The organism is Micromonospora sp. BQ11 (assembly GCF_052068135.1).
In the GTDB taxonomy this organism is placed as follows: Bacteria; Actinomycetota; Actinomycetes; order Mycobacteriales; family Micromonosporaceae; genus Micromonospora.
Window position 1 is genome coordinate 1 of the sequence record NZ_JBQHDB010000012.1, and the last position, 203,063, is coordinate 203,063.

The following is a 203,063-nucleotide window of genomic DNA, read 5'->3' on the forward strand; positions in this document are numbered from 1 at the left end:
TGATCTTTCCCGGGCGGCCGGTGAGCCGGTTACCTGCGCCGCGCGATCCGGAACATGGCCGCGTGGCCTGGCCGGAGACGGGGCTCACAGGGACCGCGGGGCTTCCGCCTACCTACGTTCACCATCACCGGCACGGTGACCCCAGCAATCAGCGACAGCCGCCGAGTCAGGTGCTCGTCCTGCTGCGGTCAGCCACCACCGCCAGCCGTCCAGCAGCCACCGAGCAGCCAACCGTCCACAAGGGACGAAGAAGCAGAGAGCCCGACCCGCGTTTCCGCAGGTCAGGCTCTCTTGATCTTGTGCGCCCGAAGGGACTCGAACCCCTAACCTTCTGATCCGTAGTCAGATGCTCTATCCATTGAGCTACGGGCGCTCGGTGCTCAGCCAGTCTACACACCCGGCTTTCGCGCGGAGACTCCGGGATTCGAACCCGGGAGGGGCTTTAAGACCCCAACCGCATTAGCAGTGCGGCGCCATAGACCAGACTAGGCGAAGTCTCCTCGGTGGCCCGCAGACCACCGCGCCCGAGGATACAGGTCCCCACCCACCGGGAGCAAAACGACTTCCCGCCTCCGCGGGACCGAGGTGCCGACGCCCTCGCGGCGACCGCTGTGCCGGAACGTGATCGCCGCTACGCTCCTTCGATATGCAGGAGCAGCCGCCCAGCGAGCCCACCCGCCGAGAGCCTGCTGCGGGAGGGCGGCGACGCTCCCCCAAGGCGACCTTCACCCCACCGCCGGCACCGTCCGAGCCCCCCGGAAAACCGGACGACGGGGCACGACCGACCCGGCGGGCGAAGCCGGCACCGGTCGTGCTCTTCCAACCACCGGAGGTGGACGAGGTGCTCCCGCGCCAGAAGGCACGTCCGGAGCCGCCCGCTCCCGCCGCCGAACCGGAGGCACCGGCCGCCGCTCGTGACACCGCCGACGTCGCCGGTCATCCGCCGCACACCGCCGCCGATGCCACCGCCGAGCCGGCGGGGCCGGAGGAGACCACCGGGCCTGCGACGATCGGGCGGCCGGGAGCGAGGAAGGCGGCACCCGCGAAGCGGGCGACCCCCACGAAGCGGGCAGCCTCGGCGAAGAAGACGAGCCCGGCGAGGGACGCCGCCGGCGGGACGGCCTCCGGGGAGGACACCACTCCCACCGGCCCGGCCCCCGCCTCCGGTACGGGCGCCCGGCCGCGAAAGGCGGCTGCGCGCGCGAAGGCCGCCGCACCGAAGAAGGCAACGCCGGCCGCGCCGGTGGCGCCACCGGCGGCGAGGAAGACCGCAGCGAGAGCGCGTACGACGGAGGCGCCGGACCTCGCGCCCGTACCGGGCGTCGAGCCGGCGTCGGGGCGTACGCCCGGGTCGGAGCTGAGCCGGGTCGGCCGGAAGGTGCTCGACCACCCGGGGTTCGCCCCGGAGCTGCTGGCCCTGGCCGCCGTCGAGGCGGTCGGGCCGCGGGCGCGGGAGTGGGCCGGGCGGCTGCGGTCGGCGTACCCGGATGCGGGCGACGACGGCCTGGCCCGCCTCGCCACGCGGCGGTTCGTGCGGCAGGCCGGCGCGGGCGGTGCGGTCGCGGCCGTGGCCGGCCTGTTGGCACCGGTGGCCGAACTGGCGGCCGTGCTGTGGACCCAGGCCAACCTGGTGCTGCATCTGGCGGCGGCGTACGGCCGTGACCCGGGTCATCCCGATCGGGCGGTGGAGTTGCTGGTGCTGACCCAGGTGCACCCGGACGCGGTCAGCGCACGGGCGGCTCTGAACGCCGCCCGGGACCTGGACGGGCCGGGTGAGGAGCCGTGGGCCCGGGCGGCGGAGGCGGCCTGGCGGCTGGCGACACCCCTCGCCGCGCAGGCCGGGGGATGGCTGGCGCTGCGGGTGGCGTCCCGTCTGCTGCCGGGGGCGGCGGTGCTGGCGGCGGCGACCGGCGACGCGGCGGCGGCCGAGCGCCTGGCGGCCCGCGCCGTCGCGGCCTACCGTCCGACCCGCGAAGGCTGACCCGCCGCGGCCCGCCGACGGTCAGAGCCAGTCGAACCATTCGCGGGGCAGCAGGGCGTACCCGACGAAGGCCGCGACGTCGAGCAGCGTGTGCGCGACGACCAGCGGCATCACCCGCTTCGTGCGCAGGTAGAAGAGGGTGAACACGACGCCCATCACGACGTTGCCGACGAAGGCGCCGAAGCCCTGGTAGAGGTGGTAGGACCCGCGCAGCAGCGCGCTCGTGGCGATGATCGCGCCGAGTCGCCACTGGAGCTGCCGCAGGCGCGTCACCAGGTAGCCGACCACGATCACCTCCTCCAGCACGGAGTTCTGCACGGCGGCGAGGATCAGCACCGGCACGGTCCACCAGAGGTCGGGTAGCGCCGCCGGCACCAGGCTGGCGTTGACCCCGAGCTGGGCGGCCGCCCAGAACAGCGCGAGGCCGGGCAGGCCGATCAGCGCGGCGAGGCCGGCGCCCCGGGCCAGGTCCTGGCCGGGCCGCCGGGCGTCCAGGCCGAGGGTCCGCGCCGGGTCGCCGGGATCCCGCCCCAGCAGGTGTACGGCGAGCAGCACCGGCAGCAGCGCGAAGGCGATGCCGAGCAGCTGGTACGTGAGGTCCAGGTACGGCCGCGTGGACCGGGAGGTGTTCAGCGCGGCGGTCTGCGCCGACAGCGGTCCCTCGGCGGTGAGCTTGGCGACGATCGAGACCAGCGCGTAGACGGCCGACTGCCCGAGGGAGAGGCCCAGCACCAGCAGCGTCTCGGTGCCCAGGGTGCGACGGGCCACCGGGCGGTCCAGCTGAACGGTCACCGCACCACTGTGCCCGACGGGGGTGGCCGGCGGCACCGCCGAATGACCCTCGTGAGCCGATCGCACATTCTGTGCGACCGGTCGACACGCTCCGTGGACATTCTATGGATGCCCGATCCGCCCTCAGGAGAAGGAGCGCCCGTGGACGACGTCGCGCGGTTGCTGAAGGAGAGCTGGACCCTGGTCGAGGAGGACCGGGAACGGCTGACCGGCCACTTCTACGCCCGGCTGTTCCTGCTCGACCCCGACCTGCGGAAGCTCTTCCCGGTGCAGATGACCGGGCAGGGCGACCGCCTGCTGGAAGCGATCATCACCGCCATCCACACGGTGGAGGACCCGGAGAGCTTCGACGAGTTCCTCCGGGCGCTCGGCCGGGACCACCGCAAGTACCACGTGGACGCGAAGCACTACGAGACCATGGGCGTCGCGCTGCTGGACGCGCTGCGCAGCACCGCCGGTGACGGCTGGAACCTGGAGTACGACCAGGCGTGGCGGGACGCGTACGCGGCCATTGCGGAGAAGATGCTGGCCGGGGCGGCGGCCGACGACAACCCGCCGTTCTGGCACGCGGAGGTGCTGACCCACGAGCGACACGGCCCGGACACGGCGGTGCTGACCGTACGCGCCCTTCAGCATCCGCTGCCGTGGAAGGCGGGTCAGTACGTCAGCGTCGAGGCGCCCCGGCACCATCCGCGGGTGTGGCGGACCTACTCGGTGGCGAACGCCCCGAACGAGGACAACGTGCTGGAGTTCCACGTCCGGACGCCGGCCGGTGCCGGGTGGGTCTCGGGTGCGCTGGTGCGCCGGGTGCAGCCGGGTGAGCTGCTGCGGCTGGCGGCGCCGATGGGGTCGATGACCCTGGACCGCGCCTCCGAGCGGGACATCCTGCTGGTGGCCGGGGGCGTGGGGCTGGCACCGGTGAAGGCCCTGGTCGAGGAGCTGGCCGGGTACAACCGGACCCGCTGGGTGCACGTGTTCTACGGCGCCCGCACGGAGGAGGACCTGTACGGCCTGGACGGGCTGCGGAAGCTGGTCGCGGCGCACCCGTGGCTGTCGGTCACACCGGCGTGCAGCGAGGATCCGGACTTCGACGGCGAGCTGGGCGACATCTCCGACGTGGTCGCCCGGTACGGGCCGTGGACCACGCACGACTGCTACGTGTCCGGGTCCGCCCGGATGGTCCGGGCCACCCTCCGGGTGCTGGCCGAGGACGACGTTCCGCCCGGCCGGACGCGGTACGACACCTTCGGCGAACTGTAGAGACCTTCCTCCCCCCGGACCGGGGTTGCGTGCCCCCGCCCCCTGGGGCACGCAACCCCGGTCCCCCCGAACGGGCGGACCGGCACCGCCCCGCACGACCACGTCCGCCCCGCCGTCCTTCCCACCGGTGCGGACGTGGTCGTGCCGCCGGTCGCGGGGGGCCGGGAGCGTCAGTAGCGCCAGGGGTGGCCGGTGTCGCGGTACTCCTCGACCGGCACCAGCGGCACGCCGGGCGCCATCCGGTCGACGTAGAGCCGCCCCTCCAGGTGGTCGATCTCGTGCGCGACGAGCCGGGCCATGCCGTACTCGAACGACGTGATGATCCGCCGGCCGTCGAACCGGGCGTGTTCGACGTCGATGCGCAGCGGCCGGGGCACCAGCCCCCGGTGGTCGAAGAACGAGAGGCAGCCCTCGTACTGCTCGTCGATGTCGGCGGCTTCGTCGACGATCCGGGGGTTGAGCAGGATGACGGGGTCGGCGCCCCGGTCGGGGGGTCGGACGAGCGCGGCGGCCCGGCCGGTGCCGAGCTGCGGGGCGGCGATGCCCACCCCCTTGCTGAACGGGTGCAGCTCGTCGAGGCGCAGCAGGGCGTTGGTGAGCCGGTCCACGACATCCCGGGCGACCTGCTCCTCGTGCGGCAGGTCGAACGGCCGGGCGGGCTGACGCAGCAGGTCGTCGCCGCGCTGGAGGACGCCGAGGCCGCGCATCCGGTCGCTGGGCCGGATCCGGCCGGTCTCCTCCGGCTCGCTCTCCGGCCGGGCCCGGAACCGCCACTGCATCCGGTACCGCGCGTTCAGCGGCGGGTCGTCGGTCGCCCAGTCGAAGATCACCCGGTCGCCCTCCGTCCGCCGGGCGACCGGCGTCCGCAGCGGGCCCTCCTCCGCCGAGAGCGAGGTCTCCGCGCCCCACACCTGCGGGTCGAGCGACGCCGGCAGGTCCAGGCGTACGGCGAGGTGTCGCGTCGGTACGCGGACCGCCCGCTGGAACCAGGGGCCCCACTTGTCCTGTCCGACGGTGTACGCGTACTCGATGGTGGCGCGGTCGCCGGGGTAGAGCGCGAAGCGTCGGTCGGCGTTCTCGAAGAGCAGCCAGATCTCCTTGAACGCGTCGCGGTCGTGCTTGGCCCGCCAGTGCATGGGCTCCCGCTCGTCGCCGTCCCGGCGGTGCGCCCGAAGTTGCAGCTCGGCGAAGGTGAGCGGGTGCTCCCGGTGGTGCCGGTTGGAGCGGCCCGGGTCGTTGGGGTAGCGGTCGACGGCGACGCGCACCAGGTAGCGGGTGACGGGTTCGGTGCCGGCGTTGTACAGCTCCCGGCTGATCACGCAGTGGTAGGAGTCGTCCTGGTGGGTGAGGCTGGCGTGTTCCCGTTCCACGATCAGACCGGTGCCCGGTGGCATCCACTGTCCGGGGGCGGGCAGGTCCCGGTGGGCCTTCTCGGTCCGGGCGTGCCGCAGCTCGTCGTACTCCCGGAAGCGCTGCCAGATCGCGCCGCTGGCCTCCAGGACGGCCTCGGCGCGGCGGGCGAAGTCCTCGGTCGGACGGTGCCGGCGCCCCTCGACGTGGCTGACGTACGAGGGGTCGAAGCCCATCAGGCTGGCCAGTTGCTTCTTGGACAGCCCTCGCCCGGTCCGGTGACGGGCGAGTTCGGCCGCGAAGGAGTCGGCGGCCCGATCGAGCGGTGAGGTCGTCATCAGCTTCCTCGTGGCCGGGAGTACCAGTTTCACGTTCCGTCGCCGCCCGTGTACGGATCTGCCACGTTGTCGACACGAATCTTGACGAAAGAACGAAAAGCGTCGATACTGCACCGGCCGTGCGCCGCCGTCCGCCGTTTCCGGGTCCCCTTCGCGGGTAGTACGCCGACGCACCCGGCGGATGGCCCTTCCGGGAGCGGGTGATCCGGACCTCTCGATCCGACTCAGGTGAGGCTTCCCTTAGAGCGGGTGCTCTGGTTAGGCTAGCCTTAGCTCAGTATCGGGCGCTTCAGACGGGGGATGAGTCAGGTGACAGCGGTCATGCCGGGGCGCGAGGTCGCCGCCGCACCGCTGGCGCCCGTGACCGCCGCCCTGCGGCACATGTTCGGCACCGACGTGCTGCCCGGCCTCGCGCCGGGCCTACTGGTGACCGACGAGTTCGGCTGGTCCCCGGCCACCACGCTGGTCGACGGCACCCGACTGCCCGAGTTCCTCCGCGCGGCCGCGGTGCGCTGGCGCGGCACCCCGCACGCGTGTGCGGCGCTGGCCTGGAAGTCGTACAGCTACTGGACGGCACTGCCGGTCGTGCTCGGCTGGGCCTCGGCGCGGCGGGTGCCGCTGCTCGACCCCGCCGACGTCCTGATCCATTTCGAGGACCACCGTCAGCTGCTCACCATGGGCCTGCGCCGCTCGACCAGGGTCGCGGTGCTGCCGACCGACCCGCTCGCGCTCTCCGGCCTGCCCGAGGTCCGGGTCGTCGCCGACGAGGCGGAGCTGCTGGCCGTCCTCCGGGCCTCACTGCTCGATGCCCACCTGGCCCCGATGATCACCGCGATCCAGTCCGAGGTCCGGATCGGCGCGCGTACGCTGCTCGGCTCGGTGGCCTCCGGCATCGCGAACGGCATCCTGCGGGCCGCCGACGGCCTGCCGGGGTCCTCGGTCGACACCATCGACACGCTGCTCGGCGCCCTCGACATCGCCGACCTGGTCGAGCTGGTGCCGGGCCCGACCGGCGAACCGACCGTGCAGCGACGGACCTGCTGCCTCGCGTTCACCCTCCCCAGTCCCAAGATCTGCCAGGGCTGCTGCGTCCGCCAGCCCTGAACGCCGCCGCACTCAGTCGGTGAGTGCGCGGATGTCCCAGAGCCAGACACCCCCGGTGTACGTGGGGCGGATCCCGGTCAGCTCCGTCATGCCCCGACGCAGCGCGTCGGCGTACAGGTGCGTGCCGAGCACCACCGCGCCGGCCCGCCAGTACCGGAGGTCGGCGACCGCGTCGACCCGGGCCTGCGGGGTGATCGGCGGCACCGCGCCCGTACGGCGAATCTCGGTGAAGAAGTCGCTGGTCGGCCGCGGCGTGGCGCCGAAGAGCGCGATTCGGTGCCGGCCGGGCCGGGTGTCCGGGCCGAGGAAGTAGCCACGGGCGATGGGCATCTCGAGCCGGGTCTCGGCCGACCAGCGCAGCGGGTCGGCGTAGTTCGTGTCCGGCAGGGGAAGCGTCACGATGCTGCGCCCGCCGGCCACGTAGGGGCGCCAGGCCCCCGAGGTGACGAAGGTGGGTGTGGGGTCGAGGCGGACGGCGGGCAGCGGTGTGGGCAGCAGGGGCACCAGCGCCATGGCCAGCACGGTCACCGTGGCGAAGCGGATCTGCGGGCGGGCGTCCGGGTGCCGCAGGGCGAGCTGCCGAGCCCGCTCGGCCGCGTACGCGAGGAGCAGCCCCACGACGGGGGTGATCGCGAGCGCCCACCGGGTCGGCACCACGGAGTGCAGGACCGGCAGGTTCTCCAGCACGGCCCACGGCGCTCCGACGCCGGTACCCCGGCCGTTCAGCTGGATCTCGCGACCGAGCGAAAGCACCGCGAACAGCAGCCCGACGGCGGCCAGGCCGCGTACCACGACGTCCCGCCGCAACCACCAGACGAGCGCGACCACGAGCACCACCAGTGGCCAGCCGAAGAAGGCGTTCTCCTCGGTGGGGTTCTTCGCGAGGCCCCGGGCGCCGCGCTCGTCGCCGGCGAGCGACTCCCGGGAGAAGGCCACGAACGACGCCAGGTCGGTCGAGTAGCCCCGGATCAGCCGGGAGAGCCCCTGGTACGCGCCGGGACCGGCGAACTGGACGTAGAGCGGGTACGCGAGCAGCACCAGCGCCACCCCGGCGGCCACGCCCAGCCCGGGGAGGAACGTCCGGCCCCGGGCACGCAGTTCCGGCCGACCGAGGGCGAGCACCCCGACCACGACGCCGAGGCCGATCGCGGTCATGAACAGGATCTCCAGGTTGAGGAACGCCTGCCAGACGATCACCAGCGCGAGCAGCACACCGTTGCGCAGCCAGCGTCCGGGCTCGGCCAGCCGGAGGGTGCGCCAGATGATCAGGGGCACGACGTACTGGGAGACGATGTTCGGGTGGGCGTTGGCGTGCGAGACCATCGCCGGGGCGTACGCACAGAAGGCGGCCCCGAGCCAGGCCGGTCCCCGACTTCCGATGATCACGCGGGAGAGGACGAAGTACCACGCGGTGGCGGTGGCGATCATTCCGAAAGTGAGGAAGAGCAGGAACGACGTCCGGGGTCCGAAGAGCAGCGTGACCGGCGTCATTGGCAGCGACACGGATAATACGGACGTATTAGCCATCAAATTGACGGTGTCCGGCACGTTCATCCGGTCCGAGGTGAACGGATGAACGAATTCGGTCAGCACCCGCGCACCGTGGGCCATCATCCACTCGAACTGGGACTGGTCGGTGCGGTTGTCCCGGACACCCCGGGCCGGATCCAGCCAGAGGCGCGCAGTGATCCAGAAGGCGGGAACGACGAAGCTCAGCACGGCGAGCGCGTCCGGCCACCACTCCCTCGCGGGACGTTTTCCCCGCTCAGAACCGTCCTCCGCCACCGCGTCCGCCGACGCCCCCGGCGAGCCGGCGGGGCGGTCCGGTTCGGGAGTAGTCATAACGGTTCGTAGGGTAGTCAGCCTATGGCGCCGCCGTGACATGTTTCGGGGTACTGAGTACTATGTGCCGGGTTCGCCGACCGCCGATCACGTGCCTCAACCCGACCGACAATTCGGCCACCACGGTGCCCCGATTCCTCCGTGTAACACGCGGATGATTCACTCTGTCGGTCCAGGCGCGGGTCGAGTCACACCGTGAGGAATCGACGCATGGCAGAAATCACTGGGGATCAGCGTGTGCAGTCCGAGGTCCTGGAGGGCCTCGCGACCGCGGTGAACCACCGCCGCTGGTTCGTCGAACTCGCCCTGCCGTACCTCGGGGACGACCCGATCGAGATCGGCAGCGGCCTCGGCGACTACGCCCTGGAGTGGGCCGAGCATCTGCCGCGCTTCACCGCCACCGAGGCCGACCCGGACCGCCTGGTGTCGCTGAAGGAGCGGCTGGCCGAGAAGCCCTCGATCGAGGTACGGCAGATGCTGCTGCCGCACTCGGAGCGGGGCAGCTACAGCGCCGCCGTGTCGTACAACGTGCTGGAGCACATCGAGGACCACGTGGGCGCGCTGAGCAGCATGCGCGACCTGGTCCGGCCGGGCGGTGCGGTCATCATCATCGTGCCGGCGTTCCAGTTCGCGATGAGCCCGGCCGACATCGCCACCGGGCACGTCCGCCGGTACACCAAGAAGACCCTGGCCGCCGCCATGACCGACGCCGGCCTGACGGTGGAAGAAATCCACTACGCGAACGCGCTCGGCCTGATCGGCTACTTCATGGCGACCAAGGTCTTCCGGCTCATGCCGAAGGAGGGCCCGATGGTGAAGGTCTACGACACCCTCGTACTGCCCGCCACCAAGGCGGCGGAACAGCTCGCCCGCCCCCCGTTCGGCCAGTCCGTCTTCGCGGTGGCCCGAGTCCCTGCCTGACCCCCTCCCCCCGGGGGATCCTTCCGTCGATCATGAAGTTCTCACCGGCGCGCTCAGCGTGTCCCGACGACAACTTCATGATCGACGACGGGGAGGCGGCTACTCCTTGACCTGGTAGGTCGGGCGGATGACCGCTCGGGCCAGCGTGTGGAAGGCCAGGTTGAAGCCGACGTACGCGGGAGTGGCGTCGGGGGTGACGTCCAGGCGCTCGACGTCGAGGGCGTGCACCGCGAAGACGTAGCGGTGCGGCCGGTCACCGGGCGGCGGGGCGGCCCCGCCGTACCCGTCGCTGCCGTAGTCGTTGCGGACCGTGAAGCCCCCGGCCAGATCGTCGCCCGAGGCCCCGTGCGGCAGCCGCGTCACGGTGACCGGCAGGTTGACCAGCACCCAGTGCCAGAAGCCGCTTCCGGTCGGGGCGTCCGGGTCGAAGCAGGTCACCACGAAGCCCTTGGTGTCCGCCGGGAAGTCCGACCAGTGCAGCTCCGGCGAGACGTTGTCGCCACCGACGCTGGTGTGGGCGTACGCGTCGTCCATCGGCTCGCCGTTCCGCACGTCGTCGCTGGCGAGGGTGAACGCCGAGACGGTCGGCAGCAGCTCGTACGGGTCCGGGGCGATCGGTCGTTCCAGGGTCATCGGGACGGGTCCTTCCGGTGTGCGCGATTGTCCTGCGCCCCTTCTTACCCCGCCCGACCCCACGACCGAACCGAAACACGGGTCGGCGGAGGGTGTGGGATTCGAACCCACGAAGACATCGCTGCCTTACCGGTTTTCAAGACCAGCGCCATCGGCCACTAGGCGAACCCTCCCGGCCCGCGTCCCCGTGGGGTACGCGGCCGTGCCTAGTCTGCCATGACGGGCGCCCGGGCGAGCGGGCACCGCTCCCGCCGGCGGGACCGGTGACCGGTCCACTGTGGGCCGGCCACTCGGCTGATCGCGGGCCGGGCACGGAAGGTCGACCGGTGGGGTAGACAGGAGGCATGCGCGCGATCACGATCCCGGAGCCCGGCGGACCCGACGCACTGGTGTGGGCCGAGGTGCCCGATCCCGAGCCCGGCCCCGGCGAGGTGATCGTCGACGTGCGGGCCAGCGCCGTGAACCGGGCGGACCTGCTGCAACGGCAGGGGTTCTACCCACCGCCGCCGGGTGCGCCCGCGTACCCGGGACTGGAGTGCTCGGGGGTGGTCAGCGCGATCGCGCCCGACGTGACCGGGTGGGAGGTCGGCCGGGAGGTCTGTGCGCTGCTGGCCGGCGGCGGGTACGCGGAGCGGGTGGCGGTTCCGGCCGGGCAGCTCCTGCCGGTGCCGGCCGGCGTCGACGTGGTGGACGCCGCGGCGCTGCCGGAGGTCGCGTGCACGGTCTGGTCGAACATCGTGCAGCTGGCCCGGCTGACGGCCGGTGAGACGCTGCTGGTGCACGGCGGCGGCAGCGGGATCGGCACGTTCGCGGTGCAGCTCGGTACGGCGCTCGGCGCGAGGGTCGTGGTGACCGCCCGGTCGGTGAAGCACGAGCGGCTGCGTGGGCTGGGCGCCGCGCACACGATCGACTACCGGGAGCAGGACTTCGTCGAGGAGGTCCGCACGGTCACCGACGGCCGGGGCGCCGACGTGATCCTGGACATCATGGGGGCGTCCTACCTGTCCCGTAACGTGGCGGCGCTGGCCGACGGCGGCCGGCTGGTGGTGATCGGCATGCAGGGCGGGCGCAAGGCCGAGCTGGACCTGGGCGCGCTGCTGGCCAAGCGGGGCACCGTCGCGGCGACCGCGCTGCGGTCCCGGCCGCTCGACCAGAAGTCGCAGATCGTCCGGGGCGTACGCGAGCAGGTGTGGCCGTTGGTGGAGGCGGGGACGGTCACGCCGATCGTGGACCGGCGGCTGCCGATGACCGAGGCAGCGGAGGCGCACCGCCTGGTCGAGTCGAACGACCACGTCGGCAAGGTCCTGCTCACCCTCGACTGACCAGCTCAACCGTCGGTCGGACGGGGCAGGACGAGGCGGGCGCCGGGTCCCTCCCCGGCCAGGGAGTCGCCGGGGTTGTTGAGGGCGCAGCGCTGCAACGACAGGCAGCCGCACCCGATGCACCCGTCCAGGTCGTCGCGGAGCTTGCCGAGCAGCCGGATCTTCTCCTCCAGCCGGTCGCGCCACGCACGGGAGAGCCGGGCCCAGTCCTCGGCGGTGGGCGTACGCGACGCGGGCAGCGACTCCAGCGCGGCCCGGATCTCCTCCAGGGAGACGCCGACCTGCTGGGAGATCCGGATGAACGCCACCCGGCGCAGCTCGACGCGGGCGTACCGGCGCTGGTTGCCACCGGTGCGTTCGGCCCGGATCAGGCCGAGCCGCTCGTAGTAGCGCAGCGCCGAAGGGGCCACGCCGCTGCGCTGGGCGAGCTGCCCGATGGTGAGTGCCTCGTGCATCACGTCACCCTTGAGTTGAAGTTCGGTTGAACTTGCAGGCTAGCCGCATGACGACGACCACCGCCACCGCGGCCGGCGCCGCACCGGCCCCACCGCCGGGCGCGCCCACGCCGCCGCCCGCCACACTCGCCGCGCTGCTCGAACGGGTCCGCGCAGGGCGGGAGTTCGGCCCGAACGTCTACTCGACGCTCGACGTGCTCCAGGTCCTCTACGACCGGATCCTGCGGATCACCCCGGCCACCGTCGACGACCCGGAGCGGGACCGGTTCCTGCTCTCCAAGGGACACGCGGTCGCCGGCTACTACGCCGTACTCGCCGCCAAGGGCTTCGTTCCCGTCGACTGGCTGGACGATCAGGGCGGCCCGGGCAGCCGGCTCGGCGACCACCCGGACCGGCTGCTGGTCCCCGGCGTGGAGATCGGCTCCGGCTCGCTCGGGCACGGCCTGGGACTGGGCGTGGGCACCGCGCTGGGGCTGCGGGCCCAGGGCCTGCTGCGCCCGCGGGTGTACGTCCTCCTCGGCGACGCCGAACTGGACGAGGGCTCCAACCACGAGGCGATCGCGTACGCGGGCGCCACCGGCCTGGCCAACCTGACCGCGATCGTGGTCGACAACTCCTCGGCCACCCACGGCTGGCCGGGCGGGGCGGCGTCCCGGTTCACCGTGAACGGCTGGACCGCCGCCACCGTGGACGGGCGCGACCACGACGCCCTGTACACCGCCCTCACCGGGCAGGACGACCACCGGCCGCACGTCGTCGTCGCGGCCGTCGACAGCGGGGAGTGACCGTGCGAGACACCTTCATCGAGACCACCACCGCGCTGCTCGCGGAGGACCCCCGTACCGCCCTGGTGCTGGCCGACATCTCCGCCGCCGCGTTCGTCCCGGCTGCCCGCCGGCATCCGGACCGGGTGCTCAACGTGGGCATCCGGGAGCAGTTGATGGTCGGGGTGGCCGGCGGACTGGCGCTCACCGGGCTGCGCCCGATCGTGCACAGTTACGCGCCGTTCCTCGTCGAGCGGGCGTACGAACAGCTCAAGCTCGACCTCGACCACCAGGGTGTGGGCGCGGTGCTGGTCAGCGTCGGTGCCTCGTACGACCGGGCGGCGGCCGGGCGTACGCACCTCTCCCCGGCCGACGTATCGCTGATCGACACCCTGCAGGGCTGGACCGTGCACGTCCCCGGCCATCCGGCCGAGGTGCCGGCGCTGCTGCGTACGGTGGTCGGCGGCGACGGGTCGGCGTACCTGCGGCTCTCCGCGCTGTGCAACGACGAGCCGCGCGGCGGCGACGGCGCGCTCGTGGTGGTGCGGGACGCCGGCCCCGGTGCGCCGCTGCTGGTGGCGGTCGGGCCGACGCTCGACGCGGCCGTGGCCGCGGTGGCCGACCTGCCGGTGACGGTGGCGTACACGAACCGACCGCGACCGTTCGACGTCACCGGCCTGCGTGCGCTGGCCGGTGACGTCGTGATCCTGGTCGAGCCCTACCTGGTCGGGACGTCCGCGCGGGTGGTGTCGGCGGCACTGGCCGACCGACCGCACCGGCTGCTGACACTGGGCGTGGGCCGGGAGGAACTGCGGCGGTACGGGACCGCCGACGACCACACCCGCTGGCACGGGCTGGACGAGACCGGCCTGCGCCGGTCCGTCGTCACTTTTTTGCGGTCCGCACCGGTGGGTTGAGCGGGGGTGGGAGGGTCAGCGGGTCGGGGCGACGCGAGGGCGACGGCGAGCACGCTCGCGGCCCAGGATCCAGATCGCCTCGACCCCGTCCTTCCAGGTGATCTTCTTGCCCTCTTCGCGGCCCCGGGCGCGGTAGCTGATCGGCACCTCGTACGGCCGGATGCGGCGACGCAGCAGCTTGCCGGTCACCTCGGCCTCCATGCCGAAGCCGCGGGAGCGGACGTCCAGCGAGCGGTAGAGGGCGACCGGCATCAGCTTGAAGCAGGTCTCCAGGTCGCTGATGTAGGAGTTGAACAGGACGTTCGCCGCCATGGTGACGCCCTTGTTGCCCATCACGTACCAGAAGCTGTAGGCGCTGTGGCTGCCGAAGGTGCGGTTGCCGTAGACCACCTCGGCCCGCCCGTCGAGCACCGGGTCGAGCAGCTTCGGGATGTCCTGCGGGTCGTACTCCAGGTCGGCGTCGAGGATGACCATGTAGTCGCCCTCGGCGTTGTCCACCGCGGTCTTGATGGCCGCGCCCTTGCCGGCGTTGCGCTTGTGCGTGATGACCCGCAGGCGGGCGTCGTCCGCACGACCGAGGATCTCGCCGGTGCCGTCCCGGCTGCCGTCGTCGACGATGAGCAGCTCGATCTCGCACGGGTAGTCCACCGCGAGGGCCTGCTTCAAGGCATCCGCGATGCGTTCTTCCTCGTTGTAGACCGGCATGAGGATCGAGAGCTTCACGAGATTCCCCCGGGTAGCGGACAACAGGACGCCATAGCGTACCTTGCCCTCCCACAGGGCAACAGGACCCATCGGCCAGGCAGGAATAGACGGCCGCGGACGGGCGAGATCGGCGGAATTTCGGGATCGCCCGGTTCTGCACTCAGTGTGCAAGCTTTTTGAAGCGTATTCACATCCATCGACACGCGCGTTACCGTCCGGTAACTCGATCGAAACCCACGATCGAGCCGAAAGGAGTGCGTCGATGCTTGGTACCCCTGCCAGGCGCGAACGGACGATCCGACGGGCCCTCACCGCCGTCCTCGCCACCGCTCTCGTCCTGCCGATGCTCACCGGGCCGGCCTCCCCCGCCGCCGCCGCCGACCGCCCGGCCGTCCAGCCACTCCCGACGAACCTCGAGGCGATCCGGGCCGCCGAGGCGACCGCGCTCTACGGCGCGCCCGACGTCCGACCGCTGGAACAGCGGCGCACCGCGCTGGTCACCATGGGTGACAGCGAGATCTCCGGAGAGGGTGTGGGCAACTACGTCCCCGGCACCCACCAGCCCGGCAACTGGTGCGACCGCTCGTACGACCAGGCGGTGTTCCGCACCGGCATCACCGCCGACGAGAAGTACAACGTCGCCTGCTCCGGCGCCACCCCCTGGAACCTGATCGCCGGCGGGCCCACCCAGCACAACGAGCTGAACCAGGGCGACCAGCTCGCGATCAAGGCCCGCAACACGCACGTCAAGCTGATCTGGGTGGTGGTCGGCGCGAACGGCGACGGCACCATCCAGTTCGGTCCGGTCGCCACCGACTGCGCCGTCAGCCGGGTGTTCTTCCTGGGCCCCTGCTACCCGCGCTACACCGACCAGTGGACGATCCGGACCGACGGCAGCCGGCGCGCGGTGGAGGAGGCGCTCACCTCCATCCGGCAGACCATGACGGGCGCCGGCTACCTGCGCTCCGACTACGAGCTGGTGCTGATGTCGTACCCGAGCCCGGGCAGCCCGGACGTCGAGGACAACCCGAACTTCCCCGGCTGGTACGCGGGCGGCTGCCTGCTCTACCTGGCCGACGCGGCGTTCGCCCGGAACAAGGCGGTGCCGCTGTTCGAGTCGGCGCTGCGGGCGGCGGCGGCCAATACCGGCACCCGGTACCTCGACGCCAGCCGGCTCTTCCACGGCCACGAGGTGTGCACCGACAACACCTCCGTACGCGGCCTCTACATCGAGATCGGCATCTGGGACGAGAACGCGGCGCGGCAGTCGTTCCACCCGAACGCGCGTGGCCACGGAATGTTCGCCCAGTGCGTCACCCAGTTCTACGCCTCCGGGCAGGATCGGGCGACCTGCGTCGACCCGGCCAGCACCGGCTCCGGCGTGCTCTACCCGGGGCTGTTCGAGTTCCGGCAGCTGCGCAACACGGCCACCGGCACCTGCGTGGACGGTAGGGGGTACGACTCGCGCAACGGCACGGTCCAGCAGTCGTACGCCTGCCACGGGGGCCGCAACCAGGGCTTCTGGTACGACCCGACGCGCCAGTCGGTGCACTCCGAGCTGTCCCACGACCGCTGCCTCGACGTCGCCGGCGGATCGTTGACCTCCGGTACGGCGGTCAACATCTACGACTGCCACGGCGGGGCGAACCAGAAGTTCGTGCTGACCGGCTCCCAGATCCGGGCCGCCGGCAACACGAACCTGTGCCTCGCCTTCGACAATCCGTGGTTCGGCTCTCCCCGCCTGCGACTGGCCACCTGCTCGACAAGCGGTCGCCAGCAGTGGTCCTTCGAGTCCCGCGCCTTCCCGAACCCGGTCGGCTACGGCCACGACGACTGGATCGGCTCCCGCGTCTACTGAGCGGCGGACGAACGGCGTCAAGAAGGGCCCCCCGTACAACGCGAGGCGTTAACGGGGGGCCCTTCCTTACTACTACTTGCCGCGTGGGAGGACGATCAGGCGGGCCACGCCGTTCTCGCCGTCCTTCGCGCCCGCGACGCCGAGGACGCTGCCGACCTCGACCGCCTCGGGCTGGACGGTGCGGCGGCGCTCCAGCACCCGCAGCTTCGGTCCGAACGTCCAGGTCATCGTGAAGCCGTCGGTGGACCGCACGGTCATCGTCGTACCGTCGATCGTGGTCACCTCGCCGCGCTGCACGGCCACGGTCTTCGTACCGCCGTCCTTCGTCTGCACCACGACCTCGCCGTGCAGGGTGTTCTTCCGCAGCAGCACCCGCGCCTGGCGGCGCTTGCGCCCCTCCTCGGCGCGCTCGCCCCGGCCCGGACCGGCGGTCGCCGAGGGCGACGGGGACGACGCGGGCGCGGCGGCGGTCACCACGTCCAGATCGGCGGCGTCGAACCCCATCGCGGTGAGGGCCTGGCCCTCGGCGCCCATCGCGGCGGCGACGTCGACGGCCGTCTCCGGCGTCGCCCGTCCACCCGCCCCGACCGTGCCGCAGCCGGTCAGGCCCAGCGTGACCGCCGCGAGCAGTGTGGTGGCGGCGATACCCCAACGTGCCATGGCTCTTCCTCTCGTCGCTCCCGTGTGGCACCAGACTGCCGCCGGCCGACGAGTGCAGCGTCAGGCCGATGTTCGGGTCGGGTAAGGATCCGGCGGCAGCCGGACGGTGAACGCCGCGCCGCCCTCCGGAGCGTGCCCGGCGGTGATCTCCCCGCCCAGCCGCCTGACCAGGCCGGACGCGAGCGCCAACCCCAGACCGCTGCCCACCTTGCGGACCCCCCGGTACCGCTGGTGCAGCGCACCGCGCTCGAACGCCACCGCCAGGTCGTCGTCGGTGAAGCCGGGTCCGCCGTCGCGGACCTCTACGACACCGCCGGCTGCCGGGTCCACACCGGCCGGCCGGACCGCGAGCACGATCGGCGCCCCCGGGGGTACGACCCGCAGCGCGTTCTCCAGCAGCCCGTCCAGCACCTGCCGGATCCGGCCCGGGTCGGTGTACGCGGGCACCGGCCGGTCCGGGACCTCCACGCGGAACGGCACCCCGACGGCGCGGCACCGGCCGGCCCAGGTCCGTTCCGCGTCGGCGGCCAACCGGGCCAGGTCCACCGGCACCGGCTCCAGCGGGAAGTCGGCGGCCTCCAGACGGGCGAGTGCCAGCAGGTCGCTGACCAGGCGGTCCAGGTGTTCCGCCTCGGCGAGCATCGTCCGACCGGTGGCGGGAACGTCGTCGGCACCGATCACGCCGTCGGCGAGCGCCTCCGCGTATCCCCGGACGGCGGTCAACGGAGTGCGCAGCTCGTGCGACACGGACAGCAGGAACTCCCGTTGCCGTCCCTCGCTGGTCTCCAGCGCCGCCGCGAGCCCGTTCAGCGCGTTCGCCAGGTCGGCCACCTCGTCCGGCGGTTCCACCGGTACGCGTACCGCCCGGTCCCCGGCGCGTAGCCGGGCGGCGGCGGTCGCCGCGACCCGGATCGGCCGGGCCAGCCGGCGGGCGAGCAGCAGGCCGGCCACGACCCCGGCGGCGAGCCCGGCCAGCAGCGGCAGCCACAGGCTGAGGAGCACCTGCCGCCACAGGCCGGTGGCGAGCGTCCGGGTGAGCACCAGCCCGTCGCCGCCCGGCAGGGCTCGCCCCTCGATCAGGGTGCGGCGGCCGTCCAGCGGCCGGCGGACCGACACGTTGCGCCCCTCCGCGATCCGCTGCACCACGCGGGGCGGCAGGCCGGCCCGGTCCGGTCTCCCGTCCCGGATCAGGTAGGCGCCGAGGCCCTGGGCGCGCAGCTGGCGCAGGAGCCGTTCCTCGTCCAGGGTGCGGGTCGTGTCGAGCCGCGACCGCAGCACCTCGGTGGCGAGCCGGGCCTGGGCGGCCAGCGCCTGCGCGTCGCGGCGCTCGACCTCGCGCACCGCCAGGGGCACCGCGACGAGGGCGGTGACCAGCACCGACACCAGCGCGACGGCGCAGGTGACGAGCACCGCGCGGGCGGTCAGCGTACGCACGGGTCCGACGCCTCGGGTCGGCGGCGCCGGCCGCCGGCCGATCACCGGGAGCGCGACGGTGGGCTGCTCCGGCCGGGTCGGCGCGGCGGGAGCGGGATGCTCAGCCATCGGCGGCGTACCCGACGCCCCGGTGGGTGCGGATCACGCCGGCCGGGCCCAGCTTCGCGCGGACCTGCGCCACGTGGACGTCGACCGTGCGGGTACCGGCGTGTGCCGCGTACCCCCACACGGCGGCCAGCAGTTCCTCGCGCGTGTAGACCCGGCCGGGGCGGGCCATCAGGTGGGCGAGCAGGTCGAACTCGGTGGAGGTGAGCTGGACCGGGGCGCCGGCGGCGGTCACCGTCCGCTTCGCCGGGTCCAGCGTGACCGCGCCGACGACCCGGGGCCGTTCGGCGCCCTCCGGCGGGCCGGCCGTGCGGCGCAGCACCGCCCGCACCCGCGCGACCAGTTCGCGGGGGCTGAACGGCTTGGTGACGTAGTCGTCGGCACCGAGTTCCAGGCCGACGATCCGGTCGACCTCGTCGTCGCGCGCGGTGAGGAAGATGACCGGCGTCCAGTCGCCCGCCTCGCGCAGCCGACGGCAGATCTCCGTGCCGGCCATGCCGGGCAGGGCGATGTCCAGGACGCAGGCCACCGGGCGCAGCCGCCGCGCGGCGGCCAAGCCGCCGGTGCCGTCCCGCTCCAGGTGTACGCCGAAACCGTCCCGGGTCAGGTAGAGCTTGACCAGGTCGGCGATGGCCGGCTCGTCCTCGACCACGAGGACGAGGCCGCGGGTCGGGGCGTCGGCGGTCACCGGCCCATGATGGCCGACCCGGGGGTGGGTCGGACGTCAGGTGAGTGTTCGGGTTCGGTAAGAAACGGGTCAGCGGAGCGCGGCGGGGCGCAGCGGCGCGGGCCGCGCGGCGGCCGGCAGGTCGCCGATGGTCTTGACCAGGCGCTCCCGCGACGTACGCAGGCGGGTGCGGAAGGCGTGGTTGAGCAGGGCGTCGAGCTGCCACACCTGCTTCGGGTGCCGGGTCCGGACGACGAACCGCTCACGGATGCCGTCGATGGCCGTGGCGGCCAGCTCGACCGCCTGCAGGCGCGGGTCCGGGCTCCACGTGACGTTGCTCAGCTCGCGCAGCTCGGTGTTGAGGTGCAGGCGCAGCCGGTGCAGCACCCGGGTCTGCTGGGTGACGACGAGCCGGCGGTGGGTGAGGAGCAGCAGGTACTCGCCGGAGGCCGGACGGTCGGGGCGGCTGCACCGGGTGACCAGGATGGTCGCGTCGCCGGAGCCGACGCAGCGACGGAAGACCGGCATGTGTCGGGTGGCGGTCTGCACCGCGAGGCCGGCTTCGGTGGCGGCCGGGAGGAACGTTCGGGAGAAGACGTCCATGACTGGCCCAACGAGCGGTGACCTGGGGTGATGTGGGTCACTCCGAACATTTGGAAGTTCCACGGCCGGAGTCGCACCGGCTGTCCGACATCGGGCCCCGGTGCCGCCGCCCGGTCAGAGCGGCGCCGGCTCTCCCAGCTCCTCCAGCCAGCCGGGGACGGCGGCGGCGTACTCGGCGCGGGCCGGATCGGTGGTCCGCAGGGCACGCCGCCAGGACAGCGAACGGCTGACCACGGTCACCGTCGTCGCCAGGGCGGCCGCCTCCCGCAGGGTCGCCCGGTCGTACCGGTCCGTCCACGCCTCCAGGTACGCGTCGCGCAGCCGGACCAGCACCGGATCGCCGTGGGGCAGATCGAAGGTGTGCGCGACCGACCGCAGCGTCACCAGCAGGGTGCCGAACGGGTGGGCGAGGGAGGCGTCGCCCCAGTCGAAGAAGCGGTGACCGGACGGGCCGGCGAAGACGTTGCCGTCGTGCAGGTCGTCGTGCTGCACGCTGGGCGCGACGCCCAGGTCGGCCAGCCGCCGGCAGTCCTCCGCGTACCGGCCGACACGGCCGCGCAACCAGGCGTACGTCTCGGGTGTGAGCCCACCCTCCCGGCCGACCATCAGGGACTCGTCGTCGTCGAGCAGCGCCTCGAACAGCTCCGGCAGCAGATTCGGCCGGTGGTCCGGCAGCCCGAGGGCGAGGAGTTCGTCGGAGTGCGGGGCGACGACGCGCTGAAGGTCGGCGTACTCGGGAAGGACCTGCTCCCACCGGCTCGGGTCGCGGTGCCGGCCCAGCACGTCCCGGAGCGTCTCACCGCCGTCGGGCAGCAGTGACCAGCCCCGCCCGGCGTCCACCGCGAGCGGATCCGGCACCCGGCCGGGCGTCAGCCGGGCGAGCGCGGCGAGCAGGCCCGCCTCGTACCGGGTGCCGTCGTTGTTGGCCTTGAACCAGGCGTCCCCGACGTCGGTGGGCACGCGCCACACCAGCGACCAGGGGCGCACGCGCTCCTCCACCGGACCGGTGAGGCGCCGGCCGTGCCGGCCGAGCTGGTCGGTCACCCAGCCCCGCGCGGCCTCCCGCCACCCCGGCCCGTCCCACTGCGCACCCACGACGTCGCCATCCACGCCGGGGACCGTAGCCCGCACCCCGAAGGGCGGGCGAGCCGATTTCCGCCGCGCGTCAGAGGAGTTCGACGATGGTGGCGTTGGCCATGCCGCCGCCCTCGCACATGGTCTGGAGGCCGTAGCGGATGCCGTTGTCGCGCATGTGGCCGAGCATCGTGGTCATGATGCGGGCACCGGACCCGCCGAGCGGGTGACCGAGGGCGATCGCGCCGCCGCGCGGGTTGAGCCGCTCCGGGTCCGCCTCGGTCTCCGCCAGCCAGGCGAGCGGCACCGGGGCGAAGGCCTCGTTCACCTCGTACACCCCGATCTCCTCGATGCCCAGCCCCGCGCGGCGCAGCGCCTTCGCGGTGGCCGGGATCGGCGCGGTGAGCATGGTGACCGGGTCGTCGGCGGCGACGACGGCGGTGTGGATGCGGGCCAGCGGGCGCAGGCCGTGACGGCTGGCCCACTCGCTGGTGGTGACGGCGAGGGCCGCCGCGCCGTCGGAGATCTGCGAGGCCGAGCCGGCGGTCACCACACCGTCCGGGCGGAACGGCGTGGGCAGCTCGCCCAGCTTCTCCAGGGAGGTGTTCCGCCGGATGCCCTCGTCGGCGGCGAACTTCCCGCCGTCGGCCAGGGCGACCGGCGCCAGCTCCTCCTCGAAAGCGCCGGCGTCCTGCGCGGCAGCCGCCTTCTCGTGGCTGGCCAGGGCGAACTCGTCGAGCTGGGTCCGGGAGAAGCGCCACCGCTCGGCGATCAGCTCGGCGCCGACACCCTGGTTGAAGGGCAGCGGGCTGCCCTGGACGACGCCCTCGACGCCCCGGTAGCGCTCCAGGATCGCCTCGCTGAACGGCAGCCCACCGGCCACGCTGGAGCCCATCGGCACCCGGGTCATCGACTCGACGCCACCGGCCACCACCAGCTCCGCCTGGCCGGAGACGACGGCCGCGGCGGCGAAGTGCAGCGCCTGCTGGCTGGACCCGCACTGCCGGTCGATGGTGGTCCCGGGCACCGACTCCGGCCACCCGGCGGCGAGTACGCCGTTGCGGGCGATGTTCCACGACTGCTCACCGACCTGGGAGACGCAGCCCCACAGCACGTCGTCGACGAGGGCGGGGTCGATGCCGGTGCGTTCGGCGAGGGCACGCAGCACGTGCGCCGACAGGTCGACCGGGTGCACACCGGCCAGGCTGCCCTTCCGGCGCCCCACCGGGGTGCGTACCGCGCCGACGATGACTGCGTCACTCATGACTACTCCCCGGTAACCTCGGCTGGCTTCGATCGTACGTCCTCGGCGGCCGGTCGTCCGCACCCGCTGGCATGCTGGACGGATGCATCCCATCGAGCCCCCGGCCCGACAGTGGCGGGTGCCTCCGGTCCTCCCCGCGGCGAAGGCGGCCGGCGCGCTCGTCCTGGTCGCGATCGCCCTGCTGTTCGCCGACGGCGACGTCGTGCAACTGGTGCTGGCCGCCCTGGCCGCCGCCGTCCTGCTCGGCTGGGCGGCGCGGGACGTGCTCGCTCCCGTCCGGCTGGCGGTCGACCCGGAGGGGATCACCGTGGTCCGGGGCTTCGCGGGCCGCCGCCACGTGCCCTGGGCCGCCGTCGAGGCCGTCACCGTGGACCGCCGCAACCGGCGCGGGCTCGCCGGGCCGGTGCTGGAGATCGACGCCGGGGAGTCCCTGCACATCTTCGGTCGCAACGACCTCGGCGCCGATCCGGTCGAGGTGGCCGAGGCGCTGCACGAGGCCCGCCCGGCCTGACGGGGCTGCCGCCACCCGGCGGGCACCGCCTCGGCCGTCGGGTCAGCCGCCGAGGATCACGGCGGTGCGGACCAACGCCAGGCCGAGCAGCGCCACCACGATCACCGTCCCGCCGGCGACCTGCACCAACGTCCGTCGCGACCGCGGGGCGTACGCGAGGACGAGCGCCATCAACCCGCCGACGACCAGGCCACCGAGGTGACCCGGGATCGAGATGCCGGGCACGGTGAGCGTGAAGACCAGGTTGATCACCAGGACCGGCAGGAACTGCGAGATGTCCCGCCCCATCCGCCGCTCGATGACGATCACGGCGGCGAACAGGCCGAAGATGGCCGTCGACGCGCCGGCGGTGGGCCGGTTCTGCTCCGTGAAGACGTACGCGGCGACGTTCCCGCCCACGCCGGACACGAGGTAGAGCGCGGCGAAACGCAGCGGCCCGAGCTGGGCCTCCAGCGCCCGGCCGAGCAGCCAGAGCCCCCACATGTTCAGCAGCAGGTGCAGCACCCCGTAGTGCAGGAACATCGCGGTGACGAGGCGGTACCACTGGCCGTCCGCGACGCCGCCGATCGTGCCGTCCGGCAGGATCGCGTAGCCGAGCACCGCGCCCCAGTTCGTCACGGGGGTGCCGCCACCGAGGAGCCCGCCGAAGCCCGTGCCGCCGGCCACCGCGTCGCCACCCCGGTCGGAGGCGATGGACAGCAGCATCGCCAGCACGTTGAGCGCGATCAACGCCTTGGTCACGTAGCCGTGTCGGCCGGCGGCACCGCCACCGAAGGCGGTGCGCGCCGGCCGTACGCTGCGGCGTCCCTCGTTGACGCACTCCGGGCACTGGAACCCGACCGAGGCGTCGCGCATGCAGTCCGGGCAGATCGGCCGGTCACACCGCGTGCACCGCACGTAGGTCTCCCGGCCGGGGTGCCGGTAGCAGACCGGGGCGGTCGTGGGCGGGGACTCGCTCACCGGAGACTCCAGGTACCCGGGCGCTCAGTCATGCGAGCAAAGGTACCTCGCGGTGGCTCAGGCGGCCCCGCGCTCGATCTCGACCCGCTCGATGACGACGTCCTGCAGCGGCCGGTCGTTGGGACCGGTCGGGGTGTTGGCGATCGAGTCGACGACCTTCGCGGACTGCTCGTCGGCCACCTGCCCGAAGATCGTGTGCCGGTTGTTCAGGTGCGGGGTCGGCGACACGGTGATGAAGAACTGCGAGCCGTTGGTGCCCGGCCCGGCGTTCGCCATCGCCAACAGGTACGGCCGGTCGAAGCGCAGCTCCGGGTGGAACTCGTCGCCGAACTTGTAACCCGGGCCACCACGGCCGGTGCCGGTCGGGTCACCCATCTGGACCATGAACCCGCTGATGACGCGGTGCGAGATGGTGCCGTCGTAGTACGGCCCGCTGCCCGGCTGGCCGGTGCGCGGGTCGGTGTACTGAGCGGTGCCCTCGGCCAGTTCCACGAAGTTGCGGACGGTCTTCGGGGCGTGGTTCGGGAAGAGCTCCAGCCGGATCGGGCCGGCGTTGGTGTGCAGGGTGGCGTAGACAGCCTCGGCCACGGGTACTCCTCACTCGTTGGTCAGTTCCATGCGGATCCTCCCATGTGCCCGATCTGGCAGTGCGGAGGCATCCGAAGGTGGAGGATGACGAAGGAACAACTCCCAGGAGGTGGGACCGTGTTTGGAATCGGGCGGCGCAAGACCCAGGGGCAGCTCGCGAAGGTGGAGCTCAACCAGGGCATCGGTCACCTGAGGCAGGCCGCCACGTACGCGGCGAAGGGTGCCGGCGCCACGGTCGGTCCGCGGGTCCAGGCGGCCCGGGGTGCGGTCGCGCCGACCGCCGTGGTGGTGCGGGACCGCGCGTCGAGCGGCTTCGCATCGACGGTCGCGGCGCTCGCGCCGGTGGTCCTCGCGGTGCGCAACGCCCAGGCCGGGGCGGCCGGCAAGGCCGTCGCCAGCCGGAAGGCCGCCTCCGCCAAGCAGGCCGCGGTGGCCAGGAAGGTCAAGGCGAAGAACATGAAGGCGAAGTCGAAGAAGTCACGGCGGGGCGGGTCCATGATGACCGGTCTGCTGGCGGCCGGTGCGGTGGCGGGCCTGGCGGGCGCCATGGCCATGCGCCGGCGCCGGGAGCAGCAGGAGTGGGCCGAGTACGACCCGACCCGCACCCTGGAGCCGATGCGCGAGGAGGTGGAGACGCTGGAGGTCCGTACCTCCGGTCGGGGTGACGCCCCGGTGACCGACGCCTCCACCATGTCCAGCACCTCGGGCGTCGCCGGTGGCCCGACCGGCGCCGGCAGCTCGGCGGTGGCGGGGGGCGCGAGTGCCTCCACCACCACCCCCGGCAAGCAGCCCACGATCCACGCCACCGACAAGGTGCCGTCGGTCGCGCAGGGCGCGAAGGACGTCTCCGGGCGTCCGGCCGACGACCTCACGAAGGCGATGGGCAAGGACACCGCCCGCACCAACGGGCGTCGCTGACCCGACGGTCAACCGACCGGGGGCGGCGCGGGGATCCCCGCGCCGCCCCCGTCCCCCGTCCTCGCCCCCTGCCCCGCGCCCCCGCCCTGCTCCCGCGATCTTGCACTTCTGGTCGCGACAAAGAGTGCCAATACCGGCATAAGGGCGACCGAAAGTGCAAGATCGCGGGGGAGTTGGGGGCGCGGGGGCGGGGGCGGGGGGTTACAGCCAGCCGTTGCGGCGGAACCAGCGGTACAGGCCCAGTGAGATGGTCAGCATGATGGCGAACACGCCCGGGTAGCCGTACGTCCACTGCAGCTCGGGCATGTTCTCGAAGTTCATGCCGTAGATGCCGGCGATCGCGGTCCAGACCGCGGCGATGGCCGCCCAGGCGGCGATCTTGCGCATGTCGTTGTTCTGGTCGACCGTGACCTGGGCCAGCCGCGCCTGGAGGATCGAGTTGAGCAGGTCGTCGTACGAGTTGACCTGTTCGACGGTGCGGCTCAGGTGGTCCTGCACGTCCCGGAAGTAGCGGCGGATCTCCTTCGGCACGTCCCGGTTGGTCTGCGCGGTGAGCGTCAGCAGCGGGCGTTGCAGCGGCACGACCGCCCTCTTGAACTCCACCAGTTCACGCTTCATCTGGTAGATCCGCTGAATCCGGCCACTGCTCTGCCGGTCGAACACCTCGACCTCCAGGTCGTCCAGGTCGTCCTCGAGCTGATCGGCGACCTCCAGGTAGAGGTCGACGATCCGGTCGGTGACCGCGTACGCCACCGACCACGGCCCGCGCAGCAGCAGCTCCGGCTTCGCCTCCAGGTCGGCCCGGACCGACGCGAGCCGGCAGGCGTCCCCGTGCCGGACGCTGATGAGGAAGTTCGGCCCGATGAAGAGCATCACCTGACCGGTCTCGACCACCTCGGAGGTCTCGGTCAGCTCGGTGTGTTCGCAGTAACGGGCGGTCCGGAGGACGAGGAAGCTGACCTCGCCGAACTGCTCCAGCTTGGGCCGCTGCTCGGCCTTGACGGCGTCCTCCACGGCCAGTTCATGCAGCCCGTAGGTGGCGGCGATGGCGGACATCTCGTCCAGCTCCGGCTCGTGCAGGCCCAGCCAGACGAAGCCGTCGTCCCGCCGGGCCGCGGCCAGCGCCTCGGCGTAGTGCCAGTCGCCGGGCTGCCGCCGACCGTCGACGTACAGCGCGCAGTCGACCACGGCGGCCCGCCGGGGCCCGGCCGGTTCGGGACTGCGCTGGGAGCCGTCGGCGTTCAGCCGCCGGGTCATCGCGCGCACCGGCGCCGCCCAGGCCCGGGGGCTCAGCACCCGACCGCCACCCGACGTCGCCGTCCGTTCCTGCTCCACCCGGTCCGCCATCACGCCCCCTCCGCATCGCCGCGTTGCAGGGTACGCCGCCGCGGCGCTCACCGCGCGTGACGATCGATCAAGGGGGGTGGCGCCGGGTGGGCCGAGCCGTAAGGGGGTCGAGGGGACGACACGGCCCACCCGGCGCCCTTTGGGGGCGGGGGTTGTGCTGCTCACGTCCTTCACTCTGTCGCCGGCGGGCCGGGCGGTCGCACCCGTCACCGGGCGGTGGGGGCCGGGAACCGGAGTGAGATGCGCTACAGGTAGTGAGTGACGCTCGCAGCATTGTGGGCCGCAGGCCGCCCCGGCGGGAGTCCCGGGGCGGCCCTTATCGTTCTACTGTCGTAAACCCGACAGAAATCTCACCCGCGGACCGCGGCCATCGCCTCCGCGATCCGGCGGACACCCTCGTCGATCCGGTCGGCGGTGACCGCCGAGTACGCCAGCCGCAGCGCGTGGCGCCCGCCGTCCACCACGAAGTCGCTGCCCTTGACCACCGCGACACCGCGCTCGGCGGCTGCCGGGGCGAGCTTGTCGACGTCCACGTCCTCGGGCAGCTCGACCCAGAGGAAGTAGCCGCCGTCCGGCTCCACGAACCGGGCCTCGGGGATGTGCCGGCGCAGCGACTCGGCGAGCACCCGGGCCCGCTCGCCGAGCGCCCGGCAGACCGTCTCGATCGAGCGGTCGATGTCCCCGGAGACGCAGAACTGATGCACGATCGCCTGGGACACCATGCCCGGAGAGATGTAGAGGCTGGTCGCCTTCTTCGCGATGTCGGCGATCAGGTCGGCCGGGCCGACCAGGTAACCCACCCGCACGCCGGGGCACACCGTCTTGGTGAAGCTGGAGGCGTGGACCACCACGTTCCGGGTGTCCATCGAGAGCATCGACGGCAGCGCCTCGCCCCGGAACCGGATGTCGGCGTACGGGTCGTCCTCGAAGATCGTGAAGTCGTACTCGGCGGCGAGGTCGAGCAGCTCACGCCGCTTCTCCAGGCTCAGCGTCACGCCGGCCGGGTTCTGGTAGTTCGGGATGATGTGCGCCAGCCGGGGCCGCGCCCCGGACTCCAGCAGCTTGCGCAGCTCGGCGGTGTCGAGCCCGTCCGGCTGGATCGAGATGCCGTGCAGCTCGCTGCCCATCCGCTGAAGGTTGAGCAGGGTCCGGTCGTACGTCGGACGCTCCACCACGACCGCGTCGCCGGGGCGGACCAGGTGGTCGAACAGGAACGCGTCGGCCTGCAACGAGCCGTTGGTGATCAGCACCTGGTCGGCCTCGACCCCGTGCTTATCGGCGATCCACGTCCGCAGCGGAAGGTAGCCGACGGAGGTGCCGTACGCGGTCACCCCGGCGGGATCGGCGTCGAACGCGCGGACGGCGGCGGCCTTGAGCCCCTCGACATCGACGATGTCCAGCGAGGGAGCCCCACGGGCGAAGGAGATCAGCTGCTCGGCGGTCATGGCTTCGAAGCGTACGGAAGCCGGTGGGGTGCGCGCGGTCGGCACGGCGATGTCCGCATCCTGAGCCACCGGGTCGGGTGACCCGGGCCGCCCGGTCGCCGGCAGATCAGACCGGAAGGCCGAGCGGGTCGTGCTGCGATTCCCGGGAAAGCCCGTCCACGTGCAGGCCGAGAGCGGCCAGCAACTGCCCCCAGTCGAAGTAGGACCGCCACGCCGTGATCCGCCCTCGGCGGACCCGCACCACGTCCGCCACGTCCCAGCTGACCGTTCGCATGGTGGGCGAAACCGTGCCGAAGGGCGTGTGCAGCACGCCGGTCTGGGTACCGGTCAGCCGCATCTCGACCGCCGCCCCGCCGGCGGTCTGCACCGCGCCGGTCCGGTCGACGTAGAGGTCGGGGAAGGCCCCGGTCCACGTGCGCAGCAGCGCCGGCAACTCGATCGGGCGCACGGTGACCCCCGGCATGGAGTAGAACGCGTCCGCCGCGTAGAGCTCCGGCAACCGGGCGACGTCCCGCCGGAGGAGCATTGCGTACTGCTGCTCGACCAGCCGATCCGCTGCGCGCATGACGACCTCCCCGGCGGCCACGGTCGGTCCGCGCCCGCACCGGATCCTTACCCGTCGATCCACCGGTCAACCCGTCCGGTCAGCCGATGTTCGCCATGTGCAGGGCCGAACGTCCACCAGGTCCGCCCGGAAGATCCAGGCCCTCTCCGCCGGCTGTCCAGCATCTGACCGGACGCTGGCGCCGGCAGGGCCGACCGCTGGATCATTGCGGGTCGCAGGAACCAGGGGACACGGGACAGGGGTGAAGCGCGTGACCGAGAACCAGGTCGGACGACTCGACGACCAGGCATTCGCCGAGTGGTTGGCCGAGCAGGCCGGCACGGCTCTGACCGCGCTGCGGGACCGGCAGGGTTTCGCCGACGCGGCCGCCCTGAAGGCCGCGGGCGACCGGGCCTCGCACGAGCTGATGACCACCGCCCTGGCCCGCTGGCGCCCGGACGACGCCGTGCTCTCCGAGGAGGAGGCCGACTCGCGTCGGGCCTGGTCGGCAGGGGAACGCGCGGCACGACTCGACGCCGACCGGGTCTGGATCATCGACCCGCTCGACGGGACCCGGGAGTTCTCCGAGGCCGGACGTACCGACTGGGCGGTGCACGTCGCCCTCTGGCAGCGCTCGGCCGGACCGGACGGCGCGCTGGTCGCCGGCGCGGTCGGCATGCCGGCACGGTCGACCGCCGACGGCCGGCAGCTCGTCCTGGGCACCGGACACCCGGCTCCGGCGGCGGTCGACGGGCCGATCCGCATCGCGGTGAGCCGCAGCCGCCCGCCGGTCTTCGTCGGTGAGCTCGTCGAGCTGCTCGGCGCCCGAGCGGTCCCGATGGGGTCCGCCGGGGTCAAGGTGTGCGCGGTGGTCACCGGCGAGGTCGACGCGTACGTCCACGCGGGCGGCCAGTACGAGTGGGACAGCGCGGCCCCGGTCGCGGTGGCCCTGGGCGCCGGGATGCACGCCTCACGCGTGGACGGCTCGCCGCTGCGCTACAACCGTTCCGATCCACGCCTGCCGGACCTGCTGGTGTGCCGTCCGGAACTGGCCGACCGGCTGCTCGACGCGATCGCCCGGACCGGCGTCGAGATGCCCGCTCCGGCCGGCACCGGTCCGGCGTTCGGCTGAGTGTCGCAGTAGGCACAGAGGACGAGGTCAGGGCATAGTGTCCGGGCGAACGCACCGACCTACGCCCGAGATGGGCCACCGCCAGCCAGGGAGGGTCATGCCGGCCGAGCGAGACCAGTACGACGCCGCCGTGGGGCCGACCGGCCCCTGGCCGGGTCAGGACATCCCCGATCACCGGGGCGGGGCGATCGGCGACGTCGTCGACGATCCGTGGGCCGCGACCCCGGCCGAACCGCCGGGAGGCCCGTGGGCCGACGGGCCGACGGTCGGACCACCCACCGGCCCCGACCTGGCCCCGTCCCCCGCCGCGCCGTCCGGGCGCCGCTGGCGACTGGCCGTCGCGGCGGCGGTCACCCTCGCCCTGGCCAGCACCGGGGTCGCCGTGGCCGCACTGCGGCCCGACCCCACCCCACCGGCCGGCGAGGTGCCGCAGGCGGGCCCGGCAACACAGTCCGCCGCGCCCTCCCCGGTAGCGCCCACCCCGTCCGGCGGTCTGCCCAGCGCCACCCCGAGCGCGGCCCAGGGCATCGGCGGCTCGCCGTCCGCTCAGCCGTCGACCTCACCGGGATCGGCTCCCGGCTTCAACGGTGCACGGCTGACGCTGCCCGGTGCGTCGATCGGCGTCCAGACGGGAGAGACGTTCAACCAGGCTCTGCAACGCTCGGACCGTACCTTCGGCCGGCTGCGGATGGCCCGCGTGTTCTACCCCGGCCTGCCGCCGGCCTGGGACGGCAGTCGGAGCGACGTCGTGGACAGGACCGTGGTGGTCTCCTTCAAGGCCTCGCCCCAGGAGATCAACTCCGGCAGGCACGACTCGCGGCTCGCCTCCTGGTTCGCCTCCATCCCTCGCGAGCACAACGTCTACTGGTCGTACTTCCACGAGCCCGAGGACGACGTCGAGCGCGGCGCGTTCACCCCCGAGGCGTACCGGACGGCCTGGAAGCGGGTGGCCGGCCTGGCCGACCGCGCGGGCAACCCGAAGCTGGTCAACACGCTCATCCTCATGTGCTGGACGCTCGACCCGAAGTCCGGTCGCAGCTTCGACGCCTTCTACCCCGGCGGCGACGTCATCGAGACGCTCGGCTGGGACTGCTACAACTGGGGCGCGAAATGGAAGCGGTACGCGCCACCGCAGGAGATCTACGGCCGGATGATCGACAAGTCCCGCGCCCTGGGTAAGCCGTGGGGCCTCGCCGAGACCGGCAGCGACCTGGTTCCCGGGGACTCCGGTGCCGGACGGGCCGCCTGGATCCGCTCGATGACCGGCTACCTCAACGGGCAGCGGCCGGAGTTCGTGGCGTACTACAACCAGGTCGTCCACCAGGGCGACTTCCGCCTGACGGACCAGCCGAGCATCCTGGCGTGGCGGTCCTTCAACGGGGCCTGACCACCGCACGGCACGGGCGGGCGACCGGACCGGTCGCCCGCCCGTCGCGTACGGCTCAGATGCCCCGGCCGCGCTTGTGCAGCGTGCGCAGCACCCGGTCGGCCTGCACCGCCCGGCTCGCCACCGCCAGGGCCAGGTAGGCCCGCGGCTCGCGCGGATTGCGCGCCAGGGTACGGCGGGCCCACCGGAGCGCGTCGCGCCGGTTGCCCATCGCGGCCTGGGCGAAGGCGATCTGACCGGCCACCCGGGCCTCACCGTGCGGGACGGTGGCGAACTCGGGGTAGCGGCGCAGCAGCCACTGCAACGCGGTGGAGATCGTCTCCCAGCGCTGCGCGAAGTACGACCGCTTGTGCCAGCGGACCAGCACGTACGGCGCCTCCAGGTTGACCAGCGGGGCGTACCGGGCGGCCCGGAGCAGGAACTCGTAGTCCTCCGCGTAGCTGCCCGGGATCTGCTCGTCGACCAGGCCGATCGCGTCGACCAGCGCCTCCCGACGGATCAGGAACGTGGACGGGTGCAGCTCGGTGAGCCGGTCGCGGAGCAGCGCCTCCAGCGACACCCGGGACCGGTCCAGCGAGCGGTCCACGGTGTGGTCGTCGTAGCTGACCCGGATGCCGCAGCTCACCAGAGCGCCGTCCGGGTGCAGGTCGAGCGCGCCGAGCTGGGCGGCGAGCTTTCCCGGCAACCACTCGTCGTCGTCGTCGCAGAACGCCACCAGGTCGCCGGTGGACGCCTCGATACCGGTGTTGCGGGCCCCGGCGAGCCCCGGCGTACGGGTGTTGGTCAGGACGCGGATCCGCCGGTTGCCCCGGTCCATCTCCAGCGAGCTGTCCGGCTCGGACCGGTCGTAGACCACGATCGCCTCGATCAGGCCCGGGTGCGCCTGACCGATGATCGCGTCGAGCGCCGCGCGCAGCAGCTCCGGACGGTCCCGTGTCGGTACGACGACGGAGATGCTGGGGCCGTTCATGAGGTCTCCACGGAATCGGAGGATCGCCGCCGGCCCAGGTAGCCGTAGCGGACCCGGAAGGGCAGTGTGGCCAGGCTGACCACAGCCCGGCTGCGACGGGGCAGGCGGGTGCGCCACGCCTCGTCCCGTCGTACCGTCAACGGGCCGCCACTGAATCTCAGCGGGTTGCCCGCAACGCTGTGCGCCCGGAACGGCACGGGCGGCGAAGGCGCTGGCTCACCGGGCGTCGACGGGCGCGCCGGGCCGGAGCCGGCGAGCAGGCGCAGCGCCTCCGGATCGTCCGGCAGACCGGCGAAGAGGCGGAGCCGGCGCAGCGCGTCGGCCGGGTCGGCGGTGAAGTCCTCGTAGCGCAGGCGCAGCACCTGCGCCCGGGTGGCGAGCAGGTGGAACGCGGCGTTCTGCGCCGTCCACAGCTTGCTCACCTCCATCGGCGAGAAGGTGGGCATGAAGTCCTCGCCGTCGACCACCTCGGGACGGCGCACCTGCTTGCCCCAGGAGTACGCCACCGCGCGGCTGTCCCGGACCAGGTGCAGCACCCGCAGGTCCAGCCCGTCCGCCCAGCGCAGCGCGAAGGCGAGGGAGGCGTGCTTGCTGGAGTCGACCACCACCCGTGCCCCGCTGATCGCCAGCGCCGCCCGGTAGATGCGGGTGTAGAGGTCGGCGTACCTGCGGACGTCGGCCAGCTGGGCCGCATCGAGCGAGTTCCGGGCCAGCCGCGGGATGTGTCGAGTGCGGTCGACCCGGTCCTTCAGGGCCAGCACCTCGTCCCGGTCCACGGTGGACCAGCCACCGAACGCGTGCTCTCCCACCTGCCGCCAGAACGGGCAGGCGGTGAACTGCTCGCCGCAGCCGCACCGCTCGTCGGCGCCGAGCGCCCGCTCCCAGAGGTGGACGACCTCCCCCACGGCGCACACGTCCGGACTCTGCGCGAGCAGGAGTTCCAGAAGCGTCGAGCCGCTGCGGCCGAGCCCTCCGACGAAGAGGACGCGGGGGTTCTCCTCCGGGGCCGTGCTCACCGCCGTCCCCCGGCCCGCTGACGTACGCGGCGGGCCACCAGGTCGTCGATCACCCGGCCGACCCGGGCGACCGCCTCGGCGCGCGGGTCGGGCCCGTCGGAGTTGGCGAGGGTGAAGCGGGACGGGTCGGCCAGGCCCTCGTCGAGGGCGGCGACCAGCTCGGCCTCGGACCAGCAGAGCCGGACCAGCCCGGCGGTGCCGAGCCGCCGGGCGAAGAGCTGCTGGTGGTTGTCGACGTGCTCGTCGTGGCCCGGGTCCCGGGGCACCACGATCGGCAGGTGGCCGGTGCGCCGGGCCTCGGTGATGGTGGCCGGGCCGCCGTGGCTGACCACCAGCGTGGCCTCGGCCATGGCGCGCTGGAGTTCCTCGTGACCGAGGAACGGGGTGGCGCCGGGCAGCCGTGGGGGACGGCTGTGGCCGTACTGGAGGACGACGCGGACCGACGGGCGGCCGGCGTGCCACCGCTCCAGCCAGTCCACCAGCCGGTCGAACCGGTGCACGTCGGTGCCGACCACGACCAGCACGAACGGTGCGCGGTCGCCCCCGTCGCGCTGTCGGGGGATGAACGCGGTCACAGCAGGTTCCCCACGACGGTGGCCTCCGGGTACATCCGGCGCTGCTCCTCCCACTGGACGAGCATCGCCGAGAGGAAGGGACGACAGAGCCGGGCGGTCAGGGTCGCGCTGTCGATCCGGTCGTACACCTCGATGTAGACGGTCGGCACGCCGCGCAGTCGGGCCGCGACCACGAACGGCAGGGCGACCCCGGCGCCGGTGGTGATCACGGCGTCGACCCGGCGCCGGCGCATCACCTTGAGCGCGAGGAAGGCGTTGCGGATGAGATTCCCCACGTTGCGGGTGGTCGGATGGTGGGCCCAGACCACCTCCTCGCCGGGGAGCAGCGAACGGGCGTCCGGCGTGTCGAAGGTGACCCACGCCCGGCTCCGGTCCCGGTACCAGGGTTCGAGAGCCACGAGCTGGGCGAGGTGCCCGCCACTGGATCCGACCAGCAGGATCTGACCCGAGTCCTCGGTTGACCCGCTCACTAACGTCCCTCCCGTTCCGACCCGCGCCACGATTTCGTGAATGTCCCTCGGACGCGCCATGACAACCTAGCGGCGCGGGGTGGACAAATGAAGGGGCCGTTGGACGGGCTCCGGCCCGACCGTGCGGATCGAACCGGGAATCCCAACGCCGGGAGCGGCCGTCCGGTCGATCGGCCAGGTCACCGGGGGTACGCAGGGCGACACGGCCCGGGCAACCGGGGCCGGCCGGGCTGTGTCAGTATTCCGTCACCGCTCCGAGCCGGGGTCGACGACGACGCGGCTCCGGGGAAAGGCCGGGCCCGGAGCCGGGAACCCGCCGAATGGCCAACGGAGACGAGCCATCTCGACGCCGGCTGTCCACATCCGGCGGGCTCACCGAAACGTGAGCGGGCTTTCCCTCCTTGTTCGGATCGGCGACACTCAAGGACACGGTCAGGTCCAGCTGCACCGTGGACTGCCCGGCTCGGTCGAAAGGGAGCGACAGAATCTGATGCCCTCACCCCATGTGGCCGAGAGCGAGCCCGACGGTCTTGTCCTGACGGCCTACCTGGGTTGGCTGCGCCGACGCTGGTGGATCCTGCTGCTCGCCGCGATCCTCGGCACCGCCGGCGGACTGGCGGTGAGCCAGCTCCAGCAGGCCCGGTACACGTCGAACACCTCGCTGCTGGTCCGCCCCGTCGGCGCCACGGGTGACAATCCGAACGCCAAGGTGAACCTCGACACCGAGGCGCAGGTCGTCCGCTCGCTCGTCGTCGCCGAGCGAGCCCGGGAACTGATGAAGAGCGGAGCCCCGGCCGACCAGCTCGTCCGGTCGGTGACCATCACCGTGCCGCCGAACAGCCAGGTCCTCCAGGTGGCGTACGAGGCGGACACCCCCGCCCAGGCCCAGGCCGGCTCGCACGCCTTCGCCCAGGCCTACCTGGACCTGCGCAAGGCCGCCGCGCAGAAGACGCTGGAGAACGAGACCACAGCGCTGAAGCAGCAGATCGCCGACGTGACCAAGCAGCTCGGCACGGTCTCCGGGCGGATCGCCGCGGCACCGAGCAACTCGGTCGAGCGGGAGCGCGCCGAGGCCGACCGGAGCGTGCTGACCAACCAGCTCGCCTCGCTGAACAACCGGCTCAGCCCGCTGATCTCCACCGACACCAACCCCGGCGAGATCATCTCGGACGCCCGGCTGCCGGAGAGCCCCAGCTCGCCGAACCGCACCCTGAACCTGGCCAGCGGCCTGGGCGCCGGCCTGCTGCTCGGCATGGTGCTGGCACTGATGCTGGACCGACTCGACACCCGGGTCCGCCGCGGCCGGGACATCACCGACCGGGTCGGCCTGCCGCTGCTGCTGGAGCTGCCGTCGCGTACCTCGTCGCTGACCGTGCTGCCGGCCGGTCACCGGATCTCCCGGGAGCTGGGCCGGCTGCGCAACGTGCTGCTCGCCTCCGTGCCCGAGCCGCGGGAAGCCGGCCGGGGACGCCAGCTGCTGATCTGCGACGGATCAGCCGGCGCGGCAGCCGGATTCGTGGCCGCCAACCTGGCCGCCGCCTACGCCCGCGCCGGTCAGCAGGTGGCGCTGGTCACCACCAAGCCGGACTCGGCACTGAGCACCATGACCGGCGTCGCGGAGGGTCGGCACAGCCTGGCCTCCGCGCTCCGGCGTGACGTGCCGGCGCTCAAGGCGCTCGTGCCGGTCCCCGGGCTCGGCCAGCTCCGGGTGCTGCTCCCCGGTGACCTGGACACCGACGTCGAGCTACCCGTGGCCGGTCTGCTGGAGATCCTCGCCGAGCTCACCGCACGCTTCGACCACGTACTGATCGAGACCGGGCGGCCGAACGTGGCGGTGGAGGCCCAGGCGCTGGGCCGGCACGTCGACGCGGTCATCATGGTGGCCGAGAACAGTCGTACCCGCAGCGGTGAGATCATCGCCTCCCTCCAGCAGTTCGAGCAGGTCAACGCCCCGGTCCTCGGCGCGGTGCTGGCGCCCCGGCTGCCCGCACACACTGCCCCGGCGACCGCCCGCCCCGCCGCGCCGGCGGCCCGGCCCACGCCGCGGCCGAGCCCCGGGCCGTCCGTCGAGTCGACCATGGTGCTGCCGCGGATGAAGCCCTCCAGCTCGACCTCCGCCACCGGGTCGGCGAAGCCGGTGGCCCCGGTGGCGCCGGCCGAGTCGGTCACCCCGGGTAAGCCGGTACCGGTGAACGGGGCGAGCGGCACGTACCGGTCGCGGGGCGGCGACGCCGACGGCAGCGGTCGCAGCTACGCGCTGGAGTCGGGCGAGGATCCGGAGTGAACCGCCGGCACCTGCTCCGCGCCGTTCCCGCCTCGGTCCTCGCGCTCACCCTTCCCACGGCGTGCAGTGAGCCGCAGCCCGAGCCGGGGGGTGCCGACGTCCTGGACCCGGACGCCCTGGCCACCACCTCCGCGCCCAGCCCCACTCCGAGCCTGCCGGCCGCGCCGCTCACCGGCCTGCCGGTGACCGCCGCACCGGTCACGACCCGGTCCGCGGTCGCCGTGCCGCTGCGGGTCAGCCCGTCGACCGCCCCGTCCGGCCTGGCCGAGGCGGACCTGGTCTTCGCCGAGTTCGCCGAGTCCGACACCCTGCACCTGACGGCGGTGTTCCACTCGCGGGACGCCGCCCGGATCGGCCCGGTCGCCGAGATCCGACCGGTCGACATCCGGTCCGTCGCCGTGCTCCGCCCGTTCGTCGCCTACGACGGCGGTCCGACCGGCTTCCTCACCCAGTTCGAGAACTCCGGTCTGGTCGGGGTGACCCCGGCGGACGACGGCGACGTGTTCGACGCCGACCACACGTCCACGGCGGCGCTGTGGAAGGCCGCACCCAAGGGGTCGCAGCCGCCCACCTCCCTGCTCGACCACGCCACCGACGGGGCGGCGCTGGCCGCCCGGGGCCTGGCCCCGGCCACCGAGCTGACCGTCGCCGTCTCCGGCGGCCCGCCCATGGTGTGGCGTCACGACCAGCAGAAATCGCTCTGGGTGGGCAAGGTCGGCACCGCCACCGTGACCGCCACCTCGGTGATCGTGCTGTCGACGGAGTACCGGACGCTGGACGTCCGGAACCCGTCGCCGCGCTCACTGCCCTCCGCGAACGTCTTCGGCGAGGGCGCGGCCGTGGTGGTCTCCGGCCCGACCGGCGCGAAGGGCACGTGGCGCAAGCCCGGCCTTCCGCTGGTCTGCAACATCGTCGACGCCGGGGGTGACCTGATGCACCCGCGGCCCGGCAGCGCCTGGGTGATCTACGCGCCGACCACCGCCAAGGTCACTCTGAAATGAGCACGGTCACCCCGCAGCGCTCCGGCGTCGGGGCCTACCCGTCCGCCGGGGACGCCCGGCGAGGCGACCCGATCCGACCCGTCCCGCCGGTGTACCAGCCGCGGACCTGGTCGTTGCGGCTGCCCACCGCGTGGCCCCTGATCGCGCTCTTCGTCCTCTGGCCGGTGTGGTGGGCGCTCGGGCTGTCCAGCTTCGTCTTCGTCGTCTTCGCGGTGCCGATGGTGGTGCAACTGTGGCGCCGTGGCCCGGTCCGCGTACCGCCCGGTTTCGGCATCTGGCTGGTGCTGCTGCTCTGGGTGGTGCTCTCCGCCCTGATGCTCGACCTCACCTCGCCCAACACGCTCCCTCCCGGTGGTGGCGGCCGGTACATCGGCTGGGCCATCCGCGTCGCCAACTACGTGGCGATGACCGTGGTGATGCTCTACGTGCTCAACCTGAGTGAGCGGGAGCTGTCCCGGCGGCGGGTGGTCCGGCTGTTCGGGTTCATGGGTGTCGTCGTCGTGATCGGCGGCTGGCTCGGTTCGCTCTTCCCCACCCTCGGTTTCGTCGCGCCGCTGCGCTTCGTCCTGCCGGAGTCGATCGCCAGCCAGCCGTTCGTCGCCTCGCTGATGGACGTCAAGTTCGCCCAGGTCCAGCAGGTCATCGAGGGCGAGGCCAGCTCCCCCCGCCCCTCCGCCCCCTTCGAGTACACGAACTCCTGGGGAGAGAACACCGCGATCCTGCTGATCTGGCTCATCGTGGGCTGGGTCGTGCTGGGCCGACCGTTGCGGCGGACGTTCGGCATCGCGATCGCGCTGGCCGCGGTCTTCCCGATCATCTACTCGCTGAACCGGGGTCTCTGGATCGGGCTCGGCATCTCGGCCGTGTACGTGGCGATCCGCCTGGCGCTGCGCGGCCGGATGCTGGTGCTCGGCGGGCTCGGGCTGGCGGTCGGGCTGATCGGCGTCCTCATCATCGCCACCCCGCTCGGTCGCACCTTCGACGACCGGCTCCAGAACGGGCACAGCGACGACATCCGCACCACCCTCTCCCAGGGCGCCGTCCAGGCCGCCAACCACTCGCCCGTGCTCGGGTACGGGGGCAACCGGGCGCTGATCGGCAGCAACCGGTCGATCGCCATCGGCAAGTCCGAGGACTGCCCCCAGTGCGGCAACCGGGAGCTGGGCAGCAACGGCCAGTTCTGGGCACTGCTCGTGGGCCAGGGCTACGTCGGAGCCCTCTGCTACAACGGGTTCTTCCTCTACAGCCTCTGGCGCTACCGGCGGGACCACAGCCCGATCGGCATCGCCGGCAGCCTCGTGCTCATCCTCATGCTCTTCTTCCAGTTCACCTACGGCGCGATGGAAGCCACCCTCGCGTACGGCCTGATCACGGTCGCCCTGCTCGCGCGCAACGACCGGCTGCGTCGCGCCGCCGCGACCCGACCGTCCACCAGCATTCCCGGGCCACGGCCCCGACTCGTCACCGGCGGTGAGCGTTGATCGCATCCCACCCGTCCCCGGGCGGAAACAGCCGCGCCGAGTACCTGGGCGAGCTGACCGGACTGATCTGGCCGGACCCGGCCACGCCCGCTGTGCGCCGGGGCGGCGCCGGCTGGGTGGTCGTGCCGTCGGCATCCCGGCCACGGCTGCTGGTGCCCACCGGTTCGGGCCGGGCCGCGGCGAACGCCGTCCGCCACTCCACCGAGGCGGTCGGTCGCAAGGCCCGGCTGGTCCGGCAGGGGTTGGCCACCGCGTTCCGGCTGGGGATGGGCCCGCTGGTGTTCCGCGACCGCGTGGTGGTGACCGGCGTCGGACTGGACGCCCACCTGACCGAGGTGCTGGGTGAGCGCGTCATGGTCAGCATGCACATCGGTCCGGCCCGCGCGAACCGCAAGCCGGTGCTGCAACTGCTGGCACCGGACGGGCGGGCGCTCGGGTACGCCAAGCTCGGCGTGGACCCGCTGACCCGCGCCCTGGTCGACGCCGAGGCCGCCGCCCTGCATCGCCTCGCCGGTCTGCCGCTCGGCCCGGTCACCGTGGCCGGCGTACGGCACCACGGCGTCTGGCACGGGCACGCGCTGCTGGTGCAGGAGGCGCTGCCGGTGCGACTGCCCCGGGCCGCGCCGGCCACCGCCGTGGCGGCCCAGCAGGCGGCCATGGTGGCGGTCGCCGGTTGTCTCGGCGTACGCCGGGAGTCGTGGCCCGTGAGCGGACACGCCGCCCGGCTGACCGGGGCGGTGGACGCGCTGGGTCCACGGCCGGAGGCGGAGCGGCTGCGCGCCGTGCTCAGGTCCGTGGCGGAGGCCCGTCCCACGATGGCCTTCGGTGCCTGGCACGGCGACTGGAACGGCGGCAACAGCGCCGTGCTCGCCGACGGCCGGGTGCTGGTCTGGGACTGGGAACGGTTCGAGGCGGACGTGCCGGCCGGCTACGACGCGCTGCACCGTACGGTGCAGACCGCCATCGGCAACCAGGGGATGGACCCGACGGAGGCGGCGCGGGCGCTCGTCGCCGGGGCGGACCGTACGCTCGCGCCGTTCGACCCCGACGGCCGGGACGCCGACCTGGTCGCCGTGCTCTACCTGGTGGAGCTGGCGGCACGTTATCTGCGGGACCGGCAGGCGGAGGCGGGTGTGCGGCTGGGGCACGTCGACACGTGGCTGCTGCCCGCCGTGGAAGAGCACCTGGCCCGGCGGGCCCGGTAAGAGTGAGGAGTGGGGACGTGACGCTGGCCAAGGAGCAGGCGCTCCGTGCGGTGAAGTCGGTGAGCCGGACGGTGGGTCGGTTGACCGCCGGGTCACGGATGACGCCCGGGTTCCTGATCGTGGGGGCGCAGCGCTGCGGCACCACATCGCTGTTCAAGACGCTGTCCCAGCATCCCGGGGTGCTGCCGCCCGCTTACCACAAGGGCGTGCACTACTTCGACATGGACTACCACCGGGGCGGCAACTGGTACCTCGGGCACTTCCCCACCACGGCGAAGGCGGAGGCGGTCCACGCGCAGCTCGGCGTACGCGGGATCACCGGGGAGTCCAGCCCGTACTACATGTTCCACCCGCTGGCGGGGCAGCGGATCGCCCAGGACCTGCCCTCGGTGAAGCTGCTGGTGCTGCTCCGGGACCCGGTGGAGCGCGCGTACTCGGCGCACTCGCACGAGCTGGCCCGGGGCTACGAGCCCGAGTCGTCGTTCGAGCGGGCGTTGGAGCTGGAGGAGGAGCGGACCGCCGGCGAGTGGGAGCGGATGCTCGCCGACCCGATGTACGCGAGCCACCACCTCCAGCACAACGCGTACCTGGCCCGGGGACGGTACGTCGAGCAGCTGGAGCGACTGGAGATGCTGGTCGGCCGGGAACGGCTGCACGTCATCGACAGTGACGACTTCTTTGCCGACCCCCGTCCGTCCTTCGACGCGGTCTGCGACTTCCTCGGTCTGCCCCGTTGGGCGGACATCTCCTTCGGCAAGCACAACTCGCGCTCCCGCTCGCCCATGTCGGCGGAGCTGCGGGCCCGGCTGGAGGCGCACTTCGCCCCGTACGACGAGCGGCTGGCCACCTGGTGGGGACGCGTGCCCTCGTGGCGGCGGTGACCACGACGGACGCCGCCCCGCGCGGGGCGGGCCTGGACGGCGTGGCCCGGCAGGGTGTCGCCAACCTCGTCGGGGTGGCCCTGGCCGCGGTCGCCGGGTTCGGCCTGAACGTGGTCGTCACGCGGGGGTGGTCGGTACGCGAGGCCGGCATGTTCTTCGCGGCCACCAGCGCGTTCATGATCGCGGCGACGGCCGCGCGGCTGGGCACCGACGTCGGCACCGTCTACTTCGTCAGCCGGCACCGCACCCTCGACCAGCGGGACCGTATCCGCGGCACGATCCTGGTCGGGCTGCTGCCGGTGCTGGCCGTCGGCACCCTGCTCGGTCTCGCCGGATGGCTGGCCGCTCCGGCGCTGGCCGAGCTCACCATGCCCGGGGCCGGCCCCGACGCGGTGACCGCGCTGCGCATCCTGCTGGCCTTCGTGCCGCTCGCGGCGCTCAACGACTACGCCCTGGCCGCCTGCCGGGGCTTCGGGCAGATGCGACCGCTGCTCACCGTGGAACGGCTCGGACGCACCCTGGTGCAGTTCGTGGCGGTGGCCGTGGCCGCGTGGCTCGGCCTCTCCGCCACCACCGCGCTCCCGCTGGCCTGGGCGGTGCCGTACCTGCTCGCCGCGGCCGTGGCGCTGGCCTGGCTCAGCCGGCTGGTCGGCCGGGCCGGTCGGCAGGTCACCCGGCCCGTGCCCGCGGGGGAGCTGGCGGGGCCGTTCTGGCGGTTCACCGGCCCGCGGGCGCTGAGTGGCCTGGCCGCCATCGTCGTCCAGCGGCTGGACATCGTGCTGTTGGCAGCCCTGCGCGGGCCGGTCGATGCGGCGGTCTACACGGCGGCGACCCGGTTCCTCGCCCTCGGTCAGCTCTCCGGCGTCGCCCTGTCCAGTACCGTCCAGCACCGGCTGGCCGCCGCGTTCGCCCGGGACGACAGGGAGGAGGCGCGGCAGCTCTACCAGACGGCCACCGGGTGGTTGGTGCTGCTCTCCTGGCCGGCCTACCTGCTCTTCGCGGCCTTCGCGGAGCCGATGCTGGCGCTCTTCGGCTCCGGCTACGGCAGCGGTCGCCGGGTGGTGGTGCTGCTCGCGCTGACCATGCTGGTGGCGACCGGCTGCGGCATGGTCGACATGGTCCTCAACATGGCCGGGCGCACCGCCTGGACCTTCTACAACGCGATGGCCGGCACCGTGCTCAACGTGGTCGCCAACGTCGCTCTCATTCCCGGGTACGGCATTCTCGGGGCCGCCGTGGCGTGGACCGTGTCCATCCTGGTCACCAACCTGGTGCCGTTGGCCCAGCTCTGGTGGTCGTTGCGGCTGCACCCGTTCGGGCGCGGCACGCGCACCGCCGCCGGGCTGGCCGTCGCCGCCCTGGGCCTGCCGCTCGGAGCCGCCAGCCTCCTCGACGCCGGGCTGCCGGTGCTCACCCTGGTGGCGGTGGCGGGCACCGCGGCGTACCTGGCCGGCGCCGTGCGGTACCGCCGGACCCTGAACCTCGACGCGCTCCGCGCGCTGCGGCGGGGCAGGGGCCGCGCCGGCGCGGCCCCGGACGCCCGATCCTGACCCCCACCCGCACACCGATGGGACACCGATGACGAGCAGCATGCCCCTCGCCCCGCACACCGGCCTGTCCACCGTGAAGGCCGCCAAGCTCGCCGCCGTCGGCCTGCTGGCGGACCGGAAGGAACGCCGCGAGCTGGATCGGCCGGCGGAGTCCGCCAACCGGAAGCTCAGCCTGAAGGTGGAGCGGCCAATCTTCATCCTCGGCGCACCGCGCTCCGGCACCACGTTCCTGGGCAGCTGCGTGGGGGCGCTGCCGGACGTCTCGTACCACTTCGAGCCGCGACTGACCAAGGCCGTGGCCCGCTGCGTGTACGAGGGCAGTTGGAGCCCGCAGCGGGCGGCCCGCTACTTCCGGGGCTACTACGGGGCGCTGCTCGCGGCGTCCGGTCACGGCGGGCTGCGGTTCGCCGAGAAGGACCCGGAGAACTGCTTCATCGTGCCGTTCCTCGCGGAGGTCTTCCCCGACGCGGTCTTCCTGCACATCTCCCGGGACGGCCGGGACGTGGCGGTCTCGCACGCCGAGCAGCCGTGGCTGAACGCGGCGTCGACGGGCAGCGGCCGGAGCGGCCGGGGCGGTACGCAGTGGGGCGCGACGCCCCGGTTCTGGGTGGAGCCCGAACGACGCACGGAGTTCACCCAGGTCTCCGACCTGGGACGGTCGGCGTGGATGTGGCGGCGTTTCACCGGCAGCGCCCTGGCGCAGCTCGCCGAGCTGCCCGCCGAGCGGGTACGCCACCTGCGCTACGAGGACATCGTGAGCAGGCCGGCCGAGGCCGCCGAGGTGGTGGCCGACTTCCTCGAGGTGACCGACCCCTCGGGTCGGCAGGCGTTGCACGCCCGCTTCGGCAAGGCCCGCCCGAACTCGGTCGGTCGGTGGCGGCAGCGACTGGACTCCAAGGACCTCACCGACGTCCTGCGCCAGGCTGAACCGCTGCTCACCGACCTCGGCTACACCGGGTGAACCGCGTCTGCGGGTAGAGTGCTCCGGGTCGCCCGCCCGTCTGGCGTGCCACCCGGTGACGGGGGCCGCCGCGCTGACCGACCGTGGGGCCGGCGACCTTCCTGGGGAGAGGTTGCGGTGGTACGACGGTTAGGACGGACGATGGCGGCCGTGTTCGCCCTGGCCTGCCTGACGCCGGCGGCGACGGCCTGCGAGTGGAGAACGACCCCCGAGGCGAAGGAGTCGCCCCGGGTGGTGTCGGCAGCGCCCTCGGTGACGCCACGCACCGCTCCCGTGCGGACCACCGGGCGCGGACCGGAGCCGCCGGAGACGGGCGCCTGGCTGGGCGCGTGGGTCAAGCCGGAGTACCACAACCCGACCGGACGGGCCGCCGCGCTGGCGGAGTTCGACCGGGCGGCCGGCGGCAGGCTCGGCATCGCCCACATGTTCCAGAAGTGGAACGACCCGTTCCCGGGGGCCAACGAGGAGGCCTTCCAGGCACAGGGGAAGCTCCTGCTGATCTCCTGGCAGGGTACGGACACCCGGTCGACGGTCAGTGGGATCTACGACTCGCTGATCCGTCAGCGCGCCGAGGACGTCAAGGCGTTCGGGGCACCCGTGCTGCTGCGCTACCGCTGGGAGATGGATCGGCCGAACCTGGCCGCGAGCATCCACTCACCGGAGGACTACGTCGCCGCCTGGAAGCACGTCCGTGGCATCTTCACGGAGGTCGGTGTCACCAACGCAGGCTGGGTGTGGTGCCCGCACGCGGACGGCTTCGCCGAAGCGGAGCGGCGGGCGGCGGCGTACTACCCGGGTGACGACCAGGTGGACTGGCTGTGCGCCGACGTCTACCCGGGACCCGAGTGGGCGAGCTTCAGCAATCGGATGGACCACTTCATGGCGTTCGCGCAGAAGCATCCCCGTCCCGTCATCATCGGTGAGTTCGGTCTCACCCAGGAGGGACGGCCGGGGCAGCGGGCCGACTGGATGCGCGAGGTGGGGCCGTACATCCGCAAGCATCCGCAGATCAAGGCCGCGGTCTACTTCGCGGCGAAGCAGACCGAGAAACCCCTGTACGACAGCACCTTCGGCAACGATCCGGAGAGTGCGGCGGTGTTCCGCGAAATGGCGACGGACCCGTACTTCAGCCCTCCCCTGCCCACTCGTTGATCTCACCCTCGTCTTTTCGTGTGACCCCGGACGATTTCTCGGCCAGAAAGAGGTTTCCCGGGTGGACGCGCGGGACCTGGGTGCGAGAAAGTGTTGCCCTCACGACTGTGTCCGCCGGCCGACGTCCTCCCGCGTCCCACGCCGGTGCCGACGCAGCGTCTCCGACCTTCTGACCGGAGTTGCCTGTGGCTTCCTCATCCCTGAGACACCGCTCGGTGTCCGTACTCGGCGCTGCCGCCCTCGGCATCGCCACCCTGTTCCATCCCGTGCCCGCCTTCGCGGCGGCCGCACCGGACCACACCACCATGGTCAGTGAACTGCCGTCGGACAAGTCGCCGAACATCAACGACGGCAGAGTGGGAGCGGTCTACGACGCGGGCACGAAGGTCATCGTCGGCGGTTCGTTCACCAGGGCGCAGGATCGTGGCGCCTCGACCGTCGAGGTCACCCGCAACTACCTGCTGGCCTTCGACAAGGCCACCGGAAAGATCGACCCGGCGTTCGTCCCGCAGTTGGACCGGATGGTGACGACGATCATCGCCGGGCCCGTCCCGGGCACCGTCTACGTGGCCGGCGAGTTCACCACCCTGAACGGGCAGAACGGCTTCCGGAAGCTCGCCCTGCTCAACGTCGCGGACGGCAGCCCCGTCGCCGGTTTCAAGGCTCCCGCCTTCAACGGCACCATCAACGACGTCGTCCTGGTCGGGGACCGGCTCATCGTCGGCGGCATCTTCACCACCGTCGGCACCGCCACCCGCAACGGCCTGGCCTCGCTCAACGCGACCACCGGCGCGCTGGACAGCTACCTGACCGTGTCGCTGACCGAGAACCACAACTGGACCAGCACCAACGGCGGCGCCAAGGCCGGTGTCGGCACCGAGAAGATGGCTGTTTCGCCGGACGGCAGCGACCTCGTCGTCATCGGCAACTTCAAGAAGGCCAACGGCGTCGTGCACGACCAGATCGTGCGCATCGACCTGGGTGACGCCGCCGCCTCCGTCTCGGACTGGAACACCGACCGTTACTCGCCGGCCTGCCGGTACATCTCCTTCGACTCGTACGTGCGCGACGTGGCGTACGCACCGAACGGCGACTACTTCGTCGTCGTGACCACCGGTGCGCCGTACCCGGGGACGCTCTGCGACACGGTGGCCCGCTGGGACACCGCCACGAGCGGCGGCAACCAGGAGCCCACCTGGATCAGCTCCAGCGGCGGCGACACCTTCCTCTCGGCCGGCATCAGCGAGAAGGCCGTGTACGTGGGCGGCCACTTCCGCTGGCTGAACAACCCGTTCGGCGGGGACAAGGCAGCCCCCGGCGCGGTCGGCAGGGCCAGCATCGCGGCCCTCGACCCGGCCAACGGCCTGCCGCTGTCCTGGAACCCCGGCCGCCACCCGCGCGGATACGGCGTCACCGAGATGCTGGTGACCCCGCAGGGCCTCTGGCTCGGCAGCGACCAGGAGTGGATCGGCGACTTCGACCACAAGCGGGCACGCATCGCGTTCTTCCCGCTCACCGGCGGCGACGCCCCGCACTCGACCAGCACGAAGGGTCTGCCGGGCGACGTCTACCAGGTCGGCGGTGCCAAGCCCACCAACGTGCTGTACCGGGTGAACGCCGGCGGCACCGCGATCACGGCCACCGACGGCGGCCCGCACTGGGCCGCCGACACCGCCACGGAGCCGAGCCCGCGGCACAACGACGGCAGCGCCGTCGCGACGTACACCACCAACGCCACGCTGGACCCGACCGTGCCGTCCGGAACCCCGGTGGCGCTGTTCAACAGCGAGCGCTGGGACTACGCGGCCGACCCGAACATGCAGTGGGACTTCCCCGTCCCGACCGGCACCCGCGTCGACGTACGGCTCTACCTCGCCAACCGCTACGCCGGCACCGGCACCGTCGGCAAGCGGAAGTTCGACGTCAGCATCGACGGCGTCGTGAAGCTCAACGACTTCGACCCGGTCGCCGGCGCCGGCGGCACCAACCGGGGCACCATGCGGTCCTTCCCGATCACCAGCGACGGCAACGTGGACATCGACTTCGGCCACGTGCTGGAGAACCCGCTCGTCCAGGGCATCGAGATCGTCCACACGCCGCCGGCTCCCGAGGTGCTCCACCGCGTGAACGCCGGCGGTCCGCAGCTGGCCGCGCCGAGTGGACCGGCCTGGGCCGCCGACACCCTCGCCGCGCCCAGCCCTCTCCACAACGAGGGCAGCACCGTCGCGGCGTACAGCACCAACGCCACGCTGGACCCGACCGTGCCGTCCGGAACCCCGGTGGCGCTGTTCAACAGCGAGCGCTGGGACTACGCGGCCGACCCGAACATGCAGTGGGACTTCCCCGTCCCGACCGGCACCCGCGTCGACGTACGGCTCTACCTCGCCAACCGCTACGCCGGCACCGGCACCGTCGGCAAGCGGAAGTTCGACGTCAGCATCGACGGCGTCGTGAAGCTCAACGACTTCGACCCGGTCGCCGGCGCCGGCGGCACCAACCGGGGCACCATGCGGTCCTTCCCGATCACCAGCGACGGCAACGTGGACATCGACTTCGGCCGCGTGCTGGAGAACCCGCTCGTCCAGGGCATCGAGATCGTCAAGGTCCCGTCGGTGCCGGTCGGTCCCGCGGGCAGCCTGGTCCGCCGGTCGTACGACGGAGCCACCACGGTCGGCTCGGCCGCCGTGGTCTCAAACCCCGACGGCACCGACTGGTCGACGATCAGGGGCGCTTTCTGGGTCGGCGGTGACCTCTTCTACGGCAAGGGTGGCGAGCTCTACCGTCGGTCGTTCGACGGCAGCGCCTTCGGCACCCCGACCAAGCTGGACCCGTACCACGACGCCAAGTGGGACCTCGTGGTGACCGGCTCCGGCCCGGAGGGGCAGACGTACGCCGGCATGGCGTCGAACTACCTCGGCGAACTGTCGAGCGTCACCGGCGCGTTCTACACCGGTGGCCGCCTCTACTACACGCTGGCGGGCGAGAGCAGCCTGTTCTGGCGCTGGTTCAGCCCGGACAGCGGCACCGTCGGGGCGGAGCGAATGACCGTGGCGGGCACGACGGCCTTCGCCGCGGCGGGTGGCATCTTCCTGGACGACGACACGCTGTACGTCGTCTCCCGGACGTCCGGCACCCTCTCCTCGATGGCCTGGTCGGACGGCGCGCCGACCGGCGCCACCACGCTGCTCAGCGGCCCCGACGTCGACACCGTCGACTGGCGGTCGACCGCGATCTTCGTCGGTCCGTGATCTGAGCCCTGCAACGACGATGGCCCGGCCGTTTCGGCCGGGCCATCGTCGTACGGTGGGTCGTCGTACGGGCGGGTCACACCCGGCTGGCGTGGTCCCGCGCCCAGACCCGCATGATGTCCCGGACCGAGATCACCCCGGCCACCTCGCGGCCGTCGAGCACCACGAGATGCCGGAAGCCTCCCCGGGCCATCGCTGCGGCGGCCTCCTCCACCGTCCACTCCGGTCCGGCGTAGACGACGTCCCAGGTCAGGTGGGCCCCGGTACGCTCGACGTCGCAATCCAGTCCGGCGCCGATCGCGTTGAGCACATCTCGCTCGGTCATGATCCCGACCCCCTCGGAGTCCGGGTCGATCACGACCGCCGACCCGACACCGCGGGCCGACATCATCTGGGCCGCCTGCCGGAGCGTGTGCTCCGGACCGACGACGAGGACCTGGTTGGACATCGCTTCCCGAACCTGCATCACGCATCACCCCTTTGGGACGGTGGCACCCGGTACGGACATCGTGCGCCCGGTGTGTTTCCGGGACAAGACCGGGCATCATTCCGGTACGGGACCGGGCATCGGCGCGGCGGCCCGTCCCTCGCTACTGTCGACGCGTGTCCTCCGAGCCCCTGCGCTGCGCCGGCGCCCTGATCGTCGACGACGACGGCCGCCTCTTCTTCCAGCGACGGTCCCCGGACCGGCGCCTCTTTCCCAACTGCTGGGACATCGTGGGCGGGCATCTGGAACCGGGCGAGGACGTCCAGGACGCGCTGCGCCGCGAGGTGACCGAGGAGACCGGCTGGACCGTCTCGCACGTGCTCGGCCCCGTCGGTGAGTACACCTACGTCGGCGACGACGGGCTCACCCGGGTCGAGAGCGACTGGCTGATCCGGGTCGACGGCGACCTCTCCCGTCCGCGGCTGGAAGCCGGCAAGCACACCGAGTACCGGTGGCTCGCCGAGAACGACCTCGACCTGCTCGACGAGCACCGGGACGTCAACGACGGCCTGATCCGGCGGATCGCGGCGGAAGCCTTCGCCGCCCTACACTCGATCGGTCTGTGAACGACACCGTCGAGCTGGCGCCGCACCGCTTCGCCGGCCTGGTCGCCCCGGCGGTCGACCGGGCGTTCGTCGCCGGCATGCTCGCCGGCCGCGACGGCGGGGGCGCCGAGCTGAGCCAGCGGTACGGCGGACCGGCAGCCACCGGTTTCCTGGTGGAGCTACGCACCCGGCTCGCCGTGCCCGGTGGGACGGTGGACGGCGCGGGGTTCGCCGCGGTCACCCGCTACCGGGACCCGGCCACCTGCCAGCGCGCCCTCGACAAGCACGTCGCATACGGGATGATCCACCGCCGGCCCGACGGTGGGCTGTCCGCGACCGAACGGGGCACGGCCTTCCTCACCGAGCTGTATCAGGTGCACGCCGAGGTGACCGAGGAGCTGTGGGCCGGTCACGACGACCGGGTACGGCGGCTGGTCGAGGCGTTCGGCCGGGTGCTCGCGTACGCGCTGGTGCTCGCGGAGGACGGCGGCGAGCCGGACGGCGCGTTCACGGCCGTCGCACCGCCGCACGAGCCCGACGGGACCCCGGCCGGCGTGCTGCTGCTCAACCGCCTCGGCGCGCTCCGGTACCACCGCGCGGACGCGCACGCCGCGGCGTGGACGGCCGCGGGGCACAGCCCGGCGAGCATCACGGAGCTGGAGCCGGGGTCGGAACTCCTCGCCATCGAGCTGGAGACCGACCGTCGGGCGGCCGGGCCGTACCTGGTGCTCACCGCCGAGGAGCGGCTGAGCGTCCTCGCCGACCTGGCGGCGCTTCCCGGCTGACCGGCGTTGCCGACGGGGCGCCGGGACGGCAGAGCTATCCTCCTTCGGTGAACGCCGGACGAACAGGAAACGATGTCAGCATGGTCGGTATGGTGCTGGCAGCGGGCGCGGGCCGCCGGCTCCGCCCGTACACCGACACCCTTCCCAAGGCCCTGGTGCCGGTGGACGGGGAGACGACCATCCTCGACATCGCGCTGCGCAACCTGGCCGAGGTCGGGCTCACCGAGGTCGTGGTGGTGGTCGGCTACGCCGCCGACGCCGTCCGGCAGCGCCAGGCCGACCTGGAGAAGAAGCACGGCGTCACGATCACCCTCGTGCACAACGACAAGGCCGAGGAGTGGAACAACGCGTACTCCCTCTGGCTGGCGCGGGAGTGGTTCGCCCGGGGCGTCCTGCTGGTCAACGGCGACACCGTGCACCCGGTGAGTGTCGAGAAGACCCTGCTGGCCGAGCGCGGTCCCGGCGTCCTCCTCGCGATCGACACGATCAAGCCGCTGGCTGAGGAGGAGATGAAGACCACCTTCGACGCGGCCGGCCAACTCACCCGGATCACCAAGCTGATGGACCCGGGCGAGGCGTACGGGGAGTACATCGGCGCGACGCTGATCGAGCCGCACGTCGCCGACGCCCTCGCCGCCGCGCTGGAGACCACCTGGCGGCGCGACCCGAACCTCTACTACGAGGACGGTTACCAGGAGTTCGCCGAGTCCGGTGGCGAGGTGCGGGCCGCGCCGATCGGTGACGTCTCCTGGGTCGAGGTCGACAACCACGACGACCTGGCCCGGGCGCGGGAGATCGCGTGCCACTGCTAGCCCGTACGGTCAACACCCCGCTGGCCATCGAGGTCCGACGGGGTGCGGTGGCCGACCTGGGCGCGCTCCTGGCCGACCGGCGCATCTCGGCGGGTGGCGACGTCGCCGTCGTCGTCGGCCCGGGGCAGGGCGAGAAGATCGTGGAGCTGTGCCGGCCGTCGCTCGGCGCGGCCGACGTCTTCACCGTCACCGGCGGCACCATCGACGCCGCCAACGAGCTGGGTGACCGGCTTCGCCGCCGTGCCTACGACGCCGTGGTGGGCATCGGTGGCGGGAAGACCATCGACACCGCGAAGTACGCCGCCAGCCGGTACGGCATCCCGATGGTCACCGTGGCGACCAGCCTCGCCAACGACGGCATCGCCTCCCCGACCGCCTCCCTAGACCACGAGGGCGGCAAGGGCTCGTACGGCGTGCACATCCCGATCGCCGTCCTCGTCGACCTGGACTTCGTCGAGAGCGGCCCGGACCGGCAGACGCAGGCCGGGATCGGCGACGCGGTGAGCAACCTCAACGCCTGCGCCGACTGGGAACTCGCGCACCAGGTACGCGGCGAGCCGATCGACGGTCTGGCGGTCACGCTGGCCCGTACCGGGGCCGAGGCGCTGATCAACCACCCCGGCAAGATCACCGACGACGGTTTCCTCACCACGCTGGCCGAGGCGCTGATCCTGGGCGGGATCGCCAGTTCGGTGTGCGGGTCGACCCGCCCGGCCAGCGGCGGCGACCACGAGATCTCGCACGCCATCGACCGGCTCTTCCCGGGCACCGGCTCGCACGGCGAGCAGGTCGGGCTCGGCGCGCTGTTCTGCACGTTCCTCCGTGGCGACCTCGAACGGTTCGGTCAGCTCTCCCGCTGCCTGCACCGGCACGGACTGGCCACCACCCCGGGCGAGCTGGGCCTCACCGACGACCAGTTCGTCGACGCGGTGCTCTTCGCGCCGCAGACCCGCCCGGACCGCTACACGATCCTCGAACACCTCGCCCTGTCCGCCGACGACGTCCGGCACCGGTTGGGAGACCACGTTGACGCCCTCCGTGACCACCTTGGCTGAGCCCTCCCACCCGACGTTGTCGGACTTCCACCGGGTCAACCGGGGCGGCGGCCTGTTCAGCGAGTCCGTCAGCCAGTGGCTGGGGGCCGGCTTCGCGGTCGTCGGGCACCGGCTCGGGCTGCGCCCGACCGCGCTGACCATCACCAACCTGGTGATCGGGCTGGCCACCTCGGTCGCCGTGATCGCGCTGGCCGAGCCGGTCGCCGCCGGCCGGGTGCCGGCCTGGATCGTCGGCGTGCTCGCGCTGGTCGGCTGGCAGGTCGCGTACGCCCTGGACTGCGCGGACGGGCAGCTGGCCCGGGTGACCGGGCAGGGCAGCGCGGCCGGCGCGCGGGTCGACGTGCTCTGCGACGTGGCGGCGCAGATCGCGCTGGTGGCGGCGCTGACCGCGACCACCATGGCCCAGGCGCCGTCCACCCCGACGTGGTTGGTGGCCGCGTTCGCCGGCACCTGGATGGTGAACCTGGTGACCTCGGTGATGCAGGCCGGCCCGAACGCGGCCAGCATGGTCACCTCGACCTCGCTCCCCGTACGCCTGGCGAAGCTGGTGCGCGACTACGGTGCGGTGATCTTCGTGGCCGCGCTGGTGCTGCTCTTCGCACCCGCGCTCAGCCTCTGGGTGGTGGTCGCGTTCACGATCGTCAACGGCGGCTTCCTGCTGGCCAGCATCGCCTTCTCCGCCCGGGCCTCGCTCCACTGACCGCCCCGGGTCGGTCCTCGCTGACGCAGGCATCCTTTCCGCACGTCTGATCACACATAGTCACGGGCGGTTCTCGGCAACTGTCCGTGGTCGCCGTCGCTGGCTGCCGTACACCGCTCCACGCACTTTGCTCTGCACCCCGATAGGCACCACCCGGCTGACCTGGGTCTTCAGGGATGGTGTCAGGTCGGGTTAATGTCTGCACCAGGTACTCAGCGTGAGTGGCGCGTGTGCGGGTGCAGAGCAAAGGGGCCGAGGGCGACGGACGGCAGGGGACGGTTCGTTACGTCCAGTGACGGCAGTCCGGGTACTGCTTCCCGTCGCCGCCGAGGACGGGACGGCTTCCACGTCCGGGCCGGCCACCCCGAAGCGCGGGCCAGCCGGCCGAAGGCGCGGGCCGGCCCGAGGCGCGGGCCGGCCCGGTCTCTCACGCCGCCCGGGAGGACCGGGCGACGTCCGCGTAGATGTCGAGAAGACGCTTGGTGACCACGTCCGGGTGGAAGGTGCGCTCGTAGCGGAGCCGGGCGGCCGGGGCCAGCGCCGCGGCTCCGGCGGTCGCCACCGGAAAGGCGGCGGCCAGCGCGGCCGGCTCCGGCGGCACCACCCAGCCCGCCTCACCGGCCAGCACCCCGCCCGGCACGCCCGGGACCGAGGCACTGACGGCCGGGCCGGTACCCGCCGGCTCGCGGGGAGTGTCCGCCCCGACCAGGTACGGGATGCCGCCGAGGGCCGTGCCGAGCACCGGCCGGCCGGCCGCGAGCGCCTCGATGATCACCGTGGGCAGCACGTCGTGCCAGGTGGAGGTGGCGAGCACCACGGCGCTCGCCTCCAGTGCCGCGCGGACGCCCGTACGGTCCAGCGGGCCCAGGAAGGTCACGTCCGAGCGTTCCGCCGCGGCGGCCTCCACCAGTGGGCGCAGCTCACCGTCCCCGGCGATGCGCAGCGGCCCGCGTGCGCCGTCCGGGTGCCGCCGCCACGCGTTCAGCAGCAGGTCCAGCCCCTTCTCCGGAGAGAGCCGGCCGAGGAAGAGGAATCCTTCGCCGAGCGGGGCGGGACGGCCCGGGTCGGGGATCGCGTTGGGCTTCACGACGATCCGGTCGTCCGGGATGCCGTAGTCGCGCAGGTGGTCGGCGACGGCGGTGGTCAGCGCGATGAACCGGTCCACCGACTTCCAGGTCGGCCGGTGCACGGCGAGCGTGGTGGCCATCAGCGCGCTCTGCGCCCGCGACCCCCGGTAGCAGCGGTGCACCACCGCCGGGACGCCCAGCGCCCGACCCCGGCAGTCCTGGCAGATCATGCCGTCGCGGAAGTACAGACCGGAGGAGCAGACCTGCCGGTAGTTGTGCACCGTCTGCACCACCGGCACACCACGCCGGTGCGCGGTCCGCACCACCCAGGGCGACAGCAGGGGGTACGGGTTGTGCAGGTGCAGCACGTCCGGGCGGTGCTCGGTGAGCAGCCGGTCCAGGTCGTGCTGGGCCTTGGGTGCCCAGATCGGCGAAATCGGCAGCAGCGCCTTCGCCGCCTTCGACATCGAGGGGATCTCGTCGGAGCTGCGAATGAACGGCAGCACCTCCACCCCGGCCGCCGTGAGCTGGGTGATCTCCACGTCGACGATTGTGTTCTCACCGGAGGGCTGAGCCTCGCGGTACCGGTTGTGCGCCACCACCACTCTCACGGGAAAGAAGGCTACCGTTGGCTGGTGCCCGAACTACCGGAGGTTGAGGCGCTCGCGGGTTACCTGCGACAGCGCGCGGTGGGGCGGCGTGTCGACCGGCTGGAGGTCGCCGCGATCAGCGCCCTGAAGACGTACGACCCGGCCCCGCCGGCCGCGGCCGGGCGGACGGTGACGGACGCGCGGCGGCGCGGGAAGTTCCTCGACGTGGTGCTCGACGGCGACCTGCACGTGGTGGTCCATCTCGCGCGGGCGGGCTGGCTGCACTACCGGGAGGCGTTCCCGTCCGCCCTGCCGCTGCGGCCCGGGAAGGGCCCGATCGCGCTGCGGGTGCGCCTCGACGACGGCTCCGGCTTCGACCTGACCGAGGCCGGTACTCAGAAGAGCCTCGCGGTCTACCTGGTGACCGACCCGGCGACGGTGCCCGGGGTGGCCCGGCTCGGCCCGGACGCCCTCGCCACCGACCTGGCCACGTTCGCCGAGCGGCTGCGCAGCCGGCGGGGCCAGGTCAAGGGGGTGCTCACGGACCAGACCGTGCTGTCCGGCGTGGGCAACGCGTACTCGGACGAGATCCTGCACGCGGCGAAGCTGTCGCCGTTCGCGCTGACCAACAGGCTGACCGACGACCAGGTGGCCACACTGCACGCGGCGACCCGACAGGTGCTCGGTGACGCGGTCACCCGGTCGCTGGGCCAACGGGCCGCCGAGCTCAAGGGCGAGAAGCGGTCCGGCCTGAAGGTGCACGCCCGCACCGGCCTGCCCTGCCCGGTCTGCGGCGACACGGTCCGCGAGGTGTCCTTCGCCGACTCCAGCCTCCAGTACTGCCCGACCTGCCAGACCGGCGGCAAACCGCTCGCTGACCGACGGTTGTCCCGCTTGGTACGGTGAGTGACGACGCTCTCGATTACGGAGAGGAATCGACCTCCCCGCGCCGAACGTCCGAGTCGCGGCTCTACCCTCCTCGCCATCCATCGGTATAGTGGCTCGGTCCCCGGCTTTCGAATTGGCTTGAAGCCGGCCAGATGCCAGGCGGCACCGGTCGTACGCAAGGGCCCTTCGGGTCCAGGCACCCCTCCGGTGGCCGCATGGGAGACTGGAACGGTGGGCGACCCGGGCCCTCACGGCGAGTGAGCGGCGCGAGTCATGCGGGAGGACATGGGTGAGGTGACGACAAGCCTCCAGCGCCCGGTAACCAACACAGGCCGGAGCAAACTCGTGCGGCACGTCGACAGCTTCGAGATCCAGCCGCCGACGCCGCCGTCCCACAATGGCGTACCCCGGTCGGCGTGGGCCCGAGCTCGGCGCCGGGTGTCGCGCTGGCACCGTCCCTACACCGCAATCCTGCTGGTGCTGGACTTCGCGGCAGCGGCCTTCGCCAGCTTCACGGCGATCCACACCTTCGACCAGGCGCGCTCCGGGTTCTACAACGCTCAGGAGGACCCGACCTGGTTCTACACAGTCGCGTTCGTGCTCCTGCCACTGGGCTGGCTGATCACCCTGTGGGGCAACCGGGCATACGACCGCCGTTACCTGGGTTTGGGCCCGGACGAGTTCAAGCGGGTGAGCCGGGCCGGCGTCACCGTCGCCGCCAGTGTCTCATTCCTCGCGTTCGCCACCGTCACACAGCTCTCCCGCTGGACGGTCGGCACCGCCCTGCTCGGAGCGCTGCTGCTGATCCTGCTGGGCCGGATCCTGGCCCGGTTCGTGCTGCACGTGATCCGGCGCAACGTGGGCCAGGCCGGGCACCGCATGGTGCTGGTCGGCACGCTGCCGGAGTGCCTGGAGGTCTACCGCACGGTCACCCGGAGCCCGTCCGCGGGCCTCGTTCCGGTCGCGATCCACATCACCGACGGCTACGCCGCCGTGCGGGGCATGGAGACCCCGGTCCCGGTGTACGCGGGCCGCGACGTCCTCGCCCTGGTCCGGGAGGTCGGCGGCGACACGATCGCGGTCTGCGGCTCGGCCAGCGCTGAGCCGGGCGAGCTGCGCCGGCTGGCCTGGCAACTGGAGGGCTCCGGCGTCGACCTGGTCGTCGCCCCGCAGCTCACCGACATCGCCGGCCCCCGCGTGCACATCCGGCCGATCGAGGGTCTGCCGCTGCTGCACGTCGAGGAGCCGACCCTCTCCGGGCCGGCGCTGCTGGCGAAGAACCTCCTCGACCGGTTCGCCGCCGCTCTGGGCCTGCTGCTGCTGATTCCCCTCTTCCTGGCCATCGCGATCGCGATCCGGTTCAGCGACGCCGGCCCGGTCTTCTTCCGCCAGCCCCGAGTCGGCCACGAGGGGCGGACGTTCCGGGTGTGGAAGTTCCGGACGATGTACGTCGACGCCGAGGACCGCCTGGCCAGCCTGGTCGACCAGAACGAGACCGACGGCATGCTGTTCAAGATGAAGCAGGATCCCCGGGTCTTCCCGGTGGGCCGCTTCCTGCGGGCCACCTCGCTGGACGAGCTGCCGCAGCTGATCAACGTGCTCAAGGGCGAGATGTCGCTGGTCGGGCCGCGCCCGCTGCCCGCCGACGACGGCGACTTCCTCGGCGACGTGCGGCGGCGGCTGCTGGTCAAGCCGGGCATGACCGGCCTCTGGCAGGTGTCCGGCCGTTCCGACCTGTCCTGGGACGAGGCGGTCCGGCTGGACCTCTACTACGTCGACAACTGGTCGCTCGCGTACGACCTCAGCATCCTGTGGCGGACGGTCGGGGTGGTGCTCGCCCGCAAGGGCGCGTACTAGCGCATCGGGCGGCCACCCGTCAGGATCGCTGCGTGGGTGGCAACCTCTCCGCCGTCTTCGGCGTCGTCTCACTGGTCACCGCGCTGGCCGCGGCCCTGTACGCGGTGGCGCGCCTGCGTGGCCGGCGGGGCATCGCCACGGCCACCCAACGGGCCACGTACGAGGTGCTGCACACCGCCGGGCTCGCGGCCGAGCCGCTGCGTGCCGGGCTGACCGCCACGCACGCGGCGAAGGCCGTACGCCACCTGCGGGCGCTGGTGGGGTCGGCCGGGCTGGCGCTCACCGACACCGACCGGCTGCTGGCCCTGGACGGGCGCGGCGGCCACCACGACGCGCAACTGGTCGCGGCGGCCCGGCGGGCGGTGGCGACCGGCCGCTCGACGGTGCTCGGCGAGTCGGAGCTGCAGTGCGACCGGGTGGACTGCCCGGTGCGCGGCGCGGTCGTCGCCCCCCTCGACGGGCCGCACGGCCGGGCGACCGGGGCGCTGATCGCGGTCGCCGACGGCCCGCCCGCTCCGGGACTGGTGCAGGCGACCCTGGAGACGGCGCACTGGGCGGGCAACCAGCTCGCCCTGGCCGAGCTGGACTCCTCCCGGGAGCGCCTGGCCCGCGCCGAGGTACGCGCGCTGCGCGCCCAGATCAGCCCGCACTTCATCTACAACGCGTTGACGGCGATCGGCTCGTTCGTTCGGACCGACCCGGATCGGGCGCGGGAGCTGATCCTGGAGTTCGCCGAGTTCACCCGCTACTCGTTCCGGGCGCACGGCGAGTTCACCACGTTGGCCGAGGAGCTGCGGTCGATCGACCGGTACCTGACGATCGAGCGGGCCCGCTTCGGCGACCGGCTCCAGGTGCGGTTGCAGATCGCCCCGGAGGTGCTGCCGGTGACCCTGCCGTTCCTCTGCCTGCAACCGCTGGTGGAGAACGCGGTCCGGCACGGGTTGTCCCGCAAGCCGGGCACGGGCATGGTGAGCATCGAGGCCCGGGACGCGGGCACCGAGTGCCACATCACGGTGGAGGACGACGGGGTGGGGATGGATCCGACCGCGCTGACCGCCGGCATCGCCGAGCTGGCGGGTGCCACCGGCGACCCGGGCGACGACCCGGGCGGGCACGTCGGGCTCTCCAACGTCGACGAGCGGCTCCGGTCGGTGTTCGGCGACGGCTTCGGCCTGGTCGTCGAGACCGGCCTCGGCGCCGGCACGAAGGTGAGCATGCGGGTGCCGAAGTTCCATCCGGGCGTACGGGCGGGTTCATGAGCGAGCGGAGCGGCCTCGTGCACCCCGGATTCCTGCGGGTGCTGGCGGTGGACGACGAACTTCCGGCGCTGGACGAGCTGGCGTACCACCTGCGGGCCGACCCGCGGGTGGCCCGCCTGCACACGGCGGGCGACGCCACCGAGGCGCTGCGGGTGCTCCGCGACGACGACGTGGACGTGGTCTTCCTCGACATCCGGATGCCCGGCCTGGACGGCATGGAGCTGGCCCGGGTGCTGCGCCGCTTCGCCCGGCCCCCGGCGATCGTGTTCGTCACCGCCTACGACGACGGCGCCGTGGACGCGTTCGACCTGGGCGCCACCGACTACGTGCGCAAGCCGGTCCGGGCCGATCGCCTGGCCGAGTCGCTGCGCCGGGTGATCGGCTCGCGGGTGGTGCCGACGCATCCGGCGGCGCTGGCCCGGGCGGAGGAGGATCCGACCATCCCCGTGGAGCTGGCCGGTACCACGCGGATGCTGCCCCGCTCGGCGGTGCGGTGGGTGGAGGCACAGGGCGACTACGCGCGGCTGCACACCGCTGACGGCTCGCACCTGGTGCGGGTGTCGCTGGCGACCCTGGCCGAGCGCTGGGCGGACGCCGGGTTCGTCCGGATCCACCGGTCGTACCTGGTGCAGTTGAAGCTCATCGCCGAGCTGCGCCTGGTCAACTCGGGCTACGTGGTGGTGGTCGACTCGGCCGAGCTGCCGGTGAGCCGGCGGCACACCCGGGAGCTGAAGGACAAGCTGGTGCGGGCGGCCAAGCAGGACTGGAGCCGCTGACCCCGGCCGGCGCGGGCCGGGCCCACCGGCCGGGCCGTCAGTCCCGGGTGACCCGGCTGTCCGCGGCGTGCAGCGGTAGGTAGTGGTCGAAGAAGAGCGTCTTCGTCAGGTCGATCCGGCCGGCCACGCCGAACGTGGTGAAGAGCGACATCATCCCCTCCTGCACGGAGTACGCGGACATGCCCAGGTCGGCAGCGATCCGCCGGGTGCTCCGGCCACGTACGACCCCACCCAGCAGCCGCCACTGCCACGGCTGGAGTTTCCGGGCCCGACAGACGAACTCGCTGACCTGGTGCGGCCGGATCCGCTGGACGGTGACGTCGACCGAGTTCTCCCGGTGGGCCGCGTGGAACGCGAGCCACCGCCCGTCGTGCCCGGCGCCGCTCGCGTCGACCAACCCCGACAGGCGGCCCCGGGTCACCGCGACCCCGACCCGGTCCAGTTCCGTGGTGTCGAGCAGCGCCCGGGCGTCCTCGCTCAGGTCGAAGAGCCGGCCGTCGGCGGAGATGGTCAGCGCCCCGGTCACGGGTGTGCGGGGCCGGGGCGTCGTCGGCCGGGCCGGGCCGGCCGGCTCGCGCCGGGTCAGTCGGGCCAGCCGTTCCCGCGCGTTCCGCCGGACGCGGGCCGGCCCGGCAGCCTCCTCCGCGGTGGTCCCGGCAACCGGGGCGCGATCCTCACCCCGCACGAGGGTGCGGCGCAGCGCCGCGCCGAGCAGCGGACCGGCGGGTGTGAGCTGAGCCAGGTCGGCCTCGGTGAACCGGCCACCTGCCCGGTACAGCAGCAGCGCACCGCACGTCCCGACGTCGTCGGTGAAGGTCAGCCGCAGCTCGTCGGTGAAACCCCGCGGATCCAGGATGGTGCGGAACCGGCGGCTGACGTACGGGTCGCCGTGGGTGGCGGTGACCAGACCGCCGGCGAACGGACCGTCGGCCAGGTCGACGAGCTTGAGCACGTCGTCCTGTCCGTACTCGTTGGCGAACAGCTCGTGCTCGAACCCGGCGTCGTGCAGGTCGCCGTCGATCACGCAGGACGCCCACATCAGCGTCATCGGGTCGAGCACAGCCCAGATCGCCAGGTCGAAGCCGACCGCGCCGCGCAGCAGCAGGCTCGCCCGGCGGCGCAGCGTGACATGGTCGAGGTCGCCGTCCAGATGCTCGCGCAGTCGGTTCCGGAACGGGGTGTGCGCGGCGATCGCCCCCACGTGCCAGGGGGCGAGGTCGTCCGAGCCCGACCCGGGATGCCGCCGCCCGGAGGAACCGGACCGGACGCTGACGTCGGCCGGGTCGCTCCCGTCCTCGAGGACGTCGTCGAGGACGTCGTGCGTCCCCTCGATGGGCACCCGGATGCCGGCGGCGTGCGCCAGCGTCACCGCCACCTCCTTACTGGCGGGCCGCCGCGTCGGGTCCTTGGTGAGGCAGCGGTGCAACAGGTCGGCGACCACCGGCGGCACGCCGGGCAGGCGGGGCAGGGGCGCCGGCTCCTGGTACGCGTGCGCGGTCAGCATCTGGGTCACGGTCTCGGTGGTCCACGGGGGCCGGCCGGCGAGCATCCGGTAGAGGATCAGCCCCAGCGCGTAGACGTCGCTGGCGGCCACCACCCGGTGCCCCAACAGCCGTTCCGGTGCCAGGTACGCGGCGGTGCCGAGCACCTGACCGCTGCCGTCGGTGTCGTCGGCCTGCCCGACGGCGGCGGCGAGACCGAAGTCGACCACCTTCGCACCGGTGGGCGTGAGCATCACGTTGGCCGGCTTGACGTCGCGGTGCACCAGCCCGTGGGCGTGCGCGCTGGCGAGCGCCGACGCGATCTCGGCGTTGACGCGCAGGGCCAGCTCGACGGAGACCGGGCCGCGCTTGAGCCGGTCGGCCAGCGAACGTCCGGGCAGCAGTTCCATCACGACGAACGGCACCCGCTCGCCGTCGGCGGTCACCGATTCGCCGTAGTCGTACACGTTGGCGACGTGCGGGTGGGTCAGCCGGGCGGCGGCGCGCGCCTCGGCGAGGACCCGGCGACGGGATCCGGCGTCACCGGCGTACTGGGGGGTGAGGACCTTGACCGCGACCTGGCGGTCGAGTACCCGGTCGAAGGCGCTCCAGACAACCCCCATGCCGCCCACACCGAGCTGGCTGACCAGCCGGTAACGCTGGCCGAGCACCTCTTGTCCCCGCACGATGTCAGTCTGCCCCTCTCCGAGCCTCCCCGCTCTGTCCAAAGTCGGTCTGTGCCGAGCTGTTACCTGGAGGCGGGTGAGCCGTGCACCGTCAGCGGGCGAAGGCGTCGAGGAGCCGGATCACACCCGGTCCGACGACCACGACGAAGAGCGCCGGGAAGAGACAGAAGATCATCGGAAAAAGGATCTTGACAGGTACCTTCTGTGCCAGTTCCTCGGCCCGCTGCCGACGGCGCAACCGCATCTCGGCGGCCTGCTGGCGCAGCACGTTCGCCACCGGCACGCCCAGCGTGGTCGCCTGCACCACCGCCGACGCGAAGGCCCGCAGCTCGCTGACGCTGGTGCGGGCGGCCATCTCGCGCAGGGCCTCCACCCGGGGCCGACCGATCTGCATCTCGTGCAGCACCCGCGCGAACTCGCCGACCATCGGGCCACGTCCGTTGCGGACGACCTGGGCCAGCGCCGCCTCGAGTCCGAGGCCCGCCTCCACCGTCACCACCAGCGTGTCCAGGATGTCGGGAAGGGTGCGACGGATCTCCTGCTGGCGTTCCTGTGCCAGGTGCAGCACGAGCAGGTCCGGCCCGAAGAACCCGACCACCGCGCCGACCACCGCCCAGGCCACCGTGCCGCCCGGGCCGGCGGCCAGCAGACCGAGGACCAGACCAGCGGCGGTGCCGACGAACAGGAACAGTCCCTTGTACGCGAACAGGCGGTCCGCCGGGAGCCACGCCGGGTTGCCCGCCTGGTCGAGCCGTCGGCCCAGGCCGGTCAGACCGCCCGCCGGAGTCAACCGGCGGCCCAGGTCCGTGGCCTGCCGGGTCAGCGCACCGTCGCCGCCGGAGGCGGGCCCCACCTCTGCCGCCCCGGGCAGGCGGTAGCCCTGGTCGGCCGTCCGCAGCGTGCGCCGTACGGCGGCACGTCCCCGGTCCGGGATCACCGCGACGAGGGCCACCAGCAGGGCGACGAAGAGTGCACCGGCCCCGACCAGCAGCAGCAGGACGTCCACCCGTTACACCTCCACCTTCAGCCAGCGGGCCATCCACACGGTGCCGACCACCATGAGGACGGCCGCGCCGACGACCATGGCCAACCCCTCGGGAGTCGTCCACAGCGGTTCCAGATAGTCACGCCGGACCAGCAGCATCCACGCCGCCATCACCAGCGGCAGCGCGACCAGGATGTACGCGGACAGCCGCCCCTCGGCGGACAGGGCCCGGACGTGCCGGCGCAGACGGTCCCGCTCGCGCAGGGTCTCCACCGCGGTGGCCAGGACCTCGGCGAGGTTGCCGCCGGTGTCACGTTGGATGCGGACCGCCATGACCGCCCAGGCCAGGTCTTCGTTCCCGACCCGCTGGGCGGTCCGTTCGAGGGCGTCGTCGAGGTCGGAGCCGAGCCGCACCTCGGCCAGGGCTCGCCCGAACTCCACCGTCAGCGGGCCCGCCGGGAAGTCCCGCACCACCCCGTCGAGCGCCTGGGACAGCGAGAAGCCGGACCGCAGCGAGCCGACGATGAGCTGAAGGGCGTCGGGGAGCTGTTCGGCGAAGGTCCGCCGGCGACGCGACTCGCGCATCCGTCGGTAGAGGCTCGCGCCGAGCCAGCCGAGAAGGGCTCCGAGCAGCGCACCGAGCACTCCGCCGAGGAGCCCGAACAGAACCGTGCCGCCGACCACGGCGGCCACGCGCCACGCCACCCACTCCCGGGGGCGCATCGTCATTCCGGCCCGTTCCAGATCGCGACCGATCTTCTCCTCGCCCCCCCGGGACCGGACCAGCCGGTCGGAGAGGGCGAGCAGCGGTCCGCCGGCACGGCCGTCGGGGTGTGCCGGCACCACCCGGTCGGCGGCGCTCACCCCGCCCGGGCCGACACGGAAGCGGTCCACCTGCTGGAGCCGGCTGCGGGACACGGTGCCGCCCACCCCGAACACCACGAGCAGGGTCGAGAGCAGCAGGACGCCGAAGACGAGCAGTCCGAGAGGACCCGGGGCGAGCGAGGGCAGGCGCAGCGGGCCGCGCTCCGCGTCGGCTGCCGGGGTGGTGGTCCGGTCGGCGAACCGGACCGGCACCGCCGCGCTGGCCCGCGACGCGTCGGTGCCGGCGGTGACCGTCAGCGTGGTGCTGCGGCCGGCCAGCTCCGGCGGGACCGCCACGGTGACGGTGACCCGCGCCGGCACGGTCGCGGCGAGGGCGCGCAGCGCGTCGGGGAGGGCGTTCCCGGCGGCCGTACGGACCGTACCTCCGGAGGACGCGGCGAGCCGGCGCAGCCGACCCAGCCCCTCGTCGTCGGCGCCGAGCCGGACCAGGTCGAGGCGGTCCCCGGCGGCGGTGACGGCAGCCGCCGCCGCGTTCGCCGCTTCCTCGTCGTCGTCACGTCCGGCGGCCACGACCACGAGCCGGCGGTCGGCGGTGGGCCCGCCGAGCGTGACCGCCGAGCGCAGCGCGTCGTAGATGGCCGGCCCGCCGCTCGCGGCCAGGTCGTCCACCGCCGCGCGCACGGCGGCCCGGTCGCCGGTCGGCCGCGCCACCACCACCGGTTCGGCGCCGGCCGCGACCAGGCCGACCGCGACGTCCGCCGGCAGCGCCGTGACCAGCGCGAGCACCCCGTCCCGCGCCGCCTGCAACCGCGCGCCGGCCAGGCGGCCGTCGACCACGACGACGACGGTACGCGGACCGCCCGCCGACGCCTCCGGCGCTTCCGGTGCCACGCTGACGGGCAGGCTCCACCCGTCCCGCGCGACGGTCAACGGGGGCAGGTTCCCGTCCCTGGTCCGAGGCACGTCCACGACGAGGCGTACCCGCTCCGGGGTGACCTCGTCGACGACGGCCGTCAGATCGGCGGCGGCGGGCGCGGCGGTGGCCGGCGTGGTGAGCGTGAGGGAGGCGGCGGCGACCGCCACGACCACGAGGGCCCGGCGGGTCACCACGACGTGCCCTCGAACAGGCCGGCGGGCAGCGTGATCCCCGCGTCGGCGAGGGTGTCGAGCAGGCGGGGACGCAGCCCGGTCCAGCGCAGGACGCCCCGGTGCCGACCGTCCGTGTCGTAGCCGGCCCGGTTGTCGAAGACGAACAGGTCCTGCATGGTGACGATCTCGCCCTCCATGCCGAGCACCTCGGTCACGTGGGTCACGCGGCGGGTGCCGTCGCGCAGCCGGCTCTGGTGCACGATCAGGTCCACCGCCGACGCGATCTGCTCGCGGATGGCCCGTATCGGCAGTTCCAGGCCGGCCATCAGGGCCATCGTCTCCAGCCGGGCGACGGTGTCCCGGGGCGCGTTCGCGTGCACCGTGGTCAGCGAGCCGTTGTGGCCGGTGTTCATGGCCTGGAGCAGGTCGAGCGCGGCGCCGTCGCGCACCTCGCCGATGACGATGCGGTCGGGGCGCATCCGCAGCGCGTTGCGGACCAGGTCCCGGACGGTGATCTCGCCGCGCCCCTCGATGTTGGGCGGGCGGGACTCCAGCCGCAGCACGTGGTTCTGCCGGAGCTGGAGCTCCGCCGCGTCCTCGATGGTGACGATCCGCTCCTCCGGCGGGAGGAAGCTGGACAGCACGTTGAGCGTGGTGGTCTTGCCGGAGCCGGTGCCGCCGCTGATCACCACGTCGAGCCGGCCACGTACGCACGCGTAGAGGAACTGCGCCACCTCGGGCGTGAACGTGCCGAATCCGATCAGGTCGTCGGTGGTCAGCGCCTCCCGGGCGAACTTGCGGACGGTCAGCATCGAGCCGTCCAGTGCCACCGGGGGCAGGACCACGTTGACCCGGCTGCCGTCGGGCAGGCGGGCGTCGACCATGGGGCTCGACTCGTCGACCCGCCGGCCGACCCGGGACACGATCCGGTCGATCACCCGGCGCAGGTGCTGCTCGTCGACGAACGTGGCCTCGACGCGGTGGATCCGGCCGAAGCGCTCCGCGAAGATCTGGTCCGGCCCGTTGACCATGATCTCGGTGACGTCGGGGTCGCGCAGCAGCGGCTCGATCGGGCCGTGGCCGAGGATCTCGTCGAGAAGTTCCGCGGCGATCCTTGCCGAGTCCGCGACGGCCAGCGGGGAACCGTCCCGTGCCAGCACCTCGTTGACGGTGTCCCGGACCCGCTGTTCCAGCACCGCGTCGGCGGTCCGGTTGTCGTACAGCTGGGGGCCGAGGATGTCGAGCAGCTCGCGGTGCACCCGCATCCGCAGTGCGGCGGCGGACGAGCCGTTGGAGACGGTGACCGCGCCGGACGTCCGGCCGCCCCGGCCGCTGTCGTGCTCCGGGTAGCGCTGGGCCAGCCGGTCGGTGAGGCTCATGCCGGCACTCCGCCGCGCTCGCTCATCGGGCACCCGGCCGGCCGAGCCGGTCGCGCAGGCCCCGGGCCCGGGGCGGGTTCTGCCGGGCGATCCGCCCCAACGCCAGGTCGCGGATGGCCGCGCTCACCGGATGGTTCGGCTTCTCCACCACGATCGGCACTCCTCGGTTGATGGACACCGGCACGTCGCGGCTGGACGGGATCTGTGCGGTGATCGGCGTCTTGAGCACCCGCTCGACGTCGGCGGGGGTCAGGCCCACCCGGGCGTCGCCCCGGTTGAGCACCACCAGCCGGTTCTCGCCGCGCAGGCCCAGCAGGTCCAGCGTGTCCATGGCGACCCGCAGGTTCTTCAACACCGGCACGTCCGGTGTCGCCACCAGCACGTGGACGTCGGACACGTCGAACGCGGCCAGCACCGGCTCGGTGAAGGCGGCCGGGGTGTCCACCACCACGTAGTCGACAAGCGTCCGGGCCGCCGCCAGCACCTTCGCCACGAGGTCCCGGCCGATCCGTTCGGCGTCGCTCGGTCCGACCGGCGCCAGCAGCACGTCGACCCCCGGCGCGTACGGCGTCAGCAACGCCCGGACCAGCGTCGCGTCGACCCGGTCGACGGCCGCCACCGCGTCGGCGATGCCCCGTTCCGGGGTGAGTTGCAGCATGATGCCGACGTCGCCGAAGGCCAGGTCCAGGTCGACCAGGCAGACCCGGCGCCGACCCCCCTCGGCCAGCGACACGGCCAGGTTGGTGGCGAGCGTGGACTTGCCCACCCCGCCCTTGGCGGAGAAGACGGTCACCACCCGGGCGGCCGGGCCCGGTTGCCCCCCGCCCGCCGGCGCCGCGCCGAGCAGGTGCCGGGACACCTCCAGCGAGCGCCCGCAGGCAGCGCGTACGGCGACGATGTCCCGGGCGTCGACCACGTCCCGTACGCCGGCACGCAGCGCCTGGCCCATCGTCTCCACGTCCAGGAACTCGCGAAGCAGCAGCACACCCACGGCGGGCCGGGAGACCCGTTGCCGGGCGGCGAATTCGAGCGCGAGCGCGGCGTCGGTCCCCGGGCCGAAGAGCACCAACGGCTCGGCGTGCCGGTCCGCGAGCAGCCGCTCCACGTCCTCCAGCCGGCTCGTGGTGAGCAGCCCCGGGCCGAGCTGCGGAGCGAGGTGGCCGCTCCACCGCCGGTCGGGCTCGAACAGGATCGTCATGGCGGTTGCCTACCCGAACAGGGATCGGTTGTCCACGCCGGTGTCCGGCTTGACGGCGGAGGACTCACCGAGCAGGCCGATGTTCAGCTCACCGCCGAGGGCGACGGCGTGGGCCAGCCGCTCCGCGTCCTTCTGGTTCAGGCCGAACGTCACGGACAACTCGTCGTCGGAGCGGGCCGCGCCCGGCACCGGTCCGCCGGCCGCGTCGCCGTCGCGCGCCTCGGCCCGGCCCACCGAGATCACCTCGACGTCGGTCAGGAGCAGGCGGGTGACGCTGTTGACCTTGCGTCCCTTCTCCAGGCCCGCGCCGGAGACGACGTCGCGGTTGCCCTCGTCCAGCGGCGTGTAGGTGTAGAAGATGGCCACCCGCGCGCCGGCCTGGACGGTGGCCGGCCCGAAAACGTTCGACCGGACCCGGGCGGTGATGGCCATCTGTCCGTCCGGGATCACCAGCCCGGAGCCGTTGCGCACCGCGGTGCCGAACATCGCCCGCAGAAGAAGCTGTCCGCGCTGCACCGGGGCCGTGACGACCAGAGCGTCCAGGTCGGCGCCCACCTGACCCAGCGCGTCCTCGGGCAGGGTCTCGGCGGGCATCCGCACCTCCCGCACGTACCCCTTGTCGCGCAGCGCGCGCCCGGAGGTGCCGGCGGGGATCTGCTTGTCGGCGACCAGCACGGTCCGGGCCTGCTTCCCCTCGATCGCCCGGTCGTCGGCCGAGCGGAGGTACAGCAGGACGGCACCGGTACCGAGGGCCGCCAGGACGACGGAGATCAGCACCGGGATGATGCGGCGGCTCATGAGTGTGACGTCCCCTACCAGTGTCGTGAGTGTCGTGGTCAGCCGATCAGGGCCACGACGCGGGCACCCAGGTCGGGGCCGCCGATCGTGCCGCCGCCGGGAAGGAGCTGTTCGGTGAGGTGGCCGCACACGTACGCGTCGACGCCGTCGCCGCAGCTCGCGTCACCGGCGGTGTGGCCGGGCAGCGTGAAGCCGGTGACGACGAACGCCGCGAAGCCCCGCACCGTGTACGGGTCCCCCGCGCCCTCGACCACCGGGACCAGCACGGGCCGGTCGAGGAGGTCGTCGAGCACGTCGCCGCACCCGTGGTCGGAGTCGTCGACCGGGGCCACGACGCGTGTCTCCTGCGCCACCGCCAGCACCGCGCGGCAGTCGCCGCCGGCATCCAGCCAGCGGAGACCGCCGCCGCCGGTGCAGTCGCCGGTCGTGTCCGGGAGCACCGCGACGGCCTGCGGGGTGGCCGGGAAGGCGGTGCCGTTCCTGGTGCGCTGCTGCCAGTCGCAGAACGGCAGCGCGAGGGCCACGACGTCCGCCCGGCCCGGCCCGCCCCAGGTGGCACGGGCGCAGGCCCGTACCTCGGCACCTTCGTACCCGCCGAGGACGGCGTGCGCGAAGACCGGCGGCAGCAGGGTCTCGTCACCGTCCCGACGGGTGCCCGTTCGCACCTCGACGTACGGGCCGGTCGCCGGTGGTCCACCGACGCAGTCCGTCAACTCGCCGGTCCACTCGGCGCACCCGTCCAGGCCGCCGCCGCGCCCGCACACCTCGGCGGTCGCCTGGCCGTCGTTGGCGTTCCCGTTCGCGTACCGGCCGGCGAGCTGCGGAGGCGTCTCGCCGTCTCCGCTGGTGCACGTCGCCGGGTCGAGGGCGCAGACGCGGGCGGCGGCCACGGCGGCGGCGTCCGCGCCGTTCTGCAATTGCCCGCGCTCCGCGTAGACGAGGCCGACGTCGACCACCAGGGCCGCCATGCCGAGCAGCACCCCCGAGCCGAGCAGCACGCCGACGGTCGCGGACACCGCGCCCCGATCGGCGTCGGCGCGGGAGGTGCGGGCCCGGAGGCGCCGCCAGAGGCTCACTGGCACGGCATGAACCCGCGGCCGGTCAGCTCGGTCTCCCCGTCGAAACCGCCGCCGAGCAGCCCCACGGGGGTGACGAAGGTGAAGGTCCGGGTCAGCGTCACGGTCGCGTCTCCGTCCACGCAGCCGGACGCCTCGATGTCCACACCCTCGCCTGCGATGCGGACGACCCGCTCGTCCGGGTTGGCGCCCAACGAGACGGTGCGGGCGGCGTCCCGCGCCGCCTCGGTGAGGGTGATCTGCGTGTTCAGCATCCGTCCGAAGTCGATGATCGCGAAGACGAGGAGCAGCAACAGCGGCAGTACCAGTGCCATCTCGACGGCCGCCGCTCCCCGGTCGGCGCTGGCGGCAGTCATACGTGGGCGCCGGTCGGACCGTTGGTCCGACCGGTCACCCACGAGCGGAACGAGCATCAGCCGCAGTTCGCCCCAGCACCCGCAATTGACCTGCAGGCGCCCCTCAGCTGGTTGGCGACAGCGTTGCCGATCGTCAGGTATGCGACCACCAGGCCGCCGATGATGGCGGCGAGGATGAGGGCGTACTCGACAGCGCTGGCGCCCCGGTCGCGGGACGCCTGCCATGCCATGATCCGGTGGATGAACTCGAGCATCAGACAACTCCAGGGGTGAGCCGCAGCTCTGGCCGCGACGGTCGTTGACGTGAGGCAAGTACCGGCAGGAGTTTTCCCGGCGGGGAGGAAGACTGTCAATCCTGTGGATGGGACCGCATCGAGCCGACCGGTAACGCTCCCACACCGGTCCGTCCACATGCCTCGACCGTTCGGCGGGACGAATCTCCCCCGGTCGATCTATCTCGGGGCGGTCAGGACCACTGCGAGGAGTGCCGCGGCGAGCATGGCCGGACCGTACGGGACCAAGGTACGACGGCCCGCCCGCCGCACGATCAACAGGCCGATGACCAGTGGGAGATTCACCAGTGGGGCGAGCAGCCCGCCGGCCACGACGGCGGGCCACCCGAGCCAGCCGAGGTAGAGCCCGAGCACGGTGCCGAGCTTGACGTCGCCGAAGCCGAGTTGCGAGCGCGGCAGCAGGGCGACGGTCAGATAGACGACACCGCAGACGACAGTAGCGACTCCGGGACGTATCAGTAACGTGACGGAGCGCTCGACCGCGGCGGCGGTGAGCAGCAGGGCGACGCCGCCGGCGAGGGCGGTGCCCACCAGTGGGTCCGGCAACCGCAGCACCCGCAGGTCGACCAGGGCGAGCGGGACGGCGAGCCCGGCGAGCAGCAGGAACGCCGGCAGCACCGGGTCCGGGCCGATCGCGTACGCCACCAGTCCGCAGGCGGCGGCCGACAGTGGCACCGTCAGCAGGCGACCCGGCCAGGGGCGGTCACCGCAGCCGGTGCAGCGTCCCGGGGCCCGCCACCAGGGCGGACGCGCCGTGTCGCAGCGCGGGCAGGCGGTCCGCCAGGGCGGTTGCGGCGTGCCGTCCGGCCACTCGACGGCGTACCGGTCGACAAGCCCGGGGACCAGCAGCCCCCAGGCGGCGCCGGCGAGGGTGGCGACGGCCACGAGGGGGAGCAGCACGCGCCGGATCGTAGCCGCCGGCCGCCCGCTCGGCGGGCCGCGCGAAGAAGGTGGGCGGTCCGGGGAATAGAGGCGTCCAACCGTACGCTGTACGGTAGACCGTACGAGAGCTGGAGGCCGCCGTGACCGTACCTTTCGACCCCACCGCCGAGTTCGACAGCCAGGTCGACACCCTGGTGAGACTGGGCTACCCGGCCGTCGCCGGCCGTTCCGAGGACGACTTCCGCGACCTGGTGGCCCCGCTGCGCGCGGCGGCCGTCGCCGGGGCGGCCGACCTTCCCGCACCGACCGAGGGACGCGTTCCGTTCCTGCTGGTGGTCACGCGTGAGCTGGTGTCCGTCGAGGAACGGGTGGCCCTGACGACCCTCGCCGGCAAGCGGAAGACCGGGATCGTCGACCGGCACTACGCCGAGGGCGACCTCGCGCGGTTCGACCCGATCAAGGAACTGGAGGTACCGGCCGGCCCGGCGTACCTGCTCTTCGACGTCGACCGGGGCGCGGACCTGTGCAACCTGGCGCCGTCGGCGGCGATGGAGATCATCACCGGTCGGGACCGGCTGCCGATCAGCATCGACGAGGGCCTCGCCCTGGTCACCCTGTATCCGGCCGCCCTCGCCACCAACCGGTGCTTCTCGCTGGTCGGCTCCCGCTGTGGGGACAAGCGGGTGCCGGCGCTGTGGATCAGCCAGGGTGCTCCCAAGCTGGGCTGGTGCTGGTGGGGCAACCCGCACACCTGGCTCGGCTCCGCCTCCGCCCGCCCGGAGCGAATCGGCCTGGAGTGAGTTATCCACAGGGCTGAGCCGTTCTCCACAGGTTGTTCACAACGCGCCCCACCGATCTCCACGCCCGGTCCCTACAGTCAGGCCGCATGAGGGAACGCCGCGTACTGGTCGTCGAGGACGAGCGGACCATCGCCGAGTCGGTGGCCGCCCGGCTGCGCGCCGAGGGATTCGCCGTCGAGGTGGCCGGCGACGGTCCGAGCGCCGTGGAACGGTTCCGTAGCGGGCAGCCGGACCTGGTCGTGCTGGACGTGATGCTGCCCGGCTTCGACGGGCTGGAGGTCTGCCGACGGATCCAGGCCGAGCGGCCGGTGCCGGTGCTCATGCTGACCGCTCGGGACGACGAGACCGACCTGCTCGTCGGCCTGGCGGTCGGCGCCGACGACTACCTGACCAAGCCGTTCTCCATGCGGGAGTTGGCGGCTCGGGTGCACGTCCTGCTCCGCCGGGTCGAGCGGGCCGCCGTGGCCGCCCCGGCCACGCTGCGGCTCGGCGACATCGAGATCAACCAGGCGGAACGCCGGGTCCGGCAGGGCGGCGCGGACGTGCACCTGACCCCCACCGAGTTCGATCTGCTGGTGCACCTCGCCGGCCGGCCGCGCACGGTGCTGCCCCGGGAACGCCTGCTCGCCGACGTGTGGGGCTGGGCCGAGGGGTCCGGCACCCGTACGGTCGACAGTCACGTCAAGGCGCTGCGCCGCAAGCTCGGCGCGGACCTGATCCGCACGGTGCACGGCGTCGGGTACGCGCTGGAGGTGCCGGCGTGACCACCACGACCCTGTTCACCCACGTCGACCGGGTCCTGGAGCTGCTGCCCCGGCCGCTGGACCCGGTCCGGTCCATCAAGGTGAAGCTGGGCGTCCTGCTGGTCGCCTCGGGCAGCGCCGGCCTGGCGTACTTCTGGCACGCCATCGGGTGGCTCCCCCCGCGGACCGCCGGGACGGCGATCGTCCTGGCGCTGCTGACCTCGCAGGTCCTGGCGCACGGGATGACGTCGCCGCTGCGCGAGATGACCGCGGCGGCCGGGGCGATGGCGCGGGGCGACTACACCCGCCGGGTCCGTGCCACCTCCCGGGACGAGGTCGGCGAACTGGCCCAGGCGTTCAACAAGATGGCCGCCGACCTGCACGCCGCCGACCTGCGCCGACGGGAACTGATCGCGAACGTCTCGCACGAGTTGCGGACGCCCATCACCGCACTGCAGGGCGTGCTGGAGAACATGGTCGACGGGGTGGCGGATCCGGAGCCGGCGACGCTGCGCGCGGCACTCGCCCAGACCGAACGGCTCGGTCACCTGGTCGCCGACCTCCTCGACCTGTCCCGCCTGGACGCCGGGGTGGTACCGCTGCGCCGCGTCCGCATCGACGTGCCGGACTTCCTCGACGAGGTCGTGGAGCAGGCCACGGTGACGGCGGCGGGGGCCGGGCTGGACGTCCGGTTCCAGCTCGACGACCTGCCCGCCGACCTCGACGTGCACGCCGACCCCGGGCGGCTGCACCAGGTCTTCGCGAACCTCCTCGACAACGCCGCCCGGCACAGCCCGGCCGGCGGCACCGTCCGCGTCTCCGCCGAGCAGCACGCCGGCCAACTCCGCTTCGAGGTCACCGACGAGGGCGAGGGCATCCCCCCGGCCGAGCGGTCCCGGGTCTTCGAGCGGTTCACCCGGGGTGAGCGGGCGACCGGCGGCGGTACCGGTCTCGGCCTGGCCATCGCCCGCTGGGTCGTCGAACTGCACGGCGGCCGTATCGAGGTGCTCGACCCGTCCACCCCCGCCCCTGGCTGCCGCATCCGGGTGTCGCTGCCCCGGACCGCTCCGATCGGAGACGTGAACGCATGACCGCCCCCAACCCGGCTGAGCAGCCGGACCCGTCCGGTCCCGAGACACCGACCGCGACACCGGCCACCCCAGGCGCATCCGCCGCCGCGGGCCCGAGCGCCGCCGCACGGACCGCCGTCGAGGTCGGCCCGGCCGCGCCCGTCGCCGTCGTCGCGCCGCCACCACCCCCGCCCGCGTACGCCGGCACGGGCGGCCCGGGTCGACCGGTGCCGCCGCCGGTGCGACCGCAATCCTGGCCGCCCGCAGCTCCGCCGCCCCCGCTGTTCGGCGGGCGCTGGCCGGGCCCGGTCGACGCACCCCGGCCACTCTTCCTCGGCGCGCTCGCCGCCGGAGCGGTCGTCGCCGCGTCCGCGGTCCCCCCGGCCGATCCGGGTCTCGGGTGGACGATCGCCGCCCTGGCCTGCACGGGCGCTCTCACCACGGTGGCCGCCGTCCGGTCGGCTCCCGGATCGACCGTCCGTCCCGGTGCCACGGGGGCACCGGGGCGGACGGCACGGCCGGCCTGGGCTCTCGCCACGATCGCGCTGGTCTCCGTCGGTACGGTCCGGTCCGCCGGCTGGTTGTTCGTCCTCTGCCTGCTGGCCGCCGCGGCTACGGCGACGCTCGCGGTCACCGGCGGACGTACGCCACTGGGCATGCTGACGGCGACGGTCCTCCCACCGGTGGCGGCGTTCCGGGCCCTGCCCTGGGCGGCGCGGGGGCTCGCCGACCGGCGGGCCGGCGCGGGGGGCGGAGGCGGTGTGGGCCGGACCCTGGCCAGCGTCGCCGTCTCGCTCGGCCTGCTTGTCCTCTTCGGGTTGCTGTTCTCCTCGGCCGACGCGGTCTTCGCCGGCCTGGTCGCCAACCTGCTGCCGGAGATCTCCCCGCCCGGTGTGGTGGCCTGGGCCTTCCGGCTCCTGGTCGTCGGGGCGGGCCTGCTCGGCGGTGCGTACCTGCTGGCACGGCCACCCGACCTCGACGGGTTGCGAGCGGCGCCGGCCCGGCCGGTCCGGCGATTGGAGTGGGTGCTGCCGCTGGCGCTTCTCGACGCGCTCTTCGCCGCGTTCGTGCTGGTGCAGATCACCGTGCTGTTCGGGGGCTCCCGCCACGTGCTGGGCACCGCCGGGCCCACCTACGCCCAGTACGCCCGCAGCGGGTTCTGGCAGCTGCTGGCGGTGTCCGCGCTCACCCTGCTGGTGATCGGCGGCGCGGTCCGCTGGGCACCGCGCGACCGCACCGCCGACCGGGTCCTCATCCGGGTCCTGCTGGGGGCGCTCACGCTGCTCAGCCTCGTGATCGTGGCATCGGCGCTCTACCGGATGGACGTCTACGCCGACGCGTACGGCGCGACGCGGCTGCGCCTGGTGGTGGCGACGGTGGAGATCTGGCTCGGTCTGCTCTTCGTGCTGGTCGGGGTGGCGGTGCTCCGGCTCCGGGCGGGGTGGCTTCCCCGGCTGGTGCTGGGCACGGCGGTGCTCGCCCTGCTGGGCCTCGCGGTGGTGAACCCGGACCACCTGATCGCCGAGCGCAACGTCGACCGGTTCCGGGAGACCGGCCGGGTGGACGTCGACTACGTGGCCGGGCTCTCCGCCGACGCCGTACCCGCCCTGGACCGGCTGCCCGAGCCGCTGCGCTCCTGCGCCCTGCGGGAGATCGTGTGGGAACTGCCCGACGACGGCGTCCGGACCTGGAACCTGGGGCGGGCACGGGCGCGGGCACTGCTCGCCGCCGAGCCACCGCGGGAGGACGTGGTCACCTGCCCGTACCCGCTCTGGTGACGACGGGCCACCCTTGACAATCGCGCTGGCCGGGCGAGACTGCCGTGGTGGCCGCCGCCGACGATCCCGTCCGCGCGCCCCGGACGGCAGACCGCCCGGGAGCGCGGGAGCAGCACGGAACGGAAGCACGGGACCAGCGCGGGACGCCGGACCAGCGGCGACCGGACGAGACGACCACGAGGACCCGGGTCGTCCTGGCGGAGGTGTCCCGACGGCAGGACCGGGCGGAACGCACCCGCGCCGAACTGGCGGAGCAGACCCGGATCGGCGAGACGCTGGTCCGGGGTCTGGTCCGCGCCCAACTGGCCCTCGCGCTACGGCTGTCGCTGGTGGTGCTGATCGGTCTCGGCGGGCTGCCCTGGCTGTTCGCCATCGCGCCCTCGGTCGGCCGGGTCACCGTGCTCGGGGTGAACCTGCCGTGGCTGCTGCTCGGGGTGGCGTCCTTCCCGTTCCTCGTCCTTGTCGGATGGGCGTACGTGCGGTGGGCCGAGCGCAACGAGCAGGACTTCACCGACCTGGTGCAGCGGCCGGAGCGCTGAGATGGACAACGAGTACGTCGTCCCGGCCATCGTGGCGGTCACCCTGGTCACCGTCGGCATCGGCTTCTACGGCCTGCGGCTGGCGCGCACCACGTCCGACTTCCTGGTCGCCTCCCGATCGGTCAGCCCGACGTGGAACGCCGCCGCGATCGGCGGGGAGTACCTGTCGGCGGCGAGCTTCCTCGGCGTCGCCGGCCTGATCCTCAAGTACGGCGTCGACGTCCTCTGGTACCCGGTCGGTTTCGCCGCCGGCTACCTGGCGCTGCTGCTGTTCGTGGCCGCGCCGCTGCGCCGCTCCGGCGCGTTCACCCTGCCCGACTTCTGCGAGCTACGGCTCGGCTCGCGGCGGCTGCGCATCCTGGCCACCGTCTTCGTGATCTTCATCGGCTGGCTGTACCTGGTGCCGCAACTCCAGGGCGCGGGACTGACGCTGGCCACGGTGACCGGGTCCGCGTACCCGGTGGGTGCTCTGGTGGTGGCCGCCGTGGTGACCGCGAACGTGGCGCTCGGCGGCATGCGGGCGATCACCTTCGTCCAGGCGTTCCAGTACTGGCTGAAGCTGACCGCGCTCGCCGTACCGGCGATCTTCCTGGCGCTGCAGTGGCAGGCCGACGCCCGCCCGGCGGTGACCCCGCCCGACGGGCCGACGTTCCGGACCGCGACCACCGTCGTGGTCTCCGACCGCGCGACGCTCACCCTGCCCGACGGCCGGGTCCAGGAGGTACGCCCCGGCGACGAGTTGTCCTTCGCCGCCGGGGAGCCGGTGCCGGAGGTCTCCGGCGTGGCGACCGACGCGGCCGACTGGCTGCTGCCCAGCACGGTGGGGGACGACGACCGGGGACTGTTCGCCACGTACTCCCTGATCCTGGCGACGTTCCTCGGCACCATGGGCCTTCCCCACGTGCTCGTGCGCTTCTACACGAACCCGGACGGCGCCGCCGCCCGCCGGACCACGCTGGTGGTGCTCGCCCTGGTCGGCGCCTTCTACCTGCTGCCCACCATCTACGGGGTGCTCGGCCGGATCTACACCCCGCAGTTGCTCGTCACGGGTCAGACGGACGCGGTGGTGGTGCTCCTGCCGGGCGCGGCCCTCGGTGACGGCACCACCGGTCGGCTGCTCGCCGCACTCGTTGCGGCCGGTGCGTTCGCCGCCTTCATGTCCACCTCGTCCGGGCTGCTCACCAGCGTCGCCGGGGTGATCTCCACGGACGTGCTCGGGCGTGGCTCGGTGCGGGGCTTCCGGCTGGCCACGGTGATCGCCGGTGCGGTGCCGGCGGTCCTCGCGCTGAACGTCTCGGGTCTGGACGTCTCGCAGGTCGTGGGCCTGGCCTTCGCGGTCGCCGCGTCCAGCTTCTGCCCGCTGCTGGTGCTCGGGATCTGGTGGCGCGGCCTGACCGACCTCGGCGCCGCCGCCGGGGTGCTGGTCGGCGGCGGCGCCGCGGGCGGGGCCGTGCTGGTGACGGTGCTGGGGCCGCCGCTGTCCGGCTGGCCGGCCACGCTGACCACGCAGCCGGCCGCCTGGACGGTGCCCCTGGCGTTCACCGTGATGGTGGCGGTGTCGATGGTGACCCGCCGTCGCGTCCCGTCCGACGTCGGCCCCACGATGCTCCGCCTGCACGCCCCCGAAGCCCTCCGCCTGCAAGGAAGGGCACCTTCTTAACGCCTGCGGTAGAGCAGGGGCCCCTTGTTAACACCTGTCAGCAGGCGTCGGTGCCGGCGCAGAGGCGCGCGACGGCCCGCGGCGCGAGCGGCTTCGCTCCATCCAGGGTCGTGCTCCGACCCAGCCAGATCTCCGCGACCAGGTCGCCCCGTCGGAGGACGAGCGAGGTGCTGAAGACGCCCTCGGTCTCCAAGGCGACCAGCAGCGAGTCCTTGCCGACGAAGTCCCGTTCCCAGAGTGAGAACTCCGGCCGGCATTCAGTCACCAACCGAACGAATCGAGTCATCTCGGCCTTCGCGTCGGCCTCGGTGTACCGGCGTACCCGTTCGATGACCGTCCTGTCACCGTCGGCCCGGAACACCACGCCCCGTTCGAAAGATCGGCCAGGTGGTGCAGGACGATGGCCTGCCGCTGCTCGGCCGGTAGCTGGCGCAGTGCCGCCACCAGGGCCACGGTGTTCTCCGACGGGGGGCCGGAGTCCGGGCCGGTCCCGTGCCGGCGGTACGCGACGAGCCCGTTGCGGATCTTGCGCCAGCGGTTGACCAGGAGGCGGTGGCCGACCGTACGGACCCATGCCTCCGGGTCGCCGTACGTGCTGATGGTCGACCAGCGCTGCCACGCTCGCGCGTACGCCTCCTGCGCGGCGTCCTGGGCCTCCTCCAGGTCACCGCCGAGCGCGTAGAGCACCATCACGGTGCGGTGTCTGCTGGTCCGGTAGAAATCCCCGAACCCGTCGTCTGTGTCCATGCCCCTCCCCCGATCAGATCCTGTCCTTGTCACCCCCGACCGGCGTGACGGGTTGCATCCACAGCGGACCTGTCGGGGGCTGAACGAAGCGTGAGGCGCTGGCTACACTCCCGGACGTGACGCACCCCTCCGAACTGAACAGATCGATCAGTGACATGCTCGCCGCACTCGGGCGTTCCACCGTGGACGCCCCCGGAGCGGCTCCCGAGCCTCCGGCCGACGTGCGCGGTGTGGGCGAGGCGGCGGACGGCATGGTCCGGGTCGTGGCGGTGCCCGGTGGCGAGGTCGAGAGTCTCTGGATCGACCCGCGCCTGATGCGTACGCCGTCGGAGACCCTGGCCGAGGAGATCCGGCTGGCCACCAACGCGGCGCTCGCCGACCTGCGTACGGCACTGGCCGGGGCGGTCACGCCACCGGACACGGCGGCGGTGCTCGCCCAGCTCCAAGAGGTGCAGCGCACCGCCGTACCGCAGTTGCAGGGCTTCATCGACGCGCTGTCCGACGTGCAGGAACGGCTCGCCAGCGGTCGGCGGCCCTGACATGGTGCGGGCCATCGACCCGGACGGGTTGCGTGCCGCCGGCACCGGCCTGCAGGACGTCTCCGACCAGTTCCTCACCGAACTGCGGACGTTCCTGGCCGACCTGTCCGCCTTCGGTGCCCCCTGGGGTGATGACGAGATCGGCGGGCTGATCGGCGCGGCGTGCGAGGAGGTCACCGCGTACGCGGCGGAGTGCTTCGAGTCGGTGATGGAGGAACTGGGCGTGGTCGGTGTCGACCTGAACCGGATGGCGCACCTCCACGAGGTGAACGAGCAGGCGATCACCGAGGGTTTCACCGCGCTCGGCCAGGGGTTGGGGTGACCTGACGTGGGCCTGCAACTGCCGGGAGAACTGGTCACCGTACTCGGCATGATCGGGTACGACTGGCCGCGATCGGACGAGACGGCACTGTTCGAGATGGGGCAACGCTGGCTGGAGTTCAGCGGGACCATGCAGGCGTTGACCGCGCAGGCCCAGCAGGTGGCGGCGCAGGTCACCGCCGGCAACGCCGGCGCGGACATCGACGCGTTCCAGGGCTACTGGACGGAGCACGACGGGCCCATCCCGGTGCTGGAGGACGGTGCTCTGGCGGCCGTCCTGGCCGGCACCGGTCTGATGATCACCGGGGCGATCGTGCTGGCGCTGAAGATCCAGGTGATCGTGCAGCTGGCGATCCTGGCGATCCAGATCGCCCAGGCGGTGGCGACGGCGGCCGTGAGCTTCGGAGCCACCCTCGCCGAGATCCCCATCTTCCAGATGATCACCCGTGAGATCGTCGGTCTGCTGATCGACCAGGTGGTCACCATGCTGCTCGATGGGTAGGCGGGCCCGCAGCGGTGTCATCCGGACCGCGATGTCCTACCTGCGACAGCAGAAGATGCGGGCCCGGACGGGGCAGCGGCGCGACGCGATGACCCCGGAACGACTCCGGCACACCATGGTCGGCGAACGGGACGGCCGCGCGTCCGGTTGGCACCACCGGCCCGGCGGCATCGACCCTCCGGGCGCGAAGTTGCACGAAATCGTGGCTCGCGACCGGAGAACCGGGATCTACCACGGACGGGTTTCGATGCAGAACCGTCGCACCGGCGAATGGCGGGCGAAGCCCGGTGGTAGCACCTTCTTCCCGGACGACTGGACGCCGGAACAGGTTGATCGTGCCGTAAGCCGTGCATTCGACGCCCCTGACGTGGTCAAGGACGCGGACGAAGGACGCTGGGTCGGCACCTTCCGCGGCATTCGCCTGCGCGGCTTTTACGACCCGGAGAATGGCAAACTGTTACACGGATACCCCGTAATGACGTGACGATGGAGGCGACGCTGAGCGACATCGAGTTCTTCCGGGACAGTCAGGGCTACGTCGAATTTCGCGCTGAGCCCCGCCTCAAGCGTCTCGGCATGTGGCTCATCGACGATGTGCAGGGCGTGCACGACACATGCCTGGATCTACTCGCTGACCTGGAGGACATCGCCAACGGCCGCAAGGAGACGGGGAGCTGGGAGGGAAACGCCTGGACCGCCGAACTCAGCGCCGAAGGCGTTGACCTTCAGAACCTCTGGCGGGACGTGCTCAGGGCGCACTATCCGCTCAGCGAGACCCGCCGCGTCGTCGAGCGGTACTGGCGACTACTCGCCCAGAGCGCCGATCGTGGTCCTACGGTCAGCCGTTGGGAGGAGCGCAACGGCCGCCGACATCCCCACCCGGGTGTGTCGGCATGACCATCCAGTTCTACTGGACCGAGCGGGACCGAGCAGAGTATCGGACTGACGAGGACAGCCTCAGCCATCTCGGCATGTGGCTGGTCGGTGATATTCAGGCCGACCACCACTGCTGTCTCGACCTGCTGGCGGACCTGGATGACATCGCCAACGGCCGCAAGGAGACCGAGAGCTGGGAGGGCAACGCCTGGGCCGCCGAACTCAGCGCACAAGGTGTCGATCTCCAAAACCTCTACGTGGACGACCTGAAGGCCCACTACACGCTCCGCGAGACGCAGAGGGTCGTGGAGCAGTACTGGCGGCTGCTCACCGACGATCCGGACCGGGATCGGGCGTTCGCCGAGTGGGAGAAGGACAACGGCCGGCCACACCCGGTCGTCGGGCGGTAGATCCACTCGATGTCATTGACGTCGGGCTGAAAACCTCATTCGGACAGCCCGATGTCGAAGAAGTCGAGTGGATCATGGCCTCGGTCGGACCTCGGTACGCCGCCAGGATGACGGCGGATCATTCCCTGGCCGGAATCGAAGGGTGGCCTTCGCCGGATACGGTCGGACGCATGACTGGTGAGCACCCCGCCCTGGCGCTACGGGGTCTGGCGAAGCGTTTCGACAGCAAGGTGGCCGTGGCCGGCGTCGACCTCGACGTGCCGGCCGGGTCCTTCTACGGGCTGCTGGGCCCGAACGGGGCCGGCAAGACCACCACCCTGTCGATGGCGGTGGGGCTGCTCCGGCCGGACGCCGGCTCGGCGACGGTGCTCGGTCACGACGTGTGGGCGGACCCGGTACGGGCGAAGCAGCTGCTCGGCGTGATGCCGGACGGCGTACGCCTCTTCGACCGGCTGAGCGGCGCGGAGCTGCTGGCGTACCACGGTCTGCTGCGCGGCATGGACCCGGCGGTGGTCGACCGGCGGGCGGCGGAGCTGCTCGACGTGCTCGCGCTCGGAGACGCCGGCCGGACGTTGGTGGTCGACTACTCGGCGGGCATGAAGAAGAAGATCGGCCTGGCGTGCGCGCTGCTGCACGGCCCCCGGCTGCTCGTGCTGGACGAGCCGTTCGAGGCGGTCGATCCGGTGTCCGGCGCGCTGATCCGCGACATCCTCCAGCGGTACGTGACGGGCGGCGGGACGGTGGTCTTCTCCAGTCACGTGATGGAGGTGGTGGAGCGGCTCTGCACGCACGTGGCGATCCTCGCCGCCGGCACCATCACGCGGGTGGGCACTCTCGCCGAGGTACGCGGGGACCGCTCGCTGGAGCAGGTCTTCGTCGAGGTGGTCGGCGGCCGTACGGCGACCGGCGAGGAGCTGGCGTGGCTGTGACGGTGAACGCGCCGGCCGCAGCGGTCCGCCCGGTCTCGGCCCGGCACTTCGTGCGGCTGAAGCTGCGGGTGCTGGGCAACAACTTCCGCGGCCAGGGATGGCGGATCGCGATGTTCGTGATCGGCTCGCTGGTCGGGTTGCAGTTCGCCGCCGCCGGGTTCCTCCTCTTCGCCATGCCGGGGCTGACCGACGGCGAGGTGTCCGCGCTGCTGGTCGCCGCCTTCGGTGGCGGGTTGACGGTGCTGGGCTGGCTGCTGCTGCCGCTGGTCTTCTTCGGCGTGGACGAGACGCTCGATCCCGCCCGGTTCGCGCTGCTGCCACTGTCCCGCAGGACCCTTGTGACGGGCCTGTTCGCGGCGGCGCTGGTGAGCGTGCCCGCGGTGGCGGTGCTGCTGGCGCTCTCCGGCCTGGTGGTCACCGCCGGGGCGCTCGGCGGCTGGTCCGCCGCCGTGGTGCAGGCGATCGGGGTGGCCGCCGGGCTGTTGCTCTGCGTGGCCGCCGCGCGCGCGGTGACCAGCGCGTTCGCCAGCATGCTGCGGTCCCGCCGGGTCCGTGACCTGGCGGCCGTCATGCTGGCCGTCGTCGCCGCCCTGATCGGGCCGTTGCAGCTGGTGGGCGTCGCGGCGATCCAGGACACCGACTGGGACCGGTTGACGCCCCTCGCCGAGGTGGTCGGGTGGACGCCCTTCGGCGCACCGTGGACCGCCGGCATCGACCTGGCCGAGGGCCGGGTCTGGGCCGTCCCGGTCAAGCTGCTGATCACCGCGGCGACGATCGTCGCACTGCTCGCCTGGTGGTCCCGGTCGCTGGAGTCGGCGATGGTGGGCGCGGTCAGCGCCGGCCCGGCCCCGGCTCCGCGGGCGACGGCCGGCGGGCCGGTGGCCCAGCTCTTCCCCCGCGCGACGGGCTGGCTGCGGCGGGACCGCTTCGGCGCGCTGGTCGCCCGGGAGACCCGCTACTGGTGGCGGGACGCGCGGCGACGGGCCAACCTCATCACGCTCGCGGTGGTCGGGCTCTTCGTCCCCGCGATGGTCAACTTCGGCGGCTCCGGCTTCAGCATCGACGAGCAGGGCATCACCACCACCGGCGGATCGTCGCCCGTGCTGGTCAGCCTGTCGATGATCTTCGTCGGTGTGCTCGCGGCCGTCACCCTGGCCAACCAGTTCGGCTTCGACGGCAGCGCGTACGCGGCGAACGTGGTCGCGGGCGTACCCGGCCAGACCGAGCTGCGCGCCCGGATGGCCGCGTTCTCGCTCTACGTGCTGCCGCTGGTGGTGGCGATCTCGCTGGCGCTCGCCCTGGTCCTCGGCCAGCCGGGCTGGATCGGGTTGACCGCCGGCAGTCTGCTCGCCACGTACGGCGCGGGGCTGGCGGTGAACACCTTCCTGTCGGTGCTCGGCGCCTACTCCCTGCCGGAGACCAGCAACCCGTTCGCCATGAACACCGGCGCCGGGGTGGCCCGCAGCTTCCTCACCCTGCTGTCGATGCTCGCCTCGGCCGTCGCGGCGGTGCCGATGGTGGTGGCCGCCGCGCTGCTCGGTGACCTGTGGCTATGGCTGGCCCTGCCGGTGGGCACGGCGTACGGGCTGGGTGCGGCGCTGCTCGGCGCGTACCTCGCCGGCGACGTCCTCGACCGTCGGCAGCCGGAACTGCTCGCCACCGTCACCCCGCGCCGCTGATGCCGGTCGTCGAGGCGGCGGTCACCGTTCCGGTTCCTCCGGACGTCGCGTTCGCCGTGTCCCAGACGACCGCGCCGGTCCGCTACCGGTGGGATCCGTTCGTCCGGGAACAGCACTTCACCGGTGGAGCGACCCGTCCCGGCAAGGGCGTCCGCACGTTCACCCGATCCCGGCACGGCCTGACCATGATCAGCGAGTACGTCTCGTACGCGCCCCCGACCACCGTCGGCATGAAGATGGTGCGCGGGCCGTGGTTCTTCGAGATGTTCGCCGGCGGGTGGCGGTTCGCGCCCGCCGGCGAACCGGGCCACACCGTGGCCACCTGGCGGTACAACTTCCGCTGCCGGCCGGCGTTCCTGCGTCCGGTCGCCGACCGGGTCGGGACGTTGCTGCTGCGCCGGGACATCCGGCGACGCATCGCCGGCTACGCCGCCGGCTGCGTCGACCCCGAGGTCCTCGCCGCCGCCCGCCGCACTCTCGACTGATCAGACCGGCGTACGCGGACCTGGCACGCCCTCGCGCCGGCACAGGAACGCGTGCAGGCCGCCGCCGAGCTGGCTGACGGTGAGCAGGTCCCAGCCGTGCTCGGCGAGCAGGTCGGCGGCGGCCAGCAGCTGGGCCAGGTTCTCACCGTGGAAGCCGGCGTTGGCGACCACGGCGAGGTGCCGGTGCGGGTACGCGGCCAGGTCGCACTCCTCGGCGAGGACCGCGGCGGCGGTGACGACGCGGACCTTCGCGACGTGCTCGGGACTCACGCGGGACATGTCCGCACGGTAGAGGGTGGGACAGGGTCCCGTCAGCCCTTGGTCAGCGCTTCGCGGACGCGACGAAGGCACGCCAGGCGTCGGGGCGGAACGCGAGCGTGGGGCCGGGCCGGTCTTTGCTGTCGCGCACCAGGACCACCCCGGGCACGTTGTCGGCCACCTCGACGCAGTTGCCGCCGGAATCGGTCGAGCGCGATGAGGTGCGCCAGCGGGGCTCAGCGATGATCATGGCGTCACCTTCAGCTTCCGAATCAGGTCCAGTGAGGCTCCTGTGGACAGCGCTTCGCCGAGGAGGCTATCCCACTTGCGGTCGAGCAAGCCGATCATCTCCGGGTCGTCCATCACGTGTCCTCGGGCGGCATTCTCCAGGTAGAGGGCCCGCTCGCCGGGCAGTTCCGCGAGGACGAAGCCGCCGCCGAGTCCGACGTGCTCGCCCACTGCGAGCGGGATGACGTGCAGCCGGACCATGGGTAGCTCTGCGATGTCCAACAGGCGCCCGAGTTGGGCATCGAGGATCGGAGCGCCCCCCACGGGTCGGCGCAGTGCGGTTTCGTCGATCAGAAAGACGAGGTGCGGAGGCTCGTCGCGCTGGAAGAGCCGCTGCCGGTCCATCCGCACGGCGACGAGTTCCTCCGCCGCTGCCGGTGTGTGCAGACCACCCGCCGAGATGACGGCACGCGCGTAATCCTCGGTTTGCAGGAGGCCGGGCACCAGGCACGCCTCGAAGGCGCGCAGACGGACAGCCTGCTGTTCGTAGCCCCGCCAGGGGACGAACCACGAGGGCCCGCGCTCCCGATCCGCCACTCTGAGCAGTTCCGCGAGCAGGCCACCGGTCTGGAGGGCCTGGTCGGCGGCGACGGCGAACTCCATGGTCGGCCGGCGGCGGCCGGTCTCGATGGCGGCCACGGTGGACGGGCTCCACTTGATGAGCGCAGCCAGCCCCTCCTGGGACACCTCGGCTCCGGCCCGGGCCGCCTTCAACGCCCTGATCCACATGTCGACGTTCATCCCGTACCTCTCCGGTAAGTACGCGACCGCACAGCGTAGTAAGCGCTCGCATCCTCCCCTGTCCGACGCGCCGGGTCCAGGGTGGAGGACACGCGGCCCGGTTGGTGGAGGCGACGTCCCGGCGGCCGGTCCTGCGCGGGTGACCCCGGCCGCCTCTCCGGCCGGGGCACCCACCCGAAGGAGGCACGATGACCCCGGACCGTCGGAAGATCTTGGTGGAGAACGGCCCCTGGAGGGGCCGAAATCCTCCAAGATCTCCTGGCAACCGACACGGCGTGCCGGACCGGGGCCGGGAGCACAGTGCGATGCGGCCGGCGTGGCGCTGCCGAGGGTGCGGGGCATCTTGGCCGTGTCAGCCGGCGCGGTTGGCGCTGCTGGTCGAGTACCGGCACGACCGGCTCGGTCTCCTGGTGCACCTCGGCACGTTGCTGGCCGAGGCGAGCGCCGACCTCACCCAGCTCACCGACCACGAGCCGTCGGCCGACCTGCACCGGCGCTTCCTGGGTTGGGCGCGCACGAGGGCGGCACAATGTTTCACGTGAATCCAGAGCCGGGCGCCGAGATCCACCACACCGACCCGTTCGCCGTACCCGCCGACCAACGTTCCCCCGTACGCCGGCTTCGTGGGCGACTGGCGTCGCCGGTGACGCTCTGGACGGCGCCCGGGCCGGCGGGCCTGACGGTGTCCTCGACGCTGGTCGCGGAGGGTGAGCCGGACCGTCTGCTCGGCCTGATCGACGCGGAGTCGGACCTGTGGGCGGCGGTCGAGGAGGCGGGCCGGTTCGCGGTGGCGCCGCTCGGCCCGACGCACCGCCAGCTCGCCGACCGGTTCGCCGGACTCTTCCCGTCCCCCGGCGGGCTCTTCGCGAACGACACGTGGACCGAGACCCCCTACGGCCCGGTGCCGAGCAACGGCGGCGGGTGGGCGGGGTGCCGGCTCGACAACGCCCGGGAGTACGGCTGGGCGTTGCTGGTCGAGGCCACCATCGAGGCCGTCGAACTGGTCGAGGAGACGGATCCTCTGCTGCACTACCGGGGGCGGTACCGCGAGCTGACGTGAGCCGCCGCCGACCGTACCGCTCACCGGAGTGACCCAGGTCACTCGGCGCAGCCATGCTGCCGTTCGGCGCAGCCGTCGACCGACGCCGATCTCGGCCTTCCCCAGCGGGGAGCGCGCTTTCTACCGTGCGCGAAACTCCCCGATGCCTGTGAAGGTGGTGATCCACAGATGTCCACGGACACACCCCCGGCCACACCCGCCGCGTCAGCGGCGGAGCGATACGTCGCCGTGCAACGGTCCGACGAGTTCGCCGGGTTGCGGCGCGCGCTACGCGGCTTCGTCTTCCCGATGACCATCGCGTTCTTCCTGTGGTACGCGCTCTACGTGATCCTGTCCGCCTACGCGCGGGACTTCATGGGCACGAAGCTGGTCGGCAACATCAACGTCGCCCTGGTCTTCGGTCTGCTCCAGTTCGTCTCCACGTTCGTCATCGCCTGGCTCTACTCGCGGTACGCCGACCGCAAGATCGACCCGGTCGCTGACCGGATCCGCGCGGAGATGGGGGAGGTGAGCCATGAGCATGGTCCTCGCGGCTGAGGCGGGCGATACCACCGCCCGGAACCTCACCATCACGCTGTTCCTGGTCTTCGTGGCGGTGACCCTGGCCATCACCATCTGGGCCAGCCGGCAGACCAAGACCGCCACCGACTTCTACGCGGGTGGCCGGTCCTTCTCCGGCTTCCAGAACGGCATGGCGATCGGCGGCGACTACATGTCTGCGGCCTCGTTCCTCGGCATCGCCGGCATCATCGCGCTGTACGGCTACGACGGCTTCCTCTACTCGATCGGCTTCCTGGTCGCCTGGCTGGTGGCGCTGCTGCTGGTCGCGGAACTGCTGCGGAACTCCGGCCGCTACACGATGGCCGACGTGCTGGCCTTCCGGATGCGGCAGCGCCCGGTGCGTACGGCGGCGGCGGTCTCCACGATCACCGTGTCGATCTTCTACCTGCTGGCCCAGATGGTCGGTGCCGGTGCGCTGGTCGCGCTGCTGCTGGGCATCAAGCCGGGCACGACCTTCCTCGGCATGGACGCGGACGCCGCGAAGATCGCCACCATCATCATGGTCGGCGCCCTGATGATCATCTACGTCACCGTGGGCGGGATGAAGGGCACCACCTACGTGCAGATCGTCAAGGCGTTCCTGCTCATGGGCGGCGCGACCATCATGACGGTGCTGGTGCTGGCGAAGTACAACTTCAACCTGTCGTCGTTGCTCGGCGACGCCGCCGCCTCCTCCGGCAAGGGCAGCGCCTTCCTGGAACCCGGGTTGCGGTACGGCGTCGAGGTGGCCGGTGACGCGACGAAGACCTTCTACAACAAGGTGGACCTGCTGTCGCTCGGCATCGCGCTGGTGCTCGGGACCGCCGGCCTGCCGCACATCCTGATCCGCTTCTACACGGTGCCGACGGCGAAGGCCGCCCGCAAGAGCGTGCTGTGGGCGATCGGCATCATCGGCACCTTCTACCTGCTCACCCTGGCGCTGGGCTTCGGCGCGGCGGCGCTGGTCGGCGGTGAGGCGATCACCGCCCAGGACAAGGCCGGCAACACCGCCGCGCCACAGCTGGCCGAACGGCTCGGCATCGACTTCCTCGGCGGCGACCTGGGCGGGGCCACCCTGCTCGCCATCATCGCCGCGGTCGCGTTCGCCACCATCCTGGCGGTGGTGGCCGGCCTGACGCTGGCGTCGTCGTCCAGCCTGGCGCACGACTTCTACGCCAACGTGCTGCGCAAGGGCCAGGCGTCGGAGCGGCAGGAGGTACGGGTGGCCCGGATCTCCGCGCTGGCGATCGGCGCCGTCTCGATCGCCCTGTCGATCTTCGCGCAGAACCTGAACGTGGCCTTCCTGGTGGCGCTGGCCTTCGCGGTCGCCGCGTCGGGCAACCTGCCGGCGATCCTCTACAGCCTGTTCTGGAAGCGGTTCAACACCTCCGGCGCGGTGTGGGCGATCTACGGCGGCCTGCTCGCCGCGGTGTTCCTGGTGTTCTTCTCGCCAGTGGTGTCCGGGGCACCCACCTCGATGTTCCCCGACCAGGACTGGCAGTGGTTCCCGCTGTCGAACCCGGGCATCCTGTCCATCCCGTTCGGCTTCCTCTGCGGTTGGATCGGGACGGTCGTCTCCAAGGAGCGCGACGACGTCAAGTACGCGGAGCTGGAGGTCCGGTCGCTGACCGGCGCCGGCGCGCACTGATCCGCACGCCTTGTTAAGAGGGGCCCCCTGTACAACGCCAGGCGTTAACAGGGGGCCCCTCCTTGCACTTGTAGGCTGGCGCCCATGAAGGTTGCTGAACGATTCGGACCTGGCCACCGCATTCTCGTCACCGGCGGCGCCGGCTTCGTCCCGTCGCACCTCGTGGACGTGCTGATCGCCCGCGGCTGCACCGTGGTCGTGCTGGACAACTTCGTCACGGGGTCGAAGGAGAACGTCGCCCACCTGCTGGACAAGCCGACCTTCACCCTGGTCGAGGCGGACATCTCCGAGGGCCTGCCCACCCACCACCCGGCGATCGCCGAGCGGTTCGACGCCATCCTCCACATGGCGTCGCCGGCCAGCCCGACGGACTTCGAGAAGCTGCCGGTGGAGATCCTCCGCGTCGGCTCGGTGGGCACGCTGCACCTGCTGGAGCGCGCCACCGCCGACGGCGCCCGGTTCCTGATGGCCTCCACCTCCGAGGCGTACGGGGACCCGAAGGAGCACCCGCAGCGCGAGACGTACTGGGGCAACGTCAACCCGATCGGCATCCGTGCCGTCTACGACGAGGCGAAGCGCTTCTCCGAGGCCGCCACCATGGCGTACCACCGCAGCCGAGGGCTGGACGCGGCCATCGTCCGGATCTTCAACACGTACGGTCCGCGGATGCGCCCGGACGACGGCCGGGCCATCCCGACCTTCATCTCGCAGGCCCTGCGCAACGAGCCGATCACGGTGCACGGCACCGGCAACCAGACCCGCTCGATCTGCTACGTGGCCGACCTGGTCCGCGGCATCCTGCTGCTGCTCGACTCGACCGAGACCGGGCCGATCAACTGCGGCACCGAGAACGAGATGACCATGCGGCAACTGGCCGAGACGATCGTGTCACTGTCCGGCAGCAGCTCCGAGGTGACCTATGTCACCCGCAGTGCCGACGACCCGGAGATGCGCCGCCCCGACCTGACGCTCGCCCGTGAGCTGCTCGGATACGAGCCGGAGGTTTCGCCCGAGGACGGCCTGCGGCGCACGATCGAGTACTTCCGCGAGCGGCTGGGGTAGCCGCCGCACGAATCCGGCCCCTCCACTCCGGCTTCGCTTCGGGGCGACACTGGCCCGACCTACGTACCCTGAGTTACATGTCAGCGACCACGCCCGCCGGTGTCCCGCTCCCGTACCTGCACCGCAGCGCCGGGCGCGCGTCGGTGCCCGGCTCCGGTCGGGACGCCGGGCGCGCCGGGCCGGCGGACACCCGCTGGTATCCGTCGTACGACGCGCCCCGGGGCGACGGCCCGGGCGGTCCTGGTGGGCCGTCCGGTCCCGACGGCCCGAGGGGTCCGGGTGGCCCCGGCGGTCCCGGCCGACGTGGCCCCCGCCCCCGCTGGGGCCGGATCGGCCTGGTGGCCGGCGTGGCGGTGCTGGTGCTGGCGCTGCTCGGTGGGATCGGCGCGTGGTTCTACGCCCGCGGCCTCAACGACGACCTGGCCCGCACCGACCCGTTCTCGGAGATCACCGGCGGCCGGCCGGCCAAGGCCGTCGACGGCGCACTGAACATCCTGATGGTCGGCACCGACTCCCGTGACCCGGACGCGCCGGTCAACGAGAAGAGCCAGTGGCGCGCCGACACGATCATCGTGATGCACATCCCGAGCAACCACCAGGAGGCCTACCTGGTGTCCATCCCCCGCGACCTTTACGTGCCGATTCCGGAGAGCGCGAGCGCGGAGTGCGGCTCGAGCCGGCGCGGCAAGGTCAACGCCGCCTTCGCCTTCGGCGGCCTGCCGCTGGCCGTACGCACCGTCGAGTGCTTCTCCGACGTCCGGATGGACCACGTGATGGCGATCGACTTCGCCGGGTTCAAGCAGGTCACCGATGCTCTCGGCGGTGTGGACCTCAAGGTGGAGCGCACCATCACCTCGATCCACAAGCCGTACCGGACGTTCACCAAGGGCGTCAACCACATGGACGGCGCCGAGGCACTGGACTGGATCCGGCAGCGGAAGCAGTTCCCCAACGGCGACTTCGACCGGATGCGGCACCAGCAGGAGTTCCTCCGCGCGCTGATGGACAAGGCGGCGAGCACCGGCACGCTGACCAACCCGAAGAAGCTGAACGCCTTCCTCAAGTCGGTGACCGCGGCGGTGACCGTGGACGAGGGTTTCTCGCTCGTCGACATGGCGCTCCAGTTCCGCAACCTGCGCGGCGAGAACCTGACCTTCGTGACCAGCCCGCACAACGGCAGCCAGACGATCGACGGCCAGTCGGTGGTGGTCTCCGACCGGGAGAAGGCGCTGGCGATGTACAAGTCGATGGCCTCCGACACGATGACCGACTGGGTGAAGGCCAACCAGAAGACGGACAGCGCCGGCGGCTGACGCCGAATCGGCACGCGCACCGACGTCGATACCGATCGGCGGCTGACCGCCTCGACCGAGGGCGCCAGCCGCCGATCGGTCGTATTGACATGGACGATCGGCCAGAATGCCGAGACAACTGCCAGGACAACGGAAATTGTCCGCGGGATGAACTCGCCAGGACCGGAAAGCGTCCGTACAGTGGTGCCGCCCCCCGACCACGCGAACTGGAGCAAGCATGCCGGTTCAGACCAGCGGTCGCCCGCCGGCGCTGGAGCCATCCCGCCCGTCCGCCCGAATCCCCGTCGGTGTCCCCCAGCAGCCCGGTCCGGGCGGGAGATCGACCGGCACCGCGTACGGCCGGCCCGCCGGCGGCACGCCGGACGCTCCGTCGAAACGCAGGCCCAAGCGTCGCAAGGATCCCCTCTGGGCTCGCATCACGCTGATCTTCGGTGCCGTGCTGATGGTGACCAGCGGCGCCGCGATCGTCGGCAGCAAGGCCGTGATCGGTCAGGCCACCGGCAACATCGCCCAGGGCAATCTCCTCGGCGACGCGGGGAAGTCCGACGCCGAGGGCGGCGCGAGCCTCAAGGGTCCGATCGACATGCTGCTGCTCGGCGTGGACGCCCGCCAGTCGTGGGCCGCCGACGACGTGCGGGCGGACAGCATCATCGTGCTGCACATCCCGGCCACCCACGACCAGGCCTACCTGATCTCGATCCCCCGGGACACCGAGGCCGAGATCCCCGCGTTCGCCAAGAGTGGCTGGAACGGAGGCGTCGACAAGATCAACGCCGCCTTCCAGCACGGTGCCAAGAACGGCGGAGGCTGGGAGGGTGGGGCCCAGTTGATGGCGCAGACCATCAAGAAGCTCACCGGGGTCAGTTTCGACGGCGCGGCGATCATCAACTTCGGCGGCTTCAAGAAGATCATCGACTCCCTGGGCTCGGTACGCATCTGCGTCAGCCAGGAGGTCGCGTCGCACCACATGTCGTACGTCGACGGCAAGCCGATGTGGAACGCGGACGCCAAGAAGACCGGCAAGGCACGGACCCCGGTGGTGCACAAGAAGGGCTGCCGGGAGATGGAGGGCTGGGCGGCGCTGGACTACTCCCGGCAGCGCTACGGCCTCACCGGCGGCGACTACGCGCGCCAGCAGAACCAGCAGCAGCTCATCAAGGCGATGGCGAAGAAGGCCAGCCAGAACGGCACGCTGACCAATCCGATCAAGCTGAACGGGCTGATCAAGGCGGCTGGCGAGGCGTTCATGCTGGACACCGGCGGCGTGCCGGTGGCCGACTTCGTCTTCACGATGCGCGGGGTCAGCGGCAGCGACCTGACGATGCTGCGCACCAACGGCGGCACCTTCAACGGCAACTCGAACAACCGGGAAGCCCTCAGCGAGCAGACCCTCGAGATGTTCCGGGCCGTCCGGCAGGACAAGCTGGCCGAGTTCGTGGTCGCCAACCCCGAGGTGCTCTCCACCCGCAAGTAGGGCGGAGAATTCCGCGATCGCCCCGGACGGAGCGTGAGCGCCCCGTAGCCTGACGTGAAGATTATTCACGTCAGGCGGGGAGGAACCACGTCCAGGTCGGAGCGGGACGGCCGGGAGCGGACGGAAGGCGTCGTGCGCGCCCGCCCCCGCTGGTCCCGGGTCCTGCTCGGCCTCGGGCTGACCCTCGTGCTGCTGGCCGGGCTCGCGGTGGTCGGCCTCCGCGTGCTCCAGGACCGGTACGACCGGGTGGTCGTCGAGGAGCAACTGCTCGACCCGGACGCCCGCCGCGACCGGACCGACCCGGACGGGCCGCTGAACTACCTCCTCGTCGGCACCGACCGCTGGCAGAGCGGCAGCGCCGAGGACCGCCGGGCCGACAGCATCCTCATCGTGCACGTCCCGGCCGGCGGACGGGAGGCGTTCCTGGTCTCCATCCCCCGCGACCTGCTGGTCCCCATCCCCGCCCGCACGGGCTACGGCGGCGGGCAGGACAAGATCAACGCGGCGTACGAGCACGGCGGCGGCGGGATGGGCGGCACCCGGTTGCTCTCGGCCACCCTGTCCCGGCTCACCGGGATCCGCTTCGACGGCGCCGCCCTGGTCGACTTCTCCGGCTTCCGCAAGGTCATCGACCTCCTCGGCGGTGTCCGCATGTGCGTCGACACCGAGGTCCGGTCGGTCCACACCGATCGGGTCTTCAGCCCCGGCTGCCGCCAGATGGACGGCGGCGAGGCGCTGGACTACGTACGCCAGCGCTACGACCTGCCGAACGGCGACTACGACCGGCAGACGCACCAGCAGCAACTGCTCCGGGCGATGCTGGACCGCGCCGGCCAGACCTCCCTGACCACCAACCCGGTCAAGCTCGACCAGCTCATCCGCGCGGTGGGCAACTCGCTCACCGTGGACACCAACGGCGTACCCCTGGAGGATCTCCTCCTCGCGCTGCGCGACCTGCCCTCGGACGCCCTGCGCGGGGTGCGGGTGCCGTCCTACCCGCAGACCATCGGCCAGGTCTCGTACGTGGTGCTGGAGAACGGCGGCGGCGGGCTGTTCGCCGCGGTCCGGGGCACCCGGATGCCGGAGTGGGCGCGGGCGAACCCCCGCTGGATCAACCAGCTCTGACCGACCGTGGGCCGCCGTTCGACGTTGGCCCGGCCCGCCCGACCGGAGGGTCTAGGCTTGGTGACCGTGTTCGGACCCCAGGTACCCACCGTGACCGTTCCCGAGATCGCCGACGACACCTACCTGCTCGACGTCCGGGAGGACGACGAGTGGGCCGCCGGCCACGCCCCGCAGGCCCACCACCTGCCGATGATGGAGCTGCCGGCCCGGATGGCCGAGGTGCCCACCGACCGCGACGTGGCGGTCATCTGCCGCTCCGGCGGGCGCTCCGCGCAGGTCGTCACCTACCTCATGCGCAACGGCTGGGACCAGGTGCGCAACGTGCGGGGTGGAATGGGCGAGTGGGCCGCCGCCGGCCGACCGGTGGTCGGCCAGGACGGGCAGCCGGGCCGGGTCCTGTAAGGGGCGCGCGGCATGGGCGGACCCCTGGTCTTCGCGCACCGAGGCTCGTCGTACGACCTCCCGGAGCACACCCTCGCCGCGTACCTGCGCGCCCTCGACGAGGGGGCGGACGGGTTGGAGTGCGACGTCCGGCTGACCCGGGACGGACACCTGGTGTGCGTGCACGACCGCAGGCTGGACCGCACCAGCAACGGTCGTGGACGGGTCAGCGTGCGTACGCTCGCCGAGCTGGAGAGTCTCGACTTCGGCTCGTGGCACCCCCGTGCCGTGCCCGCCGACGGCGACGAGGTCCTCGACGACTCGCGGACCCGGCTGCTCACCCTGGAACGGCTGCTGGATGCCGTCCGCGCCGCCGGTCGGCCGGTACGGCTGCTGATCGAGACCAAGCACCCCTCCCGCTACGGGGCGCACGTCGAGCGCCGGCTGGTCGAGCTGCTGCACCGCTACGGCCTGCACCGGCCCGCACCGGACGACCCGGTCCAGGTCACGGTGATGTCCTTCTCCCCGCTGGCCGTACGCCGGATCCGCACCTTCGCCCCCGCGCTGCCGACGGTGCTGTTGCTGGAGGTCCTTCCGCGCTGGCTGCGGCCCGGCCGACTGCCCTTCGGCACCCGCGTCGCCGGGCCCGGCATCGCGCTGGTCCGGGCCCGTCCGGGGCTCGTGCCCGCGCTGCGGGCGGCCGGCAACCAGGTGTACGTCTGGACCGTCAACGAGCCGGCGGACCTGGACCTCGTCCTGGCCGCCGGGGTGGACGGAGTCATCACGGACCGACCGGCGCTGGCGCTGGCCCGTCTCGGTCGGTGACCGCCCCGCCGGGGTGTCCGGGAGCCGGACGAGAGGGCAGACTCTCCCCATGCCGGAGCGTATCGACTTCCCCGCCCTCGTCGCCGGCCACACCGTGGTGATCGAAATGATCAATTCCGGGGACACCGGGCTGCCCGTCCTCAACCAGCTCCTCCGCGTCGCCCAGTCCGCGCTCGGCGCGGCCGGCATGGCGTTCGTCGAGTTCGCACCGACCGGGGGTCGGGTGATCGCCGCGACCGGCGCCGTCGAGTGGACCGTCGGCCGGCCGCTGCCGGTCGACGACCCGGCCACCGTCTGCCTGCTCTCCGGCGACCGGGTCCAGCAGGTCCGCACCGACCACCTCCGTGGCAAGCTCGCCGCGGAGCTGGCCGGCCGGGACCTGGTCACGATGGTGGTCTCGCGGGCCGAGATCGGGGGGCTGACCGTGGGCAGCCTGCACGCGCTCTACCCGGCCGGCGGCACCGAACCGGACGCCGAACAGCACGGGGTGATCGGCTACCTCGCCTCCTGCATCGCCCACATGTACGGCGACCAGAGCGGTCTGCCCGTGCACGGCGACGGCCCCGTCGTCGCGGCCCTCGCGGACGGGCTGGCCGTCGTCGACCGGGACAACCGGGTCCGGCTGTGGAACCCGGCCGCCGCCGAGGTCACCGGCCGTGCCGCCGCCCAGGCGCTCAACCAGCCCCTGCCGTTCCCGCTGCCTCCGTCCGGGCAGGTCCTCGACCACCGGCTGCCGGACGGCCGGTGGCTGCGGATCACCTCCGGCGAGCTGCCCGGACCCGGCATCCTGCGGGTGGTCACCTTCCGCGACATCACCGACCAGCAGCGCCGTGACCACGACCGGGACCTCTTCGTCGCGGTGACCAGCCACGAGCTGCGGACGCCCGTCACCGTCATCAAGGGGTACGCGGACACCCTGACCGACCACTGGGAGTCCCTGACCGAGACCGACCGGCGGCAGGCCGCCCGCGTCATCGGGCAGCGGGCGAACGAGCTGGCCCGCCTCGTGGACCGGCTGCTCTCCTCGGCCACCGGCGCGGGGCCGGGCGAGGAGCCGCCGGCGCTGTTCGACCTCGGTGACGCCCTGCGGGCGGCGATCGCCGACCTGCCCGCCGACCTGCGCCACCGGATGGTGGTCGACCTGCCGGCCGACCTGCCCCGGGCCCTCGGTCACCGGCCGAGCCTCGCCACCGTGCTCACCGAGCTGAGCACCAACGCCGCAAAGTACTCCCCGCCCGACACCCTGATCACCGTCACCGCGTCCTGCGACGGGCAGACCGTCTCCTTCCGGGTCAGCGACCAGGGCATCGGCATCCGCCCGGAGCACGTGGAACGCGCCTTCGACCGGTTCTGGCAGGGCGAGTCCGGTGACCGCCGTCGCTACCCGGGCGCCGGACTGGGTCTCTATCTCGTCCGCCGGATCGTTGAACTGCAGAATGGATGGGTATCCCTCCGACCGAGGGCCGCTGGCGGTACGGTCGCAGAGGTGCGGCTGCCCCGCGGGTGACCGGTGGTGGCCACGGGGGCGTGGAGGGGCGAGGTGGCGACGCAAGCTTCCGAACGAGCATGGTGCGTGGTGGTGCCCCACCACGGCACCGGAGCGCGGCTGGCGCGGCACCGGCTCGCCGCCGAACTGGGCCCGATCGTCCCGGCGCCCCGGCTGGCGGACCTGGTGGCCGTCCTGGCCGAACTGGTCGGCAACGCGGTCCGGCACGCCGACCCGCTGCCCGGCGGGGTGATCCGGGTGTCGTGGCGACTGGCCACGTCCCTGGACGGCCAGCGGATCCTGCTCCGCGTTACCGACGGTGGCGCCGCTGCGGGCCCCCGGATCAGGGCCGCCGACCCGGACGCCGCCGACGGCCGTGGCCTGCACATCGTCTCCGGGCTGGCCAACCGCTGGGGAGTGGAGCGGGACGGCCTCGGCCAGAGCGTCTGGGCCGAGTTCGACCCCGTCGCCGCACCCCGTCCGGACCTGGTGGTCGCCGGCTGAAGGTGGGTCCTCCCCACACGACCCGGCCCCGGCCTCTAGGCTGTCTCGCCGTGAGCAAGCGTCGAAAGAGCCAGCGAGCCGCGGACACCACTGCGAAGCGGGAGAAGGTGCGCGACATCTTCGTGCCCCGACCGTTCGAGGGGTTGGCCGACGAGCCGGAGTGGATCGCCCTGCGCGAGCTGGTGCCGGCCGCCTCCGCCCCGCTGAAGCTGGCCCCCGCGCTGGTGGAGGAGTTCGGCGACCGCGAGGTCGTCCTGGCCACCGTGCTCCCGATGGCCGCGCCGGCCATGTCGAAGCCGGACGGGCGGGTCTTCATCGGCCTTCAGCGCCACCAGCAGTCCGGTGACGTCTCCCGTGACCTGGCCGAGGCGCTGCTGTGCGCGCTGCGTACCGAGCCGGGCGGCCAGGTCGCCGTACCGCCGATGCCCGGCCCCGGCCCTCGGCTCCAGGACATCCTGGTGGACGGGCCGCTGGAGCTCACGATGCACGACGGCTTCGAGTTCTGGCTCGATCCGGGCGCGGCCGACGATCCGACCGTGCAGGCGTCCCTGGAGCGAGCGAACGCGGCGATCTACCCAACCGTCCGGCTGGCCGCCGCGCGGGCCGCGTACTGGTGCCAGGTGCCCGAGAAGGCACACGTGCGCTGGGTGCTCGGCGACGACGAGGACGCCGCCCTGGACGCGCTGGCCCGGCTCAGCGTCGCCGGCACCCTCACCCTCGGCGAGGGGACGAAGTTCGCCGGCATGTTCCGCGCCCACGGCCGTCTGGTCCCCGTCTGGGACCTGCCCGACGACGTCCCGGCCGCCGACTGGGAGCAGCCGGTCGCCGACTTCGCCAAGCGGTACGCCGACGCCCTCACCGACACCACCGGCCTGGACGCCGCCGGTCGCCGCGCCCGCCACGGCCTCCTCGGCCGCCAACTGACCCTCCGCTGACCGGGGCGGGTCGCACGGACGGCGCCCCCGCGGTGCCGCACCGTCACCGTCACCGTCGCCCCGCCGCGCCGTCACCGCGCGGTGCCGTCGCCGCCCCGTCGCGCCCGTCGCGCCCGTCGCGCCCGTCGCGCCCGTCGCGCCCGTCGCGCCCGTCGCGCCCGTCGTCGAGTGTTAAGAAGGGGCCCTTCCTCTACCGCAGGCGTTAAGAGGGGGCCCTTCCTTACCCCCGGAGGGGGTCGCGGACGAGGGGGCAGGACATGCAGCGCGGGCCGCCCCGGCCCGAGCCCAGCTCCGAACTGGCGATGGGGATGACCTCGATGCCGGCGCGTTCGAGCTGGGCGTTGGTTTCGGTGTTGCGTTCGTAGCCGACGCAGAGCCGGGGCGCGAGGGCGAGGGTGTTGTTGCCGTCGTCCCACTGCTCGCGTTCCGCGGTGACCGGGTCGAGGCCCGTGTCGATCACTCGGAGCTGGTCGAGGTCCATCGCGTCGGCGGCGGCCCGTAGGAACGGCGCCGGGCCGTCCACCCGCGGGTCCTCGCCGTCCGCGCCGGCGATGACCGTGTACGCCATGAGCGTGCTGGCGATGTTCGGGTACATCAGTACCGCGTCGACGTCGACCATCGTGCAGACGGTGTCCAGGTGCATGGTCGCCCGCTCCTGCGCGATCGGTACGACCAGGATGGTGTGCGCCAGGTTGGCGGCGAAGACCTGTCGGGCGAGGCGCTCCGCGCCGGCCGGGGTGGTCCGCTCGCCCACACCCACGGCGAGCACCCCGGGGGCGAGCAGCAGCACGTCGCCGCCCTCCAGGTGTTCCAGCTCCGGGTGGTAGACGAACTCGGTGCCGGCGAAGCGGGGATGGTGCCGGTAGATGGCGTCGGTCAGCGTGGTCTCCCGCCGCCGCGCCGGCATGGCGAGGCTGGTCACGCCGACCCGGTCGCCGATCCACACCGAGGAGTCCCGGGTGAAGAGCAGGTTCGGCAGCGGGTCGATGACGAAGTCGTGCCGGTCCATGAGCGTGTAGACCAGGCCGCCCGGCCGGTCCCGGCTGATCCGCAGCTCCTCGTGCGCCAGCCCGGCGATCAGTACGTCGGCCAAGGCGACGGGATCCAGGTAGGCCAGGTGGTCGGCGACGCGGGCGCGCAGCGAGTCGCCGAGGCGGGGCGAGCGGAGCACCTCCTCGGTGAGTTCGGTCCGCGCGTCCGCGACGGCGAGCGTCTCGGCCAGGAGGGTGGCGAGGTAGAGGACCTCGACGCCGCGCTCGCGCAGGGCGCCGGCGAAGGCATCGTGCTCCTCCTGCGCGCGGCCCACCCAGGGGATGGCGTCGAAGAGGAGCGAGTCGTTGTTGCGCGGGGTCAGCCGGGCGAGTTCCGGGCCGGGGCGGTGCAGCATCACCGTGCCGAGCCGGGCGACTTCGCTGTCCACGTAGTGGGTCACGCCTCGCAGCGTAGGCAGGGTTTGGCGGCATCCGGTAAAACAACTGTGGATGAATATGGCATTCATCCGCACTCATTCCGGCGTTCCAACTTGCCGAGCCGGGGGAGTAGCAACGTAGGGTAGTGAGAAGATAACTTCGAGGGACCTTTTGCCGGAGGTCGCGATGACTGTCTTTCCCGCTCGTCGAGCCGTACCGTCCGCCCGGGCACTGCCGCCCGCGGCGGTGCCACACCCCCGCGCGGAGAGCGCCGGGGTCCTCGCGCCGGTTCGTCCCTCCCCTCTGGAGTGGGCGCGTCGGCGGCGGGCCGAACGGGGCGCCCGGAGGTTGGAGGCGGCCGGCGCGCGGGCGCTCGGCCAACTCGACCACCTCGGTCCGTCCTGGCACGTCATCGAGTGGCCGCGCACCGACGCGAGCGACCTCCTGCTGGAGACCGACCAGGACGACCGGGCCGGCTTCCTCGCCATCGGCCCGAGCGGGCTCTTCGCGGTCACCATCGCCGACCACGGCCGGGCCCGGGTGCTCGTGGCCGGTGACGTGGTGCAGATCAACGGCAAGCGTCCCCCGTACGTGGCCGAGGCCCGCCGGGACGCCAAGCGGGCCAGTAAGGCCCTCTCCCAGGCCGTGGGGCTGCCGATCCCGGTGACGCCGGTGCTGACGTTCGTCGGCTCCGGCGTCATCAGCGTCTACGGCCTGCCCAAGGACTGCCTCATGGCCACCCACCGCGAGCTGGACCGCCTGCTCGTGGCCGGGGGCAGCCGGATCAGCCCGGCCACCGCCGAGAAACTCTCCCGGGTCGCGCAGCACCCGTCCACGTGGATGAACGGCACGTACCGTCCCGCCGCCGACTACCGGTGGTACGAGGAGGGCCGAACGGCCACTGACAAGCCGGCCGGCCGGCGGTAACGTCAGCCGCGACGCCACGCGGCCCGGGTGCGGTCGGCACCGTCGGTCGCGCCGTCGCCGGCCGCTCGGCCCGGGCACCCGACACCACCGGCGGCCCGGTGACACCAGCGCGGCCTGCGGCCCGCAGCCGTGACCGGCTAGCGTGGACATACCGTCGGTGTACATAGGAGGCGCGGTGGCCCACGTCGAACTCTCACTTTCGGACGTGTTCGTGCCGGCGGCAGGGACACCGACGGAGCAGGAGTCCGACAACTTCGGGCAGTGGTCGACGACCGTCTCCAACGCGGAGGAGCCGTGCCTCCTCATCGACGCCGAGACGAAGGTGGTGGCGGTCTCCGCCTCCGGCTGCGAGCTGCTCTGCCTGGGCACCCCGGAGGACCTCGTCGGGCTTCCGCTGCTGGACGGCGGCCTGCGGTTGCTCGACTTCACCGCCAACCCGCGGGAGCTGACCGAGGCGGAGATCGACAAGATCCCCCCGATGCTGGCCCTCACCTCCGGTCGCCTCGCTCGCGGGCTGCTCCGCATTCAGGCGGCATCGCAGGACGACCACGACGCGACCGTCGACGCGATCTCCACGCCGGTGCTGAGCAACGGGACGGTCGCCGGTTCCCTCACGTTCTTCTCCGAGGTCTGACCTGCGACCCGGTGTGGCGTTCGACGCACGCGGCGATGCTGGGGCGGGCGCTCACCGAGGCCGTAAGGTGCCCTCATGCTCGATATCGCTCTGCTGCCGGGGGAGTACGCCGTGTGCCGCCTGGCGGCCGCCTCCTCCCTGCCGCCCACCCTTCCGGGCGGGCTGAGCGACGGTGACGTCGTGACGGTCAGTTGGACCGCCGACGGGATCTCGGTGATCTGTCCCGCCGACCGGGCACCCGAACAGGCCGTGGTGGAGACCTCCTGGCGGTGCCTGCGGGTGTCGGGCCCGCTGGACCTCGCCGTGTCCGGCACCCTGGCGTCACTGGTGGATCCGATGGCCGCGGCCCGCGTCAGCGTGGTGGCCTTCTCCACGTACGACACCGACTATCTGCTGGTCCCGGCCGTACGGCTGAGCGAGGCCGTCATCGCGCTGGAGCGCGCCGGGCACCGCGTACTCACCTGACCTTCACCGCGCCGCCCGATCCTCCTACGATGGGCTCGGCCACCCCTGGCCGCAACGACGTTCCCCGATATCTCTCCCCGAGGACCGGTCCGTGCCGCCCACCCCGCTCCGCCGGTCCGTCCCGTGCCGGCGTCCGCATCCCGCTGCCCGGCCCGTCCGGCTGGCAGTCGTCGCGGTGCTGGCCGCGACGGCGGCAGTCGGCTGTGGCGCCCCACCGGAGTTGCGGCAGCCGGCCGCCTCGTCGACCCCTCGGGCGACCGGCGGCGCCGCGCCCAGCCCCACCGGTGGGCCTCCCACGCCGCCCGATACGCCCGCGCCCAGCGGCACGCCGGGGGTGGCCAGCCCGACCCCGTCCCCCGGGCTCACCGCCGTGGCCTGCGCCGACGGCCCGTCCGGGCAGCGGGTGACCGAGCTGGTACGCGGCCGGGCCGGTCTGCTCCCCCGCCACGCGACGGTCCGGGTCCGGACCGGTCCCCTGTGCGCCGGGGACTGGCACTACACCGTGCTCGACGTGACCGGGTACGAACAGCTGCACGTGGTGACCGAGGGCCCGGCACGGTCACCGCGTCTGGTGACCGCCGGCACCGACGTCTGCACCGTCGAGGTACGGGCCGCCGGTCCACCCGCCATCCGGACCCTGGCCTGCGACGGCGGCCCGACCGTCGGCGCGGGTGCGTAGGCTGACGGCATGCCCGGAACGCCACCGACCCGCTTCGTCTACCTGGGGCCCGAGGGCACCTTCGCGGAGCAGGCGCTGCACCGCGTGCCCGCCGCCGAGCGGGGCACCCGTACGCCCGCCCGCAGCGTCGGTGAGGCGCTGGAGAGCGTACGGGCCGGTGAGGCTGACGCGGCCCTGGTGCCGATGGAGAACTCGATCGGCGGCGCGGTCGGGGTGACCCTGGACGAGCTGGCCGAGGGCGAGCCGTTGGTGATCACCCGTGAGGTGATCCTGCCGGTGGAGTTCGTGCTGGCCGCCCGACCCGGCACGACGCCCGGGGCGATCCGCTCGGTCGCCGCGCACCCCCAGGCGTCCACCCAGTGCCGGAACTGGCTGCGCGCGCACCTGCCGGACGCGGTGGTGGTCGACGTGCTCTCCAACGGCGCGGCCGCGGCCGGTGCCGCCACCGGGGAGTACGACGCCGCGATCTGCGCCCCGATCGGGGCGAACCGGCACCGTCTGGAGGTGCTCGCCGACAAGATCGCGGACCATCCGGACGCGGTGACCCGGTTCGCGCTGGTGTCCCGCCCTGGCCCGCCGCCGCCCCCGACCGGCGACGACGTGACCTCGCTCGCCGTCTACATCGCCCACGACCGGGTGGGTGCGCTGCTGTCGGTGCTGATGGAGCTGGCCGTCCGGGGCGTCAACCTCACCCGCATCGAGTCCCGCCCCACCGGCGAGGCGCTGGGCCGGTACGTCTTCTTCCTCGACTGCAGCGGTCACGTCGCCGACGTACGCCTCGGCGAGGCGTTGCAGGGCCTGCGCCGGGTCTGCGCCGACGTACGGTTCCTCGGGTCGTACCCCCGGCACCGTTGGATCCCGGCGGCGGGCGACCGGCCGGTCCCCGCCCCCGCAGGCCTGTCCGACGCCGACTACGCCGACGCCGCCGCCTGGCTCACCCGCCTCCGCGCCGGCGACCTCACCTGAGGAGCAGGTGTCCCGCGTGCGGCGGGACACCTGCGGTCGGACGACGTCAGCTGAGGAGGCCGCCGAGGAGACCGCCCTGCTGCTCCTGCTGGCCGCTGCCCATGATCGGGGGCTCCTCGGAGGGCTGGACGACCACGAAGCCCTGACCGGCGAAGCTCATCGTGAACTGCTCACCGGTACGCCGGCCGAGCAGCGTGCCGAGGCCGAGCTGCTCCGCCCGGTGGTAGCCGGTCTGGAGGTTGGCCGACCAGCAGACCGCCGCCTGCGGGTCGACGTAGGTGGGTGCGTCGACGTTGAGGACCACCGGGGTGCCCCTGGTGGTGATGGCGATCCGGCCGTGGCCGCTGAAGACGCAGTTGAACAGCCCGGACGACGACGCCATGCCGGCCCCGCCGACCATCTTGATGTCGTAGTTGAGGGTGGACTCGAAGGCCAGCACGCTGGAGCCGTTGATGGAGAGCGCGTCGCCCGGCTCCAGGTCGATGACGTGCACGTCCTTGGCCAACTCGGCGAGGAAGACGTCACCCCGGCCGGAGACCTTCATCAGCGGGACGCCCTCGCCGGTGAGCTTCTGCTTGAGGAACTTGCCCAGCCCGCCGGAACCGAGCGCCTGGAACTGCACCTGCCCCTGGTAGGCGACCATCGACCCGACCCGGGCCATCGCCTCGCCGTTGAGCTCGATCTTCAACATCTTGGAGTTCTGCAGCCGCATGCCGGGCTGCGCGGACTCCTTCTCCAGGTTCTCCGCCGAGAACAGCTCGCTGCGCATGGAAGTGCCTCCTGAGATTTCACGATGTCTGCCTGCGAAGGTAGGTCAGGGGCGCAACCACCGGCCATCGGCTGAGCGGACTCACAGCCGGGTCTACGCCGGCTCTCAGGCCCAGCCCAGCTCGTGGAGGCGCTCGTCGTCGATGCCGAAGTGGTGGGCGATCTCGTGCACCACGGTCACCGCGACCTCGTCGACGACGTCGTCGTCGCTGTCGCAGATGCGCAGGATCGGATTGCGGTAGATGAGGATGCGGTCCGGCAGTACGCCGGAGTAGTCCCAGCCCCGGTCGGTGAGGGCGTGGCCCTCGTACAGGCCCAGCAGGTCCTCGCCCGGCGGTGGGTCGTCCTCGACGAGGATCACCACGTTGCTCATCAGGGCGAGCAGTTCCTCCGGTACCTCGTCGAGCGCCTCACCCACGAGGTCCTCGAACCGCTCCCGGCTCATCTCCACGGCCACCGCCCCATTGTCCCCGCCCCGCCGTTCCGCGTGGCCGGCGGCCGGGCGCGGAACGGCGGGGTACGGGTGTCAGGAGACGAGGCGGGCGTTCAGGGTGATCTCGGCGCCGGGAGAGAGCAGGCGCGAGATGGGGCAGTTCTGCTTGGCGGCCTCGGCCAGCTTGGCGAACTCGGCCTCGTCGATGCCGGGCACCTCGCCGACGGTGTCCAGCTCGATGCGGGTCACGGTCATGCCGGCGTCGGTCTTGTCCAGGTGCACCTTGGCGGTCGTCTCCACCGAGGTGGGGGTCGAACCGGCGTCGGCGAGCGCCTTGGAGAACGCCATCGAGAAGCAGCCGGCGTGCGCGGCCCCGATCAGCTCCTCGGGGTTCGTGCCCTCACCCTCCTCGAAGCGCGACTTGAAGGAGTAGTTGCCCTCCAGGCCGCCCTTGCCGGTGCGGACCGTGCCGGACCCCTCGGTGAGGTTGCCCTGCCAACGTGCGGAAGCGGTACGAATAGGCATGCCGATGACGCTAGTCGAAAGGGAACGGCCGGGCGACCGACCGCGCGAGCATCGGCTTCGCGGTTCGCCCCGTCGAGTGCTGGCTGTGCCATGATTCGGCGTGAGTCCGCCGACGCGGAAGGGTGACCGATGTCCCACGAAATCTCCATTCCCCGGCAGGAAGACCGGTCCGACGGCACCACCGTCGTGGAGTGGGGCGACACCGACCGGAAACCCCGGGGCCGGTTGGGGCGGTCCCTCACCGGGCTCGCGGGGGACCGACGGCTGCCGGTCGTGCTCGCCGGCCTCGGAGCGGCGGCCGGGCTGGCCTCCCTGGTCGGCGAGTGGCTGGTGCTGACCCTGCCGAACTCGGGCCCGAACGGGGAGCTGATCCGGGTGCCCGAGGGGGTTTCCGAGCTGGGTGGCTTCGGCACCGGGTACCTCGTCGGACTGCTGCTGCTGGGCTGCACGGTCGCGCTCGCGCTACGCGGCACCCCGCCCGTACGGCCGAATGCCCGGATCGCCGGTCTCGCCCTGGCGGTGGCCCTGCTGGCCCTGCTCGCCGCGGCCGCCGCGAACCTGGGTGACACCGACCGGCGGGCCCTCTACTACGGCGAGCAGGAGGGGTTCGCGGTCGAGTACGGGCGGGGACTGGTGACCGCCTTCGTCGCCTGCGCCCTCCTCGGCGCCGCGCTCTGGCCGACGCCGTCGAACGCCCCGGTCGAGGCGATGGACACCACCGTGTCCCCCCGTCGGCGCCGCTCCCGTGCCGACGACCCGGAGACCGACCTGCCCGCCCCCGCCGACCTGACCGTCGCGCCCACGATCCCCTTCGCCCGGCCCGAATCCTCCTCCTGACCTGCGCTGCCGGCCCCGACCGCCGGGCCACCGGGGGTGCGCCGGGCGTTGGCATCCGATTCGCCTGGAAGCCATGGTTGCGACCGGTTCCGCGAGGTACGGTTGCTGCCCGCCGTCACTCCGGGTCCGAGCACCGGAACGGCTGGTTGCGACGGCGGCGGGCGAAGGAGGAACGATGACCCGCCCGGGCCTGCCCAAGCTGATCGCCACCGACCTCGACGGGACGCTCGTCCGCAGTGATGACACGGTTTCCGCGTACACCCACGAGGTGCTCGACCGGGTGCGGGCCGCCGGGATCCCGGTGGTCGGCGCGACCGGCCGTGGTCCCCGGCTCACCGAGCTGACCCGCAACGACATCCGTGCCGCCGACTTCCTGGTGATGGCCGGTGGCGGCCGGGTGGTCGACCAGAGTGACCCCACCGGACCGGTGGTCCTGCGCGACGAGCGTCTGCGCGGCGAGGTGCTGACCGCACTGCTGACCGACCTGGAGGCCGCGGTCGGGCCGCTGACCGTGATGGTCGAGGCGTCCGACGAGCACGACGCGCCGCTCTGGGGCGACTACCACCCGAGCTGGCCCTACCCGGACCGGTTCGAGGCGCGCAGCCGTGCCGAATGCCTCTCCTGTGACGTGATCAAGGCTTTCGCGCGGACCGCCGACCACCACGTGGACGAGCTGCTGGACGTCGCGCGGCAGATCATCCCGTCGGACGTGGCCACGGTCACCCAGGCCGGGCTGGGCTTCATCGAGATCTGCCCGCCGGGGGTGGACAAGGCGACCGGGTTGAGCGTGGTGGCGCAGAGCCTCGGCGTCGATCCCGCCGAGGTGCTGGTCTTCGGGGACATGCCCAACGACCTCCCGATGTTCGCGTGGGCGGGCTGGTCACGGGTGGCGGTCTCCAACGCCCACCCGACGGTCCGCGCCGCGGCCGACGAGGTCATCCTGCGCAACGACGACGACGGTGTGGCGGTCTACCTGGATCGGCTACTGTCGCGCTGATGGGAGAGCGACCCCGGCTGATCGCCACGGACATCGACGGCACCCTGCTCCGGGACGACCGGACGCTCAGTCCGCGTACCGCCGACGTGCTCGCGCGGCTCACCGCGCACGGCACGCCGGTCGTGCTCGTCACCGGCCGTCCCATCCGCTGGCTCAAGCTGGTGTACGAGCAGCTGGCCGAGCCGCTGCCGGCGGTCTGCGCCAACGGGGCGGTCGTCTACGACCCGGTGAACGACGAGGTCCTGCGCGCCGACCCGCTCGCCCCCGAACTGCTGGCCGAGGTGGCCCGGCGGCTGCGTGCGGAGGTGCCCGAGATCAGCTTCGCGGTCGAGATCGTGGACGGCCGGGAAATGCGGCACGAGGCGCACTACCCGATGCGGTGGGACGCCGACCACGCCGCGATCCGGGTCGTGGAGACACCGGAGGAGCTGCTGGCCGCCCCGGCGGTGAAGTTGCTGGCCCGGGCCGGCGAGCAGGACCCGGACGCGTTCGTCGCGCTGGTCGCCGGCGCGGTGGCCGGGCTCGCCGAGGCGACCCACTCGTCGTACTCGGGTCTCGTCGAGATCTCGGGTGCGGGAGTGACCAAGGCGGCGGGGCTGGCCTGGTACTGCGCCCGGCACGGCATCGACGCCGCCGACGTGATGGCCTTCGGGGACATGCCCAACGATCTGCCGATGCTCACGTGGGCCGGCCGGGCGGTCGCGGTGGCCAACGCCCACCCGGCCGTCCTGGAGATCGCCGACGAGGTGACGGCGGCCAACACGTCCGACGGCGTGGCCGCGTACCTGGAGAAGGTCTTCGGGGTGGGGTGAGCGGCCGGCCGGCCCGCGACCGGCCGGCCGCCGACGGTCAGAGGTACTGGCCGGTGCTGTGTCCCTCGCCGCCCTGCGGCTGGCCTGGGCCGGGCATGCCCGGCATGATCCCGCCGGGACCGCTGGGCAGCGCCTGCCGGCCGGAGCGCATCTGCTCCAACTGCACCCGGGCAGCCATCTGCTGTGCCACGAGGGCCGCCTGGATGCCGTGGAACAGGCCCTCCAGCCAGCCGACGAGCTGGGCGTGCGCGATGCGCAGCTCGCCCTCGCTGGGTGCCTTCTCCTCGGTGAAGGGCAGCGAGATGCGTTCCAGCTCCTCCCGCAGCTCCGGGGCGAGCCCCTCCTTCAGTTCCACGATCGAGCGCTCGTGGATCTCCCGCATCCGGTGCCGGCTGGCGTCGTCCAGCGGCGCGGCCTTGACCTCCTCCAGCAGCTGCTTGATCATGCTGCCGATCCGCATCACCTTGGCCGGCTGCTCGACCAGTCGGGTCGGGTCCTCGCCGCCGCCCTCGTCGGCCTGCACCGTGCCGACCGGCCGGCCGTCCGGGCCGATCACCACGACCGTGCCCGAGTGTCCGGTGCCGTCCTGCTCCGGCTCGTCGTTCTGTCCCGCGGAGTGCGTCTGGGTCATGGCACCCATCTTTACCCAGCCGCGCCTGCCCATGCGTCCGGGGACCGACTCCCGGCGGGTATCCGCTCCGTCGGCCGCGCTACCGTCGCGCCATGTCCGCCGACCCGCGCGCCGTGCTCAGTCGTCCCGCCCCGGCACCGGACGCGACCGTCGCCTACGGCGACCATCCGGACCAGGTGGCCGACCTGCGCCGTCCCGCCGGCTCCGGTCCGGCCCGGAGGCTGGTCGTGGTGGTGCACGGGGGCTTCTGGCGGGCGGAGTACGACCGCCGGCACACCGGACCACTGGCCGCCGCGCTGGCCGCGCTCGGGCACCCGGTGGCCCAACTGGAGTACCGCCGGACCGGCCAGCCCGGTGGCGGCTGGCCGGGCACGTTCACCGACGTCCTGACCGGCGTGACAGAGCTGCCCCGGCTGGCGGCGGAGGCGCTGCCCGGGCGGGTGGCTCCCGGTGCGCCGGTTCTGGTGGGGCACTCCGCGGGCGGCCAGCTCGCCCTGTACGTGGCGGCGACCGCTCCGGCCGCGGTGGCGGGCGTCCTGGCCCTGGCCCCGGTTGCGGACCTGGCCGAGGCGTACCGGCGGGATCTGGACTCCGGCGCGGTGGCCGCCCTCCTCGGCGGCGGCCCGGACGACGTGCCCGACCGGTACGCGGCGGCCGATCCACGGAGGCTGGTGCCGAGTCGGCAACGCACAGTAGTCGTCCACGGGACGTTGGACCGGCAGGTACCGGTCGCCATGAGCCGCGACCTCGTCGCCACCGGGCAGGCGGCCGGCGCCGAAATAGCGCTTGTCGAGCTGCCCTTTTGCGAACATTTCGGGCTCATCGACCCGGAGTCGGAGGCCTGGCCGCACGTTGCCACTGCGTTGCGGAATCTTGTTGAAGATCATTAGGCATTGACGGAGCGTCGCCAACCAGGTAGAACGCCGGAGGGGCGCTGACCGCCCTGCAACGCTTCCGGGGGAAGGAACTCGGTGTCGCAGATCAACCGCAGGCGAGCACTCCAGCTGCTGGCCGCGCTCGGTACGACCGGACTGGTGGCCGCCTGCGGCTCGGACGAGGACCCGGAGGGCGCCTCGACCGGTGACGGGCGCCCGATCAAGATCGGCCTCGTCGCACCGACGTCCGGCGCCTACAAGGCCATCGGCGACGAGATCACCAACGGGTTCCAGCTCTTCCTGGAGCTGAACGACCGGAACCTGGGCGGGCACCCCGTCGAGCTGCTCACCGCCGACGAGGGCGCGAGCGGGGCGACCGGCAAGGCAGCCGTCGAATCGCTGCTCAAGCAGGGCGTACTGGCCCTCACCGGCGTGGCCAACCCGGCCGTCATGTTGGGCATCCGGGACACCGTCGAGCAGGCCCGGGTGCCGCTCGTCGGCTCCAACGCCTCGCCGACCAGCCTGCAGAGCGTCGTCTACATCTGGCGCACCTCGTACGTGCTGGACGAGGCGGGCCGGGCCCTCGGCCGGCACCTGCGCGACCGGCTCGCGCCGTCCGACAAGGTCGCGATCATCATGCCGAACACGCCGGCCGGCCAGGACGTACTGCGCGGCTTCCGGCGGGACTTCGGCGAGACCGACAGGCGGATCAAGGGCCCGGTCGTGTGGACCGCGCCCCTCGCGAATCCCGCCGACCCGGGGAAGACCGAATTCGTGGCGGACATCCGACGGGCGATCAAGGGCAAGCCCGCCGCGCTCTTCTGCTTCTACGACGGGCCCGCGGCGACCGAGTTCATCCGGCAGCTGCGCGGCGAGGGCTACAAGGGCAAGGTCTACGCGCCCGGCTTCCTCACCGAGGGCAGTGTGCTGGAGAGCTTCGCCAAGAACCCGGAGACCGCCCTGGGCATCCAGACCGCGCTGAACTACTCGGCCGACCTCGGCAACACGGCCAACCGGGTCTTCGCCTCCGCGTACCGCAAGAAGCACAACACCACCCCGACCACGTACGCGATGGCGTCGTACGACGCCGCGCAGGTGCTCGACCAGGCGATCCGTCTGGCCGGGCAGAACCCCAACTCGCAGCAGGTCAACCTGGCCCTGGGCAAGATCGGCCAGATCGACAGCCCGCGCGGTACCTGGCAGTTCAACCAGCCGCGTACCCCGCAGCAGAAGTGGTACCTCCGCGAGGTCCAGCTCGACGGTCAGGTGCTCTCCAACGTCCTGATCAACGAACTCGCCACGCTCGGCTGAGGTCGCGTACGAGGAAGGGCCGGCCCCGTGGGGCCGGCCCTTCCTCGTGTGTGTCCGATCAGTGGCGCAACTCGGCGATGCAGCACTTCACGCTGCCGCCGCCCTTCTTCAGCTCGCCCAGCTCCACCGGCACCGGGTGGTAGCCGGCGGCCTTGAGCTTGCCCGCGAGCCGCGTCGCCTCGCTGTTGAGCACGACGTTGAGCCCGTCGCTGACCAGGTTCAGGCCGAAGGCCAGCGCGTCCTCGTCGTCGGCGATCACCGCGTCCGGGAAGAGCTGCGTCAGGACCCTCTGGCTGGCCGCCGAGAAGGCGCCCGGGTAGTAGACGACGTTCTCGTCGTCGATCGAGGCGAGCGCCACGTCCAGGTGGTAGAACCGCGGGTCGACCAGGCGCAGCGACACCACCGGCCGGCCGAGCGCCTCCTGCGCCTCGGCGTGCGCCGGCAGCTCGGTGCGGAAGCCGTGACCCGCGAGGACCAGGCCACCATGGGCCTCCGGCAGGTACGCGAAGTCGCCCTCGCCCTCGTTGGTCTCGCTCGGCGCGATGAACCGCCAGCCCTGCGACTCGTAGAAGGCCCGGTGCGCGGCGGCCTCGGCGGCCCGCTGCTCGTGCTTGAACTGCGCGCCGTACACGGTGCCGTCGACGACGAACGCGCCGTTGGCCGCGAAGACCATGTCCGGCAGGCCCCGCTGCGGGGTCAGCAGGTGCACGTCGTGACCGAGGCCGACCAGGGTCTCCCGCAGACGGTCCCACTGCTTGACCGCCAACTCCGCGTCGACCGCGGTCGTGACGTCCATCCACGGGTTGATCGCGTACTCGACCGCGAAGTGCTCAGGCGAGCACATGAGATATGTCCGCTTTCGCGAGACTCGCTGCTGGTTCACGGTGACCAAGGGTAGGTACCGTAGAACTTTGGTAACAGCCAGAACCATTGCTTCTCAGAGGCGGAACGTTGCAGATAGATGCCGTAGACCAGCGGATCATTGCGTTGCTCGTCGCCGACGCCCGCGCCTCGTACGCGGACATCGGACAACGGGTGTCGCTCTCCGCACCGGCCGTCAAAAGACGCGTCGACCGGCTGCGCTCCGCCGGGGTCATCAAGGGATTCACGGCCGTCGTGGACCCGGCCGCCGTCGGCTGGACCACCGAGGCGTTCGTGGAACTGTTCTGCGCCGGCCGGACCACCCCCGTGCAGATCGGTGTGGCCGTCCGTCGGCACCCGGAGGTGGTCGGCGCGTACACGGTCTCCGGTGAGGCCGACGCCCTCGTGCACCTGCGGGCCGCCGACATCGCGCATCTGGAGGCGGCGTTGGAGCGGCTGCGCGCGGAGTCCTTCGTGACCTCGACCCGCAGCACCATCGTCCTCTCCCGGCTGGCCGAGTCCCCCGGCGTCGGCCCGTCCACCGGCTGACGGGGCACCCTCCGGATCCGACGGAACCCGACGGGCGTCGGGCGCGTCCCATCGGCCATGAAACGGGGAATGCTCGCCGCCGGCACGCTGCTCGCCCTCGTCCCGCTCTCCGGGAGCACGCCCCTCCTTCCGGCCGCCGACGGGTCCACCACCGCGGCCGTTGCGGTGTCCGCCCCCGGCGCGGCGGCACCGGCCCCCGACCCGATCTCGTACGACTCCTGCGCCGAGGCGCTGGCCGACCTGCGGTCGGTGGCGACCGCGTCGGTGGGCCCGTGGGGTTTCGTCGGCGACGACACCGCCTGGATCGGACAGCGCCTGGGCGGCCCCATGGTGGCGGCGGGTGCCGCGGACCGCCGGGAGGGCAACCGTCCCGAGCACTCCACGACGAACGTGCAGGAGATCGGCGTCGACGAACCCGACCTGGTCAAGACCGACGGACGGCGCATCGTCACGGTGACCGGTCAGGTCCTGCGGGTGGTCGACCCGGCGACCCGCCGCGTCGTCGGCCGGCTGGACCTGGCCGACGGCCCGGACGACCGGGGGGGACGCAACGACCTGCTGCTGCACGGTGACCGGGCGCTGGTGCTCACGGACGTCTTCACGCCGGTGACATCGGGCCGGGAGAGGCCCAGCGGCCCCGCGTTCGGCGGCACGAAGCTGGTCCTGGTCGACCTCGCCGGCGCCCCCCGCGTGCTCGGGACGTACCGGATCCAGGGCAACCGGCTCGACGCCCGCCAGACCGGCGGCACCGCGCGCGTGGTGGTCCGGTCCGCCGCCCGCGTCACCTTCCCGCCGTTCGACAGCCAGCAGAACGACCCGGACGCCCGCGCGACCGCGGCCAACCGGGCGGCGGTCGCCACCGCCGGCATCGACGCCTGGCTGCCGGAGTATGAGTGGACGGCCGGCTCGCAGCGGCACACCGGACGGATCGGCTGTGACCGGCTGAGCCGCACCGAGCGGGCCGACGGCTCCGCCGTACTCACCGTGCTCAGCTTCGACCTGGGCAGCGGTCGGCTCGGTGACGGCGACCCGGTCAGCGTCGCCACCCACGCGGACACCGTCTACGCCACCGGGGACAGCCTCTACCTGGCCGGCGTGCGGGGGGTGGGCGCGTCGGACCCGCGCCGCTGGATCCGCCCCACCGGGGCGCTCACCACCGACATCCACCGGTTCGACACGAGCGCACCCGGTCGACCCCGGTACGCCGCCGCCGGCTCGGTGCCGGGTTGGCTCGTCGACCGGTACGCGCTGTCGGAGTGGCAGGGCCACCTGCGGGTGGCGACGACCTTCGCGGCCGCCGGACGCACCTCCGAGTCCGGTGTGCACGTGCTGCGACAGCAGGGCGCCACGCTCGTCGGAGTCGGCGCGGTGAGCGGCCTGGGCCGGGGAGAGCGGATCTACTCCGTGCGCTACCTCGGCGCCACCGCGCAGGTGGTGACGTTCCGGCGCACCGACCCGCTCTACACCCTCGACCTGACCGATCCGGCCGCGCCCCGGGTCACCGGCGAGTTGAAGATCACCGGCTACTCGTCGTACCTGCACCCGGTGGGCGACGGGCGGCTGCTCGGTGTGGGCCAGGAGGCGGACACCGACGGGCGGGTGCGGGGCGTCCAGGTCTCCCTCTTCGACGTGCGCGACCCGGCCCGCCCGATCCGGCTCGACCGGTGGCACGTGCCCGGCGACACGTCGGCGGCCGAGTACGACCCGCACGCCTTCCTGCACGACCCGGCGTCCGGGCTGGTCGCCGTTCCGGTCGGCGACGGCGTACGCCTGCTGCGGGTCACCGGCGACGCGCTGACCGAGAGCGGCACGGTGTCCCACCCGTCCGTCACCCGGTCGCTGCTGGTCGGCGGCGTGCTCTGGACGGTCTCCGAGACCGGCCTACGGGCGAGCGACCCGACCACCGCCCGGAGCCTCGCCTGGCTCCCCTCGACCTGACCCTCCCTCCCCCGGCGGGTGGGGCCCGGTTTCATTCGGGGTTACCGGGCCCCACCCACCGTCAGCGGGGCGGCGGTGTCACAGGTACATGCCGGTGCGGTGCTCGTCCTGGCCGCGCTGGGTGGGCTTGTCGCCCTCGCCGAAGAAGCGCTTGCCGCCGAACTCGCCGTGCAGCCGGTCGTCCAACTCGTCCGCGAGACCGGTCATCACCTGCACGGCGAGCATCAGGTGGGTGGCCTGGAAGTTGCGCCCGAACACCGGGATCGAGGCCCACACCGTGTCGTCCGCGCAGTAGAGCCGGCCGATCGGCATCCGGTTGGTCAGCTCGGACAGCTTCACGTACAACCGCTCGGTCGGCTCCACCTCGGTCAGGACCGGAGAGAACACGTCGACCAGGGGCGGGTTGTCCCGCACCCGGACGAAGACCATGGCCGAGCCGGCACGGATGGTGATGTCGCCGTCCGAATCGACCTGGAGACGGTCCTCGTCCGACTTGAGCATCGTCGAGACGACCGCCCGCACCCGCTCGGCCAGTCCCAGCACGTCGTCCCCGGTGGGCTGCGCGGCGGCCTTCGCCAGCGCCTCGTCCAGGTCGGCCTCGACGTTCCGGTCCGGGCCGAACTCGCTGCGGGCCGTGCCCAGCGGCCCGCCCTCCAGCGACTCGCCCTCGGCGTCGTGGATGAGGTAGACGAGGAAGGCCGGGTGCGGGGCGCCGTAGACGTCCCGCAGGGTCCGGGAGAAGAGCGCCGCGAGCTTGGTGGTCTCCTCGGGGCCGCCGTGCAGCCCGAAGTGCTCGCCGGAGCCCTCCAGCACGCCCGGCGGGGACCAGCCCAGCGCGACCATGTCGGCCACCGCGGCCCGGTTCAGCCGGTAGCCCTGCGGGAGGCTCGCGTTGCCCACCGCACGGGCCGCCAGCGACCGGTCCGCTTCCACGTCGATGCTGATCGAGTAGACGGCGTCACCCGTGCCGGAGGCGGTCGGGTCGAGGGTCAGCTCGACGTGGGAGCCGCCGGGCAGCTCCGCCAGCCGCTCGGCCAGCGCCCGGGCGAACTCCCGCCACGCCTGCGTCACCTTCGCGCGCAGGTCCGCCGTGGTGGGCTCGTCCAGCAGGATCGACTCGTGGTGCTCCGGCAGGCTGCCGGGCGATTCACCAGCCGGCGCCGAGGGGTGGTCTGCCGTCATGATCGCCTCCGTCCGTCAAGGTCACCCTACCCACGGAACCGGGGGCGCAAATCAACGCCGACCGGGATCGGACAACGGCGGCGGGCCGTTCAGGCCGGGTTCCCGCCGGAACGCTCGGCGCCGAGTTCCACCGGCCAGCTGGCGGCGAGGTCGCGGAGCCGGGCCGCGGCACCGGCCGGGTCCGCGCCACGACCGACCGCGAGCCCCAGGAGGTACGCGCTGACCGGCGCGCCCGGCCGCAGGACCTGGTGCGCCACGTCGCGGGCCAGGTCGAGCACCGCCGGCACCGGGACCTCTGCGGGGTTCAACCCCAGTTCGGCGCAGGCCGCCGTGACCCAGTCGTCCATCACCGTCATCGCGCCCACTCCTCCGCCCGGCGTACGTCCTCGTCAGTGTCGCAGTCGAACCACGGCGGCGGGCCGTCCGCGGACCACGGCACCTCGACGACGGTCAGCCCGGCGAGCACCGCCCGCAGCGGAGCCCCGGCGAGCGACCCGCCCCGCTCGGCGGCGAGCCGGTGCACGGCCCCCCGTAGCGCGTCGACCCTCCACACCCCGCACAGGGTCTGCCGCCGCCCTCCGGCGTCCACGAAGCAGACCCCGTCGATCGTCGCGGCGTCCTCGGCGCCCGGCGCGGCGTCCTCGGCGCCCGGCGCGGTGCCCTCGGCGCCCGGCGCGGTGCCCTCGGCGCCCGGCGCGATCGGCCGCGCGTGGACCGGGTGCATCCCGCTGCGGTCGGGGCCGAGACGGTCGAGCAGGTGACCGACCGCGTCACGGGTGAGCAGGGGCAGGTCGGCGGCGAGCAGGGCGACAACGGTCGCCGAGGCCGGCAGCAGGGCCAGCCCGGCGGCGAGCGCGGAGACCGGCCCGCCGCCGGGGGGCTGCTCCCGGGTGACCAGCACCCCGTCGAGCGCCGCCACTGACCCGCCGTGCGGCTGCTCGCCGCCGACCAGCGCCCCGACCAGCTCGCCGGCTGACGGTCCGGCGGACGATTCGGCCGACGGCCCTGCCGACGGCCCGCCGGACCATTCGGCCGACGTTCCGGGCATCGGACCGACCAGGATCCGCGGGTCGGCGTCCGGCACCGCCGCCAGCACCCGGTCCCGCATCGGTCGGCCGGCGACCAGGCGGGCCGGCTTGTCCGTCCCACCCATGCGTCGGGCGGCGCCCCCCGCCAGCACCACCGCCGCGTATCCACCCATCCGGACACGGTAGCCCCGCGATCGCCTCCGAGAACGTGTTGATCGACTCGGTGTCAGTGACGTCGGGGTGTCGACCTGCCGTGGACACCCCGACTTCAGTGACGTCGAGTCGATCTTTCAGTGGCGGAGTCCGCATCGCACGGGGCCGGTGCGGACGGGCGGGTGCCGCGGCGGCGGGAGCGAGGCAGGATGGCGGGATGGGACGGGCGACTGACCGCCGGGGCGTACTCCGGATCGACCTCGACGCGGTGGCCGAGGGCCGCACGCCGGTACGCCGGCCGGACAGCCTCGCCGGGGAGGAACCGCTGGAGATCCGGGTGGGTGCGGCCGGTCCCGGTCGACGTCGGCCGCTGGCCGTGACCATGCGGACGCCCGGGGACGACCTGGACCTGGCGATCGGGTTCCTGCTCACCGAGGGCCTGATCCGGTCGACCGACGACGTGCTCACCGCCCAGCTCTGCGCCGGCACGGACACGCCCAACACGTACAACGTGGTCGACGTCGCGCTCGCACCCGGCGTGCCGGAACCGACCGCGGACCCGGCACGGAACTTCTACACGACCAGCTCGTGCGGGGTGTGCGGGAAGGCGAGCATCGACGCCGTGCGTACCCGGTCGATCTTCGCGGTGACCGACGATCCGCTGCGCGTGCCGGCGGCCGTCCTGGCCGACCTTCCGGAGCGGCTGCGCGCGGCGCAGCGGGGCTTCGACCGCACCGGCGGCCTGCACGCGGCGGGGTTGTTCACCGCCGACGGTGAGCTGGTCGTGCTGCGCGAGGACGTCGGCCGGCACAACGCCGTGGACAAGGTGGTCGGTTGGGCGGTCCGGGAGCGTCGGCTGCCGCTGGCCGGACACGTACTGCTGGTGAGCGGGCGGGCCAGCTTCGAGCTGACCCAGAAAGCCTGGATGGCCGGACTGCCGCTGCTCGCGGCGGTGTCCGCGCCCAGCACCCTCGCCGCGGACCTCGCCGACGAGGCCGGTATCACCCTGGTCGGCTTCCTGCGGGGGCGGACCATGAACGTCTACGCCCACCCGGAGCGGGTCACGACCTGACCCACTCGCCACGCCGCTGTCGGCGTCACGATCCCCAGCGGTCGAGCGCGCCGAACAGCTCGAGACGGGTGGCGGCGTCACGGGCCAGCAGGAAGCCGGCGATGGCGAGGATCCAGCCCAGCGTGCTGCCGGAGGTCCGGGTGATCCAGTCGTTGAGCCGGGCCAGCAGCGGCTCGATCCGCGCAGGCCGCGCCACCCGCGCGGCCAGCAGCACGACCGCGGGCAGCACCATCACCAGGCAGTAGCCGGCGAGCAGGCCGACGACACCGGCCGGTCCCACGCCGGAGGTGGCCAGCAGGCCGACCGCGCCGAGGTACGGCAGCATGGTCGCCACCTCGGCGAGCGCCGCGAACAGGGCCAGCCCGACCAGCCACCGTGCCGAGGCGTCGCCCGCCGTGGCCCGGTCCCGCCAGCGCAGCACACCGCCCGTGCGGGCCTTCCGCTTCCCGCCGTACCGGAAGCTCAGCAGGAACAACCCGACACCGAGTACGAGCTGCGCCCAGAGCACCGGCCGGTTGTCGAGCGCTCCGCCGAGCGCGTCGGCCAGTCGGCTGCCGCCCCAGAACAGGAGCAGGCCGACGACGAAGTAGAAGGCCGCGATGGTGCCGAGGTAGGTCAAGATCCGCCGGACACTGACCGGCCCCGGTGCGAGAAGGAGCCAGACCGGGATGAAGAGGGTGCCGATGCTGGTGCTGTCCACCAGCGCCAGACCGGCGAGGGACAGCAGCAGACCGGCGCTCACGCCGGAACCGTCCGGTGTGCGACCACCTTGAGCATCCTCCGGCCGTTCCAGGGCCGGCGGAACCGCCCGCCGGCACGAACGTCGTACATCGTTCCACGGACTCGCGCGTCCGTCCGGCCCGGCGGCGGCGCTCCGTGGTCGCTCGTCGGTCGGACGGTCAGCGGGGACCACGGTCACTCCTGCGCCGCCGGCGGCGCACCACACCCGGGACACCGATTGCCGGCCAGCCGTCCAGCCGGGCCGGCGGCACACCGTTCCGGAGCAGGTCGTCCAGGAGGCGGGCCAGCGAATGGTCGGGGTGCAGGGCCAGCGTCCGTTCCAGGGCCACCGCCGCCAGGGCGCCCTGGCCCGCTCGCCACGCGGCGAAGGCCAGCAGGGCACCCGGAGCGGCGACGAACTCCGGCTCCGCGCGTCGGAGCACGTCGGCCCAGAGCGCGATGTCCTCGTCCCGACCGTCGGTGCGGGCCCAGGCGAAGTCCCGGACCGTCACGTCGGTCAGGAGCAGGGCGAGCCACGCCACCTCGTCGTCGGTGAGCCGACGCCCCCGCCGCTGTGCGCGCAACGCGAGGCGTACCGCGGCCGTTCCGGCGACCCGTACCGACCGGCCCGACTTCAGGTCGGTGCGCGAGGCCCGGTCGAGCAGGTCGGTGAGGCGGCGTTCGGCCCGTTCCGCCGCCCGCCTCAGGGCGGCGCGGTCGGGCCCCTCGACCGGGGAGACCTGCGCGACGAGGGCGGCGCGGTCGGGCAGGGCGACCTGACCGGCGAAGACCGCCGCCGCGGTGACCGCGCTGGCCGACACGTCATACGGGGTGCCGTCGGGCGGACAGCACTCGGGCTCGGCACAGAGGTACGACCAGTACCGGCCGTCGGTGACCCGGAGGGCGTCGAGGACCGGGATCCCCTCGTCGGCGAGGGCGGCCCGTACCGCGTCGACACCGGGGGTGACCCGCGCCGCCGACCCGTAGCCGAGCACCGTGGCGGTCTCGGCGGCCTGCCGGGCGACCACGACGGCCAGGTGCCGGGCGGGCGTGACCGGGTCGGCGGGACCGGGCAGGTCGAGCCGCGCGGCGAAGGTGACCCGGCGGCCTCGCATCGCCACCACGACCAGGCTGTCGGCCGGGTGGAAGCCGAGCAGGTACGGCACGGCGGCGACGAGGTCGGCGGGGGAACGGACGGCGAGGCGGGGGCCATCGGTCGAGGTCATGTCGGCAGCCTGCGGCCCTGCGGAGCGCTCCGACAGGCCCTGTGGACGACACGCGGGTTGTCCACAGTCACGCAGCGTGTTCTCGCAGCTCACGCCGTTTCACCCGTCGCGACGGTCCGCCCGTCGTCGGTGGCAGGGGTTACGTTGCCTTCCATGGATCTGGCGTACCTGCGGGCGCACCCCGAGCACCTGCCGACGTTCCTGACCCACCAGCGGATCCGGGAGACGCCGGTGTCCGGGGGCGACATCTGCGCCGCCGCACGCCTCACCCTCGACGACGGCCACTCGATCTTCGCGAAGACCTGGCCGGAAACCGCCGCACGGCCGGTGCCGGAGGGCTTCTTCGCCACCGAGGCGGCCGGTCTGCGCTGGCTGCGCGTGGCGGGGACGGTGGCCGTACCGGAGGTGGTGGTGGCACTGCCCGGCCTGCTGGCGCTGGAATGGGTCGATCCGGGCGAGCCGAGTGCGGAGGCCGCCGAGCGGTTCGGTCGGGAGCTGGCCGGGATGCACCGGGCCGGGGCGCCGGCGTTCGGGGCGGAGTGGCCCGGGTTCATCGGCGCGCTCCCGGCGGACAACACCCCGCACGGGGGCCCGTGGTCGAGCTGGTTCGCCGAGCGCCGGCTCCTGCCGTACCTGCGGATGTCGATCGACAACGGCGCGCTGACCGGCGTCGAGAGCGGGGCCGTCGAAAAGGTGGTCGCCCGGATCGGGGACGTCGGCGGGGACGAGCCGCCGGCCCGTATCCACGGCGACCTGTGGGCCGGCAACCTGCTCTGGGGCGACGACGACCGCGTGTGGCTGGTCGACCCGGCGGCGCACGGTGGGCATCGAGAGACCGACCTGGCACAGCTCGCGCTCTTCGGCGGTGTCCCGCACCGGGACCGGATCATCGCCGCCTACGACGAGGCGTGGCCGCTCGCCGACGGATGGCGTCAGCGGGTCGCACTGCACCAACTCCACCTGATGCTCGTGCACACCTCTCTGTTCGGTGGGGCGTACCGCGATGCGGTCGCCCGGACCGCCCGGGAGGCCCTGACCGGGCTCGGGCGCGCTACGGTCGACGGGTGAGCGTCGCCCCGCCGACCGTCGGCGTCCTCGTCGACCGGTACGGCCGCGTCGCCCGGGACCTCCGGGTCTCCCTGACCGACAAGTGCAACCTGCGCTGCACGTACTGCATGCCGGCCGAGGGCCTGCCCTGGCTGGCCGGGCCGCAGCTCCTGAGCGACGACGAGATCATCCGGTTGATCCGGGTGGCGGTGCGGCAGCTCGGGGTGACCGAGGTGCGGTTCACCGGCGGCGAGCCGCTGATCCGGCCCGGTCTGGTGGGCATCGTGGCGGCGGTCGCCGCGCTGGAGCCCCGCCCGCGCATCTCGCTGACCACCAACGGCCTCGGTCTGGACCGGCTCGCAACCACCCTGCGGGCCGCCGGCCTGGACCGGGTGAACGTGTCGCTCGACACGCTGGACCGGAAGCGGTTCACCCGGCTGACCCGGCGGGACCGCCTGCACGACGTCCTCGCCGGGCTGGCCGGCGCGGCGGAGGCCGGGCTCACCCCGGTCAAGGTCAACTCGGTCCTGATGCGGGGTGTCAACGACGACGAGGCACCGGCCCTGTTGCGGTTTGCCCTGGACCACGGCTACGAGCTGCGGTTCATCGAGCAGATGCCACTCGACGCCCAGCACGGCTGGGACCGCACGACGATGGTGACCGCCGACGAGATCCTCGCCGCCCTCGAGCAGGAGTTCACGCTGGTCGCCGACCCGGCCGAGCGCGGCGCGGCGCCGGCCGAGACGTGGCTGGTCGACGGTGGCCCAGCCCGGGTCGGCGTGATCGCGAGCGTGACCCGACCGTTCTGCGGCGACTGCGACCGCACCCGGCTGACCGCCGACGGCCAGATCCGGAACTGCCTCTTCGCCACCGAGGAATCCGATCTGCGCGGCGCGCTGCGGTCCGGGGCGGACGACGCGGAGCTGGCCCGGCGGTGGCAGGCCGCGATGCGGGGCAAGCGGGCGGGCCACGGCATCGACGACCCGGCCTTCCTGCAGCCGGTCCGGCCGATGTCGGCGATCGGGGGCTGAGCGTGGACGACGCACGACCGACCACGACGGAGCGGCCGCAGGCGGCCGGGACGCTGACCGTGCGCTACTTCGCGGGGGCGCGCGCGGCGGCCGGCCGCACCGAGGAGACCGCATCCGCCGGCCGCTGTCTGGACGAAGTCCTCATCGACCTGTCCGCGCGGCACGGCGACCGGCTGGCCGCCGTACTGCGGGCGGCGAGTTTCCTGGTCGACGGCGTCACCTGTCATGATCGTCAAGCACCGCTGCCGGCCGGGGCCACGATCGACGTGCTGCCCCCCTTCGCGGGCGGCTGAGGGAGGCCCACGTGTTGGCGGTAGTCGGGTTCGTGGCCACGCTCGGCCTGATCACCGGCCTGATCCACCTCTATCTCTGGAAGCGGCTGGTGCGGGACACCACCGCGCCGGGGCGCCGGCGGCGGATCGGCGGGATCACCGCGCTGGTGCTGGCGCTGCTCGTGCCGGCGACGATGGCGGGCACCCAGGCCGGCCTCTACTGGCTCGCGTGGCCGGGCTACCTCTGGCTCGCCGTCATGTTCTACCTGCTGGTCCTGCTGGTGGCGTTGGAGATCCCGATGCTGGTGGCCCGGCTGGTGGTGCGCCGCCGGTTGACCGCCGCCGAGCCGACCACGGCCGCGCCCGAGCCGGCCCTGGTCGGGGCCGCCGGCCCCGCCGACCCGCCGGCCACCGGCGCCGTCATCCCGACCGACCACGACCCGGACCGCCGGTTGCTGCTCGCGCGCGGTGCGGCGATCTTCGCGGGCCTCACCGCCACCGGCCTGACCGGGTACGGCATCCGCAACGCTCTCGGCCCGCCGGAGCTGGACCGGGTGCGGATCCCGTTGGCCAAGCTGCCCCGCAGCATGGACGGCCTGCGGATCGCGACGGTCTCCGACATCCACCTCGGCCCGTTGCGCGGGCGGGCGCACACCGAGCGGATCGTGGCCGCGATCAACCGTCTGGACGCCGACATCGTCGCGGTCGTCGGCGACCTGGTCGACGGCTCGGTCGCCGAGCTGGGGTCGGCAGCGGCACCCCTGCGCGACCTGCGCTCCCGCTACGGCAGCTACTTCGTCACCGGCAACCACGAGTACTACTCCGGCGTGGAGGAGTGGGTCCAGGAGGTGGACCGGCTCGGGCTGCGCGTCCTGCAGAACCGGCGAATCGAGATCGCGGCCCGGGGCGGCGTGCTCGACCTGGCCGGCGTCAACGACGCCACGGCCGCGGGCACCGGCGTGGCCGGGCCGCCGGACTATGCGGCCGCGTTGGGCGACCGCGACCCGAGCCGCCCGGTCGTGCTCCTCGCGCACCAGCCGGTCGCCGCGTTCGACGCGGCGAAGTTCGGCGTGGACCTGCAGTTGTCCGGCCACACCCACGGCGGCCAGATGGTCCCGTTCAACTACCTGGTCAAGCTCCAGCAGCCGGTGGTGTCCGGCCTCGGCGAGGTCGACGGCACGAAGGTGTACGTCACCAACGGTGCCGGCTTCTGGGGTCCGCCGGTCCGGGTCGGGGCCAACCCCCAGATCACCCTCGTGGAGCTTCGGTCGGCATAGCGCAGCTCACCTCCGAGCGTGGCGGCCGGGCGGTGTCTCGCCGGTCGTGACAGGATGCGGCGTGCCTCCGTTCAGCGCCGCATCCCCCGGTGGCCTCCCGCCTTTCGTCGCGGACCTGCACATCCACTCCAAGTACTCCCGCGCGTGCAGCCGCGACCTGACCCTGCCGAACCTGGGCTGGTGGGCCCGGCGCAAGGGTGTGGCGGTCCTGGGCACCGGCGACTTCACCCACCCCGCCTGGTACGACCACCTGCGCGAGACGCTGCACCCGGCCGAGCCCGGCCTGCACCGGCTCAGCCCGGAGGCGGAGCGGGACATCGCCCGGCGGCTCCCGCCCCGGCTGGCGAGCGAGGCCGAGACGGACCCGGTGCGCTTCATGCTCAGCGTGGAGATCTCCACGATCTACAAGCGCGACGACCGGACGCGCAAGGTGCACCACCTGATCTACCTGCCGGACCTGGACGCGGTGGCCCGGTTCAACAGCGCGCTGGGGCGGATCGGCAACCTCGGCTCGGACGGCCGGCCGATCCTCGGCCTGGACAGCCGGGACCTGCTGGAGATCACCCTGGAGGCGAGCGCCGACGGCTATCTCGTGCCGGCGCACATCTGGACGCCGTGGTTCTCCGCGCTGGGCTCGAAGTCCGGCTTCGACGCGATCGCCGACTGCTACGCCGACCTCGCCGAGCACATCTTCGCGGTGGAGACCGGCCTCTCGTCCGACCCGGAGATGAACTGGCGGGTCGCCAGCCTGGACCGCTACCGGCTGGTGTCGAACTCCGACGCGCACTCACCGCCCGCCCTGGCCCGCGAGGCGACCGTCTTCGACTCCGCCCGCGACTACTTCGCCATCCGCGAGGCCCTGCGGACCGGGGACGGACTGGCCGGGACGATCGAGTTCTTCCCGGAGGAGGGCAAGTACCACGCCGACGGGCACCGGCTCTGCGGCGTCAACTGGTCGCCGGAGCGGACCCGGGAGGCGGGTGGGCGCTGCCCGGAGTGCGGCAAGCCGCTGACCGTCGGGGTGCTGAGCCGGGTGGAGGAGCTGGCCGACCGCCCGGAGGGACACCGTCCGGGGCACGCCCCGGACGTCACCCACCTGGTGCAGCTCTGCGAGATCCTCGGCGAGATCAACAAGGTGGGCGCCCGGTCGAAGAAGGTCGAGGGGAAGCTCAACGAGCTGGTCGCCGCCCTCGGCCCGGAGCTGGACATCCTCACCCGTACGCCACTGGACGAGATCGACCGGGTCGGCGGCGAGCTGCTCGCCGAGGGGATCGGCCGGCTGCGACGCGGTGACGTACGTCGGGTGCCCGGCTACGACGGCGAGTACGGCGTCATCACCCTCTTCGACCCCGCCGAGCTGAGCGGTCCGGGCACCTCCGCCGCGCAGGAGACGCTGTTCGACGTACCCGTGCCGGCGCAGCGACGCCCCACGGACCCGGTGGGCCCCGCGAAACCCCGGCGCGCGACGGCGGCCGTGAAGGCCACGCCGAAGCGCAAGGCCGCGCCGCCGCCCCCACCCCCGATCGCTCCCCCGCCCTCGCCGCACGAGCCGTTCGAGCCGATGCTGGCCGGCATGGAGGAGGTCGGCACCGGCCTGCTGGACCGGCTGGACGCGATGCAGCGGGTGGCGGCGTCCGCACCGGGCGGGCCGCTGCTGATCGTGGCCGGTCCCGGCACCGGCAAGACCCGCACGCTGACGCACCGGATCGCGTACCTGTGTGCGGAGCTGAACGTCTTCCCGGAGCAGTGCCTGGCGATCACGTTCACCCGGCGGGCCGCCGAGGAGCTGCGACACCGCCTCGACGGGCTGCTCGGGCCGGTCGCCGAGGACGTCACCGTCGGTACGTTCCACTCGCTCGGCCTGGCCGTCCTGCGGGAGAACGCGGCGGCCGCCGGCCTCCCGGCGGACTTCCGGATCGCCGACGACGCGGACCGGGCGGCGGCGCGGAGCGAGGCCGGCGACGACCTGGCCCGCTACACGGCGCTGCTGCGCAAGCAGGACCTGGTCGACCTGGACGAGCTGTTGACCCTGCCGGTGGCGCTGCTGCGCGGCGACCGGAGGCTGGTGGAACGCTACCGGGAGCGCTGGCGCTGGATCTTCGTCGACGAGTACCAGGACGTCGACGCCGTCCAGTACGAGCTGCTGCGGCTGCTCAGCCCCGCCGACGGCAACCTGTGCGCCATCGGGGACCCGGACCAGGCGATCTACTCGTTCCGGGGCGCCGACGTCGGGTACTTCCTGCGCTTCTCGCAGGACTTCACCGACGCCCGGCTGGTCCGGCTCAACCGCAACTACCGCTCCTCGGCGCCGATCCTGGCCGCCGCGGTGCAGGCCATCGCGCCGTCGTCGCTGGTACGCGGCCGGCGACTGGACCCGGCCCGGCTCGACCCGGAGGCCCCGTTGGTCGGCCGCTACTTCGCGGCCTCCGTGGCCGACGAGGCCGACTTCGTCGTCCGTACGGTCGACGAGCTGGTCGGTGGGCTGTCCCACCGCTCGCTCGACTCCGGCCGGATCGACGGCCGGTCCACCACGCTGTCGTTCTCCGACATCGCCGTGCTTTACCGCACCGACTCCCAGGCGGCGCCGATCGTGGACGCCCTGGCCCGGGCGAACATCCCGGTGCAGAAGCGCTCGCACGACCGGCTGCGCGACCGGCCCGGGGTGGCCGCCATCGCACGCGAACTGCGCCACGCCGACGGGCTGGACGGCTCGCTGGCCGCCCGCGTACGCCTCGCCGGGCAGGTGGTCGCGGAGCGCTTCGCGGTGCCGACGCTGGACGGCACCGGCACGGTCCGGCCGGAGGACGTCCGCTCCGCCGTCGACCTGCTGACGCCGCTGGCCCGGCGCTGCGGGGACGACCTGGAGCTGTTCCTGTCCCAGCTCGCCACCGGCGCGGAGGTCGACGCGCTCGACCCGCGCGCCGAGGCGGTCACCCTGCTCACCCTGCACGCCGCGAAGGGCCTGGAGTTCCCGGTGGTGTTCGTGGTCGGCGCGGAGGACGGGCTGCTGCCGCTGCGCTGGCCCGGGTCCGAGCCGGACGCGGACGCGGTCGCCGAGGAACGGCGACTGTTCTTCGTCGGGCTGACCCGCGCCCAGGACCGCCTGTACGTCAGCCACGCGGCACGACGGGTGCGGCACGGGTCGGAGCGCGAGTGCCGGCCGTCGCCGTTCCTCGACGTCATCGACCCCGGGCTGTTCGAGCGCTTCGGCGAGGCCGAACCCCGCCGGCCGAAGGACCGCCAACTCCGCCTCATCTGAGGTGCAAGGAAGGGCCCCTTCTTAACGCCTCGTGTAGAGGAAGGGGCCCTTCTTAACGCCGGCTCAGCGTCGGCGTGGTCGTTCTGTCGTGACCACCAGCGCCACGCCGGCGACGATCACCGCGCCACCGAGCACCACCTGCGGGGTGACCGGCTCCGCCACGAACAGCGCGCCGAGCGCCACCGCCACCACCGGGTTCACGTACGCGTACGTGCTGACCAGCGAGATCGGCGCGTGGTGCAGCAACCACACGTACGCGGTGAACGCGACCAGCGAGCCGGCGACCATGAGGTACGCCAGCGCGAGCCACGAACGGGTGGACACGGCGGCCGGGTCGAAGCCACGGAACTCGCCACGGCCGGCGGCCAGGACGGCGAGCACCGCCGCACCCGCCGCCATCTCGTAGACGGTGGCCACGAACGGGTCGGTGGGCATCCGGATCCGTCCGGACAGGAACGAGCCGACCGACCAGCTCGTCGCCGCGGCGACCACGGTCAGCGCGCCGACGAGCGGAACGGCGTCCGTTCCGCCGGTCGGCAGCACCAGCAGGACCAGGCCGGCGAAGCCCAGCGTCACGCCGACGAACGTCCAGAGCCCCGGCCGGTCGCCGACGGCCGAACGGAGCAGCACCACCAGCAGCGGCACGGTGGCCACCAGCAGCGCGGCGATCCCCGACGGCACCGCGACACCGGGCGGACCGGACTCGGCGAGCACCACCAGGCCGTTGCCGCCGGCCAGCAGCAGCACCCCGACGAGCGCCGCGGACCCGAGCTGCCGCCGGTCCACCCGCAGCGCGCCGGGGCCACGGCGCAGCCGCACCACGATCGCCAGCACGAGGCCCGCGACGGCGAACCGGGCCGCCGCCGAACCGAGCGGTGGCATCGTCTCCACGGCGATCCGGATGCCCAGGTAGGTCGAGCCCCAGAGGACGTAGACCAGCACCAACGCGGTCCAGATCAGAACGGGCGCGGCGGCGGTGCGGTGCGGTCCGGTGGTCGACGGTGGGGACTCGGCGGACGCTGCGGCACTTGGCGGAGGTGAGCTCATCGTGGGACCACGCTACGGTGACGTGGGCGTCGGCGTCCGGTGTTGGTGGCCGGCCTCTCACCACTCGTGCAGGAGGACGTGCATGACGAACTACGGACCACCGGGTGGGGCCGGACCGGAACCCTGGCGGGGGCAGCGACCGGGTGACGGGCACGGCCCGCAGGGCGGCGGATCCCGCCCGGGCGGCTGGGGCGACCCGAACGGCCCGTACCCGCAGCGCCAGGGGAATCCGCCGCCCGCCTACGGGGACGCGCCCTACGGCCCGGGTCAGCCCGGCCACGCCGGCCCCGACCCACGGCCCGGCTACGGCACCGGCGGCCCGCCCGGTTACGGAACCGGCCCGGGCGGCGCGCCCGGCTACGGCCCCGGTCCCGGGGGAGCGCCCGGTTACGGTCCCGGCTACGGCACCGGTCCCGCGTACGGCGAAAGCCCGTACCGCACCGGCGACCAGCCGTACGCGTCGCAGCCGGATCCCGGTTCCGGGCCGTACGCGTACGCCGGCGCGCCCGTACCCCCGCCGGAGCGCAAGCGGTCGCGCGGCCCGGTGATCGCGGTGCTCGCCGCGGTGCTGGCCCTGGTCATCGGCGGCGCGGCGATGCTCTGGCTGCTCGGCCGCGACGACGACCCGACACCGACCGCCGCGCCGACCGAGCCGGCACCCGCCGCCGTCGAGACCACGCAACCGGCCGGCGGGTCGGAGCCGGCGCCGAGCGCGCCGGCACCCGAGTCGTCGGCCGATCCGCGGTTCGCCAAGGCGGGGCAGTGCGTCCGCAACGAGGGGCCGGCCGGTGGAAAGCCGAAGCTGGCGATCAGCGAGTGCGGCCCGAAGACGTACGAGGTGTTGCGGCGGATCGACGGCGCGACCACCGGGGAGAAGGACGCCGCCGCGAAGTGCGCCAAGGTCGAGGGCTACACCAACTGGTACTTCTTCGACAGCGAACTGGACACCCTCGACTTCGTGCTCTGCCTGAAGCAGCGCTGAGCCGTCGCACCCGCCAGGGGGACAGATGACCAACGGTACGCCCGGCCAGCCTGACGACCCGTACCGCCGACCGTCCGACGACCAGCCGATCGATCCGACGCTGCCGCAGTGGGGCCAACCCGCGCGACCGCCGGGCGGGGAGCCGACCGTGCCGCAGTGGGGTCGGCCCGCGCCGGGCGGTGAGCCGCCCACGGCGCCGTTGTGGGGGCAGCCACCGGCGGGTCCGGCGCAGCCGCCGGTCTCCGGCGCGGGCTACCCGCCGCCGGGCCCGTTCCCGCCGGCCGGGCCGACGCCCGCCCCCGGTGCGGGTACGCCCTGGTCCGCTCCGGGCGGGTACCCCACGCCGTCCCCGGTGGCACCCCCGGGGAACCGGCGTGGTGGCCGGATCGCCCTGATCATCGGCTTGGCGGTGCTGCTCCTGCTCTGCCCGTGTCTCGGTCTCGCGGGCTGGGCGGCCTGGCAGGTGGCCGACGACTCCGACGAACCGTCGCTCTCCGCGCCGGCGACCAGCACACCCGCCGATCCGACCGGGGCACCGACGCCCGCGCCGACCACGGCGGAGCCCAGTCCGACCGAGGACGACGAGGTGGAGTTCGCCCGGGGCGACTGCGTGGTCAACGACGGCACCGAGGACGACGCCGAGCTGCGCAAGGTGCCGTGCGGTCCGGGCACGTACGAGGTGCTGCTGCGCATCCCGGCGACCGTCGACGGGGAGCGCTGCGGCACCCGGGCACCCGAGGCGACCGCGAACTACGTGCACGACAACCCGGTCGACCTTCTCGACTACGTGCTCTGCCTCCGGGAACGCTGACCACCAGCCGCCTGATTACCAAAACTAGGGCTGTCTAGCGTGGACGCTAGACAGCCCTAGTTTTATGTCGAGGACGACCGACACGCGGGTAGCACCATCTACGGATGTCTAGCCCGGTGGCTAGACGGCCCGATAGTCTCCGATGCGTGGATCCGGTCCGCAACCCGTACGCCCCGGGCGCCGGCCAGCGCCCGCCCGAACTCGCCGGGCGGGGCCGCGAGCTGGACGTCTTCGACGTCGTGCTGGAACGGATCGCGCGCGGGCGGCCCGAGCGCAGCCTGATGCTCACCGGGCTGCGCGGCGTGGGCAAGACCGTCCTGCTGAACACGCTGCGCTCGCAGGCCATCAACCACCTCTGGGGCACCGGCAAGATCGAGGCCCGCCCCGACCAGTCCCTGCGTCGGCCGGTCGCCGCCGCGCTGCACATGGCGGTTCGCGAGCTGGCGTCCCGGCACCGCGCCCCGGACCGGATCGACGCCTTCCTCGGCGTACTCAAGGCGTTCGCCCAGCGGTCCGCGCCCACCGGCCGGGGCGCCGCCGCACCGAAGCTGCGCGACCGCTGGCAGCCCGGCATCGACGTACCGGCGGCACACGGTCGGGCCGACTCGGGCGACATCGAGATCGACCTGGTCGAGCTGCTGACCGACGCCGCCTCGATCGCCGCCGACGTCGGCACCGGCATCGCCGTCTTCATCGACGAGATGCAGGACCTCGGCCCGGAGGACGTCTCCGCGCTCTGCGCCGCGTGCCACGAGCTGTCCCAGCTGGGCGCACCGCTCATCGTGGTCGGCGCCGGGCTGCCGCACCTCCCGGCCGTGCTCAGTGCCGCCAAGTCGTACTCCGAGCGGCTCTTCCGCTACCAGCGCATCGACCGGCTCGACCGGATCGCCGCCGACCAGGCGCTCTGCGCGCCGGCCGAGCGGGAGGAGGTCGAGTACGAGCAGAAGGCGCTCGACCTGCTGTACGAGAAGTCCGGCGGCTACCCGTACTTCGTCCAGGCGTACGGGAAGGCCACCTGGGACCACGCCCCGCGTTCGCCGATCACCTCCGCCGACGTCCGGGTCGCCGCGCCGGAGGCCGAAGCGGAGCTGGCGGTCGGTTTCTTCGGCTCCCGCTTCGAGCGGGCCACGCCGGCGGAACGCGAGTACATGCGCGCGATGGCGACACTGTCCCTGGTGGAGGGCGAAGCCGACGGAGGTGGACGGGACGACATGGACGCCGCCGTGCCGACCGCCGAGATCGCCCGCGCGCTGGGGCGCAAGCCGGCCAGCCTGTCCCCGGCCCGGGACGCGCTGATCAAGAAGGGCCTCATCTACTCCGGCGAGCGGGGCACGGTGGCCTTCACCGTCCCACACTTCGGCCGCTACCTGCGCACCCAACCGGCCTGACCACCCGTCCGAGGTCGACCGGCACCGGGCGGGTCAGACCTTGGACCACGGCGGCGGGAAGTGGACCTCGCCCCGGGGTGGGGGACCCTCGCCGCTGGTGGTGGGCGGAAGCACGAGTGCCTGCCACGGCTCACCGAGACCGGACCACGGGCTGGTCAGGCCCAGCGCGTCGGCGCGGCTGAAGCCGAAACGCCGGTAGAAGGCAGGGTCACCGAGCACCACGACCAACCGCTCACCCAACTCGGTCGCCGCGTCGAGCACGGCCTGCACCACCGCCGACCCGAGCCCGATCCGCTGCCGGTGCGGTGCGACCGCCACCGGACCGAGCACCACGGCCGGCGCGCTGCGCGCGTCGGACTTCACCCGGACCCGGGTGAGCAGCGCGTAACCGACGACCTCGCCGCCGTACTCGGCGACCATCGCCAGTGGGGGCAGCCACGCGTCACTGCCGCGCAGTTCGTCGACCAGCCCCACCTCGGGTGGGGTGGCGACGTCGGGACGGGCGAAGGCCGCCGCGAGCACCCGACGGACCGCGCCGGTGTCCGCCGGGTCCTCCGGGCGGAGCCGCAGTGTCGTCACGCCGGGCACGTTACCCTTCGTAGCCGTTCCATCCGAGACGGTCGCTCGATTCGGCGTGGCGCGACGTCCACGACGACCGGTCCGGATCGGCGGTTGCACGGGTAGCACAGCTCGCGACGGGGTATGACTGATCCATGAAGCCTGTGCGCTCCCTCGCCCGTGCCATGTTGAGCGGCATCTTCGTGGTAAGCGGGGTGAAGAACTTCCAGAACCCCGGACGGCTGGCCCCCACCGCCAAGCCGGTGACGGACCGCGTCGCGCCTCTGCTCCAGCGGGCGAACCCCCGTATCCCCACCGACACCGAGACGTTGATCCGCGTCAACTCGGCCGTGCAGATCGCCGCCGGGTTGATGATGGCCAACGGGCGCTTCACCCGGCCGGCGGCCCTGGTCCTGGCCGGCACTCTGGTGCCGGTCACCATCGCCGGTCATCCTTTCTGGAGCAGCAACGACCCGGTCGCTCGCAACAACCACCAGATCCACTTCCTCAAGAACGTCGGCCTCTTCGGTGGGTTGCTGCTGGCCGCCGCCGACACCGAGGGCAAGCCCAGTCTGCGGTGGCGGACCGGTCACCGGATCGGCCACTCCCGACGTTCCGTCCAGCGAGCTGTCCGTACCGCCCGCCGCGAGGCCCGGATCGCCGTACGATCAGCGTCGACGGCTCGTCGACTGCCGGGTTGACCTGCGTCGATCCTCCCCTCCACCAGCCGCCACCCCCACCAACGCCGCGAATCTCCTGAACCACCCGGGAGGCGTTAACGCGGCGGAAATGTCAAAAACTTGTGTGGGATCGGACACGGTCGCATAACGCGGGAGGCACAGACGTGGAGGACCGTTCTAGGCTCCGTGCAGGACCTGGACGGGTACGACGACATTGGTACGGGGGTGGCCACACCATGCCGACGACTGTCGGTAGACGGGTGGACCGCCTCGCCCCAGTCCGCCGTGTAACGAGTGGTATCGATCGCAGGACAGTCGTACGGACCGGCATCGTGGCCGCCGTCGTCTACGCCGCATGGCTTGCCATCGGCGCTTTCGGGCGGCCGTACAACTTCTTCGACATGAAGATCTACCACGGTGCGGTGGTGTGGTGGGCGAGCGGCCACGAGCTGTACGACTTCATCGCACCCGGCACCACCCTCGGCTTCACGTACCCGCCGTTCGCCGGTCTGGTCATGTTGCCGATGGCACACCTGCCGGTGGGCGCGGCCGGCGTGGTCAACGCGGCGGCCAGCATCGCCGCCCTGGCCGTCGTCCTGGCCGCCCTGCTCCGGCCGATCGTCGACCGGCTGGGCTGGCCACTGTGGTTCACCGTGGCGGTCGCGACGCCGCTGGCCGTGGCCCTGGAGCCCGGCCGGGAGACCCTCGGCTACGGCCAGGTCAACCTGCTGCTCTTCGCGCTGGTCATCGCCGACCTGGTCGGGCTGCGCTGGCGGGCCCGCCGGGGCACCCACGTCGCCCCCACCGACGGGCTCCTGCTGCGCTTCGTCTACAGCGGCGCCTGGGCGGGTGTGGGCATCGGTCTGGCCACCGCGGTCAAGCTCACCCCCGCGCTGTTCATCCTCTACCTGATGATCACCCGTCAGTGGCGGGCCGCGACGACGGCCATCGGCACGGTGATCACGGTGACCCTGGGCTCGTTCGCCGTCGTCGGCCCCGAGGCTCGCGCCTACTTCGGCGGCGTGCTGTGGCAGACCGAGCGGGTGGGCGCGGCGGACATGACGCCCAACCAGTCGCTCGCCGGCCTGCTGGCGCGGCTGTACGACTCGATCGAGACCCCCGGGCTGCTGTGGCTGTCGTTCGCCCTGCTGATGCTGGCCCTCGGCCTGTCCCGGGCCGCGAACGCGCGGGCCGACGGCGACGAACTGACCGCCTTCACCCTGGTCGGCCTCACCACCAGCGTGATCAGCCCGATCTCCTGGACCCACCACCTCGTGTGGGTCATCCCGGCGATCATCGTGCTGGCCGACGCCGCGGTGCGGCGCCACGAGGCCAGTCGCGGGCCGGCACAGCGGGCCGGCTCCGCGGGGTTGCCCGGCGTCAACGGGCTGCGTTCCCCGATCTGGTACCCGACGCTGACCGGTGTGCGGCACGGCGTCGCGGCGGTGGTCCTCTACCTGCTGTTCCTGATCTCACCGATCTGGCCGTACGAGCACCAGCTTCCCGAGGTGTCGCACTACCAGGACGGCCTGTTCGGTGCGCTGATGGAGAACTCGCTGGCCCTGGCGTTGATCGTGCTGGTCGCCGCGCTGCCGTGGCGCCCGGGGGCGGAGCCCGCCTTCTACGCCGACCGGCTGGGCCGTACGCCGACGTTCCACGGCCGCCGCTGACGCGACACCGACGGATGGGCCGCCCTCAGGGGCAGTTGACCCACTCCTCGGTGCCGTCGGCGAACACCTGCCGCTTCCAGATCGGCAGCCGTGCCTTCACCTCGTCGACCAGCCGCGAGCAGGCGGCGAACGCGGCGGCGCGGTGGGCGGTGCTCACGGCGGCGACCAGGGCCACGTCGCCGACGGCGAGCGGGCCGACGCGATGCGACACCGCCACCGCGTACACGTCGGGATCAGCCGCGATCTCGGCGGCGACCTCGTGCAGGATCCGCTCGGCGGAGGGGTGACCCTCGTACTCCAGGCTGGTGACCGCGCGGCCGTGGTCGTGGTCGCGGACCACGCCCTGGAACGAGACGACCGCACCGGCCCGACGGTCGGCGACCGCCGCCTCGTGCGCGGCCAGGTCCAGCGGCCGGTCGGTCACGGTGCCGAACGTGGTGGCGGGCGCGGTCACCCGGCACGCTCGCCGGACAGCAGGGGCAGCGGCACGACCGGCACCCGGTCGCCCGGTTCGCCGGAGGTGCCGGGGCGGATCACCGCGAAGCCGTCCGCGCCGGCCAGGCCGCGCAGCATCGCCGACCCGACGTGCCGGACCGGGTGGGCGGTGCCGGCGACGCGGTCGAGGCGGACCAGCGCCAGGTGGGTGTAGTCGCCCCGGCCGGGAATCGGCTCGGCGAGCGTGGCGTGCGGCAGGGCGGGCATCGGCCGGCCCGCGAGGCCGGCGAGCAACGGCGCGACCAGCGACACCAGAGCGACGATCGCGGACTGCGGGTTGCCCGGCAGGCCGGCGACGAACCGGACCCGACCGTCCGCACCCACGAGGCGGGCCAGCAGCATCGGAAAGCCGGGGCGCACCGCCACCGTGTTGACCACGTAGTCCGCGCCCAACGCCTCCAGCGCCGGATGCAGGTGGTCGACGGGCCCGTGCATCGTGCCGCCGGTGGTGCAGACCAGGTCGGCGTTGGTGAGCGCACCCCGCAGCGCGGCGACGTGGGCGGGCAGCGTGTCCGCCACCGGACCGACCACCTCGGACGGGCGCACCTGACAGCCGTACCGGCGCAGCCACGCCGGGACCGCCGGGCCGAGCGCGTCGCGGACGCGCCCGGCGGCGGGCGGCCCGGCGGTCAGCAGCTCGTCGCCGAAGACCAGCAGCGCCGCGCGCGGTTGCCGTCGGACCCGCAGGCTGTCGTGCCCGCAGGAGGCGGCCAGGCCGATCAGCGCCGGGTCCACCGGGGTGCCGGCGGGGACAAGCTCCTCCCCGGCGTACGCCTCCTCGCCGGGCTCGCGCCACTCCGGCGCGGTCCGCGGCGTGCCGGCCACGAGACCTTCGGCGGTACGCGTCGACTCCTCGACCCGCAGCACCGCCGTCGTGCCCTCGGGGACCATCGCGCCGGTGGCGATCTCGACGGTCGTGGAGTCCTCGGCGAGCGGGGCGGGGGTGTTGCCGGCCAGCACCTGCCCGACGATCCGCCACGGGCCGGGACCGCGTACCGCCCAGCCGTCGACGCTGGACGTCGGGAAGGCCGGCAGGTCCGTCCGGGTGGTCAGCGGCTCGGCGAGGGTGTGTCCGTCGATCTCGGCGAGGGGGCGGCTCGCGGCGGGAAGCGCGGCGGCCAGGCCGACCGCGTACACCCGGGAGCGCGCCTCGTCCCAACCCGCCGGCGGGGGCGCGGCGACCCGATCGGCGGCCGATGCGGTTTCCGTGCTCACCGGCCGAGCCTAACGGTGCGCCCCGCCGGGCGCTTCCGTTGCCGGGTGGTCGCCGCCGCGGAGCTGGTCGACGGCGTGGGACAGGATCGGCCCGAGCACGGCGAGCCCGTCCCGCGCGCCGCCGGTCGAGCCGGGCAGGTTGACGACCAGCGTCCGGCCGATCACACCGGCCAGCCCCCGGGAGAGCGCCGCCGCCGGGACCTTGTCGCGGCTGTGGGCGCGGATCGCCTCGGCGATCCCGGGGATCTCGTGGTCGAGCAGGGCCCGGGTCACCTCCGGCGTACGGTCGGAGGGGTTGATCCCGGTGCCGCCGCTGGTCACCACGACGTCCACTCCGTCGGCGACGGCGGTCCGCAGCGCCTCGCCCACCGGAGCGCCGTCCGGCACCACCACCGGCTCGTCCACCACACAGCCGAGGTCACGCAGGCCGGCGACGAGGAGGGGACCGCTGGTGTCGGCGTACACCCCGGCGGACGCCCGGTTGGAGGCCACGACCACCCGCGCCCGGATCACGGCCGGTCCTCCGGTCGGACCCACTCGCCGGTCTTGCCACCGGTCTTGCGGAGCACCCGGACGGCGTCCACGCTCGCCGCCGGATCGACGGCCTTCACCATGTCGACCAGCGCCAGGCCGGCGACCGCCACGGCGGTCAGGGCCTCCATCTCCACGCCGGTCCGATCGGCCGTGCGGGCCGTCGCGGTGATCTCGACGGTGTCGGCGGTGAGCGTCAGGTCGACGGTGACGCCGTGCAACGCGATGGGGTGGCACAGCGGGATGAGGTCCGGCGTGCGCTTCGCGCCCATGATGCCGGCCAACCGGCCCACGGCGAGCGCGTCGCCCTTCGGCAGGCCGTCCCGGCGCAGCAGGTCGACCACCTCGGCCGTGGTGCGCAGGCGACCGGCGGCCACGGCCGACCGGCCGCTGACCTCCTTGGCGGACACGTCGACCATCCGGGCCGCGCCGGCCGGGTCGACGTGGGTGAGCTGGGCGGGATCCGTCACGGTCGGGAGCCTATCTTTCCGGTACGACGCATCCGCCGCTGTGCTCGGGAGGAGCGGCGCCTCGGAACCACGCCGTGGTGCTCCGGCGCCGCCCCTCCCTCACCGTCCCGCCACGCGGGTCTGCTGGGGGGAGCCCTCGCGGCGGGTGTCTCGACGACGAAGGTCCTGTGCTGGGTCAGGACCTCCCCCGTTTCGTCGAACCCGGCCGACGCTAGCGGGGGCGGCGATAAGAAATCGATAAGCGCTCAGCCGGTTGCGGCCGGGGCCACCCTCGCGGTTTCGGCCAGGCGCCGCTCCACCTCGAAGCACTCCGGCACACCCATCCGGCGGAAGATCGCCAACGCACGCTCCCAGTGCCGCCGCGCCTCGGCGGGGTCGGTGGTCACGAAGTGCTCGGCGAGACCGGCCAGTGCCCGCCCCTGCTCGTAGGGGTGGGAGATCCGGGTCGCGACCCGGAGGGCCGCGTGGAACATCCCGGCGGACCTCCGGTCGTCCCCCGACTGGGCAAGGCTCAGCCCCAACTCGTTCAGGGCCGCCGCTTCGACATGGCTCTCTCCCGAGTCCATCGCCAACTGCAGTGCATGTTCCTGCTCCCGGATCGCGGCGGAGATCTGGCCGAGACCGCGGAGAGCGACGCCGAGGTCGTTCCGCACCTCAGCCTCCGCGTACCGGTGCCCCGTTCGTTCCCTGAGCGCCACCGACGCTCGAAGAAGGGGAACCGCGGCGGCGTGGTGCCCCATCCTCGTCTTGACGGCACCGATGTGGCCGAGCGCGTTCAAGATGTGGAAGTAGTCGCCGTTGACACGTGCCCGAAACAGATGCAAGCGGTGGATGTGCAGTGCCTTCTCATGGCGTCCCAGAGTTCCGAGCGCCAAGCCGAGGTTGGTCAACTCACTCGGCACCTCATGGTTGTTGTATCCCCCGCTGTCACGCATCGCCGCCTCACCGACCTCGACCGCCTCGTGCAGATCGCCGCGAAGCCAGTACACGGCCACGAGATTGGCACGGAAACGGAAGAGGTTCGACCGGTCGCCCTGTCGCTCGCATGCCGCGACAGCGGCGGCCAGGTGGTCGAGCGCACCTTGGTAGTTGCCCGTCCGCACGAGGGCGGAAGCCAGATAGTTGTTCATCAGCGCCGTCCCGGCAAGGTCGTCCACAGCCTCCGCGGCGGAGAGGCCATGACCATGGGTCGCGATGATGTCCTCGAAGTAGGCGCGGATGTAGCAGAAGCGCCAGACCGCCCGCGCCAACTGCCAGGCATAGCGGTGATGGCCGTTCTCACCGGCGGAAGCGACGAGAGCGACGATGTTGGGCCGTTCGTCTTCGAACCAGTCGACCGCCTGCCCATCCATCGGGCCGACAAGATCGGAACGGTAGGGGGCGGCGACAGGAACCTGCCTCCGCACCAGGCCCGACTCCAACACGTCCGCGGCAGTGAGAGCCGAGTGCAGGACGAAGTCCAGGAGTTGCACGCGAGCCGCCTCGCGACTGTCGGACCCGTCCGTCGCCAGCGACAGTTCGACCGAGTACCGGCGGATCAGATCATGCATCCGGTAACGGCCGCTCCGGGCCTCCTCCACCAGGTGGCAGTCGACCAGTTCGTCCAGGATTCGGGCGGCGGTCGGCGCGGCCTCACCAGCCAGCGCCGCTGCCATGGGCACGGTGAAGTGCGGGCCGGGGTGCACCGACAACAGACGGAACAGGCGCTTGACTGGCGAGCTGAGCGGCTCGTACGACGTCGCGAACGCCCCCGCGACCGTTCGCTCCCGTACCGCCAGGTGGCCCAGGTGACTGGTGGTGTCGTCCAACAGTCGCGCCAGATCGCCGACCCGCCAAGCGGGACGGTGCGCGAGGCGTGCACCGGCAAGTCGGATCGCCAGGGGAAGGAAGCCGCACTTCCGCACCACGGCTGCCGCAGTCTCGGGCTCCGCGGCCACCCTGTCCCGACCCGCCGCCGATTCGAGTAGGGCCAACCCTTCCGTCGGTGTCAACAGCGGAAGCGCACACGGCGGGCTGACGTCCAGACCGTCGAGCCTCCGCCGGGTCGTCACGATCACCACCGCCCCAGGCTCCGACGGGAGCAGAGGGAGAACCTGGTCGGTGGTCGCCGCGTTGTCGAGCACGACCACGCACCGGCGGTGTGCCAGTTCGCGGCGCCACAGTTCCGCACGGTAGTCCTGCTCCGCTGGGATCCTGGCGCTGGGGACTCCAAGCTGCCGTAGCAGGGTGCCCAGCGCGGCGACGGGGGCGACCGCGCCGCTGTCACCATGGCCGCGCAGGTCGATGAAGAGCGCGGCGTCGGGAAAGCTCGGCCTCAGCAGACGTGCCAGATGCACGGCGGTCGTGGTCTTGCCACTACCGGCCATACCTTCGATGACGTGCACCGGCGTGGTGCGGGCCGCAAGCCGTCGGGTCTCGGCCGTCAACCGGACCAGGATTTCCGCTCGACCTACGAAGTAGGGCACGGGTCGAGGCAACCAGGAGGCCGGCGCCGGCCGCCGGGTGTCGCTGGTGGGCGTGGCCGGACGTAGCGGGCCGGTGTTGTTCCCCGGTTCCATCACGGGGGCCGGCGTTTGCCCTCCTTCCATCACCAGCCGGTGCACCCTCCGCAGTTCGGCACCGGGCTCGATCCCGAGCTTCTCAGCCAAAGCCGTCCGGGCGGATTCATAGGCGGCGAGTGCACCCGGGTGGTCGCCGCGAGCGTGCATCGCGCGGACGAGGAGGACGTGAGCCGGCTCGCGCAAGGGATCGAGGGCGAGGGCCTCCCGGAGAACGGGAACAGCCGTCTCCGGGCGTTCCAACGCAATCCTCAGCTCAGCGAGGAGTTCCACCGTGGTCAACCGCTGTTCCTGAGCGCTGACGACGCTCATGCTGAGAAGAGGGCCCAGCGGCACACCCGCGAGCATCCGTCCGCGCCACCGGCCCAGAGCCCGGGATGCCAGTTCCTCGGCCTGCTCCAGGTTGCCTCGACGAGCCGACTCGCGAGCCTCAGCGCTCTCGGCGGTGAACTCCAGCAGATCCACGCGAAATGCCCCAGGGCGCAGCCGATAGCCGTCGCCCTCCCTGAGGACGAGGCTCGGGCCGTTTCCGGCGGCCTCGAACGTCCGTCGAAGGTTGGCCGCGTACGTACGGACGTTCGGGACCGCCGATTTCGGGGGATCCTCCGGCCACAACTCGTCCACCAGTTCGTCGATCGTGACCAGCCGGCCGGCCTGAACGGCCAGGAGCGCAAGAACCGTCTTCTGCTTGGGCGTGCCCAGGGCCGGGTGAGCGCCCGACGTCCGAACAGCCAACTCGCCCAAAACCTTGATTTCCACCGGTCCCCCGACCGCGGTTCGTCAGTAGTACAGCCGATCGACCCTGAACATTAGCGAGTCCGCAGGGTAGACCGAACTACGGATACGGCGGAGCTACGAGACCATGACAATGAAGAGCAAGCGGCACGTTGAGCAGGCCGGAGCCCATGGCGACGTGCCGCGACAACGCGATCGCGTACGGCAGCCGCCGATAGCGATCCGCAAAGGCGCGATGGACAGAGCGTAGTATAACCTCCCAGGCTTGGCTAATGTTGCGCATAAGGACATATATTCCTTCAAATCGTTTCCACTCGGCTTTAGGCTCCTAATCAGGAGCAAAGCAGCCCGGATTTACCACCGAGCCAGTGGAAGCGGAAGGAGTAACACGATGCGCGGCACCGAGTGGCACTGAATTTTCGGCACTTCAACAGGCATAGATTTCGGGTAAGCTCCATCGCGCGAGGTGCAACGGCCGTGACGGAGCCGAATGAATCGAGCCACAGTGCGACGTGACACTGAGACCGATCGGCGCCTCACGACGCTTGTCGGTCTCGTCGTCGTTTTCGCCTCGGTCGCGGCGCTCGTGTCGGCGTTCCTGTTCATCGAGAACCCGCCCCGGTCGATCCGAGATGGCGCGACACTCACCGCCCTGATCTTCATCGTTGCGCTCAGCGTGATCGTCAAGGTGCCCGTGAGAATCCGCTCCACCACAGTGGCGACAGCCTGGGTGGAGACCGCCATCGTGGTCGGAGTGGTGGTGGCGCCTCCGGCGTGGGTGGTGCTCAGCACCGGGGCAGGGGTGGCAGTCGCGTCGGTCCTGATTGGCCTGCCCCTCATCAAGACCGCCTTCGGTGTCAGCAAGAACATGATCGTGGCCGGTGGAGCGGGAGCAACCGCATCCGTCCTAGGTTCGCACTGGCCTCCGACCGGTCTCTGGGATCTTCTCCTGGAGCTCGCCGCCGCCTATCTGGTCGCGGCCGTACTCGACGACCTACTGGCCACACCGGTCATCGCGGTGGCCTCCGGCACGACGATCCACCGACAGTTCCACAGCAACCTCGACCTCCGGCTCGGGGGCTTCGCCGTACGATTCGTCGTTGCCGCCTTCACCGTGGCGGTCCTTGAGGCCGACAGTCGCTTCCTGCTCGCCGTACCACCACTCGTGCTCAGCCTGCACCTCGCCTACTCGACCCGCTTCCGCACCCGCACCGAGCAACAGGCGTGGCAGCGACTCGCCCGCACCACCGACGCCCTCAACGTCGTCGACCTGGACACGGTCCTCACCACCGCCGTCACCCAGGCCGCCGAGCTCTTCTCCGCCGACGAGGTGGAGATCGAGCTGCGCCACGGCGGCCGGACCGTCCGCGGCGGGGCCGGCGGCATCACCCACGACGGCCCGGCCGGGGAGCCGGACACGGTGGAAGGAACCGTTCTGGACACCCCGCTCGAGGGGCACGACCGTACGGCCGACGTCGGCGTGCTGCGCCTGCGCTTCCGCGGGCCGGTGCAACTCTCCGAGCGGGAGCAGTACACCCTGCGTACCTTCGCCTCCGCCCTCTGCACCGCGGTCCGCAACGCGCAGGCGTACGCCGAGCTGGCCCGGGTCGCCGAGGAGCACGCCTACGCGGCCACCCACGACGCGCTGACCGGCCTCGCCAACCGTCGGCATCTGCTCGACCAGGGCACCGAGCAGCTCAGCAGCCGCCACGCCGAGGGTGTGACCGCGCTCGTGCTGATCGACCTCAACCACTTCAAGGAGGTCAACGACACGCTCGGGCACGCCGCCGGCGACCAGGTGCTCGTGCAGGTCGCCGGACGCCTGGACGCCGCCGCGCAGGACGGGGACCTGGTGGCCCGGCTGGGCGGCGACGAGTTCGCCGTGCTCCTGCGTGGCCTGCCCGCCCCGGCGGTGGCCGCCCATCGGGCGGAGTCGCTGCTGGCGGTGCTGCACGAGCCGTTCGACCTGGACGGCATGCGGATCAGCGTGGAGGCGAGCGGCGGCATCGCCACCGCCCCGGCCAGCGGGGGGATGGCCGAGCTGCTGCGCCGCGCGGACGTGGCGATGTACCAGGCCAAGCGGGCCGGCCAGCGGATCTCCACGTACGCGCCGACCCGGGACACCGCCGACATCGGCCGGCTGACCCTCGGCGGTGACCTGTCCCGCGCGGTCGCCGACCACGAGTTCACGGTGAACTTCCAGCCCATCGTCGACCTGGGCACCGGCGTGGTGATCGGCGCCGAGGCACTGGCCCGCTGGCACCACCCCACCCACGGCGTGATCGACCCGCTGCGGTTCCTGGAGGCCGTGGAACGATCGGGCCTGCTCCCGGCCTTCACCGAGGCGATCCTCGACCAGGCCCTGATCGCCGCGGGCAACTGGCGGGAGGCCGGCTTCGACGTACCGGTGGCGGTCAACGTCTGCCCCCGCAGCCTCCTCGACGCCCGCTTCCCCGGCTCCGTGCTGGCCCGCCTGCGCGCCCACGACCTGCCACCGGACCGGCTGGTGCTGGAGCTGACGGAGACGCTCACCCTCAGCCAGCTCGACGTCGTCGACCGTGTACTCAGCCGGCTCCGCGACGAGGGCGTACGGCTGGCCCTGGACGACTTCGGCACCGGCTACTCGTCGCTGTCGCTGCTGTCCCGCATCCCCGTGCACGAGCTGAAGATCGACCGGAGCTTCGTCACCGCCATGGAGACCTCCGCCGAGGCCGCCGCCGTGATCCGGTCCACCCTCGACCTGGGCCGCAGCCTCGACCTCACCGTCGTCGCCGAGGGCGTGGAGAACGAGCCGCAGCGCCGCGCCCTCTGGGAACTGGGCTGCACCGCCGGCCAGGGCCACCTCTTCGCCCGGCCGATGCCCGCCGGGACCCTCCTCGCCACGCTCCGCCGCGGTGCCGGGGGCAGCCCGGGCGTCCTCGTCCCGCCTCTGCACGACAGCGGGGCGGTGATCCGGCTGGCCCCCGGCCGCCGCCCGGCCACGCGCGGCCGCGCCGACCGGCACCTGCCCGCCTGACCGCGCCACCGCCGGCGCCCTCTCCCACCTGTCGATCCAGACCCCCGCACGCCGTCTGGGAGACTGGCGGCCGTGACCGCCCCCGCCCCGACGACCCGCCGCGGCTGGCGGGCCCTCGACACCGCCGCCGGCGGTCTCGCCCTCGACCTCGGCCTGTACGCGGTCTCCGCCGCCTTCGCCGCGGTCACCGCCGCCACCTCCACCCTGGTGCCGCACCGCGCCTGGGGCGCGGTCGCCGCCGTCGGTTACCTCCTCGCCACGCTTGCGGTGACCGGTCAACTGGTGCTGCGCCGCCGCGACGCGGCGTCCCGGCTGGCCGGACTGCCCGCCCGGTGGGCGGTCACCGCCTTCACCTGGGCGACGACCGCCCTGCTGCCGGCGGTCCTGCAGAGCGTCGAGCGGGCCGGCGGGCGTACCGACCGGGCACAGGAGGAAATCCTCGTCGTCGAGGACTCCGGACGACGACTCGTCGACACCGGCACCCCGTACCTCGGTCACGACGCGATCGCCGCCCTGCCTCCTGGCGAGCAGCTCCTCGGCTACACCCCGTACCAACCGGGCATGGCCCTCTTCGGCCTGCCCCGCGCCGCCGTGGACGCCTGGTGGACCGACGCCCGGGTGTGGTTCGCCCTCGGCACCGCGGTCGCGCTGGCGCTGGCCGTGCACACGCTCCGGCCCCGCCACCGCAGCCCCGGCGCCCCCGCGTCCGCGCCGGTGCTGCGCGGCGTCCAGGCCGCCACCGTGCTCCCGGTCTGCGCGCTCACCCTCGCCACCGGCGGCGACGACCTGCCCGTCCTCGCCCTCTGCCTGCTGGCCCTCGCCTACGCCGCCGTCGGCCGTCCCGGCCGGGCCGGCATCGCCGTGGGCCTCGCCGGAGCGCTGAAGCTCTTCGCGTGGCCCGTCGCGCTCGTCCTGATCGTCTGGGGCCTGACCCGCCGCGCCGGTTTCCGCGTCGCCGCCGGCGCGCTGGGCCTGCCCGCCGCCGCCCTGCTCCCGGTGCTGCTGGTCGACCAGGACGCCCTGGTCGAGAACGTGCTCCGCTTCCCGCTCGGCCACGGCCTGGTCACCAGCCCCGCCCAGTCGCCGTTCCCCGGGCACCTGATCGCCACCACCCTGCCCGCCGGGCGCGCGATCGCCGCCGGCCTGCTGCTCGCCGCCGGGCTGGCGATCGCCGTCCGACTCGCCCGCCGTCCGCCACGCCAGGCCACCACCGTCGCGCTCATCTGCGGGTACGGGCTGCTCGCCGCGATCCTGCTCATGCCCTCCACCCGCTTCGGTTACCTCCTCTACCCCCTCGCGTTCCTGGTGTGGGCACCCGCGATCGCCGCCCGGGTTCCGGCATCCGGGGGGCGGAATCCCTCCACAGGGCGTAGACCTGGAGACATGACCACCTACCGAGACCGGGCCGAGGCTGGGCGGATGCTCGCCGACCGGCTCACCGCTCTGATCGGCGACCGGGACGTCATCGTCCTCGGCCTCGTACGCGGCGGCGTACCCGTGGCGGAGGTCGTCGCCGAACGGCTCGGCGCCCCGCTCGACGTGCTGGTGGTGCGCAAACTCGGCATGCCCTGGGCACCCGAGGTCGCGTTCGGCGCACTCGGCCCCGGCGGCGTGCAGGTCCTCAACGACATGGTCGCCGGCCGCCTCGACGCGGACGCCATCGGCGAGGTCAGGCGCCGCGAGCAGGCCGAGCTGGAACGCCGGGAAGAGCTCTACCGCGCCGGTCGCCCACCCCTGGATCTCACCGGCCGCACCGCCGTCATCGTCGACGACGGGCTCGCCACCGGTGCCACGGCCCGCGCCGCCGTCCAGGTCGCCCGGCACCTCGGAGCCCGTCGGGTCGTCGTCGCCGTCCCGGTCGGCTCCCAGGAGGCGTACGAGATGCTCGCCGCCGAAGCCGACCAGGTCGTCTGCGCCCAGCACCCGCCGGAATTCATGGCTGTCAGCAGCTACTACGACGATTTCCACGAGGTCTCCGACGACGAGGTCACCGAGGCGCTCACCGCGACCGCGTGAGAAGACCAGGTACCGTCGAGTGATGAGCCTCACCTGTCCCAAGTGTCACGGAGAAATGCGCCAGTACGAGCGCAGCGGCGTCGTCATCGACCAGTGCGGAGAGTGCCGAGGGATCTTCCTCGACCGCGGCGAGCTGGAGAAGCTGTTCGAGGCCGAGGCCAACTGGCAGCGCCAGCAGGGCGGTGCGCCCACGGGGCAGCCCGCCCAGCAGCCGGGCTACGCCCAGGGTGGTTACCCGCCGCCTCCGCCGCCGCCCGCGCCCGCCCCGCACCAGCCCGGCTACGGCGCGGCACCCCCCGCGCACGGCTACCCGCCGGCGCCCGCCCCCGCGTACGGCCACGGCCAGCAGCACCAGGGCTACCACGGCCACTACAAGCGCAAGAAGCACAAGAGCTTCCTGGACGAGATGTTCGGCTGAGCCTCCGTTGGGCCGGGCCGGCAGCCCGCCGGCCCGTCCCACGACACGCTTCACCTCGCCCACCGTGCCGACCGGCACCCGCTGTGCGAGGCTGCGTCGCATGACGTCCGGTGGGCACCACATCCCGCTCGCGCAGGCGTACGACGGCATCACCCGGACCGTCGCGGACCTCGACGACGTCGACCTGCAACGCCCCACCCGCTGTCGGGGCTGGCTCGTCGCGGACCTGCTCCTGCACGTGGTCGGCGACGCCCAGCGGGCACTGGTCGCCCTGGCGAGCCCGGTCGACGGCCCGCCCGACACCGACGACATCAGCTACTGGCGGTCGTTCCAGCCCGGCGACGACGACGCCGACTCGCGGCACTCCTGGTGGATCCGCCGCTCCGCCTCCGCCTTCCACCGCCCCAGCGGCATCGTCCGGGTCTGGGCCGACACCGCACCCGCCGCCGTCCGCGCCGCCGGCCGCGCGGACCCCGACGGCTGCGTGGCCACGCAGGGCCGCGTGCTCCGCGTACGCCATCTGCTGACCACTCTCGCCACCGAGGCCGTGATCCACCACCTAGACCTGGTGGTGGACCTGCCCGACGCGCCCCGCCCGGGGGAGGCCGCCGTGCGGGTGGCGGTGGCGACGATGGACGGTCTGCTCAGCGACGACGCGGTCCGCCCCGCCGCCTGGGACGACGAGGAGTACCTGCTCAAGGCGACCGGCCGGCTGCCGCTGACGGACCACGACCGGATGGAACTCGGCGAGGTCGCCGGGTGGTTCCCCCTGCTCGGCTGATTGTCAAACGGTGAGACGGCCCTCCAGGATGGCCGCCGCGACGGCCGCCTTCCGGGGCAGAGCGACAGAGGCGTTCGCATACAGCAGGGCCACGATTGACTCAGCTGGCCGACAGGTCGTTCCGATCGTAAAGATCGTCTTGTGAGGCCGTACTGAGAGGCCGCCGCTTCCATGGCTCCGCAAAAATGGGACGAAAGCATCGAGCAGGCGTCGGCTTCCCACTAGCCTGAACTGCGGGAATGTCGTTGAGCTCGGAGCTGGACGTCGGTAGATCCCCAATGAGCCATCCCCGTCGACGACGCCGCGCCAGAAGTCACGTGACCTGGTCAGCCGCTGATCCACAGGGCCCTCGTACCTCCCGAGGGCAACCAGGCGGGCGGCCAGCTGTTCCGAACGGACGGAGAACTGACAGGAGCCGTGTGTGCGGCTCGGAGCCGAGATGCTGCTGCTGGATCCGAGGAACTCACGCAGTGAAACAAGGTGTTGCCGGTCTCGTGCGGCCAATCCGACGGAGATCTGCGGCAGGTGACCGGGTCGGTACGTCACACATCCGTCCGCGAAGAGGAACCCCAGCCAGTAGCAGGTTTCCGGCGTCAACACGTCGAAAGCATCATGCCGAAGGGTGTGCACCGTTCTCCGAAGCACGACGCCGCGGCGAACGAGGAGCCCACGCATCCCTGGCTCCGTCAGGCCGAACATCTTCGCAACCTCGGTCATGGCCAATCCCTCGGAGTACCGTCGCACGGCCTCCACACGCTCCGGCTCAGCCAGCTTGGCGACGATGCGTGCAGGCACGCCTCGCCGCCGTAGAAGACCACGAATAGCCTGCCTGGTAACGCCATACGTTTCCGCGATCCGGGTGAGGCTCTCCCCGCTGGCCGCGCGCCGCACGGCTTCCTCGATCTGCGCCGAGGACAAGCGAGGAGAGGCGTCCCTCATACGATCGCCATGTCCACGAACCGGGACAGGTGCAGTTGGGCCGCTACCGTGACTGTGTCCGTAGGCCCATTCCGATGCTTAGCGATTATGAAATCCGCCTCCCCCGCCCGGGGAGACTCCTTGTCGTAGTAGTCATCTCGGTGCAAAAGAATTACAACGTCCGCATCCTGCTCGATTGAGCCAGACTCGCGCAAATCGGACAGTTGGGGGCGCTTGTCGGTGCGCTGCTCCGGCCCACGGTTCAGCTGACTCACCGCGATGACCGGGCACTCGACCTCCTTGGCCAGCAGCTTCAGGCCGCGGGACAGGTCCGCGACCTCCTGCTGCCGGCTCTCGGTGCGCTTCGGCGAGGTCATCAGCTGGAGATAGTCGACGACGATGAGCTTCAGGTCGTGCCGCTGCTTCAGGCGGCGCGCCTTGGCCCGGATCTCCATGAGGTTCATGCTCGGCGTGTCGTCCACGAAGAGCGGCGCCTCGCTGATCTCACCCATGCAGCGGGCCAGCTTGGTCCAGTCGTCGTCGGAGAGCTGGCCGCTGCGCAGGACGTGCAGCGGCACCCGGGCCTCGGCGGAGAGCAGTCGCATGACGATCTCCACCTTGCTCATTTCGAGCGAGAAGATGGCCGCCGCCTGATTGGCGCGGATAGCCGCATTACGGGCAAAGTCCATGCTAGCGGTCGATTTGCCCAAACCCGGCCGGCCAGCCACGATAATAAGTTGACCCGCGTGCAGGCCGTTGAGCAGGCGGTCCAGGTCGGTGAACCCGGTGGGCACGCCGGTCATCATGCCGCCCTGCGCCCCGACCGCCTCGATCTCGTCGAGCGTCGGCTGGAGCATGTCGGCGAGCACCGCGAAGTCCTCGCTGACCCGGCGCTCCGTGACGTCGTACACGGCCTGTTGGGCGAGGTCGACGACGTCGTCGACGTCGCGGCTGCCGCCGCTGTTGGTGCCGTAGCCGAGCTGCACGATCTTCGTGCCCGCCTCGACCAGGCGGCGCAGCACCGCGCGCTCGCTCACGATCCGGGCGTAGTAGGCGGCATTGGCGGCGGTGGGGACGCTCGCGATGAGGGTGTGCAGGTACGGAGCGCCGCCGATCCGGACCAGGTCGCCGGAGTCGGCGAGCGCGGCGGCCACCGTGATCGAGTCGGCCGGCTCGCCGCGACCGTAGATCTCCAGGATCGTGTCGAAGATGGTGGCGTGCACCGGCCGGTAGAAGTCGTTGGTCTTGAGGATCTCGACGACGTCGGCGATGGCGTCCTTGGAGAGCAGCATGCCGCCGAGCACGCACTGTTCGGCGGCGACGTCCTGCGGTGGGGTCTTGTCGAACTGGCCGTCGCGCTGCGCCGGCGCGGCCTGTTGCTGCCCGCCGGAGCGCGGCTCCGCGCGCATGTCGTCGGTGACCGACACGGTCCCCCCTCCACGCCGTCGGATCCTCGTCCCAGCTTCACCGCCGGGTACGACACTCCGACCTGCCGGTCGATCGGGGGTCATCGCGCGGCCGGTCGGGGGCCAACCATACGGAACACGAGGTCAGCCCCTCAACAGCACCGGTGGACGAGCCTTGGGACAACCTGTGGACGCGGATGGGCGAGCATGTGCGCAGCGTGTGCACAGGTTGTGGACAACCGTTGGGGAATTCTGACCAGCCATGGCTGTGACCTGGGAAAACGCCGTCCCCACCCTGTGGAGGAGAATATTCTGGTCAGACTGTGGCCTCATTCGTCCCGTACTATCTCCCCCAACGGCTACACCTGCACAGCGGATTGCGCTTTAGGTTGAGAAGGGTCACGCTCCGGCCGTGAGACACCTGGACTGGGGACGCGGAGAGGATGGTCCGCGCGAGCGACAGACGGTCGCACCCTGGGACCATTCCGCCGATCCGCCTCCGGCAGACCGGTACGGGTCCGATGATTACCGCACACCGAGCCGCCGACGGGCGATCGAGCGCGGCCAACAGGAGCCCGTCGACGCGTACCTTCCGCGGTGGGCCCTGGAGTCCGGCGTACGCAGCGCGGACGGTGGGGGCCGGCACGCGGCCCCGGACGACGACGAGGACGCCTTCGAGGCGGAGCGGCCGTGGTCGGGTGGACGCGGCACCGGGACGACGAGCACGTGGCGGGGCGCCGGCGAGACGGGCTGGCGTGACGTTCCCGCGATCGGTGCCGCGCCGGAGTCGGACCACACCCGGGAGTGGACGTTCGACCGTCCGCAGGAGCAGGGATACGTGGGCAGCCGGCGGGCGGACGACGATCCGGTGTCCGGGGTCGCGGGTCGCCAGAGCCGTCCCCGGCGGTCGCCGTCGCGCCGGCCGGAGGTGGTCTGGTCGGGGCTGGAGCAGGCCGGCGACGTGACCGGCGCGGTCGGCGAGGTGGAGCGCCCGACGCGGAGGAGCCGCCGGCGCGCGGAGTCGCGCCCGGCGGTGGATCCCTGGGACCGGGAGGCGCGCCGGTCCGTCGAGCAGGATTCCCAGGTGGACGTGCCGGCGGTGGACCCGTGGGACGCCTCCGGCGTGTACGCGTGGCAGCCGACCGGTGAGGTGGACCGTTGGGACGGTTCGGTGGGCGCCTCCCGCTGGGATCGGCCCGACGACACGGGCCGGTGGGATCGGGCGGACGACACCGGCCAGTGGGACCGGGCGGACGACACCGGCCAGTGGGACCAGCCGGACGCCACGGGTCAGTGGGACCGGCACGTCGACCACGTCGGGTGGGAGCGGGACGTGTCGCCTCGCTCCGGTGGGGGTCCGACGCGGAGCAGGTCCCGTCAGGACGGGCAGGGCGAGGGGTTCTGGTCGGGCACGCGGCTGGCCGGGGACGATCCGCGGTGGATGGACCCGCCCGCGTCGGCGCCCCGGTCGCCGGTCGTCTCGTACACCGCTCCCCGTCCCCGTACCTCGCCACGTTCCCGCAGGGAACCGGCGAATCCCCCGGGCGGGGCGTCGGTGGGGGCCGTACGCCGGCGGATCGACCCGGCGGGCACGGGCGCCTGGTCCCGCCGGCTGGAGGAGGACCTGCTCGACCCGGATCCGGGTGGGCCGTGGCGGCCGTTGCTGTACACCGCCGCCTGCTATCTGCTGCCGGCGATGGTCGTGTTCGTGTGGCTGCTGACGTTGGACGGTCAGGCGCCGGCGGGTTGCGTCACCGACATCAGTGGTGGTGGCTGCGATTCGCCACGGTCGCGGGCGCTGGGTTCGCTGGCGGAGGCGCTGCCGCGGTTGGGGCTGGCGTTGGCGAGCAGCCTGGTGGTGGCGCTGCTGCTGCGTCGGGTCGGTACGACCTGGCGGTCGGTGACCGTGGCGTTGGCGGCGGCGGTGGTGGGCGGCGGGCTCTCCACGGTGATGATCAGCGCGGTGACGGGCCAGCCGATCGGCTGACGGGCCCCCGGGTATCGCGCCCGCACGCGTCCGGTGCGGCCTTCAAGGAGCAGCGAACAGGGCCCGCACCGGGTGGTGCGGGCCCTGTCGGTGGTGCTGGTGGGTGTCAGCCCTGGACGACGTTGAGGTCGAACGTGGCGGTCACCTCGGGGTGCAGCTTGATCTTCACCGGGTAGGTGCCGGTCGACTTGATGTGACCGGGCAGCTCCAGCCGACGGCGGTCGAGCGCGGGGCCACCGGCCGCCTTGACGGCGTCGACGACCTCGACCGGGGTGACCGAGCCGAAGAGCCGGCCACCGTCACCGGCGCGGGCCTTCAGGCTGACCTTGAGGCCCTCGAGCTGGGCCTTGACCTCGTTGGCGTGCCCGAGGTCACGGATCTCCCGGGCCGAACGGGCCCGCTTGATGGACGTGACCTGCTTCTCCGCACCCTTGGTCCACGTGATGGCGAAGCCCTGCGGGAGCAGGTAGTTACGGCCGTAGCCGTTCTTCACCTCGACGATGTCGCCGGGGGTCCCGAGGCCGGACACCTCCTGAGTCAGGATGATCTTCATGTCGGTGCCTCCTCTCAGCGGGCCGTGGCGGTGTACGGCAGGAGCGCCATCTCACGGGCGTTCTTGACCGCACGGGCGATCTGCCGCTGCTGCTGCGAGGTCACGCCGGTCACCCGCCGAGCGCGGATCTTGCCGCGGTCGGAGATGAACTTCCGCAGCAGGGCGGTGTCCTTGTAATCGATATAGGTGATCCCGTCCTTGTCGAGCGGGTTCACCTTCTTCTTCGGCTTGCGCAGTGCCGCAGCCTTGGCCATTGACCTTGCTCCTGGTTTGCGATCGCGGGCGCTCGGCGCCATTAGAACGGAGGCTCCTCGTCGAAGTTGCCACCCGAACCACCGCGCGAGGGTGCCGGAGCGGCAGAGGCCCAGGGGTCGTCGAAGTTGCCTCCGCCGCCACCCTGACCACCACCACCGCCGGAGCCGAAGCCACCGCCGCCACCGCCACCGCCGGAGCGCGACATCTTCTGCACCTTCGCCGTGGCGTAGCGCAGCGACGGGCCGATCTCGTCGACCTCGAGCTCGATGACGGTGCGCTTCTCGCCCTCGCGCGTCTCGTACGACCGCTGACGCAGTCGGCCCGAGACGATCACGCGGGCGCCCCGCTGGAGCGACTCGGCGACGTGCTCCGCCGCCTGCCGCCACACGGTGCAGGCCAGGAAGAGCGGCTCGCCGTCCTTCCATTCGCCGGAGGCCTTGTCCATGAACCGGGGCGTCGAAGCGACCCGGAACTTGGCGACGGCCGCACCGGACGGGGTGAACCGCAACTCGGGGTCATCGGTCAGATTGCCGATGACCGTGATGGTGGTGTCTCCTGCCATGACCATCTCCTCGCGCACTCATCGTTCCGCCGTACAGGCTCTCAGAGCCGTGTGACAGTGCCGATGAGGCTGATCCGGATGAACCGGGGTTGAATGCTTAGCGCATCTCCGGCCGGATGACCTTGGTGCGAAGCACGGACTCGTTGAGCCGCAGCTGACGGTCCAGCTCGGCCACCGCCGCAGGCGTCGCCTGCAGGTCGATGACGGCGTAGATGCCCTCGGCCTTCTTGTTGATCTCGTACGCGAGGCGCCGGCGGCCCCACACATCGGTCTTCTCGACCGAGCCACCCGCGGTCCGGATCACGTTCAGGTACGTGTCGAGCGACGGGGCGACGGTGCGCTCCTCGAGGCTGGAGTCGAGGATCACCATGATCTCGTAATGACGCAAGACGTGCTCACCTCCTGTGGGCTAGGCGGCCACGGTCCTTCCGTGGCAGGAGGTCGTGCGTCGTGGCCCGCGCCGGTGTTCGGGGGGACCCGGCCGGACGCGGACAACCGGACCAGAATACCCGGTCCGGACGATCATGCCCGGGCAGGTGGGAGTCCGGCCCGGAGGCGGCGACGAGGCGGTGCCCGGGACACGTGGCGACGGGGGCCCGCGTCGACGTCACTGTCGATGCGAGCCCCCGTCGCCACGAGGCCGCGGGGCGTCCCGTCCGCATTCCTTGGGTGGGACCTGGGGAGGAACGACCACACCGATGAGGTTGGACCGAGGACGCCCCGCGGAGCTTTATCGTGTTGTGATTCGACACTATCCCGACTCTTGTCGCCTTGTCGGAGAAACCGGAAAATCCTAGACAAAGTTTTTTGCGTCGGTGCCCGGCGGGGCCGACCCGCCGCGCCGGGCCGCGCGGCGGGGGGCCGTCTCGTGGCTCGGTCCACCGTCACGTGCCAGCGGGCGAACCCGCGACCATCCCGGTACGGCTGACCGTCGATCCCACTGAGTCAACGAGTACGGGCCCTCGCCGGTGACGGATCCCGCTGCGCCCGCGCCGCCGTCGACCCTTTCGTCGGGGACGCGACGTAGGCTCCCCTGCATGCGTATCGGAGCACACGTCGATTCGTCCGACCCGCTGGCGGAGGCGAGCGCCAGAGCGGCCGAGGCCGTGCAGTTCTTCCTCTCCGACCCGCAGGGGTGGAAGGCCCCGAAACCCCGGGCGGACGCGGACCGGCTGCGAGCCGCCGACGTCGACCTGTACGTCCACGCGCCGTACGTCGTCAACGTGGCCACGTTGAACAACCGGATCCGGATTCCCAGCCGCAAGCTGCTGCTGGCGCACGCCCAGGCCGCCGCCGCCATCGGCGCCAAGGGGCTCATCGTGCACGGTGGCCACGTCAACGCCGGGGACGATCTGGCGGTCGGGTTCGACAACTGGCGCAAGACCTTCGCGTACGCGGCCGACTCCGGCGGCTTCGGGGTACCGATCCTGATCGAGAACACCGCCGGCGGCGACAACGCGTGCGCCCGGCGGCTCGACGCCCTCGCTCGGCTGTGGGACGCCCTGGGCGACCACGAGGTGGGCTTCTGCCTGGACACGTGCCACGCCCACGCCGGCGGTGAGGACCTGCTGGGTCTGGTCGACCGGGTCAAGGCGATCACCGGCCGGATCGACCTGGTGCACGCCAACAACTCCAAGGGCGCGTTCAACTCGGGCCAGGACCGGCACGACAACCTCGACGGCGGCACCATCGATCCGGACCTGGTGGTGGCGGTGATCCGCGCGGCGGGCGCATCGGTGGTCGTGGAGACCCCGGGCGGCGTGGACGGGCAGGGCGCCGACATCGCCTTCCTCCGTGACCGGCTCGGTGCGGAGATCCGCACGGCATGACCACCGACCAGTCCGCTTCCGGCGGACCGCAGCCGGACCGCCACGAGACCTCCGCCGCCGGGACGACCGACGCCAGGAAGACCGACGCCACGAAGCCCCAGGTGGCGCCCACCACCGGGGGCGACGTCGGCAAGGCCGGTACGGACACGGGCGACGCCGGAACGGGCGACGCCGCGAAGGCCGAGGCAGCCGGCAGCGGGGCCGGAAGGACCGACACCGCCGGGGCCGAGCCCACCAGGAAGACCGGCGACGGTACGGAGAAGGACGACCCCTTCGCCGCCTTCGCCCCCGCTCCGGAGCCGGTACCGACGCGACCACGACAGGTGGTTCGGGACATCCGGCGCGTGGTGACGCACGAATGGACGTTGGCGAGCCTCGGCGCGCTGGTGCTGGCCGTGCTGCTGACGTGGCCGACGCTGCGGTACCCGCTCTACACGTTGCCGCAGGACTACTGGGACCCGAGTCTCCAGGCGTGGCAGATGGCCTGGTCGGGGCACATCCTGCTGACCAACCCCGGCAACCTGTGGCAGTCCAACGCGTTCTATCCGGAGGCGTGGAGCTTCGCCTTCTCCGACACGCTGCTCGGGTACGCCCCGGCGGGCATGATCGGCACCGGCCCCGAGGCGGCCGTGCTGCGGTACAACATCATGTTCGTGCTGGCCCACGCCCTGGCCACGATCGGGGCGTACGCGCTGGCACGGCAGCTGGGCGCGGGCCGGATCGGCGCTGCGGTGGCCGGGGTGAGCTACACGTATGCGCCCTGGCTGCTGGCCCAGGCGGGCCACCTGCACGTGATCTCCAACGGCGGCATCCCACTGGCCCTGGCCATGTTGGCGCGCGGGCACGGCTGGTCGTTGCGTCACGGCTACCGGCCGGAGCGCCGGCGCGTGGGCTGGGTCTACGCCGGTTGGCTGGTGGCGGCCTGGCAGCTCAGCCTGGGCTTCGGCATCGGCCTGCCGTTCGCGTACGTCCTCGCCGGGACCGTGCTGGTCGCCGCCGTGACGTGGTTCCTGCGGCGGTGGGTGGTGCGGCCGGTGAAGCGGCCGTTCGGCGCCCGGCTGCTGATCGCCGACCTGGCGGGCGGGGCCGCGTTCGCGGCGGTCGGCGCGGCGCTGGCCGTCCCCTACTTCAAGGTGGCCGAGGGGCACCCGCAGGCGGAGCGCAGCATCGGGGACATCGCCCTGTTCTCGCCCCCGGCCAGCGGCTTCCTCACCGCGCCGGCCGAGTCCCGGGTGTGGGGGACGCTGCACGAGGGGGCGCGGGCGGCCCTGCCGTGGCACCCCGAGATGACCCTGCTGCCCGGTTACGTCCTGTACGCGCTCGCCGCCGGTGGTCTGTTCTTCTCGGTGTGGCGGCTGCGACACCGGCTGCTGCTGCTCGCCGGTGTGGTGGTGAGCATGGTGCTCTCCATGGGCACCGAGTTCTTCGACGGCGCGTTCACCTACGTGCCGCTCTTCGAGCACCTGCCCGGGTGGAACGGGCTGCGCACCCCGGGCCGGTTGATGCTGTGGACCACCCTGCTCCTCGGTCTGCTGGCGGCCGGCGCGGTGAGCGCGTTCTCCCAGCGGGTCCGGGAGATCTCCGCCGAGCGCGTCCCCTCCTGGCCGAGCCCGTGGCTGCGGCTGGCCACGCTGCTGCCGCTGCTGCTGGTGGTCGTCGAGGGGCTCAACGCCACGCCGCACCCGGTGGTGCCGACACAGCCCCGGGCCATGCGCACCGTGGACGGCCCGCTGCTGGTGCTGCCGAGCAGTCAGAACCTCGACCAGCCCGTGATGCTCTGGTCCACCACCCACTTCCAGGACATCGTGAACGGCGGCAGCGGCTTCACACCGGACCGGCTGGAGGAGGTGCGCCGCGTGACGATCGCCTTCCCCGACCAGGCCAGCGTCGACTACCTGCGCACCCTCGGTGTCCGCCGGGTGCTGCTGCTGCGCGACCAGGTCGCCGGCACGCCGTGGGAGATCAGCGTCGACGCGCCGGTCGACGGGCTGGGCATCACCCGCGAGGAGATCGGTGAGGTGGTCGTCTACCGGCTCTGAGCCGGCTGGGCGGTGACCGGCGCGGGCGATGGCGAGCCGTCGCCGGCGCGATCACGCCATCGCCGGAGCCAGCCCACGTCCGGTGCGCCGTCGAGCACACCACCGTCCGGATCGTCGTCGTACGTGGCGCGCACCGCGTCGTCCTCAGGACGCAGGATCTCCCGGACGACCAGCACGCAGAGCAGCACCACGGTGCCGAGCCGGAGCGACGCGGCCAGCACGAAGACGCCCTCGGGGAAGACCGGGCGGCTGGTCGCCGCGCCGAGCAGTTCCCCGTAGAAGGCCGCGAAGTAGCAGACCTCGGCGACCTGCCAGGCGAGGAACGCACCCCACTTCGGGCGGGCGAGCACCACCAGTGGCAGCAGCCAGAGCACGAACTGCTGCGACCACACCTTGCTGAAGATCAGGAACGCGGCCACCACCAGGAACGCCAGCTGGGCGAGGCGCGGGCGGCGTGGCGCCAGCAGCGCCAGCGCGGCCACGCCGAGGCAGGCCAGCCCGAACAAGGCGTACGACAGGTTGTTGAGCGCCGGGATGTTGGCGTTGAGCCATTCGAAGGGCCCGAGGTCGCCGGGGGTCGTGCCGCCCGTCTTCCCGTCCAGGTAGCGGCCGATGTACCAGAGGGTGCCCCAGTCGATGGGCCGCTCGGTGTTGAGTTCGAAGAAGCGGTCCCAGTTCTCTCGGTAGTTCACGGCGGCGTGCAGGTTCACCAGGACCACCGAGACCACAGCGGCGCCGACGGCGGTGACGGCGGCGCGGACCCGGCCGGCCCGCACGGCCAGCACCAGGATCGGGCCGAGGATGAACAGCGGCCACATCTTGGCCGCACCGGCCAGACCGAGCAGCACACCGGCCACGAGAGGTCGGCTGCGCGCCCAGGCGAGCAGTCCGAACGCGGCGAGCCCGATGGCGAGGAGATCCCAGTTCACGGTGGCGGTGAGCAGCAGCGCGGGGGCGAGGGCGAAGAGCGCGGCGTCCCATGGTCGTCGGCGGCGCAGCGCGAGGAGCACGGCGACGGTCGCCACCGCGAGCGCACCGAGCACCAGAGCGTTCAGGTTGTAGAACCACTGGCCCTGGTTCAGCGTGGGGTCGTCCACGCCGAGGGAGTGCACCGGGAGGCCGAGCGCACCCATGAAGTACCCGGTGAGCACCGGATACTCGACCGGGTGGTCCCGGTAGGGGACCCTGCCCTCGTTGAGGCCCTCGGCGTAGTAGAGCGCCAGCACGTCGGTGTAGCAGAACCGGGTGTACTGCACGTTGTTCTGCCAGGCGCCGTCCTGGCAGGGCGACTTCTGCACCCAGTGCAGGGCCAGGGTCAGGCACACCAGGGCCAGGACAATCCGGGTGGCCGTCCAGAACCGCCGCTCCCGGCCGGCGGGCCGGTCGAGGGCGACCGCGTGGTCACCCAGCGGGCCACCGATGACCCCGGACACCCCGCGGACGAAGTCGTCGGACCGGGACGGATGGTCGGGGGCACCGGCGTCGTCGATACCGCGCGTCGACTTCGTGCTCATGAGGGTGCATCCTGCCGTACGCCGGGGGTCCGCGTCCCGTCCCGACGCGCACATCCCGGTACGCAAAAGCCGCCGGCGGCCGAAGCTGCTGCTCCGGCCGCCGGCGGCTTTCGTCGATCAGTCCCGTGGTCGGGGTGTGATGCTGGGCAGTAGCCCCTCTCCACCGCCCCCACCGGGATCGGTCGGCTCGGTCGGGTTCTGCCCGCCGTTGTTGCCACCACCGTTGTTGTTGCCGTTGCCGCCGTTGTTCGGGTCGCAGAACAGGCTGAGCGGATCGCAGGTGGGCTGCTGCCCCGGCTGGCCGCCCGGCGGCGGGGGCGGCGGAGGCGGCGGGGCGACCCCGTTCCCCGTGTCGTCCTTACCCACCTTCGCCGCTGGCGGGAAGTCGAGCTTCTCCTTGCCCTTGTGCGCTTGGTCCATGAACCGTTCCCAGATCTCGCCAGGAAGGTTGGCACCGCTGATCTTGCGTCCGTCCTTGAGTCGCAGCGGCTTGCGGTCCTGGGTATTGCCCACCCAGACGGCGGTGGCGATCTGCGGTGTGTATCCGATCATCCACGCGTCGCCGTTCTCCTCGCTGCCCGACTTGAGCTCCCAGGTGCCGGTCTTGGACGCCGCTTTGCGCCCGCCGTCGAGCCGGTGGTTCACCTGTCCCGGGTACTGCTCCAGCACCGAGGTCACGTCGGCCACGACCTTCTCGTCAATGCGCTCCTCCGGCCGGAGTTGCTCGCCGCCCAGCAGCCGCCACTTTCCGGTGTTCGGGTCCTGCTTGTGGACCGAGAAGAGGAAGTGAGCCTTGTTGTACTTGCCCTTGTTCGCGAACGTGGCGACACCATTGGCGTGGTCCAGCACAGTAATCGGGTACTGGCCGTAGCCGACGACGTGGAAGAACGGGCTCGGCGCGATCTCCTTCGGGTCGGTCTTGGTCAGGTCGTAGCCCTTGGGGGGGTTGGTGTCCGAGCGCCACATCATCGTGACGCCGGCCTTCTTGGCCATGTCGATGACCTTGTCCGGTCCGATGTCCTCGGTGACGTGGTAGAAGGGCACGTTCAGCGACTTGAGCGTGGAGACGGTCAGCGTGCAGGAGTCACCGCAGTCGGGGTTGTCGTCGCCGGCGTTGCTGACCTTGAACTTGGTGCCCTCGGGCGTGAACGCCTTGCCCTTCCAGCGCGACTCGAGGGACTTCTCCGCTTGCAGGGCCGCTGCCAGCGTGTAGATCTTGAAGCTCGACCCCGGCGGGTGGCCACCGGTGATTGCGCCGCTGGAGTCGGTGTTCTTGCCGGCGTAGTCGGTGCCGGTGCCGTTGTCACCGCCGTAGTAGCCGAGCACCCGGCCGGTCTTGGGTTCGATCGCGACCACAGCGGCCATCAGGTTCTTTGGCTGGTTGGCCAACTCGGAGTCCTTGGTCTTCCGCTGGGCCGTCTCCACCGCCGCCGCCTGGATCTTCGGGTCGATGGTGGTCCGGATCCTGTACCCGCCCTCCATCAACGCCTGAGAGCAGAGCGGCTTGTCTTTGGTGACCTGCGCCTCGTTGTCGGCGCAGATGCCCTTGTCCCGCATCTCCGCCTTGACGTAGTTGATCACGTTGCCGTACGGGGTGTCGACGCCGAAGTCGACGCCGGTGCCGTTGGTCTTCTTCAGCGACTTGGTCGGGTACTCCGTCGGCGCCTGCGGTCGCCCCGAGGCGTTCAGCCAGCCTTCCTCGATCATGCCGCTAATGACGTAGTCCCAACGCGACTTGGCGTCGGTCGGATTGACCGAGGGGTCGTACCCCTTGTGCGTCGCGGTCGCCTGCGGCTGCTTGATCAATGCCGCGAGCACTGCTCCCTCGGCCACCGACAGGCTCTTCGCCGGCTTGCCGAAGTACGTCTGCGCCGCAGCCTCGATACCGTATGCCCCACGACCGAAGTAGATCACGTTGAGGTAGTTCTGCATGATCTGCTCTTTGGTGTATTCGTCAGTCAGCTTCGAGGCGAGAATGGCCTCCTTGACCTTCCGGGCGTACGTGTCGTCCTTCAGGTTGTCGTAGGCGTTGCGGGCGTACTGCTGGGTAATGGTGGACGCGCCCTGCTTGTCGCCACCGGAGAGGTTGTTCCAAGCGGCACGCGCGATCCCCTTGTAGTCCACCCCGGAGTGCCGGTAGAAGTTCCGGTCCTCAGCCGCAGCGACCGCATCCCTTACGTGCTGCGGGATCTGGTCGATGGAAACCAGCGTACGGTTCTGCTCACCGACCTTCGCGATCAGCGTCTTGTTATCGAATGCGTACAGCGATGTCGCCTGGGGCGGCGGCGTGTCCTCAGGGAGAACCACATTGGTCGAGTAGTACGTGAAGCCGACGACGCCCATGCCGGCGAGCATGATGAAGACGGCGAAGCCGGCGATCAGCATGTTGACGCGCTTGCGCTTCTTCGCCCGGGCCACCCCGTCCGGGTCGCCGGGACCACGCGCACCGCGACCGGGGCCGGTCGGCCCACCGGGGCCACCGGACCCACCGAAGGCGGGCGAGACGCTGGCCCGGGCCACCGAGGCCCGACCGCCGACCGCCGCCGACCCGACGCTCGCCCGACCGGCGGACGCGGCACCCACCGCGGCGGCACCGACGGTCGCCCGGCCGGCCGGTCCGGCCGGAGCAGGGGACACCGGCACCGAGGCACGGCCCGCACCCGCCCGACCGGCTGCGGCCCCGGGCGCCGGGGAGACCGGAACGGAGGCGCGGCCCGGACCGGCACGACCGACCGAAGCGGAGCCCACGGAAGCCGAACCGGCGGCGCCCCGGGCGGGCACCGAGGCGGAGCCGCCGACGGAGGCGCGACCACCGGAGGCGGCGCGGGGCGCGACCGAGGCGCGGCCCGCGGAAGCAGCCCCCTCGGACGCGGCCGACCAGCCGTTTCCGTGCCCATCGGCGCCGGGGCGGCGGTACGCGTCGTCGGCCTGCCCGGGGTCACCGTGCTGGCCCGGAATCTGGGCCCGCCCGCGCGGGGAACTGGGATCGCCGTACGAGTTCATTCCTCACACCCTGCCGGTCGCGGTGGCGCGCGGTTGCGCGGCCACCGGGTTGCCGTGAGTTGAGACACCTGTCGTCGCGGCATCGATGCGCCGGAGCATAGGTGTCAGTTCCGAATCAATCGGGCCAATCAGACCAACGAGCCGTCGGTAGCCCGGGGCGTACGTACGCCGGCCGGGATCAGCCGATCGAGCTGGGATCACCGTTGAGCCTCTCGCCTTCGCCGTCCGACGGACGCCGCCGAGGCGGCCGTGCCGCTCGCCGCGCCCTGGTCCGGCCCGTCCTCGGCCAGTCCGTCCCGCCCGAGCAGGTACTGCTCGACGAGATGGTTCCAGTCACAGCCGAGGCACACCTCCACTACGAAGACCTGGAACTCACGCAGCGTCATCGCCAACACGGGCAACTCCGCCACGGTCCGGGCCTGACCCGCGGACTGCTTGAGTTCGTCCCCGTAAATGTAGTGGACGTGCGTCAGGTTCTCGCTCCGGCAGATCGGACACCGCTGGTCGGTCGGCTCGCCGTGGAACCGCGCAGCGTTCTTCAGGTACGGCGAGGCGTCGCAGACGTCGTAGGTGCCGACCCGTCCGGCGAGGAGCTCACGCAGCACTGCTCGCTTCTGGAGCGAGTAGTCGACGACCTGGCGCTGCGTACGCATGCGGGAAAGGGTACGCGGTCTGGTCCGGCGAGGCGACCATGGTCACGATGCGTGATCGGAGGACCCCGGAACGGGGGTTTGCCCTGATCACCACGATCCGCTAGCGTGCGATGTATCGGTCCGATACATCGCGGCGGTTAGCGCTCCGCGCACAGGGTAAAGGAAGGATGGCCGGTGCTCGAATTCGCCATCCTGGGCCTGTTGCAGGAGGCTCCGATGCACGGCTATGAGCTGCGCAAGGAGCTCACCGCCAAGCTCGGCGCGATCCGGGCGGCCATCAGCTACGGCTCGCTCTATCCGACGCTGCGCAGGTTGCAGGCGGCAGGGTGGATCGCCGAGGCCGCCGAGACGCCCGCCACTGCCGAGGAGGTTCCCGCACTGACCAGCCGGCGAGGCCGGGTGGTCTACAAAATCACCGCGGAAGGCAAGGAACGCTTCGCGCAACTGATCGCGCAAGCCGGCCCCGAGACGTACGACGACACGGGTTTCGGCGTGCACTTCGCGTTCTTCGCCCGGACCGACCAGGCGACCCGCCTCCGCATCCTGGAGGGTCGCCGCCGAAAGATAGAGGAGCGTCGCGAAGGGCTTCGCGACGTGCTCGGCCGCGCGGCCGAGCGCCTCGACGCGTACACCCTGGAACTGCAGCGCCACGGCTTGGACGCCTGTGAGCGCGAGGTCCGCTGGCTGGAGGAGCTCATCGCCAACGAGCGCTCCGGCCGTGCCCCGACAGTCCCACCCGGGACGGCCGGTGGCCGACGAGACAACAACAGCCCGCCTCCGCCTGGAGAGACCAGGAATGAGCGGCCGTGACAGAAAAGAAGGAGGCAGACGCTATGGGCTCCGTCCGCGTCGCCATCGTCGGTGTGGGTAACTGCGCCTCGTCCCTCGTGCAGGGCGTCGAGTACTACCGGAACGCCGACCCCAACGACCGGGTCCCGGGTCTCATGCACGTCACCTTCGGCGACTACCACGTCTCGGACGTGCAGTTCGTCGCGGCGTTCGATGTCGACGCCAAGAAGGTGGGCATGGACCTCGCGGAGGCGATCGTCGCCAGCGAGAACAACACCATCAAGCTCTGCGACGTGCCGCCGACCGGCGTCAGCGTGCAGCGCGGCCCGACCTTCGACGGCCTGGGCCAGTACTACCGCGAGATCGTCGAGGAGTCCGACGCCACGCCGGTCGACGTGGCGCAGGCGCTGCGCGACGCGCAGGTCGACGTCGTCGTCTCCTACCTGCCGGTGGGCTCGGAGCAGGCCGACAAGTTCTACGCCCAGGCCGCGATCGACGCCGGCTGCGCGTTCGTCAACGCCCTGCCGGTCTTCATCGCCTCCGACCCCGAGTGGGCGAAGAAGTTCGAGGACGCGGGCCTGCCGATCGTCGGTGACGACATCAAGAGCCAGGTCGGCGCCACCATCGTGCACCGCGCGCTGGCGAAGCTCTTCGAGGACCGCGGTGTCGAGCTGCTGCGCACGTACCAGCTCAACTTCGGCGGCAACATGGACTTCATGAACATGCTGGAGCGCAACCGCCTGGTCTCGAAGAAGATCTCGAAGACCCAGTCGGTGACCTCCCAGATCCCGCACGAGATGAGCAAGAGCGACGTGCACATCGGCCCGTCGGACCACGTGCCGTGGCTCGACGACCGCAAGTGGGCGTACATCCGCCTGGAGGGCCGCTCGTTCGGCGACACCCCCCTCAACGCCGAGCTCAAGCTCGAGGTGTGGGACTCGCCGAACTCGGCCGGCGTCATCATCGACGCGGTCCGCGCCGCCAAGATCGCGCTGGACCGCAAGATCGGTGGTCCGATCCTGTCGGCCTCGTCGTACTTCATGAAGTCCCCGCCGGTGCAGTACGCCGACCACGACGCGCACGCCGCCGTCGAGGCGTTCATCGCCGGCGACATCGAGCGCTGACGCGCCGATCGCCACACCGTCGAGGGCCGGGTCCGCAGGGACCCGGCCCTCGCCGTCGGTTCAGGCCGACATCTCCAGGTACGGCGACAGCCGCAGCGCCAACTCCTCGACGGAGTCGACCTCGCCGCTGGTCAGCGCGTCGGTCAGCGCCATCCGATCCTTGGCGGGCATGGTCAGCCGGAAACCTGACCGACTCAGGAAGACGCGCATCGCGGCCCAGGCGAGCCCGGCGTTCCACAGGTCGAGGGGACGCCACATCATCAGTCCGTGCAACAGCGCTGCGGCCTTGTCCAGCACGGTCGGATAGGCGGCCCGCCCGATCAGGCGCGCGTGCGGCCGGTCCGCCGCCGCGACCAGGATCCCGGCATCTCGCACCTGGCTGCGCGGGCCGGTGTGCTCGGCGAGCAGGGTCAGCAGATCCTCGGCGTCCGGCCAGGGGCGCGTCACCGGTCGCCCAGCATCTCGAAGAACTCCGCGTCCTCTTCGAAGACCCGGCGGGCGGCCTGGCGAGTCCACTCGTCGCGCCCGTGCCGATCCAGGTAGGCCTGAACCGCCACCTCGACCGTCTTGTGCATCGAGCGGTGCTCCGCCTCAGCGAGTTCCTTGAGCCGCTGCTCGACCTCGGGCTTCAGGTTCAGGGTGAAGGCCATACCAGATTTGTATAACTCGTCCGTCCGCACGTCAACCACGCCGGCACTCGCTTGTTCAGCCGCCCGACCAGGCACGCCGCAGGGCGACCCCGGCCTCCAGCTCGAGCAGCTTGACCTTGCGGTCCAGGCCACCGCCGAAGCCGACCAGCTTCCCGCCGGCGCCGACGATCCGGTGACAGGGCACCAGCACCGGGATCGGGTTGCGGTTGCAGGCGACCCCCACCGCCCGGGCGGCACCCGCCTCGCCCACGTCCCGGGCCACCTCCCCGTACGTGAGTGTCTCCCCGTACGGGATCCGGGTCATCGCCGCCCACACCGCCCGCTCGAAGTCGGAGCCGCGCGGTGCCGCCAGCGGCACGGTGAAGTCGGTCAGCTCGCCCGCGAAGTACGCCCGCAGCTCCGCCGCCGCCTGTGTCGACACCGCGTCCACCGGCTCGTCGGCGGCGCCCTCGACCCGGCCGAAGTGCGCCCCACGCACCGCCGCCCCGTCGGTGGCCACCGAGAACTCACCGATCGGCGACTCCAGCACGGTCCATCGCATGCACCCATTGTCGCCGATCGGCTCGGCGCTCAGAGCAGGGTGATCCCGAGCAGCAGGGACCCGGCGCTGAGGCTCACGCCACCGGCGACGGTGAGCAGAATCAGCCTGTTGGGCGTGGTGTCCTGCGGCCGGACGACCGACAGGAAGAAGCCCAGGGGCATCAGGATCGGCGCGGCGACCAGCAGGGTCCGGATGAGGGTTCGGGTGCCGTCGGAGGCGTCGGCCTGGTCGACGTAGGGCAACACCGCGAGCGCGAAGAGCACCAGCACCCCGGCGTGCGCGTGCCCGGCCGTCCACAGGCCGCGACGTACCGGGTTGTCCAGGTAACCGGCCTTGCGGCGGGCGAGGTGCATGAGCAGGGTCAGCCCGCCGTACGCGATGGTCACCACGGTGACCAGCAGGATGCCGGCGGTGGTCAGGGTTGCCGAGGACATGGGGACACCTCCGTCTTGTCAACGACAAGATTGTGGGACCCGGTCGAACTTGTCAATGACTAGATGCAGGCCCGGACGTCGGCGCCCGACAGCCGGCGACGGCACCGGCGGTGTTGCCCCAGGTCGATACCGTTCGGATCGTGGCCACGGGGACATTGATCTTCCTCATCATCGGGGTGGTGGGGGTCGCGGTACTGGCCCTCGCCCTGCTCGGCACCGAGCTGCTCCATTTCGGTCAGCCGGATCTCGACGGGCCCGTCTCGACCGAGGCGGCCGCCGGGTTCGTCGGGGCCTTCGGCTTCGGCGGTGCCATCGTCAACGAACTGCTCGGTGCGCGTACGCCCGGCATGGTGGCGCTGGCCGCGGCCGGGGGCGTCCTCGCGGCCGTGCCCACCGCGTGGGTCGCGGCCCGCCTGAGCCGTGCGGCCCGGAACATGCCGACCGATCCCACACCCACCCGCAACGACCTGGTCGGCGCGCTCGGCCTGGTCGTCTCGCCGGTGCCCGTCGACGGTTACGGCGAGGTCCGGGTACGCGTCGCCGGCGCGCCGGTGAAGCTCAACGCCCGCGCCGACCGGCCGATCCCGGTGGGTGCCCGGATCTTCGTAGTCGAAGCGCTCAGCGAGACCAGCGTGCACGTCGAGACCTACTGAACCCCTCCCAACGCCGAAAGAAGGCACTGCCCATGTTCCTCGTCATCGCCATCGGCGGCGCGGTCCTGCTGTTCCTCGTCCTCGTGTTCTTCGTGCTCTCCCGGATCAAGGTCGCCGGGCCGAACGAGGCCTTCATCGTCACCGGCCGCAAGGGCCGTACGACGCAGACCGCCGACGGCGGCCGGTCGACCGACATGTCCGGGCAGAAGGTCGTGCTGGGCGCCTCGGTGTTCGTGCTGCCGGTGGTGCAGAAACTCCAGTCGCTCGACCTGTCCAGCCGGCGGATCGACGTGGGCATCCGGGGCGCGGTGAGCAAGCAGGGCATCCGCGCCGACCTGCACGGCGTCGCGATCGTCAAGGTGGGCGGCACGGAGGACGCGATCCGCGCGGCCGCCCAACGCTTCCTGCACCAGCAGGACGAGATCGACAACTTCACCCGGGAGGTGCTGGCCGGCGCGCTGCGCTCGATCGTCGGCCGGCTCACCGTGGAGGAGGTCATCCGGGACCGGGCGGCGTTCGCCAGCGCGGTCGCCGAGGAGGCCGAGCACTCGATGACCAACCAGGGCCTCGTGCTCGACACCTTCCAGCTCCAGGACATCCTGGCCGAGGGGTCGTACCTCCAGGACCTCGGTCGTCCCGAGGCGGCCCGGGTCCTCAAGGACGCGGCCATCGCCGAGGCCCGCGCCCGGCAGCAGGCCGAACAGGAGCGGCTGCTCGCCGAGGAGGCGATCGCCGAGGCCAACCGGAACCTGTCGCTCAAGCAGGCCGCCATCCAGGCGGAGATCGACGCCGCCAGGGCGAAGTCGGCGGCGGCCGGGCCGCTCGCCCAGGCCGAGCGGGACCAGGCGATCCTCTCCGAGCAGCAGAAGGTTGCCGAGCGCAACGCCGAGCTGAAGCAGCGCCAGCTCGACACCGAGGTGCGCAAGCCGGCGGACGCGGCCCGCTACAAGGTGGAGCAGGAGGCCGAGGCGGCCCGCAACGCGGCGGTGCTCAACGCCGACGCGCAGCGCCAGGCGGTCATCGCCGCCGCCCAGGCCGCCGCCGAGCAGTCCCGCCTCACGGGTGAGGGTGAGCGGGCCCGGCGCGCGGCACTCGCCGAGGCCAACGCCATCGAAGGCGCCAAGGAGGGCGAGGCCGAGCAGCGGCGCCGGTCCGCGATCGCCGAGGCGGTCGAGCGGGAGGGGCGGGCAGAGGCGGCGGCCATCCTGGCCAAGGGCGAGGCGGAGGCGGACGCGATGGCGCGCAAGGCCGAGGCGTTCGCCGCGTACGGGGAGGCGGCGGTGCTCGACCTGCTGGTCAAGGTGCTGCCGCAGGTGGTCGAGGCGGCCAGCGCCCCGATCGGCGCGATCGACAAGATGACCGTCATCTCGACCGACGGCGCGTCCTCGCTGACGAAGTCGGTGGCCGGGAACGTGGCCCAGGGGCTCCAGTTGGGCACCGACCTCACCGGCATCGACCTGGCCGGGATGCTGGGCCGGCTGGCGACCTCCCGGGACGACGGGCGCCCGGTGGCGGGTACGGCGGTGGAGAAGGCCGCCTGATCCTGCCCGGCACGCCCCGGGTGTCGACGACGAAGCGCCCGCCGCACCGCTTGTCCAGCGGTACGGCGGGCGCCTTCGTGTCGCGTCAGATGGCGGCGATGGTGAAGCTCTCCCACAGGCCGAGGCCCAGGGTGTCGTAGTTGTTCCAGTCGACCCGCCGGTTCGCGATCAGCGGAAGGCTGCCGGCCCTCTCCGCCGTCACCGCCTCCTCGTCGACCCAGGCCACCAGCTTGACCGAACCGTCGGCCAGGTTGTCGTGGACGTAGAACGACTCCCAGTTGCCGAGTGCCACACCACGCGCGATCAGCGACCGGGTTCCGGCCCCGTCCGCCATGACGAACTTGCCGTTGATCAGCGCCCGGAAGCCGGTGGCGTAGTACGGGTCACGCACCATCTCGAACTTCTCCCACGCCCCGACGGCGGTGGCCCGGGCGATGAGCGGCTTGGTGCCGGCCCCGTCCGCCATGACGTACTTTCCGTTGGCGTGGGCCTTGATCGACACCACGGTGGGGGGAGCCTCGAGGTCGAACTTCTCGGTGGTGCCGATGGTGGTCTTGCTGGCGATCAGCGGTGCGGTGGTGCTCGCGGCGCTGACGTACTTGCCGTTGATCGCAGCCTTGAGGCTGAGGCTGCCGTCGTTGTTGTGGAGGATCTGGAACTTCTCCCACGGCCCGACGGCGGTGGCCCGGGCGATGAGCGGCTTGGTACCGGCGCTCTCCGCGACCACGTACCTTCCGTTGATCCTGGCCCGCAGTGCGACGTGACCGCTGCCGGCGTCGACCACGTCGAACTTCTCCCACGGCCCGAGGGCCGTTGCCCGGGCGATCAGCGGCTTGGTGCCGGCGCTCTCGGCGACGACGATGTTGTTGTTGTACCGCGCCCGGAGGCCGAAGGAACTGCGCGCGACCTGGTTGCCTCCGACGTGGAGCAGCCGGTCCACGGAACCCCTGGTGTCGTGCACCGCACCGGACACCGCCCGGGTGACGATCTGGTCGCGCACCTGCTGCGGCGTCCAGGTCGGGTTCTGCGCCAGCAGCACCGCCGCCGCGCCGGCGACGTGCGGCGCGGCCATCGAGGTGCCGCTGTACGTCGCCGTCTCGGTGTTGCCGGGACCGATCATCGAGGAGTTGATCGCGACACCGGGCGCGAAGACGTCGACGCAGCGACCGTAGTTGGAGAAGTCGGCGCGGAAGTCGAACCGGTCGGTGGCGCCCACCGTGATCGCCGGAGCGGCGCTCGCCGGGCTGTAGTTGCAGGCGTCCGCGTCCGAGTTGCCCGCGGCGATCACGAAGGTGATGCCGTTCGCGCTGGACCGGCTGACCGCGTCGTCCACGCTCGGAATCCGGCCGCCGAACCCGATGCTCATGTTGACGACGGACGGACCCTCGGCGTTGGTGGCGATCCAGTCGAGGGCGGCCAGGACCTCCACGGTGGTGCCGGGCGGCGGCAGCGAGGGATCGGCCGGCTGGCAGCCGATGACCCGCAGCGCCACCAGCTTCACGTTCTTCGCGACGCCGTGGTCGGCGCCGCCGACCGTACCCGCCACGTGGGTCCCGTGACCGTCGCACGGGTCGTCGGCGACGGCGTCGTTGTCGATGAAGTCGTAGCCGTGGCTGGCCCGGCCGCCGAAATCCTCGTGGTCGATGTCCACGCCGGTGTCCACGATGTACGCCGTGACGTCGCTCGCGTCACCGGCGTACGTGTAGGAGCGGTTGAGCGCCGGCAGGACCTGGTCGATCCGGTCCAGGCCCCAGGAGGGCGGGGTGCTCTGGGTGCCGGTCGGGAACACCCGCCGCACCTGCTCGACGTAGGCGACGTCGGGGTCGGCGGCCAGACGCGCCGCCTGCACCTTGGTCATCTTCGCCGAGTAGCCGTTCAGGGCCCGGCTGAAGACCTTGCGGACCGTGCCGCCGTTCTCCCTGGCGAGCGTGGAGGCGGCGGACTTCACCACGGCGGGGGTGGCCTTCTTGTCCTTCAGGACCACGATGTACTGGTCCGGCACGGCCACGGCGTCCGGGACCCCACGAACCTTCGCGGGCTCGGGAAGGGAAGGCCCGGCCGTCGCCGGGCTGGCCGCCAGCGTGGTCGTCACTGTGGTGAGGGTGGCGAGGGCGAGCCCCGCCACGGCCGTACGGCGCACGACGCCGCGGCGAATCTTCACATGGTCTCCCCGTGAGAACGAGATCCGCATCCGTCCACGTCGGACGGGGGAGCAGCGGCCTTCGGCGATCGCCGGCGGGCCGGTGCCGGTCCATCATCCGGCAAGGTCCACTCCAAGCGCGTCAACCGTTCGGTCGACACGCCGGCGTTTCGTCGTAGGTTTCGATGTTCGTCGGCAGACGTTCGGCCGCGCGATGCCTCAGAGGCCCTGCTCGCGGGCCCACCGCAGCAGTTCCGCCTCGGCCTCCTCGCGGTCCAGCGGGCCGCGTTCCAGGCGGATTTCCTTGAGGTGCTTCCACGCCCGGCCCACCAACGGCCCCGGCGGCACGCCGAGCAGTTCCATGATCGCGTTGCCGTCCAGGTCGGGGCGGACCCGGGCGAGGTCCTCCTCGGCCGCGATGCGGGCGATCCGCTCCTCCAGGGCGTCGTAGTCGGCCGCGAGCTGGGCCGCCTTGCGCCGGTTGCGGGTCGTGCAGTCGGAGCGGGTCAACTTGTGCAGCCGGGGCAGCAGGTCACCGGCGTCGGCGACGTACCGCCGGACCGCCGAGTCGGTCCACTCGCCCCGCCCGTACCCGTAGAAGCGCAGATGCAGCGCGACCAGGCCGACCACCTGCGAGGTGATCTCCTTGGAGAAGCGCATCGCCTTCATCCGGTTCTTCGTCATCCGCGCCCCGACCACCTCGTGGTGGTGGAAGCTGACCCGGCCGTCCGGGCCGACCGACTTGGTGGCGGGCTTGCCCACGTCGTGCATCAGCGCGGCCATCCGCAGGACGAAGTCCGGACCGTCCTCCTCGTACGAGACGGCGTTGCTCACCACGGTCAGGGTGTGCTCGTAGACGTCCTTGTGCTGGGCGTGCTCGTCGATCTCCAGCTTCAACCCGGTCAGCTCGGGCAGGAACCGCTCGGCCAGCCCGGTGTCGACCAGCAGCCGCAGCCCGGTGATCGGGTCCGCGCCGCACAGCAGTTTGGTGAACTCGTCGCGGATCCGTTCGGCGGTGATCCGGTCCAGGTCGGCGGCCATCCTGCTCATCGCCGTGTGCACGTCGGGATGCACCGCGAAGCGCAGCTGCGCCGCGAACCGCGCGGCCCGCAGCATCCGGAGCGGATCGTCGCCGAACGACTCCCGCGGCGTCCCCGGCGTACGGATCACCTTGGCCGCCAGGTCGGCGAGGCCGCCGTGCGGGTCGGTGAACCGGTGGTCGGGCAGGCTCACCGCCATCGCGTTGATCGTGAAGTCCCGCCGCTTCAGGTCCTCGGACAGGTCGGTCCCGTACTCGACCACCGGGTTTCTGGTGACCTGGTCGTACGACTCCGCCCGGTAGGTGGTGATCTCCAGCCGCAGCCCGTCGCGCTGGAGGCCGATGGTGCCGAACTCCCGACCGGTCTCCCAGATCGACTCGGCCCAGCCCCGGACGACGCGCAGCGTCTCGTCCGGGTGCGCGTCGGTGCAGAAGTCCAGGTCGTCGCCGAGCCGGCCGAGCAGCGCGTCGCGGACCGAACCGCCCACCAGGTGCAGCTCGTGACCGGCCTTCGCGAACCGGCGGCCCAGCTCGTCGGCGACCGGGGAGACCCGGAGGAGTTCGGCGACGGCGTTGCGCTGCGCGGCGGTGAGGTCGCGACGGTCGGCGGCGTGAGGTGCGGAGGCTTCGGACATGGGATCGCCAGCCTATCGGGCCGGCACGGGAACTGGTCCGCCGGGCGCGGGTGAGCGGTCGAGGTTGACTATGGTTTGGGCGTGCGGGGCGCTGCCCGGCTTCGACACACCCCGGGAGGCGACACGATGAGCGGCGGGCTCTACCGCAGCGCGAACGCCGCGCAGGGGGGCGGTGACCCGAACGGCCGCGAGCCGTCGGACGGCGCCACCTTCATCTCCGCCGAACCGCTGAACCAGCCGGCGATGGAGTCGACCGCGCCGCCGCAGGAGCAGGTGGGCGAGGCCAGTGCCGCGACCAACAGCGCGGTGATGGCGGTCGGCAGCCTGGTGAGCCGGGGTACGGGGTTCCTGCGCACCCTGGCGATCACCGCGGCGCTCGGCTCGGCGGTCGGCGACGCGTACACCACCGCGCAGATCCTGCCCGGAATGGTGTACGAGTTCCTGCTCGGCGGCATCCTCACCAGCGTCCTGATCCCGGTTCTGGTACGCCGGCGCAAGTTCGACGGCGACGGCGGCCAGGCGTACACGCAGCGGCTGCTGACCCTGGCGGTGCTCGCGCTCGGCGCGGCGGCGCTCGTGGCGGTGGCCCTCGCTCCGGTGCTGACCTGGTTGTACGCCAGCGACGAGTCGAGTCAGGACTACCAGAGCCTGGTCACCAGGCTGGCCTACCTGATGCTGCCGATGATCTTCTTCACCGGCCTGTCCGCGCTGATCAGCGCGGTGCTCAACACCCGTGGTCACTTCGCCGCACCGATGTGGGCGCCGATCCTCAACAACATCGTCGTCATCGCGACCGCCGGCCTCTACATCGCGATCTTCACGACGGACGCGATCGACCCGGGCGAGATGACACCGGGCCGCATCCTGCTGATCGGCGGCGGCACCCTGCTCGGCGTCGCCGTCCAGGCCGCCGGGTTGCTTCCGGCGCTGCGCAAGGTCGGTTTCCGGTGGCGGTTCCGATTCGACTTCCGGGCGCTGGGGCTGGGCGAGCTGGGTCGGCTGGGCGCCTGGATGTTCTGCTACGTGGCGGTCAGCCAGCTCGGCCTGATCGTGGTGTTCAACCTGCTGAGCCGGGCCGGCAAGGGCAACGCCGGCCCGCTGATCTACAACAACGTCTTCCTGCTGCTGATGATGGCGCACGGCATCATCGCCGTCTCGATCATCACCGCGCTGATGCCCCGGATGAGCGCCGCCGCCGCCGACGGCCGGTACGCCGACCTGGCGGCCGACCTGTCCCGGGGCACCCGGACCGTCTCGGCGGTGCTCGCACCGGTCGCGGTCTGCTACGCGGTGCTGGCCGGCCCGATCGCCTTCACCCTCTTCCGGTGGGGCGCCTTCACCGACAGCGACGCGCAGGCGACCGCCCCGGTGCTGTTCTTCGCCGCGGTCGCGCTGGTGCCGTTCGCGGTCAGCCAGCTCTTCACCTTCGCCTTCTACGCGCTGCCCGACACCCGGACGCCCGCGCTGATCAACATCCCGGTGGTGGCCCTGCGGGCCGGCGTCCAGGTCGTCCTGTTCGCGGCCTTCACCCCGAGCTTCGCCGCGTCCGGGATGATGATCGGCAACGCGGTCTCGTACCTCGCCGCCGCCATCGCCTCCGCCTGGCTGCTGCGCCCCCGGGTGGGACGCATCGGACTCGGTGGCATCCTGCGGACCCTCGGCCGGGTCGCGGTCGCCGCGCTGGGCGCGGCGCTGGTCGGCCTGCTGGTGGTCAAGCTGCTGCCCGGCGACGACACGCCGACCCGGCTGGAGGCGATCGTCCAGTTGGTGGTCGGCGGCGCGGTCATCGGCGGGACGTACCTCGGCCTGGCCATGGTGCTGCGGATCCGCGAGATCACCGAGGTGGTCGGCATGGTCCGCAGTCGACTCGGCCGCTGAGCCTCCGGCCCCGGGCCGGGAACGGACCGCACGCTGAGTGAACGAGGATCACCAGGCTGGGGATGCGGCTGTGGATAACTCTCCGATCCACCGCTCAGCGGCCCGATCGGCCTGTGGATAACCAACCGGACGGTTGAGCGTGGGGGGCCAGTCGGCGGGAACCCGGCAAGCGTCGGCCGCCGCCATGCTCCGGTCCGGCCCCTCCGGCGACCACGTGCGGTCAACCTCTAGATTGGCTGGTACAGGTGCCGGCAACGTGGATGACAAGGGTCGTAACGGGACCAGGCCATCGACAACCGGCAGCCCGGCCGGCAGCGGCGGGAAGATGACATGTCGGTGAGACGGCCGGCACGGGTAAGGTCGCTGTCAACGGGTACGGCAGGCGCCGGCGCTCGCGCCGACACCTGTCGGCTGGTTCCTTGGAAGGCAGAGCGGGAAGCCACATGCCCAGCAGCGCGGGTCCATCGATCGACACGATCACCGAGGGAGGACGGGTGACCCAGGTCGGCGAGGGTCAGGAGGCGGAGGAGAGCGCTCCGCCGGTCATGACCTTCGGTGCTCCCACGGCCGGTGAAGTCCTCGCCGAGCGGTACGAGCTGGTCGAGCACATCAACAACGACAGCGCGGGCCGACTGGTCTGGCGGGGCGTCGACGTCGTACTACGCCGTCCGGTCGCCGTCGTGCTGCGCTACCCGGGTGGCGACTCCGCCACCGAGATGCTCCAGGCCGCCGTCGCGGCCAGCCGCGTCATCCACCCGAACCTCGTCGGTGTCTACGACGCGATCGACGAGGACGAGCGGGCGTACGTGGTGCGCGAGTGGGTCGACGGGCAGTCCCTGCGGGAGCTGGTCGCCGACGGGCCGCTGGACCCGGCCCGTGCCACCGCCATCGGCAACGCCGTGGCCAGCGCCCTCGCCGCCGTCCACGCCACCGACATGGTGCACGGCAACGTCCACCCCGGCACGGTCATGATCAGCGACGAGGGCCGGGTGGTCCTGGCCGACGCGCGCACCGACGGCGCCGACAGCCAGGACATCGACGTCCGCGCGGTCGGTGGTGTCCTCTACTTCGCGCTGACCGGTCACTGGCCGCACACCGAGGTGCCACTGCACGGTGCCACCGCTGGTCACGGCCGCGCGTCGATCCCCGACGCCGTCCGGGACGCCGCCGGGGTGCTGGCCGCTCCCCGACAGGTCCGGGCCGGTGTGCCGGCGTACCTCGACGACCTGACCATGGACCTGCTCGACGCGGAGATCGCCCCGCCGCCGTCCGACGTGCTCGCCGCCGAGCTGGGCCGGCTGGACGTACCCGCCGACGACCACTACCTGGACAGCGCCGGACCGCTGCGGTTCGCCGCCGACACGGAGGACGAGCCGTCGCCGCTGGCCGCCGCGGGCGGTCGGAAGGTCGCCATCGGCATCGCGGGTCTGCTGGCGGTCGCCCTGGTCGGCCTTTTGATCGGCATCAGCGTGCTGGGCGGGGACGACAAGAGCCCCGGCACCAACCCGGTCGCGGCCCCGAGCTCCAACCCGCCGGCCAACGGCGAGGCCACCCCGGCGGCCACCGCCGCGCGCAAGCTGACCGTGCGGGAAGCCCGGATCATCGACCCGGACAGCAAGCTCCGCGACGAATTGGGCGGCGCCGACAAGATCATCGACGGCGACCCGGACAAGGTGTGGGGCACCGACACCTACACGGCGGCCAAGTTCGGTAACAGCAAGAGCGGCATGGGGGTGTGGCTGGACCTGGGCGCGCCGCACAACGTCAGGTCGGTGCGGGTCAACCTGTCCGCCCGGGGCGCGTCCGCCGTCCTGTACGCCGGCACCACGACGCACCCGTCCACCTCCGCCGGTGACAAGGCTCTGGTGACGAGCTACAAGCGCACGCAGATCGGCCAGCCGTTCGAGGGCTCGCAGTCCGGCACCACGATGTACTTCGACGGCTTCAAGTCGGACCAGAAGTACCGGTACCTCCTGGTGTGGATCACCGAGTTGCCCTCGAACGACCGGGGCTACCAGATCGACGTCGAGGAAATCACGGTCCAGGGGTCGTGATCCGGCCAGCCCGTCCCGGTCACCGCATCCGCAGGACGCGGCGGTGAGCGTGGACGGCGGGCAGAGGACCGGACCGGTGGGCGGCGCGAGCGGCACACCGGTCCCGTCGTCGACGGACCCCACCGACCTCGACCTGCTGCACGCCCACGTCGCCGGTGACCGGGACGCGTTCGCCGAACTGTTCCGCCGGCACCGGGACCGGCTCTGGGCGGTGGCCCTGCGGACCGTCGGTGACCGCGAGGAGGCCGCCGACGCGCTCCAGGACGCGCTGCTCTCGGCCCACCGCGCGGCCGGTCGGTTCCGGGGCGACTCGGCGGTGACCACCTGGCTGCACCGGATCGTGGTGAACGCCTGCCTGGACCGCATCCGGCGCCGGCAGACGCACCGGACCGTGCCGCTGCCGGACGGCGTCCACGACACCGGATCGGGCTCCGCGACCGGCGGGGTGGAACCCGCCGCACCGGCACCGGACCACGACACCGCGCTGGTCGTCCGGGACGCTCTCGTGGCGCTGCCGGTCGAGCAACGTGCCGCGCTCATCCTCGTCGACGTGCAGGGGTATCCGGTCGCCGAGGCGGCGCTGATCCTGGGTGTGGCCGAGGGGACGGTCAAGAGCCGGTGCGCCCGGGGCCGGGCACGGCTGGCCCGGTCGCTGGGTCACCTGCGGCCCCGGTCCGCCGCCGGGCGAGAGGTGCCGGCCGGCATTGAGACCGCCGAGGCGATCGTGCCGGCCGTCACGTCCGGGAACCCGCAGCCCTCCGGCAACGTCGGATCGGGGTCGGGGCGGTCCCGGCGGGGCGCCAGACAGGAGGACGCGTGACGACCGGGCAGTTCCGCGAGGTCGACCACGACCTGCTCGCCGACTACGTCGGCGGGGCGCTGGACGGCACCCCGGAGGAGGCGACCGTCGCGCGACTGGTCGACGAGGTGCCCGCCTGGACTGACGCGTACGCCCTGCTCGCCCCGGCCGTCGCGGACGTCCGGGACGACCTGGCGGCGTGGGGGGCGGTGCCGGTGGCGATGCCACCGGACGTGACCGACCGGATCTCCGCCGTTCTCGTGCACGCCGACGCCGAAGACGCCGCCAGCGACGTGGCCGGACCGGTCGACGCCACCACCGGTGCGCCCGACCCCGTCGGCCGACACATCGGTGGGCGGGCCGGGAACGCGGTGCCGGCACAGCCGCTCGGCGGTCGACGCCCGGCGGTCGTGTCCGGACCTGCGCCGGACCGGGGTGCGGCAACCGGACCGGGGCGGCGGCAGCGGCGCTGGACCCGGGTCGCCGGGCCGATCGCGCTCGCCGCGGCGTCGCTCGCGGTGGTCGGGCTCGGCCTCCAGCAGGTGGCCGGGCGCGGCGGTGGCGACACCGCGACGTCGGAGCTGGCCCACCCGGAGGTAGCCACCCCCGCCGCCGGCTCGGCGTTCCGGACCGTCGAGCCGCCGCAACGCAGCGGAGTCGAGTACACGGCCGAGGTGCTGGCCAGCCGGCCCTCCATGCCGAGCCGTGCGTTGGCCAGCGGCGTCCCGGGCGTCCGACCGGGCCAGCAGGACGACGAGGGTCGGGTCGCCGGTCCGGCCTCGCTCGACCGGCTGAACGATCCCGCGGCGCTCGACGCCTGCCTCGCCGCGATCACCGCCGAGCACGGCAGCGCCCCGCTCGTGGTGGACGTGATCGATTACGCCCGCTTCCAGGGCGAATCGGCGCTGATCGTGCGGTTCACGGACGCCACGGGTACGAGGTGGTCCTGGGTGACCGGTGCCGAGTGCGGCGTCCCGGGGTCCGGCTCGGACGCGCGCTTCCGTACGCGGGTAGGGTGAAAACGCGGTCACCGGGCGTTTGACCGTCCACGTGACGTGACCCACCGGATGCCCGGCTCGGGAATCCCCGGTTCGTACGATGACGTTCTGCACATCAGGCTGCCGGCGACCCGCGCGAGGCGTCGGCATCGGATCGGCACCGGTGCGCGCGCCGGGGTCGAACACACACCATCGGGAGACGGCAGTGGACGAGGTCCGCAACCTGATCATCATCGGCTCCGGGCCGGCCGGTTACACGGCGGCGGTCTATGCCGCGCGCGCCAACCTCAACCCGCTCGTCATCGAGGGCGTGCAGTCCGGCGGCGCCCTGATGACCACCACCGAGGTGGAGAACTTCCCCGGCTTCGCCGACGGCATCCTCGGCCCCGAGCTGATGGACAACATGCGCAAGCAGGCCGAGCGGTTCGGCGCGGAGTTCCTCACCGACGACGTGACCCGGGTCGAGCTGAAGGACACCGGCGAGACCGGCTCCGACGCGCTGAGCACCGTCTGGGTGGGCGAGACCGCGTACCGGTCGAAGGCCGTCATCCTCTCCACCGGTTCGGCCTGGCGGCCGCTGGGTGTTCCCGGCGAGCAGGAGTACCTGGGCCACGGCGTCTCGTCCTGCGCGACCTGTGACGGCTTCTTCTTCCGCAACCAGCACATCGTGGTCGTCGGTGGCGGTGACTCGGCGATGGAGGAGGCGAGCTTCCTCACCCGCTTCGCCGAGTCGGTGACCATCATCCACCGCCGTGACTCGTTCCGCGCCAGCAAGATCATGGCTCAGCGGGCGATGGGCAACGAGAAGATCAAGGTGGAGTGGAACACCGTGGTCGAGGAGGTGCTCGGCTCCGACGGCAAGGTCTCCGGCGTACGGGTCCGCAACGTGCACACCGGCGAGTCGAAGGTCCTCGACGTCACCGGCGTCTTCGTGGCCATCGGTCACGACCCGCGCAGCGAGCTCTTCCGTGGGCAGGTGGACCTCGACGACGAGGGGTACGTGAAGGTCGAGGCGCCCAGCACGCGTACCAGCATCCCCGGTGTCTTCGCCGCCGGTGACGTCGTCGACCACACCTACCGGCAGGCGATCACCGCCGCCGGCACCGGCTGCGCGGCCGCACTGGACGCCGAGCGCTTCATCGCCACGCTGCAGGGCTGACCAACAGTTACACATCCCCAAGGAGGGTCATAGTGGGAGCAACCAAGGCGGTCACCGACGCCAGCTTCGCCAGCGAGGTTCTCAAGTCCGACAAGCCGGTTCTGGTGGACTTCTGGGCTGAGTGGTGTGGCCCGTGCCGGAAGGTCTCTCCGCTGCTGGAGGAGATCGCCGGCGAGATGGGTGACCAGGTCACCATCGTCAAGCTCAACATCGACGAGAACCCGGAGACCGCGCGCACCTACCGGGTGATGTCGGTGCCGACCCTCACCGTGTTCAAGAACGGCGAGCCGGTGCAGTCCATCGCCGGCGCGAAGCCGAAGGGCGAGCTGGTCAAGCTCATCGAATCTGCGCTCTGAGCTGCCCGGACGTCTCCACGTCGACCCCGTACCCGGTCCGCCGGGCGCGGGGTCGACGTCATTTTCCCGGCGTGCCCACCTCACGGCCACCGAGCGCATAACCTCAAGCCTGGGGCCGCCCGGCCAGCCAGCGTCCGTGCAGAGGGGGTCGTGCGTGCGTCCGATCCGACCCGGTGACCGTGGACCCGCGGTCACCGAGATCCGTACGGTGCTCTCCGCCCTCGACCTGCTCGGGCCGGCGACCGCGCCCGACGCCGACGACTTCGACGCACACACCGAACGCGCCGTCCGCGCCTTCCAGCAGTCACGCGGGCTCAGCGTCGACGGCCGGGTCGGTGCGGAGACCTGGCGCGCACTCGACGCCGCCCGCTGGCGGCTCGGCGCCCGCACGCTCTACCACGCGGTGCCCGAGCCGCTCACCGGCGAGGATGTCCGGACGCTGCAGGAGCGCCTCCTGGAGATGGGGTACGACGTGGGCCGCGCGGACGCCATCTACGGCGTACGGACCTCCCGCGCGGTCGCCCAGTTCCAGCGGGAGGTCGGACTGACCCCGGACGGCACCTGCGGTCCGCACACGATGAACGCGCTGCGCCGCCTCGGCCGCAAGGTCGTCGGCGGCCGGCCGCAGTGGCTGCGGGAGTCCGACGCCATCCGCCAGTCCGGCCCGACGCTCGTCGGTCGAACCGTCGTCATCGACCCCGGCCACGGTGGGACCGACCCGGGGGTGGTGGTGCCCGACGGCACGCTGCGGTGGACCGAGGCGGACCTGGTGCACGACCTGGCCAGCCGGCTGGAGGGGCGGCTCGCTGCCTCCGGAGTGCGGGTGCAGCTCACCCGGGGACCGGCGCAGCGCGCCTGCCTGCCCGACGTGGAGCGGGCCCACCTTGCCAACTCGCTCGGCGCGGACGTCTTCATCTCCCTGCACTGCGACGGGCACGCCAACCCGGCTGCGGAGGGAGTCGCCACGTACCACTACGGCACCGACAACGGGGTCACCTCGGCGACCGGTGAGCGGTTGGCGGGGCTGGTGCAGCGGGAGATCGTCGCGCGTACCGGGCTGCGCGACTGCCGTACGCACGCCAAGGCGTGGGACCTGCTGCGGCTGACCCGCATGCCGGCGGTACGCGTCGAGATCGGTTACCTCACCTCGCCCGACGACCGGGCCCGGCTGGTCGACCCCAGGTTCCGGGACACCCTGGCCGAGGCCGTCGTGGCCGCCGTCCAGCGCATGTACTTCCCGATCGAGCGGGACGTGCCGACCGGGTCGATCGACGTCAGCGAACTGCGGGCGGTGGTCGCCGCCGGCACGGTGGTCGACTGACCACCGTCGCCGCCGGCACGGTGGTCGACTGACCACGTCCCTCACCCCGTCGTGGAGCGGGTCGCGGGCGCCGGCCGCACCGGGCGGAGGAGCGTCTCCGGGCTCATCGAGCCGAGCAGCTTCTCCAGCGCGTACTCGACGTCGGACTTCCAGCTCAGCGCGGTTCGCAGCTCCAACCGCAGCCGGGGGAAACGCGGGTGGGGCCGGACCGTCTTGAAGCCCACGGAGAGAAAGAAGTCGGCGGGCGCGACGCAGGTGCCGGTCGGGTCGGCCGCGTCACCGAACTTGGCGTCCCCGAACGCCTCGATCGCCTTGATGCCGCGCTTGGTGAGGTCCCGGGCGACGCCCTGCACCAGCATCCGGCCCAGCCCACCGCCGGCGAAGGCGGGGACCACGTTGGCCGTCATCAGCAGCGCCGCGTCGGCGGACACCGGGGAGGTGGGGAAGGCCATCGAGCGGGGCACGTAGGCCGGTGGGGCGTACATGACGAAACCGGCCGGCATGCCGTCGACGTAGACGAGCTTGCCGCAGGACCCCCACTCCAGCAGCGTCTGCGAGACCCAGGCCTCCTTCTCCAGGCCGGGGTCACCCGCCGAACAGGCACGGTCGGCGGAGACCGGGTCCAACTCCCAGTAGACGCACTGCCGGCACGGGCGGGGCAGGTCCTCCAGGGTGTCGAGGGTCAAGCTCACCAGACGTCGCGACATTGGCGCATCCCCACATTAGGCTCGGGGTGAGACCGGCACGAACGACACCACCGCGATCCCTGCCCCCGACGAGCGATCGTACGCCGCGATCGGACGCGACGGGAGGGGACGCGCGAAACCCCACCCGGCGGCGGGACCCGGTCCGGGATGTGGAAGGTCGATGCCGGCACCGCGACCAGCCGGTCCCGGGCGACTAGTATCGACAGTCGGCGCCCCGAGCCGCCCATGGTCGCCGGTGTCCCGGGTACCCGGGGCGGAAACCACCCGAGCAGCCATCGAGGTGATGTCATGACCGGCACGACGCTCGACGACTACACCGACCGGTACGCCCGTCGTGTGCGGGGCATGACCGCCTCGGAGATCCGCGCCCTCTTCGCGGTCGCCAGCCGGCCGGAGGTGGTGTCCCTCGCCGGTGGCGCCCCCTACATCGCGGCACTGCCGCTGGACGCCGTCGGTGAGATGCTCGGCCGGCTCGGCTCGGAGCACGGCGCCACCACCCTCCAGTACGGCATCGGCCAGGGCACCCCGGAGCTGCGCGAGCGGATCTGCGAGGTGATGTCGCTGTCCGGCATCGACGCCGGGTGCGGCGCCTCCCCGGAGGACGTGGTGGTGACGGTCGGCGGCCAGCAGGCCCTCGACCTGGTGGCCCGGCTCTTCCTCGACCCGGGTGACGTGGTGCTCGCCGAGGGGCCGACCTACGTCGGCGCGCTCGGGGTGTTCCAGGCCGCCCAGGCCCAGGTGGTGCACGTCGCGATGGACGACGACGGGCTGGTCCCCGAGGCCCTGGAGGCGGCGATCGCCGAGCAGGCGCGGGCCGGCCGCCGGGTGAAGTTCCTCTACACCATCCCGACGTACCAGAACCCGACCGGCGTGACGCTGACCGAGGAGCGGCGGGAGCGGGTGCTCGACATCTGCGAACGCGCCGGCCTGCTCGTGGTCGAGGACGACCCGTACGGTCAGCTCGGTTTCGAGGGTGACGCGCCGGCGCCGTTGCGCGCGCGGCGCCGCGACGGCGTCTTCTACCTCAGCACGTTCTCCAAGACCTTCGCGCCAGGCCTGCGGGTCGGCTGGATCCTCGCGCCGCACGCGGTCCGCGACAAGCTGGTGATCGCCAGCGAGGCGCAGATCCTCTGCCCGAGCGGTTACGCGCAGGCCGCCGTCTCCACCTACCTGTCCACGATGCCGTGGCGACAGCAGCTCAAGGTGTACCGCGAGGTCTACCGGGAGCGGCGCGACGCGTTGCTCGACGCGATGGCCGACCTCATGCCGGCCGGCACCACGTGGACCACCCCCGCCGGCGGCCTCTTCGTCTGGGCGACCCTGCCCGACGGGCTGGACTCGAAGGCGATGATGCCGCGGGCGATCAACGCCCGCGTCGCGTACGTGCCGGGCACCGGCTTCTACGCCGACGGCTCCGGCAGCGGCAACATGCGGCTCAACTTCTCCTTCCCGTCGCCCGAGCGGATCCGTGAGGGCGTACGCCGGCTGGCCGGGGTCATGGAGCAGGACATCGCCATGCGGCGGGTGTTCGGGGCGGTGGGCGGCCCCGGTGGGCGCCGTGGCCGGGCCGGCTCGGACGCGCCTGGTCCCGACTTGGCATGATTCCGGCATGGGTCCCACCGCTGCCGACCGTTCCGTCGTGACCGATCCCGCCGTCACCGCCGACCTGCGCGTCGTGGTCCTCGCCGGTGGCCTCTCCTACGAGCGGGACGTCTCGCTGAGGTCGGGCCGTCGGGTACTCGACGCTCTGCGCGCCGTCGGCGTCGAGGCCGAGCTGCGCGACGCCGACGTGGCCCTGCTGCCGGCGCTGGCCGCCGACCCGCCCGACGCCGTCGTGATCGCCCTGCACGGCGCCACCGGCGAGGACGGCTCGCTGCGGGGGGTCCTCGACCTCTGCGACGTCCCGTACGTCGGTTGCGACGCCCGCGCGTCCCGTCTCGCGTGGGACAAGCCCTCCGCGAAGGCGGTGCTGCGGGAGGCCGGCATCCCGACCCCGGACTGGGTGGCCCTGCCGCACGACCGTTTCTCCGAGCTGGGTGCCGTCGCGGTCCTCGACCGCATCGTCGACCGGCTGGGACTTCCGCTGATGGTGAAGCCCACGCAGGGCGGGTCGGGCCTGGGCGCCGCCGTGGTCCGGGACGCGGCGGCGCTGCCGGCCGCGATGGTGGGTTGTTTCGCGTACGACTCGACGGCGCTCGTCGAGCGGTACGTGCCGGGCATGGACGTGGCGGTCTCCGTGGTCGACCTGGGCGACGGTCCGCGCGCGCTGCCGGCGGTGGAGATCGTGCCGCGCAACGGGGTGTACGACTACGCCGCCCGCTACACCGCCGGCCGGACGACGTGGCACACGCCGGCACGGCTCGACCCGACGGTGGCCGACACCGTTGCCGAGGTCGCCCTCGCCGCACACACCGCTCTGGGCCTGCGGGACCTCAGCCGGGTCGATCTGATCGTCGACCCGGCCGGTCAGCCGCACGTCCTGGAGGTGAACGTGTCGCCGGGGATGACCGAGACCTCGCTGCTCCCGCTGGCGGTGCAGGCGGCCGGCCTCGACTTCGGCCGCGTCATCGGCTCCCTGGTGGCCCGGGCGGCTGCTCGCCGCCGCTGAGCGCGGCCACCTCTCGGTCTCGTCCGGTCTCTCCCTCAGTCCGCCGCGCGCTCGCGCTCCGTGGTGGCCTTGACGTCGTCGTCGTGGGCGTCGTCGTCGGCTTCGTGGGCGTCGTCGTGGGCGTCGTCGTCGTGGGCGTCGTCGTCGTGGGCGTCGTCGACGCCGTTGTGGGCGTCGCCACCGGGCGGCGGCAGGGGCGTCTCCTCGTCCGACTCGATCACGGAGACGGGCTCCTCCTCCGGGCCGTCGGCGGCAGTGGCGGGAGAAGCCGCCGCGGCCGCGAGGCTCGACGGGGCCTGCCACTGGATACGCGGAGGTTCGGCGAGCGGTCGGCCGCCGAACTCGGCCAGCCAGGCCGCCACCATCGCCAGGTTCTCCCGCCACCTGGTCTCGGAGATCGGCGGCAGGATGGAATCCCACAGAGACAGGAAGGTGCCCCGCAGCTGAAGCTGACCGTACGGCCGGGCCAGGAACCACATGTGCAGGTGCGCCGACCCGTCACCCCAACGGTTCACGTGGACCCGGGCGACCCCGTCGAGGGACCGGATGGCCTTTTCGAGCCGTACCGTCATGACCCCGAGTTCGGCGGCCAGCAGATTCGGCAGGTCACCGAGATCGAGATGCGAGCGGGATTCCAGGATCAGCACCATCGGCAGGCCGGTCGGCCGGTCCATCGCGCGGACCCGCCACCGCTCACCGACCCAGATGTACGCGTCGTCGGGAGCGTTGCAGGCGGTGCATTCCCGGTGGCCCTCGCCCTTACGGGGTGGCTCGACCGGCACCGGATCATCGAGTTTCTTGACCCGAAGGTCACCTTCGAACGGAAAGGACGGCCACTGGGTGAAGTCCGGGACTGAGGGAGGGGTGTCGTGCACGACGCTGACCCTAGTCGTTCCCGGGACGGCTGTCCCTACCCGATCCATCGGTCGTCGCCGCTTCCCAAGCCATCCGGCAGCCCTCCTCAACAGCGATATCCACAGGCTGCTGAGGCGTCAGCCACACCGCGTAATCCACAGGTCAGCGGCCTGTTTCACGCGCTGTTTCACGTGAAACGGGTGCTGCCTGTGGACAACGGCTGTGGATAACTCCGGAAGCCGGTTGAAGGTTGTCCAGTCGTTGCTGCGCGTGGCAGGGGTGACCGGTTCCTGATCTCTGTTTCACGTGAAACACGCCCCGGGAGGGCCGCCGTTTCCCTGTCGCTGGGATCACCTCCGTTGCCTGCCGACGCCTGTCGGTGGCCGTGTGGTCCGCGCCGTCGCGGGTCCAGCAGATCCGCCCCCAGCGGCCACCGGCAACTCTTCCGGCCGCTCGCCTCGAACTGCCCGCTGGGCGACGCCGGGTCGGTTACCGCCGCGCCTCCGCCGTCACACCCGGCCGCTGCGCCCACCGTCGTCGCACGACCTCCACGCCCACCCATCACCCTCGCGGTCGCGCCGCGCCACCGTCACGCGTTCGCGCCGCCCACCGCCCTCGCGTTCGCGCCGGCCCACCGTCACGCGTTCGCGCCGCGCCACTGCCCTCACGTTCGCGCCGGCCCACCGCGCCACCGCCCTCGTGGTCCCACCGCGACTCCCGCCTCGCGCCGCGACCTCCCGCCTCGCCGCGACCTCCCGCCCTCCCGCCGCGACTCCCGCCCTCGCACCGCCTCGCCGCAACTCTCCTCCCCGCTCCCCGCACCGTGCGCCCCGCGCCCCGCGCCCCGCGCCGTGCGGTCGCTCCGCCGGCTCCCTGCGGGGCCCTCCCCCTATCTCGCCCCGCGCTCGATGCCGCGCCTTCCCACACCCCGCGATCCGTCCACGCCCGGCTAACCGTCCACGCCTCGCGGCCCGTCCACGCACGAACACATCGCGCCTCGGAATCCGCCCTCGGAGTCGCTCTCCCGAGCCGCCCGCGGTGTCGCCGCTGAATGTCGCTGTGCCCGGACGTCACCTTGCGCTTCCCCCTCGGCGTCCCCTCCGCTCCGGGAGCGCCGTCGATTGTGAAGGCGCGATGGCCTCCTCCCACCTGACGACGACTTCCCGCCAGATCCCTCCGCCTCAGCGACTGCCCACGTCCATCCCGGCGATGTCAAGATCGACGCGACGGGGATGGGTCGAAGACGGGCCCGTCCGGGGTGACCTTCCTGTGCCGCGCAGCTGGCGCGCCGGGTCCGAGCCACCTGCCGCAGGAACCCTCGGCAGCCGACTCGCGCCGCAAGACCGGTTTCCTTCCGTCGGTTTCACGTGAAACAAGGGAGCCGGAGGACGCGGGTCGGGACGTCCGGTAGGGGGGAGCTGGCGTTCACCCCCGACGGCCACCGCCATCCCGCAGAGGAACCTCCGGTAGAGAGGCGAAATCCGGGCCACCAGATCGACACACTGCTCTGATCAAGCGTTGAGCCGCCTGTAGGGCCCGTGTCGCCACGAACAAGGCCAAGCGGTGCCCCACAGCACCCGCCACGATCTGCACGTGGCCTGAGCCCTCTTGACGGGCGGGACGCGGGAAGCCCGATCGGCGTTGCGCCCAGACGGCAGAGCGGGCCCGCAGGGAGGCGTGAGTGTGGACGGCGTCCGGGTGGCGGCCAGTTGGTCACCCGCCCAGGTGGTAGGAGAAGACCCCGTCCCGAGGCCCGCAAACGGAGCGGCCGCGTGACCCCGACGGGGATCACGCGGCCGTGCAGCGCCCGAGGGTGTCACTCCTCCCCGGACTGCTCCTGCTCGACTCCGATGATGCCGACGATCCGCTCCAGGTCGTCGACGGTGGCGAACTCGATCGTGATCTTGCCCTTGCTCCGGCCGATGTCCACCTTGACGCGGGTGTCGAACCGGTCGGAGAGGCGGTCGGCGAGATCGGTCAGCGCGGGGGCGTGCGGCTTCGGACGCCGCCGTGCCGCCTCCTTCTTGGCCGAGCCGTCGCTGAGCGACAGGGCCACGATCTCCTCGGTCGCCCGGACCGAGAGCCCTTCCGCGACGATGCGGAGAGCCAACTGCTCCTGGGCCTCCGACTCGTCGAGGCTCAGCAGGGCCCGGGCATGGCCGGCGGAGAGCACGCCCGCAGCGACCCGCCGCTGCACCTGCGGGGGCAGGTTGAGCAACCGGATGGTGTTGGAGATCTGCGGCCGGCTGCGGCCGATCCGCCGGGCCAGTTCCTCGTGGGTCGCGCCGAACTCGTCCAGCAGCTGCTGGTACGCGGCCGCCTCCTCCAGCGGGTTCAGGTTGGCCCGGTGGATGTTCTCCAGGAGCGCGTCCCGCAGCATGGCGTCGTCGCGGGTGTCCCGAACGATTGCCGGGATGTTCTCCCGCCCCACCGCCTGGGCGGCACGCCAGCGCCGCTCACCCATGACGAGTTCGAACTTCTCGTCGTCGAGTTGGCGGACGACGATCGGCTGGAGGAAGCCGACTTCCCGGATGGAGGTCTTGAGCTCCTCCAAGGCGTCCTCGTCGAAGACCTGCCGGGGCTGCTTCGGGTTCGGCACGATCGAGTCGACCGGGATCTCGGCGAACCGCGCACCGGGAACCGGGCTCAGGCCACCGACGGCGGCCACCGTCGCCGGGACGTCAGGTGCGGACGTCGCCGCGGTCGGGATGGCCGACGTGCCGGAAGCGAGCCCGTCGTCGGAATCGACCACGCCGGTGTCGGGGGTCGGTGCCGGCCCGGTCGGGATGAGCGCCCCCAGGCCCCGCCCCAGACCGCCCCGTGGACGGTTCTTCATGCCACGCCTCCCCGCGCCTCGTCCCCACTACGCATTCCGGCCCACCGGCTCCTTGACGCCCCGCTCGGCGATCTCCTGCGCGGCCTCGAAGTAACTCGTGGCACCCCGCGAACCGGGATCGTAGGTCATCACCGACTGGCCGTAGCTGGGCGCCTCGGACACCCGGACGTTGCGCGGGATGACCGCCTGGAGGACCTTGTCACCGAAGTGGTTGCGGACGTCCTGCTCAACCGCGTCCGCCAGGCGGGTCCGGCGGTCGTACATGGTGAGCAGGATCGTGGACACCTCGAGTCGCGGGTTGAGGTGCTGTCGGACCAGGTTGATGTTGTTGATGAGCTGGTTCAGACCCTCCAGTGCGTAGTACTCGCACTGGATGGGGATCAGCACCTCCTGCGCGGCCACGAGCGCGTTGACCGTCAGCAGGCCGAGCGAGGGCGGACAGTCGATGAAGACGTAGTCGAAGTGCCCCGGGTAGCCGGTGATGGCGCGGGAGAGCCGGGACTCGCGGGCGACCACCGAGACCAGCTCGATCTCCGCGCCGGCGAGGTCGATGGTGGCCGGCACACACCAGAGGTTCGGGATGCCCTCGACCGGCTGAGCCACCTCCTCCAGCGGCACACTGTTGATGAGGCAGTCGTAGACATCCGGCACGCCGGTGTGGTGCGGGACGCTCAGCCCCGTGGAGGCGTTGCCCTGCGGGTCCAGGTCGATCACCAGCACACGGTTGCCGTGCAGGGCCAGCGCCACTGCCAGGTTCACCGTCGTGGTGGTCTTGCCCACGCCGCCCTTCTGGTTCGCGACGCACATGACCCGCGTCCGCTCCGGGCGAGGCATCGTCACCTCGCCACTCGGATTCAGGATCTGCACGGCGCGCATCGCCTCCATAGCCAACGGTGGGTCATCCTCTTCGCGCGTCGGGGTTTCACGTGAAACGTACGCGTCCTCGGGGGCGACGCGCCCGTAGGAACCGGGGGGAGTCGTGGTCGTGTCGGTCACGGGCACCGGGCCGGGCGTCGCGTCCGGTACGCCGGCGGGCGTCGGCTGGTGGGGTACGGCCACCTCCAGGCGGCCGGCGGCTGTCGCGTCGCCGGACACGTCGCGCGGCCAACTCGGAGGGTCGGTTTCACGTGAAACAGGACCGTTCGCTGATCCGGTCACGCGTGGATCGTCGTACCTGCCGTCGTCATGCACCTGTCATCCCTGCCCGCTTCGGATGGTCGGTCCGCAACCCGTCAACCGGACGCACGTGCGCTCGCGCTTGAAGATCGTACGACCCGGCGGGAGCGGGCGGGATCAGATGAACGTCCGTCGCCACCCGCTCCACACTATCGACGCGCGGCCAGCCTACGGCGCACGGGCGTAGCCGGTCCACGTCGGGTTCGTATCCGTCCTTCCACCCCGTCCGGTTCAACGACCCAACCGTCGGGCAGACAGCGGAAACGATGTGCGGACGTCAGCGACGTCGGGACCGTCCGCCACGCGAGCGCTTCGGCGCCTTGGGTCGCACCGGGCCGACGACACGCTCCCGCACGATCTCGACGACGGTCGTGGGCGGGTCGATGAGACCCTCGCCGCAACGGTGGATCTCCGGCGTACCGCCGCCGAGCCGCGTCACCGTGTCGGCGTGCTCGGCAATCTCCTCGGCCACCGAGGCGCCCTTGAGCGCGATCAGTCGTCCACCCCGGACGGTCAACGGCAGGCACCAGGTCGAGAGCCGATCCAGGGGGGCGACCGCACGCGCGGTGACGATGTCCCCCGTCAACGGGGCGATGCCGGTCGCGCCGGTGGCCGCCTCGTCCGCACGGCCCCGGAACACCCGGACCATCTTCGCCAGGCCCAGCCGCTCCACCGTCTCGATGAGGAAGGAGGTACGACGACTCAGCGGTTCGATGAGGGTCACCGTCAGGTCGGGACGGGCGATCGCGAGCACCAGGCCGGGCAGGCCCGCGCCCGACCCGACGTCGAGCACCGTCGCGCCCTCCGGAATCCGTTCCGCCACGGCCGCGCAGTTGAGCAGGTGCCGGTCCCAGATCCGGGGAGCCTCTCGCGGGCCGATCAGACCACGCACCACTCCGTCGGTGGCGAGCAGTTCGGCGTACGCGGCGGCGAGGTCCAGCCGGTCGCCGAAGAGCGCGCGTGCGGCCTCGGCCAGGTCGGGCGGGAGGACGGCGTCCTCCGGGGACGGTGTACGGGCCGGGGCGGCCCCCTCCTCGTCGGAGGAGGGGCGAACGGGCGACGGCCCGGACGGCGTGCCGCCCGGGCCGTCCACGGCGCCGGCCGTGGTGTCGTCGTGGGTCACCCGGTCAGTCCGCCGGCCGGACGATGATGCGCCGGTTCGGCTCGACGCCCTCGGACTCGCTCTCCACACCGCTCATCGCGTTCACCACGTCGTGCACGCACTTGCGCTCGAACGCGGACATCGGCTCCAGGCGGACGGGCTCGCCGTGCTCCTTGACCTTCTCGACGGCGTTGCGCGCGACGGCGGCCAGCTCCTTGCGGCGGTTGGCCCGGTAGCCGCCGACGTCGAGCAGCAGCCGGCTGGGGGAGCCGGTCTGCCGGAAGACGGCGAGGCGGGCCAGCTCCTGGAGGGCCTCCAGGGTCGCACCGCGCTGACCGACCAGGTTCTGCAGGCGCGCGCCGACCACCTCGACGACCGGACGGCCACCGGAGACCAGCTCGTCGATGTCGCCGTCGTAGTCGAGGATGTCGAGCAGGCCCTCGACGTAGTCGGCCGCGATCTCGCTCTGCCGGAACAGCTCGCTCTCGCCGGAGGCCTTCTTCTCCGTGCCGGTGGTGCCGGTCTCCTCGGTCTCGTCGGCGTCGTCGCCGGTCGCCCCGATCGCCTCGGTCTCCTCGGCGTCCAGGGAGTCGTCGGCGCGGGGGGTGCTGGTGTCGGTCACGGTGTCATCTCCGTAGTCGCTCGGCCGGACCGTCGGGTCCGCTGGTCTCCCGTGGCCGGCGGGAGGTCGCCGGTGCCCACGGGCACGTCTGTACGGGCAGTTTCGCCCGTGTCCGCGCCGCGCGCGGCCGTTCCGCCCGGCGCCGGCCGGACGGCGGCAGCGCGGTGCGGAACGGGCCGCCGTCGGTCACCCCGACGACGGCCCTGGGGCTCAGCCCTGCCGCTTGGCGGGCCGACCCTTCTTCGGGTTGACCGGCTTGGCGCCCGGCTTCGGGCCGGCGACCTTCGGCGCGGCCGGCTTGGCCGGCACCTGGGCAGCCGGCTTGGTGCGGCCGAGCAGGCCACCGGTCTTGGCCGGCTGGACCGGGTTGCGGGTCGAGGCGCTGCCGGACTTGGCGGTGACGCTCGGCGGCGGCGGGAACTTGCGCAGCACCCACTGCTGCTGGGCGAGCGTGAAGAGGTTGTTGGTGACCCAGTAGATGATCACACCGATCGGGAAGATCGCGCCGGAGATCAGCAGCGACAGGGGGATGCCGTAGAGCATCAGGCGCTGGATCATCCGCTGCTGCGGGTCCTCCGCCCAGCCGGTCTTGAGGATCATCTGACGGCTGGTGAGGTAGGTGGTGCCCATCATGATCAGCACCAGGATGCCGGCCATGATCTTGACCGTGGTGGCGTCGGCGCCGAGGCTGGCCAGCTCCTCGGCCGTGGAGCCGAACTTGCCGGCGATCGGGGCGGTGAAGATCGCCGCGCTCGACGCGCTCTCGAACTGACTGACCGTCCAGCCGTAGAGGGTCTTGCCGGTCTCGCTCTTGTCCGGGTCCAGCCGGCGGAGCACGTGGAAGAGGCCGAGGAAGACCGGGATCTGAAGGAACATCGGAAGGCAACCCATGAGCGGGTTGGCCTTCTCCTTCTTGTAGAGCTCCATCATTTCTTTCTGGAGCGTCTCCCGGTCACCCTTGTGCTTCTCCTGCAGCGCCTTGACCTGGGGCTGGAGCGCCTGCATCGCCCGCTGTGACTTGATCTGCTTGACGAAGACCGGGAAGAGGATCACCCGGACGGTCACCACCAGGAAGATGATGGCCAGGATCCAGGTCCAGTTCGTGCCGAGCACCGCCCCGTCCGGCACCCCGATGCGGTCCCAGGCCCCATGCCAGGCCAGCAGGATCCACGAAATGGCGTAGTAGATCCAGTCGAGACTAAACACTCAGGCTCCAGTCACATCGGCACGTCGGCGACCGCCCGGGTCCGGCACCGGGTCGAATCCACCTGGGTGGAAGGGGTGGCAGCGCAACAACCGCCGGACCGCCAGGCCGGCTCCCCGGAACGCGCCGTGGCGGGCCACCGCCTCGAGGGCGTACGCACTGCACGACGGGTAGAACCGACAGCGGGCCGGCAGAGCCGGACTTATCCACCGACGGTACGCGATGATGGGGACGGTCAGCACCCGGGCACCGGTTGTCACCGGGGGTGGAACCTCGTGCGGCGTACTCACCGCGACCGCCGTCCCCGGGACGTCCGCGCGGCGGCGAGCGCCGCGTCGAGGTCGCCGGCGAGTCGGGCGTACGGCGCGTCCGCCGCGACGGGCAGGGCACGGACGACGAGAGTGCTGCCGGCCGGCAGCCCGGTGAGCCGTTCCCGGACCAGATGCCGCAGGCGACGGCGGACCTGGTTGCGGACCACCGCGTTCCCGACGGCCTTGGACACGACGAAGCCGGCGCGGCTGGACGCGGAGGCTTGCTCCACGTCACTCCGCGCCGGCTCCGACGGGTCTGGCTGGTCGGGAACCGCCGGCATGGTCAGGTGGACGACGACCGCGCCACGACCGACGCGTCGGCCACCACGGACCGCTGCGGCGAAGTCAGTGCTGCGCCGCAGGCGTTGCGCGGCGGCCAGCACGACTGCCCACGTCCCCGGATCTGCCCGGTCGGCCTCAGGCCGCCAGGCGGGTGCGACCCTTGGCGCGACGGGTCGAGAGGATGGCGCGGCCGGCACGGGTGCGCATGCGCAGCCGGAAGCCGTGGGTCTTCGCGCGCCGGCGGTTGTTCGGCTGGTAGGTGCGCTTGCTCACGTCAGGCTCTCCGTTTTCGTACGCCCCGGGCGAGGGGCTCGCCGGGGTCGTGTGGTGGTCCAGGCCACCTCGGCGGTGGCCCCCGATCGGTGCTGCCCGGCGACGCGAGACCTCGGTGAGGCGGGGACGCGACCGCGGACAGCAAGCATCCATCACCCTAGCAGAGGGCGAGAGAGCAGCCGCTCCAGCCTACGCAGGGGTGCAACGACCGTCAAACACTCCCACCAGGTCGGACAGCGGACGGGCGGCACGACCGAAGCGGCGGTTTTCACTGATGCCGACAGGGTGCCTGCGCGTCGGCGGTTGATGGTGCGGCGACAACGCTGTTACCGTGCCCGATTGCGGTCGACGTCGACGGGTGCGGTCGTCGCCGACGGGGCAAGACCGGACAGGGCAGTGGATCGTTCGGCACGGTGAACCCGCTTCAGCGCCCGTTCAGGCAGGGGGCAGGTCCGACCCGCGTCCGACGGGCGGCCACAATCGGTGCGTACACAGGCTGTGGATAACTTGTGGACGAGGACCGGTCAGCCGTCCGGGTGGGGTGATGTTCCACCCGCTCGAACGCGGCGGGCCCGGGACGGCCGACCGGGAAGACGGACGGCGTCCGGGAGCAGAGGCGAGGGGGTGGCACGACGGTGGCCGGTACGACCGACCTTGCCGAGGTGTGGACGGCTACGACCGACGAGCTCGCCGACGAGATCATCTCCGCGCAGCAGCGGGCGTACCTCCGGCTGACCCGGCTGCGCGCCATCGTCGAGGACACCGCCCTCCTCTCCGTTCCGGACGCCTTCACCCGCGACGTCATCGAGTCGCGGCTGCGTCCGGCGATCACCGAGGCGTTGACCCGCCGGCTGGGCCGGCCGATCCAGGTGGCGGTCACGGTGCGCGTGCCGGAGGACGGCTCCGGTCGCCCGGCCGGCACCGTCTACCGCAGTGCACCGGAGCCGGCGCCCGAGGGCGGGCCGCTCGACTTCGCCGGCGGGCCGGTGGACTACGACACCGGTCCCGGCGACGGCCGCTTCGACGCACGGCCGGACACCGGGGACGGCCGGCAGCAGCTTCCCCTCATCCCGGAGCAGGCTCAGCCCGAGCGTCGGGTCGACCATCCGCCGGAGATCCCGCACGCCCGGGAGGACGGGCACCGGTCGGGCCCGGGTGGCCGGGGCGGTCAGGAGCCGCTGTTCAGTACCGCCTTCGCCGAGCCTTCGCGACCGGACCGGCCCGCCGGGCGGCGTGGCCCGGATCCGCGGGACCTGGAGGAGCCGCCCGCCCGCCTGGACCCGCCGGTCGGCGAGCGCCGGGGCTTCGACGCCCGCTACCGCGAGGATGCGATGTCCCCCCGGGACCAGCACGTCATCCGGGCCCTGCCCCGGGACGGTGCGACGGACAGTGGCCCGGGCCGGAGTGGCGGGGATCACCGGCCGGGCGGCCGGGACGACCGCCGGGCGGGCGCCGACGGTGGCGGCAACCGGCTCAATCCGAAGTACATGTTCGAGACGTTCGTCATCGGCTCGTCGAACCGGTTCGCGCACGCGGCGAGCGTCGCGGTGGCCGAGTCGCCGGCGAAGGCGTACAACCCGCTCTTCATCTACGGTAGTTCCGGTCTGGGCAAGACCCACCTGCTGCACGCCATCGGTCACTACGCGACGACGTTGGGCAACGCCCGCTCGGTGCGGTACGTGTCGACCGAGGAGTTCACGAACGACTTCATCAACTCGCTGCGGGACGACAAGATCAGCGCGTTCCAGCGCCGCTACCGGGACGTCGACATCCTCCTGATCGACGACATCCAGTTCCTGGAGAACCGGGAGCGGACCCAGGAGGAGTTCTTCCACACCTTCAACACCCTGCACAACGCCAACAAGCAGATCGTGATCACCTCCGACCGGTCGCCGAAGCAACTGGCGACGTTGGAGGACCGGCTGCGGACCCGGTTCGAGTGGGGGCTGCTCGCCGACATCCAGCCGCCGGACCTGGAGACCCGGATCGCGATCCTGCAGAAGAAGGCGGCACAGGAGCGGCTGTACGCTCCGCCGGACGTGTTGGAGTTCATCGCCTCCCGGGTGTCGAACTCGATCCGGGAACTGGAGGGCGCCCTCATCCGGGTGACCGCGTTCGCCAGTCTCACCCGGTCCACCGTCGAGCTGTCGCTGGCGGAGGAGGTGCTGCGGGACTTCATCCCGGACGGTGCCGGTCCCGAGATCACCGCCGACCAGATCATGGTCTCCACCTCCGAGTACTTCGGCGTGAGCCTGGAGGACCTGCGGGGCCACTCCCGGTCCCGCGTGCTCGTCAACGCCCGCCAGGTGGCCATGTACCTGTGCCGCGAGCTGACCGACCTGTCGCTGCCCCGGATCGGCCAGGCCTTCGGCGGCCGGGACCACACCACGGTCATGCACGCCGACCGGAAGATCCGCCAGCAGATGGCCGAGCGCCGGTCGCTCTACAACCAGATCGCGGAACTCACCAACCGGATCAAGCAGACCACCTGAGCGACGGCTTCGGCTCGCGGCGCGGCGTCAGACGCACCGAACCGAAGCTGTCGTCGGTACGCCCGCCGTCCCCGCGCGGCACCCCATCGTGACGAACGACGCCCGGCCGGACCACCGGTCGGGCGTCCGGCGTCTGAGGATCCCGTCGGCGGCGCCTCGCCACGACCGCTCGACGGTTCTCCACAGCCCCGCGGGTTGACCCTCGACATGGTGTAGACCACAGGATCAGGGCCGTGTCCGTCCACCGTCCGAGTCGTTGTCCACAACTCGTTGTCCACAGCCAGTGGAAAACTACGGTCCGTCCTCCGGGCAGTTACCCACAGGTTGTGGAGAAACCCTGGGGACGAAGCTGTGGACGCCTGGGGACAACCAGGTGGTTGTCCCCAGAAGACAGTCCACCTGTGGGCAAGCTGTTGAAGGTTCTGGGGATGACGGTCGTCGAGTCACTTCCACGTGTCCACAGACCTGGGGAGGAAGTCGGTGGATTACCGGTGGACAACCGGTGGACAACCGTGGACAGCCTGGGGACGACGGCGGCCTGTGGACCGAGGCACGAGTTGTACCCCCGGTTCTCCACAGGGAAACCACCGGTGGATAACCTGTCTGACCTGCGCAGACGGCAGTTCTCCACAGTTTGCACAGGTGCGATGAAGACGATGGGTTATCTCTTCTAAGAAGAACAAAAACCAATCACCACCGTTGGACTTCCTGTGGATCGGGCCGGGACACCGCCGTCGGCGGTCGCCCCGGCACCTGGATCCACGGGGTCGGGCGCACAGCCGATGCCCACGCGCCCTAAGGTGCGATGGGTACCCGCCGGTCAGGCGGGACGGTAGGCAGCGGTCGGCATGAGAGAGTTGTCGCTGACGTCGACGCGGAGGCATTGATGAAGTTCCGAGTAGAGCGCGACGCGCTCGCCGAGGCCGTGGCCTGGACCGCGAAGAGCCTGCCCAACCGGCCATCCGTACCGGTGCTCGCCGGCGTGATGCTGCGCGTCACCGACGGCAACCTCCAGGTCTCCGGCTTCGACTACGAGGTCTCCAGCCAGGTCAGCGTCGAGGTGCAGGGTGACGCCGACGGCGCCGCCCTCGTCTCCGGCCGGCTGCTCGCCGAGATCACCAAGGCGCTGCCCGCCAAGCCGGTCGACATCGCCGCGGTCGGCGCCCACCTCGAACTGGTCTGCGGCAGCGCGCGCTTCACCCTGCCGACCATGCCGGTGGAGGACTACCCGTCCCTGCCCGACATGCCGGAGAGCGCCGGCACCGTCGACGCCGCCGCCTTCGCCGCCGCCGTCGCGCAGGTGGCGATCGCCGCCGGCCGTGACGAGACGCTGCCGATGATGACCGGCGTCCGCGTCGAGCTCTCCGGCAGCACGATGGCCATGCTCGCCACCGACCGCTACCGCCTCGCGCTGCGCGAGATGGAGTGGAACCCGGACGACCCGGAGATCAGCCTCAACGCCCTCGTGCCGGCCCGCACCCTGAACGACACCGCCAAGGCGCTCGGCCCGATCGGCGGCCACGTCACCATGGCGCTGTCCCAGGGCGGCGCGGGCGAGGGCATGATCGGTTTCGCCGGCGGCACCCGCCGCACCACCAGCCGGCTGCTCGACGGTGCCAACTACCCGCCGGTGCGCTCGCTCTTCCCCGCCACCCACAACGCCGAGGCCCGGGTGCCGGTCAGCACGCTCATCGAGGTCGTCAAGCGGGTCGCCCTGGTGGCCGAGCGGGCCACCCCGGTGCTGCTGAGCTTCAGCGCCGACGGTCTGGTGGTCGAGGCCGGTGGCACCGAGGAGGCGCGCGCCAGCGAGGCCATGGAGGCCACCTTCACCGGTGACCCGCTGACCATCGGCTTCAACCCGCAGTACCTGATCGACGGCCTCGCGAACCTGGGGGCCCAGTTCGCCGTGCTCCAGTTCGTCGATGCCTTCAAGCCGGCGGTGATTTCGCCTGCCGGCGAGGATGGCGAGGTCCTTCCCGGGTACCGGTACCTCATCATGCCGATCCGCGTCTCGCGCTGATCGCACCCGAGAAGACCCGAACGCACGGAGGTAGGGACAGATGCAGCTCGGCCTGGTAGGGCTCGGCCGGATGGGCGGCAACATGCGCGAGCGGTTGCGCGCCGCCGGGCACGAAGTCGTCGGCTTCGACCACAACGCGCAGATCAGCGACGTGGCCAGCCTGGCGGAGCTGGCGGACAAGCTGGAGTCGCCGCGGGCGGTCTGGGTCATGGTCCCCGCCGGGGTCACCGACGCGACCATCGACGAGCTGGCCGGCGTTCTCGGCGCCGGCGACATCATCATCGACGGCGGCAACTCCCGCTTCAGCGACGACGCCCCCCGCGCCGAGCGCCTGAACGAGCAGGGCATCGGTTACCTCGACGTCGGCGTCTCCGGTGGCGTCTGGGGCCGGCAGAACGGCTACGCGCTCATGGTGGGCGGTGCGCAGGAGCACGTCGAGCGGCTGATGCCCGTCTTCGAGGCGCTGAAGCCGGCCGGTGAGTTCGGTTTCGTCCACGCCGGTCCGGTGGGCGCCGGCCACTACGCCAAGATGGTGCACAACGGCATCGAGTACGGCCTGATGCACGCCTACGCCGAGGGCTACGAGCTGCTCGCCAAGTCCGAGCTGGTCACCAACGTGCCGGGCGTCTTCAAGTCGTGGCGCGAAGGCACCGTCGTGCGCTCCTGGCTGCTCGACCTGCTCGACCTGGCCCTCGACGAGGACCCGGAGCTGGCCGAGCTGAGCGGCTACACCGAGGACACCGGCGAGGGCCGGTGGACCGTCGACGAGGCGGTCCGGCTCGCCGTGCCGCTCAACGTCATCACCGCCTCCCTCTTCGCCCGGTTCGCCTCCCGCCAGGACGACTCGCCGGCGATGAAGGCCGTGTCCGCGCTGCGTCAGCAGTTCGGCGGGCACGCCGTCCACAAGCGCTGAGCGGTATCCACAGGCTGTGTACGTCCGCCGGCTCGAACTGGTCGACTTCCGCTCGTACGAGCGGGTCGCCGTGGACCTGGAGCCGGGGGCGAACGTCCTGACCGGTGCCAACGGCGTCGGCAAGACGAACCTCGTCGAGGCGCTGGGCTACGTGGCGACCCTGGACTCGCACCGGGTCGCCACCGACGCCCCGCTGGTACGGATGGGCGCCACCTCGGCGGTGATCCGCTGCGCGGTGGTGCACGAGGGCCGGGAACTCCTGGTGGAGCTGGAGATCGTCCCCGGCAAGGCCAACCGGGCCCGGCTGGGGCGGTCTCCCGCCCGCCGGGCCCGCGATGTGCTCGGTGCCCTCCGGCTGGTGCTGTTCGCCCCGGAGGACCTGGAACTCGTCCGGGGCGACCCCGCCGAGCGTCGCCGCTACCTCGACGACCTGCTGGTCAGCCGCCAGCCCCGGTACGCCGGGGTGCGCGCCGACTACGACCGGGTGGTCAAGCAGCGCAACGCCCTGCTGCGCACCGCGTACCTGGCCCGGAAGACCGGCGGTTCCCGCGGCGGTGACCTGTCGACCCTGGCGGTGTGGGACACCCACCTCGCCCGGCACGGCGCCGAGCTGCTCGCCGGTCGGCTGGAGCTGGTCGCCGCGCTCGGCCCGCACGTGACGAAGGCGTACGACGCGGTGGCCGCCGGCAAGGGCGCGGCGGGGATCGCGTACCGGCCCTCGGTGGAGCTGGCGGAGCCGACCACCGACCGGGCCGTGCTGGCCGAGGCGCTCACCGCCGCGCTGGTCGAGGCCCGCTCGTCCGAGGTCGAGCGGGGCACCACGCTGGTCGGCCCGCACCGCGACGACCTCACCCTCACGCTCGGCCCGCTGCCCGCCAAGGGGTACGCGAGCCACGGCGAGTCCTGGTCGTACGCCCTGGCTCTGCGGCTCGCCGGGTACGACCTGCTGCGCGCCGACGGCATCGAGCCGGTGCTGGTGCTCGACGACGTGTTCGCCGAGCTGGACGCCGGGCGCCGGGAACGCCTCGCCGACCTGGTCGGCGGGGCCGGTCAACTGCTCGTCACCTGCGCGGTCGACGAGGACGTGCCGGCCCGCCTGCGCGGTGCCCGGTACGCGGTCGGTGAGGGGACGGTGCGTCGTGTCGGATGAACCGCGTCGACCGGGCGGTGCGGGGGACCCGGACCGGTCGCCCGCCCCGGGCCGCGTGAGCGGGGGTGGGGCCGGCGGTGCGCGTACCTCCTCGGGAGCCGGCGGACCGACGGGCCGTGTCCCACGGGCGGCCGGAAGCGGCGCGGACGCCGCGTCCGGTGCGCCGAAGGGCGACGCGGGTGCGTCCGGTGCGCCGAAGGGCGACGCGGGTGCGGCCGGTGGACCGTCGGAGGGCGCCTCCGGGCCGCAGCTGGCACGGGCGGTGCTCGACGCGGCGAAGTCCCGGCGGGAGTCGGCGGCGGCGAAGGCCCGCCGGCGCGGCGGGACCGGCGGTGAGGGTGGTGGCGCCGAGCGGCGGCTGCGTGGCTACTCCGGGCCCGGGCCGGACCCGCGGGACCCGCAGCCGCTCGGCGCGGTGCTCGACCGGCTGATGAAGGCGCGCGGCTGGCAGCAACCCGCCGCCGAGGCGAGGGTCTTCGGCGCGTGGGAGAAGGTCGTGGGCTCGGAGGTGGCGCAGCACAGCCGGCCGGTGAAGCTGGAGGACGGCGAGCTGACCGTGGAGGCCCGCTCCACGGCCTGGGCGACCCAGCTCCGCCTGCTCGCCGGGTCGCTGCTCCAGCAGATCGGCCGGGAGGTGGGTCACAACGTCGTGCGCCGGCTGCACATCCACGGCCCGGCGGCGCCGTCGTGGTCCCGGGGCCCCCGCCGGGTACGCGGCCGCGGCCCCCGCGACACCTACGGCTGACCGGCCCGCCGGGGCGCCTCGGACTCGGCGTAGACGGCGAAGCCCCGGTCGGCGCAGCGGCGGTAGAACGCCGCCAGGACGGACAGCTCCGGGCAGGTGTAGTCCCACGCCGGCGGGGCGCCGGCGTCGTCGCGCAGGGCGTCGAGGCGGCTGTCCAGCCAGCGCAGCTGCTTCTCGGCGAGCCGGTTGTCGGCCAGCATCCCGCGCAGCACCTCGCTGACCGACTCGAAGGTCACCGTGTCGCCGTGCGGGCGGTGCCCGGCCACGAACCGCTCGATCCCGTCCGCGATCCAGCCGCACCCGTCGGGGTCGATGACCGGGTCCTCGTCCTCCGCGGCGGCGTCCGTGGCGTAGAGCACACCCTCCAGGCCGAGCAGCAGGTCCACCAGTTCGGTGTAGGCCGTCGCGCGTACCGTGCCGGTCTTGGCGATCAGCTCGGCCAGCGCCGCCGTGGGCGCCGAGATCCTGGGCATGTCCACGATCTCGCCGAAGTCCACGAACTCGGCCGGCGCGACCGGATCGTAGAAGCGGCCGGTCCGCGGCCAGTGCACCGCGACGTTGTCCAGCCCCATCTGGCGTCACCTCTCAAGCCGTGTCGGGTAGATCGGGTCGATCGTCCGGTTCCGGCCGGGAAAGATCAAGGCCGGTTCCGGGCGCGCCGTGACCGTACCCCGGACGTGGTGCGACGCAACGCGCGGTCTTCGGCCGGTCGCGCCGTCGATCGGACCGTGGCGTGTAGGGGGAGTCGCGGACGGCGAAGTTCGGCCCGCTACGGAGGTCTCAGACGCCCCGCAGGGGTGCCGAGTGGTGGTTCTGTCGTTCGCGCACAGTAAGATTGACGCAGAGACGAAGACCCGGTGCGGTGCGACGAAACCCGGGCCCCGATGCGGGCCCGTGATCATTGTCCACGTCGGGTCGAGCCGATCGCGATCCGCGGGCAACCGCGGCGACCGGCGCGTTCGACCCGTACCCCGGCTTGTCCCGGTGCCGGTCCGCGTGCCGACGTCGCGTCCTGTCCGCCGAACCCGCGCCCCGGCACGCCGTGAGGCGTGCCACAGCGCGAGAAAGTGGCCGAGGGTGGCAGCGCAGGACAAGCAGGAGTACGGCGCCGAGTCGATCACCGTCCTCGAGGGTCTTGAGGCGGTCCGGAAGCGGCCCGGTATGTACATCGGTTCGACCGGCGAGCGCGGTCTGCACCACCTGGTGTGGGAGGTCGTCGACAACGCGGTCGACGAGGCGCTGGCCGGGTACTGCGACACCATCGACGTGGTGCTGCTCGCCGACGGCGGCGTCCGGGTCACCGACAACGGCCGTGGCTTCCCGGTCGACCTGCACCCCAAGCTGAAGAAGCCGGGTGTCGAGGTCGCGCTCACCGTGCTGCACGCGGGCGGCAAGTTCGACGGCAAGGCGTACGCGGTCTCCGGCGGTCTGCACGGCGTGGGCGTGTCCGTGGTGAACGCCCTCTCCACCCGGATGGCCGTGGAGATCCACAAGTCCGGCTTCGTCTGGCGGCAGCGGTACGACAACTCCAAGCCCGGCCCGCTGGAGAAGGGCGAGACCACCGACCGCACCGGCTCGGCGGTCTCCTTCTGGCCCGACCCCGACGTCTTCGAGACCGTCGACTTCGACTTTCAGACCATCTACCGGCGCCTGCAGGAGATGGCCTTCCTCAACCGGGCCCTCCGCATCCACCTGCTCGACGAGCGGGTGGCCGAGGAGGAGACCGGCCGGCAGCGTGAGGTGACCTTCTTCTACGAGGGCGGCATCGCCGACTTCGTCCGGCACCTCAACGCCTCGAAGAGCCCGATCCACAAGACGGTGGTCGAGTTCGGCGCCGAGGAGGAGGGCATGTCGGTCGAGATCGCCATGCAGTGGAACGAGTCGTACGGCGAGTCGGTCTACACCTTCGCCAACACCATCAACACCCACGAGGGCGGCACCCACGAGGAGGGCTTCCGGTCCGCGCTGACCAGCGTGGTCAACCGGTACGGCACCGAGAAGAAGCTGCTCAAGGGTGACGAAAAGCTCTCCGGTGAGGACATCCGGGAAGGGCTCGCGGCGATCATCTCGGTCAAGCTGGCCAACCCGCAGTTCGAGGGCCAGACGAAGACCAAGCTCGGCAACACCCCGGTGAAGAGCTTCGTGCAGCGGGTCTGCAACGAATGGCTGGTCGACTGGTTCGACCGCAACCCGGCCGAGGTCAAGATGATCATCACCAAGGCGTCCCAGGCCGCCCGCGCCCGGATCGCCGCGCAGCAGGCGCGCAAGCTCGCCCGCCGCAAGTCGCTGCTGGAGTCCGGGTCGATGCCGGGCAAGCTGGCCGACTGCCAGTCCACCGACCCGCGCGAGTCCGAGGTGTTCATCGTCGAGGGCGACTCGGCCGGCGGTTCGGCCAAGCAGGGTCGGGACCCGCGCACCCAGGCGATCCTCCCGATCCGCGGCAAGATCCTCAACGTGGAGAAGGCCCGGATCGACCGGGTGCTGAAGAACAACGAGGTCCAGGCGCTCATCACCGCGTTGGGCACCGGCATCCACGACGACTTCGACATGGAGAAGCTGCGCTACCACAAGGTGGTGCTGATGGCCGACGCCGACGTCGACGGCCAGCACATCCAGACGCTGCTGCTCACCCTGCTGTTCCGCTTCATGCGGCCGCTGGTGGAGCTGGGGCACGTCTACCTGGCCGCCCCGCCGCTCTACAAGATCAAGTGGAACAAGAAGGGCGACGACGCCCAGTACGCGTACTCCGACCGGGAGCGCGACGGGCTGATCGCGCTGCGCCAGCAGAAGAAGCCGAACGCCCGGCCGGACGACATCCAGCGGTTCAAGGGCCTCGGCGAGATGAACTACCCGGAGCTGTGGGAGACCACGATGAACCCGGCGACGCGTACGCTGCGTCAGGTCACCCTCGACGACGCGGCGACGGCCGACGAGCTGTTCAGCGTGCTGATGGGCGAGGACGTCGAGGCGCGCCGGTCGTTCATCCAGCGCAACGCCAAGGACGTCCGGTTCCTGGACATCTGATGGACGACGGCGGGCCGCCCGGTCATCCACCGGGCGGCCCGCCGATCCACAGAGTTATCCACAGCGCGGCCGTTATCCACAGCGGTTATCCACAGCACGAAACCGACTCTGAGTCTGATAAGGGTTAACAGTGACCGATACCCCCGAGTCCACACCGAACGAACCCGAGGTTCCCGAGACCCTCGCCGCCGTCGTGGCGCACGACCGGATCGAACCGGTCGGGCTCGAGGTGGAGATGCAGCGCTCGTACCTCGACTACGCGATGAGCGTCATCGTCGGGCGGGCGCTGCCGGACGTGCGGGACGGGCTCAAGCCGGTCCACCGCAAGATCCTCTACGCGATGTTCGACTCGGGGTACCGGCCGGACCGCGGCTACGTGAAGTGCTCCCGCGTGGTCGGCGACGTGATGGGTCAGTTCCACCCGCACGGCGACTCGGCGATCTACGACGCGCTGGTCCGGATGGCGCAGCCGTGGTCGCTGCGCTACCCGCTGGTCGACGGCAACGGCAACTTCGGCTCGCCCGGCAACGACCCGGCTGCCGCCATGCGGTACACCGAGTGCAAGCTCGACCCGCTGGCGATGGAGATGCTGCGGGACATCGACGAGGACACCGTCGACCTCCAGGACAACTACGACGGCCGGGCCAAGGAGCCCACCATCCTGCCGTCGCGGATCCCCAACCTGCTGATCAACGGCTCCGAGGGCATCGCGGTCGGCATGGCCACCAAGATCCCGCCGCACAACCTGCGCGAGATCGGCGCGGCCGTGCAGTGGTGCCTGGAGAACCCGGAGGTCGACGAGGCCACCACCCTCGAGGCGCTGCTGGAGATTGTCAAGGGCCCCGACTTCCCGACCTACGGCCTGATCGTCGGGCAGCAGGCCATCCAGGACGCCTACCGCACCGGCCGCGGCTCCATCCGGATGCGCGCCGTGGTGGAGGTCGAGGAGGACAAGCGCGGCCGGCCGGCACTGGTGGTCAGCGAGCTGCCCTACCAGGTCAACCCGGACAACCTCGCCGAGCGCATCGCCGAGCTGATCAAGGAGGGCAAGCTCGCCGGCATCGCCGACATCCGCGACGAGTCCTCCGGCCGCACCGGCATGCGGATCGTGCTCGTGCTCAAGCGCGACGCGGTCGCCAAGGTGGTGCTGAACAACCTCTACAAGCACACCCAGCTCCAGGAGACGTTCGGCGCCAACATGCTGGCGCTGGTCGACGGCGTGCCGCGCACGCTGAACCTGGCCCAGTTCATCCGCTACTACGTCGAGCACCAGATCGAGGTGATCCGCCGGCGGACCGCGTTCCGGCTCCGCAAGGCGGAGGAGCGGGCGCACATCCTGCGCGGTCTGTCCAAGGCGCTGGACGCCCTGGACGAGGTGATCGCCCTGATCCGGCGCTCGCCCACGGTCGAGGACGCCCGGCAGGGCCTGATCCGGCTGCTGGAGATCGACGAGATCCAGGCGACCGCGATCCTGGACATGCAGCTGCGTCGCCTGGCGGCCCTGGAGCGGCAGCGGATCCTCGACGACCTGGCCAAGCTGGAGGTGGAGATCGCCGACCTCAAGGACATCCTCGCCAAGCCGGAGCGGCAGCGGCGGATCGTCTCCGAGGAGCTGGGCGAGATCGTCGCGAAGTGGGGCGACGACCGGCGTACGAAGATCATCCCGTTCGACGGCGAGGTCTCGATGGAGGACCTCATCGCGCGGGAGGACGTGGTCGTCACGATCACCCGCACCGGGTACGCCAAGCGCACCAAGGTGGACCTCTACCGCTCGCAGCGGCGCGGCGGCAAGGGTGTCAGCGGGGCAAGCCTGCGGCAGGACGACATCGTCAGCCACTTCTTCGTATGCTCCACGCACGACTGGATATTGTTCTTCACCAACAAGGGCCGGGTGTACCGGGCCAAGGCGTACGAGCTTCCGGAAGCCAGTAGGGTGGCGAAGGGTCAGCACGTGGCCAACCTGCTCGCGTTCCAGCCGGACGAGCAGATCGCACAGATCATCGAGATTCCGAACTACCAGGTGGCTCCCTACCTGGTACTGGCCACGAAGAACGGCCTGGTGAAGAAGACGCGGCTCGAGGAGTTCGACTCCAACCGTTCCGGCGGCATCATCGCGATCAACCTGCGCGATGAGGACGAGCTGGTGGGTGCCGCCCTGGTCGGACCGGAGGACGACCTGCTGCTGGTCTCGAAGAACGCGCAGGCGATCCGGTTCAACGCGACCGACGAGGCGCTGCGGCCGATGGGGCGGGCGACGTCCGGTGTGATCGGCATGCGGTTCAGCGAGGACGACGTGCTGCTCGCCATGGAGGTCGTCCGGGAGGGTCTGGACGTCCTGGTGGCGACGAACGGGGGCTACGCGAAACGCACCCCGATCGAGGAATACCCGGTGCAGGGCCGGGGAGGTAAGGGCGTGTTGACCGCGAAGATCACCGAGCGGCGCGGTGGTCTGGTCGGGGCGGTGGTGATCGACCCGGACGACGAGTTGTTCGCGATCACCAGCAACGGTGGTGTCATCCGGACTCCGGTGAAGCCTGTACGCCGCACGCGTGACCGGAACACAATGGGGGTCAAGCTGATGGACCTCCCGGATGGCGTGACTATCGTGGCGATTGCTCGCAATGCCGACGAGCCTGACGAACAGGACTAGTTGAATGACGGAGACACAGGCGAAGTCGGGGAACACGGGGACCTCGGCCAACCCGGTCGACGAGGAGGCCGCGAAAAGCGGCACACCAGCGACCGGCCGCGCGGCCGTGGGCCGGGCCACCGTCCCCGCCGACGCGCCTGCCCCGAAATTCACCCGGGCTCCGGGGATGACACCGCCACCGGACAAGGCGACCGATGACAAGGACGTCACGGAGAACGCCGACGCGACGAAGATCGACGCGCCGAGCGCCGGGGGCACCGCCACGTCGACGGCCGCCCGACCGGCGACCACACAGCCGATCACCGTGCGGGCCGGCCAGGCAGCCTCGACCGGCACCACCGGCACCACCGGCACCCAGCCGCGGGTCACCGGGGTGGCCGGTGCCACCGGGACGCAGCCGCGCGTGACCGGTTCCGCGAGGCCCCAGGCGGACGGCGGTCGACCGACCGCTCCGGGTCGCCCGAACCAGGGCGGCGGCCTGCCGCCGGGGCTCGGTGGCGCGGCCGCCGTCGGGGCCGCCCGCGTGGGTGAGGCGGTACGCGCGGCGCGTACCTCGGTCAGCTCGGCCGCGTCCCGCGGACCGCGCCGGGCTCGACTGAACCTCAAGCGGATCGACCCCTGGTCGGTGATGAAGTTCGCCTTCGCGGTCTCGGTGGTGCTCTTCATCGTGGTGGTCGTCGCCACGTCGGTGCTCTACCTGGCCCTCGACGCGATGGGCGTGTTCACCAGCGTGAACGACAGTCTGCGGGACCTGGTCAACGCCGGCGGCGGCCAGAGCGCCAACGGCTTCCAGGTCACCGCGCGTGGCGTGATCCTCAGCTCGGCGCTGATCGGCCTGGTCAACGTGGTGCTGTTCACGGCGCTCGCCACGCTGGGAGCGTTCGTCTACAACGTCTGCGCGGACCTGGTGGGCGGCATCGAGCTGACGCTCGCCGAACGGGACTGAACCATCCGGACGCCGGGGCGGACCGCTCTCCTGAGCGGTCGGCCCCGGCGTCCGCGTCTCATCCGTGCCGGTCGCAGGACGGCCCGTTCGGGTTGCTCTCGCGTCCGCGCTTGATCCACTCGACATCAGTGACATCGGGGTGTCCGGGCGGCTCCGACGCCCCGACTTCATGGACGTCGAGTGGATCTTCTGGTGTCGCCGGTAAGTCGGTGGGCGGGACGCCGAAGGTCCGGTAGGTTTCAGGGCGACGGTCGGCCGGACCCCGATTTGGGGGCCGCTGGCGGCATGGGTTAACCTTGCTCGTCGCTACGCGGGGCTATAGCTCAGTCGGTTAGAGCGCAGAGCTGATAACTCTGAGGTCGCTGGTTCGATTCCAGCTAGCCCCACCGCACATCCGTCCGACGGCACGTCGAGCGTGAGGGGTAGCCCCAATGTTCAAGAAGCTGCTGATCCTGGTCGGCGTCGTCGGTGTGGCCGCTGTCGTGGCCCGCAGGGTGAAGGCGTCCAACGACGAGCGGGCCCTCTGGCACGAGGCGACCACCGCACCCGACCTGCGCTGATCCTGCTTCTTCGTACCTGCCAGCACCAGGCGGCGTCGTCCGCCCCGGGGCCCTAGCTCAACTGGCAGAGCACTGCCTTTGCAAGGCAGGGGTTAGGGGTTCGAGTCCCCTGGGCTCCACCAGCACTTCCACCGGTTGATCTCGGGTCCGAGTACAACCATTCGTACAGCCAAGCGGTCACGCCGTCCCCTCCTCGCCCAGGATTCGGTCAATGGCTGAGGCAGCCTGACGTGCCCGCGC

Annotated in this window: 188 protein-coding genes, 5 tRNA genes and 3 pseudogenes; 112 read left to right on the forward strand and 84 right to left on the reverse strand. The window is 72.2% G+C overall.

Annotated elements, in window-relative coordinates; all coding sequences use genetic code 11:
• Positions 1 to 300: 300 nt before the first annotated feature.
• Positions 301 to 373: transfer RNA gene (locus tag ACTMSW_RS23175), tRNA-Arg, on the reverse strand.
• A gap of 36 nt (positions 374 to 409) precedes the next feature.
• Positions 410 to 500 (reverse strand) — tRNA-Ser (locus tag ACTMSW_RS23180).
• A gap of 146 nt (positions 501 to 646) precedes the next feature.
• On the opposite strand from ACTMSW_RS23180, the gene ACTMSW_RS23185 reads away from it, so the two are divergent.
• Positions 647 to 1,981, forward strand: coding sequence for a hypothetical protein (locus ACTMSW_RS23185; RefSeq protein ID WP_441182784.1), 1,335 nt, complete (start codon positions 647 to 649; stop codon positions 1,979 to 1,981).
• A 21-nt stretch (positions 1,982 to 2,002) separates the two neighbouring features.
• Here the strand turns inward: ACTMSW_RS23185 and ACTMSW_RS23190 are convergent, their stop codons facing one another.
• Positions 2,003 to 2,773: a CPBP family intramembrane glutamic endopeptidase gene (locus ACTMSW_RS23190; protein ID WP_441182785.1), complete on the reverse strand. Its 771-nt coding sequence runs from the start codon at positions 2,771 to 2,773 to the stop codon at positions 2,003 to 2,005.
• 141 nt (positions 2,774 to 2,914) lie between these two features.
• Here ACTMSW_RS23190 and ACTMSW_RS23195 point away from each other — a divergent pair, with 141 nt between their 5' ends.
• Positions 2,915 to 4,033 carry a globin domain-containing protein gene (locus ACTMSW_RS23195; protein ID WP_441182786.1) on the forward strand — a complete coding sequence of 373 codons (1,119 nt, stop codon included), beginning with the start codon at positions 2,915 to 2,917 and terminating at the stop codon, positions 4,031 to 4,033.
• A 170-nt stretch (positions 4,034 to 4,203) separates the two neighbouring features.
• Here ACTMSW_RS23195 and ACTMSW_RS23200 read toward each other — a convergent pair whose 3' ends face one another.
• Positions 4,204 to 5,721, reverse strand: coding sequence for a peptide deformylase (locus tag ACTMSW_RS23200; RefSeq protein ID WP_441182787.1), 1,518 nt, complete (start codon positions 5,719 to 5,721; stop codon positions 4,204 to 4,206).
• Positions 5,722 to 6,042: 321 nt separating this feature from the next.
• Here ACTMSW_RS23200 and ACTMSW_RS23205 point away from each other — a divergent pair, with 321 nt between their 5' ends.
• A complete protein-coding gene (locus tag ACTMSW_RS23205) occupies positions 6,043 to 6,825 on the forward strand; it encodes a hypothetical protein (RefSeq protein ID WP_441182953.1) in 783 nt (260 codons plus the stop codon).
• Between the two features lie 12 nt (positions 6,826 to 6,837).
• Here the strand turns inward: ACTMSW_RS23205 and ACTMSW_RS23210 are convergent, their stop codons facing one another.
• Entirely contained in the window at positions 6,838 to 8,667 is a 1,830-nt protein-coding gene (locus ACTMSW_RS23210) for a hypothetical protein (protein WP_441182788.1), read from the reverse strand.
• Between the two features lie 210 nt (positions 8,668 to 8,877).
• Here ACTMSW_RS23210 and ACTMSW_RS23215 point away from each other — a divergent pair, with 210 nt between their 5' ends.
• The gene (locus ACTMSW_RS23215) at positions 8,878 to 9,588 is read left to right on the forward strand and encodes a class I SAM-dependent methyltransferase (RefSeq protein WP_441182789.1); all 711 of its coding nucleotides are present in this window, start codon (positions 8,878 to 8,880) and stop codon (positions 9,586 to 9,588) included.
• A gap of 99 nt (positions 9,589 to 9,687) precedes the next feature.
• On the opposite strand, the gene ACTMSW_RS23220 is transcribed toward ACTMSW_RS23215, so the two are convergent.
• Both ACTMSW_RS23220 and ACTMSW_RS23225 read right to left on the reverse strand, forming a co-directional pair.
• Positions 9,688 to 10,221: a YbhB/YbcL family Raf kinase inhibitor-like protein gene (locus ACTMSW_RS23220; RefSeq protein ID WP_441182790.1), complete on the reverse strand. Its 534-nt coding sequence runs from the start codon at positions 10,219 to 10,221 to the stop codon at positions 9,688 to 9,690.
• 86 nt (positions 10,222 to 10,307) lie between these two features.
• Positions 10,308 to 10,394 (reverse strand) — tRNA-Ser (locus ACTMSW_RS23225).
• A gap of 171 nt (positions 10,395 to 10,565) precedes the next feature.
• Here ACTMSW_RS23225 and ACTMSW_RS23230 point away from each other — a divergent pair.
• A complete protein-coding gene (locus ACTMSW_RS23230) occupies positions 10,566 to 11,543 on the forward strand; it encodes an NAD(P)H-quinone oxidoreductase (RefSeq protein WP_441182791.1) in 978 nt (325 codons plus the stop codon).
• Between the two features lie 5 nt (positions 11,544 to 11,548).
• Here the strand turns inward: ACTMSW_RS23230 and soxR are convergent, their stop codons facing one another.
• Positions 11,549 to 11,998 (reverse strand): redox-sensitive transcriptional activator SoxR, encoded by a 450-nt coding sequence (soxR, locus tag ACTMSW_RS23235; protein ID WP_441182792.1) that lies wholly within the window; start codon positions 11,996 to 11,998, stop codon positions 11,549 to 11,551.
• A gap of 47 nt (positions 11,999 to 12,045) precedes the next feature.
• On the opposite strand from soxR, the gene ACTMSW_RS23240 reads away from it, so the two are divergent.
• On the forward strand, positions 12,046 to 12,783 hold the full coding sequence (locus tag ACTMSW_RS23240; protein ID WP_441182793.1) for a transketolase: 738 nt from the start codon (positions 12,046 to 12,048) through the stop codon (positions 12,781 to 12,783).
• Positions 12,784 to 12,785: 2 nt separating this feature from the next.
• Entirely contained in the window at positions 12,786 to 13,679 is an 894-nt protein-coding gene (locus ACTMSW_RS23245) for a transketolase family protein (protein WP_441182794.1), read from the forward strand.
• A gap of 15 nt (positions 13,680 to 13,694) precedes the next feature.
• Here the strand turns inward: ACTMSW_RS23245 and ACTMSW_RS23250 are convergent, their stop codons facing one another.
• A complete protein-coding gene (locus ACTMSW_RS23250; protein ID WP_441182795.1) occupies positions 13,695 to 14,402 on the reverse strand; it encodes a glycosyltransferase family 2 protein in 708 nt (235 codons plus the stop codon).
• 244 nt (positions 14,403 to 14,646) lie between these two features.
• Between ACTMSW_RS23250 and ACTMSW_RS23255 the strand changes: the two genes are divergently transcribed.
• On the forward strand, positions 14,647 to 16,242 hold the full coding sequence (locus tag ACTMSW_RS23255; protein ID WP_441182796.1) for a ricin-type beta-trefoil lectin domain protein: 1,596 nt from the start codon (positions 14,647 to 14,649) through the stop codon (positions 16,240 to 16,242).
• A 72-nt stretch (positions 16,243 to 16,314) separates the two neighbouring features.
• On the opposite strand, the gene ACTMSW_RS23260 is transcribed toward ACTMSW_RS23255, so the two are convergent.
• The 6 genes from ACTMSW_RS23260 to ACTMSW_RS23285 form a co-directional block, all read right to left on the reverse strand.
• The gene (locus ACTMSW_RS23260; protein WP_441182797.1) at positions 16,315 to 16,902 is read right to left on the reverse strand and encodes a hypothetical protein; all 588 of its coding nucleotides are present in this window, start codon (positions 16,900 to 16,902) and stop codon (positions 16,315 to 16,317) included.
• Positions 16,903 to 16,962: 60 nt separating this feature from the next.
• On the reverse strand, positions 16,963 to 18,444 hold the full coding sequence (locus ACTMSW_RS23265; RefSeq protein WP_441182798.1) for a sensor histidine kinase: 1,482 nt from the start codon (positions 18,442 to 18,444) through the stop codon (positions 16,963 to 16,965).
• Positions 18,437 to 19,129 carry a response regulator transcription factor gene (locus ACTMSW_RS23270; protein ID WP_441182799.1) on the reverse strand — a complete coding sequence of 231 codons (693 nt, stop codon included), beginning with the start codon at positions 19,127 to 19,129 and terminating at the stop codon, positions 18,437 to 18,439. The genes ACTMSW_RS23265 and ACTMSW_RS23270 overlap by 8 nt, the downstream gene beginning before the upstream one ends.
• 69 nt (positions 19,130 to 19,198) lie before the next feature.
• The gene (locus ACTMSW_RS23275; protein WP_441182800.1) at positions 19,199 to 19,711 is read right to left on the reverse strand and encodes a hypothetical protein; all 513 of its coding nucleotides are present in this window, start codon (positions 19,709 to 19,711) and stop codon (positions 19,199 to 19,201) included.
• A gap of 114 nt (positions 19,712 to 19,825) precedes the next feature.
• Positions 19,826 to 20,821: a phosphotransferase gene (locus tag ACTMSW_RS23280; protein WP_441182801.1), complete on the reverse strand. Its 996-nt coding sequence runs from the start codon at positions 20,819 to 20,821 to the stop codon at positions 19,826 to 19,828.
• 55 nt (positions 20,822 to 20,876) lie between these two features.
• Positions 20,877 to 22,049 (reverse strand): thiolase family protein, encoded by a 1,173-nt coding sequence (locus ACTMSW_RS23285; RefSeq protein ID WP_441182802.1) that lies wholly within the window; start codon positions 22,047 to 22,049, stop codon positions 20,877 to 20,879.
• An 82-nt stretch (positions 22,050 to 22,131) separates the two neighbouring features.
• On the opposite strand from ACTMSW_RS23285, the gene ACTMSW_RS23290 reads away from it, so the two are divergent.
• Complete coding sequence (locus ACTMSW_RS23290; protein ID WP_441182803.1) at positions 22,132 to 22,560, forward strand: PH domain-containing protein; 429 nt, start codon at positions 22,132 to 22,134, stop codon at positions 22,558 to 22,560.
• A 42-nt stretch (positions 22,561 to 22,602) separates the two neighbouring features.
• On the opposite strand, the gene ACTMSW_RS23295 is transcribed toward ACTMSW_RS23290, so the two are convergent.
• Positions 22,603 to 23,520 (reverse strand): rhomboid family intramembrane serine protease, encoded by a 918-nt coding sequence (locus ACTMSW_RS23295; protein ID WP_441182804.1) that lies wholly within the window; start codon positions 23,518 to 23,520, stop codon positions 22,603 to 22,605.
• A 57-nt stretch (positions 23,521 to 23,577) separates the two neighbouring features.
• Positions 23,578 to 24,108 carry a peptidylprolyl isomerase gene (locus ACTMSW_RS23300; protein ID WP_357031955.1) on the reverse strand — a complete coding sequence of 177 codons (531 nt, stop codon included), beginning with the start codon at positions 24,106 to 24,108 and terminating at the stop codon, positions 23,578 to 23,580.
• Positions 24,109 to 24,192: 84 nt separating this feature from the next.
• On the opposite strand from ACTMSW_RS23300, the gene ACTMSW_RS23305 reads away from it, so the two are divergent.
• Positions 24,193 to 25,026 (forward strand): hypothetical protein, encoded by an 834-nt coding sequence (locus ACTMSW_RS23305; protein ID WP_441182805.1) that lies wholly within the window; start codon positions 24,193 to 24,195, stop codon positions 25,024 to 25,026.
• Between the two features lie 201 nt (positions 25,027 to 25,227).
• On the opposite strand, the gene corA is transcribed toward ACTMSW_RS23305, so the two are convergent.
• The 3 genes from corA to ACTMSW_RS23320 form a co-directional block, all read right to left on the reverse strand.
• Positions 25,228 to 26,373, reverse strand: a complete 1,146-nt coding sequence (gene corA, locus ACTMSW_RS23310) for a magnesium/cobalt transporter CorA (protein ID WP_441182806.1) — start codon at positions 26,371 to 26,373, stop codon at positions 25,228 to 25,230.
• Between the two features lie 350 nt (positions 26,374 to 26,723).
• Positions 26,724 to 27,863, reverse strand: coding sequence for a PLP-dependent aminotransferase family protein (locus ACTMSW_RS23315; RefSeq protein WP_441182954.1), 1,140 nt, complete (start codon positions 27,861 to 27,863; stop codon positions 26,724 to 26,726).
• A 61-nt stretch (positions 27,864 to 27,924) separates the two neighbouring features.
• Positions 27,925 to 28,383, reverse strand: coding sequence for an ester cyclase (locus ACTMSW_RS23320; protein WP_441182807.1), 459 nt, complete (start codon positions 28,381 to 28,383; stop codon positions 27,925 to 27,927).
• A gap of 241 nt (positions 28,384 to 28,624) precedes the next feature.
• Here ACTMSW_RS23320 and ACTMSW_RS23325 point away from each other — a divergent pair, with 241 nt between their 5' ends.
• The gene (locus ACTMSW_RS23325; protein ID WP_441182808.1) at positions 28,625 to 29,494 is read left to right on the forward strand and encodes a 3'(2'),5'-bisphosphate nucleotidase CysQ; all 870 of its coding nucleotides are present in this window, start codon (positions 28,625 to 28,627) and stop codon (positions 29,492 to 29,494) included.
• A 97-nt stretch (positions 29,495 to 29,591) separates the two neighbouring features.
• A complete protein-coding gene (locus tag ACTMSW_RS23330; protein WP_441182809.1) occupies positions 29,592 to 30,881 on the forward strand; it encodes a hypothetical protein in 1,290 nt (429 codons plus the stop codon).
• Positions 30,882 to 30,936: 55 nt separating this feature from the next.
• Here ACTMSW_RS23330 and ACTMSW_RS23335 read toward each other — a convergent pair whose 3' ends face one another.
• The 4 genes from ACTMSW_RS23335 to ACTMSW_RS23350 are packed head-to-tail and all read right to left on the reverse strand — an operon-like array spanning position 30,937 to position 33,972.
• Positions 30,937 to 31,851 (reverse strand): glycosyltransferase family 2 protein, encoded by a 915-nt coding sequence (locus ACTMSW_RS23335; protein WP_441182810.1) that lies wholly within the window; start codon positions 31,849 to 31,851, stop codon positions 30,937 to 30,939.
• On the reverse strand, positions 31,848 to 32,867 hold the full coding sequence (locus tag ACTMSW_RS23340; RefSeq protein ID WP_441182811.1) for a sulfotransferase: 1,020 nt from the start codon (positions 32,865 to 32,867) through the stop codon (positions 31,848 to 31,850). The genes ACTMSW_RS23335 and ACTMSW_RS23340 overlap by 4 nt, the downstream gene beginning before the upstream one ends.
• A complete protein-coding gene (locus tag ACTMSW_RS23345; RefSeq protein WP_441182812.1) occupies positions 32,864 to 33,442 on the reverse strand; it encodes a glycosyltransferase in 579 nt (192 codons plus the stop codon). Before ACTMSW_RS23345 ends, ACTMSW_RS23340 begins: the two co-directional genes overlap by 4 nt.
• Positions 33,439 to 33,972: a UDP-N-acetylglucosamine--LPS N-acetylglucosamine transferase gene (locus tag ACTMSW_RS23350; RefSeq protein WP_441182813.1), complete on the reverse strand. Its 534-nt coding sequence runs from the start codon at positions 33,970 to 33,972 to the stop codon at positions 33,439 to 33,441. The genes ACTMSW_RS23345 and ACTMSW_RS23350 overlap by 4 nt, the downstream gene beginning before the upstream one ends.
• 430 nt (positions 33,973 to 34,402) lie before the next feature.
• On the opposite strand from ACTMSW_RS23350, the gene ACTMSW_RS23355 reads away from it, so the two are divergent.
• The 9 genes from ACTMSW_RS23355 to ACTMSW_RS23395 all read left to right on the forward strand — a co-directional run bounded on the left by ACTMSW_RS23355 (position 34,403) and on the right by ACTMSW_RS23395 (position 47,675).
• Positions 34,403 to 36,196, forward strand: coding sequence for a Wzz/FepE/Etk N-terminal domain-containing protein (locus ACTMSW_RS23355; RefSeq protein WP_441182814.1), 1,794 nt, complete (start codon positions 34,403 to 34,405; stop codon positions 36,194 to 36,196).
• Complete coding sequence (locus ACTMSW_RS23360) at positions 36,193 to 37,197, forward strand: DUF3048 domain-containing protein (protein ID WP_441182815.1); 1,005 nt, start codon at positions 36,193 to 36,195, stop codon at positions 37,195 to 37,197. The genes ACTMSW_RS23355 and ACTMSW_RS23360 overlap by 4 nt, the downstream gene beginning before the upstream one ends.
• Complete coding sequence (locus ACTMSW_RS23365; RefSeq protein WP_441182816.1) at positions 37,194 to 38,678, forward strand: O-antigen ligase family protein; 1,485 nt, start codon at positions 37,194 to 37,196, stop codon at positions 38,676 to 38,678. The genes ACTMSW_RS23360 and ACTMSW_RS23365 overlap by 4 nt, the downstream gene beginning before the upstream one ends.
• Positions 38,675 to 39,883, forward strand: coding sequence for a hypothetical protein (locus ACTMSW_RS23370; protein ID WP_441182817.1), 1,209 nt, complete (start codon positions 38,675 to 38,677; stop codon positions 39,881 to 39,883). Before ACTMSW_RS23365 ends, ACTMSW_RS23370 begins: the two co-directional genes overlap by 4 nt.
• A gap of 17 nt (positions 39,884 to 39,900) precedes the next feature.
• Positions 39,901 to 40,764: a sulfotransferase family protein gene (locus ACTMSW_RS23375; protein ID WP_441182818.1), complete on the forward strand. Its 864-nt coding sequence runs from the start codon at positions 39,901 to 39,903 to the stop codon at positions 40,762 to 40,764.
• Positions 40,761 to 42,314, forward strand: coding sequence for a lipopolysaccharide biosynthesis protein (locus tag ACTMSW_RS23380; RefSeq protein ID WP_441182819.1), 1,554 nt, complete (start codon positions 40,761 to 40,763; stop codon positions 42,312 to 42,314). Before ACTMSW_RS23375 ends, ACTMSW_RS23380 begins: the two co-directional genes overlap by 4 nt.
• Before the next feature lie 28 nt (positions 42,315 to 42,342).
• Positions 42,343 to 43,275 carry a sulfotransferase family protein gene (locus ACTMSW_RS23385; RefSeq protein ID WP_441182820.1) on the forward strand — a complete coding sequence of 311 codons (933 nt, stop codon included), beginning with the start codon at positions 42,343 to 42,345 and terminating at the stop codon, positions 43,273 to 43,275.
• A gap of 141 nt (positions 43,276 to 43,416) precedes the next feature.
• Positions 43,417 to 44,427: a glycoside hydrolase family 26 protein gene (locus ACTMSW_RS23390; RefSeq protein ID WP_441182821.1), complete on the forward strand. Its 1,011-nt coding sequence runs from the start codon at positions 43,417 to 43,419 to the stop codon at positions 44,425 to 44,427.
• A gap of 215 nt (positions 44,428 to 44,642) precedes the next feature.
• Entirely contained in the window at positions 44,643 to 47,675 is a 3,033-nt protein-coding gene (locus tag ACTMSW_RS23395; RefSeq protein WP_441182822.1) for a malectin domain-containing carbohydrate-binding protein, read from the forward strand.
• Between the two features lie 76 nt (positions 47,676 to 47,751).
• On the opposite strand, the gene ACTMSW_RS23400 is transcribed toward ACTMSW_RS23395, so the two are convergent.
• Positions 47,752 to 48,141, reverse strand: a complete 390-nt coding sequence (locus tag ACTMSW_RS23400) for a CBS domain-containing protein (protein WP_441182823.1) — start codon at positions 48,139 to 48,141, stop codon at positions 47,752 to 47,754.
• 137 nt (positions 48,142 to 48,278) lie between these two features.
• On the opposite strand from ACTMSW_RS23400, the gene ACTMSW_RS23405 reads away from it, so the two are divergent.
• From ACTMSW_RS23405 to ACTMSW_RS23425, 5 genes are all read left to right on the forward strand, one after another.
• Complete coding sequence (locus ACTMSW_RS23405) at positions 48,279 to 48,728, forward strand: NUDIX domain-containing protein (RefSeq protein WP_441182824.1); 450 nt, start codon at positions 48,279 to 48,281, stop codon at positions 48,726 to 48,728.
• Positions 48,725 to 49,492: a hypothetical protein gene (locus ACTMSW_RS23410; RefSeq protein ID WP_441182825.1), complete on the forward strand. Its 768-nt coding sequence runs from the start codon at positions 48,725 to 48,727 to the stop codon at positions 49,490 to 49,492. Before ACTMSW_RS23405 ends, ACTMSW_RS23410 begins: the two co-directional genes overlap by 4 nt.
• A gap of 80 nt (positions 49,493 to 49,572) precedes the next feature.
• Positions 49,573 to 50,304 (forward strand): sugar phosphate nucleotidyltransferase, encoded by a 732-nt coding sequence (locus tag ACTMSW_RS23415; RefSeq protein WP_441182826.1) that lies wholly within the window; start codon positions 49,573 to 49,575, stop codon positions 50,302 to 50,304.
• Positions 50,292 to 51,359 (forward strand): iron-containing alcohol dehydrogenase family protein, encoded by a 1,068-nt coding sequence (locus ACTMSW_RS23420; protein ID WP_441182827.1) that lies wholly within the window; start codon positions 50,292 to 50,294, stop codon positions 51,357 to 51,359. The genes ACTMSW_RS23415 and ACTMSW_RS23420 overlap by 13 nt, the downstream gene beginning before the upstream one ends.
• A complete protein-coding gene (locus ACTMSW_RS23425; RefSeq protein ID WP_441182828.1) occupies positions 51,343 to 52,059 on the forward strand; it encodes a CDP-alcohol phosphatidyltransferase family protein in 717 nt (238 codons plus the stop codon). Before ACTMSW_RS23420 ends, ACTMSW_RS23425 begins: the two co-directional genes overlap by 17 nt.
• 427 nt (positions 52,060 to 52,486) lie before the next feature.
• Here the strand turns inward: ACTMSW_RS23425 and ACTMSW_RS23430 are convergent, their stop codons facing one another.
• Complete coding sequence (locus ACTMSW_RS23430) at positions 52,487 to 53,737, reverse strand: glycosyltransferase (RefSeq protein ID WP_441182829.1); 1,251 nt, start codon at positions 53,735 to 53,737, stop codon at positions 52,487 to 52,489.
• A gap of 24 nt (positions 53,738 to 53,761) precedes the next feature.
• Between ACTMSW_RS23430 and ACTMSW_RS23435 the strand changes: the two genes are divergently transcribed.
• The 4 genes from ACTMSW_RS23435 to ACTMSW_RS23450 all read left to right on the forward strand — a co-directional run bounded on the left by ACTMSW_RS23435 (position 53,762) and on the right by ACTMSW_RS23450 (position 58,496).
• A complete protein-coding gene (locus tag ACTMSW_RS23435) occupies positions 53,762 to 54,622 on the forward strand; it encodes an Fpg/Nei family DNA glycosylase (protein WP_441182830.1) in 861 nt (286 codons plus the stop codon).
• A 267-nt stretch (positions 54,623 to 54,889) separates the two neighbouring features.
• Positions 54,890 to 56,461: a sugar transferase gene (locus tag ACTMSW_RS23440; RefSeq protein WP_441182955.1), complete on the forward strand. Its 1,572-nt coding sequence runs from the start codon at positions 54,890 to 54,892 to the stop codon at positions 56,459 to 56,461.
• A gap of 32 nt (positions 56,462 to 56,493) precedes the next feature.
• Positions 56,494 to 57,720 carry a sensor histidine kinase gene (locus tag ACTMSW_RS23445; RefSeq protein ID WP_441182831.1) on the forward strand — a complete coding sequence of 409 codons (1,227 nt, stop codon included), beginning with the start codon at positions 56,494 to 56,496 and terminating at the stop codon, positions 57,718 to 57,720.
• Positions 57,717 to 58,496 carry a LytR/AlgR family response regulator transcription factor gene (locus tag ACTMSW_RS23450; protein WP_441182832.1) on the forward strand — a complete coding sequence of 260 codons (780 nt, stop codon included), beginning with the start codon at positions 57,717 to 57,719 and terminating at the stop codon, positions 58,494 to 58,496. Before ACTMSW_RS23445 ends, ACTMSW_RS23450 begins: the two co-directional genes overlap by 4 nt.
• A gap of 37 nt (positions 58,497 to 58,533) precedes the next feature.
• Here the strand turns inward: ACTMSW_RS23450 and ACTMSW_RS23455 are convergent, their stop codons facing one another.
• The 10 genes from ACTMSW_RS23455 to ACTMSW_RS23500 all read right to left on the reverse strand — a co-directional run bounded on the left by ACTMSW_RS23455 (position 58,534) and on the right by ACTMSW_RS23500 (position 69,562).
• Entirely contained in the window at positions 58,534 to 60,663 is a 2,130-nt protein-coding gene (locus tag ACTMSW_RS23455; protein ID WP_441182833.1) for a protein kinase domain-containing protein, read from the reverse strand.
• Between the two features lie 91 nt (positions 60,664 to 60,754).
• Positions 60,755 to 61,669, reverse strand: a complete 915-nt coding sequence (locus ACTMSW_RS23460; RefSeq protein ID WP_441182834.1) for a type II secretion system F family protein — start codon at positions 61,667 to 61,669, stop codon at positions 60,755 to 60,757.
• A gap of 3 nt (positions 61,670 to 61,672) precedes the next feature.
• Positions 61,673 to 63,583: a type II secretion system F family protein gene (locus ACTMSW_RS23465; RefSeq protein ID WP_441182835.1), complete on the reverse strand. Its 1,911-nt coding sequence runs from the start codon at positions 63,581 to 63,583 to the stop codon at positions 61,673 to 61,675.
• Complete coding sequence (locus ACTMSW_RS23470) at positions 63,577 to 64,941, reverse strand: CpaF family protein (RefSeq protein ID WP_441182836.1); 1,365 nt, start codon at positions 64,939 to 64,941, stop codon at positions 63,577 to 63,579. Before ACTMSW_RS23470 ends, ACTMSW_RS23465 begins: the two co-directional genes overlap by 7 nt.
• A gap of 22 nt (positions 64,942 to 64,963) precedes the next feature.
• Positions 64,964 to 66,139: an AAA family ATPase gene (locus tag ACTMSW_RS23475; RefSeq protein ID WP_441182837.1), complete on the reverse strand. Its 1,176-nt coding sequence runs from the start codon at positions 66,137 to 66,139 to the stop codon at positions 64,964 to 64,966.
• Between the two features lie 9 nt (positions 66,140 to 66,148).
• A complete protein-coding gene (cpaB, locus tag ACTMSW_RS23480) occupies positions 66,149 to 66,937 on the reverse strand; it encodes a Flp pilus assembly protein CpaB (RefSeq protein WP_441182838.1) in 789 nt (262 codons plus the stop codon).
• Positions 66,938 to 66,975: 38 nt separating this feature from the next.
• Positions 66,976 to 68,019: a pilus assembly protein TadG-related protein gene (locus ACTMSW_RS23485; protein WP_441182839.1), complete on the reverse strand. Its 1,044-nt coding sequence runs from the start codon at positions 68,017 to 68,019 to the stop codon at positions 66,976 to 66,978.
• On the reverse strand, positions 68,010 to 68,369 hold the full coding sequence (locus tag ACTMSW_RS23490; RefSeq protein ID WP_441182840.1) for a TadE/TadG family type IV pilus assembly protein: 360 nt from the start codon (positions 68,367 to 68,369) through the stop codon (positions 68,010 to 68,012). Before ACTMSW_RS23490 ends, ACTMSW_RS23485 begins: the two co-directional genes overlap by 10 nt.
• Positions 68,370 to 68,425: 56 nt before the next feature.
• Entirely contained in the window at positions 68,426 to 68,623 is a 198-nt protein-coding gene (locus ACTMSW_RS23495) for a Flp family type IVb pilin (RefSeq protein WP_441182841.1), read from the reverse strand.
• A 198-nt stretch (positions 68,624 to 68,821) separates the two neighbouring features.
• Positions 68,822 to 69,562, reverse strand: a complete 741-nt coding sequence (locus tag ACTMSW_RS23500) for a prepilin peptidase (protein ID WP_441182842.1) — start codon at positions 69,560 to 69,562, stop codon at positions 68,822 to 68,824.
• A 122-nt stretch (positions 69,563 to 69,684) separates the two neighbouring features.
• Between ACTMSW_RS23500 and ACTMSW_RS23505 the strand changes: the two genes are divergently transcribed.
• The 6 genes from ACTMSW_RS23505 (at position 69,685) to ACTMSW_RS23530 (ending at position 76,134) form a co-directional block, all read left to right on the forward strand.
• The gene (locus tag ACTMSW_RS23505) at positions 69,685 to 70,344 is read left to right on the forward strand and encodes a DUF5701 family protein (protein WP_441182843.1); all 660 of its coding nucleotides are present in this window, start codon (positions 69,685 to 69,687) and stop codon (positions 70,342 to 70,344) included.
• Between the two features lie 86 nt (positions 70,345 to 70,430).
• A complete protein-coding gene (locus ACTMSW_RS23510; protein WP_441182844.1) occupies positions 70,431 to 71,108 on the forward strand; it encodes a response regulator transcription factor in 678 nt (225 codons plus the stop codon).
• Positions 71,105 to 72,178: a HAMP domain-containing sensor histidine kinase gene (locus tag ACTMSW_RS23515; protein WP_441182845.1), complete on the forward strand. Its 1,074-nt coding sequence runs from the start codon at positions 71,105 to 71,107 to the stop codon at positions 72,176 to 72,178. The genes ACTMSW_RS23510 and ACTMSW_RS23515 overlap by 4 nt, the downstream gene beginning before the upstream one ends.
• Positions 72,175 to 73,935 (forward strand): DUF4153 domain-containing protein, encoded by a 1,761-nt coding sequence (locus ACTMSW_RS23520; protein WP_441182846.1) that lies wholly within the window; start codon positions 72,175 to 72,177, stop codon positions 73,933 to 73,935. Before ACTMSW_RS23515 ends, ACTMSW_RS23520 begins: the two co-directional genes overlap by 4 nt.
• Positions 73,936 to 74,129: 194 nt before the next feature.
• Complete coding sequence (locus ACTMSW_RS23525; protein ID WP_441182956.1) at positions 74,130 to 74,474, forward strand: DUF485 domain-containing protein; 345 nt, start codon at positions 74,130 to 74,132, stop codon at positions 74,472 to 74,474.
• 1 nt (position 74,475) lies between these two features.
• The gene (locus tag ACTMSW_RS23530) at positions 74,476 to 76,134 is read left to right on the forward strand and encodes a sodium/solute symporter (protein ID WP_441182847.1); all 1,659 of its coding nucleotides are present in this window, start codon (positions 74,476 to 74,478) and stop codon (positions 76,132 to 76,134) included.
• Positions 76,135 to 76,171: 37 nt separating this feature from the next.
• Here the strand turns inward: ACTMSW_RS23530 and ACTMSW_RS23535 are convergent, their stop codons facing one another.
• The gene (locus ACTMSW_RS23535) at positions 76,172 to 76,420 is read right to left on the reverse strand and encodes a hypothetical protein (RefSeq protein ID WP_441182848.1); all 249 of its coding nucleotides are present in this window, start codon (positions 76,418 to 76,420) and stop codon (positions 76,172 to 76,174) included.
• A complete protein-coding gene (locus tag ACTMSW_RS23540; RefSeq protein WP_441182849.1) occupies positions 76,417 to 76,881 on the reverse strand; it encodes a sigma factor in 465 nt (154 codons plus the stop codon). Before ACTMSW_RS23540 ends, ACTMSW_RS23535 begins: the two co-directional genes overlap by 4 nt.
• A 116-nt stretch (positions 76,882 to 76,997) precedes the next feature.
• On the opposite strand from ACTMSW_RS23540, the gene ACTMSW_RS23545 reads away from it, so the two are divergent.
• The 9 genes from ACTMSW_RS23545 (at position 76,998) to ACTMSW_RS23585 (ending at position 82,622) form a co-directional block, all read left to right on the forward strand.
• Positions 76,998 to 77,420 (forward strand): YbaB/EbfC family nucleoid-associated protein, encoded by a 423-nt coding sequence (locus ACTMSW_RS23545; RefSeq protein WP_441182850.1) that lies wholly within the window; start codon positions 76,998 to 77,000, stop codon positions 77,418 to 77,420.
• A 1-nt stretch (position 77,421) separates the two neighbouring features.
• On the forward strand, positions 77,422 to 77,742 hold the full coding sequence (locus ACTMSW_RS23550) for a hypothetical protein (protein WP_441182851.1): 321 nt from the start codon (positions 77,422 to 77,424) through the stop codon (positions 77,740 to 77,742).
• Between the two features lie 6 nt (positions 77,743 to 77,748).
• Positions 77,749 to 78,243: a hypothetical protein gene (locus ACTMSW_RS23555; RefSeq protein WP_441182852.1), complete on the forward strand. Its 495-nt coding sequence runs from the start codon at positions 77,749 to 77,751 to the stop codon at positions 78,241 to 78,243.
• 31 nt (positions 78,244 to 78,274) lie between these two features.
• Entirely contained in the window at positions 78,275 to 78,727 is a 453-nt protein-coding gene (locus ACTMSW_RS23560) for an EndoU domain-containing protein (protein WP_441182853.1), read from the forward strand.
• Entirely contained in the window at positions 78,724 to 79,140 is a 417-nt protein-coding gene (locus ACTMSW_RS23565) for a hypothetical protein (protein ID WP_441182854.1), read from the forward strand. Before ACTMSW_RS23560 ends, ACTMSW_RS23565 begins: the two co-directional genes overlap by 4 nt.
• Entirely contained in the window at positions 79,137 to 79,529 is a 393-nt protein-coding gene (locus ACTMSW_RS23570) for a hypothetical protein (RefSeq protein ID WP_441182855.1), read from the forward strand. Before ACTMSW_RS23565 ends, ACTMSW_RS23570 begins: the two co-directional genes overlap by 4 nt.
• A gap of 170 nt (positions 79,530 to 79,699) precedes the next feature.
• The gene (locus ACTMSW_RS23575; RefSeq protein ID WP_441182856.1) at positions 79,700 to 80,458 is read left to right on the forward strand and encodes an ABC transporter ATP-binding protein; all 759 of its coding nucleotides are present in this window, start codon (positions 79,700 to 79,702) and stop codon (positions 80,456 to 80,458) included.
• The gene (locus ACTMSW_RS23580) at positions 80,449 to 82,137 is read left to right on the forward strand and encodes an ABC transporter permease (protein WP_441182857.1); all 1,689 of its coding nucleotides are present in this window, start codon (positions 80,449 to 80,451) and stop codon (positions 82,135 to 82,137) included. Before ACTMSW_RS23575 ends, ACTMSW_RS23580 begins: the two co-directional genes overlap by 10 nt.
• Positions 82,137 to 82,622 (forward strand): SRPBCC family protein, encoded by a 486-nt coding sequence (locus ACTMSW_RS23585; RefSeq protein ID WP_441182858.1) that lies wholly within the window; start codon positions 82,137 to 82,139, stop codon positions 82,620 to 82,622. Before ACTMSW_RS23580 ends, ACTMSW_RS23585 begins: the two co-directional genes overlap by 1 nt.
• Here ACTMSW_RS23585 and ACTMSW_RS23590 read toward each other — a convergent pair whose 3' ends face one another.
• From ACTMSW_RS23590 to ACTMSW_RS23600, 3 genes are read right to left on the reverse strand one after another with little or no spacing between them, the layout of a single operon-like run.
• Positions 82,623 to 82,901 carry a hypothetical protein gene (locus tag ACTMSW_RS23590; protein WP_441182859.1) on the reverse strand — a complete coding sequence of 93 codons (279 nt, stop codon included), beginning with the start codon at positions 82,899 to 82,901 and terminating at the stop codon, positions 82,623 to 82,625.
• Between the two features lie 43 nt (positions 82,902 to 82,944).
• On the reverse strand, positions 82,945 to 83,130 hold the full coding sequence (locus ACTMSW_RS23595) for a DUF397 domain-containing protein (protein WP_441182860.1): 186 nt from the start codon (positions 83,128 to 83,130) through the stop codon (positions 82,945 to 82,947).
• Positions 83,127 to 83,909, reverse strand: a complete 783-nt coding sequence (locus tag ACTMSW_RS23600; RefSeq protein WP_441182861.1) for a helix-turn-helix domain-containing protein — start codon at positions 83,907 to 83,909, stop codon at positions 83,127 to 83,129. Before ACTMSW_RS23600 ends, ACTMSW_RS23595 begins: the two co-directional genes overlap by 4 nt.
• A gap of 305 nt (positions 83,910 to 84,214) precedes the next feature.
• Between ACTMSW_RS23600 and ACTMSW_RS23605 the strand changes: the two are divergent.
• The 12 genes and pseudogenes from ACTMSW_RS23605 to ACTMSW_RS23660 all read left to right on the forward strand — a co-directional run bounded on the left by ACTMSW_RS23605 (position 84,215) and on the right by ACTMSW_RS23660 (position 96,262).
• Positions 84,215 to 84,969 (forward strand): annotated as a pseudogene (locus ACTMSW_RS23605) (flavin reductase family protein).
• A gap of 168 nt (positions 84,970 to 85,137) precedes the next feature.
• The gene (locus ACTMSW_RS23610) at positions 85,138 to 85,506 is read left to right on the forward strand and encodes a DUF485 domain-containing protein (protein ID WP_441182862.1); all 369 of its coding nucleotides are present in this window, start codon (positions 85,138 to 85,140) and stop codon (positions 85,504 to 85,506) included.
• On the forward strand, positions 85,484 to 87,157 hold the full coding sequence (locus ACTMSW_RS23615; protein WP_441182863.1) for a solute symporter family protein: 1,674 nt from the start codon (positions 85,484 to 85,486) through the stop codon (positions 87,155 to 87,157). Before ACTMSW_RS23610 ends, ACTMSW_RS23615 begins: the two co-directional genes overlap by 23 nt.
• An 84-nt stretch (positions 87,158 to 87,241) precedes the next feature.
• A complete protein-coding gene (locus ACTMSW_RS23620; RefSeq protein ID WP_441182864.1) occupies positions 87,242 to 88,219 on the forward strand; it encodes an NAD-dependent epimerase/dehydratase family protein in 978 nt (325 codons plus the stop codon).
• Positions 88,220 to 88,296: 77 nt separating this feature from the next.
• Complete coding sequence (locus tag ACTMSW_RS23625; RefSeq protein WP_441182865.1) at positions 88,297 to 89,532, forward strand: LCP family protein; 1,236 nt, start codon at positions 88,297 to 88,299, stop codon at positions 89,530 to 89,532.
• 217 nt (positions 89,533 to 89,749) lie between these two features.
• On the forward strand, positions 89,750 to 91,006 hold the full coding sequence (locus ACTMSW_RS23630) for an LCP family protein (protein ID WP_441182866.1): 1,257 nt from the start codon (positions 89,750 to 89,752) through the stop codon (positions 91,004 to 91,006).
• 132 nt (positions 91,007 to 91,138) lie between these two features.
• Positions 91,139 to 92,131: an LCP family protein gene (locus ACTMSW_RS23635; protein ID WP_441182867.1), complete on the forward strand. Its 993-nt coding sequence runs from the start codon at positions 91,139 to 91,141 to the stop codon at positions 92,129 to 92,131.
• A gap of 66 nt (positions 92,132 to 92,197) precedes the next feature.
• Positions 92,198 to 92,533: a rhodanese-like domain-containing protein gene (locus ACTMSW_RS23640; protein ID WP_441182868.1), complete on the forward strand. Its 336-nt coding sequence runs from the start codon at positions 92,198 to 92,200 to the stop codon at positions 92,531 to 92,533.
• Between the two features lie 12 nt (positions 92,534 to 92,545).
• A complete protein-coding gene (locus ACTMSW_RS23645) occupies positions 92,546 to 93,337 on the forward strand; it encodes a glycerophosphodiester phosphodiesterase (RefSeq protein WP_441182869.1) in 792 nt (263 codons plus the stop codon).
• Between the two features lie 49 nt (positions 93,338 to 93,386).
• A complete protein-coding gene (locus ACTMSW_RS23650) occupies positions 93,387 to 94,844 on the forward strand; it encodes a PAS domain-containing sensor histidine kinase (protein ID WP_441182870.1) in 1,458 nt (485 codons plus the stop codon).
• Between the two features lie 66 nt (positions 94,845 to 94,910).
• Positions 94,911 to 95,327: an ATP-binding protein gene (locus tag ACTMSW_RS23655; protein WP_441182871.1), complete on the forward strand. Its 417-nt coding sequence runs from the start codon at positions 94,911 to 94,913 to the stop codon at positions 95,325 to 95,327.
• A gap of 50 nt (positions 95,328 to 95,377) precedes the next feature.
• Complete coding sequence (locus tag ACTMSW_RS23660; protein ID WP_441182872.1) at positions 95,378 to 96,262, forward strand: DUF5926 family protein; 885 nt, start codon at positions 95,378 to 95,380, stop codon at positions 96,260 to 96,262.
• 220 nt (positions 96,263 to 96,482) lie between these two features.
• Here the strand turns inward: ACTMSW_RS23660 and ACTMSW_RS23665 are convergent, their stop codons facing one another.
• Positions 96,483 to 97,649, reverse strand: a complete 1,167-nt coding sequence (locus ACTMSW_RS23665) for an arginine deiminase (RefSeq protein WP_441182957.1) — start codon at positions 97,647 to 97,649, stop codon at positions 96,483 to 96,485.
• A gap of 208 nt (positions 97,650 to 97,857) precedes the next feature.
• Between ACTMSW_RS23665 and ACTMSW_RS23670 the strand changes: the two genes are divergently transcribed.
• The 5 genes from ACTMSW_RS23670 to pheA all read left to right on the forward strand — a co-directional run bounded on the left by ACTMSW_RS23670 (position 97,858) and on the right by pheA (position 101,342).
• A complete protein-coding gene (locus ACTMSW_RS23670) occupies positions 97,858 to 98,598 on the forward strand; it encodes a hypothetical protein (protein WP_441182873.1) in 741 nt (246 codons plus the stop codon).
• Positions 98,599 to 98,773: 175 nt separating this feature from the next.
• Positions 98,774 to 99,232: a hypothetical protein gene (locus ACTMSW_RS23675; protein WP_441182874.1), complete on the forward strand. Its 459-nt coding sequence runs from the start codon at positions 98,774 to 98,776 to the stop codon at positions 99,230 to 99,232.
• Between the two features lie 75 nt (positions 99,233 to 99,307).
• Positions 99,308 to 99,697 (forward strand): ACT domain-containing protein, encoded by a 390-nt coding sequence (locus ACTMSW_RS23680; RefSeq protein ID WP_357029219.1) that lies wholly within the window; start codon positions 99,308 to 99,310, stop codon positions 99,695 to 99,697.
• Between the two features lie 160 nt (positions 99,698 to 99,857).
• The gene (locus tag ACTMSW_RS23685) at positions 99,858 to 100,376 is read left to right on the forward strand and encodes a hypothetical protein (RefSeq protein ID WP_441182958.1); all 519 of its coding nucleotides are present in this window, start codon (positions 99,858 to 99,860) and stop codon (positions 100,374 to 100,376) included.
• Positions 100,377 to 100,385: 9 nt separating this feature from the next.
• Positions 100,386 to 101,342: a prephenate dehydratase gene (gene pheA / locus ACTMSW_RS23690; protein WP_441182875.1), complete on the forward strand. Its 957-nt coding sequence runs from the start codon at positions 100,386 to 100,388 to the stop codon at positions 101,340 to 101,342.
• A 46-nt stretch (positions 101,343 to 101,388) separates the two neighbouring features.
• Here the strand turns inward: pheA and ACTMSW_RS23695 are convergent, their stop codons facing one another.
• The 3 genes from ACTMSW_RS23695 to ACTMSW_RS23705 form a co-directional block, all read right to left on the reverse strand.
• Positions 101,389 to 102,111: an AIM24 family protein gene (locus ACTMSW_RS23695; protein WP_441182876.1), complete on the reverse strand. Its 723-nt coding sequence runs from the start codon at positions 102,109 to 102,111 to the stop codon at positions 101,389 to 101,391.
• Between the two features lie 105 nt (positions 102,112 to 102,216).
• The gene (locus ACTMSW_RS23700; RefSeq protein ID WP_441182959.1) at positions 102,217 to 102,561 is read right to left on the reverse strand and encodes a metallopeptidase family protein; all 345 of its coding nucleotides are present in this window, start codon (positions 102,559 to 102,561) and stop codon (positions 102,217 to 102,219) included.
• A 75-nt stretch (positions 102,562 to 102,636) separates the two neighbouring features.
• A complete protein-coding gene (locus ACTMSW_RS23705) occupies positions 102,637 to 103,068 on the reverse strand; it encodes an OsmC family protein (protein WP_441182877.1) in 432 nt (143 codons plus the stop codon).
• A gap of 129 nt (positions 103,069 to 103,197) precedes the next feature.
• Here ACTMSW_RS23705 and ACTMSW_RS23710 point away from each other — a divergent pair, with 129 nt between their 5' ends.
• From ACTMSW_RS23710 to ACTMSW_RS23720, 3 genes are all read left to right on the forward strand, one after another.
• Positions 103,198 to 103,905 (forward strand): hypothetical protein, encoded by a 708-nt coding sequence (locus ACTMSW_RS23710; protein WP_441182878.1) that lies wholly within the window; start codon positions 103,198 to 103,200, stop codon positions 103,903 to 103,905.
• Positions 103,906 to 104,080: 175 nt separating this feature from the next.
• A complete protein-coding gene (locus tag ACTMSW_RS23715; RefSeq protein WP_441182879.1) occupies positions 104,081 to 104,902 on the forward strand; it encodes an HAD family hydrolase in 822 nt (273 codons plus the stop codon).
• On the forward strand, positions 104,902 to 105,714 hold the full coding sequence (locus ACTMSW_RS23720; RefSeq protein ID WP_441182880.1) for an HAD family hydrolase: 813 nt from the start codon (positions 104,902 to 104,904) through the stop codon (positions 105,712 to 105,714). The genes ACTMSW_RS23715 and ACTMSW_RS23720 overlap by 1 nt, the downstream gene beginning before the upstream one ends.
• Before the next feature lie 37 nt (positions 105,715 to 105,751).
• Here the strand turns inward: ACTMSW_RS23720 and ACTMSW_RS23725 are convergent, their stop codons facing one another.
• Positions 105,752 to 106,354, reverse strand: coding sequence for a bacterial proteasome activator family protein (locus ACTMSW_RS23725; protein WP_441182881.1), 603 nt, complete (start codon positions 106,352 to 106,354; stop codon positions 105,752 to 105,754).
• An 83-nt stretch (positions 106,355 to 106,437) separates the two neighbouring features.
• On the opposite strand from ACTMSW_RS23725, the gene ACTMSW_RS23730 reads away from it, so the two are divergent.
• Together ACTMSW_RS23730 and ACTMSW_RS23735 are read left to right on the forward strand one after the other, a co-directional pair.
• The gene (locus ACTMSW_RS23730; RefSeq protein WP_441182882.1) at positions 106,438 to 107,235 is read left to right on the forward strand and encodes an alpha/beta hydrolase family protein; all 798 of its coding nucleotides are present in this window, start codon (positions 106,438 to 106,440) and stop codon (positions 107,233 to 107,235) included.
• Positions 107,236 to 107,316: 81 nt separating this feature from the next.
• The gene (locus tag ACTMSW_RS23735; protein ID WP_441182883.1) at positions 107,317 to 108,531 is read left to right on the forward strand and encodes an ABC transporter substrate-binding protein; all 1,215 of its coding nucleotides are present in this window, start codon (positions 107,317 to 107,319) and stop codon (positions 108,529 to 108,531) included.
• A gap of 58 nt (positions 108,532 to 108,589) precedes the next feature.
• On the opposite strand, the gene ddaH is transcribed toward ACTMSW_RS23735, so the two are convergent.
• A complete protein-coding gene (gene ddaH, locus ACTMSW_RS23740; protein ID WP_441182884.1) occupies positions 108,590 to 109,423 on the reverse strand; it encodes a dimethylargininase in 834 nt (277 codons plus the stop codon).
• A 59-nt stretch (positions 109,424 to 109,482) separates the two neighbouring features.
• On the opposite strand from ddaH, the gene ACTMSW_RS23745 reads away from it, so the two are divergent.
• Complete coding sequence (locus ACTMSW_RS23745) at positions 109,483 to 109,941, forward strand: Lrp/AsnC family transcriptional regulator (RefSeq protein WP_441182885.1); 459 nt, start codon at positions 109,483 to 109,485, stop codon at positions 109,939 to 109,941.
• Positions 109,942 to 109,998: 57 nt separating this feature from the next.
• Entirely contained in the window at positions 109,999 to 111,879 is a 1,881-nt protein-coding gene (locus ACTMSW_RS23750) for a beta-propeller domain-containing protein (protein WP_441182886.1), read from the forward strand.
• Between the two features lie 78 nt (positions 111,880 to 111,957).
• Here ACTMSW_RS23750 and ACTMSW_RS23755 read toward each other — a convergent pair whose 3' ends face one another.
• The 3 genes from ACTMSW_RS23755 to ACTMSW_RS23765 all read right to left on the reverse strand — a co-directional run bounded on the left by ACTMSW_RS23755 (position 111,958) and on the right by ACTMSW_RS23765 (position 114,262).
• Positions 111,958 to 113,061 (reverse strand): T3SS (YopN, CesT) and YbjN peptide-binding chaperone 1, encoded by a 1,104-nt coding sequence (locus tag ACTMSW_RS23755; protein WP_441182887.1) that lies wholly within the window; start codon positions 113,059 to 113,061, stop codon positions 111,958 to 111,960.
• 89 nt (positions 113,062 to 113,150) lie between these two features.
• Positions 113,151 to 113,417, reverse strand: coding sequence for a DUF6457 domain-containing protein (locus ACTMSW_RS23760; RefSeq protein ID WP_441182888.1), 267 nt, complete (start codon positions 113,415 to 113,417; stop codon positions 113,151 to 113,153).
• On the reverse strand, positions 113,414 to 114,262 hold the full coding sequence (locus tag ACTMSW_RS23765; protein WP_441182889.1) for an NTP transferase domain-containing protein: 849 nt from the start codon (positions 114,260 to 114,262) through the stop codon (positions 113,414 to 113,416). The genes ACTMSW_RS23760 and ACTMSW_RS23765 overlap by 4 nt, the downstream gene beginning before the upstream one ends.
• Positions 114,263 to 114,459: 197 nt before the next feature.
• On the opposite strand from ACTMSW_RS23765, the gene fdhD reads away from it, so the two are divergent.
• Entirely contained in the window at positions 114,460 to 115,314 is an 855-nt protein-coding gene (gene fdhD / locus ACTMSW_RS23770; RefSeq protein WP_441182890.1) for a formate dehydrogenase accessory sulfurtransferase FdhD, read from the forward strand.
• A gap of 25 nt (positions 115,315 to 115,339) precedes the next feature.
• On the opposite strand, the gene ACTMSW_RS23775 is transcribed toward fdhD, so the two are convergent.
• Positions 115,340 to 116,056: a GAP family protein gene (locus ACTMSW_RS23775; protein WP_441182891.1), complete on the reverse strand. Its 717-nt coding sequence runs from the start codon at positions 116,054 to 116,056 to the stop codon at positions 115,340 to 115,342.
• 157 nt (positions 116,057 to 116,213) lie between these two features.
• Positions 116,214 to 117,260 (reverse strand): DUF4192 domain-containing protein, encoded by a 1,047-nt coding sequence (locus ACTMSW_RS23780; RefSeq protein WP_441182892.1) that lies wholly within the window; start codon positions 117,258 to 117,260, stop codon positions 116,214 to 116,216.
• Between the two features lie 153 nt (positions 117,261 to 117,413).
• Here ACTMSW_RS23780 and ACTMSW_RS23785 point away from each other — a divergent pair, with 153 nt between their 5' ends.
• The 5 genes from ACTMSW_RS23785 to ACTMSW_RS23805 all read left to right on the forward strand — a co-directional run bounded on the left by ACTMSW_RS23785 (position 117,414) and on the right by ACTMSW_RS23805 (position 124,146).
• Positions 117,414 to 118,328: a fructosamine kinase family protein gene (locus tag ACTMSW_RS23785; RefSeq protein ID WP_441182893.1), complete on the forward strand. Its 915-nt coding sequence runs from the start codon at positions 117,414 to 117,416 to the stop codon at positions 118,326 to 118,328.
• Entirely contained in the window at positions 118,325 to 119,338 is a 1,014-nt protein-coding gene (moaA, locus tag ACTMSW_RS23790) for a GTP 3',8-cyclase MoaA (RefSeq protein ID WP_441182894.1), read from the forward strand. Before ACTMSW_RS23785 ends, moaA begins: the two co-directional genes overlap by 4 nt.
• A 2-nt stretch (positions 119,339 to 119,340) precedes the next feature.
• On the forward strand, positions 119,341 to 119,631 hold the full coding sequence (locus ACTMSW_RS23795) for a MoaD/ThiS family protein (protein ID WP_441182895.1): 291 nt from the start codon (positions 119,341 to 119,343) through the stop codon (positions 119,629 to 119,631).
• Between the two features lie 11 nt (positions 119,632 to 119,642).
• A complete protein-coding gene (locus ACTMSW_RS23800) occupies positions 119,643 to 120,887 on the forward strand; it encodes a metallophosphoesterase (protein ID WP_441182896.1) in 1,245 nt (414 codons plus the stop codon).
• Positions 120,888 to 120,948: 61 nt separating this feature from the next.
• Complete coding sequence (locus ACTMSW_RS23805; RefSeq protein ID WP_441182897.1) at positions 120,949 to 124,146, forward strand: UvrD-helicase domain-containing protein; 3,198 nt, start codon at positions 120,949 to 120,951, stop codon at positions 124,144 to 124,146.
• A 63-nt stretch (positions 124,147 to 124,209) separates the two neighbouring features.
• Here ACTMSW_RS23805 and ACTMSW_RS23810 read toward each other — a convergent pair whose 3' ends face one another.
• Positions 124,210 to 125,193, reverse strand: coding sequence for an EamA family transporter (locus tag ACTMSW_RS23810; RefSeq protein ID WP_441182898.1), 984 nt, complete (start codon positions 125,191 to 125,193; stop codon positions 124,210 to 124,212).
• Positions 125,194 to 125,893: 700 nt separating this feature from the next.
• Here ACTMSW_RS23810 and ACTMSW_RS23815 point away from each other — a divergent pair.
• The 3 genes and pseudogenes from ACTMSW_RS23815 to ACTMSW_RS23825 form a co-directional block, all read left to right on the forward strand.
• Positions 125,894 to 126,175 (forward strand): annotated as a pseudogene (locus ACTMSW_RS23815) (LppU/SCO3897 family protein); the annotation flags it as partial.
• Between the two features lie 391 nt (positions 126,176 to 126,566).
• Positions 126,567 to 126,986, forward strand: coding sequence for an LppU/SCO3897 family protein (locus tag ACTMSW_RS23820; RefSeq protein ID WP_441182960.1), 420 nt, complete (start codon positions 126,567 to 126,569; stop codon positions 126,984 to 126,986).
• A 146-nt stretch (positions 126,987 to 127,132) separates the two neighbouring features.
• Entirely contained in the window at positions 127,133 to 128,374 is a 1,242-nt protein-coding gene (locus tag ACTMSW_RS23825; RefSeq protein WP_441182899.1) for an AAA family ATPase, read from the forward strand.
• 33 nt (positions 128,375 to 128,407) lie between these two features.
• On the opposite strand, the gene ACTMSW_RS23830 is transcribed toward ACTMSW_RS23825, so the two are convergent.
• The gene (locus ACTMSW_RS23830; protein ID WP_441182900.1) at positions 128,408 to 128,962 is read right to left on the reverse strand and encodes a GNAT family N-acetyltransferase; all 555 of its coding nucleotides are present in this window, start codon (positions 128,960 to 128,962) and stop codon (positions 128,408 to 128,410) included.
• A gap of 125 nt (positions 128,963 to 129,087) precedes the next feature.
• Between ACTMSW_RS23830 and ACTMSW_RS23835 the strand changes: the two genes are divergently transcribed.
• The gene (locus ACTMSW_RS23835; RefSeq protein ID WP_441182901.1) at positions 129,088 to 129,633 is read left to right on the forward strand and encodes a DoxX family protein; all 546 of its coding nucleotides are present in this window, start codon (positions 129,088 to 129,090) and stop codon (positions 129,631 to 129,633) included.
• 215 nt (positions 129,634 to 129,848) lie between these two features.
• The gene (locus ACTMSW_RS23840; protein WP_441182902.1) at positions 129,849 to 131,282 is read left to right on the forward strand and encodes a glycosyltransferase 87 family protein; all 1,434 of its coding nucleotides are present in this window, start codon (positions 129,849 to 129,851) and stop codon (positions 131,280 to 131,282) included.
• A 25-nt stretch (positions 131,283 to 131,307) separates the two neighbouring features.
• Here ACTMSW_RS23840 and ACTMSW_RS23845 read toward each other — a convergent pair whose 3' ends face one another.
• The 5 genes from ACTMSW_RS23845 to ACTMSW_RS23865 all read right to left on the reverse strand — a co-directional run bounded on the left by ACTMSW_RS23845 (position 131,308) and on the right by ACTMSW_RS23865 (position 137,310).
• The gene (locus ACTMSW_RS23845) at positions 131,308 to 131,736 is read right to left on the reverse strand and encodes a molybdenum cofactor biosynthesis protein MoaE (protein WP_441182903.1); all 429 of its coding nucleotides are present in this window, start codon (positions 131,734 to 131,736) and stop codon (positions 131,308 to 131,310) included.
• Positions 131,733 to 132,992 carry a molybdopterin molybdotransferase MoeA gene (locus ACTMSW_RS23850; RefSeq protein WP_441182904.1) on the reverse strand — a complete coding sequence of 420 codons (1,260 nt, stop codon included), beginning with the start codon at positions 132,990 to 132,992 and terminating at the stop codon, positions 131,733 to 131,735. Before ACTMSW_RS23850 ends, ACTMSW_RS23845 begins: the two co-directional genes overlap by 4 nt.
• Positions 132,993 to 133,001: 9 nt before the next feature.
• A complete protein-coding gene (locus tag ACTMSW_RS23855) occupies positions 133,002 to 133,505 on the reverse strand; it encodes a MogA/MoaB family molybdenum cofactor biosynthesis protein (protein ID WP_441182905.1) in 504 nt (167 codons plus the stop codon).
• Complete coding sequence (moaC, locus tag ACTMSW_RS23860; protein WP_441182906.1) at positions 133,502 to 133,993, reverse strand: cyclic pyranopterin monophosphate synthase MoaC; 492 nt, start codon at positions 133,991 to 133,993, stop codon at positions 133,502 to 133,504. Before moaC ends, ACTMSW_RS23855 begins: the two co-directional genes overlap by 4 nt.
• A 245-nt stretch (positions 133,994 to 134,238) precedes the next feature.
• On the reverse strand, positions 134,239 to 137,310 hold the full coding sequence (locus ACTMSW_RS23865; RefSeq protein ID WP_441182907.1) for an AfsR/SARP family transcriptional regulator: 3,072 nt from the start codon (positions 137,308 to 137,310) through the stop codon (positions 134,239 to 134,241).
• A 466-nt stretch (positions 137,311 to 137,776) separates the two neighbouring features.
• Between ACTMSW_RS23865 and ACTMSW_RS23870 the strand changes: the two genes are divergently transcribed.
• From ACTMSW_RS23870 to ACTMSW_RS23890, 5 genes and pseudogenes are all read left to right on the forward strand, one after another.
• Positions 137,777 to 140,302 (forward strand): putative bifunctional diguanylate cyclase/phosphodiesterase, encoded by a 2,526-nt coding sequence (locus tag ACTMSW_RS23870; RefSeq protein ID WP_441182908.1) that lies wholly within the window; start codon positions 137,777 to 137,779, stop codon positions 140,300 to 140,302.
• Between the two features lie 72 nt (positions 140,303 to 140,374).
• Positions 140,375 to 141,679, forward strand: a pseudogene (locus ACTMSW_RS23875) (glycosyltransferase 87 family protein); the annotation flags it as partial.
• Positions 141,680 to 141,685: 6 nt separating this feature from the next.
• On the forward strand, positions 141,686 to 142,318 hold the full coding sequence (locus tag ACTMSW_RS23880) for a phosphoribosyltransferase (protein WP_441182961.1): 633 nt from the start codon (positions 141,686 to 141,688) through the stop codon (positions 142,316 to 142,318).
• 19 nt (positions 142,319 to 142,337) lie between these two features.
• Complete coding sequence (locus tag ACTMSW_RS23885; RefSeq protein WP_441182909.1) at positions 142,338 to 142,736, forward strand: zf-TFIIB domain-containing protein; 399 nt, start codon at positions 142,338 to 142,340, stop codon at positions 142,734 to 142,736.
• A gap of 100 nt (positions 142,737 to 142,836) precedes the next feature.
• Positions 142,837 to 143,517: a maleylpyruvate isomerase N-terminal domain-containing protein gene (locus ACTMSW_RS23890; protein WP_441182910.1), complete on the forward strand. Its 681-nt coding sequence runs from the start codon at positions 142,837 to 142,839 to the stop codon at positions 143,515 to 143,517.
• 935 nt (positions 143,518 to 144,452) lie between these two features.
• Here ACTMSW_RS23890 and dnaB read toward each other — a convergent pair.
• Positions 144,453 to 145,862, reverse strand: a complete 1,410-nt coding sequence (gene dnaB, locus ACTMSW_RS23895) for a replicative DNA helicase (protein ID WP_441182911.1) — start codon at positions 145,860 to 145,862, stop codon at positions 144,453 to 144,455.
• Positions 145,863 to 146,253: 391 nt separating this feature from the next.
• On the opposite strand from dnaB, the gene ACTMSW_RS23900 reads away from it, so the two are divergent.
• On the forward strand, positions 146,254 to 147,828 hold the full coding sequence (locus ACTMSW_RS23900; protein WP_441182912.1) for a hypothetical protein: 1,575 nt from the start codon (positions 146,254 to 146,256) through the stop codon (positions 147,826 to 147,828).
• A 106-nt stretch (positions 147,829 to 147,934) separates the two neighbouring features.
• On the opposite strand, the gene rplI is transcribed toward ACTMSW_RS23900, so the two are convergent.
• From rplI to rpsF, 4 genes are all read right to left on the reverse strand, one after another.
• A complete protein-coding gene (rplI, locus tag ACTMSW_RS23905) occupies positions 147,935 to 148,381 on the reverse strand; it encodes a 50S ribosomal protein L9 (protein ID WP_441182913.1) in 447 nt (148 codons plus the stop codon).
• A gap of 14 nt (positions 148,382 to 148,395) precedes the next feature.
• Complete coding sequence (gene rpsR / locus ACTMSW_RS23910) at positions 148,396 to 148,635, reverse strand: 30S ribosomal protein S18 (RefSeq protein WP_007073789.1); 240 nt, start codon at positions 148,633 to 148,635, stop codon at positions 148,396 to 148,398.
• 41 nt (positions 148,636 to 148,676) lie between these two features.
• Positions 148,677 to 149,216, reverse strand: a complete 540-nt coding sequence (locus tag ACTMSW_RS23915; protein WP_441182914.1) for a single-stranded DNA-binding protein — start codon at positions 149,214 to 149,216, stop codon at positions 148,677 to 148,679.
• A 79-nt stretch (positions 149,217 to 149,295) separates the two neighbouring features.
• A complete protein-coding gene (gene rpsF / locus ACTMSW_RS23920; protein WP_120683045.1) occupies positions 149,296 to 149,586 on the reverse strand; it encodes a 30S ribosomal protein S6 in 291 nt (96 codons plus the stop codon).
• Positions 149,587 to 150,235: 649 nt separating this feature from the next.
• Here rpsF and ACTMSW_RS23925 point away from each other — a divergent pair.
• Positions 150,236 to 151,027, forward strand: coding sequence for a deoxyribonuclease IV (locus ACTMSW_RS23925; RefSeq protein WP_441182915.1), 792 nt, complete (start codon positions 150,236 to 150,238; stop codon positions 151,025 to 151,027).
• A complete protein-coding gene (locus ACTMSW_RS23930) occupies positions 151,024 to 153,066 on the forward strand; it encodes a hypothetical protein (protein WP_441182916.1) in 2,043 nt (680 codons plus the stop codon). Before ACTMSW_RS23925 ends, ACTMSW_RS23930 begins: the two co-directional genes overlap by 4 nt.
• On the opposite strand, the gene ACTMSW_RS23935 is transcribed toward ACTMSW_RS23930, so the two are convergent.
• The 3 genes from ACTMSW_RS23935 to ACTMSW_RS23945 form a co-directional block, all read right to left on the reverse strand.
• Entirely contained in the window at positions 153,054 to 154,580 is a 1,527-nt protein-coding gene (locus ACTMSW_RS23935; RefSeq protein WP_441182917.1) for a glycosyltransferase family 87 protein, read from the reverse strand. The two genes, ACTMSW_RS23930 and ACTMSW_RS23935, sit on opposite strands and share 13 nt — an antisense overlap.
• Positions 154,581 to 154,697: 117 nt before the next feature.
• The gene (locus tag ACTMSW_RS23940) at positions 154,698 to 157,583 is read right to left on the reverse strand and encodes a transglycosylase domain-containing protein (protein WP_441182918.1); all 2,886 of its coding nucleotides are present in this window, start codon (positions 157,581 to 157,583) and stop codon (positions 154,698 to 154,700) included.
• A gap of 197 nt (positions 157,584 to 157,780) precedes the next feature.
• Positions 157,781 to 158,236 (reverse strand): DUF5318 domain-containing protein, encoded by a 456-nt coding sequence (locus ACTMSW_RS23945; protein ID WP_441182919.1) that lies wholly within the window; start codon positions 158,234 to 158,236, stop codon positions 157,781 to 157,783.
• Positions 158,237 to 158,410: 174 nt separating this feature from the next.
• On the opposite strand from ACTMSW_RS23945, the gene ACTMSW_RS23950 reads away from it, so the two are divergent.
• Complete coding sequence (locus tag ACTMSW_RS23950) at positions 158,411 to 159,046, forward strand: PadR family transcriptional regulator (protein ID WP_441182920.1); 636 nt, start codon at positions 158,411 to 158,413, stop codon at positions 159,044 to 159,046.
• 23 nt (positions 159,047 to 159,069) lie between these two features.
• Positions 159,070 to 160,149: an inositol-3-phosphate synthase gene (locus tag ACTMSW_RS23955; protein ID WP_441182921.1), complete on the forward strand. Its 1,080-nt coding sequence runs from the start codon at positions 159,070 to 159,072 to the stop codon at positions 160,147 to 160,149.
• A gap of 60 nt (positions 160,150 to 160,209) precedes the next feature.
• On the opposite strand, the gene ACTMSW_RS23960 is transcribed toward ACTMSW_RS23955, so the two are convergent.
• The 4 genes from ACTMSW_RS23960 to ACTMSW_RS23975 are packed head-to-tail and all read right to left on the reverse strand — an operon-like array spanning position 160,210 to position 161,774.
• Complete coding sequence (locus ACTMSW_RS23960; protein WP_441182922.1) at positions 160,210 to 160,596, reverse strand: type II toxin-antitoxin system death-on-curing family toxin; 387 nt, start codon at positions 160,594 to 160,596, stop codon at positions 160,210 to 160,212.
• The gene (locus ACTMSW_RS23965; RefSeq protein ID WP_441182923.1) at positions 160,593 to 160,799 is read right to left on the reverse strand and encodes a ribbon-helix-helix domain-containing protein; all 207 of its coding nucleotides are present in this window, start codon (positions 160,797 to 160,799) and stop codon (positions 160,593 to 160,595) included. The genes ACTMSW_RS23960 and ACTMSW_RS23965 overlap by 4 nt, the downstream gene beginning before the upstream one ends.
• Before the next feature lie 55 nt (positions 160,800 to 160,854).
• Complete coding sequence (locus tag ACTMSW_RS23970) at positions 160,855 to 161,340, reverse strand: methylated-DNA--[protein]-cysteine S-methyltransferase (RefSeq protein ID WP_441182924.1); 486 nt, start codon at positions 161,338 to 161,340, stop codon at positions 160,855 to 160,857.
• A 29-nt stretch (positions 161,341 to 161,369) separates the two neighbouring features.
• Positions 161,370 to 161,774, reverse strand: coding sequence for a hypothetical protein (locus ACTMSW_RS23975; RefSeq protein WP_441182925.1), 405 nt, complete (start codon positions 161,772 to 161,774; stop codon positions 161,370 to 161,372).
• A gap of 110 nt (positions 161,775 to 161,884) precedes the next feature.
• On the opposite strand from ACTMSW_RS23975, the gene ACTMSW_RS23980 reads away from it, so the two are divergent.
• Both ACTMSW_RS23980 and ACTMSW_RS23985 read left to right on the forward strand, forming a co-directional pair.
• The gene (locus tag ACTMSW_RS23980; RefSeq protein ID WP_441182926.1) at positions 161,885 to 162,427 is read left to right on the forward strand and encodes a hypothetical protein; all 543 of its coding nucleotides are present in this window, start codon (positions 161,885 to 161,887) and stop codon (positions 162,425 to 162,427) included.
• A gap of 32 nt (positions 162,428 to 162,459) precedes the next feature.
• Positions 162,460 to 163,968: a flotillin family protein gene (locus tag ACTMSW_RS23985; protein ID WP_441182927.1), complete on the forward strand. Its 1,509-nt coding sequence runs from the start codon at positions 162,460 to 162,462 to the stop codon at positions 163,966 to 163,968.
• Positions 163,969 to 164,053: 85 nt separating this feature from the next.
• Here ACTMSW_RS23985 and ACTMSW_RS23990 read toward each other — a convergent pair whose 3' ends face one another.
• Both ACTMSW_RS23990 and ACTMSW_RS23995 read right to left on the reverse strand, forming a co-directional pair.
• Entirely contained in the window at positions 164,054 to 166,129 is a 2,076-nt protein-coding gene (locus ACTMSW_RS23990) for a S8 family serine peptidase (RefSeq protein WP_441182928.1), read from the reverse strand.
• Between the two features lie 198 nt (positions 166,130 to 166,327).
• On the reverse strand, positions 166,328 to 167,782 hold the full coding sequence (locus tag ACTMSW_RS23995) for a CCA tRNA nucleotidyltransferase (protein ID WP_441182929.1): 1,455 nt from the start codon (positions 167,780 to 167,782) through the stop codon (positions 166,328 to 166,330).
• A 126-nt stretch (positions 167,783 to 167,908) separates the two neighbouring features.
• On the opposite strand from ACTMSW_RS23995, the gene murJ reads away from it, so the two are divergent.
• The 7 genes from murJ to ACTMSW_RS24030 all read left to right on the forward strand — a co-directional run bounded on the left by murJ (position 167,909) and on the right by ACTMSW_RS24030 (position 176,347).
• A complete protein-coding gene (gene murJ / locus ACTMSW_RS24000; RefSeq protein WP_441182930.1) occupies positions 167,909 to 169,660 on the forward strand; it encodes a murein biosynthesis integral membrane protein MurJ in 1,752 nt (583 codons plus the stop codon).
• Positions 169,661 to 170,103: 443 nt separating this feature from the next.
• On the forward strand, positions 170,104 to 171,714 hold the full coding sequence (locus tag ACTMSW_RS24005; RefSeq protein WP_441182931.1) for a protein kinase family protein: 1,611 nt from the start codon (positions 170,104 to 170,106) through the stop codon (positions 171,712 to 171,714).
• A gap of 43 nt (positions 171,715 to 171,757) precedes the next feature.
• A complete protein-coding gene (sigM, locus tag ACTMSW_RS24010; protein WP_441182932.1) occupies positions 171,758 to 172,534 on the forward strand; it encodes an RNA polymerase sigma factor SigM in 777 nt (258 codons plus the stop codon).
• Complete coding sequence (locus tag ACTMSW_RS24015) at positions 172,531 to 173,532, forward strand: hypothetical protein (RefSeq protein ID WP_441182933.1); 1,002 nt, start codon at positions 172,531 to 172,533, stop codon at positions 173,530 to 173,532. Before sigM ends, ACTMSW_RS24015 begins: the two co-directional genes overlap by 4 nt.
• A 184-nt stretch (positions 173,533 to 173,716) precedes the next feature.
• Positions 173,717 to 174,670: a thioredoxin-disulfide reductase gene (gene trxB / locus ACTMSW_RS24020; RefSeq protein WP_441182934.1), complete on the forward strand. Its 954-nt coding sequence runs from the start codon at positions 173,717 to 173,719 to the stop codon at positions 174,668 to 174,670.
• A 32-nt stretch (positions 174,671 to 174,702) separates the two neighbouring features.
• Complete coding sequence (gene trxA, locus ACTMSW_RS24025) at positions 174,703 to 175,026, forward strand: thioredoxin (protein ID WP_357028384.1); 324 nt, start codon at positions 174,703 to 174,705, stop codon at positions 175,024 to 175,026.
• A 154-nt stretch (positions 175,027 to 175,180) separates the two neighbouring features.
• On the forward strand, positions 175,181 to 176,347 hold the full coding sequence (locus ACTMSW_RS24030) for an N-acetylmuramoyl-L-alanine amidase (protein WP_441182935.1): 1,167 nt from the start codon (positions 175,181 to 175,183) through the stop codon (positions 176,345 to 176,347).
• A gap of 41 nt (positions 176,348 to 176,388) precedes the next feature.
• Here ACTMSW_RS24030 and ACTMSW_RS24035 read toward each other — a convergent pair whose 3' ends face one another.
• Entirely contained in the window at positions 176,389 to 177,054 is a 666-nt protein-coding gene (locus ACTMSW_RS24035) for a GNAT family N-acetyltransferase (RefSeq protein ID WP_441182936.1), read from the reverse strand.
• Positions 177,055 to 177,342: 288 nt separating this feature from the next.
• Between ACTMSW_RS24035 and ACTMSW_RS24040 the strand changes: the two genes are divergently transcribed.
• Together ACTMSW_RS24040 and ACTMSW_RS24045 are read left to right on the forward strand one after the other, a co-directional pair.
• Complete coding sequence (locus ACTMSW_RS24040; RefSeq protein WP_441182937.1) at positions 177,343 to 178,656, forward strand: PLP-dependent aminotransferase family protein; 1,314 nt, start codon at positions 177,343 to 177,345, stop codon at positions 178,654 to 178,656.
• Positions 178,657 to 178,663: 7 nt separating this feature from the next.
• Entirely contained in the window at positions 178,664 to 179,662 is a 999-nt protein-coding gene (locus ACTMSW_RS24045) for a D-alanine--D-alanine ligase family protein (RefSeq protein WP_441182938.1), read from the forward strand.
• A gap of 35 nt (positions 179,663 to 179,697) precedes the next feature.
• On the opposite strand, the gene ACTMSW_RS24050 is transcribed toward ACTMSW_RS24045, so the two are convergent.
• The 9 genes from ACTMSW_RS24050 to rpmH form a co-directional block, all read right to left on the reverse strand.
• Complete coding sequence (locus ACTMSW_RS24050; RefSeq protein WP_441182939.1) at positions 179,698 to 180,537, reverse strand: hypothetical protein; 840 nt, start codon at positions 180,535 to 180,537, stop codon at positions 179,698 to 179,700.
• A 1,796-nt stretch (positions 180,538 to 182,333) separates the two neighbouring features.
• Positions 182,334 to 183,353 carry a ParB/RepB/Spo0J family partition protein gene (locus tag ACTMSW_RS24055; protein WP_441182940.1) on the reverse strand — a complete coding sequence of 340 codons (1,020 nt, stop codon included), beginning with the start codon at positions 183,351 to 183,353 and terminating at the stop codon, positions 182,334 to 182,336.
• A 27-nt stretch (positions 183,354 to 183,380) separates the two neighbouring features.
• On the reverse strand, positions 183,381 to 184,544 hold the full coding sequence (locus ACTMSW_RS24060) for a ParA family protein (RefSeq protein WP_441182941.1): 1,164 nt from the start codon (positions 184,542 to 184,544) through the stop codon (positions 183,381 to 183,383).
• Positions 184,545 to 184,806: 262 nt separating this feature from the next.
• Positions 184,807 to 185,505, reverse strand: a complete 699-nt coding sequence (gene rsmG, locus ACTMSW_RS24065; protein WP_441182962.1) for a 16S rRNA (guanine(527)-N(7))-methyltransferase RsmG — start codon at positions 185,503 to 185,505, stop codon at positions 184,807 to 184,809.
• A gap of 151 nt (positions 185,506 to 185,656) precedes the next feature.
• Entirely contained in the window at positions 185,657 to 186,253 is a 597-nt protein-coding gene (locus ACTMSW_RS24070; RefSeq protein ID WP_441182942.1) for a Jag family protein, read from the reverse strand.
• Between the two features lie 210 nt (positions 186,254 to 186,463).
• Entirely contained in the window at positions 186,464 to 187,459 is a 996-nt protein-coding gene (gene yidC, locus ACTMSW_RS24075) for a membrane protein insertase YidC (RefSeq protein WP_441182943.1), read from the reverse strand.
• Positions 187,460 to 187,699 (reverse strand): membrane protein insertion efficiency factor YidD, encoded by a 240-nt coding sequence (gene yidD / locus ACTMSW_RS24080; protein WP_441182963.1) that lies wholly within the window; start codon positions 187,697 to 187,699, stop codon positions 187,460 to 187,462.
• 44 nt (positions 187,700 to 187,743) lie between these two features.
• Positions 187,744 to 188,151, reverse strand: a complete 408-nt coding sequence (gene rnpA, locus ACTMSW_RS24085) for a ribonuclease P protein component (RefSeq protein WP_441182944.1) — start codon at positions 188,149 to 188,151, stop codon at positions 187,744 to 187,746.
• A gap of 34 nt (positions 188,152 to 188,185) precedes the next feature.
• Positions 188,186 to 188,323, reverse strand: coding sequence for a 50S ribosomal protein L34 (rpmH, locus tag ACTMSW_RS24090; protein ID WP_091061882.1), 138 nt, complete (start codon positions 188,321 to 188,323; stop codon positions 188,186 to 188,188).
• 635 nt (positions 188,324 to 188,958) lie between these two features.
• Here rpmH and dnaA point away from each other — a divergent pair.
• The 5 genes from dnaA to ACTMSW_RS24115 all read left to right on the forward strand — a co-directional run bounded on the left by dnaA (position 188,959) and on the right by ACTMSW_RS24115 (position 195,643).
• On the forward strand, positions 188,959 to 190,815 hold the full coding sequence (gene dnaA, locus ACTMSW_RS24095; RefSeq protein WP_441182945.1) for a chromosomal replication initiator protein DnaA: 1,857 nt from the start codon (positions 188,959 to 188,961) through the stop codon (positions 190,813 to 190,815).
• Positions 190,816 to 191,701: 886 nt separating this feature from the next.
• Complete coding sequence (gene dnaN / locus ACTMSW_RS24100) at positions 191,702 to 192,835, forward strand: DNA polymerase III subunit beta (RefSeq protein ID WP_441182946.1); 1,134 nt, start codon at positions 191,702 to 191,704, stop codon at positions 192,833 to 192,835.
• Between the two features lie 40 nt (positions 192,836 to 192,875).
• Positions 192,876 to 193,748, forward strand: a complete 873-nt coding sequence (gene gnd / locus ACTMSW_RS24105; protein WP_441182947.1) for a phosphogluconate dehydrogenase (NAD(+)-dependent, decarboxylating) — start codon at positions 192,876 to 192,878, stop codon at positions 193,746 to 193,748.
• A 16-nt stretch (positions 193,749 to 193,764) separates the two neighbouring features.
• Positions 193,765 to 194,898: a DNA replication/repair protein RecF gene (gene recF / locus ACTMSW_RS24110; RefSeq protein ID WP_441182948.1), complete on the forward strand. Its 1,134-nt coding sequence runs from the start codon at positions 193,765 to 193,767 to the stop codon at positions 194,896 to 194,898.
• A 55-nt stretch (positions 194,899 to 194,953) separates the two neighbouring features.
• Positions 194,954 to 195,643 (forward strand): DUF721 domain-containing protein, encoded by a 690-nt coding sequence (locus ACTMSW_RS24115; protein WP_441182964.1) that lies wholly within the window; start codon positions 194,954 to 194,956, stop codon positions 195,641 to 195,643.
• Here the strand turns inward: ACTMSW_RS24115 and ACTMSW_RS24120 are convergent.
• Positions 195,634 to 196,215: a hypothetical protein gene (locus ACTMSW_RS24120; RefSeq protein WP_441182949.1), complete on the reverse strand. Its 582-nt coding sequence runs from the start codon at positions 196,213 to 196,215 to the stop codon at positions 195,634 to 195,636. The genes ACTMSW_RS24115 and ACTMSW_RS24120 overlap by 10 nt on opposite strands.
• 505 nt (positions 196,216 to 196,720) lie before the next feature.
• Between ACTMSW_RS24120 and gyrB the strand changes: the two genes are divergently transcribed.
• From gyrB to ACTMSW_RS24150, 6 genes are all read left to right on the forward strand, one after another.
• Positions 196,721 to 198,667, forward strand: a complete 1,947-nt coding sequence (gene gyrB, locus ACTMSW_RS24125) for a DNA topoisomerase (ATP-hydrolyzing) subunit B (protein ID WP_441182950.1) — start codon at positions 196,721 to 196,723, stop codon at positions 198,665 to 198,667.
• A 130-nt stretch (positions 198,668 to 198,797) separates the two neighbouring features.
• Positions 198,798 to 201,317, forward strand: a complete 2,520-nt coding sequence (gene gyrA / locus ACTMSW_RS24130) for a DNA gyrase subunit A (protein ID WP_441182951.1) — start codon at positions 198,798 to 198,800, stop codon at positions 201,315 to 201,317.
• Between the two features lie 4 nt (positions 201,318 to 201,321).
• A complete protein-coding gene (locus tag ACTMSW_RS24135) occupies positions 201,322 to 202,263 on the forward strand; it encodes a DUF3566 domain-containing protein (protein ID WP_441182952.1) in 942 nt (313 codons plus the stop codon).
• 312 nt (positions 202,264 to 202,575) lie between these two features.
• Positions 202,576 to 202,649 (forward strand) — tRNA-Ile (locus ACTMSW_RS24140).
• Positions 202,650 to 202,694: 45 nt separating this feature from the next.
• Positions 202,695 to 202,823 (forward strand): DLW-39 family protein, encoded by a 129-nt coding sequence (locus ACTMSW_RS24145; protein WP_357036825.1) that lies wholly within the window; start codon positions 202,695 to 202,697, stop codon positions 202,821 to 202,823.
• A 46-nt stretch (positions 202,824 to 202,869) separates the two neighbouring features.
• Positions 202,870 to 202,945 (forward strand) — tRNA-Ala (locus tag ACTMSW_RS24150).
• Positions 202,946 to 203,063 lie beyond the last annotated feature (118 nt).

Excerpts from the sequence above, each read along its gene's own strand:
- ACTMSW_RS23185 (WP_441182784.1), top strand. The coding sequence starts at position 647 with ATGCAGGAGCAGCCGCCCAGCGAGCCCACCCGCCGAGAGCCTGCTGCG.
- ACTMSW_RS23200 (WP_441182787.1), bottom strand. The coding sequence starts at position 5,721 with ATGACGACCTCACCGCTCGATCGGGCCGCCGACTCCTTCGCGGCCGAA.
- ACTMSW_RS23205 (WP_441182953.1), top strand. The coding sequence starts at position 6,043 with ATGCCGGGGCGCGAGGTCGCCGCCGCACCGCTGGCGCCCGTGACCGCC.
- ACTMSW_RS23210 (WP_441182788.1), bottom strand. The coding sequence starts at position 8,667 with ATGACTACTCCCGAACCGGACCGCCCCGCCGGCTCGCCGGGGGCGTCG.
- ACTMSW_RS23215 (WP_441182789.1), top strand. The coding sequence starts at position 8,878 with ATGGCAGAAATCACTGGGGATCAGCGTGTGCAGTCCGAGGTCCTGGAG.
- ACTMSW_RS23220 (WP_441182790.1), bottom strand. The coding sequence starts at position 10,221 with ATGACCCTGGAACGACCGATCGCCCCGGACCCGTACGAGCTGCTGCCG.
- ACTMSW_RS23230 (WP_441182791.1), top strand. The coding sequence starts at position 10,566 with ATGCGCGCGATCACGATCCCGGAGCCCGGCGGACCCGACGCACTGGTG.
- soxR (WP_441182792.1), bottom strand. The coding sequence starts at position 11,998 with ATGCACGAGGCACTCACCATCGGGCAGCTCGCCCAGCGCAGCGGCGTG.
- ACTMSW_RS23240 (WP_441182793.1), top strand. The coding sequence starts at position 12,046 with ATGACGACGACCACCGCCACCGCGGCCGGCGCCGCACCGGCCCCACCG.
- ACTMSW_RS23255 (WP_441182796.1), top strand. The coding sequence starts at position 14,647 with ATGCTTGGTACCCCTGCCAGGCGCGAACGGACGATCCGACGGGCCCTC.
- ACTMSW_RS23260 (WP_441182797.1), bottom strand. The coding sequence starts at position 16,902 with ATGGCACGTTGGGGTATCGCCGCCACCACACTGCTCGCGGCGGTCACG.
- ACTMSW_RS23265 (WP_441182798.1), bottom strand. The coding sequence starts at position 18,444 with ATGGCTGAGCATCCCGCTCCCGCCGCGCCGACCCGGCCGGAGCAGCCC.
- ACTMSW_RS23275 (WP_441182800.1), bottom strand. The coding sequence starts at position 19,711 with ATGGACGTCTTCTCCCGAACGTTCCTCCCGGCCGCCACCGAAGCCGGC.
- ACTMSW_RS23285 (WP_441182802.1), bottom strand. The coding sequence starts at position 22,049 with ATGAGTGACGCAGTCATCGTCGGCGCGGTACGCACCCCGGTGGGGCGC.
- ACTMSW_RS23290 (WP_441182803.1), top strand. The coding sequence starts at position 22,132 with ATGCATCCCATCGAGCCCCCGGCCCGACAGTGGCGGGTGCCTCCGGTC.
- ACTMSW_RS23305 (WP_441182805.1), top strand. The coding sequence starts at position 24,193 with ATGACGAAGGAACAACTCCCAGGAGGTGGGACCGTGTTTGGAATCGGG.
- corA (WP_441182806.1), bottom strand. The coding sequence starts at position 26,373 with ATGGCGGACCGGGTGGAGCAGGAACGGACGGCGACGTCGGGTGGCGGT.
- ACTMSW_RS23320 (WP_441182807.1), bottom strand. The coding sequence starts at position 28,383 with ATGCGCGCAGCGGATCGGCTGGTCGAGCAGCAGTACGCAATGCTCCTC.
- ACTMSW_RS23330 (WP_441182809.1), top strand. The coding sequence starts at position 29,592 with ATGCCGGCCGAGCGAGACCAGTACGACGCCGCCGTGGGGCCGACCGGC.
- ACTMSW_RS23335 (WP_441182810.1), bottom strand. The coding sequence starts at position 31,851 with ATGAACGGCCCCAGCATCTCCGTCGTCGTACCGACACGGGACCGTCCG.
- ACTMSW_RS23350 (WP_441182813.1), bottom strand. The coding sequence starts at position 33,972 with ATGGCGCGTCCGAGGGACATTCACGAAATCGTGGCGCGGGTCGGAACG.
- ACTMSW_RS23355 (WP_441182814.1), top strand. The coding sequence starts at position 34,403 with ATGCCCTCACCCCATGTGGCCGAGAGCGAGCCCGACGGTCTTGTCCTG.
- ACTMSW_RS23365 (WP_441182816.1), top strand. The coding sequence starts at position 37,194 with ATGAGCACGGTCACCCCGCAGCGCTCCGGCGTCGGGGCCTACCCGTCC.
- ACTMSW_RS23385 (WP_441182820.1), top strand. The coding sequence starts at position 42,343 with ATGACGAGCAGCATGCCCCTCGCCCCGCACACCGGCCTGTCCACCGTG.
- ACTMSW_RS23390 (WP_441182821.1), top strand. The coding sequence starts at position 43,417 with ATGGCGGCCGTGTTCGCCCTGGCCTGCCTGACGCCGGCGGCGACGGCC.
- ACTMSW_RS23400 (WP_441182823.1), bottom strand. The coding sequence starts at position 48,141 with ATGCAGGTTCGGGAAGCGATGTCCAACCAGGTCCTCGTCGTCGGTCCG.
- ACTMSW_RS23415 (WP_441182826.1), top strand. The coding sequence starts at position 49,573 with ATGGTCGGTATGGTGCTGGCAGCGGGCGCGGGCCGCCGGCTCCGCCCG.
- ACTMSW_RS23440 (WP_441182955.1), top strand. The coding sequence starts at position 54,890 with ATGGGTGAGGTGACGACAAGCCTCCAGCGCCCGGTAACCAACACAGGC.
- ACTMSW_RS23450 (WP_441182832.1), top strand. The coding sequence starts at position 57,717 with ATGAGCGAGCGGAGCGGCCTCGTGCACCCCGGATTCCTGCGGGTGCTG.
- ACTMSW_RS23470 (WP_441182836.1), bottom strand. The coding sequence starts at position 64,941 with ATGAGCCTCACCGACCGGCTGGCCCAGCGCTACCCGGAGCACGACAGC.
- ACTMSW_RS23475 (WP_441182837.1), bottom strand. The coding sequence starts at position 66,139 with ATGACGATCCTGTTCGAGCCCGACCGGCGGTGGAGCGGCCACCTCGCT.
- cpaB (WP_441182838.1), bottom strand. The coding sequence starts at position 66,937 with ATGAGCCGCCGCATCATCCCGGTGCTGATCTCCGTCGTCCTGGCGGCC.
- ACTMSW_RS23490 (WP_441182840.1), bottom strand. The coding sequence starts at position 68,369 with ATGACTGCCGCCAGCGCCGACCGGGGAGCGGCGGCCGTCGAGATGGCA.
- ACTMSW_RS23495 (WP_441182841.1), bottom strand. The coding sequence starts at position 68,623 with ATGCTCGAGTTCATCCACCGGATCATGGCATGGCAGGCGTCCCGCGAC.
- ACTMSW_RS23510 (WP_441182844.1), top strand. The coding sequence starts at position 70,431 with ATGAGGGAACGCCGCGTACTGGTCGTCGAGGACGAGCGGACCATCGCC.
- ACTMSW_RS23520 (WP_441182846.1), top strand. The coding sequence starts at position 72,175 with ATGACCGCCCCCAACCCGGCTGAGCAGCCGGACCCGTCCGGTCCCGAG.
- ACTMSW_RS23530 (WP_441182847.1), top strand. The coding sequence starts at position 74,476 with ATGGACAACGAGTACGTCGTCCCGGCCATCGTGGCGGTCACCCTGGTC.
- ACTMSW_RS23535 (WP_441182848.1), bottom strand. The coding sequence starts at position 76,420 with ATGACTCGATTCGTTCGGTTGGTGACTGAATGCCGGCCGGAGTTCTCA.
- ACTMSW_RS23540 (WP_441182849.1), bottom strand. The coding sequence starts at position 76,881 with ATGGACACAGACGACGGGTTCGGGGATTTCTACCGGACCAGCAGACAC.
- ACTMSW_RS23550 (WP_441182851.1), top strand. The coding sequence starts at position 77,422 with ATGGTGCGGGCCATCGACCCGGACGGGTTGCGTGCCGCCGGCACCGGC.
- ACTMSW_RS23560 (WP_441182853.1), top strand. The coding sequence starts at position 78,275 with ATGTCCTACCTGCGACAGCAGAAGATGCGGGCCCGGACGGGGCAGCGG.
- ACTMSW_RS23570 (WP_441182855.1), top strand. The coding sequence starts at position 79,137 with ATGACCATCCAGTTCTACTGGACCGAGCGGGACCGAGCAGAGTATCGG.
- ACTMSW_RS23575 (WP_441182856.1), top strand. The coding sequence starts at position 79,700 with ATGACTGGTGAGCACCCCGCCCTGGCGCTACGGGGTCTGGCGAAGCGT.
- ACTMSW_RS23585 (WP_441182858.1), top strand. The coding sequence starts at position 82,137 with ATGCCGGTCGTCGAGGCGGCGGTCACCGTTCCGGTTCCTCCGGACGTC.
- ACTMSW_RS23590 (WP_441182859.1), bottom strand. The coding sequence starts at position 82,901 with ATGTCCCGCGTGAGTCCCGAGCACGTCGCGAAGGTCCGCGTCGTCACC.
- ACTMSW_RS23595 (WP_441182860.1), bottom strand. The coding sequence starts at position 83,130 with ATGATCATCGCTGAGCCCCGCTGGCGCACCTCATCGCGCTCGACCGAT.
- ACTMSW_RS23600 (WP_441182861.1), bottom strand. The coding sequence starts at position 83,909 with ATGAACGTCGACATGTGGATCAGGGCGTTGAAGGCGGCCCGGGCCGGA.
- ACTMSW_RS23610 (WP_441182862.1), top strand. The coding sequence starts at position 85,138 with ATGTCCACGGACACACCCCCGGCCACACCCGCCGCGTCAGCGGCGGAG.
- ACTMSW_RS23615 (WP_441182863.1), top strand. The coding sequence starts at position 85,484 with ATGAGCATGGTCCTCGCGGCTGAGGCGGGCGATACCACCGCCCGGAAC.
- ACTMSW_RS23620 (WP_441182864.1), top strand. The coding sequence starts at position 87,242 with ATGAAGGTTGCTGAACGATTCGGACCTGGCCACCGCATTCTCGTCACC.
- ACTMSW_RS23625 (WP_441182865.1), top strand. The coding sequence starts at position 88,297 with ATGTCAGCGACCACGCCCGCCGGTGTCCCGCTCCCGTACCTGCACCGC.
- ACTMSW_RS23630 (WP_441182866.1), top strand. The coding sequence starts at position 89,750 with ATGCCGGTTCAGACCAGCGGTCGCCCGCCGGCGCTGGAGCCATCCCGC.
- ACTMSW_RS23645 (WP_441182869.1), top strand. The coding sequence starts at position 92,546 with ATGGGCGGACCCCTGGTCTTCGCGCACCGAGGCTCGTCGTACGACCTC.
- ACTMSW_RS23650 (WP_441182870.1), top strand. The coding sequence starts at position 93,387 with ATGCCGGAGCGTATCGACTTCCCCGCCCTCGTCGCCGGCCACACCGTG.
- ACTMSW_RS23665 (WP_441182957.1), bottom strand. The coding sequence starts at position 97,649 with ATGCTGCACCGCCCCGGCCCGGAACTCGCCCGGCTGACCCCGCGCAAC.
- ACTMSW_RS23670 (WP_441182873.1), top strand. The coding sequence starts at position 97,858 with ATGACTGTCTTTCCCGCTCGTCGAGCCGTACCGTCCGCCCGGGCACTG.
- ACTMSW_RS23680 (WP_357029219.1), top strand. The coding sequence starts at position 99,308 with ATGCTCGATATCGCTCTGCTGCCGGGGGAGTACGCCGTGTGCCGCCTG.
- pheA (WP_441182875.1), top strand. The coding sequence starts at position 100,386 with ATGCCCGGAACGCCACCGACCCGCTTCGTCTACCTGGGGCCCGAGGGC.
- ACTMSW_RS23695 (WP_441182876.1), bottom strand. The coding sequence starts at position 102,111 with ATGCGCAGCGAGCTGTTCTCGGCGGAGAACCTGGAGAAGGAGTCCGCG.
- ACTMSW_RS23705 (WP_441182877.1), bottom strand. The coding sequence starts at position 103,068 with ATGCCTATTCGTACCGCTTCCGCACGTTGGCAGGGCAACCTCACCGAG.
- ACTMSW_RS23710 (WP_441182878.1), top strand. The coding sequence starts at position 103,198 with ATGTCCCACGAAATCTCCATTCCCCGGCAGGAAGACCGGTCCGACGGC.
- ACTMSW_RS23715 (WP_441182879.1), top strand. The coding sequence starts at position 104,081 with ATGACCCGCCCGGGCCTGCCCAAGCTGATCGCCACCGACCTCGACGGG.
- ACTMSW_RS23720 (WP_441182880.1), top strand. The coding sequence starts at position 104,902 with ATGGGAGAGCGACCCCGGCTGATCGCCACGGACATCGACGGCACCCTG.
- ACTMSW_RS23725 (WP_441182881.1), bottom strand. The coding sequence starts at position 106,354 with ATGGGTGCCATGACCCAGACGCACTCCGCGGGACAGAACGACGAGCCG.
- ACTMSW_RS23730 (WP_441182882.1), top strand. The coding sequence starts at position 106,438 with ATGTCCGCCGACCCGCGCGCCGTGCTCAGTCGTCCCGCCCCGGCACCG.
- ACTMSW_RS23750 (WP_441182886.1), top strand. The coding sequence starts at position 109,999 with ATGAAACGGGGAATGCTCGCCGCCGGCACGCTGCTCGCCCTCGTCCCG.
- ACTMSW_RS23755 (WP_441182887.1), bottom strand. The coding sequence starts at position 113,061 with ATGACGGCAGACCACCCCTCGGCGCCGGCTGGTGAATCGCCCGGCAGC.
- ACTMSW_RS23760 (WP_441182888.1), bottom strand. The coding sequence starts at position 113,417 with ATGACGGTGATGGACGACTGGGTCACGGCGGCCTGCGCCGAACTGGGG.
- ACTMSW_RS23765 (WP_441182889.1), bottom strand. The coding sequence starts at position 114,262 with ATGGGTGGATACGCGGCGGTGGTGCTGGCGGGGGGCGCCGCCCGACGC.
- fdhD (WP_441182890.1), top strand. The coding sequence starts at position 114,460 with ATGGGACGGGCGACTGACCGCCGGGGCGTACTCCGGATCGACCTCGAC.
- ACTMSW_RS23780 (WP_441182892.1), bottom strand. The coding sequence starts at position 117,260 with ATGACCTCGACCGATGGCCCCCGCCTCGCCGTCCGTTCCCCCGCCGAC.
- ACTMSW_RS23785 (WP_441182893.1), top strand. The coding sequence starts at position 117,414 with ATGGATCTGGCGTACCTGCGGGCGCACCCCGAGCACCTGCCGACGTTC.
- ACTMSW_RS23810 (WP_441182898.1), bottom strand. The coding sequence starts at position 125,193 with ATGAGCTCACCTCCGCCAAGTGCCGCAGCGTCCGCCGAGTCCCCACCG.
- ACTMSW_RS23835 (WP_441182901.1), top strand. The coding sequence starts at position 129,088 with ATGAAGCCTGTGCGCTCCCTCGCCCGTGCCATGTTGAGCGGCATCTTC.
- ACTMSW_RS23840 (WP_441182902.1), top strand. The coding sequence starts at position 129,849 with ATGCCGACGACTGTCGGTAGACGGGTGGACCGCCTCGCCCCAGTCCGC.
- ACTMSW_RS23870 (WP_441182908.1), top strand. The coding sequence starts at position 137,777 with ATGAATCGAGCCACAGTGCGACGTGACACTGAGACCGATCGGCGCCTC.
- ACTMSW_RS23880 (WP_441182961.1), top strand. The coding sequence starts at position 141,686 with ATGACCACCTACCGAGACCGGGCCGAGGCTGGGCGGATGCTCGCCGAC.
- ACTMSW_RS23890 (WP_441182910.1), top strand. The coding sequence starts at position 142,837 with ATGACGTCCGGTGGGCACCACATCCCGCTCGCGCAGGCGTACGACGGC.
- rplI (WP_441182913.1), bottom strand. The coding sequence starts at position 148,381 with ATGAAGATCATCCTGACTCAGGAGGTGTCCGGCCTCGGGACCCCCGGC.
- rpsR (WP_007073789.1), bottom strand. The coding sequence starts at position 148,635 with ATGGCCAAGGCTGCGGCACTGCGCAAGCCGAAGAAGAAGGTGAACCCG.
- ACTMSW_RS23925 (WP_441182915.1), top strand. The coding sequence starts at position 150,236 with ATGCGTATCGGAGCACACGTCGATTCGTCCGACCCGCTGGCGGAGGCG.
- ACTMSW_RS23930 (WP_441182916.1), top strand. The coding sequence starts at position 151,024 with ATGACCACCGACCAGTCCGCTTCCGGCGGACCGCAGCCGGACCGCCAC.
- ACTMSW_RS23935 (WP_441182917.1), bottom strand. The coding sequence starts at position 154,580 with ATGAGCACGAAGTCGACGCGCGGTATCGACGACGCCGGTGCCCCCGAC.
- ACTMSW_RS23940 (WP_441182918.1), bottom strand. The coding sequence starts at position 157,583 with ATGAACTCGTACGGCGATCCCAGTTCCCCGCGCGGGCGGGCCCAGATT.
- ACTMSW_RS23945 (WP_441182919.1), bottom strand. The coding sequence starts at position 158,236 with ATGCGTACGCAGCGCCAGGTCGTCGACTACTCGCTCCAGAAGCGAGCA.
- ACTMSW_RS23955 (WP_441182921.1), top strand. The coding sequence starts at position 159,070 with ATGGGCTCCGTCCGCGTCGCCATCGTCGGTGTGGGTAACTGCGCCTCG.
- ACTMSW_RS23965 (WP_441182923.1), bottom strand. The coding sequence starts at position 160,799 with ATGGCCTTCACCCTGAACCTGAAGCCCGAGGTCGAGCAGCGGCTCAAG.
- ACTMSW_RS23970 (WP_441182924.1), bottom strand. The coding sequence starts at position 161,340 with ATGCGATGGACCGTGCTGGAGTCGCCGATCGGTGAGTTCTCGGTGGCC.
- ACTMSW_RS23975 (WP_441182925.1), bottom strand. The coding sequence starts at position 161,774 with ATGTCCTCGGCAACCCTGACCACCGCCGGCATCCTGCTGGTCACCGTG.
- ACTMSW_RS23985 (WP_441182927.1), top strand. The coding sequence starts at position 162,460 with ATGTTCCTCGTCATCGCCATCGGCGGCGCGGTCCTGCTGTTCCTCGTC.
- ACTMSW_RS23995 (WP_441182929.1), bottom strand. The coding sequence starts at position 167,782 with ATGTCCGAAGCCTCCGCACCTCACGCCGCCGACCGTCGCGACCTCACC.
- murJ (WP_441182930.1), top strand. The coding sequence starts at position 167,909 with ATGAGCGGCGGGCTCTACCGCAGCGCGAACGCCGCGCAGGGGGGCGGT.
- ACTMSW_RS24005 (WP_441182931.1), top strand. The coding sequence starts at position 170,104 with ATGCCCAGCAGCGCGGGTCCATCGATCGACACGATCACCGAGGGAGGA.
- ACTMSW_RS24035 (WP_441182936.1), bottom strand. The coding sequence starts at position 177,054 with ATGTCGCGACGTCTGGTGAGCTTGACCCTCGACACCCTGGAGGACCTG.
- ACTMSW_RS24040 (WP_441182937.1), top strand. The coding sequence starts at position 177,343 with ATGACCGGCACGACGCTCGACGACTACACCGACCGGTACGCCCGTCGT.
- ACTMSW_RS24045 (WP_441182938.1), top strand. The coding sequence starts at position 178,664 with ATGGGTCCCACCGCTGCCGACCGTTCCGTCGTGACCGATCCCGCCGTC.
- ACTMSW_RS24055 (WP_441182940.1), bottom strand. The coding sequence starts at position 183,353 with ATGAAGAACCGTCCACGGGGCGGTCTGGGGCGGGGCCTGGGGGCGCTC.
- dnaN (WP_441182946.1), top strand. The coding sequence starts at position 191,702 with ATGAAGTTCCGAGTAGAGCGCGACGCGCTCGCCGAGGCCGTGGCCTGG.
- gnd (WP_441182947.1), top strand. The coding sequence starts at position 192,876 with ATGCAGCTCGGCCTGGTAGGGCTCGGCCGGATGGGCGGCAACATGCGC.
- ACTMSW_RS24120 (WP_441182949.1), bottom strand. The coding sequence starts at position 196,215 with ATGGGGCTGGACAACGTCGCGGTGCACTGGCCGCGGACCGGCCGCTTC.
- ACTMSW_RS24135 (WP_441182952.1), top strand. The coding sequence starts at position 201,322 with ATGACGGAGACACAGGCGAAGTCGGGGAACACGGGGACCTCGGCCAAC.
- ACTMSW_RS24145 (WP_357036825.1), top strand. The coding sequence starts at position 202,695 with ATGTTCAAGAAGCTGCTGATCCTGGTCGGCGTCGTCGGTGTGGCCGCT.